This is a genomic window from Pseudomonas fluorescens (assembly GCF_019212185.1).
In the GTDB taxonomy this organism is placed as follows: domain Bacteria; phylum Pseudomonadota; class Gammaproteobacteria; order Pseudomonadales; family Pseudomonadaceae; genus Aquipseudomonas.
Window position 1 is genome coordinate 3,314,552 of record NZ_CP078138.1, and the last position, 230,686, is coordinate 3,545,237.

Genomic DNA, 230,686 nt, shown 5'->3' on the forward strand with positions numbered 1-230,686 from the left:
CCGCCGATGGAGGACTGCGGTTGCAGTACCCCGATCGGAGGGTAACAAGCGTCAAGCAGTGGTCTGGTAATCGTTGCTCGGTGACGGCGTTGACTCAGGATCAAGGCGTCGACCCATCTCACAGATCAGGCGCGCGAGCGAGTCGGCGTTGCGCAGAATGGTGTTGATCCGCGCCTGCGCCGAGGTGCTGTCGAGGAATGCCGTGCGCGCGGCAGCCATGTCGATTGCGCCAGTGGTTTTCCTGACCACACTGCGCAAGCGATGGACGCCCGGGGTCTCATCGAAGTCTTCCCATCTATTCTCTGCGTGGTTCCAGAACGCAAACAGCTCCTCGGCGGGCGTGGCCAGGGACAAGGCTTCGCGCTGAAAACTTTCCAACTGTCCCTTGAGTTCGAGGTGCTGCGGCTCGACGCTGGAGATCAAGTCGCTGAACGGGCGCCGGGCTTCCAGGGTGGCGATGTCCCAGGTGTCCGAAAACAGGTGGGAGAACTCGTGAATCAGCGTGGCAGCCTGGGCGTGACCGAGGATATCAAAGTCTTCCGTCAGCGCCCCCTCGTAGATGTCCAGCCCCTGTTTGAAAAAATGTTCGGTGAAATGCACGGACTGCAACTCGTCTTCAGTGACGACAAAGGCAATAACGCCGATGGCCGGGTAATGACTGGAGCCCACGACAAAACGTTTGTGATCGAGTTGGTCGAGGCTCGGATCCACCAGCGCCTTGCACAGCGGCACGATGGTGTGTTTGATCCTTTTGATGAGGCTCTCATCGACGTTGTCGACATCGAAAAAGGTTTTGATGAAGGCTTCAAGGCGGCTGTTGCTCTGGCCGGAGCCGAGTTGCCCGAGGTTGTACAGGCTATTGAAGGCGTAGTAGCGCGCCAGTTCCAGTGACTGCACGATTTGCTTGGCCCGATCCGGATAGAGCTGGCGAATCGCGTCCATGCCCCGGGCTTCGACATTAATCAAGTGGCGTACCTCGACCTGGGTTTTGTACTTGTTGTGCAGCCTGGACATGGCCTTGCCGAAATGCACGCTGTGCTCGTCCGGGTCCAGGCTCCACTGGCTGCCATCGCGTTGCAGATAAGGGCCTGCCTGTTCGGCATTGACGATTTGCGGCACCACGGCGCGGTCTTCGATTTGAAAGACCTTGCCCTGCACCGGGACGTAGCGTCGTCCGGTGTCGATGGCGGTATAGCGTCCCTCGGCGTCTGCCGCACCGATTTGATTCAGCTCGACGTCGCCGGCCTCGTAACTTTGCAACTGAGTGCGGGCGGGGGCGGTGACGTCAATAGGTTCAGGGGTGTCGGCGGACGCCGAGGGCGTTGGACCGCTGGCGGAATCCGGCATGACCTTGCCCAGCTCCACCAACTGCGACGCGCCGTTGATGAAGCTGGAGAGCGCGGTTTTCCAATGGTGGTCCTGCAGCGCTTCGGCCGATTGCTCAAAAGCGCGGTAGCTCTGCCAAAGGGACAAAGGAACGGCCAGTTTCCCCGGCACAAAGCGCCCGGCAAAGCGCAGCCCTTTGGCCACCAGGGCGCCGAGGGCCTGCCAGTCGGTCAGTGATTCGGGTTTTGACGGGCTGCCCAGCAACTGCGGCAGCAACCTGTGGTTATCGTCGAACAGACGCCGCAAGACGTTGCCCTGAATGGGCTGGTTAGCCAGGTGCACGGTTCGCGTGGTGTGACTGGCCAATAGGTTCCTGCAGGTGGTCTTGTCGGGCTCCTGCAACCGCTCCAGCAGCAACGACTGCAGCGGGCCGGCCAACGCCAGGGCAGCGAGGAGGGCAGCTTCATCGGCGTACTCGGTCAGCGCCAGTTCCTGCTCATAAGGCGCGTAGAGGACTTGTATGCCGCTGCTGCCCTCACCAATCAGATACAACCCCGGCACTTCAATCACCGCATCGCCAGGGCCCGCGACCAATCCCAGTGGGCGAATCGTTGCCCTAGCGCCGACGACGCTGGCTCGGGCAACGGCGTCGGGCATGTCCATGACCTGCTGCAGCAACAGGTAGCCGGTGTTGCTGAGTTTGCCTTGCAGCTTGAGCATGTGGGCGTACAACAGCACTTGCCAGGGCAGTTGGCGGATAAAACGTTGTCGACGCGTGGCCAGCAGCGGCGTGTCATCCAGATAGTTCTTGCCCTCTTCAGTGCTGCGCCGTACTTGTTCCAACAACTCGATGTGGTGCTGGAGATCATCGTTGTTGGCGGTTCTCAACCACAGCGGCAGCCCTTGTCGGGTGACGATGGCCCGGGCTATCTCGGTGGCGCGCTGCAGACTCAGTGCAGTTGCCACCTGTGGATAGTGTTCCTGTTCCGGCACCGTCACCCCGGCAGCCCGTTGCAACAAGCGGGCGTGGGCGTTTGCCGCGAGCAGCCAGTCAATGGCTGACTGCTGTCGATCTTCGAGCACATTGCGCGCAATCAGGCGCAACGAGCCCAGGTGGTAGTTGCAATGAGGGTGGTACTGGGTGCGCGAAATATTCTCCAGCAGCATCAGGCGCTTGACCGGGTCTCGCAGACGTTGGCGCAACGCCTCTTTTGCCTTGTCGAGTGAGCTGAAGCTTTCCAGCCCCAGCGCTGGCGTCCACAGGATGGCGCGACCGGACGTTGACGAATCCTGGCCACCGCGCTCGGTCAACAACAGGCAGTTGGCCAAGGGAATCAGGTTGGGCTCTTGCGCGCACTCCAGGGTCAGGGACAAGGCGTCCGGGCGGAAGCCGTTGAGGCTGTTGCGCTGGGCGGGGACCGGTTTGTCGGGATTGAGCACGGTATCGACGATGGCTTTTTCGTCGTTGCCCAGGGTTTTGTCGAGTACGCGCAGGCGTGCCTCGGTGCGAATGCCCACGGCCATGGCCTGGGCCAGGTCTGGCTTGATCGACTGCAGGAATAGCCGTTGCTGCGCCTGGGTGCTGGCGGGTCGCGCAGCGGCCTTGAGGTCCAGCGCGGCTTGCACGCTGTGCAGTTTCTTGATTGCCAAGGCTGCCTGCATGGCCAGGACAATCGAGGATCTATGATCATTGGCATTGCCGGTCGGGACTGGCCAGCGCCCGTTGCCGGCAACGTCGAGCAATTGGCTGTCGATCATGCCGCGCACGTCCTGGGCCTGGTCGAACAGCGCCTGCAAGTCAAAGGCGCCTCCACTGTTACGCCAGGTCTGCACGGCATAGCGGATGTTGTCTTGTTGCTTGGCAATGATCGCGTCGATCAGCCCCGTGAATGCGGGGCCTGACAGGCTGGCCTGTGAGGTATCAAATTGATCGAAGCCAAGCAGCAAGTCTCTTTCGGCCAGGGTCAGCAGGTTGCACAGCGGGTCGTCGAGACCACCGTGGGTCTTCAGGACACTCAGGTTCGATTTGAGGTCGGCAAGGCTGTTGAGCACCTGCAAACCCTTGGGCTGGGTGTACAGGTAGGCGACCTGGTAATCGATCAGCAACATGCTGCCCGCCAGTTCTGCGTAGTGCTCACGGGTTTCCCACAGGCGGATTTTCTGCGCCTGGCCCAGAGAGTCCGGCGCTGAGCCAGATGCGCCGCGCAATCCCAGGCGTGCATGCAACCCCTGGCTTTGCTCGGGACTGATGATCGCCTGCTGGCGCTTGAGCAGCAGGTCAGTCCTGGCTTTGTCGGCCATGGCCTGGGCGAAAAACTCTCGGCGGCTGACACCGCTGCTGACTTCCGTGCGCCAATAGGATTGCATCTGGCTCTCGAGCATGGCCGGCAGATCCGCGCAGATCTGCGTCAGCGCAAGCGCCCAGTAGCGTTGCTGCTCCGGGCCAGCGTTGGGCAGTTGCGGGTTGGAAAAGTGCCGCAGCCGGGTCGCGGGCCAAGGCTGGTGCAAATAATTGCGCAGCAGGGCGTCACTCAAAGGCTCGCGGGTCAGCGATGTCTGGCCGTTGGCAGGCGCGGAACCGTAGCTGACTTGGGTTCGGGCTTGCGCCACGCCAGGCATTTGCCGCCTCAGCATGCTGTCGGCCACTTCGTTGAGCATCGCGGCCAGGGTCGGTATGTGCTCCAACTGTTCCAGCATGACGCGCAGGTTGGCGCGGTGACTGCGCACCAATATCTCGGCCTGGGCCTGGAAGACCGAACCGTCGATCACTTCGCCGGTGAGCGTCAGCACGGTATCGACCTTGAGCGCTGCGCGTCGGGAAATCGGCAGGAACGCCAGGAGATCGTTGCGGGTGGCGGGGGCCTTGAGCCGGGTCGAGAGGGTATTGAGCAGCGTCTGCCGGTCATCGAACTTCTCCAGCCCGCCATAGGGTGTGTACAGGACGGCCTGGTTGCCGCCGGGCGCGGGGTGCATCAGGAAGCTGCCCGCCAGAGGAATGGGGTCTTCATTCGGTACCTTGAGCAAGATGTTCTCGACCGTCATGGGCGGTGTTTGGCTCGAGCGTTGCGGGTGGCTTGGCAGATCAACGGTATGTAACCAGGCCAGGTCGGCGAGGGACCATGACGTTGCGCTCAGGCGCGGAGTGAGGGCGCTGTAGTCTCGCAGGGCCTCAGGGAAAAACAGCGGCAGGGTGTGTTCGGGCATAGCGTGGTCTCAGTATCGAGCGACGACAGGGCATCGCGCTCAGGAGCCATAACGCTAAGGGCCGAACGGCAGGTGCGGGCGGTAGATAATTAAAAGCGGCGTGGCGAGTCTCGCCACGCCTCAGGCAATGGGTCGTTCAACGGCGTCCGAGCAGCAACCCGACCACCAGGCCAAAACCTGCGGAGATTGCCACGGTTTGCCATGGATGCCCGCCGATGTAGGTTTCGGTGGCCTCAACCACTGGCTGGGTGCGCTCGCGCACGCTGGTCACGGAGTCGCGGGCCTGTTGCAGTTTCAGGGAGATCTGCCCACGCAGGCTCTCGGCTTCCTCGCCCACCAGGGAGGCGCTGCTCTTGAGCAGTTTTTCCGATTCTTCGATCAGCGCTTGCAGCTCGCTGAAGGCCTGGTCCTTGATTTGCTCATCCTGGGCTTGTCTGGCGGTTCTACGGGCCATCGGGTGACTCCTTGCTGGTATGTGAAGATGAACAATGGAGTGTAGGCAAATGGAAAAAGTTGCAGCTTTTTTGCGTTGAATCCTCAGTGCACTGGAAATCCGTCTCTGGAGATTTCTGCCTACAGTGTAAGATGTCACCTATTTATGCAGCAGGTAATGCCCCGATGAGTTTCAATCTGGCCAACAAATCCCTCGCCGAGCGCGCCGCGCTTGAAGATGAAAAGTCACGCCTGTTCGACCTCTGGCAGAGCAACCTCGGTAAATCCAAGGGCGAAGCCGCGCGCCTGTTCGGTGAGCGCGCCAAGCGCAAGGGCAAGTGGGCCGAGTGGGTGCGTGCCGAACTGGACGGCATGTCGCCGCCGGAGTTCGCCAACATGGTGCGCAGTGAAGTCAATCGCCTGATGGCGGCCAAGTAGGATTCACGGTGTTTGGCGGCTGAAACTAGCGACAATCGCCTCGCGCACTTTCAGCAGTAACGGTTCCAGTTGGCTGCTGGTGCGCCAGCCCAGTTCGATCGGATAACGCGGCAGCTCAAGCGGGCAGGGCAGCAGTGCCAGGCCGCTCAGTTGTGCAATAGCCTGTGCGGCATGCCCGGGGATGGTCGCCACTGCCTGGCTGCCCTTGAGCAGAAACGGCAGTGCGGCAAAGTGGCTGGTGGAGGCACAGACCCTGCGCCCGAGGCCAAGGCTGGCCAGGCCTTCATCGGTAATACCAATGAACCCGCCTGACGACACCAGAATGTGCTCGCGCCGAACGAACTCCTCTAATGCCAGAGCTTGCTGCCCCGGCGTCAGGCTTGCAGCATCCACCAGGCACCGATAGTCGCCTTCCCCCAATACCTGCCGGCTCAGTAGCCGCTCGCTGAAACCACCGGCACTGATCGCCAGGTCAAGGCTGCGCTCCATCAGCGCCTGAGCGACGATCTGACTGTGGCTCTGACGGATAATCAGGCGCAACTTCGGCGCCCGGCGGGCAATTTCTTCGATCAGCCGCCGCCCGTAGGCAATCTCGAAATCATCCGACATGCCGACGATTACCGAACGGCCGTCGTAGTCCTCGGCCGCCGGGTCGACCATGGCCAGGCTTTGCCGGCATTTGTTCAGGGCATCACTGAGCACCGGCTTCAATTGGTTGGCCCGCAAGGTCGGCGCCAGGCCACGGCCGGTGCGCACAAACAATTGATCGCCATAGACCTCGCGCAAACGCCGCAACGCCGCGCTCACCGCTGACTGGGTGACCCCCAGGCGCAGCGCCGCCCGGCTGGCGCTGGACTCGTCGTGCAGGGCTTCAAAAACTTTCAGCAGGTTGAGGTCAATGTCGGTGATATTCATTTGGCTCATATCATTTAGCAGCGAATGGGACTTTATTGATGATCCATGGCCGCCTGAGAATGAGCAATACCTCATTCTCAGGGAGTCACCGTCATGCCCAAGTCCATCGTTGCCGCGCTGCAGATCGGTTCTTTGCCAGGTGGCAAGGGCGAAACCCTGGAACAGATCCTTTCCTACGAACAGGCAATCATCGACGCTGGTGCCGAGCTGGTGGTAATGCCCGAAGCGCTGCTCGGTGGTTACCCCAAGGGCGAGGGTTTTGGCACGCAACTGGGCTATCGCCTGCCGGAAGGTCGCGACGCCTATGCCCGCTATTTTGCCAACGCCATCGACGTGCCAGGTGCGGAAACCGAGGCCCTGGCGGGGTTGAGTGCGCGCACCGGCGCTTATTTGGTGCTCGGCGTGATCGAGCGGGACGCCAGCACCCTGTACTGCACCGCGCTGTACTTCGACCCGCAGCGCGGGCTAGTGGCCAAACACCGCAAATTGATGCCCACTGGCACCGAACGGCTGATCTGGGGCAAGGGCGACGGCTCGACCCTGCCGGTGCTCGACAGCCCGCTGGGGCGGATTGGCGCCGCGGTGTGCTGGGAGAACATGATGCCGTTGCTGCGTACCGCGATGTACGCCAAGGGCGTGGAGTTATGGTGTGCGCCGACGGTGGACGAGCGGGAAATGTGGCAAGTGAGCATGCGCCACATTGCCCATGAGGGACGCTGCTTTGTGGTCAGTGCCTGCCAGGTCCAGGCCTCGCCCGAAAAACTGGGAATCGAGGTTAGCAATTGGCCGGCAGAGCGGCCGTTGATTGCCGGTGGCAGCGTGATCATCGGGCCGATGGGCGATGTGCTGGCCGGTCCATTGCGCGATGGCCCGGGCCTGCTCTGCGCAGAAATCGACACCGATGAACTGGTCCGCGCCCGCTATGACTTTGACGTGGTCGGGCACTACGCGCGCCCGGACGTGTTTGAATTAAGTGTCGATCAGCGGGCCAAACCAGGCGTGCGCTTCATTTGAGCCGGCGCCATTCCTTGCGGGTGATTTCCCAGGTCTCGCGGGCATAACGCCCACCGACAAATTCATCGTCGTCGATCCGGATCAGGCGCATGCCGTTGCGTTCCGACAAGCGCCGCGAGGCCAGATTGGGTGAGGCCTTGGGCACTCGCAGGCAATCGCGGCCAAGGTCCTCGAACCAGTAGCGAGTGACCTGCGCACAGGCTTCGGCCATCAGCCCCTGGCCTTGCCAGGGCAGGCCCATCCAGAAACCCCGGTTGTTGTCCTGTTCGTCCATCAGGCTGATGTTGCCGATCAGTTGATCGGGCGCGGACTTCAGGCGAAGCGACCAGTGCCATTCTTCGCCCCGGGCAATGGCCGGCAGGGCGATGTCTTGCAGGTAGTGCAGGGCGCCATCCACCGGGTACGGCCAGGGCACCCTTGCATTGAGGTAGCGCACCACCTCCCAGTGGGCGAACTGTTGCTGGATCGCCTCGGCGTCCGCCAGTTCCAGCGGCTTGAGGATCAGGCGCTCGGTGTACAGCGTCGGGTAATCGGCCATGCTGCAAAGCTCTTCCTTGAGACGGTTAACGGGCGCCCGCCAGCGGGCTGGCCAGGCTCAACTGACCGCTGTCGACAAAGCGCTGGGTGCCGAACAGGCCGCCCGCCAGCTTGCCACGCAGCACATAGGGCAGGTTGTCGAGGGATTGGGTCTGGCTCAGGCCGAGGGTCTGGCGCATCACTGAAAACGCCGAAATGCTCACCGGCACTGTGACCACCGCTTCGGAGAACCGGCCGATGCTGCCCCGTTGATCGCTGACCCCCGACGCCAGCGGCTGGCCGTTGACCTCGAGGTTCAAGGCCACGCCGTTGTAGTCGATCGGATTGTCGTTGGGGTTCTGCACGCGGATCTTCACCGCGAAGCGCACTTCCATGCCCTGGCTTGTGAGCGGTTCCAGGCCCACCACGTTGATGTTCAGCGGATCGCGGTCGGGAAACAGCGCGCAACCGCCAAGGCTGAGGAGCAACAGGCACAGGCCTGAAAAAAACAATCGAAGCATGAACAGGCTCTCGTCAGTAAGGGTCGACCCTTCGCGGTTCGACCCACCTGGCGGCAGTCGTTCAGGGGCGCGATCCGTGAGGGGCAACGTCCGGATTTTCCATGACCTGCAGGACCGACGCTTCGGGGTCGAAGTCGTCTTCTTGCAGTTCGATGAATTCTTCCGGGAGGAACATGTTCAGCACGATAGCGCACAACGCGCCGACGGTGATCGGCGATTCGAAGATGTTGTGCAGCGCCTTGGGCAATTCGCGCAGTACTTCCGGCACCGCCGCCACACCGAGGCCCATGCCCAGGGAGATGGCCACGATCAGCATATTGCGCCGGTGCAGCCCGGCTTCGGCGAGGATCTTCACCCCGGCCACTGCCACCGTGCCGAACATCACCAGTTCAGCGCCACCGAGCACCGGCTTGGGCATCAGTTGCAGCACCGCGCCGATCATCGGGAACAACCCCAGCAGCACCAGCAGGCCGGCAATGAAAAACGCCACGTAGCGACTGGCGACGCCGGTCAGTTGGATCACGCCGTTGTTCTGCGCGAAGGTCACCATCGGCATGCTGTTGAACACGGCGGCCATGGCCGAGTTGAGGCCATCGGCCAACAGCCCGGACTTGATCCGGCGGATGTACACCGGGCCCTTGACCGGCTGCTGGGAAATCATCGAGTTGGCGGTCAGGTCACCGGCGGCTTCCAGCGGCGAAACCAGGAAAATCACCGCCACCGGAATGAACGCTACCCAGTCGAAGTTGAAGCCGTATTTGAACGGTACCGGCACGCTCATCAGCGGCACGTCGGTCATGTTCGCGAAGTCGACGTCGCCCATCAGCCAGGCCACCAGATAACCCAGGGTCAGGCCAATCACAATCGCCCCCAGGCGCAGGAAGGGCACGTCGACCCGGTTCAGCACGACGATGGTGCCCAGCACCAGCGCCGCCAGGGCCAGGTGATGGGCGCCGCCCAGGTCGGTGGCGCCAAAGCCGCCGGCAATGTCGGTCATCGCCACCTTGATCAGCGACAGGCCCATCAGGGTAATGATGGTGCCGGTGACTACCGGCGTGATCAGCATGCGCAATTTGCCGATGAACTGGCTCAGCACCACTTCGATAAAGGCGGCGAAGAAGCACACGCCGAAAATCGTCGACAGGATCTCGTCGGTGCCGCCGCCCCGGGCCTTGACCATGAAGCCGGCACTGAGAATCACGCTGATGAACGAAAAACTGGTGCCTTGCAGGCACAGCAGTCCCGAGCCGATGGGGCCGAAACGCCGAGCCTGGACGAAGGTGCCCAAGCCCGAGACGAACAACGCCATGCTGATCAGGTAGGGAATTTCACTGTGCAGGCCCAGGGCGCTGCCCATGATCAGGGTCGGGGTGATGATCCCGACGAAACTCGCCAGCACGTGTTGCAGCGCGGCGAAAATGGTCGCGGTGAAGTGTGGGCGGTCGTAGAGGCCGTAGATCAGGTCGGAATGTGGGGCAGTTTTTGCGTGGTCGGATGAGGTCACGGGAAAGGTGCCGGTAGGGTCTGGTCGGAAAAAGGAGGCGCAGGATGCCAGAAAGGTGCACTCATCTACAGCGACAACCGACTAAAGCATTGAAAGTTATTCATGTTTGGGTCAATGGCCTACTGTTCGAAGGCCGCCAACAGATCCTCCTCGAACGCCACCTGCGCATCCCCCGGCACCTGGGCGCGATGCCGGGCGAGGTGGAAGGCCACCTCGAAACTGTGCTGCGGCTGGCCGATGGCTTTCAGCAGGCCCTGGTCCTGCCAACTGCGGGCAAAGTGCTCGGGCAGATGGCCGACATGTTGGCCACTGAGGATAAACGCCAGCGTGCCTTCGACCTGCTCCGAACGCGCTGAACCTACCCGGTTGTGCAGGGGCAGGTCATTGCGCAGGAAGCGGTAGGGGTGCTCCACCAGGTCGCCGGCCGCCAGCGCCGTGGCGTCGGGCTCAGGCAGGCTGAACAGCGGATGCCCGGCGGCGCAGTACAGGTGTTGGGTTTCACTGAACAGTGGGCGGTAGTCAAACGCGCTTTGCGCTTGGGAGAAGTAACCGATGGCCAGGTCCAGGCGTTGTTGCAACAGCAGGCGCTCCATTTCCCCGGGCATGGCGCTGATCAGCTCCAGGCGCACGGACTCGTCGCGCTGGCGAAAGTGGCTGATCGCCCGCGCCACGCGTTGCAGCACCGAGGGGTCGAGCGCTTCGGAGAGTCCCAGGCGCACTTCACCCATCAGGCGTCCGGCGACCCCATTGGACTGATGGCGAAAAGTCTCGATGGACTCGAACAGACCACGGGTCGCCAGCAACAACTGTTCGCCCTTGGCCGTGAGTTTGAAGCCGCCTTTGCCACGGCTGCACAGGCGATAGCCAAGGCGGGTCTCGAGCCGGGCCATGTGCTGGCTGATGCTCGACTGACTCAGCCCCAGTTCTCCCTGGGCCGCACTGAATCCGCCGCATTCCACCACGCTCACAAACAGGCGTAGCAACTGCAGGTCGAGGTCATGGAGTTGGCCGAGCATCAAACATTACTCCAGCATAAAGTCAGGGTGATTAACTTGAGATTTTAACGATGTATCTTGCCCTGCATCCTGCAAGCACTTCAATGGCTCCAGGTGCTGGTCATGGCTCTTAAACATGCGTTTCCCGCATTGCTGCTCGCGGCAGCGGTCTCGGCCCAGGCTGAAGACCAGGTGCTGAATCTCTACAGTTGGGCCGATTACGTCGCCCCGCAGACCCTGCAGCGCTTCGAGCAGGAAACCGGGATCAAGGTGCGCTACGACACCTTCGACAGCTCGGAAGTCCTGGAAACCAAGCTGCTCACGGGTGGCAGCGGCTATGACGTGGTGGTGCCGTCGTCCAGCGTGCTGGCCCGTGGCCTGGCGGCGGGCGCACTGCAGGCCATTCCCCACGATTCCCTAAAGGGCTACGCCAACCTTGATCCGGACTTGCTGGAAAAGCTCGCCGCCGTCGACCCCGGCAACCGCTACGGCGTGCCCTACACCTGGGGCACCCTGGGGCTGGGGATGAACGTTGAGGCGGTTCAGCAGCGCCTGCCTGGCGTGCCATTGAACAGCCTCGACATCCTGTTCAAGCCGGAATACGCCAGCAAGCTCAAGGATTGCGGAATTGCCATTATCGACTCGCCGCAAGAGGTGATCGGTCTGGCCCTGCATTACCTGGGTAAAGATCCCTACAGCACCGACAAGGACGATCTGGCTGCGGCTCAGGTCTTGCTCCTGCAATTGCAGCCGTCGGTGCTGTATGTCGCCAGCGGGCGGCAAATCAGTGACCTGGCCAATGGCAGCGTGTGCCTGGCCCTGACCTATAACGGCGACGCAAGCATGGCGGCCGATCAGGCGCGCAAGGCTAACAAGCCCTTTGAGGTCGCGTATCGGATTCCCACCCAGGGCACCCTGGTTTGGCAGGACAACCTGGCGATCCCCAAGGACGCGCCGCACCCTGAAGTCGCCCACACGTTTATCGAATTCATGCTGCGCCCCGACTCCGTGGCAGCACTGACCAACACGCTGTTTTTCGCCACGGCCAACCAGGCGGCGACGCCGCTGGTGGATGCGGCCGTGCGCAATGATCCCGATATCTATCCACCGCCCGCCGTGCGTGAGCGTCTGTACGCCGACCGCAGCATGAGCCTCAAGGACCTGCGCCAGCGTACTCGCCTGTGGACCACTTTCCGTAGCCGCCAATAACAAGGATTGCCTGATGGACATTTCCGAACACAACGACCAGGCCATAACCCGCGACAGCCTGTACGGCACCGCCGCCGAAAGCACCTACGCCGGCATCACCAGTTTCATGCGCCGACGTTACAGTCGCGATCTGCGCGGGGTGGATGTGGTGGTCAGTGGCGTGCCATTCGACACCGCCACCAGCAACCGTCCCGGCGCTCGTTTCGGGCCACGGGGAATTCGTGCCGCTTCGTCGGTGATGGCCTGGGAACGGCATTGGCCGTGGACCTTTGACCCGTTCGATCACTTGGCGGTGATCGATTATGGCGACTGCAACTTCGACTATGGTTCGCCCCAGGACACTCCGGCCTACATTGAGGCCCACGCCGATAAAATCCTCGACGCCGGTTGCGCGATGCTGACCATGGGCGGTGATCACTTCATCAGCTATCCGTTGCTCAAGGCCCATGCGCGCAAACACGGCGCGCTGTCGCTGATCCATTTCGACGCCCACAGCGATACCTGGGCGGACGAAGAGGGTGGCCGCATCGACCACGGCACCATGTTCTGGCACGCCGCCAGGGAAGGCCTGGTCGACCCGTCTCGCTCGGTGCAGATCGGCTTGCGCACCACCAACGACGATCACCAGGGCTTCGCCGTGCTGGATGCGCGGCAAGTGCACCAGCGCGGCTGCACGGCGATCGTCGAGGCGATCCGCGCGCGGGTCGGCGATAACCCGGTGTACCTGACCTTCGACATCGACTGCCTCGACCCGGCCTTCGCCCCCGGCACCGGCACCCCGGTGTGCGGCGGCCTGAGCACCGCCCAGGCCCTGGAAATCCTCGGCGGATTGCGCGGGATCAATCTGGTGGGGATGGATGTGGTGGAGGTAGCGCCGGCCTATGATCATGCCGACATCACCTCATTGGCAGCGGCGACCCTGGCCATGGAGATGCTGTGCCTGTATGCGGCAAGGCATAAGGTGGATCGGTAATCCCTGTAGCAGCAGTCCGCGCTGCTCAGGGTTGGGTGTAATATTGGCTATTTTGAGCCAATCACCCAAGGGCCAGCATGACCTTCGACTCGCCCCTCAGCGCCTACCAACACGCCATTAACCAACAGGGTTTCGTCACTGACGCCGCGCAAGAGCGTGCGGTGCTGGCCTTGCAGCAGTGCCATCAGGCGCTTCATCAAGGCCAATCGCCGATCCCCGGCGTTTATCTGTGGGGGCCGGTGGGGCGGGGCAAGACGTGGTTGATGGATCAGTTCTACCAGACCCTGCAAATACCGGCGCGACGCCAGCACTTTCATCACTTCATGGGCTGGGTGCACCAGCGCTCCTTTCAATTGACCGGCACCGCCGACCCCCTGCGTGCGCTGGCCCGGGAGCTGAGCGCCGAGGTGCGAGTGCTGTGTTTCGACGAACTATTCGTCAATGACATTGGCGATGCGCTGATTCTCGGCCGGCTGTTCCAGGTGATGTTCGATGAAGGCGTGGTGATGGTTTGCACCTCCAATCAACCGCCGCAGCAGCTCTACGGCGACGGCTTCAACCGCGAACGCTTCCTCCCGGCGATTGCTGCGATCGAAGCGCATATGCAGGTGGTGGCGGTGGACGGTGGCGAGGATCATCGCTTGCACCCCGGGGTCAATGTGCAGCGGTACTGGGTCAACCAGCCCGAAGCCATCGCCCAGGCGTTCGCCGAATTGACCGAGGGCCAGCCGGTGTCCAGCGAGCCGCTGGCAATCGGCTATCGAACCGTGCAGGTCATCCACGCCAGCGAGCATGTGCTCTGGTGTCGATACGCCGATTTGTGCGAGCAACCCTTTGCGGCGATGGACTTCATGGCCTTGTGTGACCGCTTGCGCGCCATCCTGCTCAGCGAAGTGCCGTGCCTCAGTGCCAGCCAACGTCCGGGGCGCATCGCCCGGGGCACCGAAGATGCCAGTGCGCAGGTCGAGGCCGGCGATCGGGAGTTGCCTCAGCTGTCTGTTCACGATGACAGCGTGCGGCGTTTCATTGCCTTGGTCGATGAGTGCTACGACCGCAAAGTCCCGCTCTATCTCGAAGCACAAGTGCCAATGGACGAACTGTATACCCAGGGCTATCTGGAGTTTGCGTTCCGCCGCACCCTGAGCCGCTTGAAGGAAATGCAATTGCAGCGCTTCGCCGACGTCTGAAGCAATGGGGGCGGGGTTGTGGGCAGGCGTGGCGCACGTTAATGTCGGTGGCCCCGGGCGAAACCCGCAGGGATGCACACTTATTGATCGAGGGAACGCAATGGACTCCGCAGACATCCTGATACTCCAGGCCAGCTACAGCAACCCGATCCACGCCGAAGCGATCTGCCTGGTGCTGGACCACTACGCGCAAGACCCGATGGGCGGTGGTCACCCCCTGACAGCCGACGTCTTGCAGCAACTGCCAGGCGAACTGGCCAAACGCCCTCACGCGTTCAGCGTGCTGGCTTTCGTCAATGGCGAGCCGGCGGGGCTGGTCAACTGTTTCGAAGGTTTTTCGACATTTGCCTGCCGACCGCTGGTCAACGTGCATGACGTCGCGGTGGTCGACAAGTTTCGTGGTTTGGGCCTGAGCCAGAAGATGTTGCACAAGGTCGAGGAGATCGCCCGTCAGCGTGGTTGCTGCAAGATCACCCTGGAAGTGCTGGAAGGCAACGACGTGGCGCAGGCGGCCTACGCCAAGTTCGGTTTTAGCGCCGGGATGTTCGACCCGGCCCATGGGCGGATGATGTTCTGGACCAAGGGGCTTTGAGGTCTGGCCCGATGACATGATGATGCGGTGATAACTCTGTGGGAGCGAGCCTGCTCGCGATTGCGGTGTGCCAGTCGCTGCAAATGTTGCAGATAGACCGCCATCGCGAGCAGGCTCGCTCCTACAGTTATCTACGTTACATCCGGTAATCCAGGCTCAACGTCACCGTCCGCGGATCGCCCCAGAACACGCCGTTGTAGAAACCAACGTTGTCGTAATACCGCTCATCAAACAGGTTATCGACGTTCAACGAGGCGCTGAGGTTTTTGTCGATCTCATAGCGCGACATCAGTTTCACCACCGAGTAGCTGCCCTGATTGATCCGGCTGCGCTCGGTGACAATTCTTCCATTGGCGTTACGCCCCACCGGACGGCTGGCTGTGCCGTAAATGTCGCTCTGCCAGTTCACCGCGCCGCCTACCGTCAACGCACTCCATTCCCCCGGCAAGCGATAGGCCGTGGACACCCGCAGCATGTTCAGCGGTTGCGCGGTGTTATTGCGTTTGTCTTCACCATTCACCGAGTGGGTGTAGGTGTAGCCGGCAGTCATGTTCCAGCCTGACGACACTTCGCCGGACACCTCGGCCTCAAAACCATTGACTTTGTTGCCCTTGCCGCCGGATTTGAAGAACTCTTCGCCGGTCAGCGGATCCGGTGGCACCGAGTCGTCGAGTTCGGCGACGTTATCCTGCTTGCTCCAGAACACTGCGGTGGCGATGTTCAGGCGCTCGTCCAGCAAACTGCCCTTGAGCCCCACTTCATAGTTCTGACCGACGATCGGCTCCAGGTATTTGCGGCTGGAATCGCGTTCGGTCTGCGGCTTGAAGATGTCGGTGTAGCTGACGTAGGCGGTGTACTCCGGGGTGATGTCGTACAACAGGCCGGCGTATGGGGTGAAGACGTCGTTTTCCACCTGGCTGCTGTGGTCGTTACCGGTGCGTTCATTCTGATCATTGAACGAGTAGTAGTTGCTGCTGGTTTTCCAGCTGCCATAACGACTGCCCAATACCGCGTGCCATTGATCGGTGAGGCTCAGGCGGGTGGCCAGGTAACCGGCTTTCTGCCGGGTGCTGTCGTTGGAGCCCTCGATGCCGGTATCGGTGTCGCGGAACTTGGCAATGTTGCCCATGTATTTCCAGTCGGGAATATTGTCGTAGCCCGGCGGCGTCGGCGCCTCCACCAGATACGGGCTGGAGGCGCTACGTTCGGCTTCGCCGTAGCCCACCATCAACTCGTGCTCGCGACCGAGCAATTGATAAGGCCCGGCAAAGTTGAAGTCATAAACCTCCATCTTTTGCTCGCCCTTCATATGGCTGCGATACGCCACCATGCCGCTGCGGTCGTCGTTGGGGTAGCCGCCACCGCCGTAGTAGACCTTGCCGTCGGTGTCGCTTTCGCGATGGGTGTAGGCGGCTTTCATGTGCCAGCCGTTGCCCAGGTTCTGATCGAGGTTGGCAAAGGCGGTCTTGTCCTTCAGCGGCCAGGAACTCCAACTGGTCGCCATGTTGGTCGAGCGTGGCAGATTGGCCTTGTCGCCATTGGAATTCCAGTACGGCACGGTGCCCCAGGAGGTGCCCTGGACCTGTTTGTCCTGATAGTCGTAACCCACCGCCAGCACGGTGTCGTCGGTCAGATCGGCTTCGAGGATGCCGTAGCCGACCTCACGCTGCAGTTGATAGTGATCGCGGAAAGATTTGCTGTCGCGGTAGGCCAGTACACTGCGACCCCGCAGGCGACCATCGAAGGCCAGCGGTCCGCCGACGTCGACGTAGCTGTAGTAATCGTCGTAGCTGCCGCCGCTGACACCGGTTTTGGCTGCCCATTCATGGGTCGGGCGCTTGCGCACCATGTTGATGGTCGCGGACGGATCGCCGGCGCCGGTAGTCAGACCGGTCGCGCCGCGTACCACTTCGATGCGGTCGTAAATGATGGTGTCGGAATCGGACTTCATGCGCCCGAAGGTATTGAGCATGCCATCGATCTGGAAATTGTTGATCGAGTAGCCGCGAGACGAATAGCTGACTCGGTCGGAATCGTTGTGCTGGACGACGATGCCGGTGGTCTGACTCATGGCTTCTGACAGCGTCGACAGCTTGAAGTCGTCCATCTGCTGGCGGGTGACCACGGAAACCGACTGCGGCGTTTCCTTGATCGAAAGATTCAACCGAGTCGCGGTGCTCATCGCTCCGGTGGTGTAGGAATCGGTATTTTCGGTGGTGCTGCCAAGGGCGGCAGCATTGACGTTGGTGGTGTCCAACTCGAGTGCCTTGGCGGCAGGCTCCTGCTGTTTATCAGTCTCGCTGTCCGCATGGGCGGGAGGGCACAGGGCAACACTGCACAGGCCCAGGGTCAGGGTCATGGAACGGGTAATGGGCGCGAACATCGCAGCCGACTCCTTGTCTTCGGGTGGAAAAATTCCGTTTGCTCAAAGACGAAGGGCGATCAGAGAATTTAGGCTTATTGCGAATAATTATTAATATTCTTTGCATTGGGCTGGCAGGGCTGCAAGCCCAACGCAAGAAAAGGGGGCTGTTACCCACCCCCGAGGTACGCATCTATTGCTTGACGACGGCCGCTGCAGGCGCCTTCGGCTTCATCAGGCTGAAGTCGATCAGGGCTTTCTGTTCGACCTCGTAGGGATTGCCGATCAGCAGCGGGCGTGGCTTGAAGCTGTCGCTGACCAGGCTCTTGCTGCGGTCGAGTTCGTCGAAGCTCAACCCGGCGAGGTCGGCCCAGGTGTGGATCAGGTGCGAACTGCTGTAGGGCCGCTGCAAGTCACCGGCGAAGTTCCAGTCGTGGTTCGCACGCCATTTCGGCGAGGCCCAGGCCATGAACGGAATGGTGTACATCGGCGCGGTCGGCTTGGCTTCGTTACGGCCCAGGGTGTTATGGCCGGCCGAGTCGAACACGTCTTCGCCGTGGTCGGAGAGGTACAGCAGGAAGCCGTTCGGATCGGTCTTGGCGTAGTCCTTGATCAGGCTGGAGACCACGAAGTCGTTGTAGCGCACCGCGTTGTCGTAGCTGTTGTAGGTCGGCAACTGGTCATCGCTGACCCCGGGCGGTACACCCTGGCGATCCTGGAAGGTGTCGAAGGTCGGCGGGTAGCGGTACTGGTAGCTCATGTGCGTGCCCAGCAGGTGCACCACAATGAACTTGCGTGGCGCGCTGTCGGACAGGGCCTTTGCAAAGGGTTCCAGCACATCGCCATCGTATTGACGGGCGTTCTGGTTGCGGTTGTTGTTCAGGTACACCTGTTCATCGGCCTGTTCGGAGAAGGTCGTGAGCATGGTGTTGCGCTTGGTCATGGTCTGCTGGTTGGTGATCCAGTAGGTCTTGTAGCCGGCCTGTTTCATCATGCTGACCAGCGACGGGGTCTTGAGGTAAAGGTCCGGGTTCTCTTCATCGGCAAAGGTCAGGACCTGTTGCAACGCTTCGATGGTGTAAGGACGCGGGGTGATGACGTTATCGAATACCGCCAGTTGATCCTTGAGCTTGTCCAGTTCAGGCGTGGTCTCGCGCGGATAACCGTACAGGCTCATGCGCTGACGGTTGGTCGATTCGCCGATCACCAGCACCAGGGTCGCCGGCTGGTTGGCCATGGCGTCCTTGAAATTGTGCAGCGGCGGGACCTGGCTGGCGTTGTCGAGCATGCCTTGCATGCTGGCGAGGGTCTCACCATAGCGACGGTAGGCCACCAGCATCTGCCAAGGCACGGCCGGTTCGATACGGGTTTCGAATTTCTCGTAGCCGGCGGCCAGGCTGCCGGTGCGCGCCGTCTGCTTGACCAGCGGGTAACCAACCACCGCCACCACAATCGCCGTGGCTGCCAGCAGCGCCTTGCCACGGGACAGGTACACCGGGCGCAGGCGGCTCCAGAGGAACAGCGCCACCAGGGTATGGGCGAGGAACGCGGCGACCATCCACCAGGCAAAGTACTGCGTCATGTACTCGCCAGCTTCCGAGATGTTCGACTCGAACATGATGAAGATGACGCTTTGCGAGAACTCTTGCTGGTAGATGAAGAAGTAGCCCAGGCTGGCCATCGAGCAGGCCCAGAGGACGACGCCAATCACCGCCGCCAGCACCCGCGTACGTGCCGGAAACAGCAGCATCGGGGCCAGCCAGATGGCGCTCATCACGAAAGCCTGGCGGAAACCGCTGAAGCCCGCGGTGCCGGTCAGCAGGATCAGCAGTTGGGTGATTCCGGAAAAATACCAGAAAAACAGGAACAGCCAGCCCAGGCCAGCCCAATCAAAGCCTTTTGCAGGCGTACTGCTGCGTTCTAACGTCGCCATCCAGCGCTCCAGCATGATTCATGACTTCCAGCACCGGACGAGTCAGGGCGCTGATCAAAAAAAACGCTCGAAAAACGAGCGTCAACAGTGCCTTACAGTATCTGTAACGGCATGTGAAAAGTTCGTGAAGTACGCCACCGAAGGTACCGGGTTACCGCACCCGGGGCCCGCCAATGGCATTACATGGGGGGCTGCAGGCGAGGGCGCCTGCATGCGAACTGACGACAACAGGACGTTGCAATGACAGACACCGAGCTACCTTTCGAACACTACTCCGACACTCTGGCCCAAGCGGTCCAGGCAGAATTCAAGGGCCGGCCCATCGTGGTGACGGCGGCCCTGAAGCAATTCACCCGTGCACTCAATAACCGTTTCCCGGGGCAGACTATCGATGTGTTGAGCACCTCCCTCAATTCGCCCAACTGGGTGCAGGGCTCCGGCCCGGAGACCGGGAAAATCGACGGCCATACCACGACACCGTTGCTGGAAGTCATGACTCATGCCATCACCGGCCGCGCGCAATTGCTCTTCAGCAATGAGCATTACCTGACCGATGGGCGCGACCGCCGTCTTGCGCTGGACATGCGTGAAGTCGAAGACCTCTTGCGTCGTCTGCCCAGGGTGCTGGTTGCCGCCATGCAGGAGGCTCTGACGGATTATTGGAATGAACCGGCGCTTGATGGCACGCAACGCTGGCAATGGCTCAGCGACGTGCTCAGGAGCGCTGCGCTGGTGAGCATGGGGCCGGCGGGCAGTGCCGCGTTCCTTGACGAAGCCCAGGCCGATAGCGTGCTGCAGGTCCTGCGTTGCCCGGTCAAGGAGGATCGGGCCCAACTGTTCGGCGCCGATTGCACCCGGGTTTATCTGATCGATTACCACGCTCGCGCCGGCACTGCCGAAAACGCCCACTTGGCGGTTGACCTGTTGCTCGTGCGCAAGTTGGCTCAGCGCGAACTGGTGCTGAGCCTGAACACCGCCGGGAACATAGAAAGCTATGGCAGCCTGCAGGCATTTGCCGATGCCGAGGGCGACAAATGGGGGCGCAGGCGGGCGATCGATACCCTCCAATTGCAGCCCTATGAGTCGATTGGCGATGCTTTTGTGACTCAGGCCCAGGCGTTGCTGAATAACCAGTTGGAGGGCTTGAACTTCTTCGGCGCCGTTGCAGGCCAGGACTTGAGCGTCCTTGAAGATCGGTTGGCGCGCCTCACCGACCTGGCCCCCCACCTGCTGAAAAACAACCCTGGCGCTTATGAGCAAGTCCTCTACCAGGAAGTCAGCAACCAGCTTCCCGACTGGCTGATTCAGGCCTCGCCCCGTCAGGCGCAGGCCTACAGCCGCTATTTATTCAGGCTCGGCGCGTTGCAGCAGGCCACCAAAGGCCAGGCCTACAGCCACGATATTCCGAGTGCAGAACAATTCGCCCGGCAGGCCTTGCGCAGTGCGATGACCCGTTTTGGTGAAGGGGTCGACCCGGACCTGATCGAAATCACCCAATACCGCAACGAGGATGGATTGCTGGTGATCGTCGGGCCGGCGACCGGGCGCTTCACCGGCGAGACCCTGAGCCTGACCCGACGCGCCCTGAATAATCTGGCGGGGATTCCATTCCTGGCGTCCGAATTCAAGTGCAAGGACGGCTCGCCGGCCCCGGCCTGGATGACCCTGGACAGGGTCAGGGCGCTGATAACGGCCGCCGACATCGGCAAAGCCTATCCGGCGCTGGTCAAGCGCCTGCTGCTGGATGAGCCGCTGGAACGGGCATCCCGGGAAAGGTTGTTCAGCGAACAATTGCGCATTCAGTTACCGATGTTGGCCTTGGAAAACAGCATCCGCGGCCGCTCGGGTTGCAGCGAAGCCGGCTATCGCTGCCTGGCCGCCGCGCTGCAGGCGGATCCCCAGGCCCGGCGCGTCAGTGGCCAGGTGATGGTGACCAAAACCCTGGCCTTCAAGGCCGATGTATCGAACGACAGCCACAGCGTGAGCAACATGTTCATCTTCGGCCCTGAGGACGCGCAAGCCGGGCCGCACATTCTCTACCGACCGCTGTACCCCGAGGCGCTGATCGAATTTGCCTCCCTGGACGCCTTGCTGGCAGAAATCGTCAGCGACAGGCCGCGGCCGGACAACCCGCAAGCGCCATCACTGCAGAAGACCGTCCTCGCCTGGATGAGCCCCGAGGCGCAGAGAATCTACGGTAACGGCGGCTTCCTTGAGCCCCATCCGGTGGGTGTGCTGTTTGGCGCCGACCTGCTGCCCTCACATCCCGCCAGATTGGCCTTGTCCACCCTTGAGGGGGATGTCGTGGCGCAGTTGTATGTCGCCAACGCCAACGTCCTGGCTCAACTGGCGGACGAGCAAACCGTGTCTAACGCCGAGCAGCGCTGGAACACCCTGCAGCAACTGGGCGAGGCCGTATTCAATGGCCTGCTCAACGCGGTGCTGCCTTTTCTCAGCGGTCCGGCGGCGACGGTGGGCTGGCTATTGACCATGGAACTCTCGACGCTGCAAGCCCTTGAGCCGCTGACCCAGGACGATGCAGAACCGTTGAAAGCATTTACCTTCAACCTGCTGATCAATCTGGCAGTGAGCTTGCTGGTCCAGCGCCTGTCGTCGGTGATCAGTGCGCCGGTCAAACCCTTCGATCATCACTCGACGCTGCCGCGCCGCGGGGCGGTGCAGGTCAGCGCCACCCTCAAACATCCGATCGGGCCTGGCGCGGCCAGTGCCATCAGCGACAGTGCGCTGGATTTCTCGACCCCGGTCAGCGCCGACTCGCGACAGTTACTCGAACGTTTCCTGAACACCGCCCAGGCCGGTCGCGGGGCGGTCATCGACACGCCGGCGCCGCCAGACGTGGCGGTGGTGAGCGGGCGCTGGTATGTCCAGGTGCCGGCTCGACTCAGGGGCTATGGCTGGGCCAATGTCGAGCCGGCGGAAAACGGCAATTTGCTGGTTCTTGATCATTTGGGTCGGCGAATTAACGGACTGGAGCTTAGCCCCCATGGGCAGGGCTTCTGGGATATCGCCCCGCAAATGCGTGTGCGCGGTGGCGGGCCGGGTATGAGTCGCTATCTGTCGGACGTCTTCGCCGATTCGGCGTTGCGCGCGCGGCGTGCCGAGACGGCGCTGAAAGTCAGAAAGTTGAATGAGCGTATCGGCGAACTGGATGCCAGCATTGCCCAGGCAGAGGAGATAGGTCAGGCGGCTCGGCGCAATGCTCAGGCTCTGGCCGATGAAATCGCGCGGATTAACCAGCAAATCGAGACGGCCAGCGACGACCGGCAGAATCGATTGAAGGACGAGCGTGCGACCTTGCGCAAAAAGCTGCACGGTGCCGATATCGACTACAAGAAAAAGGCCAGGGTGTTTATTAACGGCTATCTGGACCGAATCAAGTTGGGCGAGGAGGTCGCTGCGTTGCTGGCAAAAGATCCGGATTACCAGCGCGAGGCCATTTTCGCCAACCTGCTCGACCTGGTGAGCTGCTACGGCGCGGTCGATGAAAACCTGATCAGGGTCACGTCCGTGTGGTGGGAGTTGGGCCTGTCGGTGCGCAGCGTGTTTCCGCTGGCATTCGAACAACGCACCGTGCAGACCGACGTGCCCTACAGCGTATTGCTGGAAACCCGCAAGCGCGTGCTCAACGGTTTCCCGGAGCGCATCCGCATCAGTGCCGCGCTGGAGCAGTCCATGACCGAGCTGGAAGCGCTGGATCGCAGTCTGCGCAAAGGCTATCTGCAAAGAACCGGCTACCTTTCGCCGGAAACCCAACGACTCAAAGCGCTGGTCGACAAGCGAGACAAGAATACCGACTGGCTGATCCTGCATGAGCTGATGTGCCTGCGCGGTGCTCTGGCCGGTGATGCGGCGCTGGAACCGAGCCTGGCAGAACTGGCCGGGCTGGAGGGCCTGGCCAAGGCCCGGCTGGGAGCGGTCACCGATGGCGTGCTGCGGGTGCGCGCGACCCAGGGTTTTGATCCACGGCAGCGGGTGGAGTTTCTCCAGGAAGCGATCAGCGTCTATAACGATGCGCAGTTACTGGCGGCCAACCTGCGCAAGGTCGGTGATCGACCCAGCTACGTCGCGCAGTTGTTCCTGGAGAAGTTCCTCGAGGCCCTGGCACGGATGCGTGCCATTGCCGAAGCCGAACTGGGTGAGTCGATCAATGAAGACGTCGAGCAGGCGCCGGAACAGCCAGAGCAGGAACCGGCGGTCACACCTGCGCTGAAAAAAAGCCGCAAGCGCACCCGGCGGCCCAATGAGCGACTGATCAAGACGGCAGAAGGCTTTCGCGTCGGCGATGTGCGCGAGTCCAGTGACAGTGAGCCGGACGAAACGGTGGTGGTGCATGACCAGGCCACCGAGCAACAGATCATTTTCTACAAGGACAAGGAACAGGACATTTACCGCCAGCGCCCAAATGCGCCGGTCGAGCCGCCGCTGCCCGTCAGGCCCACTCAGGCCCTGAAAACACTGATGGACAGGGGTAATGCAATGCTCAGCGGGCTGGACCTGTTGATTGCCAACTACAGAAAGGACGCCTTTCGCTACCGCGAGCCCGCCAGCCTGGAAGATCGCTTTTTATCGCAGACGAACAAGTTCAACGAGTTGGCAACTCAGGTCCGACAGGCCATGCAAAACAAGAAGGGTGAGGAGTGGGCCAGCGCAGTCAAGGTCTTTCAGGAACTGAAAAACGCCGGTGAACAGTTGGCCAAAGAGGGTCGCAGGCTGCGCATCGAATTGACCAAACAACTGCCGCCGACCGCCGGAAGCTTCGAATACCTGCTGCGTGAGGGGGTGGTGCGGATCGAGAATCCGACCTGGACCGACAAGTCCACGCCCGCCCAAGCGGACTTTTTGCTGGAGTACGAGATCATCGACAGCAGCAGTCGCGGTCGCCGCCAGGTGTTGTGGTATGCCCACTTCCATGGCTCCGCTCGTTCGGTTCAGCGGTTGACCGAGGGCCACTTGAAACTGGCGCGTCTACGCTTTGTCACCGTGCGCGATCAGGTGCAGCATCCTGAACTCTATGCCGATGTGGTGTATCCGGGCGGTATGCGGATGGCGTTCGCCAGGCAGCACTTTTTCGATCTGCTGCCTGCGGCGTGACGATGGGCGATGCGCCTGCTGCAACGGCAGGCGCATCCGAGGGTCAATCCAGAGGGCGTAGCAGTGCTGGCTGTGCGCTATCAACGCGTAATTGTTGGCGCAGTTGCGCGACTTCCTGGAGCAAGCGCTCACGGTCGGCCTTGAGTTGCTGCAGTTCGTCACGGCGAATGGTGACGTACAGGGTCTGTGGCGGCAGTGCGTTGACGACGGTGCCCATTGATTACCTCGCTGTTTTGACACGGTGGTTCGAGCGCCAAGGCGCATTCGAGACCACTTTCGGCGCCGATTCTGATTTCTTTTGCCTGTCAATGGAACTTTTTTATTTTACGTTGTCCTTGTGTCTTCGTCATCGTTTGGGACGTTATCCCTAGAGTTCAGGCAAAATGCCCGGAAACTATGTAGCAGCGCACTGGACTAAGCTTGACTGAGTCCGGGGTACTATTGACCTTTTGACACACATTTATTCGCAGTAAGGAGCATCAGCACATGCAATTGGGGATCATTGGACTGGGCCGCATGGGCGGCAACATTGCACGGCGCCTGATGCTCAACGGGCATAGCACTGTGGTCTATGACCGCAACACCGCGTTCGTTGACACTCTGGCCAAAGAAGGCGCTACCGGCGTTGCCGACCTGCCGGCATTGGTTGCCGCCCTCGAGCAGCCGCGCGCGGTCTGGGTGATGTTGCCCGCCGGCGCACCGACCGAAGACACCATCGACGCCCTGAGCGAATTGCTCGACGCCGGTGACGTGATCATCGACGGCGGTAACACCTTCTACAAAGACGACATCCGCCGGGCGAAAACCCTCGCCGAAAAAGGCCTGGTATACATCGACGTCGGTACTTCCGGCGGCGTCTGGGGCCTGGAGCGTGGCTACTGCATGATGATTGGCGGTGATGCCGAGCAGGTGTTGCGTCTGGACCCGCTGTTTGCCGCACTGGCGCCGGGCATGGGCGATATTCCTCGGACCAAGGATCGGGTCTCCAGCGATGACCGTGCCGAGCGTGGCTACATCCATGCCGGCCCAGCCGGTGCCGGGCACTTCGTGAAAATGATTCACAACGGGATCGAATACGGAATGATGCAGGCCTTCGCCGAGGGCTTCGACATTCTCAAGACCAAATCCTCGGAAATCCTCCCGGAAGATCAGCGCTTCGACCTGAACGTCGCCGACATCGCCGAAGTCTGGCGCCGTGGCAGCGTGGTTTCCTCGTGGTTGCTCGACCTGACGGCCGACGCCCTGGCCAGCGATCCGAAGCTCGACGGTTTCTCCGGCTCCGTGGCCGACAGCGGTGAAGGTCGCTGGACCATCGAAGCCGCCATGGAGCAGGCCGTACCGGTGCCGGTATTGTCCAGCTCGCTGTTCTCGCGTTACCGCTCGCGCCAGCAGGGCGCTTACGGTGACAAGATCCTGTCGGCCATGCGCTTCGGCTTTGGCGGCCACGTCGAGACCCCGAAAAAATGACCGCGATCCGCAAGAAGTCCAAGGTTCAACCCGCTCCACCGACCACGCTGTTTCTGTTCGGTGCCCATGGCGACCTGGTCAAGCGCTTGCTGATGCCGGCGCTGTACAACCTCAGTCGCGACGGATTGCTGGGGGACGGCTTGCGGATCATTGGCGTTGACCATAACGCCAGCACTGACGGTGAGTTCGCCGGCAAGCTCGAAGCGTTCATTCGCACCGAGGCGGCCAACAAGGTCGGCAACGGCCATGATTCCCTGGATCCGGCGCTCTGGGCCCAGCTGGCCAAGGGCATCAGCTATGTCCAGGGCGATTTTCTCGACGACAGCACTTACCAGGCGCTGGCGGCGAGCATCGCAGCCAGCGGCACCGGCAACGCGGTGTTCTACCTGGCGACAGCGCCGCGCTTCTTCAGTGAAGTGGTGCGCCGGCTCGGTGCCAATGGCTTGCTGGAGGAGGGCCCCGAGGCCTTCCGCCGGGTAGTGATCGAGAAACCCTTCGGTTCCGACCTGCAGACCGCCGAGGCCTTGAACGCCTGTCTGCTCAAGGTCATGTCCGAGAAACAGATCTACCGGATCGACCATTACCTGGGCAAGGAAACCGTGCAGAACATTCTGGTCAGCCGGTTTTCCAACAGCCTGTTCGAAGCCTTCTGGAACAACCACTACATCGACCACGTGCAGATCACCGCTGCCGAAACCGTTGGCGTGGAAACCCGGGGCAACTTCTACGAACACACCGGCGCCCTGCGGGACATGGTGCCCAATCACCTGTTCCAGTTGCTGGCCATGGTGGCGATGGAGCCGCCCGCGGCCTTTGGTGCCGATGCGGTGCGTGGCGAAAAGGCCAAGGTGGTCGGGGCGATCCGCCCGTGGTCGACCGAAGAGGCCCGGGCCAATTCGGTGCGAGGTCAGTACACATCCGGCGAAATTGCCGGCAAACCGGTGGACGGTTATCGCGATGAACCCAAGGTGGCTGCGGACAGCAGCACGGAAACGTTCGTCGCCTTGAAAGTGATGATCGACAACTGGCGCTGGGTCGGAGTGCCGTTTTACCTGCGTACGGGCAAGCGCATGAGTGTGCGTGACACCGAAATCGCCATCTGCTTCAAACCTGCGCCCTATGCGCAGTTTCGCGACACCGAAGTCGACGAGTTGCAACCGACTTACCTGAGAATTCAGATTCAACCCAATGAAGGCATGTGGTTCGACCTGCTGGCCAAGCGCCCAGGCCAGGCTTTGGACATGGCCAACATCGAACTGGGCTTTGCCTACAAGGATTTTTTCGAGATGCAGCCCTCGACGGGCTACGAGACGCTGATCTATGACTGCCTGACCGGCGATCAGACCCTGTTCCAGCGCGCCGACAATATTGAAAACGGTTGGCGCGCGGTGCAACCCTTCCTCGATGCATGGCAGGAAGACGCCAGCGTGCAGTCCTACGCTGCCGGCGAAGACGGCCCAAGTGCCGCCGACGAGCTGCTGACCCGTGACGGTCGGGCCTGGCATCGCCTGGGTTGAATCACCCAAACCCCGGCGCGAACGCCGGGGTTTGTCGTTTACAGCCAGTAACTCACCGCGTACCAGCCCAGCACGCCCATGACGCAGGTGTAGGGCAGTGCCATCCAGACCATGCGCCCGTACGACAGGCGAATCAGCGGGGCAATGGCCGAGGTCAGCAGGAACAGGAATGCGGCCTGGCCATTCGGAGTCGCAACGCTGGGCAGGTTGGTGCCGGTATTGATGGCGATCGCCAGGGTCTCGAAATGCTCGCGGCTCATGTGCCCGGCGGCAAACGCCTGCTTGACCTCGGTGATGTAGATCGTCGCGACGAACACGTTATCGCTGATTGCCGACAACAGGCCGTTGGCAATAAATAACATGCCTGGCTGCTGCTCAGCCGGCAGGGCCAGCACCCACTCGATCAATGGCCGGAACAGTTGCTGGTCGTGAATCACCGCGACCACGGCGAAGAAGGTCACCAACAGTGCGGTAAAGGGCATGGCGTCCTTGAATGCGCTGCCGATCCGGTGCTCGTCAGTGATCCCGGTGAAACTGGCGATCAGCACGATGACCATCAGGCCGATCAGCCCGACTTCGGCGATATGCAAGGCCAGACCGACAATCAGGATCAGCGCCGCCATGCCTTGCACCAGCAGCGCCGCTCGTTGCCGGGCGGTGCGTTCGGCATTGTCCTGGGCCGCATAGTCGGCCAGCACGGCGCGCACGTTGTCCGGCAACAGGGTGCCGTAGCCGAACCAGCGGAGTTTTTCCAACAGCACGCAGGTCACCAGGCCTGCGGCAAACACCGGCAGAGAGACGGGCGCGACCTTGTGGAAAAACTCGGCAAAGTGCCAGCCCATCTCATGACCGATCAGCAGGTTCTGTGGCTCGCCCACCAGGGTGCAGACACCGCCCAGGGCTGTGCCCACGGCGCCGTGCATCAACAGGCTGCGCAGGAACGAGCGGAACTGTTCGAGGTCGGCGTGGTGCAATTGCGGCAGGTGCTGGTCATCGCTGAACTCACTGTCCTGACGCGGATCGTTGCCCGACGCCACCCGGTGATAAACCGAGTAGAAACCCACGGCCGCACTGATGATCACCGCCGTTACGGTCAACGCATCGAGAAATGCTGAAAGAAACGCCGAGAGAAAGCAGAACATCAGCGCCAGTAAGGCCTTGGAACGCACCCCCAGCAGTAGCCGGGAAAACAGGAACAGCAGCAGGTCCTTCATGAAGTAAATCCCTGCCACCATGAACATCAGCAGCAGGATCACCGGAAAGTTGTGTTGCAGCTCGTCGTACAGCGCCTGGGGCGTGGTCATGCCGAGCAGCAGGGCCTGGATCATCAACAGTCCGCCGGGCAGCAGCGGGTAGCATTTGAGGGCCATCGCCAGGGTGTAGATAAACTCGGCCACCAGCAGCCAGCCAGCGGCCACTGGCCCTGCCGTCCACAACAGCAGCGGATTGATTATCAGAAAAGCGAGAATGCTCGCCTTGTACCAGCGCGGTGAATGCCCGAGGAAATTATGTGCAAACGCCTGGGCCATTGAACCGGACATCGGCGACTCCTTTGTTTAAGAAGCGCGCAACTTGCCGTAACACTCGGGGAAGATCAAGTTCTTGAGTTTTATTGCTGTTCATGAGCGCCAGACATTTACGCCCGGTAGCGCACCAGCACCGCGCGATAGTGGCCGTCCAGCGAATACCCGGCGACCACAACGCGCTGGCTATCCTGCAGCGCTATCGCCGTGGCGGTATCCAGGCTGCGGCCCAGGCGCGTGCGGACCCAGCCGTTACCCTCAGCGAACTCCAGGTCCGGGCGGCCATCCGGCAGGTGGCGGGCGAGAATGAAGTCGGCCTCCACGCCGCCAACGGTTGCTCCCACGCTGTACACGCGGCCATCAGCGCTCGCCGTGGCGGCGGTCCATTGGCTTGGGCTGTGGCCGATAATGGTCAGACGCGGCAGCCCGGCATTGCTGCGGCTGTCCGCACGACCATCGCGGCGAACCGTCAATGACAGGCAGTGCATGGGATCGCGACTGCTGCCAAAACACAGCAGGTTGCCATTGGCCTGCTCAATCACCTGACTGACCTGGGCGCTGCGTCCATCAATGCTGAAACCGAGAAAACCGTGTTCACCGAAGCGGCCGTCCAGTTGTCCGTCCGAGTCAAAGCGTGCCAGCAACCCTTGTTGCGGTGTGTCGATGGATCCGGCGACGACAATCGCCCCGTCTTTCTGCACCAGCAAGCTGGACAGCCAAGTGTTGAGCAATAGATGGCGCACCATCACAAAGCCCCGGCCATTGAACGATGGGTCCAGATCACCTTGCGCAGTCAGGCGAATAACAATGCCGACGTGGTCGGAGAATTCGTATTGGTGGTTGGCCAGCAACAGTATCCGCCCGTCGGCCTGCACCTGTACATCACACGCCTCGGCGCCCGGCACACCGGGCGGCAGCCAGGGATCCCGCACGCCCTGGGACAGATTGCCGGGCAGGCGTACGACCTTGATGCCCTGATCGCAAAAGGACCGGTCCAGGTTGCCGTGCTGATCAAACAGCGCGAGAGCGGGCAGGGTGCATTGGGGATTTTCATACATGAGGCCGGACAGCAGGATGCGGCCGTCGGCCAATAACTGGATTTTGCCAGCGGTCGACTCGCAGCCCGGTTCGAATTGCCCTACCAGGCTGCCCCCGGCGGCGAAACTCTGGTCCAGCGAACCGTCCGCCTGCAGACGGGTCAGGCCATATTGGCAACCGTGCTCACCCGCGACCTTGGCGGCGACCACCAACCGGCCTTGCTGGTCGACGACGACATCATTGGCCATGCTCCAGAGGCTGCCTGGAAAGTCGAGCCAGGCTTTGCCATTGCAAGCAAAGGCCGTGTCGAGTTGCCCTGACGCATCAAAGGGGAGACGGAATGCAATGGTGTCGTGGATGGAATGGACTGACATGACGCTTCTCCTTGCGAGTCGACCAGATCCAGTACCGAGGAGGTGGTTTCACATTGGAGTTATTCAAGCGCTGAATGAAATAGTGCACAACTGTCTGAAATCACCGACGGTGCGGCGTTATGTGCCAGAACAGTGTCTTTGTAACCCGAAGTTGCAAGTTAAGGTAAAAACAGTCGTTTATTGTTGATGGGCAATAAAACAGCGGACCACCGAGCAGTGATCCGCTGTTGTTTACTTAGTGCGGCATGGACCAGCCCTGCAACTGATAACCTTTTTCTTTAAGTTCGCTGCGGGCTTCGTTGAGCAGTTTTTCAAGCTGTGCCGGATCGATGTTGCTGCTGGACAATTGCTTGTCGAGGAGGCGATTACTTGTACGGTCGATAACGGTCAGTGTCACCGGGCCGGTGCCGTCCTGTAGCGCCCAGGCTACGCATTGGAAAGGAGTAAATGCGCGGTCGGCAATCAAAAGAGCTTCGTTCATACGGAGCGGAGCGTTCATGGGGTCTTCTCTCTCAAGTGCCCAATCAAGATCTTCGAGGTGCCGGCGGTTGGGCGTACCGTGCGGCGGGTTACTTGTACTGATGCACGCAAGCAGGGGGCAGGTCACACATATTCCGAATAAATTTCATCTTTCTTTCAAAGTCACTTGAATGGCGGCTAGTTTGAAAGCCTGGTGAAAGGTTGGCCGCCTTTGCCGTTGATTCTTGTGGGAGCGAGCTTGCTCGCGAAAAGAACCATCGGCACCGCGTACTCGTTGAACATCTTCGCGAGCAGGCTCGCTCCCACAGGGATGCCTGTTGCATAGCAGGCTAAGTAAAGTTCTTATAGCTAAAAGCTCATTAGCCTTATAGTTAAACGATACAAGCCAGTGTCAAGTTCTTGCTAATGTTACACCCAGGCCTGCCAAACGACTGTTTCTAATAACTTTTCCATAATTTGGCGCCAAGGAACAGTCATGATTGAAACGCCTGCTACGCGACGTCTATTGGTGGTCGATCCCTGCGAGGATTGCCATCAGTTGCTGCCAGGATTGCGCGCCATCGGCTGGGATGTCGACAGTTGCAGCCTGGAAAATGCCGGGGACCGCAGCTGCGATGTGGGGCTCTTGCGATTGCAGCCCTTTCACCTGGAACGTCCCGAAGCGGTCAAGGACATGATCAGCCGCAGCGGCACCGAATGGATTGCCGTGCTCAGCCCGGAGGTCCTGCGCCTGCAGAAAGTGGGCGACTTCGTTTGCGAATGGTTTTTCGATTTTCACACCTTGCCTTTCGATGTTTCCCGGGTCCAGGTCACCCTGGGTCGGGCCTTCGGCATGGCGCGTCTGCGTGGCCAGGGCACCATCCATGTCGATCAGCCCGAGCACGAACTGCTGGGTGACAGCAAACCGATTCGCGAGCTACGCAAGTTGCTGAGCAAACTGGCGCCCACCGAATCCCCGGTGCTGATCCGCGGCGAAAGCGGTACCGGCAAGGAACTGGTGGCGAGAACCCTGCACCGGCAGTCGCAACGCCACAGCAAACCCTTTGTCGCGATCAATTGCGGGGCGATCCCGGAGCACTTGATCCAGTCCGAGTTGTTCGGCCATGAAAAGGGCGCGTTTACCGGCGCCCATCAACGCAAGGTCGGGCGTATCGAGGCGGCCAACGGTGGCACCTTGTTTCTCGATGAAATCGGCGATCTGCCGCTGGAACTGCAGGCCAACCTGCTGCGTTTTCTCCAGGAAAAACACATTGAACGGGTCGGCGGCAGCCAGCCCATTCCGGTGGACGTGCGGGTGCTCGCCGCGACCCACGTCGACCTTGAGGCGGCGATTACCGTCAAACGCTTTCGCGAAGACCTGTATTACCGGCTCAACGTGCTGCAGGTGGTGACCGCGCCCCTGCGCGAGCGCCATGGCGACCTGGCGATGCTGGCCAGCCATTTTTCCCACTTCTACAGCCTGGAAACCGGGCGCCGGCCACGCAGCTTCAGCGAGGATGCGCTGGTGGCCATGGGCAAGCATGACTGGCCGGGTAACGTCCGCGAACTGGCCAACCGGGTGCGACGTGGCCTGGTGCTGGCCGAGGGCCGGCAGATCGAGGCGCGTGACCTGGGCTTGCTCAGCCAGCAGGCCGTGGCGGCGCCCATGGGCACCCTCGAAGACTACAAGACCCGCGCCGAACGCCAGGCGTTGTGCGATGTATTGAACCGGCACAGCGACAACCTCAGTGTCGCCGCCCGGGTACTCGGCGTGTCCCGGCCAACGTTCTACCGATTGCTGCACAAGCACCAGATCCGCTAGGGCGCGGAAAAGTGAAAGGCCCGCTGCGAGAGGATCGCAGCGGGCCTTTTGCTGTGTGAAGCGGGTTAGAAGTAGTACGGGAATTTCAGGCTGAAGGTGAAATCCGGGGCGTCGTCCGTCAAACCAATCGACAGGTTGGGCACGATGGTCAGGTTGTCGCTGGCGGCCACCGTCATGCCAACGTTGAAGTAGCCGGCGTTGGCATCGCTGGAGGTAACCGATTGCCAGTCGCCGCCGTCGGCCTTGAGCTTGCTCTTGCGTTGCACCAGGTCGGAGACCGAGAACGACATACTCATTTTTTCGTTCAGGGCAAAGGCGACACCCGCGCCGATCTGGAAGCTGTCGCCCAGACGAACCTTGCCGGGGGTATCGACGTTGACCGTGGAACTGATGTCATCAAACGATTCCTCCAGGTTGTGGGTATAGGACAGAGAGCCGAACAGCACGGCCGGGTCGAAGGTCTTGACCAGGGAAATCCCCGGGGTAATCGACCAGACGCCGTTACCGGTGGGCAGGTCATCCGGGACGAACAGGTTGCTGTTGCTGTCAACCTGGCGCAGCTTGATGCCAAAGGGCTCCTTGCCGGTCGGCGCCTTGACCCGCAGGGTAAACACCGCATCCGGGGAACTGACCGACTCGTCGAGGAACTTGTAGGCGACACCGAAGTTGACGTCGCCGATGGTCGGATCCTGGGTCACGGTCTCTTCGGAGGTCACGTTCGCCGCGCCGCCGGACGCGCCGCCGGACTGGTAAGTCGACTCGCGATAGACCACCGGCACGTTGAGGTCGAACTGCCAGCGATTGTTCAGGTTGTAGCGGCCAGTGATGTCAAAGGTCCAGTTGTCAGCCTTGATCCGATCCAGGTTGATGTTGCCGAGGAAAATCGAGTCCAGGGCTAGGAAGCCGTTGAGAATCAGCGTGCGGGTGTCGTAACGGGCGTAAGTCACGCCGGTTTCGAGGCTGAATTTGCCGCCGCCGAAGAAACCGCTGGCCTCGTCATACAGGTTGGACACGCTTTGTGCCGGCTGGCTGTCATCCGATAGCGATTGGCCGTACGAACTGCCGGTAGCCCCGGCGCCCCCTGCTGCACCCCCCGATGCCGCTGCTGCCCCAGTCCCCGCAACCTGGGTATTGCCGCGCATGTCGGCAGGTGATTTGGCAAGACGCTTGGGTGGTGGTTCGGCGGGTTGTTCTTCTACCTGTCGGACTCGTTGTTCCAATACCGCCAGGGCCTTTTGCTGGACTTCGTAGCGTTGCTTCAGCTCCAGGAGTTCTTGTTTTAGGGCCTCTACTGCCGGATCGGGCGCTGCCTGCACCAGTGCCGCGGGAAGTAGAGTACTCAGACATACAACCGTGCGAAGTGACACCGATCGATACATGAATCAAGCCGTCCCTTTGAGCCCAATGGTCGAAAGTCAGCGTAGTTCAATATCCCATATTGCGTAGGCCTTTGAGTTGACTCAGGTTGCAATCCAAAGCGCCAGGGCTTGGGCCGTTGTTATTGAGTACCACGTTGAGCTGAGTCAGGTTGTTCACCATGTTGCTGTCGCCAAGCAGGCGAGTGTTTTGCAGCAAGCCACCCTGAGCAACCTGTTGCAGGGTACTGCCTTGGTTGTTATTGGCCGCGATGGCCATCTGGATACCGCCACTGTTGGCCGAAATGGCAATGGAACCGGCGGCGTTGCTGGCATTGATGGTGTTACCGGCGGTCAACACCTGGCTGCCAGGAGGCGGGGCGAGTGGTGCGGGGGCGCTGGACGCTTCTTTCACGTCAATCGCGACATTGTTGTAGGCGGTGTTGCCGTCGCCGGCGGCGCGCACGCTTTGCGTAACGCCCTGGGTACTGCTCAGCGCTGCACCGCCATAGATGTTGCCGGTGCCCTGGGATTGCGAGTGTCCTTTGTTACCTGAACCTGGCTCATTCACGGTCGAGACGTAAAACTGCGGTTTGACCGTGGAAGCCTGAATCTGCATTGAGGTCGACGCCCCAATCATGTCACCGCTGGCGTTGCGCCAGGTGCTGCTCATGACCACGCCAAAGCTGATGATCCGTCCTGGCATGACATAGCGACCGCGCAACTCGGAGAGCTCCGAGTCCTTGATCTCGATGGGCTTGAATCCTGCGTGGGCAAGCGTCGGCAAACTCGCAGCCAAGCATGCGGCGACCACCCAATGTGAAGTTTTCATCTTCGGCTCCTGGAGCGTCCAACTGCTCCTTTGTTTTTGTGAGCGCCTAGAAGAAATCGCTCTGAATAAAACCGAAATCCATCAACTCGGCATCTTTGACCGGATTGAAGTTATCCAGCTTGTTCTTGGCAGTCAGCGGCATCGGAGGATCGATCAAGGCATTGGCCTTGTCGTAACCGGGACCGATGATGGCAAACACAATGCCGTTCCAACCATTGACGAAGTCATCGTGGGAGTAGCGTTTATGGCCCAGGACCGGATCACCGATGTACACCCAGTCTTTATCGGCCCGCTGCAACACCACGAAGTGCTTGTAGCCGCGAACATCCATCAGAACCACCACCGGGATCGTCACCGCTTGCAGTTTCTCAGGCGGAATACGATAGCCCCGCGCACGCATGCCGATGCTTTCGATGTAGCGCTTCATGTCGAGCATGGAAAACCCCTGGGTACGAACCAGGTCCTGGTCAGCACTGACCAGCATGCCCTTGATGATGTGCTCTTCATCGACATCCAGCCAATAAGCCTGGCGCAGGATGGTAGCCAGTGTGGCAGCACCGCAGCTGAAGTCGGTTTTCTGTTCGACCAAGTCGGCAAACTTGCGCTCACGCAGGCTTTGCACTTCCTTGTAGACCATGACACCGCCGGGGAGGGCGGCCACGGGCATCTGTGCAGCCTGAGTCAGGCCAGACAGGCAAAGCAGGAGGGAGAGGGCAGCAACTCGCATGGTCGTTACGCCTTGTGAGGTCAGAAGAAAAGCCCCGTTTCCGGGGCTTTCAGGTGCGTCGCAGTTAGAAGGTGTTGCCGCCTTGGCAAGCCTTGCAACCTGCAGCGATGGACAGCGAGTTGCTTTGTTGGTTACCCACGCCAGCTGCGACGTTGGTACCACCATTACCCGAGAAGCCATTCATCGAGTTGGTCATCGACGCGTTGTTCACCACTGGGTTTTTCCAGCCATCTTTGGTCAGCACTTGCTGAGTCCAGTAGCCAGCCAGCTCAACACTTCCTTGTTCCTTGAAGGTGAACTTCTGATCTTTGTCCTTACCACCACCGTATTTGTAGTCATCATGACCTTTTTTGTCACCTTCGATGGTGCCATAGCCGGTGCCTTTGTAGCTGCCGGTAGCTTTGAAGCTGCCTTTGAGGTCAACCACTTTGTTCACACGGTCAGCTTTGTTGTCTACATCCAGGCCAGAGGAGGTCTGGTTGGCTGCAGCGGCTGCGGTGGCTACGCGACCGGCCGATACAGCAATGGCCAGGTTGTTTTTCTGTTGGTTCAGGTCGCCGGCGGCAGAGTTGACGCCGATGTTGCCGGAGCTGCCATTGCCAACGTTGTTGACGCTTGCGAGGTTTTGCGTGGAGCGGTTGGTCACACTGTTGTCCATGCTGTTTTGCGTAGCGCTGGACAGGGCAACCGCACTACCGAAGATGAATTTTTCATCGGCGGTGGCGATCGCTGCGACGTTGTCTTGTTGGTTGCCGTTACCGGCTGCAACGTTGGCGCCCATGTTACCGCTGGAGCCGTTGAGCGAGTTGTCGGCCTTGGCGGTGTTTTTGGTGCCTTGGTTGAGCACGCTGTTGTTGTTGCTGTCCTGTTGATCAAGGACCGCTGCGCCTGCACCGGCGGTGATCGAGAGGATTTGATCCAGGGTTGGACCCTGTGGTTTAGGTTGTGGATGATGACGTTTGCCGCCATCGGCCTGAGCCGCAATTGCCATGACCGCTGCCAGAGCGAAAACCAGTGGTTTCAGAGCTGTTGTAGGTTTCATGGTGTTTCTCCGTGCTTATTAGTTGGTTAAGTGTTGGTACTTTCTAATTGCACTGCGGGATTTGGGTCAGTCTGCGACCCGGATGCTCAGGGTGTTAGCCATGCGGTTCCCCACCCCAGCACTCTGGTTCACCTGAATCACTCCTCGGCTGCCGGTGAAGGCCTGGTCGCTTGTCACGACCTGGCGACTGCCTTGCGAAGTGCCAGTTGCTCCTGAGCTCGGTAACAACGCCACGTTCTGTTGCGACAGGGCGCTGTCATCAATGCTCTGCGGCGCGGCGCTGACGCTGATCCGCATGGCATTGATCATTTGGTTGTTGGCCCCGGCGGACTGGTTCACGCCCAGTGCGCCGTTGCCGTTGCTGAAAGAATTGCCACCGATGGAACTGGTTGCGTTCATCGAACGATCGGCGGGCGTGGTGATTTTCTGCGTGATGCTGCCGGTGGCCGACGCCTCGGAGCCGATGGCGATGGCCCGGTTGTTGATCTGTTGCTGCTGGTCGCCGGCGGCCTGGTTCATCATCAGGTTGCCTTTGTAGTTGGCGCCGGAGTTATCCAGGGTTGCGTTGTTCACCGTGTTGACAGCCGAGTCAGCCATGGCCGAGGTGCTGCTCAACAGGGCGAGGAAAATAAGCGTCCGATTCATCTCATTTCCCCATATTGGTCAAAGGCGAAAGACCAATGTTGATGGAGCGGGTGATGGTGCCGGAGATCGCGCTGCCGCTACCGCCGCCGTGGCCGGACTGCATGCCTGGCAGACCATTGGGATTGGTCACCACGTTAATCCCGGCGCCGCTGTTGGAATTGGGCACGATGTTGCGATTGATGATGCTGGCGCCGCTGCTGATGCCCGCAAAGTCACCGTCGTTGAGTTCCGAATTGGTGACCTGGACGATCCGTTCGGATGGATTGGCATTGACCGTGGTCGGGTAGGGGTCTTTGGCGAACGGCTGGCGGCCGATGGCGCGAGGTTGCACATCGCGTTGCAGAACAATCACCCCGTTGCCTTCGGCCTGCACCGGCAGGCTGAGCACAGAGCTGAGCGCGCATCCGAGCATCAGGAGGCGGGTAGTGCCTTTTTCGATAGTCCCCATGTCTGCACTCCTTCTCAAATTTGCCGCTGGCCCTGTCAGCGTTGTGAGGGAGAGAGCAGGAGCTGTGCCGCTTTTGATTTTTACTTGGAATTCAGAGGGTTGGATTTGGTGGGGGAAATTGGCCGGTTAAATCTGTTTCAGCCGTGAGACAGGCGCGAGGGCAGCTTGACCGCTATTGGCCGGCTATCAGCGTCGGGATGCTCTGGATCAAGGGTTGGGGCGAGACTGTTTCAGTGGCTTAACACTGCATGTGTCAAGCCGATGAACCCCTTGTACGCAGGCCGTTACACCCTTGCGCAGTGTTTCAGGAACGGACACTTGCACCCCCAAAACAGGGGGAAAGTGGGGGTAAAGCGTTGTTTTGAGGGGCTAAAACTTGAGCAATTGCTCTACCGCAAGCAGTGCCTGACGGCGTCTTTCGCTCCAGTCGCCCTCAATAATCTGCAGCGCACGTCGGTGGTTGCGCAGCCATTCGCAGGTTGCCTCGAAGAATGCCTGGCGCTGGCTCAGTTCAGGCTGGCAACGTTGGCCATCGTCGGTCCACTCCACCATTTGCGGGGAAAGCACCAAGTGCAGGTCGTAGTGGCGGGCCAGCAGTTGTTCTTCGATCCAGGCCGGACAGTCGCCAAACAAGGTCTGGCTCCAGAGCATGTTACTTAGCAGATGGGTATCGAGGATCAGCAGGGCTGGCTGCTGCGCGCGGGCACTGTCTTCCCAGGCCAGTTGCCCGCGGGCGATGGCCGGGATGTCCGCCAGGCAGGTGTCGCGCGGATTCTGCTCGATGAAATAGCGCACGTATTCGCCCACCAGCAGCCCGCCGAACTGCTGCTGCAACTCGGCCGACAGCCAGCTCTTGCCGCTGGATTCAGGACCGCTGAGCACCAGTACTTTCATGTGCGCAGTGCCGGGTCAGCACGCCACTCACGCAGGCCCTGGACCGCCAGCGCGGTGAACACCGCGTACAAGCCGGCCGTCAGGTACAGGCCCTTGTAGACGAACAGGCCGACGAAGATCACATCCACGGCAATCCACAGCGACCAGCATTGCACGCGTTTTTGCGCCATCCACCACTGGGCGACCAGACTGAAGCCGGTCAGGGCGGCGTCCAGCCACGGCTGCGCGGCATCGGTCCAATGGGCCATGGCCGCGCCCAACAGTAGGCTGCCGATGGCGCCCAGGGCCAGGTCGCGAGTGACTGTGCCTGCGCCCAGGCGGGTGACCTCGCGGCCATGATGGGTGGCGCCCCCGCGCGTCCATTGCCACCAGCCATACAACTGCAGGCCGGCGTAGACCACCTGCAGCAACATGTCCGAGTAGAGTTTGACGTCGAAGAAAATCCAGCTGTAGAGCAGCACCATCACCAGGCCGATTGGCCAGCACCAGGGGTTCTGCTTGACCGTCAACCAGACAGCGATCACGCCGAGCGTGGCGGCAAACAGTTCAAGCCCGGACATGCAGATTCCTTGGTCAAGTCGAAGAGGGCGCCGATTGTACCCAGAGTGGGCGGCCAGGCGTTAGCGCCCTCAGTGTTGGCGAGTTACACCCGGAACTGCTTGAGCGAGGCATTGAGCTGTTCACTCAACGCCCGCAGGTGTTCGCTCGCCGTGCTCGATTGTTCGGCCGCCAGCGCGGTGCTGTGGGACAGCCCGGCCGCCTGGGTGACGTTCTGGTTGATGTCCTCGACCACCTGCGCCTGTTGCAACGTGGCGCTGGCGATGGAGGCGTTGAGACCATTGAGGTTGTGCAGCGCCTGGCCAATGGCGCTCAGGCTGGCACCGGCGAGGCCGGCTTGTTCGATGGTCAGTTGCGAGGCACGGCTGCTGTCGCCGATGACTTTGACGGCGGCCTCGGAGTGGTTCTGCAGGCGTTCGATCATGCCCTGGATCTCGGCGGTGGACTTCTGCGTGCGCTGGGCCAGCAAGCGCACCTCGTCCGCTACCACGGCAAAACCACGGCCCTGCTCACCGGCCCGCGCCGCTTCGATCGCGGCATTCAGGGCCAGCAGGTTGGTCTGCTCGGCAATCGAACGGATCACCTCCAGCACACTGCCGATCTGCGTGCTCTCAGTGGCCAGGGTGCGAATCACCTGCACCGCCTGGTCGATGGTCGAGGACAGTTGGTCGATCTGTTGCAGGCTGGCATCGATGTTGACCTGGCCTTGTTGGGCCTGGACCTGTGCATCGCGCATTTCGCTGGCGGCATGCTCGGCATTTTTTGCCACGTCCTGCACGCCGTAGGTCACTTCATTGATCGCGGTCGCTACCTGTTCCATTTGCTGTGACTGCTGCTGACTGCGCGCCTGGGCCTGGGCGGCGTTATCGCCCAGATCGCTGGAGGACTGCCCCAGGGCGCTGGCTGACGCTTGCAGTTCGCCGATGACCCCGCGCAACTTGGCGGTGAAGGCGTTGAAGTGACGGGCCAGTTGAGTCACTTCGTCCTGGCCGTGGGTATCGAGGCTGCGGGTCAGGTCGCTTTCGCCGCTGGCGATATTGGCCATGGCGTCGACGGTTTCCTGCAACGGTCGAACGATGCTGCGGGCAATGACCATCACCAGCAGTGCCATCAGCACGGCAATGCTCAGGCCAACCAGCGAGGCCTGGCGCACCTGGCTCTGGAACTCGACCTGCATGTCGTCGATGTACACGCCCGAGCCGATGACCCAGCCCCAGGGTTCGAATAGTTTGACGTAGGAAGTCTTCTGCACCGGCTCGCTGGCACCCGGCTTGGGCCAGCGATAATCGACCATGCCGGCGCCCTTGGCCTTGGCGATGGCGACCATCTCGTTAAACAGCGCAAAGCCATCCGGGTCCTTGATCGCCGAGAGGTTCTGCCCGTCGAGCTTGGGATTGGTCGGGTGCATGACCATGACCGGCGTCAGGTCATTGATCCAGAAGTAGTCGTTCTGTTCATAGCGCAAGCCGCGAACCACACTCAGCGCCTGCTGTTGCGCGGCGTCGCGGGTGAGGGTGCCGGCGGTTTCCAGTCGATGGTAATAGTCCAGCACGCCGCTGGCAGCCTGGACCACATGCCGGGTTTTTTCCGCCTTGGCCAGGTACAGGTCCTGGTGAATCTGCTTGAGCATCAGCAGGCCCAGGGTTAATAGCATCAGCACAGCCACCACCAGGATCAGCCACAACCGCCGGCTGATCGACATACTGCGCAAGCTATTCATAGCGTGTCACTCCCGTTTCTTGTTCTTGTCATAAAGCGTTGCCAGCATTCAGGCATGCTTTGGCCACTACGCCAATGCGACTGTAGTCCTATAACGGCGCAGCGTTGTCAGGGCATGTCTGATAGGATTTCGGCCGCACACGGGAGAACCTGAGCCCGTGTTGATTTTTCACAGGATTTTTACCTTTTTCGGTAGATTCTGTGCGCCTTGTCCTTCAGCTACGCTGATCGCAGTGAACACTCAAAAAATATTAACGGGGCATGCCTGGGGGCATCGCTTCATGGGGGATTGATGGATCTTTGGACGGCCGCACAGGCTTTGATTCTTGGAGTTGTAGAAGGGCTGACGGAGTTTTTGCCCATTTCCAGTACCGGGCACCAGATCATCGTCGCCGACTTGCTCGACTTCGGTGGCGAACGGGCCATGGCGTTCAACATCATCATCCAGCTCGGCGCGATTCTCGCCGTGGTCTGGGAGTTTCGCCGCAAGATCCTCGATGTGGTCATCGGCCTGCCGACCCAGAAAAACGCCCAGCGTTTCACCGCCAACCTGCTGATCGCCTTTCTGCCGGCGGTGGTGCTTGGGGTGATCTTTGCCGATCTGATCCACCACTACCTGTTCAACCCGATCACGGTGGCGACCGCGTTGGTGATTGGCGGGATCATCATGTTGTGGGCCGAACGCCGGGTGCATACCGTGCGCGCCGAAACGGTCGATGACATGGTCTGGACCGATGCCCTGAAAATCGGCTTCACCCAGTGCCTGGCGATGATTCCGGGGACCTCGCGTTCCGGCTCGACGATCATCGGTGGCCTGTTGTTCGGCCTGTCGCGCAAAGCCGCCACCGAGTTTTCATTCTTCCTCGCCATGCCAACCATGGTCGGTGCCGCGGTGTACTCGGGCTACAAGTACCGTGACCTGTTCCAGGCCTCCGACCTGCCGGTGTTCGCCATCGGCTTCGTCACCGCATTCGTTTTCGCGATGATCGCGGTCAAGGGCCTGCTCAAGTTCATCGCCAGCCACAGCTACGCCGCGTTTGCCTGGTACCGGATCGCCTTCGGCCTGCTGATTTTGGCGACCTGGCAGTTCGGCTGGATCGATTGGGCAGCGGCCAAGCCGTGAGCCTGGAGATCCAGCATCCACGGCTCAAGGGCCTGATCTTCGTCGCGCTGTGCGCGCTGCCGGGGATCGGCTCGACCCTGATGTGGTTGCGTGGCGTCTCGCTGATCCCGCTGACGGCCTACGGGCTGATGAGCCTGGTGGCGTTCCTGCTGTACTGGAGCGACAAACGCAAGGCGCGCGCCGAGCAGTGGCGCACCCCGGAGAACGTTCTGCACGCGCTGGAACTGGCGGGTGGCTGGCCGGGAGCGCTGCTGGCCCAGCAGGTGTTCCGGCACAAGACCCGCAAGGTTTCGTTCCAGTTGGTGTTCTGGCTGATCGTGCTGGCGCATCAGGTGTTCTGGATCGACCAATTGTTCCTCGACGCCGGCTTGTTCAGCCTGTTCTAGAGCAACAAACCAACTTGCACGCGTTTGGGCAACTTACTCACTACCAGTTGATGGGAACGTTGCAGCAAGCCTTGCAGCTCGTCGGCGCCCAGCGGGTAGGGCAGTTGCATGATGATCCACTGGGCCCGCGCCAGATACGGCGCCGGGCTTATGCCGGGACGGTCGACATGGCCCAGGAACAGATCCTTGTCGACCTTGAACGCCAGAGAGTCGCCCCGCAGGTTTTGCAGGGCGAACATTTTGGTGCCGGCCACCGAAAACACCCGCACACCGCCCCATTTATAGTCTTCCCGGGCACCCGGCAGTGCCAGGCAGAACTGCGCCACGGCGTCCTCGGTCATGGTTGCAGCCTTCATATCAGACGATCCCCGCAGCTGTTGAACGACTCGGCCAAATGCTCGATCCAGGCGCGTACCGCCGGCAGTACACCCCGACGATGAGGGTAGACCGCCTGCAGCCAACCGCCGGGCAATGACCATTGGGGCAGTAATTGCACCAGCGAGCCGTTGGCCAGCTCCTCCTCGCAGTACATCATCGGCAGGATGGTGAAGCCCAGCCCCGCCAGGGTGCAGGCCTTGCGCACCAGAAAGTCGTCGATACCCAGACGCGCTTCCAGGCTCAGGTCACAGGTCTGTCCCTGTTCGCCAATCATGCGCAAATGCACCAGGCGGTCGGCTTCCAGGGCGCCAAGCACTGGCACCTGTTTCAGGTCGTCCGGGGTGTTGATCTGGCGTTCGCGGACAAAGCTCGGAGCGGCGACTATCACAGTCTGCGCCTGGCGTAGGCGGCGGGTCACCAGCAAAGGGTCTTCATCGCCGAGCTCGCGCACCCGCAGGGCGACATCGATGCCCTCTGTCACCAAATCAACGCGACGATTGAGCAACTGCATTTCCAGCTGCACCTGGGGGAAACGCTGGAGAAAGCTGCTGATCACCCCTGGCAGAAATTCATGAGCCAAGCCCACCGGGCACGACACCCGCAGTCGTCCCCGTGGCTCGCTGGTCATGCTCGCCACGGCTTCGTCGGCCATCTCGGCTTCCAGCAGCATCGCCTGGCAATGGCGCAGGTAGCGTTCGCCGACGGCGGTCAGATTGAGCTGGCGGGTGGTGCGCTGCAGCAAGCGCGCACCGAGACGTTCTTCGAGCTCGGCGATGCGCCGTGACAGGCGTGACTTGGGAATACCCAGCAGGCGGCCGGCGGCAGCGAAACCGCCGGCTTCGACCACCTTGGCGAAGTAATAGAGGTCGGACAGATTTCGGGCGGTGCCCTCTGTCAATGTCATGAAAGCTCGCCTGTTAATTGGAAAGGATAGGGGGCCGATCAAACGGCCCGGCGCTAATGATCCAACAAATTCAGGCGAGACGACACTCAGGAGTAAACGGCGCGTGCACCTTGTGCCACGGCTGGCGAGTGATCCAGCGCATGTTGCCGCGCAACCTGTGCCTGGACCACGGCAACCGCATCGAGCACCTTCTGCGCCCAGTGCTCGTCCTGCGGATCGACTACGACCACGCGAAAGCCGTAGTCATGGCCTTCCATGCGCACACCTTCGGAATCATCGACGTGCAAGTCGATATCGAAAGCCGGCGGCAGCTTCGATGGCGAGTTCGATAAGCCACGGGCCGCCAGGGCTTCGTTATGCAAGACACTGTTGACCACGCCGTCGACGCGAATGCCGTACAGCAACAACCAGCGGCGAATGTAGGAAGGCGTGCGACCGGACGAGGTGTAGACCCAGATGCTGCAGCCCTGGCGACGCAACTCGCGGGTCAAGGCGCGAGTGCCGATGCGCAGCGGTTCAGTCAGCGAGCTGTGCAGACGCTCCGCCAGCCAGTTCGGCTCGACGTCGCTGTGCTCGGGTTGGCAGGCCAGGGTGTCATCGATATCGAAGGAAATGCGGATGCGCGGGGCCTTATCCGCTGCGCCAGGGACGGCACGCTGCATCGCTTCCCAGCCACGGGAGGCAGACATGCGGCATTTTTCGAGCAGTGGATAGCCGTTCATCAACGTCCCCCCTGAGAGATCGGCAAGGGCTTGTCCTTTAGAAAAAACGTCTTCGGATCAGGCGCCTGATCTTCCAGGAAAGCGGCGTACTTTTTCTTGATCTTGGGCAACTCGTACAACGCCTTGACTCCATGTTTGGCAGAATTTCGGATAACCGACGACGGGTTGAAGTAACCCATCGCGTTTTCCAGCGACAGCACGAACGGTGGCAGGCCGTCGCGCATCAGCAAATAGCTGACGATCAGCGAACCGCTGCGGTTGTTGCCCTCGATAAACAGTTGCGGCTTGCTGAGGATGCGCACGTAGACCCCCGCAGCGCGCTTCCACACTGATTCGCTGTGATGCTTGCAATACCAGGCGTGGAGATCCTTGATGCCACCCTCGACGTTGTTGAAGAAGTGCTCTTCGGTTGCCGTCAGGTGCTGGGCGAATTCCAGGCGGCGCGCCGGGTCGTTGCCGCAGAGCACGGTGGCGTTGATTTCCAGCATTAAGTCCAGGTGCTGCAGGTCGAACAGGTCAACGCCACGGGCCACATACTCGTCAACCAGGGCGTAGCCTGCGATCACATTTTCCAGCACCTCGTCGGTCATGGGATCGCGCTGCTCGGTGAAGTGCAGGCTCAACTCGTCGAAACGGGCCTGGACTTCACGCAGGGCGCGCTCAACCGCGACTAAATCAAGACGACGCTGGGTTGGCATTAGCTGAACTTGCCGCTGATGTAGTCGCTGGTCATTTGCTCGCGCGGATTGTCGAAAATCTGCGTGGTCGGGCCCATTTCCACCAGATAACCGGTGCGCGTACCCTGGGAAATATCAACCGAGAAGAACGCCGTGGTGTCGGCCACCCGAATCGCCTGCTGCATGTTGTGGGTGACCAGGGCGATGGTGTAGTCCTTCTTCAGCTCGACCATCAACTCTTCGACCCGGCGGGTAGCGATCGGGTCAAGCGCCGAGCATGGCTCATCGAGCAATAGCACTTCCGGCTCGGTAGCGATGGCGCGGGCAATGCACAGGCGTTGTTGCTGGCCGCCGGACAGCGACAGGCCGCTGACCTTGAGCTTGTCCTTGACTTCATCCCACAGCGCCGCGCCCTGCAGCGCGTGCTTGACGCGATCACCCAGGTCGCCCTTGTAGCGATTCAGGCGCAGGCCAAAGGCGACGTTGTCGAAAATGCTCATGGAGAACGGGTTGGGCTGCTGGAACACCATGCCGATGTAGCGGCGCACCACCACTGGGTCCACACCCTTGCCGTAGACATCCTGGCCGAGGAAGTGCACGTGGCCTTCAAAGCGGAAGCCTTTGACCAGATCGTTCATCCGGTTGAGGCTGCGCAGTACCGTACTCTTGCCGCAGCCGGAAGGTCCGATGAAACCGGTGATCTTGTTCTTTTCGATCGGCACATGGCTGTCACGGACCGCCAGGAAGTTACCGTAGAAAATTTTGTCCAGCTTGCAGTCCATGACCACAGGCGCCGGGGTAACGATAGGAGCGGCATTCAGTTGTGCAGTTGAAAGGTTCAAAATTCAGGTGCTCCCGTTCTCAATACTTGGGCTTGCCGAAAATACGGCTGACGATATTCACGACCAGTACGATCATTACCAGCACCAGCGAGGCCGCCCAGGCGAGCTCCAGCTGGTTGTCGAATGGCATGCCGGAGAAGTTGTAAATCAGCACGGCAAGGGATGCCGTTGGATTCATCACTGCCAGGTCGCCGTCGTGGAAGATCCAGTAGTTGCTGAACAGCGCGGTAAACAGCAGGGGGGCGGTTTCGCCGGCGGCACGTGCCACCGCGAGCATCACGCCGGTGAGGATCGCCGGCAGGCCGGTTGGCAGGACGATTTTCCAGATCACTTGCGAGCGGGTGCAGCCCATGCCGTAGGCCGCGTCCTTCATGATTTTGGGCACCATCTTCATCGACTCTTCGGCGGTCAGCACGACGATCGGCAGCATCAGCACCGCCAGCGCCACACCACCGGCCGGGGCCGAGTAGGTGCCGGTGGTCATCACCACCAGGGCATAGGCAAACACACCGGCCAGGATCGACGGCAGGCCCGTGAGCATTTTTGCGGCAAAGCGCGCGGCATTGGCCAGGCGGCTGTGCGGACCCAGCTCGGCCAGGAACACCGCCGCCATAATGCCCACCGGCACGGCGATGGCGGCGGCGATGCCGACCATGACGAACGTACCGGCCATGGCGTTACCGAAGCCGCCACCGGTTTCAAAACCGGTGGGTGGCAGCTCGGTGAAGACTTCCAGGCTCAGGCGCGCACCGCCACGGGTGATCAGCATGTACAGCACGGAGATCAGCGGCACGCTGGCCAGCAGCGCACCGGCCCAGACCAGGGTGGTCAGCACCAGACTGCGCAGGGCGCGGCCTTCGAACTTGCGCTGCAGGCTCGGCAGGGCGGCTACAGGGGTAGAGAGGTCCGTCATCATTTATTACCCCGCTGGGCGTAGAGCATGATCATCGAGCCGAGGACGTTCACCAGCAGGGTGATCATCATCAGCACCAGTGCGGCGTACATCAGCACTTCGATTTCGTTCGGCCCGGCTTCCGGGAAGTTCAGCGCCAGCAAGGCCGCGAGGGTGTTGGCCGGGGCGAACAGCGACAGGGAAATGTTGTTGGCATTGCCCACCAGCATGGCCAGGGCCATGGTTTCGCCCAGCGCCCGGCCCAAACCGAGAACCAGCGAGCCAAAGATGCCGGTAGCAGCAGAAGGCACCATGACCTTGAGAATCGCTTCCCAATGGGTGGTCCCCATGCCGTAAGCGGCCTGTTTGGTTTTCATCGGCACGGCGGTCAGGGCGTCCTGGGACACCGCGGCAATGGTCGGCAGGATCATGATGGCCAGCACCAGTGCTGCGGGAAGCAGTCCGGGGCCACTCAGTGATGTGCCGAAAAAAGGTACCCAACTGAGCTCGGTGTGCAACCAGGTGGTCAGCGGGCGGATCGCCGGAATGACCACGTAGATGCCCCACAGGCCGTAGACGACGCTGGGGATCGCGGCGAGCAATTCGACGATGGTGCGAAATACGGCGGCGAGTTTCGCCGGGAGGAAATCCTGGGTCAGGAAAATCGCCATGCTCACGCCGAAGAAGCCGGCGATCAGCAACGCGATAAAGGCGCTGTACAGCGTGCCCCAGATGGCCGGGAGGATGCCGTACTTGCCTTGGTTAACGTCCCAGACACTGCCAAAGAGCACGTCAAAGCCATGCTTTTCCATGCCCGGCAATGCCTTGCGACCGACTTCGAAGACCAGCGCGAAGACTAACGCCAGCACCAGCACCACACCGACGCGCGCGAACGCACGGAAGGTACGATCAACAAGGAAGTCTTTGGTCGAGGGCGGCTGGCAGGCGGAGTCCGGATTAACCGGTACGCTAAAGGGTCTGTTCATTGGCTGATTCCGGAACAAGAGAGGGGAAGCGCTCCCGGTGTGGCGGGTAGCGCACACCGAGAAGCCTCACGTGCCTTACTGAATGTTGGCGGAAGCTTTGCGAACCTGATCGATCACCGACGGCGGCAGCGGGATGTAACCCATCGAGTCGGCGATCTTCTGACCTTCGGTCAGGCTGTACTCGACCATGTCGCGCATGGCCTTGGCTTTGGCCGGGTTGCCGTTGTCCTTGCGGAAGATCATCCAGGTGTAGGAGGTGATCGGGTAGGACTTGGCACCGTCCGGATCCGGCAGCCAGGCCACCAGGTTCTCTGGCATTTTCACCGCGGCCAGTGCTTCGGCGCCGCTTTCGGCATTCGGCACTACGTACTGACCGGCCTTGTTCTGCAGTTGGGCGAAGTCAACCTTGGCCAACTTGGCGAAGCCGTACTCGATGTAGCCGACAGCACCCGGGGTCTGGCGCACGGTAGCGGTCACGCCATCGTTCTTCGGCGACTTGATGAATTTGTCGCTGGCCGGCCAGTTGACCGTGTTGCCTTCACCCAGAGTGGTGTTGAACTCGGTGTTGATGGCTGCCAAATGCTTGGTGAACACAGCGGTAGTACCGCTGGAGTCTGCACGCACGACCACGGTGATCGGCATGTCAGGCAGTTTCAGTTCCGGGTTGGCTGCAGCGATCTGTGGATCGTTCCACTTGGTGATCTTGCCCAGGAAGATGTTGGAGTACACCTCGCGTGGCAGCTTCAGGCCTTTAGGATTGCCTGGCAGGTTGTAGGCCAGAACGATTTCGCCGGCGGTCATCGGCAGCAACTGGGCGCCTTCGGCTACTTTGGCAATGTCTTCGTCTTTCATTGCCGAGTCGCTGGCGGCGAAGTCGACGGTCTTGTTCAGGAAGTCCTGTACACCTGCACCGCTGCCTTTGGATTGGTAGTCGACGGTGACGCCTTCGGTCTTCTTGCTGAAGTCCTTGAACCAGGTGAGGTAGATCGGCGCAGGGAAGCTGGCGCCGGAACCGGTCAGGCGAACATTATCGGCAGCGAATACGGAGCCGGCACAAAGAGTGGCTGTAACGGCGAGGGCAACGGACTTCATCAAGCTTTTCATCGAAAGGACTCCTTGTGATATCGGGCTCGCGCACTTTGCAGCAGTTTTGTTACGGTTTTATGAATGGCGTTTATGGCGCGGCGAAATGCCACCTTCGTAGAGACCTCGTAAGCCAGTCGCTAGCCGAGTCGTACGGCACTGTCCTACAGAAGAAGCGAAAATCATTGTCCTATCAGTAGGACGAACCATCACATTATTGCTGACTTATCACTGATTAATCGCATCTGTAGGATTGTCCCTACTTGATCGCCCAGTGGCGGTCCTCACTTGGAGATCCCACATGAAACTGCTGCACATCGATTCCAGCATCCTCGGCGACAACTCGGCCTCCCGTCAGTTGAGCCACGACGTGGTCCAGGCCTGGACTGCCACAGAACCTGAAGCTGTGGTCACCTACCGCGACCTGGCCAGCGATGCCATCAGCCACTTCAGTGCAGCGACCCTGGTGGCAGCGGGCACCAGTGCCGAGTTGCGCAACGCCGCGCAACAGCACGAAGCCGACCTCAGCGCCTCGACCCTGGCCGAATTCCTCGCCGCCGATGCCGTAGTGATCGCCGCGCCGATGTACAACTTTTCGATCCCGACTCAGCTCAAGGCCTGGATCGACCGTATCGCCGTCGCCGGCCAGACGTTCCGCTACACCGAAGCCGGTCCTGAAGGCCTGTGTGGCAACAAGAAAGTCGTGGTGGTGTCGACCGCCGGTGGCCTGCATCAAGACCAACCGACCGCTGTCGGCCATGAGGAGTACCTGAAAGTCATGCTCGGGTTTATCGGTATCACCGACATCGAGTTCGTCCGTGCCCACGGCTTGGCCTACGGTGATGACGTACGCAGCAAAGCCATGAGCGATGCGAAAGCCCGGATCAGCGAGCAGTTGTTCGTCGCTGCCTGAGCCTGCCGGTAAAAGGTTCAGCCGCAGCGGCTGTAACCACTGGACTCCGCGCCCGGATCGAGAGTAAAACGATTCGAGCGCGGAGTTTTTTCATGAGTGCCATTTTCACGCCATCCCGGACATTGGCCCGGCTTATGCAGCACTGGCGGATGGCACCGTTGTCATCTCGGCTGAACCCCGCGATTGTGGACACACGGTTAATCACTCGGGTATTACGCTGGGGCTTCCCATGTCACGTCTGTGGGCGTTGTTACTGTTCTGCCTACTCGGCAGCCTGAATTCGGTGCACGCCGCGCCCGCACCGCACCCGCACTGGAGTGTCGGCTACCACCACCTGAGCTTTCTTGACCCATTGGACCTGCAACCAATGGGGGCGATTGCCTTTTATCCCTCTACCGGTATCGAGCACTCGAGCACGCTTGAGGGCTATCAGGTCGAGGCCACGCAAGATGCGCGTGTCGCCATCGGCCGCTTCCCGATGCTGATGCTGTCCCACGGCAACACCGGCACGCCGCTCGCCCTGCATGACCTGGCCACCTCGCTGGCGCGCAAGGGTTTCGTGGTGGTGGCGGTAATTCACCCCGGCGACAATTCCACCGACCACAGCCGTCTTGGCACCTTGAGTAACCTTTACGGACGGCCGATCCAGATTTCCGAAGCCATCACCGCGACCCTCGCCGACCCGATGCTGGCGCCATTCGTCAATCCCGAGCAGGTCGGGGTGATCGGCTACTCCGCCGGCGGCGAAACTGCGCTGATTCTGTCTGGCGCCACCCCTGACCTGGACCGCTTGCGCCGCTACTGCCAGGAGCGCCCGGCCGATCACGACGCCTGCAATACCCAAGGCGAACTCATTGCCGACCGCGACGACCTGCAACCGGTGGCCGACCCCAGGGTTCATGCACTCATGCTCATGGCACCGCTGAGCCTGAAATTCGGCCGCCAGACCCTGTCCGGGGTCCACGTCCCGGTACTGCTCTACAGCGGCGACGGCGACCAACTGGTCGCCGTCGACAAAAACGCCGCCGCCTTGGCGCGCAAACTCCCCACCGCCCCCAACTTCAAACTCCTGGCCGGCGCCGGCCACTTCATCTTCATGGCCCCCTGCAACGAAGCCCAAACCCAAAGCATGCCGGCCCTGTGCACCGACCCCGACGGCGTCGACCGCGCCGACATCCACCGCAACCTCATCACCGAAGCCGGCCACTTCTTCACCCATGCCCTGGCACGACCAAGCCGGGCGGGGATGCAGACGGCGGATCAGTAGGAACAAGCCGACCGCCAGGTCGCTGTGCTTTGGCTCTTGATCTGGTTCTTGATCTTGATCCACCGGCCCCGTTACCGCAGGAATGGATGCGTACACGCTTAGGCCGCTATCGCCCGATGCAGCAAACACCCCCCAGCTTTTTCCTTGCCCCCAACTACATAAATCATCATTTCGCTAAATCCCCGCCCCGAACAGAATGCGCCCAACACCCCACCAACTTTCAGAAGTGCGCAGACATGACAGTTGAAAAAATCCAAATCGATACCCTCGTTGTCGGTGCCGGCCAGGCCGGCGTGGCCATGAGTGAGCACCTGGGCAAGCTCGGCGTGCCGCACCTGGTGGTGGAGCGCAAGCGCGTTGCCGAGGCCTGGCGCACGGCGCGCTGGGATTCGCTGGTGGCCAATGGTCCGGCCTGGCACGACCGGTTCCCGGGCATGGAATTTCCCGGCCTCGATCCGGATGCCTTCGCTTCGAAAGGGCAGGTGGCCGAGTACTTCGAAGCCTATGCGCGGAAAATCAACGCGCCGATTCGCACCGGGGTCGAGGTGCAAAACGTCCAGCGCAACGCCGCGCGTCCAGGCTTTACCGTGCAGACCAGCATTGGGGTGATCGAAGCCCGGCATCTGGTGGTGGCTACCGGGCCATTCCAGTGCCCGGTGATTCCGCCGATTGCTGGCGAAATCACCGGGGTCACGCAGATCCATTCAGCCCAATACCGCAACCCCGGGCAACTGGCCGACGGCGCGGTACTGGTGGTAGGTGCCGGTTCGTCGGGGGTGCAGATTGCCGATGAACTGCAGCGCGCCGGCAAGCAGGTGTATCTCTCGGTAGGTGCCCACGATCGCCCGCCGCGCAGCTATCGCAACCGCGATTTCTGCTGGTGGCTGGGTGTACTCGGCGACTGGGACGCCGAGGCCATGCAACCGGGCAAGGAACACGTGACCATCGCCGTCAGCGGTGCCCGTGGCGGCGAGACCATTGATTTCCGCCGGCTGGCCCAGCAGGGCATGACCCTGGTCGGCCTGACCCGCGCCATTGACGGCGGCGTGGTCCGCTTCGCGGAGAATCTGGCGGAGAACATCGCTCGCGGCGACGAAAACTACCTGGCGCTGCTCGACGCCGCCGATGCCTACATCGCCCGCAACGGCCTCGACCTGCCGCTGGAGCCGGAAGCGCGGCAGATGTTGCCCGATCCCGTGTGTGTGACCCAGCCGATCCTCGAGCTCGACCTGCACGCGGCTGGCGTCAGCACGATTATCTGGGCCACCGGATACTCGGTCGATTACAGCTGGCTGCAAGTCGATGCCTTCAAGGACAACGGCAAACCGCAGCACCAGCGTGGCGTGTCGAGCGAGCCGGGGGTCTACTTTGTCGGCCTGCCGTGGCAGTCACGCCGGGGTTCGGCCTTCATCTGGGGTGTCTGGCACGACGCCAAGCATATCGCCGATCACATCGTGAAGCAGCGCAGCTATCTGGCCTACCGCGATGCCGGACAACGCCAGGCCGACGCCGAGCAATCAATCATTTCACTGATTCAGCCTGCCAGCCTCATGGGAGTCCGTTGATGCCTACTCACACCCGCATCCGCATGTTCAATACCAAAGATACCTACCCCAACCAGACCCTGGACAACGACCTGTGCCAGGCGGTGCGCGCCGGCAACACGGTGTACGTGCGCGGTCAGGTCGGCACCGATTTCGACGGGCAACTGGTGGGTCTTGGTGACCCCCGGGCCCAGGCCGAACAGGCGATGCGCAACGTCAAGCAGTTGCTGGAGGAGGCGGGCAGCGACCTCAGTCATATCGTCAAGACCACCACTTACCTGATTGACCCGCGCTACCGCGAGCCGGTCTATCAGGAAGTCGGCAAGTGGCTCAAGGGCGTGTTCCCGATTTCCACCGGGCTGGTGGTCAGCGCCCTCGGACAGCCGCAGTGGCTGATGGAAATCGATGTGATCGCTGTCATCCCCGAATAAGGAGAGTGTCATGACCTTTTCCATCGTCGGCCGCTGTGCTGAAACCGGGCAACTGGGGATTGCGATCAGTTCCTCGAGCATCGCCGTCGGCGCCCGTTGCCCCTGGCTTCGAGCCGGGGTAGGGGCGGTGTCGAGCCAGAACATTACCCTGCCGGCGCTCGGTCCGCAGATCCTTGACGGCCTGGCTTCGGGTTCGGCGCCGGCCCAGGCGCTGGATCACGCACTCACGCGCAATGGCTACAGCCAGTACCGGCAGGTCGCGGTGATTGATGCCCAGGGCCGCACCGCGCTGTTCAGCGGCAGCCAGGCACTGGGCACCTACCATGCACTGGCTGGCGAGCAGTGTGTGGCGGCCGGCAATCTGCTGTCCGATCGTGCGGTGATCGAGGCCATGGTGGCGGCGTTCGAGCAAAGCGAAGGCTGTCTCGCCGCACGGCTGCTAAGCGCCTTGCAAGCCGGGCAAGCGGCCGGTGGCGAAGCCGGCAGTGTGCATTCGGCGGCGTTGTCGGTGGTCGAGGACCTGACCTGGCCAATCGTGGATTTGCGGGTCGATTGGGCCGACGAAGATCCCATCGGCCAGTTGGCTGAGCTGTGGCGCGCTTATCAGCCGCAACTGCAGGACTACTTGACCCGTGCCCTCAACCCGACCCTGGCACCCAGCTACGGGGTGCCCGGTGATGAGTGAGCTGCGCAGTCGCGCGCTGCTCGCAAAACTGGTTGGCTTCGCCACGGTCAGCCGTGATTCCAACCTGGGGCTGATCGAGTTCGTGGGTGACCACCTGCACAGCCTGGGCGTGGCGTGCGAGTTAATCTATAACCGCGAGCGGACCAAGGCCAATCTGCTCGCTTCGATTGGCCCGGCGGTAGCCGGCGGGGTGGTGTTGTCCGGGCACACCGACGTGGTGCCGGTGGACGGCCAGGCCTGGACGGTCGAGCCGTTTTGCCTGAGCGAGGCCGACGGCAAGTTGTTCGGCCGTGGTACCGCCGACATGAAAGGCTTCATTGCCTCGGTGTTGGCCGCTGTGCCCATGTTTCTCGCCGCCGACCTGCGTCGCCCGGTGCATCTGGCATTGTCCTATGACGAGGAGGTGGGGTGCCTGGGTGTGCGCAGTTTGCTCGAGATTTTGCCGCAGCGAATCGTCGCGCCGGCGCTGTGCCTGATTGGCGAGCCCACCGAACTCACGCCGGTGCTCGGGCACAAGGGCAAACTGGCGATGCGGTGCCATGTGCGCGGCGCTGCCTGTCATTCGGCCTACGCGCCTTCTGGGGTGAACGCCATCGCCCAGGCTGCGAGGCTGATTGGCCGGCTCGATGAGATTGGCGCCACCCTGGCCGAACCTTCGTTGCGCGACGAGCGATTCGACCCGGCGTATTCCACGGTGCAAGTCGGGGTGATAGAGGGCGGCACGGCGTTGAACATCGTGCCTGCCGATTGCCGTTTCGATTTTGAGATCCGCGCCTTGCCGGATTTTGCGCCGCAAGCGGTGGTCGACGAATTACAGCAGTACGCCCAAACCTCATTGTTGCCCGCGATGCAGGCCGTGCAGCCCGACACCTCGATTCAATTCGAGCCGCTGTCGGCCTATCCGGGCCTGGCGACTTCCGCCGATAGCCCGGCGGCGCGGCTGTTGGCTCAGCTATGTGGCAGTGATGCCTTCAGCACTGTGGCCTTTGGCACCGAGGGTGGGTTGTTTGACCAGGCAGGAATCCCGGCGGTGGTCTGTGGGCCCGGGAGTATGGAGCAGGGGCATAAGCCCGATGAATTTGTCAGTGTCGAGCAGATGGCCGCTTGTGATCGGTTGATGGATCGGCTGGCTGATTGGCTGTGTGAATGAGACCCGGCTTACCGGCGATGGCGGTCCATCAGACAGATTGCCATCGCGGGCAAGCCCGCTCCCACAGGGGATCGCGGTGATGCAACAAGAAATACCGCTTAATCCCCCAACGGCACCACCAGCGTCACCCAACTGTTCCAACCATCCGGCCGGTTCTGCGCGTCGAACTCGTAATAACCCTTGAGGTTGACGTACCACATATCCTTGCCAACCTTGAAAAAATGCCCGGCCTGGGGACCGATGGCGCTGACCCGGGATTTGAAATCACCGAGGGTCGCGCCGCTGCCACTGTCGCCGGTGACCTGATGGAACACATAGCCCACCAGCCCCAGTTGGGTCTGGTCGGTGATGAAGTGCGAGGCGCTGAGATCGAGGTGCGCGTCGATACCGTTCTGGTAATGGGTGTCGGAATTCTCCCAGTTGTAGGTCATACCCATGACCGCGGAGAACTCGTTTTTCTTGTCGAAATAGGTGTAGCCGCCACCGGCATCCAGCGCTGCGTGCCCCAGGCCGATGTTCACCAGGCGATCAGGATCGTAGGCGCCCACCGGCAGGTTGCCCATGCTGTAAACCATCAGGTTGTGCACGCCGTAGTTCCACTTCAGCGTGCCCAGGCCATACATGTCGCTGCCGCCCTTGAGCGCATCGTCGGTGCCGCCGGAGAAACCCCGTCCGGCGGGGCCGGTGCGGGTCAGGTCGACGCTGGCTTCACTGCGACCCACGGCAGCAATCACCGAGATCGCGGCCTGGGCACCGAGTAGCGGTTCGGCAAAGGTGTAGGTGGGGCTGGCGAACAACAGGTCAGCGCTGGCATCCAGGCCAAAGGTGGTGCGGCCGCCCCGTGGCGCGGCCTTGTTGCGGTCGTCGCTGGCACTGACGTGGTAATAGATCAGCGGCAGGCTCCAGCCCGGCGTGGTCGGCACTGCGGCAAGCGCACCGAATTGCCCGGGCAGCCAGAAGCTGATGCCTCCGTCATCCGCCAACGCGGGCATGCTTGCCAGCACAATCGCCAACGCTGGCAAGATCCTTGTATTTACTGTCATCGAGTCCTCGTTTCTCGGCGGGCCAACGGTCGGCTTAGAACTTATAGCTTAGTTACTGTAGGAATACATAGCGCATTAGGCAGCGAGGCGATCCAAGCCTCGCACCGTCAGTACCCACGCCTTGGCGAGCAGGTTCGCTCCTACAAGGGGGGGCGGCGCTCTCTCTGGGTTTGTGTCAACTTCAGGCGGCATCCACACAACAACGATTACGCCCGGCGCGTTTCGCTGCGTACAGGCAGGCATCCGCCGCTTTCAACAGGGAGGCGGGGCTGACGCTCTCGCGGCTCGGCTGGCAGGTGGTGACGCCGGCGCTGGCGGTGACCTTGCCCAAGGGGTGCGCCGAGTGTTCGATTTCCAGGGCGCGAATTGCCTGCAAGATATCCTCGGCGACCTGCAGGGCGCCGCTGCTGTCGGTGTTGGGCAGCAGCACGGTGAATTCTTCGCCGCCGTAGCGCGCGGCCAGGTCGCTCGGGCGCCTGATCGCCTCATGGATCGCGCCACCTACCGCGCTCAAACAGTCGTCGCCGGCGGCATGCCCGTAGCGGTCGTTGTAGCGTTTGAAGTGATCGACATCGAGCATGATCAATGACAGCGCCGAGCCCTGGCGTTGCGCCAGGCGAATTTCATCCTCCAGTGCACTGTCGAGCCAGCGTCGGTTGCCCAGGCCGGTGAGGCTGTCAGTCAGCGCCATGTCGTGCAGGGTCTGGTGGGCGCGACGCAACTCCCGGGCAATGCGCATTCTTTGGCGCAACTGGCTGAGCACGATCAGGCCGAAAATGCCGAACGCGGTAATCAGCGACAGCAGCACGATTCCGGTCTTCAGCAGATCTGCGCGCCAGGGCGCAATGATCGACTCACGCGACAGTCCGGCCTCGATCACCAGCGGATAGGACTGCAGGGCGCGGTAGGCGTAAAGGCGCTCAGTGTCGTCCACCACCGCCTTGACCTCGGCGAAACCCTGATCCGCCAGCGGCAGGTAGCGCTGAAAGATCTCGCTCTGCGCCAGACTCTTGCCGACCACATCGGCAAGGAAGGGCCGCCGTACCAGAATCGTGCCGTCGCGCAGCGCCAAGACCAACGCGCCCTTGTCATCAATCTTGAAATCGCCGTAGTAGTCGACGAAATAACTGACCTTGACCGTGCCCAGCAACACACCGGCGAAGGAGCCATCGGGATTGTTCAGGCGCCGCGAGATTGGAATGATCAGGTCCTCGGTGGAGCGGCTCTTGACCACCTGGCCGATGCGCATGCTGCGGTCGTCATGGCTGCGGTGGTACTGGAAATAATCGCGGTCGGCGTTGTTCGCTGGATCGGGAATCGCCTCTTTGTCGGTGACTATCCATTGCCCGTCCGGGCCGTAGATAAACAGCCCATGCAACTGCGGCATGATGGTCGATTGCAACACCAGCAACTTGTGGATGCGTTGCACATTGATGCTCTGCAAACCGTCGCCTTCGACCCGCTCGGCCAGGGCGGCAGTCAGCACATCCATCTGGCGAATGGTGTCTTCGGCGTGCTGGGCGGTGGCCCGCGCCAGGTTGGTCACCGAATCCCGGGCAGTGGCGAAGGCGGCGCGGTAGTCGCGCCAGGTGCGCCAGCCCTCGACGGCGAGAAAGGCGATGATCACCGCCAGCATGAAACTGACAATCAGGCGAAAGGTGGCTCGGCCCCTGATGGGTTTGCCCGCAGTCGGTACGCTGAGAGGATCGAGAATGAGCGCTGGCGGCTTGCGACCGGGCATTCGGGTGTCCTTGGTTAAGGCAGGTCACTGCAGTCTAGAACAGGCGGGTGGAAAGTCCGCGAAATGCCGCCTCCCGCTTTGTTAGACTCGGCATCTTTTGCCCTGAGGGCGCTATGCAGATCAAAGGTGAACGCGCCGCCACGGCTTGTGGGTTGGTGGCAATTCTTTTATGGAGCACGGCTTCCGGATTAATCAGGAGCGTCAGCGAAATATTCGGCCCCTTGGGCGGGGCGGCGTTGATCTATAGCCTCGGCGCGATAATGCTGGTGATGTTCCTGGGACGCCCGCGCCTGCGTTCCACTTCGTCCTTCTACCTGATCATCGGCACGGCGTTGTTCGTTGCCTATGAAGTGTGCCTGTCCCTGGCCTTGGGCTATGCGAGCAACAGCAATCAGGCGATCGAGCTGGGGGTGGTGAATTACCTCTGGCCGTGCCTGACGGTGTTGCTGGCGATTGTCATGAATGGGCAGAAGGCGCGCTGGATCATCGTACCCGGTACCGTGCTGGCGCTGTTCGGGATTGTCTGGGTGGTCAGTGGCAATGGCCTGTCATTGCCCGCAATCATGGCCAACGTTGCATCCAACCCGCTGAGCTACAGCCTGGCGCTGGCCTGCGCGATCACCTTCGCCCTTTACTGCAACGTCACCCGGCGCTATGCCGGCGGGCAAAGCCTGGTGGGGCTGTTCTTTATCGTCACTGCCGCGCTGTTGTGGATCAAGTACGGCTTAAGCAGCGAAGTGCTGCCGGCCTTCACCTTGGGCGGCGGCCTGCAGCTGCTGGCCGCCGGGATTGCCATGGCCGGCGGTTATGCGCTGTGGAATATCGGCATCATTCGCGGCAACCTGACCTTGCTGGCGACCGCGTCCTATTCGGCGCCGGTGCTGTCGTCGGCTTTTGCTGCTGTGTGGCTGGGCGCCAGTTTGACCCTGCAATTCTGGCAGGGGGCGGTGCTGGTGACGGTGGGCTCGCTGATCTGCTGGCTGGCCACTCGCGAGCGCAGCGCTTCACAGACCAAGTGACTGGTACCAATCCGCGTAAGGCGTGTGGCGGACCTGGCGTTGATTGAAGTCAGGGCTGCCATCGTCCCACCACACCGGCCCGCGCTCCCCCAGCGCGACCTTGGCCTGATCCACTGCGGCGCGTGCCCCCGCCAGCTGTTCGGGATCCTCCGATTTTTTCGCCGCCTTCACCGCCCGCCGTGCGTCCATCAACTGATTGACCAGTTGTTGGCGCAGCGCTTCATCCAGCGCCGGATTGGAACAGCGCCAGAGCTGGCCCTTGACCACGAAGTAACGACCGTCAGGGGTGCGGGGGTAGTTCATCAGTGCTCCTGTTCACATGCCGTTGGCAAACTCCGGATCGTCCGGCCTGAGCCGTTGATTCAGCCCGGCCATTGCCCCCGCATACTCGGCCAGGACCTTGAGCGACCAGTCGGCACGGTGGCGGATCCTCCTGTCTTCGACATCGATGGCGTCGGCACCGTTCATCACCGATTCCACCTGACGCACGATCAGTTGCTCGGGCAGGTAGCAAATGCGGCAATTCTTGTAGCTCGACGCGCGCAGCTCGGACAGTGGGTAGGTGCCGCCCTGGCCCGCGGAAATCCCCACCAGCAGCGCCGGTTTATGGCCAAGCTCGCGGTAGCCGGCGTGGACGAACAGGTTCTTCAGCGCCGGGCAGGCCATGCCGTGCCATTCCGGGCTTAGCACCACCAGTGCATCGGCTTCGCGCAGCAGGGCACCATGGTCGGCCCAGATGCCCTGGTCGTCCTTGGCCGGCCATAACGGTAGGGGCGCGCGGCCTAGGTCGATGATCTTTGGTGTGGCGCATAGCTGCAGGGCTTGCAGGCGTCCGGCGAGGTAGTCGGCGACTTTTGCCGATTGGCTTTCAACCTGGCTGGAGCCGGCAATCAACACGATGTTCAGGCTCATTTGGCGAACTCCCCGGTGGTGGCTTGAGGCACTTTGGTTTTTTTCCGGCGGGCCAGCGGCCAGAACAGTTCTTCCTGCCAGGTCACCGGGCGCATGTTTTCAATGCCGTACTGCTCGGGACGGCGGCGAGTGATTTTCGCCGAGCCGAACAGCACGTCCCAGAAGAACAGCAAGTTGCCGAAATTGCCTTTGTAGTGGGTGACCCCGTCGTCGGCGTTCAGGCCGTGGTGGGCGGAGTGGGTGGCGGGAGTGGAGATGGTCCGTTCCAGCAGCCACATCAACGGGCGCAGGAGGCGGATGCGGTACAGCTTGTCGTCCCAGGGCACGCTGCTGTGGGCGGCAAAAATCACCAGCATCTTGACGATCAGGTAGCCGAAATACACGGGGGCCAGGCCCATGTACAGCAGCACGCCGGAGAACCACAGGCCGGGCATCAACAGGTAGTAGAAGCTGTTGTTGCGGTAAACGATGCGGATGCTCATATAGGGCGCCGAGTGGTGGGCGCGGTGCAGCGAATAAAGGAAGGGCACCTTGTGGCTGAGACGATGCCACCAGTACTGGGTCATGTCGTCGAGCACCAGGAACAGGGCGAGGCCAAGCGTCCAGTGCAGGCCGCTGAGGCTGCCTTTCAGTTGCGGGGCGAAATAGCCGAGCAGGGCGCTGCTAAGGAAGGTCACCAGCGGCAGGGTCACGCCCATCAGCAAGCCGGAGCCAAGGATTTCGATGATCACATCACGCCGCTGGCCACGGGGTTGGCGAAAGCAGGCGCAGGTGATTTCGAGGAGGATGAAAGCGATCAGGATGGCGGCGATGATCGGGATCGGACTGTTGGTTATTGTTGTTGTATTCATGGCACTCTCTGGTTGCGACCGATAATGGCAATGCCCTCCAATAAGAAACCATGAGTCCTGCACCTGCTATGCGCGAAACGGACAGAATCCCCCGAGAACCGGCCAACCCCGCGCCGGAACACTTTCACCGTGGTCCGCTGGGTCGGGTGCTCGAGCGCTACCTGCAAAGCCGCAGCGCGCAACTGCGCAGCAACTACAGCATGGTCGCGCTGGAGCAACTCTGGGCCAGGGCCGCCGTCCACGATCCGGCAATCGGCCTGCACCTGTTCGGCCATTTCAGCCGCCAGGATTGGCATATGCTGGCCCACGCTTGCCTGTACAGCACCGACCTAGAGGAGGCAATTCATTTCTGGGCGCGCTATGCGCCATTGGCCTCGGACATGGACAGCATCGTGTTGATCGAGGAGGGCGATGAATTGGGGGTGGAACTGCGCATCGACGCGCCACCCAACCTGGTGCGTTATGTGGTCGAGCACTACTGCGTGATGTCCCTCAGCGTGCAGCGCTTGGGTACCGGCGTGACGCTGGTGCCTGCACGCGCCTGTTTCGCCCATCCGCGTCCGGCTTATCACGCGCAATACACACAATGGTTCGGCGACACTGTCCAGTTCGATTGCGGGTACAACCGCCTGTATTACCCGCGCTCGAGTCTGAAGATTGAGCTGCAGACCCACAATGCCGGGATGATGGAGGTACTGCGCCAGGAGCTTGACCGGCGCCTGGCCCAGCAGCAGCGCCTCAGCGGCTGGGCGGGCAGGGTGGCGCAGGGCATCCGCCAGCAATTGCTGGCCGGCCAGGCACCCAGCCTGGAGACTCAGGCGCAGATTCTGCACCAGAGCCCACGGACCTTGCGCCGCCGCCTGGAAGAGCAAGGTTTGACCTTCCGCCATCTGCTGGACCAGGTGCGCGCCGAGTTGGAGCAGTACCTGGAGTTGCAGGGCAATAGTCGTACGCAGATTGCCGAGCAGTTGGGCTACAGCGATCTGGCGGCTTACCTGCATGCGCGTAAGCGTTGGCGAGGGTAAGTCGGCTACACCGCATTGACTTCATCGCTAGCAGGCGAGCTCCCACTCGCCAGCACTGCCAGACCCGCCGCGATCAGCAGCAACAGCGCACTCACTTCAAAGGTCGCGCGGTAGCCGCTGAAATCGAACAGCAACCCACCCACGGTGGCGCCGGCTGCAATCGCCAACTGGATGATCGCCACCATCAGCCCGCCACCCGCTTCGGCGTCATCCGGCAGAGTGCGGGCCAGCCATGTCCACCAGCCGACCGGCGCGGCCGTGGCCACCAGGCCCCAGAGTCCAAGCAGCAGCGTGGTGCCCAATGCCGAGCTGCCAAACGAAATCAGTGCGAGGGCAATCACCGCCATCAGCAGCGGAATAACCGCCAGGGTGCGGAACAGGCTGGTTTTCACGAAAGCTTCAATCAGGAAGGTTCCCGCCAGGCCTGCAACCCCGAGCACCAGCAACATCAGCGAGAGCATCGAGACGCTGACCTGGGTGACGCTTTCCAGGAACGGGCGCAGGTAGGTAAAGAGCATGAACTGGCCCATGAAGAACACACTGACGGCGAGCATGCCCAAGGCCACCGGCAGACGTTTCATCAGCCGCAACAGGTTGCCGCTGGCTGCCACGGTCGGGGTTTTGATCGCCGGCATGCTGACCAGCAGCCACAGGCTGGCAAGCAGGGCAACCGGGACTACGCACAGAAACGCCCCACGCCAGCCGATCAACGCACCGAGGTAGCTGCCCAGCGGCGCGGCGATCACTGTCGCCAGGGCGTTGCCGCCGTTGACGATGGCCAGGGCCCGGGTCACTTCGCCGGCCGGGACCAGGCGCATGGCGGTGGCTGCCGACAACGACCAGAAGCCGCCGATGGCGATCCCGATCAACGCGCGGCCAAGCATGAAGGTCGTGTAGTTGGGGGCGAAGGCAACGACGCTGCCGGAAACGATCATCAACAGAGTGAGGGACAGTAGCAGCTTCTTGCGATCGACCCGTGCCGCCACCGAGGCGATCAGCAAGCTGGTGATCAAGGCGAACAATCCGGACACGGCAATGCCCTGGCCGGCCTGTCCTTCGCTGACCTGCAGATCGGCGGCAATCGGGGTCAACAGGCTGACCGGCATGAACTCCGAGGCGACCAGGGCAAAGGCGGCGAGCGACATGGCGGACACCGCGCCCCAGGAGGACTGGGGGCTGGATTGAGGGTTTTGCGACATGGTTTGAGTCCTGTGAAGCGGGGCGTTTGACTGACGCCCATTGTCCAGAACCTTCCCTGTGCGCTGAAGTGCATTGCGCTGGAATACTTGCCTGATTCTCTGACTGTCCATGCCTGCTGGCGATGAACCCTGGACCACTGCGTGCATCCAGACAGCACGCAGTACCTCTGGTTTCAGCTGAACTGCCCAGCTGAACCTGTCGCCGTTTTCGAGCGCTTGAAATGGCTTAACTGATAGGCAATCGCCAACCACACAAACCAGCCCGGCATCACCATCAACGCAATCCGCGTATCGGGTCGCAACGCCAGCAGGCACAGGACGAAGCCGAGGAACGCCAGGGTGAACCAGGCCATCGGCACGCCGCCGGGCATTTTGTAGATCGACTGCGCGTGCAGGTCGGGCATACGTTTGCGGTAGGCGATGTACGAGGCGAGGATGGTCGACCAGGTGAAGATCACCAGGATCGCCGACACGGTGGAGACGATGGTGAACGCGGTCATGACTTCCGGGACGATGAACAGCAACAGCACGCCAATCAGCATCAACACCGTGGTGAACGCCAGGCTCATCAGCGGCACGCTGTTGCCCGACAGACGCCGGAAAATCCGTGGCGCGTTGTTTTGACTGGCCAGGCCGAACAGCATGCGGCTTGAAGAGAACACCCCGCTATTGGCCGAGGACGCCGCCGAGGTCAGCACCACGAAGTTGACGATGCCGGCGGCGGCGGGAAAACCGGCGACCAGGAACAGCTCAACGAACGGGCTCTTGCTCGGTGACACCTGCTGCCAGGAGGTCACAGCTATGATGCAGCCCAGGGCCAACACGTAGAACAGGATGATCCGCAGCGGAATCGAGTTGATCGCCTTGGGCAGGGTTTTCTCCGGGGCGCGGGTTTCCGCGGCGGCGGTACCGATCAGCTCGGTGCCGGCGAACGAGAAGATCGCCATCTGGAAGCCGGCGAAGAAGCCGAACAGACCATTGGGGAAGGCCGCCTGTTTATCCAGCAAGTGGTTGAGCGAGGCGGTGACACCCGTCGGCGAGACGAACGAACTGGCGATCAGTACCAGGCTGACGCCGATCAGGGTCAACACGGCAATGATCTTGATGATCGCAAACCAGAACTCCACTTCGCCGAACAGCCGTACGGTGAGCACGTTGAGAGCGAACAGGGTAAGCAGCATGCCAATCGCGGGGATCCACGCCGGCACGTCCGGAAACCAGTACTGGAAGAAACCGCCGACCACCACTGCATCGCCGATCACCGCGACGCTCCAGCTCAGCCAGTACGACCAGCCGAGAAAAAACGCTGCGCGAGGCCCGAGGTAAGCGCCGGCAAAGTCGGCGAAGGTCTTGAACTTGAGGTTGGACAGCAGCAGTTCGCCCATGGCGCGCATGACGAAATACACGAACAGGCCGATGATCATGTAGATCAGGATGATCGAGGTGCCGGAGAGCGCGATGATCTTCCCGGAGCCCATGAACAGGCCGGTGCCGATGGCGCCACCCATGGCCATTAACTGGATATGACGATTGCTCAGCGTACGCTGCAGCGCAGGCTGTTCAGCCCGTCCTGAGGAATGTGTGTTCATTGCAAAACCTCTTGATTTTATGATTTTGAGTTTTGGCAGTAGAGGGGTTGAAGCGCTTTATTGTTGGAATGGCTGATCACACAGACGGCCAGGATCAGCCGCGTTTGCTCTCGTAGCCATGCAGCACGTTGACCGCGTTGATGCCGATCTCATCGACCATGTAGCCGCCTTCCATGATGAACAAAGTCGGGCAGCCAACGCCGGCAATCAGTTCGCCGATGCCGATGAAGTCTTCGCTTTCGAGGAGGAAGTGGCTGATGGGATCGTCCTTGAAGGTGTCGACGCCCAGGGAAATCACCAGCACTTCAGGAGCAAACGCCTGCAGTTTGCGGCAGGCATCGACCAGCGCTTCACGGTAGGCGCCGCCGCTGGTGTTTTTCGCCAAAGGGTAGTTGAGGTTGAAACCTTCGCCCTTGCCGCTGCCACGCTCATCGCGGTAGCCCGAGTAGTAGGGGTAGGACACCGCCGGTTCGCCGTGTAGCGAGACGAACAGCACGTCATTGCGTCCGTAGAAAATGTTCTGCGTGCCGTTGCCGTGGTGGAAGTCGACGTCCAACACCGCGACCTTTTGCGCCCCGCGGGTGATCGCCTGCTGGGCGGCGATGGCGGCGTTATTCAGGTAGCAATAGCCGCCCATGTACTCGCGGGCGGCGTGGTGGCCGGGTGGGCGGCACAGGGCGAAGGCGCTGTCATGGCCTTCGTCGAGCAACGCCAGGCCGGTGAGGGCGATATCGGCGCTGGTGCGCACCGCTTGCCAGGTGGTGGCGGTGATCGGCGAACCCGCGTCCATGGCATAGAAACCCAGCTTGCCGTCGATGAATTCCGGTACATGCTCGTTGGCGAGGTCGCGCACCGGCCACACCAGCGGCAGAGCATCGTGGGTGCGACCGGTGGCGGTCCATTCGGTCCAGGCGTTTTCGAGGAAGGTTACGTAGCGCTCGCTATGGGCGTTCACATAGCAGGCACGGTCGAACGCGCGCGGCTCGATGATCTGCCCCAGCCCGACCTGCTTGACCCGGGCATGCACGGTGTCGGCGCGGCTGGGCTGTTCGAAGGAGGGCTTGAGCACGCCGTCTTTCAGTTCGGTGCCGTGGTGCAAGCGGTGGGAATCGCTGAAAACTGTAAACATCGTGCGCATCCATTGTTGTGAGCCAGTGCAACTATTTTGTTCTGCTCGGGGTGCGCTTTCTTTGCTTTATCTTTAGGCTGTTGCAGGAATTCAGGGCGATATTTCTAACGGATAGGGTCATGCAGAAAAGAAATTCCAAACGCATCAGCCTCGACGAAACTGATCTGGCGATTCTTGAACTGCTGCAGGAAGACGCCAGTATCTCCAATGCCGAACTCAGCGAGCGTCTGTCCCTGAGCCTTACGCCGTGCTGGCGCCGGCGCAAACGAATGGAGGAGGCGGGGGTGATCAAGGGCTATCAGGCTAACCTCGATCGACGCATGCTCGGGCTGGATATCATGGCCTTCGTGCATATCCGCTTTTCCACCCACGCCGACCATGCCCCCGATGCCTTTGAAGCGGTGATCAAGCAACTGCCGCAAGTGCTGGCCTGCCACAAAATCACCGGCGATTCCGACTACGTCCTGCAAGTGTTGGCCGAAGACCTCGACAGCTACAGCGATTTCATCGAACAAGTGCTACGGCGCCAGGTCGGCATCGCCTCGATCCAGTCGAGCCTGGCCCTGCGCGAGGTCAAGGCCGGGAGCCGGATGGCGATACCGAAGGCCAGTTCGGATTGAGCGCCACGGCATTTGTACCTGGCCCAAGACCGGTGGGAGCTGGCTTGTCGAATCGTCGCAGCGCAGCGATGGGGCACATCAAACCACCAACCCCTGCAACACCGGCCGCAAGCGCTCCAGAGTCATCGCCCCACACACCTGCATCGGCTCGCGCAGTTCGTTGGCCATGAAGCCCTGGACACTCAGGGCAGCCTTGACCACCGCAGGATTAGGCTCGGCGAAGGCGATCTGGATCCACGGTAACAATTGCCGGAAGCTGGCACGCGCCGCAGCCAGTTCACCGTGCTCCATCTGTTGCATCAACTGCACATACAGATTCGCGTGAACATTGGCCGACGCCGAAATCGCCCCGGCGCCGCCCAGGGCCAGGTGGCCGAGTATCTGGATGTCCTCGCCCGTCAGCACCTCGACCTGAGCGTCGGCGATCAACGCCAGGGTCGTCTCGATATCGCCGCCGCAGTCCTTCACCGCCGCAATGTTCGGATGGCGCACGATTCGCCGCAGCGTGTCGCGCTCGATCCGCGCACCGGTGCGATAAGGAATGTCGTAGAGCACCAGCGGCACCGACGACGCATCCGCCACACGCTTGAAAAAGGCCTCCAGACCTTGCTGCGAAGGGCGGATGTAATAGGGCGCCGGCACCAGCAGGCCTGCCAGCTCACGGCGCTGGATCTGCTCCTGGAAAGCAAGGATGTCCTGCAGATTGTTGCCACTCAGGCCCATGATCACCTGGCTGGAAGGCGCCCATTGCAGCACTGCATCCAGCACCGCCAGTTGCTCGTCCTCGCTCATGGCCGCCGCTTCACCGGTGGTGCCACACACCACCAGGCCCCTGACGCCGTCCGCGAGAAGCTTGTTGACCAAGCCCTGCAGCGCCTCGAAATCGACCTGCCCGCAACGAAACGGCGTGGCCAGTGCTACCCAGATCCCGCGAAAATCAGACATGCATGTACTCCCAAGTCAGACCGATGAGTCGTCGTCAGAGGAGTGATAGGAATCAAGCAGGGGGAGGGGTCGCCGGGTGCCTTGTGTCCTGTCAGCTCATCTGACGGGACAGCGCCCCGGTCAAATGAGCGACTGTTTCTTCGATTTATTGGCAACCGACACGCATGCGACAGCCTGGGCGATAAAGCCCGGGTCGGTCAGCAGGGAGTCGGTGATGCGGATCATGGAGGATCGCTTGCCAAAATGTGTTGCCGGATAATGCGTGGGCTCGATGAGGGATGTCAACGAGGATTTTCGCCCTGATCGAACAGGGCGCTTGCACGCTATTGACCAACCGAAGAACAAACCTACCCGGCTTGTCCGCCAATTCAGTTACCTGAGCGAGCCACCGCTGTGTCTGAAATCGATACCGGCAGGCGCTGTATTCACCCGAAAAACCATTGGATTAACGCCAGCAGCAGGCTGGTGAAAACACCAGTTTCAGCTAGCGTGAAGAAACCAGCAATTCGGCCTGCGCCCAATCAGGGCGGGCCACAAACGCCGCGCATCGGAGACGACTGCATCATGGCATCCACCCGCAAATCTTCACGCAAGCCGGAGCAGGAAAACCAAGCTCACCCGACATTCCGTTCCCGGGAAGAACGGCTCGATGACGGTAAACGTATGCGCAGTCAAATCCCGCGGGAGGCGCATGCCAAGTGGCAAACGCCCGCTCGACAGCGTGACGTCGTGGCCATCCTCGAACAATCCAATCGTGACCGCCTGCAGGAGCTGGTGCCGATTCGCTACGGGCGAATGTTGCGCAGTCCCTTTACTTTCCTGCGGGGCTCGGCAGCGCTGATGGCCCATGACTTGTCCAAAGGGCCGAATATCGGCGTGACGGTGCAGGCCTGCGGCGACTGTCACCTGCTGAATTTCGGCCTGTTCGCCACCCCTGAGCGCAACCTGGTCTTCGACCTCAATGATTTCGACGAAACCCTGCCGGCGCCCTGGGAATGGGACATCAAGCGCCTGGTGGTGAGCTTTGCCGTGGCCGCCCGTGACGGTGGGGCGACTGACGCCCGTGCGCGCAAGATTGCGATTGCCTGCGCGCGCGGCTACCGCGAACACCTGCGGCGCTTCTCGAAAATGAAACCGCTGGAGGTCTGGTATTCCCGACTCGATGCCCAGGAGTTGCTCGATACCGCACCCGACGCCAAGGCCCTGAAATTCCGCCAGCAACTGTTCGAGCGTGCCCGCGAGCGGGTCATGGAAAGCGTCTTTCCGAAAATCGCCGGGCAGGTCGCCGGCCAACCGCGCATCGTCGACCAGCCGCCGGTGATCCAGCACGTCGCGGACCCCGAGTTCATGGTGCGGGTGCATCAGGGCATGGCGGCGTATCGGCAAAGTCTCAGCGACGAGCGCCGGGTCCTGCTCGATCGCTATCGCCTGGTCGACGCCGCACTCAAGGTAGTCGGCATCGGCAGCGTCGGTACACGCTGCTACATCATGTTGTTGTTTTCCGAGGAAAACCACCCGCTGATCCTGCAGTTCAAGGAATCCTGCCGCTCGGTGCTGGAGCCCTATGCAGGCAAAAGCCAGTTTGACAATCAAGGCCAGCGGGTGGTGATGGGGCAGCGCCTGATGCAGTCCTCCAGCGACATTTTCCTCGGCTGGGTGCGCGGCCCCGGGGGCTATGACTTCTTCGTGCGGCAGTTACGCGACATGAAGATGTCAGTGCCACTGCAGAACATCAGCGCCACCCAGCTGGAACGCTACGCCGAGCTCTGTGCCCTGACCCTGGCACGGGCCCATGCCAAGTCCGGCGACGCGGCGACCATCTCCGGCTACCTGGGTAAAAGCGAGGTGTTCGACGAAGCGGTGGGCGACTTTGCCTTGCTCTATGCCGACCAGACCGAACGTGACCATGCGCAACTGCTCAAGGCTGCTCGCAGTGGTCGGGTGAATGTATTGCATGAGGAGTGACACGGATGCTCGATTTTTTCCTCCACGCCCTGCGTGCAAATCCAGAAATTGCGGTATTCCTGGCCATCGCCTTGGGCGTGCTGATCGGCCGAATCCAGATCGGCAGCTTCCATCTGGGCTCGGTGGCCGGTGCCTTGCTCATGGGCCTGCTGATCGGCCAGATCGGCCTTGAGGTGCCGGCGGGTCTGAAGTCGGTGTTCTTCGTGATGTTCATCTACGCGGTCGGCTTCAAGAGCGGGCCGGAGTTTTTTGGCAGCCTCAATCGCGGCACCCTGAAGCTGGTGGCGTTGTCGTTTGTGCTTTGCGCAACGGCACTGGGCGCGATCCTGTTGATGAACGCGATCTTCGACTTTGACGCCGGGTTCACCGCCGGCCTTGGCGCTGGCGCGCTGACCGATACGGCGATCATGGGCACCGCCACCAGCGCTATCAATCAACTGGCTATCGATGAGGCAGCCAAGGCGCAACTCAACAGCCATATGGCGATCGCCTACGCCATCACCTACCTGTTCGGCACCATCGGCCTGATTGTGTTTGTCGGCAGCATTGCGCCGAAGTTGCTCGGGGTGGACCTCAAGGCCTCGGCGCGAGAGCTGGAACTGGAGTTGGGCATCGCCAAGGACGAAGAAGCGATCAGCATTCCTTACACGCGGATCGTGGTGCGCGCCCATCAGGTCTCGGTCGAGGGCCAGGCCAACGGCCAACGCATTGCCGATCTCGAGCGCCAACACGAATCCCTGAGCATCGAGCGGGTGGTGCGGGCCGGGCAGGTGATCGAACGCGACGAGGGCTTCGTGCTCATGGCCGGGGATATCGTCGGTGTGTACGCGCTGCGCGAGGCAGTCGGCACCCTCGGAGAGTGGGTGGGGCCGGAAATCGACCACGCCGAGTCGTTGTCGTTTGCCACCCGCCAGGCGGACATCGTCCTGACGTCCAAGGAGTTTGCCGGCAAGACCATCCATCAAGCGCGGGAACACCTGGAAAACTCCCGGCGCCTCGGTTGCTTCCTGATTTCCATCACCCGCCAGGGCTATGACCTGCCGCTGTTGCCCAACACCGTGCTGCGCCGTGGCGACGTGATCAGCGTCACCGGGCGCACTGCCAGTGTCGATGCGTTGGCCAAGCGTCTGGGCCGGGTGCGCGAGAGCAACTACAAAAGTGACATCGCCATGCACACCCTGGGCATGGTGATCGGCTCGTTGCTCGGGCTGCTGTCGACCCATATCGGCATGATCCCGGTGGAGCTCGGCGTGGGCGGCGGGGTGTTGGTTGCCGCACTGGTGATCGGCTGGTACAACTCGCGGCATCCGGAAATCGGCGCCTTGCCGCCAGCGGCACAGTGGGCGTTTTCCGAGTTCGGCCTGACCGCCTTCGGCGCAGTGGTCGGCCTGCTGGCCGGTCCTGCAGCTTTTGCGGCGATGCAGGAACAGGGCCTGGCGCTGTTGGTGTCGGGCGCGGTGGTGACTATCCTGCCACCGTTTGTGGCCCTGTATTTCGGTCGCTATGTGCTGCGCCTGCACCCGATGGTCCTGTTTGGCGGCCTGGCCGGGGCACAGACCGAGGCGGCGTCGATGAACAAGATCATCGAACAGTCCGGCAGCAATACCCCGGTAATCGGCTTTACCGTGTGCTATGCGATCTCCAACGTGCTGTTGGCGGTGTGCGGGCCGATCATTGTGTTCATGGTGGCGGGATGATGTTCAGAAGCCGCTCTCGCGCATGAACACCGCCGCCAGGTGAGTGGCACCGTCGGCCAACAGGCTGCGCCGTTCGCCTTCGATCTTCAGATGCCCCCGAGTTTCGCGCAGGCTCGGCAAGGGCTCATCCAGTTGAACCAACACCTGGAACAGCGCGCTGCCCGGCACCAGCGCGTGCTCGGCGTCGGTGGTCACCACCGGGCCACCGAAACGCGACGACAGCATGCGATGGGACAGTTGCCCGGCGCGGGTGCTGCCGATCTGCAGGACGTGACCGCGCAGCGGACTGGCCTGGCCGTCCGGGTAGAAGCGCACCGGGTCACCGACCGCCATACGATGGACCTGGTCTTGCGCGACATAGGCATCGACCTGCCAGCTGCGCGGGTCGATCAGGATCCCCAGCGGCTCCTGGCGACCGATCCACTGGCCGGGTTTCCAGTCTGGATTGACGTCCATCCAGATTCCGGCAAACGGCGTTTGCAGGTTCAGCCGAGCCATCTCCGAACGAGCGGCGCGAGCCTCTTCGAATTGCACGTTGAGGCGCTGGCGGGTCACCGCATCCTCGGCCAGACCACCGGGATCGGCCAACAACCCCGATAACCGCGCCGCATAGCTGCGGGCATTGGCTTCGCTGCTGCGCAGGCGCGAGGCGATGTCCGGCTCGTCGAGTATCACCAGATTCTCCCCGGCCTGGACCGGGCCGCCCGTGCGGATCGACTGCAACCGGGCCGGGTAGGGTGCATAGACCCGCAGTTGCTGCTCAGCGCGGGCGACGCCCACCCCATCGATCTGGCTATGCCAGGGAATCGCCAAAACCCCGAGCAGCAGTATCAGCGCTGCGTAGAACAGCAGCTTGCGTTTACCCGGCACGGCGGCGCGTTGTTGCCACCAGTGCTTCAACTCGCGCAGCACCGGCATGGCGATAAACCAGGACAGTTCGACCATGAACAGGATGATCCCCAGCAGTTTGAAAAAGAACAGGTACACCGCCAGGGCGATCCCGAGGAACAGCACCAGCCGGTATAGCCAGGTGACGATGGCAAAAGCCACCAGCAGCCGGCGTTGTCGTGGCGGGAAGGCCTCCGGCCAGGCTTCCTGCAAGCCCAACAGATTGCGCCGCAGAGTGACCCGAGCCAGCGCCGACGAGCGTTCATGCAGGTTGGGAAAATCCAGCAGGTCGGAGAGGATGAAGTAACCGTCGAAGCGCATGAACGGACTGGCATTCAGCGCCAGCGACAGCAGCCAACTGGTGGTCGCCAGATACAGCAGGGCATTGCGCAGCGCGCCAGGATCACAGAGTGCCCAGCCCAGTGTGGAGAGTCCGGCCAGCGACAGCTCGGTGATGATCCCCGCCGAAGCAATCGCCAGGCGTTGGCGTGAGCGGCTGAGCTTCCAGCTTTCGCCGGTGTCGGTGTAGAGCATTGGCCACAGCACCACGAAGGCAATGCCCATGTGCCCGACACGCAATCCCAGTCGGGTCGCCACCAACGCGTGCCCCAGTTCATGAAGGGTCTTGGCGACGATCAGCGCCAAGGCAAAACTCAACAGGCCCTCGGTGGAAAATGACTCGACCACGGCATGGGTGAACACGTCCCACTGCTGCAGCACGAGGATGATCCCCAGCAGGCTCAGGCCGAGCACCAATAGCCCGGTCAGCGGGTGAAACAACCAGCCCAGGGCGCGAGCCAAGTGCTGCAACGGCTGTTGCGGACGCAGCAGCGGAATGCGGAAAAACAGGTAATGGTGCAGCCACCAGCGCCAGCTCAACCAACTGCCTTCTTCGCCTTTGGCTTGCAATTTCGCCAGGGCGGCAGGACCGGCCCGCAGCAACTGGTGCTGCTCGAGAAATTGGCGGAAGTCGAGGACCTGTTCAACGTCCGGCTTGAGCGCGGTGCCTTCGCCGATCTGCTGGCTAATCTGCCGGGGCGATTGACCCCAGCGCAGCAGGCATTCGAACTCCAGCCAACCGATGCGGTAGAAGCGATTGATCACCGTGTCCTGGATCACCCAGGCCGGTTCGCCATTGCTGCCATGGGCGGCTTCGCTCAGGCGCAGGTCCTCGCGCAACGGTGGCACCGGCAGATCGGCGGGATCGAGCATCACCAACCGCTCCAGGCGCGCAGCGTCGCCAGTGGCCGACGCAGCAGGTAATAGCCGAGCATCACCCGGCCGCCATACAGCTTGGCGGTGCCGTGCAAGCCGAGACGCGCGTGTTCCGGCGTGCCGTCGATGCTTGCCAGCAAACGGTAGGCGACCACGCCCTCATCGCTGGGCCGGGCCTGGTAGCTGGTCTCAAGGATTGTGCCCTTGAGCGGGCTCAATGGATACGCGGTGAGAAACAGCGTGACCTCGGCCCCGGGTTCGAGGGCGATGGCATCGGCCACCGCCAACTGGATTTGCATCGCCGGCTGGCTCGGGTCAGCCACCTGCATGATGCGCTCGCCGGTGACCACCGGCTTGCCCAGCCAGTCGTTGGGGTCGCTGAATACGGCGACCCCGGCACGCGGCGCCACGACCTGGGTGCGCTTGAGCTGCGCCTGCACCGCCGCCAGTTCGGCCCGGCGTTGCTGGACACGGCCCTGGAGCAGGGTCAGTTCGCTTTTGCTTTGCGGGTTGTCAAAGGCGCGCTGGCTGGCGGCGAGCAGTTCGGCGTCGGCCACCGCGACTTCCTTGCCGAGCACTTCGGCGCGGCTGCGCAAAGTGGTTTCGTCGAGGGAGAACAGCGGCGTGCCGAGTTCCACCGGCTGGTTGGGGCGGACTTTGATCTGTTCGATGACGCCGTCGATGGGCGAGCTGATGATCTGCGCCTGACGGGAGACGATTTCGGTCGGCGCCAAGGCGGTTTGCCGCACAGGCAGAAACAGCAGCGCGCCAAACAGCAGCAGGGTCACGAGCGCCTGTCGGCGACTGGGGCGCCAGCGACTCAGGCGACGTTGACGAGTCAGCGCCGCCCAGCAGTAACCCCAGGTCCCCACCAGGCCCTTGAGGTGCTGCCACAACACGGGCGGCGGTTCGCGGTCGAGCAACAACAGCAACAGCCCCAGGCGCTGACCCTGCTGATTGGCAATCGGAATGCACCACAGGCCGGTCGGCCACCACTCACTCCAGCCGTCGCTGATGTCCGCCGGCGGGGCCTTGCTGTCCTGGGTCAACCACAGCGGCTCCTCCATCACCTGAGCAGCAACCCAGCGGCTGGCCCGGCGCAGCCAGACCAGGTAGGGCGAGTCCTCGCTGGGCCGCGACAGCCCGGAAACGTTAAGCAGTTCCAGCGACCTGTCACGCTCGGCGAACACCAGCGCCTGATGGAATTTGAGCAACGGGTACAGGTCATTGGCCATGCTGAACGCCAGCGCATTCAGGGTATCAGCGGCCAGCGCCTTGTCCCGCAGGGCATCAAGCTCGAGCAGCAGGTGAGGGTGGGGTAACGACTCGTTCATGGTCATGGCTGGGAACTGTCGTGCTGGGCCGTTTCCTCGGTGAAGCGCGCGGTGCCGCTCATGCCGGCCATCAGTTCCGGGTATTTGTTGTCGAGGCGCGCTTCCAGCTCGACGGTTTGCGCCACCGCATCGACCCGCGAGTTGATCGCGCTGATTGTGGCCGTATAGCTCTTGCCGGTCTCATGGATGTTGACCTGTAACGGCAGGCCGGGCTTGAGGGTTTTCAGCAGGGTCGACGGCACATTCAAGCGCACCTTCAGTGCGCCGTCGCTGACCAGGTCGAACAGCGGCGTACCCGCGGTGACGGTCTGGAAGGGTTTGACGTAGACCTTGGCGATGCGCCCGGAAAACGGCGCCAGCACCTGGCAGTAACCGCTCTGGGCCTGGCCCATCGCGCGGGCGCCGTCGGCCTTTTGCACTTCGGTGTTGGCCATCGACACTTCAATGTCGCCCACAGCATTGAGTTTGCGCAGTTGCTTCTTGGCTTCCAGATTCTGCCGGGCCATGGTCAGCTCGGCGGCGGCGACCTTGCTGCGGGCGTCGGCTTCGCTGCAGTTGAAACGGGCCAGTAATTCGGCCTTCTTGACCTGCTCGCCAAACCCGGCCGGCAACTCCGCCAAGGTGCCGCTCATCTGGCTGGACAGGGTGGTTTCCAGTTCGGCGGCCAGCAACACGCGAATGGCGCTGGCGCTTTCCGGCGCGGGTGTGTCGTCGGCATGCACCGACAACAGTGGACAGACCAACAACAGAGCCCCGGCGAGGGACTCAAGGGCGGTTTTGCGCATTCGACGTTCCTTGCTGGGTGATGAGCAGGCGTTGCTGCTCCTGTTCATTCAATGTGCGCTGGATTTCCCGGGACAGGGTCTTGATGTCGTGCTTGTCGATTTCGCTCGGCAGCACGTCCAGGCCAATCGAGTTATACAGCCGGCCCCAGGCCGCCTGGGCACTGGAGAACGCCGCCTCGCGCTGGTAACGCGAAAGCAGGTAACGGCCTTCGGAACGAATCACCTCCAGTTCCGAACCCAGGGCGCCAGTTTTCGCCGCCTGGGCGTAGTCGAGCAGGCTGCGGTCGACCCGCAGGCTTTCCTCGGTGAACTCGACCTCCTGACGCGCCAACTGATAACGCAGGGTGCCGACCCGCACCTGAGTCAGGATCGCCATCGACAGCGCGACACGCCGGGTATCGTCGGTCTCGCTCTGGGACTGTTGCGCGGCGTTGAGGGACGGCAATTGCAGCAGGCGCAGCAGGTTCATCGACACCTGCACGCCGGTGTTCATCCAGTCGCTGTTGTACAGGTACTTGTTGGAATCATAGCGATAACCGAAGTCCACGCTGACGTTGGGCCAGAGTTGCGCCTTGGCAATGTCCAGGTCTTTCTGGTTAACCCGTTTGCGGTACCACTCTTCCATGATTTCCGGACGGTGCTCCAACGACAGCTGTTCGAGCTGAGCCATGCTCTGCCGGACCTCCGGCAGGCGCGGATCCGTGGTGTCGGCGAGGACCATCTTCGAGCCCGGCGGCAGCGACATCAGGGCTGCCAGTTCGGCCTGGGCGAATTCCAGATCCTGGCGACGCACGGTCAGCAGGTAGATCGAATCAAGCAGGGCCCGCTGGTAGGCGAGAATTTCCTGCTGCGGCAACAGGCCCCGTTGCTCGGCCTCGCGGGCTGAGGTCAGTGCGGTGTGGGTGCGCATCAGCAGCTTGTCGACTTCCGGCATCAGCCGTTGCGCGCCCAGGGCCCGCCAGTAAGCATTGCGCACGTCCTGCAAGACGTTCTGCGCGACTTTGCGCCGGCGCTCTTCGGCCATCAGGATCTGGTCGGATTTCTGCTGGGTACGGTAGTAGGCCACGCCGAAGTCCAGCAGGCTCCAGCTCAGGCCCAGTCCATAGAGCTGGCGATAACGCTCTTCGGAGGTCGAGGGCCGCAAGCTGACTTGGCGGTCTTCGATGCCGATCGAGGTACCGCCGGAGTCATTGTTGCGCCCGGCGTAACCGGCCGAGGCCACCAGTCGCGGGAGCATTTCGTGGCTGGAGACGTCGCGCAAGTCCGAGGCCAGGGCGCTTTCCATCAGTTTCAAGCGGTAGTCGAGGTTGTATTTCAGGGCCCGGGCGGCCGCATCGTAGAAGGTCAGGGGCGCGGTCACCGGTTCCTGGGCGGAATACATGCGCGACTGGTCGGCAAGAATGCGTTGACGGTTTTCCTCCTCGGTACTCGGCTTGGGCTCCAGTGAAGAACAGGCACTGAGCAGCAGGGTCGAGACGAGGGCGCTACTGAGAATCCGATGGGCATTTTTCTGCATGTGCATTCCTTTGTGTGCTTGGAAAATGGTGGGCCAGTTCACGTCAGTTGCCCTTATTGGTCGGGTGCAGGCGCTGGCCGGCGTTGCGCAGTTGCGCGCTGAAGCCGCGTCCCTGCTGCTGTTCGTGGCGGGCCTCGACCTGCGCCGAGCCACGCAGCATGTCCGGTGCACCATTGGCAAACAGCGACGGGTCGCCGAGCAAGCCGTCGGCGGTCAGATCGGTGCGGCCCTGGCGACCGAGGATCCACAGCAGGTCGAGCTCGCTTTCGATGCGGCTTTCGCGTACCGCTGCGGCGACGAACTGACCGGGCACCACGCCCAGGCCATCGCCCAGCGAGTCGCTGCGCAGTTCGCCGGTCAAGACCAGCGCCATGTTGCTGCCGCCGGTATCCCAGGAGGAGAGTTCATTGAGCCGGGCATTTCGCTCGACCACCGGGGTGATGAACACCGCCGGCTGCGGGTCGGGGGGCAGCAGGTTGCGGTTCTGGTTGTTCGGGTCCCGGGCGAAGACATTGATGGCCGGTGCCGGTATGAAGGGTGTGGCGATGTCCAGGGTGATCTGCAGTTCAGCCTGGTCGCTGGCACCGCTGAGGTCATTGACGGTGTAGGTGAACACGTCCTGCAGGACCTGGCCGAGACCGGCAGCGGCAAGAACCTGCGGGTTGCTCTGGTCGATGGTGTAGGTGTAGCTGCCATCGGCATTGAGCACCAGGGTGCCGTAGAGCCCTGCAATCGGCTGGCCGATCACCCCGGCAGTGCCGCTGCCAGACTCGGCGCCGCTGCGCACCGCAACCACGTGCAGGCGGTCGTTGCCGTCGACGTCGCCATCGTTGGGCAGTACGTTGCCGGTGGCTTGCGGCGCGGGCGTCTGGTCGCTGGCGGTGTTGCTGTCGTTCTGCGCTACCGGGGCATCGTTGGCACCCTGGATGACCACCGTCAGCCGTGCATCGGCGGTAGCCCCGGCCGTGTCGCGCATGCGGTAGGTGAAGGTTTCGCTGAGGGTTTCGCCGGCGGTGCGCAATGCCTGCACGGTGGGATTGCTGTTGTCGATCAGGTAGCTGTAGCTGCCATCGGCATTCAGGGTCAATTGGCCGTAACGGCCGATCAGCACCTGGCCGGCCGCGGCGGACTGGCCGGTTTCGCTGCTGACCTGCAGCACCTGCTTGCTCTCGCCATTGGCCACGCTATCGACATCGCTGTCGTTGCTCAGCACATTGCCGATGCCGTTGCTGCCGGGGGTGCCGTTGGCCACGCCGCCGGCTTCGACGGCGATGGTGCCGTCGTCCACGGCGACCGGGGTGTCGTTGCGGCCGTCGACAGTGATCTGCAACTGTGCCTGGCTGGTGGCACCAAAGATGTCGACCACCGTGTAGCTGAACACTTCGCTGAGGGTCTGGCCGCTTTGGCGCAAGGCTTGTACGACCGCGAGGCTGTTATCAACGGTATAGGTGTAGCTGCCGTCGGCATTGATCAGCAGGTCGCCATATTGCCCGCGCAGTGGCGTGCCCAGGCTGCCGACGGTGCCGATGTCGGTAATGGGACCGGTATGGATGCCGATCAAGTGCAGGGCGTCGTTCTCGTTATCGCGGTCGTTGTCCAGTACGTTGCCGCTCGGGTCGATACCGGGCTGGCTGTTGTCGATTCCACCGGCCTCGATCGCGGTGGCGGCATCGTCGGCGGGAATCGGCGCGGTGTTGCGGCCACGGATGATGATATGGATTTCGGCCAGATCGTTCTGCCCACCACGGTCGGTCACCTGGTAGGTGAAGTGTTCGTCGAGGAACTGCAGCGGCCCCAACGCCAGTACCGTTGGATTGAGGGAGTCGAGGTCATAGGTGTAGTTGCCGTCGGCACCGATGATCAATTGCCCGTAGAGCCCATTGACCAGAGTGCCATTGCTGTTGTCTGTGCCTGAATTTACGCCTGCCAGGCTGCCGCCCGCCGTTTCAGTGCCGAAACGAATGCCGGTGACCAGCAAGCTGTCACCCTGGTCGACATCGGTGTCATTGGGCAAGACATTGCGCGTCGGGTTGACCCCGTTGCCGGAACCGTCATCGGCCACCGCCAGGGCGAGGTCGTTGTTCGCCACCGGGGCATCCCAGGCGCCGTCGATGCGGATGCTCAGCTGCGCGTCGTCGGTGGCGCCGGCGGTGTCACGCATGCGGTAGGTAAAGGTTTCTACCAGGGTGTCGCCGACTTTCAGTGCCTGCACGGCGGCCAGGTTGTTGTTGACGACGTAGCTGTAAGTGCCGTCGGCATTGATTGTCAGGGTGCCGTACAGGCCTGTGAGGCTGTGGCTGATGCCAACCGTGTCGAACGCACCACCGGCAGTTTCCGAACCGCTACGAATATCAGTCACCTGCTTGCCGTCGCCGGCATCGACGTCGGTGTCGTTGCCCAGTACATTGCCGGAGGGATCGAGCCCCGGTGTGCCATTGAAGGTGCCGCCGGCTTCGACGGCGACGGTGCTGTCGTCGACGGCCACCGGGTTGTCGTTGGCCCCTCGAATGGTGATGGTCAGGGTCGCGGTGCTGGTAGCGCCGGCAAGATCGAGAATGCGGTAGGTGAAGGTTTCCGTCAGGGTATCGGCGTTGGTGCGCAGGGCCTGCACTTGCGGGTTGTTATTGTCGACCACGTAGCTGTAATTGCCGTCGGCCTCCAGGGTCAGGGTACCGAACGCGCCGGCGAAAGCAGTGCCGATCACGCCTACCGACGCGCCCTGGTTGAGCTCGACCACCGTCAGGACTTCGCCGTTGCCGTCGACGTCGCTGTCGTTGGCCAGCACGTTGCCGCCGGGGTTGACGCCGGGGCTGGCGTTGGCCTGACCGCCGGCCTCGATGGCGGTGGCACTGTCGTTCTGTGCAATCGGCGTGTCATTGCGCCCTTGAATACTGATGTTCAGTGTCGCGACATCGGTGGCGCCACTGGCGTCGATCACCGTGTAGTTGAAGGCATCGGCCAGGCTGTCGCCGGCGCGCAGTGCCTGGACTTCAGCCATGGCGTTGTCGAGGCGATAGCTGTAGCTGCCGTCAGCATTCAAGGTCAGCCAGCCATAGGTGCCGCGCAGTTCACTGCCCAGGGTTCCGGTGGTGCCGGCGCTGTTTTCGATGCCGGTGCGCACCGAATCAACGGCGCGGGTTTCGCCATAGTCGTGAGCGGGCAGGTCGCTCGGCACTTCGCCGCCGTCGACGTCGGTGTCGTTGGTCAGCACATTACCGACCGGGTCGACCCCCGGCTGGTTGTTGTTCAAACCGCCGGCTTCGATGGCCGTCGCACTGTCGTCGGTGGCGATCGGGTTGTCGTTCTGGCCGCGAATCAGCACGAAGATATTGGCAGTATCGGTTTCCGGAGTTGGCCCGACTTCATCGCTGATGGTGAAGATAAAACGTTCCAGCAGCAGATCGCCGCCGGTGCGCAAGGCTTCCACATCGGCATTGCTGTTATCGACTTCGTAGGTGTAGCTGCCGTCGGGGAAGATAGTCAGCCGGCCATACAGACCCGTGACGGTGGTACCGGCCGCGACGACCGCTACAGGCGTCCCTCCGTCGAACTGGATGAAGGTCACATTCAACGGGTCGCCGTCCGGGTCGATGGAATTGAGCATGGCATCGCCCGAGGGATCGACGCCTGCCGTGCCGTTGGCCACTCCACCTTTTTCCGTGGCAATCGCCACGACGTTCTGCGCCACCGGCGGGTCGTTGACCCCATGCACGGTGATCACCAACTGCGCAGTGTCAGTCAGGCCGTTGGTGTCGGTGATCTGGTAGGTAAAGAACTCGGTCAGGGTTTGCCCGGCCGAGAGTGCCTGTACATCGGCATTGGTGCTGTCGACATCGTAGAGGTATGAGCCATCGGCGCCGAGGGTCAGGGTGCCGTACAAGCCGGTGACCACGGTGCCATTGGCCGAGGTGGTGCCGCTGGCGACGCCATTGAGGGTATCGGTGAGCGGGTCGTAAGTGGCTTCGCTTTTGTTGATCACGCCGTTGACCAGCAACTGGCTGCTGGGGCGGTCGGCGGCATCAACATCGGTGTCGATGCCATTGCCGCCCGTCTGGTCGATGGGGCCTGGCCGACTGGGGAACAGGATGACGTTGCCGGTCGGGTTGACCTCGGCAGTGATGCCATTGGTGGGCTCGGCTTGCGCCTCGGCCGAGTCGTCACTGGCCACCGGGTTGTCGTTGGCACCCTGGACGACGATCCGCAGTTGCGCGACATCATCCAGGCCACCGGTGTCGGTCAGCCGATAGCTGAAGAACTCGATCAACTGCTGACCGGGGCTCAGGCGCTGCACGGTGAGGTTGTTGTTGTCGACGATGTAGCTGTAGCTGCCGTCGGGGTTGATGGTCAGGCTGCCGTACAGGCCGACCACCGTGGTCGCGCCGGTCACCGGGGTGAAGGTGCCGGTGCCGGCCTCGGCAACCGGGCGCACGGCGGTCACAGTGCGAGTCTCGCCATTGGCCACGCTGTCGACGTCGGAATCGTTGTCCAGCACGTTGCCTGTGGCGTCGCTGCCCGGCGTGCCGTTGGACACCCCGCCGGCCTCGATGGCCACCCCTTCGTCGTCGACGCCCTGCGGGGTGTCGTTGGCGCCCTGTAGGGTCACGGTCAAGATGGCGTCGGATGTCGCGCCGGCAGTGTCGGCCATGCGGTAGGTGAAGGTTTCGCTGAGGGTCTGTCCGGCAGTGCGCAACGCCTGCACGGTGGGGTTGCTGTTGTCGATCAGGTAGTTGTAGCTGCCGTCGGCATTCAGGGTCAATTGGCCGTAACGGCCATTCAGCACCTGGCCGGCAGCGGCGGTCTGGCCGTTCTCGTTGCTGACCTGCAACACCTGTTTGCTCTCGCCATTGGCCACGCTGTCGACATCGCTGTCGTTGCTCAGCACATTGCCGACGCCGTTGCTGCCGGGGGTGCCGTTGGCCAGGCCGCCGGCTTCCACCGCGATGGCGCCGTCGTCCACGGCAACCGGGGTGTCGTTGCGACCGTCGATGGTGATCAGCAACTGCGCCTGACTCGTTGCTCCCAGTTCATCGGCCACCGTGTAGCTGAACAGGTCGCTGAGGGTCTGGCCGCTTTGCCGCAACGCCTGGACCGCCGCCAGGCTGTTATCGACGGTATAGGTGTAGCTGCCGTCGGCATTGATCAGCAGGTCGCCGTACAGACCGCGCAATGGCGTGCCCAGGCTGCCGACGGTGCCCGCCTCGGTGAGGCTGCCGGTATGAATGCCGGTCAGGTGCAGGGCGTCGTTCTCGTTATCGCGGTCGTTGGTCAGGACGTTACCGCTCGGGTCAATTCCTGGCTGGTTGTTATCAAGCCCGCCGGCTTCGACGGCATTGGCGGCGTCGTCGGCGGGAATCGGCGCAGTGTTGCGGCCTTGGATGAGGATGTTGATTTGCGCCAGATCGTTCTGCCCACCGCGGTCGGTGACCTGGTAGGTGAACTGCTCATTGAGGAACTGCTGCGGGCCCAACGCCAGTACGGTCGGGTTGAGAGAGTCGAGGTGGTAGGTGTAGTTGCCGTCGGCTCCGATGATCAATTGCCCGTAGAGGCCGTTGACCAGGGTGCCGTTGCTGTTGTCGGTGCCGGGATTGACTGCGGACAGACTGCCTCCCGCCGCTTCAGTGCCGAAACGGATGCCAGTGACCAGCAAGCTGTCGCCCTGATCGACATCGGTGTCATTGGGCAAGACATTGCGCGTCGGATCGATGCCGTTGCCGGAACCGTCATCGGCCACCGCCAGGGCGAGGTCGTTGTTCGCCACCGGGGCATCCCAGGCGCCGTCGATGCGGATGCTCAGCTGCGCGTCGTCGGTGGCGCCGGCGGTGTCACGCATGCGGTAGGTAAAGGTTTCTACCAGGGTATCGCCGACTTTCAGCGCCTGCACGGCGTCGAGGTTGTTGTTGACGACATAGCTGTAGGTGCCATTGGCGTTGATCGTCAGGGTGCCGTACAGGCCTGTGAGGCTGTGGCTGATGCCGACTGTGTCAAACGCACCGCCGGCGGCTTCCGTGCCGGTGCGGATGCCGTTGACCAGCTTGAGGTCGCCGGCATCGACGTCGGTGTCGTTGCTCAGCACATTGCCGGAAGGATCGAGCCCCGGCGTGCCATTGAAGATGCCGCCGGCCTCAATGGCGACGGTGCTGTCGTCGACGGCCACCGGGTTGTCGTTGGCCCCACTAATAGTGATGGTCAGGGTCGCGGTGCTGGTAGCGCCGGCGAGGTCGCGGATTCGGTAGGTGAAGGTTTCCGTCAGGGTCTGGGCGTTGGTGCGCAGGGCCTGCACTTGCGGGTTGGTGTTATCGACCACGTAGCTGTAATTGCCGTCGGCCCCCAGGGTCAGGGTGCCGAAAGCCCCAGCGAAAGCACTGCCGATCACGCCTACTGACGCGCCCTGGTTGAGCCCGACCACTGTCAGGGCTTCGCCGTTGCCGTCGACGTCGTTGTCGTTGGCCAACACGTTGCCGCTGGGGTTGACGCCGGGAGTGGCGTTGGCCAGACCACCGGCCTCGATGGCAGTGTTGCTGTCGTTCTGCGCAATCGGCGTGTCGTTGCTTCCCTGAATGCTGATGTTAAGGGTGGCGACATCGGTGGCGCCGCTGGCGTCGATCACCGTGTAGTTGAAGGCATCGGCCAGGCTGTCGCCGGCGCGCAGTGCCTGAACTTCAGCCATGGCGTTGTCGAGGCGATAGCTGTAGCTGCCGTCAGCATTCAAGGTCAGCCAGCCATAGGTGCCGCGCAGTTCACTGCCCAGGGTGCCGGTGGTGCCGGCGCTGTTTTCGATGCCGGTGCGCACCGAATCAACGGCGCGGGTTTCGCCATAGTCATGGGCGGGCAGGTCGCTCGGCACTTCGCCGCCGTCGACGTCTCTGTCGTTGGTCAGCACATTGCCGACCGGGTCGACCCCCGGCTGGTTGTTGTTCAAGCCGCCGGCTTCGATGGCCGTCGCACTGTCGTCGGTGGCGATCGGGTTGTCGTTCTGGCCGCGAATCAGCACGAAGATATTGGCAGAATCGGTTTCCGGGGTTGGCCCGACTTCATCGCTGATGGTGAAGATAAAACGTTCCAGCAGCAGATCGCCGCCGGTGCGCAAGGCTTCCACATCGGCATTGCCGTTATCGACTTCGTAGGTGTAGCTGCCGTCGGGGAAGATGGTCAGTCGGCCATACAGGCCCGTGACGGTGGTACCGCCGGCGAGGACGGCGACGGGTGGCCCGCCGTCAACCTGGATGAACGTCACGGCCAGCGGGTCGCCGTCCGGGTCGGTGGAGTTCACCGTGGCGTCGCCGGACGGATTGACCCCCGGCGTGCCGTTGGCCACGCCACCTGCTTCGGTAGCAATAGCGATCACGTTCTGCGCCACGGGAGGATCGTTGACCCCATGCACGGTGATCACCAGTTGTGCGGTGTCAGTCAGGCCGTTGGTGTCGGTGATCCGGTAGGTAAAGAACTCGGTCAGGGTTTGCCCGGCCGAGAGTGCCCGGACATCGGCATTGGTGCTGTCGACGTCGTAGATAAATGAGCCATCGGCGCCGAGGGTGAGGGTGCCGTACAAGCCGCCAACCACCGTGCCATTGGCCGAAGTGGTGCCGGTGGCGACGTCATTGAGGATGTCGGTCAGCGGGTCGTAGCTGGCTTCGCTTTTATTGATCACGCCGTTGACCAGCAACTGGCTGCTGGGGCGGTCGGCGGCATCAACATCGGTGTCGATGCCATTGCCGCCCGTTTGGTCGATGGGGCCTGGCCGACTGGGGAACAGAATCACGTTGCCGGTCGGATTGACCTCGGAATTGATGCTGTTGGTGGGTTCGGCTTGCGCCAGGGACGCGTCGTCGCTGGCCACCGGGTTGTCGTTGGCACCCTGGACGACGATCCGTAGTTGCGCGACATCATCCAGGCCGCCGGTGTCGGTCAGCCGATAGCTGAAGAACTCGACCAACTGTTGACCGGAACTCAGGCGCTGCACGGTGATGTTGTCGTTGTCGACGACGTAGCTGTAGCTGCCGTCGGGGTTGATGGTCAGGCTGCCGTACAGGCCGACCACCGTGGTCGCGCCGGTCACCGGGGTGAAGGTGCCGGTGCCAGCCTCGGCAACCGGGCGCACGGCGGTCACGGTACGGGTTTCACCATTGGCCACGCTGTCGACGTCGGAATCGTTGTCCAGCACGTTGCCCGTGGCGTCGCTGCCCGGCGTGCCATTGGACACCCCGCCGGCCTCGATGGCTACGCCGTCGTCGTCGACGCCTTGCGGGGTGTCGTTGGCGCCCTGCAGGGTCACGGTCAAGATGGCGCCGGACTGCGCATTGGCCAGGTCGGCGACCACGTAGCTGAAACTCTCGACCAGGGTCTGGCCTGCCAGACGCAGGGCCTGCACTGCTGGATTGTTGTTATCGACCACGTATTCATAGGCGCCGTTGCTGCCGATCAACAAGCGCCCGTATTGCCCGGTGATGACCACCACGCCCGAGGTTGGCACGGCGGTACCGCCGACCGAGACCAGATGCAGGCGGTCGGCGTTGGTGGCGATGTCGACGTCAATGTCGTTGCTCAACACGTTGCCACGGGGGTCGATGCCGACCGTGCCGTTGTCAGTGCCGCCGGCCTCAAGGGCTGTCGCAACGTCATTGACCGCAACCGGCGTGTCGTTGACCGGGGCGAGGATGATCTGCAGGGCGTCGGTGTCGCTTAGCGCATCGCCTGCGCCGCCCGGAATGCCGTCGCCATCGGCGTCGCCAAAGTTGCCTTGATCGTTAGTGACCACGGTCAGGGTGTCGGTGCCGTTGAAGTCCTGGTTGCCCAGGTAGCGCAGGCTGGCCAGGGCGAGGTTGAGATTGGCCTGGGTGCCGCTGAGGGTCAGGATGGCGCTGTTGGCTCCGCTGACGCTGACGCCCGGCACCGTCGCGCCGAGGAACAGCGTGCCGTTGGTCACGCTCAGGGTGACGCTGAGGTTGCGGTCGTTGATGTTCGGATCACGGTCGGCGTCGATGTCGGCGACGCTGATGCCGGTGATGTCCAGTACCACGTCTTCCTGACCGTTCTGGGTGCCGGGGAGGGTGTTGACCGGCGCGTCGTTCTGTTCGACATACCCGGCATTGGCCGCCTGGCTGTCGGCATCGCCGAGGGTCAGGGTGACCTGGCCGAGGCTGCCGGCATCGCTGTCGACCCGCACCCGCAGGTCGCCCAGCGGTTGCGGGTAGTTGATCAGGCCGGCCGGCACGTCGATGCGGAACACCCCCAGGGGCAGCACGCCGAAATGGTACTGGCCGTTGGCGTCGGTCAGGGTGCTGAAGGTCAGGTTGTCGCCGGTGGTGTCGAGCAAGCCGTCGGCACCGGCCCAGGTCAGGGTCACGGTCTGTCCAGCCAAACCGGCGCCATCGGGCGTGGCGCTGGCGGTCGGCGAGGCGGTGTCGTTCCACAGGGTGCCGCTGATGATCCCGAGGCCGGCGTTGTCGCGCAGGATGTACTGGTTCGGCCCGACGCTGCTGCCGTCACGCTCGCCGTCCACCGTACCGTCGACGCCGACGCTGTTGCCGCCCCAACTGGTGAAGTCTTCCGGCAGGCTGCTCCAGGTCAGGGTCGCATTGCTGCTGGCGACGATGGCCGAGTTGGGCACCGTCACTTGGTAGCGTACTTGCACCTGGGCGCCGACATCCAGTTGGTCGAAATTGACACTGATCCCGCCGGTGGTGCTGAACGTCACGCCGGCCGGCAGGTTACCCGGGCCAAAGCTGACGCCGTTGATGCTGACACTGAGCAGGGTGTAGTTGCTGCCGCCAGCGAAGCTGTCGACGATCTGCGCATCGAACGCCGCGAGGCCACCGTTCTGGGTGAAGCTCAATTGCACCGTGGCGTTGCCGGTGGTGCCGGTGGGGTTGGGATCGAAGGCGACGATGCTCTTGTCCAGGCCGCTGAAGCTTGGCTCGACCAGGGTTTCAAACACCGTATCGCTGTTGGCACGCCCGACGCCGTTGACGAGCTCCCGCGCGGACACACCGAGTTGAGCGCCGCTGACATTGCTCGCGATATTGCTCACGCGCACGTTGAATTCGATGGAAATGCCTTCCAGGTCGTCGTCGGCGCCATTGCCGTTGACCACGTTGCCCAGGTCAAAGGTCACGGTCTGGCTGCCATCGGGGTTGGTCACGATGTTCAGGCGGCTGGGGTCGAAGATGCCGGTGGGCGCCAGGCCTGAGAGGTCCGGGGTGATCGGCAGCGCTTCCGGGCTGTTCTCGTTGCCGTCGACATCGAGGATACCGCCGACGATCAGGTTGGCATCGCTGGTCAGCCCGCCGCCGGAAATAAAGGCAATGCGCAAGGCGTTGACCAGCGCATCCGGGGCAATGAATTCGAGGCCGTTGGCCAGGGTGATCTGGATCTGGTAGTTGGGGTTGTTGCCCTCGGGCACCAGCACCACCACCCGGTAGCGGATGACTTCGCCGACCGTCACCTGCTCGACCAGGCCATTGGTCGGGTTGGTCGCAGCGGTGTCCGGCAGCCCGCCGACCCGCGACACCTCGATTGCCTGGGCCACCGGAATGACCAGGGTCGAGGCATTGCGGTAATCGTTGAGCGTGCCGTCGTTGATCAAACCATCGACGCCGCTGCGCTCGCCGGCCACCGTGCCATCGAGACTGGTCCATTGCACCGCCGCGACGTTGGCAAAATTGGACTGTGACGCTGCGCTAGCGTTGACCACGCCGGTGATGCTGAGGACGATGCTGCCGCCCTTGGCGATGTCGATATTGGCGCCGTTTACTGTGCGCAACTGTCCGCCGACCAGCTCGAAATCGACGCCGCCGTTGTTGGTTGCGCCGTTCTGGTACAGAACCCCGGTCAATGTCAGGCCGTCGAGCTGGCTGGGCAAGTTGTCGAGGAAACTGATGTCGAAGGCGCTGAAATCGTTGCCGGTGTTGCCATTGCTGATGGTGATGGTGAAGCTGACGGTATCGCCCTGGTCATAACCGCCCAGGCCGGCGGTCGAGGTCAGCACCTGAGTCACCTGCAAGGTCGGTTCGCGCACGGTCACCGTCGGCAGCCCTCCGCTCAGGGCCACGTTGCGATCCACCGGCACAGTGCCGTTGGGCGTGTCGCTGTCAGGGTCGCTGAAGGTCAGCTGCGCATTGTTCTGCAGGGAGACGTTGGCCTGGTTGGGCAGGACGTTGTCGGCCACCAGTTGCAGGCGAATCACGAAGGTGTTGTTGCCGGTCTGGTTGTCGGCCGCCACGCTGGACACACTGAAGGTCCAGCGCGCATCCACGCCATCGCCACCCAGCGCGCCGCCCACACCGGCAAAGCCACTGACTACCACGCTGCCGGCGAAGTCCGCGCCGAGGGCGCCGCTGCCGGCGCGGGTGGTGATGATCTGGTAACCGAGGCCATTGTTGAACGTGGTGTCCAGGCGCATGCCCGGTGGGATCAGGTCGTCGATGCGCAGGGTCTGGGTGCTGCCTTCGGGCAGGGTGACGACGATGTCATAGCGCATGCTTTCGCCGATCACCAGGTCACTGCCGCTGGTATGGCTGGCGCTGGAGTCACCGTTGTCGAGGCTGCCATCGGCAAACACCTTGCTGATGACCGGCGCGGCGATTTGCTGGTTGGCCAGGTCGCTCAAGTCGACCGGGGTAAAGTCGGTGCCACCGTTGACGCTGGCGTAATTGCTCAGGGTCGCCGTCGATTGCAGGGAGCGACTGGCTTCGATGGTATTGCTGACCAGCACGTCATAACTGATCACCACCAGGTTGGCGCCGCTGCTGTCGGCGTCAGTGCCGCTGCGCCCGGCGAGCAGAGATGCCTGGCCGCCGGCGTCGAGGAAGGTGATCTGGTTGCCGGTCACGCTGTAATCCGTGCCGAGCACCAGCACGCTACCGTCGCCCCGGTAGATCTGCAGGTTGGCAGCGGCCAGGCTCCCGCCAACGAAACTCAGGCCGCTGGGCAGGGTAATGCTGGTGGTGACATCAAAGGCGCCGCCACCGCCGGTGTTTTCGATGGCGGTCACCAGGCGCAGGCTGTCGCCACCGTCGATATTGACGATGTTGCCGTCCACGGCGGCGAGGTCGGTGATGTTGCCGTTGAACGGCACGCCGCCGCTGCCTGGCGGATTCCAGCTGCCGGTGGTGTTGCTCACCGTGCCGTTGGAGCCGGACACCACGCCGTGCTTGATATTCAGCACCGGCTCAGCCACCGAGACAATCGCCACCACGTCCGAGGAAATCAGCGTGCGGTCGGTGAGGGTGGTTTGCTGGCTGGATTGCGCCAGGACGTCGAGGGAACGCTGATCGGCGAAGGGCTGGTCACCGACCCTAACGGTAAAGCGAACGACGATGCGACTGCCGGTGGTGTCGGCGGTGACAAAGCTGCCGAAGTCGAACACCAGCGAGTTACCGACGCCACTGCTGACGCTAAGCACGGCCCCGGCATTGGTATTGCCGGGGCCGATCTGCCATTGCCCGACATCGCTGCCGGTGGTCCAGGTCACGCCGTTGACATCGAACAACGGCAGCGGCAGATAGGCGGTGAGCTGGAACTGTTCGTAGTCGCCGGTGACCAGGTCGTAGCTGAGTTCAAAGGTCACTTCATCGCCGGGCCGCAGTTCGCCGTTGCCCGGCGGGGTGGCGTTGTTGACCTCCACCAGGCTGATGTCGACGGTGCTGGTGGGAATGGTGCTGGTGGTGGCGGAGTCGTCGGTTTCGCTTTCGCCGGTGAGGTTGAACGGGTCGAGCAATAGCGTGCCGTCGACCACCGCGCTGTTACCCAGGTCATCGCCTTCGTTGATCTCCGAGTGCGGGTCACCCGATGGCGGCTTATAGGTCTGGCCGACAATCGCCGAATAGCTGAGCACCGCCAGCACTGCACCTTCCAGGGTGTCGTCGAAGGCCAGGTCACCGTTGAGCCAGCCACGAATATTGAAAAACGCATTGCGCAGCGACTGGCCAATATCGAACGCCATGGAGGTACTGCCGTCGGCGTTGATCACGGTGCTGGTGACCAGGGCGATCGACTGCGCCACGCCATTGATGGTCACCGTGAGGGTCGGCGTTCCGGTCAGGGTCTGGCCGTCACTGAGTTGGTCACGCACGATCAACTGGCCTTCGTTGAAGAAGTCCTTGCCGAAGGCGAAGTAGTCGGAAATCGCCAGGTTCAGGCTGTACTGCAGGGTGTCGCCTGGGGTGATACCGGCATGGCCGACATCGACTTGAACGGTGGCGGTCTTGAGCAAGGTGATGGATTTAGCGATGAACTGCACCGGATCGCCGCTGCCACTGAAATCGATGGTGGTGTTCGGCGCGGTGACGTCCCGTGGGTCCAGCGGCACCCATTGGCCGGAGGCGGTCGGGGCGGGCAGGGTGATGGTCACGGCATCGCCGGACACCGGATTGATGATGGGTTGGCCGTCGGCATCGACTTCCGGCACGTAGAACGCGACAACGGTATCGGTCTGCGCCGCGAGGTTGTCGTATTGCACGGTGAAGGCATCGATGAACACATCGTTGGCGGCGATCAGCAGGGCGATTTCCGCAGGAGTGCTGACCACGGTGCCGTCGTGCAGGGTAATCGAGGTCAGGCGCCCGCCGGGGCCCGGGGTGATGGCGGTGACCTGGATGTTGTCCGGCAGCGGTTGCGTGACGATCACATTGGTCAGGGTCTGGCCCGGCGCGGGGGTGACTGTGACGGTCAAGGTGCGGCCATAGTTGGGGCCGGTGGCGGTTTCACCTTCAGGGGTGTTCAGCGTCTGATCGAAGGTGATCACCGTCGGATGGACGACGAAGGCCGCAGTCGCCGCTTCAATCAGACTGGGGTCGTTGAGCGGGTTGTCCAGCGCGTCGTTGCCGAACTCGAAGCCGCCGCTGGCGCGGAGGGTCAGGTCCGGGCTGCCATCGGAGAAACTGGTGTCGGCCAGATTACTCAAACTGGCGGTGATCTGCACCGGGATCACCGGTTGCAGGTTGCTGACACTGGCGAACGGCAGTTCGATGACCACCAGGGTGTCGCCGGCGCGCATGCCGTAGGCCGCGGCGTTGATCACGATGAAGTTGCCGCTGGCGTCCTTGGCCAGGGGGTGGGTGGCGTTGCCGGCGGCATCGAAGGTCATCGAATGGGTGATCAGGTTTTGCCCCAGGTAGCTGGCGGAGATAAAGCTCACGCCATCATCGCCATCCCTGCCGGTGGCCGGCAGCGCCAGGTTGATAAAAGGTGCAAAACCGACTTGGGTCGAGGTGTTGCTGAAGTTCACGGTGAAAGTGAAGGTGTCGCCGAGCAACACGTCGCTGCCGCTGGTATCCAGGGTTGCACTGGGCGCGGCATCGGCCAGCAGACCGTCGAAGTTGGCCATGGCGAGGCCGCTCAGGGCGATGCTTTTGTCGATATCGCCGACCCGGGTTTCCAGGGTCCAGTCACCACCTGCGGCGGCGCTGCCGGTGTCATTGCTGGAGGCGGCGACGTCGGCGCCGGTCCAGCGCGCGAGTTCGGTCACCAGGGTCTTGCCAGCGGCGCCGGCGCCTACGTCACAGCCATAAAGCTGGATGTCGGCACCCTGGTTGAGGTTGTTGCGCCATTGCTCGAGGGTGTGTCCCAGTTGGCCAATATTGTCCGCAGTGACCGTACGATTGCCCAGGGTGAATTGCCCGGCGGCGCCATGGGACATGACCTGGATCGAGTCGACCTTGCCCAATTGCGCCAACGCCGCGGAAATCGCCGCCAGGCCATCTTCACCGCTATTCACCACAATGGCGGTGACGTTGCCCGGCAGTTGCGCCAACAGTTGATCGCGGTTTTCGATGCGGCTGTCGAGCACCAGCAAGCTGCGGGCAGCTGACGGCGCTTGCTCCGTGGCGGCACGACCTTCGGTCGCCGTGGCTTGGGGAATATGGGCGTCGGTCGGGGCCTGTGCGCTGGGGTCAGTGTGGGTTTGTTCAGTCGCCGCCGAGGCCGCCGCACCGTCGAACAGAATTCGCGGTTCCAGGGCCAGTGCCTGGCGCTGTGGACGCAAATGGGCGGCGAAAACTGGACGATCTGATTTTTGCATCGTGTGGCCCTCAAACTGCGCGGTAAACCATTCCATTGATAGACAAGCCCGCTATCGGATAGATGGAGCGTAGGAGTTTTCCGACGGTTTACAACGTGGCTGCGAACTCATCGCAGTGAGGGTGAGGACGTCAAATAGTTGGCGGAATGTGCGTCTGAACGCGGTAGCGGCGACAAGGTGTTGATTGCCTTGTCGCCGGGTCAGGTTCCGCGTGCGCCAGACGCAGGCAGAACCTGGGTCACCAGACTTTAAAGGTGTAGTCGATGTTCACCCGCGTTTCGTTGTCACTCCTGAAGGTTGACGCGGGCCCTTGCTGGTTTCGGTAGAACGCTTCTCTGAGCCGAAAGCCCAGGCCTTTCGCCGGGCCGGACTGGATCACATAGGCCAGTTCGAGATCTTTCGATGACTCGGTGAGATCATTGCCGCCCAGCGCGGGCAACTTGATGTTGTCTCCGTGCAGGTAGCGCAGCATGCCCGTCAGGCCGGGAACTCCAACGGCGGCGAAGTCGTAGTCGTACTTGACCACCCACGTTCGCTCCTTGGGGTTGACGAAGTCGGCGCTCATGGTGCCGTCGCTCAGCACCACAGGCTCGCCGCCGGCGATGTAGGGAAAAGCGCTGTCGCCAGACTGCTGCATGTAGCCGAGCCCCAGGCTGTGACCGCTCCAGAGATAGCTGAACATGCCACCGATATTCAGGTTGTCGACCTTGCCTGCCCTGGCCTGACCATCGTCTCGACTGTTGAACAGGCGAATATCCGATTTCAACTTGCCCGCTCCCAGTGGCAGTGAATGCAGCACGCCAAAGAAATCCTGGGTATAGATGTCCCGCAACTGGGCATGGATAAGCCGCAGGGTCAGGTTGTCGGTCCAGCGGTAGTCACCGCCATAGAAGTCGAACCGTTCAGAGCTCGCTCCCGCTCTGAAACGACCATTGGGCGATGCCAGGGCAATCGGCTGGTAGTCCGTGGAGTCGCGCAGATTGACCCTATCCATGCGCCCGGCATGAACGGTCAGTTTGTCTACGTCATCGGAGATCAGGTAGGCCCCACGAAACGATTGCGGCAGGAGCCGGGCGGGGCTGGCGTTGATCACCGGCAAGGCAGGAAACTGGGTGCCGACGGACAACCGGGTCCTGGAGATCTTGCTTTTCAGTGCCAGTCCCAGCTCCGAGTATTCGTCCCGTGCCTCGCGGGTAACCGGGTTGTACGCCAGCAATTGGGTACCGGTGCGATCAGGCGACGAATCGAGCTTGAACCCGGCCAAGCCCGTGACATCGACACCAAACCCTAGGGTGCCCTCGGTGAAACCGGAATTGGCCTTGAAGATAAAACCCTGGGCCCATTCACGTGCAGCGGAGTAGGGGCTTTGTCCCTTGTAGTCGCGATCCAGGTAAAAGTTGCGGGTGGTCAGCGTCGCACTGCTGTCGTTGACGAAATCGGCCAACGCACTTTGCGCCAGCAACGCCGCAAGCAGCCCCAGGCCCGTCGACCTGAAGTTGAAAGAGTTGATGCACATGAAATATCACCTTCTTGTTTTTAGGGGTGATCCGCTCAGGCGGCAGGCTTGAGTGCAGCCCGTACCGTTAAATGACTGCTCATCAGCCACACTGCGACGGCCGCGACCACAAATGCGCAGGCAAACAGCAGGTAGAGATCGGCGGGCCGCCAACTGGCATCGATCAAACGGCCAGCCACCAGCGGCGAGAGGATTGCCCCCATCCGGCCCATGCCGATGGCCCAGCCCAGCGCCGTGACGCGCTGCTCGGGCCCGTACAGGCTCGGTGTCAGCGCATACAGGCCGGCCACACAGCCATTCACCAGAATCCCGATCATCAGCACCAGCGCGAACGCCAGGTTGAGGTTGTCGGTGAAATGCACGAAAAGACCGAGAAACAGGGCGTTCAGGCACAGATAGCTGATCAGCACCCTTGGCAACCGATAGCGTGCCGCAAGCAGGCCGATCAGCGATGTGCCGACGATTCCGCCGACATTGAGCAGTACCCCGGCCGTGATGCCCTGCTGATTGGAAAGTCCCGCTGAAACCAGCAGCTTGGGGGTCCAGCTCATGACGAAATAGAAGCCGAACATGACCAGGAAGAATCCCGCCCAGACCAGCAGGGTGGAGCGCAGCAGTTCCCTGGAAAACAGCCCGGCAAAGGTCTCGCGCCAGGAAGCCTGGGTACTTGACTGAAGGGGCGGCATGGCGGTGATTAGCTGAATGCCAACTCGGCTCAATAGCCGATTGAGCCGCTGCAGGGCATTGCGAGGCTGACGCGCGATGAGAAAGGCGATGGACTCGGGAAGCAGCCAATACATGACGGGCAGCACCAACAAGGTGACGATGCCGCCATACAGAAACACCGCGCGCCAGCCCAGGTGCGGAATGATCTGCGCGGCGATGAGGCCGCCGATCGTTGCACCCAGGGCATAGGCGGTCGATTGCAGGCTGATCGCCAGGCTGCGCCATTTGCGGTTGGCATACTCCCCGGCAATCACGTAGCTGCTCGCCAGCACACCGCCAATGCCCAGGCCCGTCAGGAAGCGCAATCCGCCAAGCATGCTCACGGACGATGCCTGCGACGACGCCAGCATCCCCAGCCCGGCGATGGAAATGCACAGCAGAATCACCGGCCGACGACCGAAGCGGTCAGCCCAGGGCGCGATAAACAGCGACCCCAGCGCCATGCCGATCAGGCCGGCACTCAACAGGTAACCCAACTCAATGCCGCCAAGCCCCCACTCGCTGGACACGGAGGCGGCGGTGAACGCCATCACCAGTACATCGAAGCCGTCGAGCATGTTGATCAGGAAACACAGGGCGATCACCACCCATTGGAAAGCCTCCATGGGCTTCTCTTCCAGTTGAACATTGATGGACCGACTCATGGGGTGGTCCTCCGGCTCTGCCTGGCCTGGGGTTTTGTGCAGGCGAACGGGTTCGTCCTGCTGATGAGGAGATTCGAAAGATTCATTGAGCACCTTTTTGTTTTTGTCGGGCGTGCAACGCAAGGCTCGGCAAGAATCACCGAGCGAAAACTGCAGACCGATCCCTCTACGTGGATCGGCGGCAGTGGGTCAGATCAGGCGGCAGCCAGTGATCGGTGGTCCATCAGGACTGTTGGCGAAGCTGTTCAATAATTCTCCGGGCTCGATTGGCGCCGACATCGACATGGATGTCGACCATGGGCCGGTCAGCGAACTCGAGCATGTTCTGGTACTGGGCTTCGATCACCCCTTTGTCTTCGTCGAAGGTCAGGACCGTCTGCTCGACCACTTTCGCGGCGATGGCTTCGCGGTTGTCCTTGGGGTTGGTGGCCATGGTCCAGAAGTAGTGGCTGGTGGTTTCGGTTTCCGGTGTCACACCGTGGAAACCGCGCATATGGAAGCCGCCTCGTTGCGGGTCATCCAGTGATTCGGTGCCGGCATCGGCGGCACCGGTCCAGATGCGCAGGTGGCTGACGTGGAACTCGATTTCCTGCCAGCGATCGACCTTGCCCTGGAACGGATAGGCCGCGGTGTAGGTGGGTGGCGGCTGCGAGCCGGGCATATGCCGGGTCACCTTGACGTGGGTGTCGTCGCTGTCGACACGCATCTGCGCATTCATGTGGATGCTGGCGTTGCCACCGATGGTGCGCAGGTGCACGTAGCCCAGGTGGCTGAGATCCAGCAGGTTGTCGTGGATCAACTGATAGGGCGCATCGTAGTGATAGGCGCCGCCTTCGAAGAGGTAGTCGTCGTTGCTGTGGAACTCGTAGGCCGGCGGCTCGCAGTTCGGCTGCGGCTGATCGGCGTTACCGAACCAGACCCAGATCAGTTGATCGCGCTCGCGCACCGGGTACGCCGGCACCTTGGCTTTCGACGGGATCTTCGCCTGGCCGGGCACTTCCAGGCATTGGCCGTCACCATTGAACAGCAGGCCGTGATAACCGCAACGCACGCCGCGTTCTTCCAGGGTGCCATGGGACAGCGGCAGGGCTCGATGGCAGCAGCGATCTTCCAGGGCTGCCGGCCGGCCATCGGCGGTGCGGAACAGCACCAGCGGCTTGCCCAGCAGGGTCCGGCCCAGCGGCTGGTCCTTGAGTTCCCAGGCGAATCCGGCGACGTACCATTGATTCAACGGAAATTTCGGCAAAGCGGCAGGTGCTGCAATTTCATGGGCGAGTGTCGATGTACTCATGACGATCTCCAGTGATCAGGCTTGTTGTTATCGGTAGTCATAGGTCCAGCACCAGGCGTGGACTGCGCGAGCGCGAACAGCAGGGGGTGAAACTGTCGTTACGGGCGTGCTGCGCGGCACTCATCCACTGATCGCGGTGCTCGGGCTCGCCGGCCAGGACCTGGGTGATGCACGAGCCGCAGATGCCTTGTTCGCAGGAGCTTTCAATCTCCACGTCGTGCTCCAGCAGCACTTCAAGGGCGGTCTGGTGCGCGGGAACCTGCAGGACTTGGCCCGAGCGTGAGAGCTCGATCTCGAAGGGCTGATCACCTTCCAGCACCTGCGGCGGCGCGGCAAAGTCCTCGCGGTGGATCTGCTCATCGCTCCAGCCACAGGCCTTGGCCGTGCTCTGAATGTGCGCCATGAATCCTGAAGGCCCGCAGACGTAGAGCTGGTCGCCCGGGTTTGCCATCGCGAGGATCCGTGCAGCATCCAGGCGCTGTTGCGCCGGACCATCGTCGACATGCACCTGGACGTGCCTGGCGAACGGCGCTTCGCCCAGCATCGCGGTGAACGCCAGGCGTTCGAAGGAGCGGCCGCAGTAGTGCAGTTCGAAGCGCTTGCCTGCAGCGATCAGGGCATGGGCCATCGCCAGGATCGGGGTGATGCCGATGCCGCCGGCGAACAACAGGTAACGCTCGCCGCTGAGGTCCAGGTCGAACAGGTTGCGCGGGGCGCTGATGGCGAGTGTCGACCCCTGTGCAATGTCAGCGTGCATGCCCCGGGATCCGCCCCGGGAGGCCGGCTCGTTGAGCACTGCAATCAGGTAACGGCCGCGCTCATGGGGCGCGTTGCACAGCGAATACTGACGGGTTAGGCCTGGCGCCACCTGCACATCGACGTGCGAGCCGGCGCTGAAGGCCGGCAGTTCTGCGCCATGGGCAGCGATCAGTTCAAAGCTACAGACGCCGTCAGCTTCAGGGGTTTTACGAGAGACATAAACTTCAAGCATGAGTGTGACCCCACCGCAGTTGTGCAGTGTTTCAAAGGCTATGGAGGGTGTGCCGGGATTAGCGGGGCAGGGCAATCAGGACGGCGGAGGAGGGAGCAGGCAAGTCATGGCAGGGAACCTCGCAGTTCTTATTGTTGTACGGCGCGCTTATGATGCAGGCGCGCAATCGTGGTGTGATTGTCATCCTATGCCTTTTAGTTGCGGTGTCAACTAATTCAATCGAAGTCCAGGAACCGTTTGTCATGACCCCAGCCTCGCCCCTCAATCTGGATCGCTACGTTCCCGCGCTCCTGACCTTCCTCACCAACAAGATGTCGAGTGGCGCATCGGCCTGCTATCGCAAGCATTTCGGCATCGGCATCGTTGAATGGCGGGTGTTGTCGATGCTCGCGGTCGAAGACCGGATCAGCGCCAACCGGGTGGTGCAGGTGGTGGGCCTGGACAAGAGTGCGGTCAGCCGTTCGTTGCAGACGCTGGAGCGTGACGGCTATGTCTCGACTGTGGTCGATGCCAAGGATGCGCGGCGCTACACGGTGTCGCTGACGGATTCCGGGCGTGAGTTGCATGACCGGGTGCTGGTCGTTGCCCTTAAGCGTGAAGAGTTGCTGCTGTCGGCCCTGAAGGAGGAGGAGGTCGACCTGCTGATTGGCTTCCTGCACCGGATGAGCGGGCAGTTGGATGCGGTGAATGCGATAGAGCCGGATGTTCAGGCGTAGGCAGTACAACAATGGAAAAGGGAGAACACGGAATGGACATTGAATGCACATCGATCGAGGACGTACGTCGGCACATCGATCAAATTGATCGTGAGGTGGTAGCGCTACTGGGCAGACGGGGCAAGTTCGTCACCCAGGCGGCAGCTTTCAAGAAAACCACCGAGGACGTGCGCGCACCGGCCCGGGTAGAACAAGTGATTCACAAGGTTCGCGGGCTGGCCGACGAAACCGGCGCCTCGCCTGCGGTGGTGGAGAAGGTCTACCGGGCGATGATCGCGGCCTTTATCGAGGAAGAGCTGCAGACCCATGCGCACTTGCACGCTGGGCGCTGAGAGCGCGGGTGATTAGCCCGGTCCGTCACGCAGGACCAGCACCGTCACTTCATACAGCAGCACGGTTTTGCCCTCGGCGGTGGCGACCTCGACCTTGAAGGTCACCCAACCACGTCCGGGGTCGCGGGTGTGTGGCTCGGAGCGAACGACGTGGGTGGTAAGCTCGAGCCGGTCGCCCGCCACTACCGGGGCGACCATCCGCACACCATCGATCTTGCCCCCCGCCACCACATGGGTTTGCAGCAGCAAGGCGTCGCACATCAAGCGCTGCGAGATCGCAAAGGTCTGAATGCCGCTGGCGCAATGCACGCCCAGCGGACTGGCGCGGGCGAGGTCAGGGTCCATATGCATATCGAGGGGATCGTACTCGGCGGCGAAAGCGATGATCTGTTGGGTGGTGATGGGCGCCGATTGCCTGGCTGTCCAGGTTCTACCCAGCGTCAGGTCTTCCCAATACAGCGTTTTTTCTGCCACGTTGACTCCTGGGTGCATGTCCATTTTGGCGGGGCATGATAGCGGGGCATCGCCCGGTAGGGGGAATCGATAGTCTCGCAGCCCAGTGCCCCCGACAATGTCCGAAGGCTTCAGCCTGGCTGGATGATTTGGGCAGTCCGCCGTTCTCTGTAGGAGCGCGCCTGCTCGCGAAAAAAATCGTGAGCGTTCAGCCACGGTGACTGTCTACCGGTTCGAGTGTCTCGACACCACCGTCGAGCAATAGCCAACCAAGAGGAACACCCCATGAAAGTGCTGATGGTTCTCACCTCCCACGACCAACTGGGTGACACCGGATTGAAAACCGGATTCTGGCTTGAAGAGTTCGCCGCGCCTTACTACGTGTTCAAGGATGCCGGTGCCGAAGTGGTGCTGGCGTCGCCGGCTGGCGGCCAGCCGCCCCTGGATCCGAAGAGTGAGTTACCTGATTTCCAAACCGAAATGACCCGTCGCTTCAACGCTGATGCTGCCGCCCAGCAGGCGTTGGCCACGACCGTCAAGCTCGATACGGTCAATGCGATGGACTTCGACACGGTGTTTTACCCAGGTGGCCATGGTCCTCTATGGGATTTGGCCGAGTCGCAGACCTCCATCGACCTGATCGAGTCCTTCGAGCGCGCGGGCAAGCCCATCGGTTTCGTCTGCCACGCGCCGGGGGCGCTGCGCCACGTACGGGCGGCGGATGGCGAGCCGCTGATCAAGGGGCGCCGGGTCACCGGTTTCACCAATGGCGAGGAGGCCGCAGTGCAGTTGACCGATGTGGTGCCGTTTTTGATCGAAGACGAGTTCCAGCGACTGGGAGGGGTTTACGAGAAGGGCGCCGATTGGGCACCCTTCGTGGTTGAAGACGACAAACTGATCACCGGCCAGAATCCCGCCAGCTCCGAAGCGGTGGCCAAGGCATTGCTTGCCCAGTTGAAGTGATTTTTTTGGGAGGCCAAAAATCTGTGGGAGCGGGCTTGTCGGGTCGCCGCATCGCAGCGATAGGGCCGGCACATTCAACCTCCTTGCCGGCTGAGACAGCGCATTCGCCAGCAAGCTGGCTCCTACAGGGGGCTTACAGCGCCGCTTTCACCTGCAGTCCAAACACCAGTGCATTATCGATGTCCTGCCCGGAAAACGCCCCCGGCTCGATGATGTACTGCAGGTTCGGGCGAAGGGTCAGCCAGGAGGTAGCCTGGTAGCCATAGCCCAGTTCGATCAGTTGTTCGGCGCTGTCCAGGTCGGGGAACGCCGTGCCGTTAGCCAGCGCGGTGTCTTGCTGGACATCGCGGCTGCGTGGATTGGGCACGGCGCGGCCATAGCCCAAAGCGAGGGTATCCCGGGGGCGGCTGGCGAATGGTTGGTACAGCACCAGGCCGGTGCCGTACCACTTGCTGAACGGCGAGGCCGCCTCGCTGGCTGCCGAGTACTGACCGAAAGCATGCAGGCTGCGGCCGCTGGATGCTGGCGAGCGCCACAGGGCTTGATCCACCAGCAGGTAATGGCCGCCACGGCCAGAGACCTCGCCATCACTGCCGATGCGTTTGGCCTCTGAGCTGTCGTAGTAGTAGCCGACTTTGTATTCGCCGGGCAATTCGCCGGTGCGCTTGTACACCAGTTCGATGGGGACCACGGTACCGGTGGTGTGCTTGGGCCCCAGGTGCCAGGCGCGGCTGGAGTTGCCGTTGCTTTCGGGGTCGACATTGAAGGCTGCGACACGCAACTGCCAGGCAGGCGACAGGTCGTATTTGACCCGCACGCCCAGGTGGGCATTGGGGTAGTTGGTCCAGCCGCTGCCACCGGACATGTTCAGCGGATGCCCGCAGAAACCGGCGTTCATGAAGTTGCAGAGGATGCCGCTGTCGAGGCCGCCGAGGTCGTTACCCATCGCCATGTAACCCAGTTTCACGTTAAGCGCCGGGGTCAACAGATTGCGTTCATAACTGAGTTCGGTCAGGCGAGTGTAGAGGCCACCGTAGTTCTCCTGGATCGGCAAGCGGTTGCCCACCAGGTCCTCGGAAGCGCTTTGGCCGCGGCGGTCGTTGAGGGTCAACTGGACCTTGCCGGCGTTGTCCAGGCCATACAGTTTGTCCAGGTCGAACCTGGCGCCGAGCTTGATGTTCTGTGAATAGCGCGCCGAACGGTGCAGGCCGCCATCGGCGTTATAGGCGGTTTCGCCGCTGTAGTCGCCAGTCAATGTGAGGCCATCTTCCTCCATCTGGTGGCGCAGGCCGCCCCAGTCACCGCTCAGGGTGCTGCGTGAATCGTTGCCGGCAAAAGCGGGCAGGGCGGTGGTGCAGGTCAGGCCAATCAGCAGGCCTGTAGTCGAAAAGCGAACAGCGAAAAACATGAAAATCTTCCAGATCCAATCTTCAGCGATAGCGCAACGCAACGCGGCACCCGCAGGTGCCGCGCAGATTGCACAGAGGATGCCCGCCAGCCAGGCGGGCACAGCGGCTTACGGCAGGGCGTAAGCCATCACATAGTCACCGCGATCGGTCGACTGACGTGCGCCACCGGCGGTGATCACCACGTACTGCTTGCCGGTCTTCGGCGAGACGTAGGTCATCGGGCCGCCCTGGCTGCCCACCGGCAGGCGGGCTTTCCACACTTCTTCGCCATTGCCGCTATTAAAGGCACGCAGGTAGAAGTCCTGGGTCCCGGCGATGAAGATCAGGCCACCCTGGGTCGACAGGGTGCCGCCGAGGGTCGGCAGGCCAACCTTGATTGGCAGGTGCATGCGGATGCCCAGGGGACCGGTGTCTTCAACGGTGCCCACCGGCACTTGCCAGGCGACCTTTTGAGTCTTCATGTCGATCGCGGTCAGGGTGCCGAACGGCGGTGCCTGGCAAGGAATGCCGGCCACCGAAAGGAAGCGGTTTTTGTTCACCGCATACGGCGTGCCCTTGAGCGGCACCGCGCCCATCCCGGTATTCAACGCTTCGCCACCGCCAGCCGCCTGGCCTTTGTTCTGCGACGGGATCATCTGGATCCACAGGCCCAGGCGCATGTCGTTGACGAAGATGAAGCCGTGCACCGGGTCGGTGGAGATGCTGCCCCAGTTCATCCCGCCCAGGGAACCCGGGAAACTCAGGGATTTATCGGTGCCCGGCGCAGTGTACAGGCCGTCGTAGCGCATGCCCTTGAAGTCGATGCGGCACAGCAGTTGGTCATACGGGGTCGCGCCCCACATGTCCGATTCGCTCAGGTGCTGGGCGCCGATCTGCGGCATACCCACCGATTTTGGCTGGGTCGGCGAGTAGGGCTCGTTGGGGATGTTGGCGGCCTTGACCGGTACTTCCTTGACCTCGGTCAGCGGCTTGCCGGTGGCGCGGTCGAGCACGTAGATCTGCCCGGCCTTGGTGCCGATGACCAACGCCGGCACGGTTTTGCCGTCCTTGGTGAAGTCGATCAGGCTCGGCTGCATCGGCAGGTCGAAGTCCCAGAGATCGTTGTGCACGGTCTGGTACACCCAGCGTTCTTCACCGCTGCTGGCATCCAGCGCGAGGATCGAGGCGCCGTAGGTGTGATCGAGCTTGCTGCGTTCCACACCGTAGATGTCGGTGGACGAGCTGCCCATCGGCAGGAACACGGTATTGGTCGCCGGGTCATAGGACATCGGCGCCCAGCTGTTCGGGGTGCTGCGTACATAGGTGCTGCCTTCGGCCGGTGCATTGCGATCCTGGGGGTTGCCCGGATCGAACGCCCAACGCTGGGCGCCGGTGATCACGTCGAAACCACGGATCACGCCGCCAGGCATGTCGGCCTGCACGTTGTCGGCGACACGACCGCCGACCACTACCGTGGTACCGGCCATCAGCGGCGCGGAAGACAACTGGTAGTAGCTGTCCGGCACATCACCCAGACCGGCCTTGAGATCGACCTGGCCGTTGTTGCCGAAACCCCGGCAGAACTCGCCGGTGTCGGCATCGACCGCGATCAGTCGGGCGTCGATGGTGTTGGTCAGCAAGCGTCGCTGGCAGTTGGCGGCCGCCGCCGGTTGAGGCTCGATGATGGTCGAGTTGCTCGGCTGGACAATCGGCTGGGTGGCATCGAAGTAAGCCATGCCACGGCAGCGCTGCCAGACTTTCGACTGGGCGTTGATCGAGTTTTTCCAGAGCTCTTTGCCGGTGTCGGCATCGAGGGCGATGAGGTTGTTGTGCGGGGTGCAGATGAACACCTTGTTGCCGATCTGCAGCGGGGTGAGCTGGTCTTCGGCACCGTTGCCATCGCTCTCGGCGACGTCACCGGTGTGGTAGGTCCAGGCTACTTGCAACTTGTCGACATTGCCGCGATTGATCTGGTCCAGCGCGGCGAAACGGCTACCGCCTTCGGTATTGCCGTAATGCGCCCAGTCCTTCTGCGCCTTGGCCGGCTCGACAGGCGTCAGGCCCGGGCCGGTGCCGGTGGCAGCCACAGTGGGATGGGCGACGAACATATTGCCCGCAGCCACCGCCAGGCCTATCGCCAATACGGCTGCAACGGCGTAGGCACCGCGACCACCCACCTCACCGTTGGCGCGCTTGAGCAGGGGATAGACCAGGGTCACCGCCAGGCCCACCGCGCCGAACATGAACAGGCGTGAGAACAGCGGCCAGAACACCAGTCCGGCATCGCTCACCGCCCAGATCGCCGTGCCCAGCAGGAACGCGGCGAACAACCAGGCGCCGGCAGGCTTGCTGCGGGCGATCAGCAGGCCGGACACGGCCATCACCAGACCACCCACCAGGAAGTACCAGGACCCGCCCAGGCTGACCAGCTTCACTCCGCCCGCCGCCAGTGCCAGGCCGAGCAGGGCAATGATCACCCCCAGCCCGATCACGATGAATTTCGCTACGCCCGAGAGGCGTTGATTGTGCTTCACGTTGAATGTCCCGTTGAAATGAGGCGGTAAGTATATAGATAGGTAACTATCTAGTTAAACCACAAATTCACGGTCGAGGGTCGTTCGCAGGTTGTGGTCGCGCCTGATCGAAGAATCTGCCGTACCTCTTATCAATAGCGTTGAACTCTGCTTTTGTCGCATCCGTCCCTATGTTCAGCAGCAATCGAAAGTCACTCCGGCCTAGGTGGGGGCTTGTATTCAGGGCGGCAGAGATTCAGATTACGCGTCCGGATTCAGTGACAGACTTCCAGGGAAGAACCATTTTGATTGCAACCATGAAGCACCAAGCCGTCATTGCGCTGATCTGCGCCGCCTTTTCAGCGGGCCTCGCAGCGACCCCTTCAGCCGCCACACCAGCAATGCCCCAAGGCCGTACCGTCAAAGAAATGATGCCATCCGAGCCATTTCCCTCGACCTATCCCGGATTTGAAAACCAGAAGAGCCAGTTCCCGGCACAACTTGAAGGCAGTGGCGAGTTTGTGGTCACTCGAGTAGCGAGTGTTTGCGCGGAGCCAACCAACCCCATCAACTTCGCGATGGAGGCCGAGCATTTCATCCGCATGGGCAACCAGACGGTGGCCGCCGAACTGGAGAAGCGCAACATCGACTGGGAAATGTGCGAAGCCTCGGTAGTCGGGCAAAAGCTCAAGGTGGTTCGGCTGCAACTATTGGCAATGGGCTGTGGCTTTCCTTTTGTCGGCGAGCAGAAAATTCCCTACGACCAGATCAGTAAACACGCCTGTTTTTATGTCCCGGTGGTGGAGTTCAACGGCAAGGAACAGGCAGTGGCGAGTGATGCGTTGGACGGTTTCGAGGCGTTTGCGGTGGAGCGGTTGAAGGTTTATTTCAACCAATAAGTTTTTTGCACACAAGAATGGATGCCTCCTTAACCCTCAATTCCCTCGGTAGGTAGAAAAGCCATAAGGGCTGAGCAGCAACGGGATGTGGTAGTGCGGGACGGTGCCGTCCACCTCGAATATGACCGGTACTTCAGGAAAGAAACTGGACGTATTGTGCGCCTTAAACCATTCCCCGGTTTTGAAGGTGACACGGTAGGTGCCTTTCTCCAGATCCCGACCTTCCGGATAGAGTCCGGTGACGCGACCTTGCTCGTTGGTGGCCGCGCTGTTGAGCATGTCCCAGTTTTTCCCCTCCTGTTTTTCCAGGGTGACATTGACCCCTGGGGAGGGCAGGCCATCCTGCAAGTTGAGGACGTGCACACTCAACGGATTGGCTGCCGCCAGGGCAAGGGATGAAATGGCACTCAATACGGCGCCAGCGAACAAGCTTTTCAATACAGTCATGGAGATATCCTTAGTGCTTGAGGGAAGGTAAGACGTTGTTGATGGCAGCCACTGCACAGCCTTCGTCGTTTGCCGCGCCGCCGGCACCGGCCACTCCGATGGCGCCGATGACTTGCCCCTCGAACGTCAAAGGCATTCCGCCACCCAGGAGTAACAACTCATCAAGGGTGTTGAGGTTTTCCGCATCCGGATTGGCGCGAGCACGTTCTGCCAATAACCGCGTGGAGGTTTTGGTTGACAGGGCGGTATAGGCTTTGCGTTGCGCCGCCAGGGTGTTATGCGGGCCGACATCGTCATCCCGTTGCACGGCAACCAGATTGCCGCCGCGGTCAACCACGGCGGCAACGGCTGTGCGGCCATCGGCGTGGCAGGCGGTGAGCGCGGCAGTCAACAAGTCGTTGGCCAGCGCCAGTGACACGTCCTTGCGCTGGGCAATTTGATCCGGGGCTGCAGCGGCGAATCCGGAGGTCATTGCCAGCGTGATCAGCCATGAAGTCGGTAGGCGGGTACCCATGTTTTTTCCTTGTCGTAGGAGCCGGCTTGCCGGCGAAGGCGATTTGCCTGACACACCACGACCCAGGTTTGGTCGGTCGGCGTCATTGCCCGGCATCATGCCCAGCCCACCCCGTCAGGATGATTACCCCTTGATTACCAACATGTAATGAAAGAAATCAGCGAACCGGGCTAGCCTATGCGCCAGTCCTGGAGGAAAAAATGCGCATCCTGGTGGTTGAAGATGAAACGAAAATGGCTGATTACCTGCGAAAAGCCCTGACTGAGTCGGGCTATTCGGTAGAGATCGCCCTCGACGGGCTGGATGGCCAACATCTGGTGCAGGAGAGTGAATTCGATCTGATCATTCTGGATGTCATGTTGCCGGGACTGGACGGTTGGCAATTACTGCAAGTCATCCGGCGCAAGTGGCAGACCCCGGTGCTGTTTCTGACCGCACGGGATTCGGTTGATGACCGGGTCAAAGGGCTGGAGTTGGGGGCGGATGATTATCTGGTGAAACCCTTTTCCTATGCCGAACTGCTGGCCCGCGTACGCACTTTGTTGCGCCGTGGTCCGCCACGTGAGGTTGAGCATTTTTTGGTTGCCGATCTGAGCCTGAATCTGTTGCAACGCAAGGTCACCCGTAATGGTGAACGCTTGATCCTGACCAACAAGGAGTTTGCCCTGCTGCATCTGTTGGTCAGTCGTGAAGGGGAGGTGCTGTCGCGCTCGTTGATTGCCTCGCAGATCTGGAACATGAACTTTGACAGTGATACCAACGTGGTTGATGTCGCCATTCGCCGTCTGCGGGCCAAGGTTGACGATCCTTACCCGCTCAAGTTGATCCATACGGTGCGTGGTATCGGTTACCTGCTTGAGGTGCAATCCTGAAACTCTATCCCCATGCCCTGAGCCTGCGCCTGGCGGTGATGTTCGCGCTGGTCAGTGTGCTGCTGCTGGGCTCTATCGGCTTTTATCTTTATCAGTCGTTAGAGCGAGAAATTGCCTGGCGCGACGATCAGGCCTTGTTGGGTCGCCTGGAGCGCGTGCAAGCCTTGATCAACGACAGCGCAAGCATTGAGCAACTGCGCAATCGGCCAAAACTTTACGAAAACATGCTGGGCAACAGTGACAATCTACTGTGGGTTGTTGATAAAAGCGGTCAGGTGCTGATCGAAATCAACCCTGTAGACATGTCCTTGCCCAAGTTGCCTGCGACTGCCCAGGCTCGTCTGGGGGACGGTAACTCGTCGATTTCAGTACGACTCGCGTGGAAGGATCTCAACCAGGAGGGTCGTGGCTTGACCCTGATTGCTGGAAAGTTGTTGAGCGAGCGCGAACAGATGCTGGCGGCTTACCGACTCAAACTCTGGTTCGCCATGTCGGTCGGCGCACTGTTGGCGTTTGTACTCGGCGGCTGGGTCAGTCGGCGTGGCTTACGGCCTGTGCGGGTGCTGGCCAAGCACGCGGCTGCAATTGATGTTCAACATTTGCATCTACGGCTTAATGAATTCAATCAATTGAGTGAGCTGCAAGCCCTCAGCAATGCGCTAAACCAAATGCTCGCGCGTCTTGAAGATGGGTTCGCCCAGCTGTCCCGCTTTTCCGAAGACCTCGCCCACGAAATGCGCACGCCACTCAGCAATCTGATGGGGCATACCCAGCAAACCCTGAGGTACAGCCGCTCGATTGAGGACTACCAGAACCTGCTGGTTTCCAATCAGGAAGAATACGAGCGACTGGCGCGAATGATCGACAGTATGTTGTTTCTCGCCCGAACCGAGCATTCAAACGCCTCCTTGAATCGCCAGGTCATCGACCTCCATGACCTGGTTGAGCAACTCTGTGAGTACTTCGAAGGCGTTGCGCAAGAGCGCGATGTAACGCTGATCAATCAGGCCCAGGGCGAATTGCAGGCTGATCCAGTCTTAATCCGTCGAGCCTTGGCTAACCTGCTGTCCAATGCGCTGCGTTATGGGGCACCCGCTGCGCAAGTGATCATTAGCACTATGGCAAGCGAAGAGGGCATCGCAGTCTCTGTTCACAACCAGGGCGAGCCCATTGCCGCGGAACACCTTCCGCGACTGTTTGAGCGTTTCTATCGATGCGACCCGTCACGCAATCAGCCAGACGACTCCGGAGGCCTGGGATTGGCAATTGTTCGCTCAATCATGCAATTGCATGACGGGCAAGTCACCGTCGATAGCCGTCAATCAGGCACCTGTTTCAGCCTCGTGTTTCCGATTCGAAGCGCTTGAGTGGTGCTTGCGCAGAATTGAAAAATTCAAGGCGCAGGCCACGCACAGCCAGGCCAGGTACGGAAACAGGATCAAACCCGTGATCAGATCCAGCCGCACGGCCATCACCACCATTGCCGCGACCACCAGCCAGAGCACGACAAGGATCACCATGCTGGCGAAAATGTGGTGCGCGCCAAAGAACACCGGCGTCCAGAGCGTATTAAGCGCAATCTGCGCCGCCCACAAAGCCAATACCACTTGGCTCCCCGGCATCAAACTCAGCCGGTACCCAGCCCAGGCGAGTAACAGGTAAATGACCGACCAGGCCAGCGGAAACGCCCAGCCGGGAGGGGTGAAGCCGGGTTTGGCAAGGGATTCGTACCACTCTCCTGGTTTGAAAAAGAAACCTGTGCTGGCCGCGGCACCGCAGGCCAGGAGGAAAATAAAAAAAGTCATGACCGTTCCTTAGTGGGGAGCTGTTGTAGTGAGTTGCGGCGCAATGCTTGCCCGCTCATAGAGAGGACTCCTCCTGCGGTTAGAAGTTTGCTCAGAGCAATGACTTTAGTTCTCTGAGAGGCAGATGCTTCGATCAGGTAGAGTGCTGATCCATTTAATCGTTGTGTGACACATGAAACGTCCGCTGTTCATTTCTCTGGATGGCCCCAAGGGTGCCGGCAAAACCACGTTGTTGGAGGCCGTGACCCAAGTACTGCGGGCCGACAACAAACAAGTCATCCGCCTGTGCGAGAAAAAAAGTGATCCCTTGCGGGGTGAAACCATGGCCCTCGTTAACCAACTGGTGCGAAATCCCAGCCGGACTCTGGAACGGGAGGTCTGTGAACGTTTTGCCGACAGCCGTGCCTGGATCTCCCAACACGTGCTGCCAAAACAGCCGCTCGGCAGCATCATCCTGATCGATCGCTGGTACCCATCGGAGGCCGCGTTCCGCCGGCTGATCCCATTCGCCGAGATTCTGCAACTGAACCTCGAACGCAACGTGCGGGTGCCAGATCTGCATGTGGGGGTGGTCGCTGATCCTGAACTTTCGTGGGCGAGGGCAGCGGCGCGTCGGCGTGGGTTGGGCAGTACGGTAATTCATACGCTGGAGGAGCATGTCGCCTGTACCCGGGCGTTTGAGCGGGCGGTTGCGGATAATGGGTGGGTGTTGTGTCGGAATGAAGGTTCTATTGAAGAAGCTACGTTGCGGGTGGTTGCGCAGATTTATGGGGTGCTTTGAGGTGGTTTACAGATACGCTTTTTCAACGCGCCCGGATGATTCTGTTTCAGCGGCGAACGCCCTTGACCCACTCCACTGGGGCGAGGGCGTGATGGAGGATTAACCTGCAGACCTCATAAGACACTACTCGTGTCTGCGGCTCCTATTTTCAGTTGTGGCACTTTGCTCGGATCAGTCTAGGGTTATCCAATATCAACCAGGGAGAGGAAGCTATGAGGCTGAAATATCAGATGCTGACTACTGCTACTAAGGGCAGTTTCTTAGCCATTTCGCTTCTACTCGCAGGTTGTTTCACTGGGAGTATGCACGCTCCAGCCCCTGTTCCGGCTCCAGACCAGCAGATTGAGACGGACATCAAGCTGATTACTGCCCCTAAGCAGCCTCTAGAGGACGGTATTGCCAAATCGCCGACAAGTTCTTACGAGAACGTCATTATTCGAACGTTCTACGCAACTAATCGAAATGCGACCGGCTCCCTACAAGCTTATGATGCATACGGTCGCGAAGAGGGCCCTCTGAGTTATGGCGTAGCGGACGTCAGTATCCCGCGTGATCATCGTCTGGGTAGGATGGAGGCACCGTTCCTAGGTCTGAAGGCGCTAGAGAGTCCAAGAAACGATCTTATGCTTCTGGGTATCCAGGCCGTGACAAGGGATCAACTCCTCGCTGCTATACACGAGAAAATCAGAGAGAGTAAAGGGAAGAGTGCGCTTGTTTTCATACACGGTTACACCGCGTCCTTTGAAGATGCTGCAAGACGTACTGCTCAAATGAGTTATGACTTGGGTTTCGACGGGGCTCCAATTTTCTACAGCTGGCCCTCACAAGAGGCGATGCCAGCGTATAGAGACGACGAAAAAATAATTGCGCGGGCGACCCCAAAGATCAAAAAATTTCTAAGCGACGTTTTCCAAGAAACAGATGCACAGAACATCTATCTGGTGGCTCATAGCATGGGAAATCGGGGGATGGCTGTAGCTATCTCTGAATTGCTAAATGAAAAGCCAGCCATGCGGCTTCGATTGAAGCAGCTCATTTTGACCGCACCAGATATCGGTGTGGATGAGTTCAAGGGTATAAGTAAGGCGCTGGTCAATGCCGGCGCACCGGTCACTTTGTATGCATCATCCAAAGACAAGGCTCTATTAGCGTCTAAAGTAGTCAACACAATGCAGAGAATCGGCGATACCAACCGGGTAGTAACGGTCGTCAAAGGGATCGAAACGATTGATGCTAGCGACGTAAGTACCGACTTTTTGGGCCATTCTTATTTTGCGGAAAATGGCTCTGTCGTCTCAGATATGTTTTACCTATTCAGAACTGATTTGCGACCTGAACATCGTTTCAATATGAAGACAATCAGTAGCGCTGAAGGCGATTACTGGAAATTCAAGCCTGGTGTTTGCGAACCATAGAAGCTAGGGAGGAGCCCGTCTTTCCACAATGCTGGCCATTTATTGCTATCTGTTACGGACTCTATCTAACATCGCTACCTTGGCGCATGGCGTTGAGCTGTTTGAATCGCGAAGAACGGATAACCTGCAAACCATCTGTGTCGGTCATATGCTGAGCGCAGTCTTTGAACAGTGGCATTTGGAACAAACGCCGGAGAACCGAGCGAAAATTCTAGATAAGCTCAAGCTCGCTTGCGCGAGAGAATTCGCAGGTGGCGAACCATTGTTCAAAACATTGAACAATGCGGATGGGATTCGTGAAATTCGCTTTGACGCATAAAAAAGCGGAGAGATGAGGGCTACAAACAAGAGATTGCAGTGGCGAAGGAATTATACAAGCAGTTCGGCTGATGGATGGCTGACCCCCTAGGCTTGTTTTCTCCAGTCGGCATTTCATCGTGCTAGTGTGCCGGTCATCGCGAGATTTGTTGTTTTTTAGAGCTTGCAAGCTAATGATTTTTCGTGGCTGAGTCGCGTGACGACATTCGTAGGTAAGTGGAAACAGACAACAGCTCATGAACATTTCTAACATGGCATCGTATTTAACATAATATACATTATGCGAAGTGACGTGTGTTCTTGTCAGGACCAGTCCAGGCCAGATTTCAAGCTGCAGCAACGCAATCTCACCTCGATTTCCCTCGCCCCAAATCTAAAACAGCTCATCCAGCTTTTCGAAGAACTCTCGGTGCAATGGTTCGTCACGTTCCCCTAAACCCTCAAGGAAAATCTCTGCGACGTTTTCTGAAATGTCTTCGCGCAGATTGCGATGGATAAATGCGATGTCCAGCCAGCGGTCAGCGACGCCGCCGCGGCCCAAGTCGATGAAATGCAGTTGGTCCTGGGTATCGACGAAGACATTGGCGTCGCACAGATCGCCGTGGCTGAACACCGATTGCTCCTTTGGGATTGTGGCGTGTAGATGGGCCAGGAGTTGTTCGGGTGTATCCAGGTTCGGCCATTGGTTGAGGTCGTGTTCTTTGGCGTGCAGGTTATGTGCAAGCAGGTATTCGAGTTCTGTCAGGCGTACGGTAGCGCTGCTGTCGAATGAGCAATCAGCGATGGACACCGCTTGCAGTTGCCGCAGTGCTCCGTGAAGCAACTCCAGGGCCACGGATGGATTGTGCAGACGATTTTGGATGGGCTCACCGGGTACGCAGCGTGAGATCATGAATTCGCCCTGGTCATTGTCGGTAACGACAACAACTTTCCGGGACGCTCAACCGGCCATCCAGCCATTGCAGGACGCGGGCTTCACGCAGGACGCTGTAAGTCGTGGGCACGAAGGTTACAGCGCTGGTTTTGAGAAAGAAGCGTTCACTGCCACGTTCGAAGCTGAAAACACTCGCAGGCGATTCTCCTATTTCGTCGGCTATTAGTGCGCAATCGCCAATGAAACGTGCAATTTCCATGGGTAATTTGCTTGATCTCTGCATGAGTGTTGGGTCCGTACCCTGCTCTCCATTAAGCTGATTTAGTTATAACTCAACTAAAGAGACATTTAGTTGAGTTATATATAACGCCCCCTCAAGCCCACTCTGCCCTCGTCGCTAACCCAAACAACTCCCGCAGCCCTCCAATCCCCAACTTGCGATACAAACGCTTGATATAGGTGCTCGCACTCATCGGCTTCACGCCCAACTGTTCTGCAATGTCTTCCACCTCAAGCCCGCACATGATCAGCCGCAGCAGTTCCTGTTCGCGGTAGGTCAGTTCCACGTGCTGTTGTCGGATCACCCTTTCCGTCAGCAACAATGGCAGTTCATTGGCTTGCAGATAAGCGTGGTAATGCAGGCGCACGGCCTGGATCAGCAAGGGAGCGATGGTTTCCAGGTAGTGCATCTCCCCTGCTGAAAAATGCCCGTGCTCGCGACCACGGTAGAAATTCACCGAGAGCCAGCGGTTGCTTTCGCAGTGAGTCAGCAAGGCGACTCGCTCGGAAATCTGCGGTTGCTCATAGCAGATGCGCCGGTATTCGCCGTGGCTGATGTCGTCGATGGCCTGGCGCTGGACGATGATGTGGGTACCCGGCGTGCCCTGGCTCATGGCTTGCTGATTGCCATCCTGGGCGTAGAAACGTTGGGCGTATTTGTTGGAGATGTCCGGCAGCGAGACCTCTCGTGCGCGGTCGGCGAACGAGAACACCTGTGGGTTGCGGCGATGGGGATAGGCAAAGATGGTGCATTGGGCCAGCGGAACGCCTGGCCCAATGACTTGCAGCAGATCTGCCGCCAGGTACTTGCTGCGGTTCAGGCCGATCCGTGCCAGCAGATTGGCCGCGTGCCCCATGTTCAGGCTGTGATCACTGCTGCTGGAGCGTAATGGCCAATACTGCATGACGATTTACCTGAGAGTCTTGAGCGCTCGAAGGCGCGACTTTACCACCCTTCAGCGCGTCGCCGGCAGACCGACTCGTCCGCCGATCGGCAGGCGTAGCGCCAACAAGGCACCGAGGATCATCAGGATCGCCGCATAGGCGAAGCCGGAGCCGAAGCCCTGGGTCAGGTCTTTCAGCCAGCCGATCACCAACGGGTTGACCGCTGAACCTATGTTGCCGATGGCGTTGATCACCGCGATGCCGACGGCGCGAGCCTGGAAGCTCAGGCTTTGGTCAGGGGTGGTCCAGAAAATCGACATGGCCGTGTAGGAACCGCTCGCCGCCATGCACACGCCCAGCAGTTGCAACGGTGGATAGGCGGACAACGCGGTGAGTATCCACCCCGCCGCTGCCAGCAACATCGGCAGCACCAGGTGCCAGCGGCGTTCGCGGGTGCGATCCGAATGCAGGCCCCAGACCACCATCAGAACAATGGTGCAGACCTGCGGAATGGCGGCCAGCAAGCCGATTACGCCGTTACTGCTGGCGCTGTTGAAGCTTTTCACGATCAATGGCGTCCAGACCGCGATCATCGCCAGGGTGTTGACCAGGCAAAAGTACACCACGCAGAACAGCAGGATCTGTGGCGACAACAGCTCGCTCCAGATGCTGCGCGGGCGCCCTCCGCTGCCCTGCCCCGCATCACTGCGCTCCGCAGCCAGCGCCTGTGCCAGCACTTGCTGTTCTTCCCGGTCCAGCCACTTGGCCTGTTGCGGACGGTCATCGAGGTAGTAGAACACCACGAAACCCATCAGCACCGAGGGCAAGCCTTCCAACACGAACAGCCACTGCCAGCCTTTCAAGCCCCATATTCCGTCCATACCCAGGATCAAACCCGACAGCACCGAGCTGAATCCGGCAGTGAATGGCATGGCGATCATGAACAGCGCGTTGGCCCGGGCGCGGTAGGCCGCCGGAAACCAGAAGGTCATGTACAGCAGCACGCCGGGCAGGAACCCGGCCTCGGTGATGCCGACCAGGGTGCGTAATAAATAGAGGGAGGTGGCGTCGGTGGCCAGCGAGGTGCACGTAGACGCCAGGCCCCAAGCGATCATCAGGCTGCCGATCCAGCGTCGCGCACCGATCCGGGCCAGCGCCATGTTGCTGGGAATGCCGCAGCAGATATAGGCGATATAGAAGCAGGTCGAGGCCAGGCCAAACTGAGTGCCGCTCAGCCCGAGGTCACCCATCATGGTCAGGCCGGCGAAGCCGATGTTGATGCGATCGAGGAACGACAGCACGAAGCAGACGAACAGAAAAGCCAGCAAACGCCGGGAGACTTTTTTGCACACCTGTTGGCAGCGATCGTGGGCGCCGGCCGCGGCCGAGACAACCGCAGAGGCAATATGACGGTGAGTCATCGAGGTACTTCCTGATTGTTGTTATAGGAAGGCGCGCCGGCCTATGGACACGGGCCGGCGGCGATGGAACGAAGGTCAGAGGTCGAGCGCGGCCTGGCGCGTCAGTTCGAGGAATGCCCTGCCCTCGCCTATTTTCCGGGCGCTGAGCAGCGCCAGCTTGACCAGGAACAGCTGACGCTGATCCTCGGCGATTTGATCGAGGGTTTCGGCAAGGTGGTCGTAGATCTGCTCGACGTCGGTGATGCTCAATTGCGGCTTGTTCATTTTATTGTCCTCACTCATGACCCAAGGCCAGGTCGACCGCTCGGCGCAAGGCGTCGTCGTCGAGTTGCTGCCAGCGTGCACAGACATGCTGATCGGGACGCGCCAGATAGGCACTGCCCGCTCGCGCGGCGTATTTTTCGCTGAAGTGGCCGTTGTGGTCTTCGATCACTGCGTCTGCGCCAACGACTGTGGACTGCCCGGCGCTGGCCACGGCCACGACCTGCAATGGCACACCGCGCTCGCGCAGGGCTTTTACCTGTTGCTGGACCTCCTCCGGCAACTGCGCCGCCTCAGTGAAATAAAGCAGGCAGAACGCGGCGCCCAGCCGATCGAAAAGAAACCCCTCGTCGGCCAGCTTGATATTGAGCAAGGGCGCACCCTGATGCGGACCACCGCCGAAGCGCTGATTGTCGTCGTCCCTGCAGTTGAGGACCGAATCCACATAGTCATGGGGCCGCGATGTGCGCCAGTGATAGAGCGGGCGAACGAATTCCTGGGTCAGCGAAAGCGACAGCACGGCGTCGCGCAGCAATCGATAGCCTGCAGTCGGCGGCGTCATGAAACGGGTGCTCTTGCCCGCTTCGGCGATAATTTCCCGTGCAGCCCCTACCCGCTCCTCGCTGTAGGACGTCAGCAGGCCCGGGCCGGCAAGGCCCTTGATCGACAGCGCGAGTTTCCAGCCCAGGTCGTGGCAGTCCTGGAAGCCGGTGTTGGCCCCGCGCACGCCGAAGATCGGCAACAGATGGGCGGCGTCGCCGGTGAAGATTACGCGGTTGTGGATGTAGTCCGGCAGGGTCAATGCGCGGGCCGAATACACCGAGCACCAGTCCATTTCCCACTGCGGATTTTCCACTCCGACGATCTTCAGTTGGGCGTTGATGCGCTCGCGCAGGGATTCGGGCGCGAGGGCCTGCTCAGGCGTTTCATCACGGGGCAGTTGATAGTCGATGCGCCAGATGTTGCCCGGCTCGCGGTGCATCAGCACGGTGTTGCCGGGATTCCAGTGCGGATCGAAATAGGCCAGGCGTTCGGTCGGCAGGTCCAGTTCGATCTTGATGTCGGCGATGACAAATCGCCCTTCATAGGAAGCGCCTTCCAATTGGAGGCCCATCAGGCTGCGAATGGCCGAGCGCGCGCCGTCGGCGGCGACCACCCAGTTGGCTTGCAATTGATAGGCGCCCGCCGGGGTGTCGATATCCAGTGTCGCGTAGTCAGTCGCCTGTCTCAGGCCTTCGACCTTGTTGCCCCAGCGCAATTGCACCAGCGGATTGGCGTCGCAGGCGTCGACCAGGAATTGTTCCAGGCAAGGCTGCTGCAGGTTGGTCATCGGCGGGAAGCGATCGTCCGGATCATGGGGCGCGTCCATGCGGAACACCCGCTGGTTGCGATAGAACGAGTTGCCCGAGCGCCAGCCCAGGCCTGCTTCGGTGACCCGCTCGGAGACCCCAACCTGCTGGAGGATTTCCAGCGAACGACGGGTGAAGACGATGGCGCGACTGCCTTCGCTGACCTGGCGTTCCGACTCCAGCACGATCGAGGGGATGCCATGGCGCGCCAGGTCCAGTGCGGTGGTCAGGCCGATTGGCCCGGCGCCGACAATCACCACCGGGTGGCGCTGGACGGGCTCGACGCCGACGCTGGCGGTATGGGCAGGGAACACCTGGTAATCGAAATAAATAGAGCGACGAGGCTCGGCGAGGGGTGTGTGCATCGCGATGCATCTCCGGTTTTTATGGTTATGGGCGTGAGCCGGTGCGCAAGTGGAGATGACTTTAAGCGCAGCGCGCTAATGCGGATGTCCCCTTGAGGGGACAACTTGCAGGAACAGCCATGCCCTGAGGGCTCAGGGTATGGGTGGGATGATGTGGACTAGGGGTTCGGCTCTTTCGACATGTTGTCGACGCGCATGATCGCCTGGGTGGCCAGGGTAATGCATTTCCTGTCGTCGTTCGCTGCGTTGGCGGCCACAGCGTCGGCCTGCATCTGCCGCACTTGGGTGGCGTTGTTTTCCGAGGTGGCAGGCAAGGTGGTGACCTTGTCCCGGAGTTCTTGCAGCTTCAGCGTGCACAGGTCGTGGTCGGAGGCGAAGACGGGAGATGCCAGGGTGGTGATGGCGATGAGCATGCCGGTCAGGACGGTACGGTTCATGGGGGTCTCCTTGCGGTTTGATCAGGTGTGCACACCGATGTTGTGAACAACGCACTCCCCTTGTGGGTTGAACACATTTGTTCTGTATTTGAGCGCCACCCGTCTGTGCGAGTTCAACCCCCTGCCTCCTCATACCGCACGTTATCCCGCGCTGCCCCCTGCCTTTCCGGCCCTCAGTACAGCCACAAAGCACCGTTTTCGTCATTAACATGCGATAACGCTCAATTATTCATTGTTATCAAGCAATCAAATCAGCACGAAAAACAAACATAAATTAGTACGTAATTACATGGTACATACCGTACGATGTCAGGTGTAATCAAAACGACTCAGCCAGCGCCAAAAAACGCTCAAAACCAGGTGCAAATTCTTGTTTTCCAAGGTTTTTTGCTGTTTTCAACAATTTGCGCTCTACTTTCACACTGCAAACCACCCCCTTACGCCCCTTCGGAGTACGCCCCCGTTGAACAAGGTTGACCGCTATCTCAAGGCCGGTACCCGGGAGAACACCCGGCGCAGTTACCGTGCGGCGGTGGAGCATTTCGAGGTGACCTGGGGCGGTTTTCTGCCGGCCACGGGCGACAGCATCCTGCGATATCTGGCCGAATACGCCGATCAGCACACCGTCAGCACCTTGAAGCAGCGGCTGGCGGCGCTGGCGCAATGGCACATCACCCAGGGTTTTCCAGACCCGACCAAGACCCCCAGCGTGCGACAGATGATCAAGGGCATTCGCACCCTGCACCCAGCCCAGGAAAAACAGGCACCGCCGCTGCTTCTGCAGCATCTGGAACAGGCGGTCAATTGGCTGGAGAACGACGCGCAGCAGGCCGCGGCGCGCCATGACCATGGCACGGTGATGCGCAATCGCCGGGATATCGCTCTGGTGCTGATCGGTTTTTGGCGTGGTTTTCGCGGGGATGAGCTGTCACGCCTGCAGGTTGAACATATCCAGGTAGAGCCCGGCGCCGGGATCACCTTCTACCTGCCCCACAGCAAGGGCGACCGCCAGCACCTGGGCACCACCTTTCGCACCCCGGCGCTGAAGAAATTGTGCCCGGTCCAGGCCTATTCCAACTGGATCGGCGCAGCGGGGATTGCCTATGGCCCGCTGTTTCGCAAACTCGACCGCTGGGGCAACCTGGCCGAGGACGGACTCAACAGCAACAGCCTGATCCCGGTGCTGCGTCGAGTGTTCCAACGCGCCGGCGTGTCAGCGCAGCTGTACACCAGCCACTCCCTGCGTCGTGGGTTTGCGACCTGGGCGGCGGCCAATGGCTGGGACATCAAGGCGATCATGAGTTACGTCGGCTGGAAGGATGTGAAGTCGGCGCTGCGCTACGTCGATGCCTCGTCATCCTTTGGCGACCTGGCCGCCTCTGCGCAGGCCATCGAGGTTTTCAGCGAGGTGTCGAAGAACGACGAAATCAACCGGCTGGAACGGCGCTCCGCCAAGCAATAAAGATAGGTCTCGGTGTACAGCGGATCGCCTTCGAGGCGGAGGGTGCGCAGCCGTGGATCGGCGATGAACTCCGCCTCGGACACCGCCCCCATGCCCAGGCCACGGACCACCGCCTCACGCAGCGCTTCACGACTGCCAATCTCCATGGCGATCCGTGGCACCACCCCCGCCGCTGCCAGCGCGTCATCCAGCACCGCCCGGGTAGTGGAGCCCGGCTCGCGCTGCAACAGCGCCTGACCTTCCAGTTCATCGAGGCGAATCGTCCCGCGTCCGGCCAGCGGATGCTTGTAGTGCACAAATAGAATGATCGCGTGCCGCGCATAGCGCATAGCGCACCGCATACAGCCCCGGATCCTCATGCAGCCCGGCAAGCACCGCAATGTCGGTGCTGTAGCGCTCGAGATCGGCCAGCACCTGGGCCGAGTTGCCGACCCGGATCGACACATCGATGCGCGGATGGCGCTGCAGGTAATGGTCGACCATTTCAATCACATGGAAAGGCCCCACCGCACCGACCTTGAGCTGGCCACTGTCGAGCTGACCAGAGTCGCGCAACAAGGTGTGCGCGTCCATGTCCAGAGCGGCCATGGCCTGGGCGATCGGCAGCAATTGCCGGCCAACATCGGACAACTCAATCCGCCGCCCACGACGATGAAACAGTTCCAGGTGGTACTGGCGCTCCATGCTCTGTACCTGGGTGGTCAGGGTCGGCTGGCTGAGGCCGAGCGAGCGAGCCCCGGCGCTGAAGCTGCCGTGGCGGGCGACGGCGAGAAAGGCACGCATTTTCGCGCTGGACATCCATAGATTCCTTCAATAGTTGGCTAGCGGAACCCATATTGAATTGATCGTATGACTGTCATGTGACATTTCTAACCTCAGGCAACTCCACACAACAGCCTGGATTGCCATGAACCCTTTGCGCTCGTTTCTGCGTGTTGCCAGCTTCGCCCTGCTCTCCCTCACTGCCGTTGGCCCGGTCATGGCCAAGGATGCGCTGCGGATCGGCCTGATCCCGTCCGAAGACTCCCAAGCGATGATCGAGTCCAGCAAGCAGGTGCTCGACACCCTGCAAAGCCAGCTGGGCATGCCGGTCGAGCCCTTCGTCGCCACTGACTACAACGGCATCATCGAAGCCCTGCGTGCCGGCAAGCTCGATGTCGCCTATCTCGGTCCGTTCTCCTATGTGCTGGCGACCTCGGTGGCGGATGTCGAAGCCTTCGCGGTGGCGGTCACCCGCAAGACCGGGCAAAGCGCCTACAAGAGCGTGATCCTGACCCGCAAGGACAGCGGCATCCATGACCTGGCCGGCCTCAAGGACCATACCTTCGCCTTTGTCGATCCGAGCTCGGCATCTGGCCATCTGTTCCCCAAGGCCGGGCTGGAGCAAGCCGGCTTCGATCCGGGCAAGCTGTTCTCGCGGGTGATTTTCTCCGGTTCCCATGACGCCAGTATCCTCGCCGTGGAGAACCGCAAGGTCGACGCCGCTGCCGTGGCCGACCGGATTTTTGCCAGTGCAGTGAACAAGGGCCTGGTCAAGCAGGACGACTTCGAGCTGGTCTGGAGCTCAAAGCCGATTCCCGAGTCGCCGATGGTCTGGCGCAAGGCGCTGGATCCAGCGCTGAAGCAAAAAGTCGCCACGGCGCTGGCTTCGGTCAAGGGGCTGCCGTGGGGCGATCAAGGTGTACTGGACGGCTTTCAGCCCACCAGCGACTCAGCTTATGACGTAGTGCGGGACACCGCCAAGGTGCTCAACCTCGACTTGCGGAGCATGAAATGATCCGGGTCCGCCAATTGACCAAGCACTACGGCGCCAACCCGGTGTTGCGCGGGATTGACCTGGACGTCGAGCCGGGTGAATTCGTGGTGGTCCTGGGGCAATCCGGGGCCGGCAAGTCGACGCTGCTGCGTTGCATGAATCGCCTGGTCCGGGCCGATTCCGGAACGCTCCAGGTCGCCGGCATCGATGCCTTGGCCGCTCGTGATCCGCGCGAACTGCGGCGCCAGGTGGCGATGATTTTCCAGCATCACAACGTGGTGCCGCGCCTGAGTGTGCTGAAGAACGTGCTGACCGGGCGCCTCGGTGCCGTGTCCACCCTGAGTTCGATTCTGCAGTTGTTCCGCCACGACGACATGGTTCTGGCGATGCAGTGCCTGGAACGGGTCGAGCTGGCACACAAAGCCGGCGAGCGCACCGACGCGCTGTCCGGCGGCCAGATGCAGCGCGTGGGCATTGCCCGGGCATTGGCGCAACAGCCTCAGGTGATCCTTGCCGACGAACCGGTGGCCAGCCTCGACCCGAAGACCTCGCGCCTGGTGTTGCAGTACTTGCGTGACGCCAGCCGCGACCTGGGGATCACCGTGCTGTGCAACCTGCATCAGGTGGATTACGCCCGCGAATTTGCCGATCGGATTATCGGCCTGGCCCACGGCAGGCTGGTGTTCGACGGCACGCCCACGAGCCTGAGTGATGCCGACTTGCAGCGCATCTATCCGGGTCAGGAAGCCGACCCTACGACCGCGCCTCGATCGGTTGTCCTGCCAATCCACCGTTGCGCTGAATCGAGAGGCTGAACATGCAACCACGTACTTATCACTGGGCTGTGACGCTGCCGAGCAGCACGGGTGGCTGGCTGTCGACCGCAGCGCTGGTACTCGCGGCAGTTCTGACCCTGCACTGGAGCGCCGAGGGCGCGCAGCTCAGCGTCGCAGAACTGGCCGCCGGACTGCCGCAGATCGGCGATTTCCTGTCGCGTACCATGCCGCCGGACCTGAGCATTCTGCCCAGACTGCTAGGCCCGGCCATCGAAACCCTGCAGATCGCCATCTGGGGCACCTTGCTCGGCGTATTGTTGGCGATTCCCCTGGCGTTTCTCGCGGCGCGCAACCTGAGCCGCAATCGCTGGCTGTTCCACGCCACCCGGCAAGTGCTGAACGTCACCCGCAGCATCAACGAATTGATCCTCGCCCTGGTGTTCGTGTCCGCCGTCGGCCTCGGCCCCTTCCCCGGTGTCCTCGCCCTGGCGCTGCACGGCCTGGGCATGCTCGGCAAGTTCTTCGCCGAGAGCATCGAGGAAATCGACCAAGGCCCGGTGCAAGCGCTGCAAGCGACTGGCGCGCGACCGCTGCAAGTGATCGTATTTGCCGTGTTGCCACAAGTCATCACTGCGTGGATCGCGGTGATCCTCTACCGCTTCGAGGTCAACCTGCGCTCGGCCACCGTGCTCGGCATGGTCGGCGCCGGCGGCCTGGGCTTCGAGCTGGTGAGCAGTCTTAAGCTGTTCAAATACCAGGAAACCGCGACCTGCATAATCGTTATCACCTGCATGGTGATCCTCGCCGACGCCCTGTCCAGCCGCCTACGCAACGCCATCCAGCGCCCCACGGCGCACTGACTCCCTCGCTGTTATCGGCCTGACCGATGCAACCCTGCGATCTAACGATTTGAGCTGTTGTCGGACGGCCCCGAGTATGGGGCCACTTCCGACAACAACAAAAAGGAACTCCCTATGCCTGCCCGTTTTCATAACCCGGTCGACACTCGCTTCGGCTGGGGCGGCCTCGAGGCGCTGAGCACCATCACTGAAGGCCAGGACGTCGCCCTGGTGATCTTCCCCGAAGCCCGCGCCCTCGGTCTGGTGGAGCGCATCCGCGAACTGCTGGGCGAGCGCCTAGTGTACGTCATTGAAGACGTCCAGCCGAATCCGGACGTCGCCCATCTGCGCGATACCTATGAGCGTTTCTGGCAACACGCCGGGCACTGCCAGACCGTGCTCGCAGTGGGCGGTGGCAGCGCCATCGATACCGCCAAGGCGTTGATCGTCGGCACCGAGTCCGGGCGTTTCGACGAGTTGCTCGGCCTGCTGGCCAGCGGTAAGCCGTTTGTACCGGCACGCTGCAAGGCGCTGATTGCCGCACCCACCACCGCCGGCACCGGTAGCGAAGTCACGCCCTGGGCGACCATCTGGGACACCGCCGCGCAGAAGAAGTACTCGCTGCACCTGGAGTGCACCTGGCCAAAGGTGGCAATCATCGACCCGCAACTGATGCTGACGGTGCCGGCCGGGGTCACGGTATCTACTGGCCTGGACGCCCTGTCCCATGCCCTGGAGTCGATCTGGAACGTCAACGCCAACCCGATTTCCGACACTTTTGCGTTGTCGGCTATCACTGACATTCTCGAATGCCTGCCGTTGCTGCTGCGCGACCTGTCCAGCCAGGCGTTGCGCACCCGCATGGCGTTGGCCGCACTCAAGGCTGGCATGGCGTTCTCCAATACCAAGACCGCGCTGGCCCACTCGATTTCCTATGAGATGACCCTGCGCCACGGCCTGCCCCACGGCATTGCCTGTTCCTTCACCCTGCCCCTGGTGCTCGGCCTTGCCTGGGGCCATGACCAGGAACGCGACCAGACCCTGCAACGGTTGTTTGGCAACGATCTGGACAAAGCCCAGGGACAGTTGCGCGACTTCCTCCACAGCCTGGGGGTGAAGACCGAGTTCGCCGACTACGGCGTCGCCGCCAAGGATGCCGAAGCGATCATCCAGTACGCCTTGCAGGGCGCTCGCGGCAAGAACTTCATCGGTGCCCGCGCGGCCTAGCCGCGTCAGCCTTTCCTGCCGCACCTGAAAAGAGTGCACCCCTGGACCGCGGTCCGTGGGGCGAACAATAATAAGGAAAAAAATCATGAACCGTGCCCAGACCCTGCCCGCTCTCGCCGTCCACAGCGCCTCGTTTCGTGTCGCCCAATGGCGCATGCTGCTTGCCGCGATGTTCTGCTACCTGTTTTTCTACACCGGTCGGCAAACCTTCGGTTTCGCCATCCCGGGGATTCAAGCCGAGTTCGGCCTGAGCAAGGAAACCCTCGGCTGGGCCTCGGCGGCGATGCTCTGGGCCTATGCGATTGGCCAGGCCATCAACGGCAACCTCGCCGACAAATACGGTGGCCGGCGCATCATGACCCTCGGCGCGGTGCTGTCCTGCTCGGCCAACTGGGTCACCAGCTTTGCCAGCGGTTTTGCCAGCCTGATTCTGCCGTGGGGCATCAATGGCTATTTCCAGGCCCTGGGTTGGGCGCCGGGCAGCCGGCTGATCTCCAACTGGTGGAGCGCCGGCGAACGCGGCAAGGTCTATGGTTTCTATGTATTCGCCGCCGGCTGTGCGTCGATCCTGTCCTACGTGACCTCGATCGTGGTGCTTGAAGTGCTGCACCTGGAATGGCGCTGGATCTTTCGCCTGCCAGTGCTGCTGATGCTCGCCGGCGGCATCATCTTCTATCTGGTGGCCCGCGAACGCCCGCAGGACCTCGGCTTCGAGCCGCTGGCCGACACCGGCGTGGCGAACGCCGACGACAAGCAGCACGAGGTGGCGCAAGGCGAAGTGGAAACCTCGGCGCAACGCTACAAGGCGGTGCTGAAAAACTTCCGGTTGATCATCGCTGCGGTGTCGCTGGGCTTTCAGAACGCCGCACGCTACGGCTTGATCGTCTGGGTGCCAGTGCACTTCCTCGGCGCCGACTGGAAAAGCGGCGACAGCCTGGTCGATCCGAAGTGGATCACCGTGGCTTTGCCGGTGGGCATGGCCATCGGCGCCCTGAGCAACGGCTGGGTCTCGGACAAACTGTTCGGCTCCAAACGCTACCTGGCGATCATGCTGTACATGTTCCTCGGTGCCGCCACCAGCCTGTGGATGTGGGCCTTGCCGGCCCATAGCATGATTGGTCTGATTGCGCTGTTCCTCTGCGGCTTCTTCGTCTATGGCCCGGCCTCGAGCTTCTGGGCACTGTGCCCGGACCTGGTCGGTGCCAAGCGCGCGGGCACCGCCACCGGGGTGATGAATTTCTCCTCCTATCTGTTCGCTGGCCTGGCGGAACCGCTGATCGGCAGTATGCTCGACAGTACCGGCAACACCTCGCTGATCTTCGTCGTGGTGACCACCGCCTGCCTGTGCAGCGCAACGGTCGCGCTGTTCATTCGCCGTTAAACACAGGACCGCCCATGTACCAGTACCACAAGTGGCTACGTTCCTTTCATGCCGTGGCCAAGACCGGCAGCTTCACCCTGGCCGCCGATTACCTGTGCGTCGGCCAGCCGACGGTGAGCGAGCAGGTCAACGCCCTGGAGAAGAAGTTTTCCGTGGAGCTGTTCCACCGCCGAGGACGCTTTATCGAGATGAGCGCCGCCGGTCACCTGCTCTATGGCATCACCCAGGGCCTGTTCGGCCAGGAAGACGAAGCGGTGCAACTGCTACACAGTTTCAAACAGCGCAAGACCGGTATGCTGCGCCTCGGTGCGGTGTCGCCGCCGATTGCGATGAACCTGACCTATGAACTGATGCAGCAGCACCCGGATATCGAACTGGAAACCTCGTTCAGCCCGGAGAAAGAGACCCTCGACCGTCTGTTCAACTTCGATATCGACGTGGCAATTCTCGCCTTGTCGGAATTCGACAAGCGCTTCGACACCCGCCTGTACCGGCGCTACCCGATCATCGCCGTGGTCCGCGATGACCATCCCTGGGCTCATCAGCCGCAGGTGCGGGTCGAGGAGATCAGCGAGCAACGCTGGGTCATGCGGGAGAAAAGCTCGCGGACCCGGCAACTGGTCGAGGAAAGCTGCAAACGCCTGAACGTCGATCTGCACTGCGTGATGCAGTTGAACAGCCGCGAGGCGATTGTGCATGCCATCGCCAAGGGCATCGGCATCGGTTTTGTCTCGGCCGTGGAATACGCCGAAACCCCGGGTACCCGGCCGATCACTTTTGTCGATCATCCGTTTGCCATCGAGTACCACCTGTGTTGCCTGGGCATCCGCCGACACCGGCCGATGATCGCCGATCTGTTCGACGCCAGCCCGCCACAGAATCTCTGACTGCAAGCGCTTTACCCCTCAACCGGCTTGCCCTGCCTTGATCAGGGACGGCCCACTCACACCCGAAAAACGGAGATTTACCATGCACTATCAACACCCAACGCAGCTGCAAGCCGTGGTCCTCGACTGGGCCGGCACCGTGGTCGACTTCGGCTCATTCGCGCCGACGCAGATTTTTGTCGAGGCCTTTGCCGAGTTCGGCGTCGCCGTGTCCCTGGAAGAAGCCCGCGGCCCGATGGGCATGGGCAAATGGGATCACATCCGCACCCTATGCAATCAGCCGCAGATTGCCGAACGCTACCGTGCGGCCTTCGACCGCTTGCCCACTGATGACGACGTCACCGCCCTCTACGAGCGTTTCATGCCGCTGCAGATCGAAAAAATCGCCCTGCACTCGGCGCTGATTCCCGGCGCCCTGGAAGCCATCTCGGCGCTGCGCGAGCAAGGGCTGAAGATCGGCTCGTGCTCCGGTTACCCGGCAGTGGTCATGGCCAAGGTGGTGGAGTTGGCTCGCGAGAATGGCTACGTCGCTGATCACGTGGTGGCCACCGATGAAGTACCGAACGGCCGTCCGTACCCGGCCCAGGCCCTGGCCAACGTGATTGCTCTGGGGGTCAGCGATGTGGCGGCCTGCGTCAAGGTCGACGACACCTGGCCGGGAATCCTCGAAGGCCGTGCCGCCGGTATGTGGACCGTGGCCCTGACCTGCTCGGGCAACGCTCTGGGCCTGACCTATGAGCAGTTCCAGGCGCTGCCAGCCGAACGCCTGGCCGAAGAACGGGCGCGCATCAGCCGGATCTTCGAAGGTTCGCGCCCGCACTACCTTATCGACACCATTGCCGAATTGCCGGCCGTGATCGAGCAGATCAACGCCCGCCTGGCCCGTGGCGAAACCCCGCAAGGCGTCTGAGGCCAACCGCGCCCCTCAAACCCTTGAGGGGCGTCAGCTCAATCCTGACGCAGCCACTCGATAAACAGCGCAAACAGCTCCGACTGCGAGCTGATCGCCAGCTTCAGGTAGAGGTTCTTGCGGTGCATGCGCACGGTTTCTATGGCAATGCTCATCTGCTGCGCAGTGGACTTCACCGAGTGACCGCGCAGGATCATATGCGCCACTTCCCGTTCCCGTTCGGTCAGTACATCACAACCAAAATGCTCGAAGGCCTGCTGGATGCTGCGCTTGATATCGGTCTGCGCACGAGCGGCTGAGGCGCCCTGCTCGACAATCGCCGGATTGCGCCGGGCGAACTCGCGAATGAACTCGGCGACCATCGGTTCCACCGCCCGCAGCACATCCAATTGGCTGTGACTCAGGGTCTCGCCGCCAAAGCCCTGGAACAGGCTCAGCGAGACTTTGCTCTGGTTGCCGACGTCGACGATGAAATAACTGTCTTCCGAGCAGCCGGCCTTGAGGTAGTAGGTCTTGTAGTAGTCGCTGTCGAAGAAGTGGTCCGGGGCGATTTCCTCCAGGTGATAAAACCCTTCGGCCAGCCCTTGTTCCACCGCCAGGCAAAACGGATCGAGCAAGTAGCCCACGGAAAAATAGCGGCCAATCACCGAGTCGCGGTATTGCTCGGGGATCCCTTGCAGGTACAGCGACAGCGGCGGTTGGTCCTTGCGTTCGAGGCTGATCATCACCGATTCGATCGACACCAGATGCCCGATGGCCTGCGCCAGATAGCGCAGGGCATCGTCCTGTTCGATGTGGGCGAAGGCTTGCTGGAGCCCGGCGTGCCATTGATGCAGGGCACGCCAGGGCAAGGCGATCAGGGTCTGGTCTTGGGCTTTGCTCATGCCCCGCAGTCTAGCGGGAGAGCCCCTGCCGGGCAAAGCCCCGGGACGCTGGCTCATGCGCCGTCGTACAAACCGTTCGCCGTCAGTTCCTCGGCCGCTTCGAGGATGCACTCGCGCAGGGTTTCGACGATTTCATCGACCTGGGCGTGGGTGATGATCAGCGGCGGCGACATCACGTTGAGGTGCATGATCGGTCGCACCAACAAGCCCTTGGCCTGAGCCCGCACATGGATTCGCTCGCCAATATTCACCTCATCCGGGAACAGCGCCTTGCTCTGCTTGTTGGCGACGAACTCGACGCAGGCCATCAGCTTGACGCAGCGCACATCGCCCACCAGCGGCAAGTCACGCAGGGTGGCCAGGCGTTGCTCCAGGTAGCTGCCAACGTCGCCAACATGGGCCAGCAACTGCTCGCGCTCGATGATCTCGATGTTCTTCAACGCTGCAGTGCAGCACACCGGATGGCCGCTGTAGGTGAAGCCATGGGTGAAGCAACGACCCTTGCCCGGCTCGGCGATGACCTTCCAGATTCGCGAGGAGAAGATGCACGCGCCCAGCGGCAGGTAGGCCGAGGTCAGGCCCTTGGCGGTAGTGATGATGTCGGGCTGTACGCCGAACACGGCATCCGAGGCGAACCAGGTGCCGAGGCGGCCGAACGAGGTCACCACTTCGTCGGCGACGAACAGAATGTCGTGGGCCTGGCACACCTCCCACATGCGCCGCAGGTAGCCCTCGGGCGGAATGATCACCCCGCCAGAGCCCATGATCGGTTCGGCGAAGAACGCCGCGACCTTGTCGGCGCCAATACTGTGGATCTTGTCTTCGAACTCCTGCACCAGGAATTCAAGGAACTGCGCTGCATTCATGCCTTCGGGGGCGCGATACGGATTGGGGTTGGAGATGTGGTGAATCCGCTCGTGGGCGTAATCGAACTCCGGCACCCGGTCGGCGGCCTTGTTGCCGATCGACATGGTCAGGCAGGTCGAGCCGTGATAGGCGTTGTAGCGGGCGATGATGTGTTTCTTCTCTGGCTTGCCCCGGCAGTTCTGGTAGTACTGGATCAGCCGATAAGCGGTGTCGACGGCGGTCGAGCCACCGGTGGTGAGGAACACGTGATCCAGATCGCCGGGGGCCAGGCTGGCGAGCTTTTCGCAGAGTTCGATGGCCACCGCGTTGGACATGTCGGAGAACGGATTGGAATACGCCAGTTGCCGCACCTGGTCGGCAATCGCCAGGGCCATTTCCTCACGGCCCAGGCCAATGTTGGTGCACCACATGCCGCCGACGGCATCGAGGAAGCGGTTGCCCTCGGTGTCGTAGATGTAGGCGCCGTCGCCAGCGACGATGTTCAGCGCGCCCTGCTCGGCATGTTCATCGAACACGTGGTAGCCGTGCATGTGGTGGGCCTTGTCGGCCTTGACCAGTTTGGCCTGATCGAAGTGGGCAAAAAAATTGTCGGTTGGAATCGCCATAAAAAAGTACTCGCAAAAAGAAAAGTCGGCGGGTCAGCAGGCAGTCGCCCTTACTTCCCGGTTTTTACCGTGCTCCAGACCCGGGTGATCGCGCGCATGTCCTTGGCGTCCTGGGTCTTCTGGGCAAACAGCCGGGCGCGGGTGGCGTCGTCGGGGTAGATCGCCTGGTTGTCCCGCACATCGGCATTCACCAGGGCGGTCGCCGCGCTGTTGCTGTTGGCGTAGTGGATGTAGTTGGTGACGTCGGCCATGACCTGCGGTTGCAGCAGGTACTCGAGGAATTTGTGGGCGTTGGCCACGTGCGGCGCGTCGCCGGGGATGTACAGGTTGTCGAACCAGATCAGCGAGCCTTCCTTGGGAATGAAGTACGCCAGGTTGATCTTCAGCTTGGCTTCTTCGGCCCGTGCCTGGGCGGTGGCGTAGTCGCCGGACCAGGTCATGGCCATGCACACGTCGCCGTTGGGCAGGCTGGTCAGGTAGTTCACTGAGTCGAATTTCTTGATGTACGGCCGCACCGCCATCAATACGTCCTGGGCGGCCTTGAGATCGGCCGGCGCGGCGCTGCGTGGGTCGCGTCCGAGGTAGGTCAGGGCCAGCGGGATGACTTCCGTGGGCGCGTCGATCAGGGTCACGCCGCAGTCGGCGAAGCGCGAGACGACCTTGGGATCGAAAATCATCGCCAGCGAGCCGATCGGCGCATCGGGCATGCGCGCCTTGATCATGTCGACGTTGTAGGTGATGCCATTGCTGCCCCAGGTGTAGGGCGCCGAATAGGCGACGCCGGCGTCGTAGCCCTGCAGATCCTGCAGCACTTTCGGGTCGAGGTTACTCCAGCCCGGCAGTTGCTGTTTGTCCAGCGGCTGGAACACCTTGGCCTTGATCAGCGGCGGCACCAGGGAGGCGTTGAGCACCACCAGGTCGTAGCCGGAGTGACCGGTGAGCAACTTGGCTTGCACCGTCTCGTAGGCATCGAAGGTGTCGTAGATGACCTTGATGCCGCTGGCTTTTTCAAAATTCGCCAGGGTCTGTTCGCCGATGTAATCCGCCCAGTTGTACAACCGCAGGGTTTTCGCATCGTTGACATCGGCGGCATTCACCGCCAGGGACAAGGGAGCAAGCAACAGACTGGACCACACTCGAAGTGCCTTGCGCATTGCACATTCCACCTTATAAGCAGGCTCTGCTCTGGATGAGCGGACGTCCCTACTATTGGCGCAATGGGCGCGTGGCACCATACCCCGAATGGGGGTAAGCCTCAGACCGCGAGGATGCTGCAGGAAGCCTGGTACAACAGGTGCTCGGTGGTGCTGCCGATCAGTTTCTCCAAGCCGCGGGACTGGTTGCGGCCCATTACCAGCACGTCGATGTCATGCTGGTGAGCGAATTCGGCGAGTACCTGCACCGGGTCGCCGGAGATGAAGTGACGACGCTCGGCGGGCACGCCAAAGTGTTCGGCGGCGCGAACAAAGGCATTTTCCAGGTCCTGGCGCAGCGACAGGGTCAACTCGCCCAGGGTCAAACCGGCGGCGCTGACCCCGGCGAGGAAATCGACGGCAATGTCGCAGGCGCTGACCAGATGCAGCTCGGCGTCGCACTGCAGCGCCAGGCGTTCGGCCTGCTTGACGATGCGCTCGTTGAGTTGCTGGTTCTGCGCCGACTCATTGGCGCTGTCGATGGCCACCACTATCTTGCGCGGCAAGGTGCAGGCGCGGTCGCCCACCAGATAGGTCGGCACCGGGCAATAGCGCAACAGGTGCCAATCCATCGGGGTGAAGAAGGTGCGCTTGAGCAACGGCTCCTGCTGCACTTCCTTGATCAGCAAATCCGGCTGGCATTCACTGACATAGTCGAGGATGTCCTGCTTGAGATCATCGGACCAACTCGCCTGGTGCGTCACCTCGACACCCTCGCCCCGCAGCTGCTGCACCTGCTCCTCGAGCCAGTCACGCTGCTCCTGCAGGTACTCGTCCCGCGCCGTGGCCCAGTTGTCGTCCTCCAGCAGGCTCAGAATCCCCGGCGACTTGACCAGCGCAACAATGTGCAAACTCGCCCCACTGGCCCGCGCCAGCGCCCCGGCGTGCTGAATGCTTGGCGACAGGCGCAGGGCCGGGTTGATGATCAGCAACAGGCGTTGGTATTGGCTCATGGTCAGACTCCTGGGTCGTGTACCTCAAGTATTGACCAAAGGGTGCGCCTTTGGGGGAAGTCGGTGTTGATCGGGGTCAAGTGGATGACTGCTCAAACAACCCCATCCCCCTGTAGGAGCGGTCTGCCGCTTACGGCTGCTCGCGATTGCCCGAAGAACGCCGCGTTCCGTCGGGATATCCGCGTCATCGTTGGCGATCCGCTCCCACAATGATCAGTCACGCCTTCGTGGTCAGCGGATAAAGCTGTTCATCGAACTGCGCCAGGCGCGGAAACACCATCGCCCGATCATCACTCAACTGCTGCAACCGCTGCCCGTAATCAACCAAAAACTCCTGACGCGCCTCATCACTGATATACGGCACATGCCAGGCCACAAACGGCTCCAGCACATCGAACCCGACATAGGCCAACGTCCCACGCAGGAGCGGGCGCAGCATATCCTCCAGCGGCCCATGTATCGCGCCTTCGCCAAACATGTGCTCGCGACCGCCCAGGGTGACAGTCACCAATGCTTTCTTGCCCGCCAGCCCGCCCTGGTCGTAGAAGCGTTTACCGCCGTAGCAGACGCCCGACACCAGCACCCGGTCGATCCAGCCTTTGAGGATGGCCGGGGTGGAGAACCAGAAGATCGGGAAGTTGAGGATCAGCAGGTCGGCCCACAGCAGCTTGTCCAGTTCGGCCTGGATGTCTGGCGCGATTGACTGACTCTTCACCCCCAGCCGTTGTTCGAGGGCGTAGACCAGGTACTCCGGGTTTTCCCGTGAGGTGAAGTCGGCGGCGCTGGCCACCGGGTTCCAGTTCATTGCGTACAGGTCGCTGACCTGCACTTCGTGGCCCTGGGCTTCAAGGGTGGTCACAGCCTGGTCGCGCAAGGCGGCGGTGAAGGACTGGGCTTCCGGGTGGGCGTGAACGATCAGTACTTTCATGGTGATTCCTTAGACTTTTTCCAGCGAAGGGTTGGAAGGTTGAGGGGTGCGACTGGCCAGTAAGCGGTCGAGCCAGTCCGGGTCCATTTGTGGCTCGGAGGAGAACAGCAAGCCGGTGTAATCCTGATGGGGCGGGGTGAAGATCTGCTGGCGTGAGCCGTGGTCGACCACCCTGCCCCGTTGCATCACCAGCACTTCATCGGCAATCGCCCGCACGGTGGCGACGTCATGGGTGATAAACAGATAGGCCACACCCAACTGCTGCTGGATGCGGTTGAGCAACTTCAGCACGCCCTCGGCCACCAGTTGATCGAGGGCCGAGGTCACTTCATCGCAGATGATCAACTGCGGATCGGCGGCCAGGGCCCGGGCGATGCAGATCCGCTGCTTCTGCCCGCCCGACAGTTCCCGGGGCTGGCGCTCCATGTAGATTGCCGGGTCGAGCTCGATCATTTCCAGCAGCTCGGCAACCCGCGCGCGCATGGCCTTGCCCTTGAGCCCCAGGTAGAAGGTCAAGGGCCGGCCGATGATGTCGACGATGCGCTGGCGCGGATTCAGGGCGGTGTCGGGGATCTGGTAGATCATCTGGATCCGCCGCAACTGCTCTTTGCTGCGCTGACGAAAATCCGCCGGCAGTGGCTGACCGTCATACAGCACCTCGCCGTAGGTCGGTGGCAGCAGCCCGGTGATCAGCCGCGCCGTGGAGCTTTTGCCGCTGCCGGATTCGCCGATCACCGCCAGAGTCTGGCCGCGGTACAGGCTCAGCGAAACATCGTGCAGCACCGGGTGCTGTCCATAGCTGGCGCAGCTGTTGCGCAGTTCCAGCAAGGGCTTTTCCTGTTGCGGCAGTGCCTTGGGTTCGGTGCGAAAACTGCGCACCGCCCACAGCGACTTGGTGTAGTCCTCCCGGGGATTGCCGAGCATGCTGCGGGTTTCGGCTTCTTCCACCAGCTTGCCGTGGCGCAGCACCATGATCCGGTCGGCCATCTGCGCGACCACCGCCAGGTCGTGGCTGATGTAAATGGCGGCGATGCCGTACGTAGCGACAGCTTGGCGAATCGCCGCCAGCACTTCGATCTGGGTGGTGACATCGAGCGCGGTGGTCGGCTCGTCGAAGATGATCAGGTCCGGGTGGCAGGCCATGGCCATGGCGGTCATTACCCGTTGCAACTGACCGCCAGAGACCTGGTGCGGATAACGCTGGCCGATCTGCTCGGGATTGGGCAGTTGCAGCACCCGGTACAGTTCCACCGCTTCGGCCTCGGCCTGGGCGCGGCTGATGGCGCCGTTGCACACCGCCGTCTCGACATGTTGATCGATCAGCCGATGGGCCGGGTTGAACGACGCGGCGGCGCTTTGCGCGACATAGGCAATCCGCAGCCCACGCAATGTGCGCAGGGCCTCCGGTTTGGCCTTGAGCAGATCGATGCCATCAAACTGCACCGAGCCACCGGTGATTCGGCAGCCGTCGCGGGTGAACCCCATGGCGGCCAGGCCGAGGGTCGACTTGCCGGCCCCCGACTCGCCGATCAGCCCCAGCACTTCACCGCGTTGCAGGGTCAGGTCGATGCCCTTGATCAGCGGGTGCCAGGCGTCGTCGTGGTGACCTTCGATGTGCAGGTCGCGGATTTCCAGCAAAGGTTTGGCAGTAGTCATGCTCAGCATTCCTTGAGACCGCTGGACTTGTGCAGCATCCAGTCGACGACGAAATTGACACTGACGGTGATCAGGGCCACGGCCAGGGCGGGCAGCAACGGACTGATGTCGCCGAAGGTGATCAGCACCGCGTTGTCCCGCACCATGCTGCCCCAGTCGGCGGTGGGCGGTTGAATGCCCAGGCCGAGGAACGACAGCGCGCTGATGAACAGAAACACGAAGCAGAAGCGCAGGCCGAACTCGGCAATCAGGGGCGCCGCGGCATTCGGCAGCACTTCGCGAGTCACCAGCCACCACAGGCCTTCCCCGCGCAGGCGCGCCGCCTCGACGAAGTCCTGCACCACCACGTTCATCGCCACCGCCCGCGACAGGCGAAACACCCGGGTCGCGTCCAGCAGCGCGATCACCAGCACCAGCGACGTCGCGGTGGTGCCCACCACACTGAGAATCAGCAAGGCGAAGATCAACTGCGGGATCGCCATCAGGATGTCCACCACCCGCGACAGGCCCTGGTCGACCCAGCCCCCCTTGATCGCCGCCACCAGGCCACCAAGGCCTCCGAGCAGGAACGCCAGCACCGTAGTCAGGAACGCGATGCCCAGGGTATTGCGCGCGCCATACACCAGGCGGCTGAACATGTCGCGTCCAAGGTTATCGGTGCCCAACAGGAACTCCCCGCCCCAGGGTGCGAAGCCCTCACCCACCACCTGGGTTTCGCCAAAGGGCGCCAACAGCGGCGCAAACAGCGCCACCAGAATGTAGGTGAGGATCACCAGCAGGCCGAACTGGGCGCTCAGCGGCGCCCGCAGCAGTTGTTTGAACAGGCTCATGGGCTACCCCTTCGGATGCATCAGGCGTGGGTTACTGGCGATGGACAGCACATCAGCCGTGGTATTGAGCAGGATGTAAGTGGCGGCGAAGATCAGGCTGCAGGCCTGGACCACCGGGATGTCGCGCTTGGCCACCGAGTCCACCAGCAACTGGCCGAGCCCCGGATAGACGAACACCACCTCGACCACCACCACACCCACCACCAGGTACGCCAGGTTCAGCGCGACCACGTTGACGATCGGCGCCAGCGCATTGGGCAAGGCGTGGCGAAAGATGATCCGCGACTGGCTGATGCCCTTGAGCCGGGCCATTTCGATGTAGGGGCTGGCCAGCAGGTTGATCAGCGAGGCGCGGGTCATACGCATCATCTGCGCGATGACCACCAGGCTCAGGGTTGCCACCGGCAGTATCGAGCGCTCCAGCACCGTGGCGAACGAGGCGTCCGGCGCCAGGTTGGAGATACTCGGAAACCAGTTGAGTTTCACCGCGAACACCAGGATCAGGATGTAGGCTACGAAGAACTCAGGGAACGACACGGCGCTCAGGGCCGAGGTGTTGAGCAGGCGGTCGAACCAGCTGTTGCGGTACAACGCCGCGAGCATCCCCAGCAACAACGCCAGCGGCACCGAGACGGCGGCCGCCAGCAAAGCCAGGCTGAAGGTGTTGCCCAGGCGTGCACCGACCAGCTCGGCGATCGGCCGCTGGTTGGCCAGCGACACCCCGAGATCGCCTTGCAGCAGGTGCCAGATCCAGTGGCCGAAGCGGGTCAGTGGCGGCATGTCCAGGCCCAGTTGGGCACGAAACGCGGCCACGGTTTCCGGGGTCGCCGATTGGCCGAGCATGGCCTGGGCGATGTCCCCCGGCAGCATGCCGACCGCGAGGAAGATAATCACCGAGACCGCAAACAGCGACAACAACCCCAATGCCAGCCGCTGCGCCAGCAGTTTGTAAATACTGTTCATCGTGCAGTTCCTTGAAATGGGTACGCGGGTGCAGATTGCATATACCCACTGTGGGATTTCCAATGTTTGGGTGGTGTGCTTACGCCTGCCACCACCGCTCGATCACCCGCAGCCCATCCAACTCGCCATAGGGCGCTGTCTGGCCGCCATGGGCGACGCGGCTGGAACGGGCCGCCACCGAGCTGGCGAACAGCGGCACGATCGCCCCGCCGTCGTCCCTGCACAGCGCCTGCATTTCGTTGTACATCTCGCGACGCAACGGATCGTTCATCTCGCCACGGGCGGCGTTGAGCAGCTTGTTAAACCTAGGGTTGTCCCAGTGGGTCTCGTTCCACGCCGCACCCTTGGCATAACCAATGCTGAACATGCGGTCGGCGGTCAGGCTGCTGTACCAGAACGAAGTGGTGAACGGCTGCTTCATCCACACGTTGGAGAAGAACCCGTCGGCCGGCTCGCGCACCACGTCGATCTCGATTCCCGCCGCACGCGCCTGTTCCTTGAACAGCACCGAGGCATCCACCGCGCCGGTGTACGCCGCATCCGAGGCTTGCAGGCGGACCTTAAGCGAATCCAGCCCGGCCTGTTTCAAGTGGAAGCGCGCCTTGTCCGGGTCATAGCTGCGTTGCTCCAGCGCGGTGTTGATGAAACGGCTACCGGGCTGGATCGGGTGATCGTTGCCCACCAGGCCGTAGCCATACAACACCGAGGCCAGCAGGGTTTCGCGGTTGATCGCGTGTTTCATCGCCAGGCGCACGTCGTTGTTCTGGAACACCGGGCTGTCGGTGAGCATCGGGAAGGTATAGTGCTGGGCGCCCTTGGTTTCCTCGATCACCAGGTTCGGGTTGCGCTTGAGCAGGGCCACGGTTTTCAGGTCGACTTTGTTGATCACATCCACCTGACCGGTCACCAGCGCATTGACCCGCGCGGCGCCATCGGCAATGGCGATCAGCTCGGCGCTGGCGAAATGCGCGCGACCGGGTTTCCAGTAATCCGGGCTGCGCTCCAGGGTCATGCGCACGCCCGGCTCGAAATCCTTGAGCCGATAGCCACCGGTGCCGACGCCCGCCTGCCAGTCCGGCAAGCCGTCCTTGCTCGGCATGATCACCAGGTGGTAATCGGCGACCACGTAGGCGAAATCGGCATTGCCCGACTTCAGCTCGAACACGACGCTGTCGCTGCCGTTGGCACTGACCGTGGACACATCGCCCAGCACGGTCTTGGCCGCCGAGGTGGACTTCTCCCCCAGGTGATGCTGGATCGAAGCCACCACGTCATTGGCGTCGAGGCTCTTGCCATTGTGGAATGTGACGCCCGGACGCAGCTTGAAGGTCCAGACCCGCGCATCCGGAGTCGAGGTCCAGCTTTGCGCCAGTTCGGGAATCGCCGTGCCGTCGACGCCAATTTCACTCAGGGTGTTATAAACCGCCGAGAAGCCGACAAAGGTGAAGGTATCGGCCCAGGAGCCGGGGTCTCTTGAATCGGTAGTGCTGCCACCGGCCAGGCCCAGGCGCAGCACGCCGCCCGGTTTCGGCGTGGCCTCTGCAGCGAATGCGCCGAATGGCAGGCCCATGGAAAACGCCCCGGCCACTGCGGCCGCTGCAGCGCTGTATTTGAGGAAGTCGCGACGCGGGAAAGCGGATTGCTGAGTAATTTTGTTGTTGTTATCGCTCATTGGATTGCCCCTGATCACACGCTAAATGAAATTGGCACCACGCAAGACACCGGGCCTGGGCCCGGTGCACATACATTTCGATGGGTAAACCGTCACACCTGGATCGCCTTCACTTCGACGAATTCGTTAAGTCCCTCCTCCCCCCATTCCCGGCCATTGCCGGACTGTTTGTAGCCGCCGAACGGCGCCTGATAATTGAATGCCGCGCCGTTGAGGAAGCACTGCCCGGCGCGCAGTTGCCGGCCCAATTGCAGGGCGCGCTCGGCACTGCCGGCCCAGACCGCGCTGGAGAGGCCGAACGGCGAGTCATTGGCCAACTGGATCGCTTGCGCCTCATCGGCATAGGGAATCAGGCACAGCACCGGGCCGAAGATTTCTTCCTGGGCGATGCGCATGCGGTTGTCGACGTCGGCGAACAGCGTCGGGCTGACGTAATAACCGCGTTCGAACGCCGCCGGGGTGTCGCCACCACAGAGCAGGCGCGCACCTTCCTCCTGACCCATACGGATGTAGTCGAGCACGCTGCGCCGCTGTGCAGCGGAACACATCGGCCCGAGGAAACTCTGCGGGTCCAGTGGGTCGCCCATGACCAGGCTGCGGGTTTCGGCCAACGCAATGTCCACGGCCTCGGCATAGCGGCTGGCCGGCAGCAGCATGCGGGTCAAGGCGGTGCAGGTTTGTCCGGAATTGATCATCACGTCCTGCACGCCATAACGCACGGCGGCAGCGAGGTCAGCGTCCTCGGCGATCAGCAGCGGCGACTTGCCGCCCAGCTCCAGACAGACCCGCTTGACCGAGGGCGCAGCGGCCTGGGCCACTCGCACCCCGGCGCCGGTGGAGCCGGTGAACGACAGCATGTCGACGTCCGGGTGCCGGGCCAGGGCTTCGCCGACCTTGGAGCCCGGTCCGCTGACCAGGTTGAACACCCCGGCCGGCAAGCCGACGTCGGCAATCATCTGTGCCAGCAGAAACGCATGCAGCGGGGTTTCCTGGCTTGGCTTGAGCACCACGGTGCAGCCCGCAGCCAATGCCGGCGCCAACTTGCCGATTAACTGGTGCAGCGGGTAATTCCACGGGTTGATAAAAGCGCAGACGCCCACCGCTTCACGGATTACCAGCGAGTTGCCGACTTCCCGCACTTCGTCCATCAGCCCAGCCAATTCGACGTACTGCTCAAGCCCGGCAATCGGTCCGTCGACCTGCACTGCGCGGCACCACTGCACCGGCATGCCCAGTTCAGCGGTGATCACCGCCGCCATCTCATCGGCACGGCTGCGCAACTGCTCGGCCAACGCCCGAATGTAGCTGGCGCGAACGCTGGACGGGGTACGCGACCAGCTGGCGAACGCCTTGCGTGCAGCCGCTACGGCGGCATCGACATCGCGCTCATCGCCCAGCGGTACGCTGCCGGCAATCTCTTCGGTGGCCGGGTTGATCACCTCGGCGATGCCCTGTCCCGACGGGGTTTGCCAGCGGCCATCGATAAACAGTGTCTTGTGATTAAGCATCCAGCTTTGCCTCCATCAGTTCCTGGGCACAACGGGCAATGCGCTGACAGGCATCGCGCAACGGCGCTTCTGCCACCACCAGCCCCAGGCGGATATGCCCGGCGGCACTCGGCCCAAAGGCCTCACCGGCGAGCACCGAGACGCCGTGGCGATCCAGCAGGCGATCGGCGAACGCCTGGGCGCTGAGGCCGGTGGCGCGGATATCGAGCATCACGAACATCCCGCCGTCGGGCTTCAAGGCGCGCACCCCGGGGCAGTCGGCGAGGCTGGCGCAGACCAGGTCGCGGCGCTGGCGATAGGCGTCACGCATCGCCGTCAGTTCTGGCAGATCACTCTCCAGGGCGATCACCGCCGCGTCCTGAACGAAATCCGGCGAGCCGTAGAGCATGCACAGCGCCAGATTTTCCAGGTGCGTGGCCAGTGCCGGCGGCGCGACCACCCAGCCCACACGCCAGCCGGTCATGGCGTGGGATTTCGACAGGCTGTTGAGGGTCGCGGTGCGCTCGGCCATACCCGGCAGGCTCGCCGGGCTGACGTGCTCGCCGTCGAACAACAGTTCGCTGTAGACCTCGTCGCTGATCAGCCACAGGTCGTGGCCGATGCACAATTCGGCCAGCGCTTGCCAGGTAGCGCGCGGCAGGCTCGCCCCCGACGGGTTATGCGGGCTGTTCAAGGCCAGGGCGCGGGTCCGCGGGGTGATGCGCGCGGCAACGTCTTCGGGCAACACCCGAAAGCCGTTTTCCGAGCGTACCGGCACCGGCACCACCACCGCGCCACAGGCGCCGAACACCGCTTCATAGGTCACGTACATCGGCTCGGCGACAATCACTTCATCGCCTGGATTGAGCACGCATTGGGCGACGCTGAACAGCGCACACTGGGCGCCGGCCAGTACCGTCACCTGATCCGCCGAGACCACCTGGCCACTGCGCTGCTGATGCCTGCGGGCGATGGCTGCACGCAAGGCGGGCTTGCCGCGCACATCGGCGTAATGGGTGTTGCCGGCCAGAAGGCTGTCGATGGCGCCCTGGACGATGGGCTGTGGGGTATCGAAGTCAGGGTCACCCACCGACAGCAGCAAAATGTCCTGGCCCTGTCTGCGCAAGGCCAGGGCGCGGTAGTGAATATCCCAGGCGGCAGCGCCGTCGCCGGCGATGCGTTGGGTCAGATCGGAAAAACGCATGCGGGTGTCCTCCTCGGATCAATGGGCACAAGCGTGCTTGAGTTCGATCAGCGTCACGCCGTTGCGCTTGAAGCCGTGGCGCAGATCGGTCTGCAGTTCGGCCAGGCTTTGTGGCTGGCTCACGGTGCAACCGAAGGCACGGGCCAGCGCGGCGAAATCCGGGTTGCGTGGCAGTACGCCTATTGGCTCGATATCCAGGCCGAGCATGTCGTCGCGGATCTGTCCCAGGGCGTCGTTGTTCCACAGCAGCACCACCAGCGGGCTGTCCAGTTCTTCGACGGCCGTGGCCAGTTCCTGTGCGGTGTAGAGGAAGCCGCCGTCTCCCACCAGCACCAGGCCGGGACGCTGGGGCGCGCCGAACTTGGCGCCGATCCCGGCCGGCAGGCCGTAGCCCAAGGTGCCGTAGCCGGTCGGGTGCAACCAACTGCGCGGCGCCAGCGAATCAAAGGCGTAGTTACCGGTGTAGGCCAGTTGGGTCATGTCGGTGCTGATAAAGGCGTTGTCCGGCAGCTCGGCGGCGATGCGTTGCAAGATCGCCTGATGGATCGACTGCAACGGACCGTGGCCGCTTTTTACCGCTTCACGCAATGCCGCCACAGAGGCAATCGCCGCACTGGCGTCACGCACCTGCGCGGGCAGGCGCTCAAGCAACGCAGACAGGGTTTGCTCGGCGTCACCGTGCAAGGCCACGGCACAGGGGTAGAAATCGTTGAACTTGCGCGGGTCGATATCCACCCGCAGCACGTCGCCATTGACTGGCAGGCGCTCGCGCCAGAAATCGGTGTCGGCCATCTCGGTGCCGACCGCCAGCACCACATCGGCTTCGGCGATCAGCTTCCAGCCCGGCTCCACGCACAGCGACGAACCGGCATTCAGTGGCGCATCGGGTGGCAGCAGGCCTTTGCCAGCGACGCTGGTGAACAGTGGCGCGGCCAATCGAGTGCTGAGTTCTTGCAGTTGCGATGCGGCATTCAAGGCACCGCCACCGGCGATGATCATCGGCCGTTTGGCGCTTTGCAGTTTGGCGACGGCCTGTTCGAGCACAGCGACGGCTGGCGTGCCGCGACCGGGACGACGCACCACCTCGTTGCTCCAGTCGCGGGCGATCGGTGCTGCCAACACGTCCAGCGGTACGGAGATGTGCACCGGGCGCGGACGCTCGCTGTCGAACACCGCATAAGCGCGGGCGATCAATTCGGGCAGGTCTTCGGCGGTCAGGGCCACCGCCGAAAACGCAGTGATAGGCGCGGTCATGGCGCGCTGATCCTGGCACTCGTGGAGGATGCCCCAGCCCTTGCCGAGGCTGGCGGTGTGGTTGACGCTGGAAATCACCAGCATCGGGATCGAGTCGGCATAGGCTTGGCCGATCCCAGTGGCGGCGTTGGTGACGCCGGGACCGGTGATGACGAAACACACGCCCGGCTTGCCGCTGACCCGCGCATAGCCGTCAGCCATGAAACTGGCGCCCTGCTCGTGGCGGGTCAGGACGTGGCGAATGCCGCTGCCGGGCAACCCGCGATACAGCTCCAGGGTGTGCACCCCGGGAATACCGAAGACGGTGTCGACCCCATAATTAGCCAGCAGGCGCACCAGGGCCTGGCCGCCGGTCAAGGATGTCTGTTGCATGTTCTGTTCCTCACGCATGGCCGAGGCGAATCAACGCGTCGACCGCAGTCGTGCCAGCGGCGCCGACCAACAATGGGTTCACATCGAGTTCCAGCAGTTGCCCGGCGTTTTCGCAGGCGTAGTCGGCGACCGCGCGAATTGCCGCGACCAGACTGTCGAGGTCCGCCGCTTCACGGCCGCGAAAGCCTTGCAGCAAGGCGGCGCTGCGCAGACTCAGCAGCGCGTTGCGGATCGCACCGTCGGTGGTTGGCAGCAACAGGCAGCGGCTGTCCTTGAGCAACTCGACCAGCACGCCGCCGGCGCCGATCACCAGGGCCAGGGCGAAATCGCTCTCGCGCTTGATCCCGACAATCAGCTCGGCCAGCGGTGGCTGGGCCATCGGTTCCAGCAGCAGATGCTCGACCGCCACGTCAGGCGCGTAGGCTTTGATACTGGCGGTCATCTTTGTCAGAGCGGCGTCAAGAGCGGCTTCGTCCTTTAGATTGAGCGCCACGGCACCGGCCTCGGTCTTGTGCGGCAGTTGCGCACTGACGGCCTTGAGTACCAGCGGATAACCGAGCTTTTGCGCATCCTTAAGTGCATTGGCCGGCGTGCTCAGCACGCCGTTCGGCGTCGGCAGGCCAAAGGCGCGCAACGCTTGCTTCGAATCCCATTCGTTGAGCAACCGGCCTTCGCCGGTGAGGGCTTGCGGGCACAGCGGCACCCGCGCCGATTCGCCCAGCGCCAACAAGGCTTGGCGATTTTGCTGATAACCGGCAATCCGCCCCCAGGCAGCCAGGCCATCCTCCACCCCTTGCAGGGCCGCTACGCCTTGGGCGTGCAGACGTTCACGGGCGTGAGGCGGCAGCAGTTCGGGGAAGGCCGAGGTGACGAAACCGGTCTTGCCATGGCGTAGCAGCGCCTTGCAATACAGGTCCAGCAGCAGGTCACATTCCTTTCGCTCGCCGGTGAATTCGGCCGGGTAATCGAGTACCAGCATTGCCGCATCGGCTTCGGTGCGCAGGGCACTGTCGAGCATGCGGTTCAGGGCTTCGCCGTCACCCCAGATCGCCGTGGTGAAGTCCAACGGGTTAACCAGGTTGGCGTAGCTCGGCAGCACCTGCGCCAGTTCGCCGACTTGTCCGTTGTCGAGCTTGGGCAGCGTCAATTCATTGCGTTCAGCGTAATCGGCGATCAGTCCCGCATCGCCGCCAGAACAGGCCAGCGCGATCAGGCTGTTGCCCGCCGGCAGGTTGCCGCAGGCCGCCGCTTTCAGGGTTTCGACAAAGCTCACCGGACCGCTGACGCGGATCACCCCGAGGCGCTCGAACAGCGCGTCATACAAGGTATCGGAGCCAGACAACGAGCTGGTGTGACTTAGGGCCAGCTCGGCACCGATCTGCGACACCCCGGTTTTCAGGGCAATGATCGGGATGCCTTTCTCCAGTGCCTTGTGCGCGGCGCGGGCAAATCCCGGGACATTTTTCAGACCTTCCAGGTGCAAGCCGATGGCGGTGACGCGCGGCTCGTCGAGCAGCACGTCCATCAATTCGGCGACGCCCAGTTGCGCCTGGTTGCCCACCGAAGCCATGTAGGCCACCGGCAGCGAGCGATCGCTCATCGACAGGTTGTAGGCGAAGTTGCCGCTCTGGGTCAGCACCGCCACCCCCTTCTCCACCGCCTTGCCGCCATGGGCCACCGGCCACAACGCCGAGCTGTGCAAGTAATCCAGCAGGCCGTAGCAGTTGGGGCCGAGCAAGGCCATCTCGCCAGCGGCCTGCAGCAATTGTTGCTGCAAGGCCTGGCCTTCGGCTCCGGATTCGGCAAAGCCGGAGGCATAGCAGATCGCTCCGCCGGCACCGATGGCCGCCAGTTCGGCGACGCAGGTCAGGGTCAGCTCGCGGTTGGTGGCGATGAACACCGCGTCCGGGCCACAGGGCAGCTCGGCGATGCTGCGCACGCACGGCACGCCTTCGAGGCTGTCGTGCTGCGGGTTGACCAGCCACATTTGTCCAGCGTAGCCGCCTTCGGCACAGCGTTTGAGGGCACGGGCCATGCTGCGGCCGCCGACAAACGCCACGTGCTGTGGTGCGAGCAGGCGTTTGAGGTTGTCACGAATCATCTGGGACATGGCAGTTCTCCGGAACCGATCAACGCAGCAGTGGGCGCAGCAGCTCTCGGGAAATGATGTGGCGCTGGATTTCCGACGTGCCTTCCCAGATCCGCTCGATCCGCGCGTTACGCCAAATGCGTTCCACCGGTCCCTCGTCCATCAAGCCCATGCCGCCGAAAATCTGCACCGCCTCGTCGGCCGCGCGACCCAGCACTTCACTGGCGAACAGCTTGGCCATGCCGGCTTCGCCGTCGGTCATGCTGCCCTGATCCATTTTCCAGGCGGTGTGCAGGGTCAACAGTTCGGCCGCACGGATTTGCGTGGCCATGTCCGCCAGCTTGAACGACACGCCCTGATAGCTGCCGATCGGCTGGCCGAACTGTTGGCGGTCCGCCGCCCATTGCAGCGACACATCGAGTGCGCGCTGTGCCTGGCCGACGCAGTTGGCAGCGACCATCACCCGGCCAGCGGTCAGCCAGGCGTTGGCCACTTCCCAGCCCTTGCCCACTTCGCCAAGGACTTTGGACGCCGGCACGCGGCAGTCGTCGAAGAACATCTCAAAGGTGTGATAACCACGGTTGCTCACGCACTTGGGACCGCGGCGGATGGTCATGCCCGGGGTGTCGCGGTCCACCAGGAACGAGGTCACGGCGTTGCGTTTTCGGCCGTTGTGCTCGTAGGTGTCAGTGACTGCGAAGACAATGGCGAAATCGGCGTGGCCGGCATGGCTGATGAAGTGCTTGCTGCCATTGAGGATGAAATCGTCGCCGTCACGCACGGCGCGGGTCTTGATCGCGTTGGCGTCGGAGCCGGCGCCCGGTTCGGTGAGGGCGAAGCAGTCGATCTTCTCGCCCTGGATGCACGGCAACAGGTAGTCGTTGATCTGCTCGTCTTTACAGGCCATGAGGATTTTCGACGGCCGTGCGACGAACACATGCAGCGCCCAAGAGACCTTGGACAGTTCGCGCTCGATCAGCGCCTGGGACAGGTAGTCGAGGCCGCCACCGCCGACTTCTTCGGGCATGTTGAACGCATAGAAGCCCGCGGCAATCGCCTTGCCACGGATCTGTGCGGCCAACTCGGGCGACACTTCGTCAGCGCGGTCGACCGCTTCTTCATGGGGCAGCAATTCCTTGGCGACAAAGCTGCGGACCGCTTCCACCAACATTTCTTGTTCTTGGGTCAGTTGGAAATTCATGGTGTTACCTGTTGTGCGTGTGCTGTAGGAGTTCGGGTTGATCAGCGACCGACAAAACGCGCGGGGCGTTTTTCCATGGCGGCGCGCAGGGCTTCGTTGCCGTCCTCGCTGCGACCGCAGAGCAGACCGGCATCCAGTTCGGCCTGCAGTTGATCGGCGAGGCTGCGTTCGGCGCCTTCGCGGATGAGCTTCTTGGTCTGCGCAAAGGCGAAGGTCGGGCCGTTGGCCAGGCGCGTTGCCAGCTCGGCGGCGACACTCTGCAGCTGCTCGTCGGCGCAGACTTCACCCACCAGGCCAGCCGCCAGGGCGCGATCGGCACCCCAGAGTTCGTCGAGGAACAACAGGCGCTTGGCCTGCTCGCTGCCGATCAGCCGCGGCAAGTGCCAACTGGCGCCAGCGTCTGGCGAATAGGCCATGCCGGTGTAGCCGGCCTTGAAACGTGCCGATTGCGCGGCGATGCGCAGGTCGCAGCACAGGGTCAGGTCCATCCCGGCGCCCACTGCCGTGCCGTTGATGGCGGCGATGGTGGGTTTTTCCAGGCTGTGCAGACGGGTCATCAGGGCGTGGGCGGTTTGTGTCCAGCCGTAGGTTTCCAGAGCGCCGCGAGCTTCGGCTTCGGCCCATTCATCCAGGTCGGCGCCGGCACAGAAGCTGCGACCACTGCCGGTCAACACCACCACGCGCACGGCCGGGTCGGCGTTGTGGGCGTCGAGCAAGGCATGCAGGGCTTTCAGGCTCGGGATATCCAGCGCATTGCGCTGGGCGGGACGGTTGAGGGTGATCCAGGCAACGCCTGCTTCGACCTGGCTGAGCAGGGACGACTGAGTAGTCATGGGAATCCTCGAATTATTGTGTTTGGCGTGAGGTGCTGCGACTTGAGATCATACTAAACGAGTGTTCAGTAAGGCGGCAATCGCCGGCCAAATCCGCTGTAACAGTTTTCGAAAACGAGTAAGTACCTGATTTTCATGGGTTAATTGATATGGCCAGGAGGCAGGCCGCGGGCCCTGTTACAACTTTGTACAACTGGCCACAGAAACGCGGCGACTCTGGCAAGTTTTCAGCGCTGACGTACACTGATAGACCCGGTTCAACGGATCGAGGGCGGTCTTCGCCACACCGGTAGCGTCTACTGATCTGAGTGATGCCAGTATGAAAACGCTTACGTCCCTGGGTAGCTGTTTCTTAGCCTGTGCCCTGTGCAGCGACTGGGCCAGTGCGGCCGTCAATAACCGGTACTACGCCACCGGTTACGACTGCGCCGTCACGGCGATCAGCATCGAAAAGCTGATTTGTCGCGACCCGCAACTGGCGCGCATGAATCTCGAAATGATCCGCCTGTACCGCCTGGCCCTCACTGATCAGCGCTCGCAACCGCCACCCGACAAAATTGTCACCGACCAGCGTTTCTGGCTGCTGGCCCGTGATCAGTGCGCCAACGCCATTTACCCCAAGGTCTGCACCATTGAACGCTATGCCGAGCGGGCGTTCGAGTTGCGCCGCGGCTCGGCCATCGTCCGGACCAAAGACCCGGATCGCCTGACCGAAGGCCCGGTGGCGTTTCGCTGCAACGGACAACACGCGCCCATCACCGCCACTTACTTCAATGCCGGGCCGAATGTGGTCTATCTCAAGTGGGCGGACACCTCGATCACCCTGAGCCAGGTCTCCAGTGAAACCGGCACGCGCTACAGTAACCAGGGCAACGAGGACAATTACAGTTTCTGGCAGAACGGTGCTCTGGCGATGTTGTACCGGCCTGGCGCGCCGTCAGTCATCTGCAACCTCGAACCGGTGGGATAAACAGGAGGTATCGATGCGCCAGATACTCAGCAAGGAACCCTGGTGGGCCGTCCCGCCACAACCCGGACAGGATGAATCGGATCTGGACTGGGGCTGGCTGGTGACCTGGAATGAAGGCGAACCGCGCTTCGAGTTCGTCAAGCAACGGCCGTCAGACAATGAGATCCGCAATCGCAAGAGTTGCCGGATTACCTCACCGGAATAATCGTACGCGGGCCTGCCTCGGATGCCGGCCCGCTGCGCAGGTTTCAGACATTCACAATCCGCTCGAATCCGCCAAAGATCATCCGTTGGCCGTCGAACGGCATTTGATTGCCCTCGGCCTGCAGGCGCGGGTCGGCCATGAATGTGGCCATGGCGCTGTCGCGGGTCGGGCGGTCAGGCCAGATAATCCAGGAGAACACCACGGTCTCCCCCTCTTCGCACTTCACCGCCATCGGGAACGAGGTCACCTTGCCTTCCGGCACATCCTCGCCCCAGCACTCACTGACATTCAGCGCGCCGTTCTCTTTGAAGATCACCGCCATGCGCTCGGCGTGCTGGCGAAACTCTTCGCGTTTGGCGGTTGGCACCGCGATAACAAATCCATCGACGTAGGACATGGTCGTTCTCCTGATCAATATGGGGGTGTGCTGATTAGTCGGCTGGCGTTGCAGCGGATCGACACCCGCCGCCCATCGCCCGACCAGCGGCAGCCTCAACAGGCGTTAATTAAAACGATCCACATCTCTTAATACTTGAAGATTAGTACTTTCAATTTTTTCACATTAGTTTCACCTCCGCCCCACCTGCCGCTCGGCAAAGTACCAACTATTAATCGGCCATTAATGGCATCCAGCCAATTGAACTGATTGTTTATAGACAACCAATGACGGGTGAACTCCGTGACCAATAGCGCGTTGTCAACAACGTTCTTACAAACACTTCGCAAACATCCTCTCTTAAAATGGATACTCGCCTTATGGGGGCTCGGTCTGGCCGTTCTGGTCATGGGACTGATGCTGTGGCCAAGGTCGCCGACCCTGCTTGCGCAAGGCAATCATCTGGCCGAGAGCCGTCTCATTGAACAGTGGCAGGCTGGCGAACTGGTGGTGCTGGTACGGCATGCCGAACGCTGCGACCAGTCGAACAACCCCTGCCTGGGCCCGCCAGACGGCATTACCCGTGTCGGAGAGCTGGCCTCTGCCAATGTCGGCAAGGCCCTCAGTCTATTAGGGCTGGAGCGCACGGACGTGTTGACCAGCCCCACCACCCGGACCGTGCAAACCGCACATTCGATGTTCTCTCGCGAGGTCACCCAGCAGGAATGGCTCGCGGCCTGCGGCACCACCCTGCGCGACGAAGTCGTGGCGCACAAAAGCGCCCGGCGCAATCTGGTGCTGGTGACCCACAGCGGCTGCATCAGCGAATTCGAAGCGCAAAATGGTTTCAGGCGGGCCATGAAGGCCGCCTACACCAGCGCGTTGTTTGTGACGATCAAACCGGATGGGCAACTTGAGGTGCTGGGCATTTTGAATACCGAAGACTGGCCCATCGTGCTGAATAAACAAATAGCCAAGAATTAGACCGGTTTATCGATGGAATTAACTGTGCTTACAGCATTTGGACAGTTTTCATTTCCTAGAATCCAACCCGCCATGTAACCCACTTTTACAACCTTACAGCGTGCTGCTGCGCGGTTGTGTTCATGCCTTTTGCCAACAAGGTTGCCTCATGAAGAGCACGTGCACCTCGCTCACGTCGTTGCGCTCGGCGGATGACACTGTCTTGACCTCCCGACGCTGGGCGTTGGGCGGACTGTTACTGGCCTTCGCCCTGTTCTACCTATTGCCCTTGATGTTCCATGGTCTGTGGATTCCCGACGAGCCACGCTATGCGCAGATCAGCCAGGAGATGCTGCAGACTGGCAATTGGGTGGCGCCGCACTTCATGGGTTTTCGCTACTTCGAAAAGCCGGCGGCCGGCTACTGGATGATCGCCCTGGGCCAGGCGATCTTCGGCGAAAACCTGTTCGGGGTGCGTATCGCGTCCGCCCTGAGCACCGGGTTCAGCGTGTGGCTGGCGTACTGGCTGGCCAGCCGGCTGTGGAGTGACCCACGCAAGTCATTCGCTGCGGCGCTGCTCTATATGAGTTTTGGCCTGATCGCCGGCCAGGCGGGCTACGCCAACCTCGACCCGCAATTTACCCTCTGGGTCAACTTGAGCCTGGTGGCGCTGTGGCTGGCCCTCGACAGCCAAACGTCACCTGGCCGCCTGGGTGCCTGGACCTTGCTCGGCATTGCCTGCGGCATGGGGGTCATGACCAAGGGTTTTCTCGCCTGGTTGCTGCCCGTGGTGGTGGCCGTGCCTTACATGCTCTGGCAACGACGTTTTGCCGAACTGTTGCGCTATGGGCCGGTGGCGCTGATTGCAGCAGTTGCCGTGAGCCTGCCCTGGGCGTTGGCAATCCATAGCCAGGAACCGGACTTCTGGCGCTTCTTCTTCTGGAATGAGCATATTCGCCGTTTTTCCGCCGACAACGCCCAGCACCTGCGTCCCTGGTGGTTCTTCCTGCCGATCATGGTGGCGGCGAGTCTGCCATGGGCAGCCCTGCTGCCGACCACGCTGGCCCAGGCCTGGAACACCCGTCGGCAATCCACGGTCGGCTTTCTATTGCTCTGGTTCTTGCTTCCCCTGGGCATTTTCAGCCTGAGCAAGGGCAAGCTGCCCACCTACATCATGCCGTGCCTGTTGCCGCTGGCGTTGTTGATGGCCAGTGCCCTGATCGACCGGGTCAACCTGGGCAAAAGCCGGGTACTGCGCATCAACGGTCTGCTCAACGTGACCATTGCCAGTGTGGCGCTGGTGGGCCTGGTTTATCTGCAACTGCGCAAGCCGATCTTTGGCCACGGGGAGATGTTTACCCTGTCCCTGGGCTTTATTGTGCTGGTCGGCTGGATTCTCGCCAACGCCCTCCAGGCACTGCGTCCGTTACAGTTCTGGGCCGCTCCGGCGCTGGGCATCTGGCTGCTGGTGGCGCTGCTGCCGGCGTCGATGCCGGCTTCGTTGGTGCACGACAAAATGCCCGATCAGTTTATTGCCGAACATCAGCAGGTATTGAGTGAAACCCATTCGTTGCTGAGTAACGACCTGGGCGCCGCATCCGCCTTGTCGTGGCGCCTGAATCGGGCGCAAGTCGACCTGTACAACACGGTCGGCGAACTCAAGTACGGCAGCTCCTTTCCCGAGGCCGAGGCACGCAAAGTCGACCTGGCCGGCATACAGCAATGGATGAGCGCAGCGCGCAAAGAGGGTTCGGTTGGTGTGGTGATGCGGGTCAACAGTGCCCTTGAGGAACAGGAAGTGTTGCTGCTGCCCACCGATGGCCAACGCTATGAACGGGGCAACCTGCTGATCCTGATTTTCCCGCAGCAGCCTTGAAAATTGCTCCCTGGGCGCAATGGCGGATAGTCATGATTGACGTCGACAACAAGGTGCCGCTGGCCATGCAAAACCACGGTGTGCCGTTGGTCCAGGCGGGGGCGGAGTCGAGGGACATCACAAACTCTAACAACAAGCATTCCCATTCACACTCATGCACCATTCAATCGAATGCAAATACAAACAACATTGATTAACGATTTATTTGACGTTTTTTTCTCATCACCCACACTAAATTGCCAGCCCACGAAATTCATGCGAATGATTCGCATTTTTTGCGCAAGCTGCACGGACTGCGGAACGGAAAGTGAGGCTTGCCCAACGATTCCATCACCACCGCAGGAGCTTGCCCCCTTATGAATCCTCGCCTCCCCGCGCGCCTCAAGGCCGCCTTTCTCGTTACCGCCCTGCTCGGCGCAGGCCATGTTTATGCGGCGCCCAGCGCTGAAGGGATCGTGGTCTACAACGCCCAGCACGAAGGCCTGACCAAGGCCTGGGTCGAAGGGTTTACCCGTGAAACCGGGATAAAGGTCACCCTGCGCAACGGCGATGACAGCGAGATGGGCAACCAACTGGTGCAGGAAGGTGCGGCCTCCCCGGCCGATGTATTCCTCACCGAGAACTCGCCGTCGATGGTACTGGTGGAGAACGCCGGGCTGTTCACCCCGGTAGCGCCTGCGACCCTGGAGCAAGTCGGCGCGCCCTATCGTCCGGCCCACGGTAAATGGGTCGGTATTGCTGCGCGTTCAACGGTGTTTGTCTACAACACCAGCAAGCTCAGCGAGGCCGCATTGCCCAAGTCCCTGATGGATCTTGCCGATCCGGCCTGGAAAGGTCGCTGGGCCGCCTCGCCGGCCGGCGCCGACTTCCAGGCAATCGTCAGCGCGGTGCTGGAACTCAAGGGCGAAGCCGCGACCCTCGAATGGCTCAAGGGCATGAAGGCCAACGCCACGGCCTATCGCGGCAACAGCGCGGTGCTCAAGGCGGTGAATGCCGGGCAGATCGACGGCGGCGTGATCTACCACTACTACAGCTTCGTCGACCAGAACAAAACCGGGGAAAACAGCAAGAACACCACGCTGCACTACTTCAAGCACAAGGACCCGGGTGCCTTTGTCAGCCTGTCCGGCGGCGGCGTGCTGGCCTCCAGCAAACATCAGGAAGAAGCCCAGGCGTTCCTCAAGTGGATCACCGGCAAAGACGGTCAGGCGATTCTCAAGGACGGAAAATCCTTCGAGTACGCAGTCGGCAAAGACGCCGAGTCCAATCCGAAGCTGGTGCCGCTGGCGCAACTGGACGCACCGGCCATTGATGTTTCCCGACTCAATAGCAAAAAAGCCGTTGAACTGATGACTCAGGCAGGGTTGTTGTAAGCCCATGTCCAAGCCCGTTTCGCTAGCGGATAGCCGTGACGCTGCCCGCACGGCAACGCCCGTGACCCTGCGCCCGGTTTCCCGGCATCGCGTCGGCGGCTGGGTGATTGCGGCGTCGATCCTGGTGTCGTTGCTGGCGTTGATCCCCCTGGCGTTCGTCATCGGTGTTTCGCTGCAGACCGGCTGGGCGACCATCGTCCAGCTGGTTTTCCGTCCACGGGTCGGCGAATTGCTGATCAACACTGCCCTGTTGGTGTTGATCACCCTGCCACTGTGCATTGTGCTCGGCGTGGCGTTGGCGTGGCTGACCGAGCGCACCGACCTGCCAGGACGGCGCCTGTGGTCGGTGCTGGCAATTGCGCCGATCGCGGTGCCGGCCTTCGTCCACAGCTACGCCTGGGTCAGTCTGGTGCCGCCGATCCACGATTTGTTTGCCGCGGTCCTGGTGTCGGTGATCGCCTATTTCCCGTTCCTCTATTTACCCGTGGCCGCCACCCTGCGCCGGCTGGACCCGGCAATAGAAGACGTGGGCGAATCCCTTGGGCTGAAACCCTGGGCGGTGTTCTTTCGCCTGGTGCTGCCGCAATTGCGTCTGGCGATCTGCGGCGGCGCCTTGCTAGTGGGCCTGCATCTGCTCGCCGAATACGGCCTGTACGCGATGATTCGCTTCGACACCTTCACCACGGCGATCTTTGATCAGTTCCAGTCATCGTTCAACGGCCCGGCCGCCAATATGCTGGCCGGCGTATTGGCGTTGTGCTGCCTGGTGCTGCTGACAGTGGAATCGGCGGCACGGGGCAAGGCGCGTTATGCCAGGGTCGGTTCCGGCAGCGCGCGCATCCAGCGCACCCAGCTATTGCGCGGCAAGAGCAGAGCCGTGGCGCTGGGGTTACCGATCATCACCAGCGCGCTGGCCCTCGGCGTGCCGTTGCTCACCTTGGGGCAGTGGCTGCTGGCCGGTGGCACCGAGGTGTGGCGCATGGCCGAGATCCTTCCGGCATTGCAGCAGACATTCTTGCTGGCTGGCTTTGGCGCACTCATTACCACGGTGGCGGCGGTGCCGGTGGCCTGGCTGTCGATTCGCGCTCCGGGCCGACTGCATCGCCTGCTGGAAAGCTGCAACTACATCACCAGTTCGTTGCCCGGCATTGTCGTCGCCCTGGCGCTGGTGACAGTGACCATCCACTACGCCCGGCCCATTTACCAGACCACCGTGACCGTGCTGCTGGCGTACCTGTTGATGTTCCTGCCGCGAGCATTGGTCAGTTTGCGCGCCGGCATCGCCCAGGCCCCGGTGGAGCTGGAAAACATCGCCCGCAGCCTCGGTCGCTCACCGAGCCAGGCGCTGTGGCTGATCACCTTGCGCCTGGCCGCACCCGGTGCAGCGGCTGGCGCGGCCCTGGTGTTCCTGGCAATCACCAACGAACTGACCGCCACGCTGCTGCTGTCACCCAGCGGCACGCGCACCCTGGCCACCGGCTTCTGGGCGATGACCAGTGAAATCGACTACGCGGCGGCAGCGCCTTATGCGCTGATGATGATCCTGTTGTCGATGCCCCTGACCGCTCTTCTCTATCACCAATCCAAACGTACGGCAGGCCGATGAACGCCCTTGAACTCAACGCCCTCTACAAGACTTTCGGCAGCCTGCCGGCGCTGGACGACGTCAATCTTTCGGTGCCGGCGGGCAGCCGCACGGCCATCGTCGGCCCTTCGGGCTCGGGCAAAACCACCTTGCTGCGAATGATCGCCGGCTTCGAGTTTCCCGACACTGGCAGCATCCGGCTCAGCGGCCAGACCCTGGTGGACGCGACCACTCAGGTGCCAGCCCATCAGCGCTCAATCGGTTATGTACCGCAGGACGGTGCGCTGTTCCCCCATATGACGGTGGCCGGCAATATCGGCTTCGGCCTGTCCGGCACGGCGGCGGCAAAGCTGCAACGCATCGCCGAACTGCTGGAGAGCGTGGTGCTGGAACCCCACATGGCCAAGCGTTGGCCCCACGAATTGTCGGGCGGCCAGCAACAGCGTGTGGCGCTGGCCCGGGCGCTGGCTCAGCGGCCGCGACTGATGCTGCTGGATGAGCCCTTCTCGGCGCTGGACACCGGTTTGCGCGCCTCGATGCGCAAGATGGTTGCCAAACTGCTTTCAGACGCCGGCGTCACCACCATTCTGGTGACCCACGACCAGGCCGAGGCGTTGTCGTTCGCCGATCAGTTGGCGGTGATGCGCCAGGGACGACTGGTCCAGGCCGGACAGCCGATGGACCTGTACCTGCGCCCCCACGACAGCCAGACCGCGTTTTTCCTCGGCGATGCGGTGGTGATGCCGGCCCGGGTCGAAGACGGCTGGGCCACCTGCGACCTGGGCCGGATCCAGGTCAACAATCCGCTCCATCGCGGTCCGGCGCACATCATGTTGCGTCCGGAACAGTTGCATCTGGTGCCGCACTCGGGCCCGGCGCACCAGGCTAACGGCTGCCTGGGGGTGGTCACCGACCGCGATTTCGGCGGCAATGTCTGCACCTTGACCGTCGAGTTGCATACCCGGCTTTGCCCGCTGCACGGCCATCCCGGTAACCGCTCGCTGCTGGTGCGCAGCTCGGGCATCGGTGCGCCACCAACCGGCAGCACGGTACACATATCTGCCCTGGGTGACGCCCATGTGCTGGCCGACACGGTGGTCCACGACAATGACGCCATTACTTCACAAGTCACTTTATAAAACAGCTGTAATGCACTGTTTATAAGGACTAAAGATCGAAACGATCGACCGCACGCCGGCGCTCGTTATCGTCGCGCACGTCGTAATTGGCAGTGGTCTGGATGTTGCTGTGGTGCGCCAGCTTCTGCGCGATCGACAGGTCGTGCTCCTCGATCACCCGGGTAATGAATGAGCGGCGGAAGTCGTGGGGCATGATTTTCACCCCGACCTGGGTGCCACGCTGACGGGCGATGTAGTAGATCGCGTGCTTGGTGATGCGTTCGCGGGTGATGTGGCTGCCGCGGCGAATTCGGTTGAACAGAAAACCATCGTCTTCCTGGCCTTCCACCAGAAATGAGCGACGCAGGTCGAGCCAGGCCTGGAGCTTGTCGAACGCCCAGGTCGGGGCGTACTTGATCAACTGTTTATTCCCCTTGCCGGTCACCTGCAGGCTGCGCTCGCTGAAGTCGACCTGGGCCAGATCGAGGTTCACCGATTCGGACTTGCGCATTCCCGAGCCATATAACAAGGCAATCACTGCCGCGTCGCGCAGGCCCTGGGGGCGCGGGTCGGCGGCGCACACGGCCATCAGGTCGTGGATCAGCGTGCGCTTGAGGTTGCGCCCCTGGGACAGGCGCGTCCCGGCGATGCCCTTGACCGAGCGGATTTTCAGCAGGTGATCCTGGCTGATCAGGCTCATGCGCCAGGCTTCGTTCATCACCCCGCGTACCGCATTAACGTACAAGGACGAGGTATTGGGCGCGTAACCGTCACTGCGCAGCGCTGCCACCAGGGCCACCACGTCTTCGGGCTGCAACTGGTGCCAGGGGATGTCGTCCATGTTGACTTCATCGAAACCCAGACGGTCAGCGGCATCCTGCAGTACGTAGCGGATGGTCATCTGGCTGGAGGGAGCGAGCCGCGCCAGGTACAGGGATAACGGATTGGCACGCGGGGCATGTTGGACTGGAGTAGCGGGTAACTCGGACAAACGAACAGGACCTTGAATAAACACGGCTCGGATGGATTCGAGCGCTGATTGAAAACTATAGATGACCGGCAAGGATAAACCGCGAAATCCATGCTGTCTGCGCCAGTCCCTGTCTGGCAGAAATTTCCGATGAAACAATCCACTTCAGCCGAAGTCTGAACACTTGCTGTAAAGCTGCACGCTAAACGATTTGAACACCGTTTTTTCATGTCACTTTCACATTTTTGCGCTTACTCTCAGCGCCACCGCAACAACTGGCCGATTAACCACAACTGCCGCCTCGATGAAACTAAAGTTAATCAATGTGCATTTTCAAAAAAATCGGCTAAATCTCTGATATGTATTATTTTTCTCGATAAAAGTCGTAAGGGACATCGTCTTGAAAGCCTGTTTCACGCGCAGCCACCTGCCGACCTGCCTTGCCACAATGCCCGACACCGAATGGAACTCGGCACACCGTTGTGTCAGCGGTGCCCCCGAACACACCCAGGACTCAAGCCATTGAAGCCATATCCAATTAACTGCGTATCGATCGTCATTCCGGTCTTCAACGAAGAAGAAAGTTTGCCCGAGTTGCTGCGGCGCACTGAAGCGGCGTGCGAGCAACTCAAGCAGGACTATGAAATCGTCATGGTCGATGACGGCAGCCGCGACACCTCCGCGCACTTGCTCGAAGCCGCCGCTGAACGCGAGGGCAGCAAGGTGGTGGCGGTGATTCTCAACCGCAATTACGGCCAGCACGCGGCGATCATGGCCGGCTTCGAGCAGTGCCGGGGCGACGTGGTGATTACCCTGGACGCCGACCTGCAGAACCCGCCGGAAGAAATTCCGCGCCTGGTGGCCCAGGCCGAACTGGGCTACGACGTGGTTGCCACGGTGCGCAACAATCGCCAGGACTCGGCCTTGCGCCGTTATCCGTCGAAGCTGATCAACCTCGCCGTGCAGCGCTCCACCGGCGTTGCCATGAGCGACTATGGCTGCATGTTGCGGGCCTATCGGCGCACGGTGGTCGACGCCATGCTGGCCTGCCGCGAGCGCAGCACCTTTATCCCTATTCTCGCCAACAGCTTCGCCCGCCATACCACCGAGATTCTGGTGCAGCACGCCGAGCGCGAGCACGGCGAATCGAAATACAGTGCCATGCGCCTGATCAACCTGATGTTTGACCTGATCACCTGTATGACCACCACCCCGCTGCGCCTGCTGAGCATCATCGGCTTCAGCATGGCCGCGCTGGGCATGCTCTTCGCCTTCAGCCTGATCGTGTTGCGCCTGGTGTTTGGTGCCGACTGGGCCGGTGACGGCATGTTCGTGCTGTTTGCCATTCTCTTCGTGTTCACCGGCGGCCAGTTCATCGGCATGGGCCTGCTGGGCGAGTACCTGGGGCGCATGTACGGCGATGTCCGTGCCCGCCCGCGCTTTTTCATTGAAAAGGTCCTGCGCAGCCAACCTGCTCCGCGAGCCCCTGCTGTCACCGTCGACGGTTTGACTTCCACTCCTACTGACCAGGTTACGCCATGAGTACCAAAGCTGTTGTCTTCGCCTATCACGACATTGGCTGTGCTGGTATCGAAGCCCTGCTCGACGCCGGCATCCAGATCGCCGCAGTGTTCACCCACGCCGACGACCCCAAGGAAAATACGTTCTACGGCTCGGTCGCTCAGCTCTGTGCGCGCAAAGGCATCACCGTACATGCCCCGGAAGATGCCAATCACCCGCTGTGGGTCGAGCGCATTGCCAAGCTCAACGCCGACTACCTGTTCTCCTTTTACTACCGCAACCTGCTGAGCGAAGCGCTGCTGGCCACCGCGAGCAAAGGTGCATTCAATCTGCACGGCTCGTTGCTGCCGGCCTACCGTGGTCGCGCACCGGCCAACTGGGTCCTGGTCAACGGTGAAAGCGTCACCGGCGTGACCCTGCACCGCATGGTCAAGCGTGCCGATGCCGGTGCCATCGTCGCCCAGCAACAGGTTGCCATCGAGCGTCAAGACAGCGCCCTGACCCTGCACGGCAAGCTGCGTGAAGCGGCCTCAAGCCTGCTGCGCGATACCTTGCCGCTGCTGATCCAGGGCAAGACCACTGAAACCCCACAGGACGAGTCCAAGGCCAGCGTCTATGGCCGACGCACCGCCGCCGACGGCAAGCTGGACTGGAAGCTGCCGGCGGAGCAACTGTTCAACCTGGTGCGCGCCGTGACCCAGCCTTACCCAGGCGCATTTTGTGCGGTGGGCGAGCACAAGCTGATTGTCTGGAGCGCCGAGGTGGTCAAGGGCAACGAAGGCCAGGCACCGGGCCGGGTGATCAGTGTCGAGCCGCTGCGCATTGCCTGCGGTGAGGACTCGCTGGTGGTCGTTTCCGGGCAGCGCAATGACAACGGCCTGTTCCTCGGCGGCCCGCAACTGGCCGACGAACTGGGGCTGGTCGACGGTTCGCTGCTGCGCGGTGCCGAGTCCGGGCGCAAGCCACGTCGCACGCGGGTGCTGATCCTCGGCGTCAACGGCTTCATCGGCAACCACCTGTCCGAGCGTCTGCTGCGTGACGAGCGCTACGAGGTCTACGGCCTGGATATTGGCTGCGACGCCATCGAGCGCTTGCGCAATCACCCGAATTTCCATTACGTCGAAGGCGATATCAGCATTCACTCCGAGTGGATCGAGTACCACATCAAGAAATGCGACGTGGTCCTGCCACTGGTGGCCATCGCCACCCCCATCGAATACACCCGCAACCCATTGCGCGTGTTCGAACTGGATTTCGAGGAAAACCTCAAGCTGGTGCGCTACTGCGTCAAGTACAACAAGCGCGTGGTTTTCCCGTCGACCTCCGAAGTCTATGGCATGTGCCAGGACCAGAACTTCGACGAAGACAGCTCCAACCTGGTGGTCGGGCCGATCAACAAGCAACGCTGGATCTACTCGGTGTCCAAGCAACTGCTGGACCGGGTGATCTGGGCCTACGGCCAGAAAGGCCTGAACTTCACGCTGTTCCGTCCGTTCAACTGGATGGGCCCGCGCCTGGACCGCCTCGATTCGGCGCGTATCGGCAGCTCCCGGGCGATCACCCAGTTGATCCTCAACCTGGTGGAAGGCACGCCGATCCGCCTGTTCGACGGTGGCGAACAAAAACGCTGCTTCACCGACATTGCCGATGGCATTGAAGCCTTGGCGCGGATCATCGACAACGACAACGACGCCTGCAACGGCCAGATCATCAACATCGGTAACCCGGATAACGAAGCCAGCATTCGCCAGTTGGGCGAAGAGCTGCTGCGCCAGTTCGAGGCACATCCACTGCGCGGCAACTTCCCGCCTTTCGCCGGCTTCCGCGAAGTCGAGAGCAAGGCGTTCTACGGCACCGGTTATCAGGACGTGGCTCACCGCAAGCCGAGCATCGCCAACGCCAAGCGCCTGCTGGACTGGACGCCGACGGTCGAAATGAGCGAGACCATCGCCAACACGCTGGACTTCTTCCTGCGCGAAGCCATGCTCGAAATCGCGGACAAGCGCTGATGCAGGCAGGCCTTCGCATTGATGTCGACACCTACCGGGGGACCCGTGACGGGGTCCCCCGGTTGTTGGAGTTGCTGGACGAAGCTCAGGTCAAGGCGACGTTTTTCTTTAGCGTTGGCCCGGACAACATGGGGCGCCACTTGTGGCGCCTGATCCGTCCGCAATTTCTCTGGAAAATGCTCCGCTCCAACGCCGTCGGCCTGTATGGCCTGGACATCTTGCTGGCCGGCACCGCCTGGCCGGGTAAGCCGATCGGTCGTGATCTCGGCCATCTGATGCGCCAGACTGCTGCCGCCGGTCATGAAGTCGGCCTGCACGCCTGGGATCACCATGGCTGGCAGGCCAATGCCGGGCGCTGGAGTGACGCGCAGTTGAGCGAGCAGATTCGGCGCGGGGTCGAGACCCTCAGCGACATTCTCGGCCAGGCGGTCGATTGCTCGGCGGCGGCCGGTTGGCGTGCCGATGAGCGAGTGATCGAGGCCAAGCAGCGCTTTGGTTTTCGCTACAACAGTGACTGCCGCGGGCACAGCCTGTTCCAGCCACGACTGACGGACGGTAGCCTCGGCGCCGTGCAAGTGCCGGTCGACCTGCCGACCTTCGATGAAGTGGTCGGGCCGCTGGTATCCGTCGAAGCATTCAACGCTTTTATTCTCGAGCGCTTCAGCCCCAAGAAGCTGAACGTCTACACCATCCACGCAGAAGTAGAAGGGATTCTGATGGCTGATCATTTCCGAGCATTGCTCAAGGATGCGCGTGCGCGTGACATCCAGTTCCAACCCCTGGGCCAGTTGCTGCCCGCCGACCCCGCCGGCCTGCCGGCAGGCCAGGTGCAGCGCGGCACCCTCGAAGGCCGTGAAGGCTGGCTGGGAGTGCAAGGCGCATGACCAGACGCTGGGCGTTGCCCCTTCTGCTGTTGGCCTTCGGCCTGTTCTACCTGCTGCCGACCGTCACCCACGGTTTGTGGATTCCCGATGAAGCTCGCTATGCGCAAATTGGCCAGGAAATGCTCCTGAGCGGGCATTGGGCGTCGCCGCATTTCATGGGCATCCGCTATTTCGAGAAACCGGTGGCCGGCTACTGGATGATCGCCATCGGCCAGGCGATTTTTGGCGACAACCTGTTCGGCGTGCGCATCGCCTCGGCGCTGAGTACCGGCTTGAGCGTGTTGCTGGCCTACATGATTGCCCGGCGCCTGTGGAATGACCCACGCAAGAGCCTGACCTGCGCCCTGCTCTACATGAGCTTCTGCGTGGTGGTCGGCCAGGCCGGCTATGCCAACCTCGATCCGCAATTCACCTTCTGGGTCAATCTGAGCCTGGTGGGGCTGTGGTTTGCCTGCGACAGCCAGACGCCGCGAGCGCGCGTCGGTTTCTGGGCGCTGACCGGATTCGCCTGCGGCATGGGCTTCATGACCAAGGGTTTTCTCGCCTGGTTATTGCCGGTGCTGGTGGCATTGCCCTATTTGCTCTGGCAAAAACGCCTGCGTGAACTGCTGACCTACGGCGGCATCGCCGTGCTGGTCGCGGTGCTCGTGAGCCTGCCCTGGGCCCTGACGATCCACGCCCAGGAGCCGGACTTCTGGAATTTCTTCTTCTGGCATGAACACATCCGCCGCTTCTCTGGCGAGGATGCGCAACATGCCGAACCCTTCTGGTATTACCTGCCGTTGCTGGTCGCTTTCAGCCTGCCCTGGGTCGCGCTGCTGCCGGTGGCGTTCAAGCAAGCCTGGCAGGAGCGTCGTCAGGCAAGCATTGGCTTCCTGCTGATCTGGCTGCTGATGCCGCTGCTGTTCTTCAGCGTCGCCAAAGGCAAGTTGCCAAGCTACATCTTCCCCTGCCTGCTGCCGTTGGCCCTGCTGATGGGCCACGCCCTGGTGGATCGCCTGGCAGCCAGGCAAACCCGCGCCATCAGCGTCAACGGCGTGTTGAACCTGGTGCTTGGCCTGCTGGTGTTGCTGGCCCTCGTGTATTTCCAGATCAAGAAGCCGCTCTACCACAACGAGCCAAGTCACCTGGTACTGGTGTTTGTCGCGCTGCTCGGCTGGATCCTCTGCAGTGCCGTGCAAGCCCTGCGGCCGTTGCAGCTGTGGGCGGCGCCGGTGTTGGGCAGTTGGTTGTTCGTCGCACTGGTGCCAGCGGGTCTGCCCAATTCCGTGGTCTACAACAAGACCCCGGACCAGTTCATCGCCGATCACGTTGCCGAACTCAGCCAAAGCACCCATCTGCTGAGCAATGACCTCGGTGCTGCGTCCGCCCTGGCCTGGCGCCTCAAGCGCCCGGACGTGGAACTCTACAACACCGTCGGCGAAGTGAAATATGGCCTGGCGTATCCTGACACCCTGCATCGTCGGGTCGACTTCCTCAAAGTCAGCCAATGGATGGCCGATGCACGCAAGGAAGGCCAAGTCGGCGTGGTAATGCGCATCAACGGCGAGGAACACTATGAAATCGACCAGTTGCCCCAGGACTTCAAGCGGTACGACCAGGGCAACCTGGTGATCCTGATCTTCGCCAAGAGTCAGCCATGAGCCTGCTGTGGATACTCCTCGCCTGTCTGCTGACCTGCCTCGGCCAGGTGGCCCAGAAGTACGCGGTGGAAAGCTGGCGCGACCAGCCCTCCACCCTGCTGGCCAAATTGCGCTCGCCGTGGCTGTGGCTGGCCCTGGCGAGCCTGGGCCTGGGCCTGCTGGTGTGGTTGCTGGTGCTGCAACGCCTGGACGTCGGCGTCGCCTACCCGATGCTCAGCCTGAACTTTGTGCTGATTACCCTGATCGCGCGGTTTGTCTTTCACGAAAGCGTTGATCGCCGGCACTGGATCGGCGTCGCCGTGGTCATTGCCGGCGTGGCGCTGCTGGGAGGCCAGCTATGAGTAGGCGCGGTATCGGCTTTGCCCTGGGCAGCGTGCTGTTGGTCAGCAGCGCCCAGTTGGGCATGCGCTGGAGCATGAGCCATTTGCCGCTGCCGACCCAGTGGCTGGCAGTCCTGGAATCCGGCGCGGTCGACCTGCTGGCGGTTGGCGTGGTGCTGGCCTCGATCCTGGCCTATGCGCTGTCGATGCTCTGCTGGCTGCTAGCCCTGCGCGACTTGCCGCTGGGACGTGCCTACTCGCTGCTGAGCATCAGCTACGCCCTGGTCTACCTGCTGGCCGCCAGCCTGCCGCTGTTCAACGAACCCTTCAGCCTGTCCCGGACCCTGGGAGTGGCTTTGGTCATTCTTGGGGTTGTCATCATCAATTCTCGCGGCAATCGCCCTTCAGACGTCAGGAACGCCTCATGAAAATCAGTGTAATCGGCAGTGGCTACGTGGGCCTGGTGCAGGCAGCTGTGCTGGCCGAAGTCGGCCATGACGTGGTGTGCATGGACATTGACGAGCACAAGATCGAGCTGCTCAAGCAAGGCCACGTGAGTATTTTCGAACCCGGCCTGTCGACCCTGGTACGCGACGGCATGGAGTCCGGCCGGTTGCGTTTCACCTGTGATGAAAAGCTGGCGATCCAGCATGGCCGGGTGCTGTTTATCGCGGTGGGCACGCCTTCCGATGAAGACGGCTCGGCGGACCTGCGTTACGTATTGTCGGTGGGGGACGCAGTGGCTCGTTATCGCGAGCAGCCGCTGATTCTCGCGGAAAAATCCACGGTCCCGGTGGGTACCGGCGACACCTTGCGCGCTCATATCGACGGCAAGCTGCAAGCGGCTGGCCGTAGCCTGCAGTTCGACATTGTCTCGAACCCGGAATTTCTCAAGGAAGGTTCCGCGGTAGCCGACTGCCGGCGTCCTGACCGGATTATCATCGGTTGCGAAAATGAAGAAGTGCGCGAGGTCATGCGTGACCTGTACGCGCCCTTCAACCGCAACCACGACCGCATCCTGTACATGGACCTGCGCAGCGCCGAGCTGACCAAGTACGCCGCCAACTGCATGCTCGCAACCAAGATCAGCTTCATCAATCAGATATCCGAGCTGGCCGAGCACCTGGGGGCCGACATCGAATCGGTGCGCCTGGGCATCGGCGCCGACCAGCGCATCGGCTATCACTTCATCTATCCCGGCTGCGGCTACGGCGGCTCTTGCTTCCCCAAAGATATGCGGGCGTTGATCCACAGCGCCGAGCAGGCCAACTGCTCCAGCGATCTGTTGCAGGCGGTTGAGGCAATCAACGAACGGCAGAAACACAAGCTGTTCGAGCGGATCAAGGCGTTCTACAACGGTGACCTCAAGGGCCGCACCTTCGCCCTGTGGGGCCTGGCGTTCAAACCCAACACCGATGACATGCGCGACGCACCGAGCCGGGTGCTGCTGGAATCGCTGTGGGCGGCCGGTGCGTCGGTCAGCGCGTTTGACCCCGAGGCCATGCAGGAAACCCAGCGCCTCTACCCGGACCAAAGCCAGCTGCTGCTGATGGGCACGCCAGAGTCGGTGCTCAAGGATGCCGATGCACTGATCATCTGCACCGAGTGGCAGCAGTTCAAGGCCCCGGATTTCGACCTGATCCGGCAACGTCTCAAGGCCCCGGTAGTCTTCGACGGGCGCAACCTGTACGACGCCGACCGCCTGGCTCGCGCGGGCTTCAAGTACTTCCCGATGGGACGTGGCGAGTCGCGCAGCCTGCCCATCTCGCAACACCCGCGCGCCAACACTGACGCCGCCTGAGTCGGCGGCGTGCCTTGCTCAACGATACGCCGACAGTCCCTGGGCCTGGGACTGTTGGCCTTGCTGCTGTTCTGCGCAGGCGTCTATCAACAGAGCGCCATTGGCTTCGATAGCCGCTTTGTGTTGTTCGCCGAAGAAATGCTGCGCCATGGGCCGGGGTTCTTCCCCACCACCTATGGCCAGCCCTACGCCGACTACTGGGCCACATCGACGATCTTCACCTGGCTGCTGTCGCTGCCGTTCGGTCAGGTCAATGCATTGACCGCCTGGTTGCCCAGCGCCCTCGCCTCGGCCGTCATAGTCACCTTGGTCTATCGCCTGCTGGCGCCCTGCTCCCGCACCTGGGCCCTGTGCAGCATCGCCCTGTTGCTGCTGAGCAATACCTTCATCAGCGAAACCCGTGCCGTGTCCCTCGACCAGATGATCGCGGCGCTGACATTCGCGGTGTTCTACCTGGGGTACGCCCACGACCACTATCAGGCACCCCGGCGCCTGCCGCTGATACTCGGGCTGGTGCTGCTGGGGTTTGCCATTCGGGGGCCGATTGGCCTGGTCGTGCCCACCGGCGTGTTGTGCAGTTACTACCTGCTCAGCGGCCAGTGGCGGCGGATGATTGGGTTTGGCGCAATGGCCGCCGTGTTGCTGGCGCTGGGCATCGGTTTGCTGCTGTGGCTGGCCTATATCAGTGGCGGGCCGGACTTCGTCCAGGACGTGATCCGCATGCAGTTCATGGGCCGAATGGATGGCAGCGAAGGCGCCAGCGAACCGCTGTATTACTTCACCAGTTCCCTGGGTAACTACGCGTTGGCCTATCCCCTGGCCGTGCTGGTGCTGGTTGCCCTGGCGTTTAGCCGTCGCGAGCACGGTCCGGCCCGGCGCCTGCTGATGTATTGCCTGGGAGCCGGGCTGCTGGTGATGATCGGCCTGTCGATTCCCATGGCGAAGAAAGCTCGGTACATGCTGCCCATGCTGCCGATGGCGGCGATCATTGGCGCCTATCCGTTCCAGGGCAGTTCGCTGCCGGTGTGGCGTTGGATTCGTGGCGTGATACAGGGCCTGTGGTTGATCATCCCGGGCGTGTTGATGGTCGGTGTGCTGGTGGCCAGGCGACGCTTCCCGGAACTGCTCGGCTCGCCGGGTTGGATCCTCGGGCTACTGGCGTTCCTGCAAGTGCTTGCCCTGGTCCTGCTGTTCCAGCCGCGCGCACGCACGGTCGGGTTGGCCTTCAGCGCAGTGCTGGCGGTGTGGTCGAGCTACATCATGGTGATCGAGCCTGCGCAGCGCTCGCTATACGACACGCGCACGTTCAGCCGCGCCGCCTTCGCGTTGATCCAGCAGGATCCTGCGCCGGTGCTGCTGCATGGCATGGGCAAGGATGCCAAGGCGATCAAGTTCATGGTCAACCTCGATCAGGACCTGTTGCCTGAATTCACCCATTCCGAGGAGCAAGTGCTGCATCGGGACGGCCCGGCCTGGCTGATGGTCGACAGCAGTGATTTTGCCGCCTTGAAAGATTCCCGCCTGACGTCCCTGAAACCGGTGCTTAGCGGCACTTTCGACAAGGCCCCGTACCTGCTGCTGCGCCTTCCGGCGGCCCCCTGAATCAGCAATTACTTCAAAATTAATGCACTGAAACTGCACTAATATGAATTTGTCAGCACCGATACAGGGCGGCACACTGTGCCGGTTCCTCCCCCAATATGTTGGAACCCTTGAAGGGCTTTGCGGTGCTCCGTACAAGCCCTTGTTTTTTGCCCGCCCTTTGTCACTGGACCGATCTGCCCATGCTTGCTCGCTGGATTCCCGCCGCCATCAATACCCGTCCCACCGAATGGAGCCGCGCCGCCATCGGCATGTCGCTGGGCACGCTGCTCAGTGTCTGGGTGTGCGCACAAGTATTCGGCATGCAGGTGGCCATGCATCTGATCGGCCCCTTGGGCGCTTCGGCGGTGTTGCTGTTTGCAGTGGCTTCCGGTGCCTTGGCCCAACCCTGGTCGATCATCGGTGGCTATCTCTGCGCCACCGTGGTCGCGCTGCTGGCGGCACACGTGCTCGGCCGCAGCCTGGGCAGCGCGTGCCTGGCAGCGGGCCTCGGCTTGCTGCTGATGTGCTGGCTGCGTTGCCTGCATCCGCCGGCTGGGGCCCTGGCATTGCTGATGGTGCTGGCCGACCCGGCGACCATCGCCCTCGACTGGAAAGCCCTGGGTCCGGTCATGCTCGGTGCCTCGACCCTGCTGCTGTTTGCCCTGGCCTACAACAACCTGACCCGTGTGCACTACCCCAAGCGTGCCGCCGAGCCGGTGCCCGAGGTGCTGCGTTCACCCACCGACAATCAGGCAATCAATGCCGAGGACCTGAAAGCTGCCTTGGCCGATCTTGAAGCCTTCTTCGACGTTACCCCTGAAGACCTCGAACAACTGATCCATGCCAGCGAACGTCACGCCAAACGCCGCAGCATCGGTGAGGTACTCAGCCGTAGCGCTTGAAGTCAACGGGCGCCCGGCCCGGCGGCAATGCTCGCCGGCAGGTGGGGATTCAGGTAGACCTCCGCCAACATGCACCGCGCGCTGCCGCCGCCAATGCGTTCGATGGTGTCGATGTTCACTGGCAGCGGCGTGCTGTGCGCCTCGATCATGCGTCGCTGAGCGGCATCCAGTGAGCGCCAGGCCGTGCGTGACATGACCAGGATCGGCTCTCCCCTGGCCCCCTGCACCTCCAGCATGTTGCCGGCAAAACTTTCCAGTTGCTCCCAGTTCAGTGCGACCAGGTGCTTGCCGCTGTCTTCCAGTCGCGCCTGCAAGGCCTGGCGCTCGTCAGTCAGCGCGACCGATTCCAGGCACACCACCGCCAGTTGCGTGCCAACACTCATCATCACGTTGGTGTGATAGATCGGCACTCCCTGGCGATCGACCGCGTTGAATGCGCACAACTCATAGCCCAGGTGATTGACCACCTGATCCAGCGCATGGGCATGGGTGCGGGTCGAGTAGCCGGCGTAGCAGATTCGCGCCTGGCGATCGAGGACCATGCTGCCGGTGCCCTCGAGAAACATGTCCTGTAATTCCAGGCCGGACAGATCCAGCAAGTGCTCGACCCGGTAGTGATCCTTCAACCAGTCGAGCACGCCCTTGTCCCGTTCCAGCCGCCGGTTATGGCCTTGCATCGGGTACAGCACCAGGGTGCCGTCGGGATGGCTGCTCCACCAGTTGTTGGGAAAGATCGAATCCGGTGTATGCGGTGCTTCGCGGTCGTTATGGACCAGCACCTGCACGCCCTGCTGGCGCAGCGCGGCGACATAGCCGTCGAACTCCTCCAGAGCCTTGCGCTGGACGTCTTCGGCAACTTGCGCCGGACGCTGGAAACGGTTGTTGGCCGCCGTGTCCTGATTGAAGGAAAAGCGTGTCGGGCGAATCATCAAGACGGTATTGGTGGTTTGCATGGGCACTGACTCAATGAGGGTTGGGAGCACTCATTGTCGGTGTCGCGGCGGGAAAAACCCGGCTGATAAACCTTGTGGCAGGGCTGGAATTGGCTGAAAACCCGAAGGCTTTCAGCCGAATTCGCGAGGGTGGTGAAGGGCTCAACTGGAGGTCTTGACCATCGCCAGTTCGGGGTGGCTGACCAGCTTGTCGATGTGCAGTTCCGGGTCATCGAACCAGAGTTCGGTGAGTACCCGGTAGTGCTCCATGTCCCGGCAGCGCATGCGCAGACTGTAGTCGAAGGCACCGCTGATCAACTGGCATTCGAGCACTTGCGGGCAGGCACGCACGGTCGCCTCGAAGGCTTTTTGCGCGGCCCGGCCACTCTGGTTGGACAAGGCAACCAACACCAGCAGGGACAGGCCCGGGGTCAGTTTCTTTTCGTCAAGAATCGCCCCGTAGCCGCGGATGACCCCCAACTGCTCCAGCTTGCGCACCCGTTCCAGGCACGGCCGGGGTGTCAGGTGCACGCGCTCGGAGAGCTTCTGATAGGTGATGCGCCCGTCGTGGCGCAGCACCTCGATGATCGCCTGATCGATACGATCAAGCACGATCGACAGATCGCGGATATCCGCCATGTACGTCTTGCCTCACTTCAAACGGCCCGATAAAAATTGCTGCAGACGCTCGCTTTGTGGCCGATCGAGGATACTTGCATCACCCTGCTCCTCGACTCGTCCCTGATGCAGGAACAGCACCTGGCTTGAGACCTTGCGGGCGAAGCCCATTTCGTGGGTCACCATGAGCATGGTCCGACCCTCCTCGGCCAGCGCCTGAATCACCTTCAGTACTTCACCCACCAACTCCGGATCGAGGGCCGACGTCGGCTCGTCGAACAACAGGATTTGCGGCTCCACCGCCAACGCACGGGCAATCGCTACCCGTTGCTGCTGGCCTCCGGAAAGAAACGCCGGATACTGCTCGGCCACCCGTTGTGGCAGGCCGACTTTGTCCAGATACGCCCGGGCGCTGGCTTCAGCCTCCTTGCGACTCACCCCCAGTACCTTGCAGGGTGCGAGCATAATATTTTCCAGCACGTTCAGGTGGCTCCACAGATTGAAATGCTGGAACACCATGGCCAACCGCGTGCGCAAACGCTGCAACTGTGCCGGATCGGCTACGCGCATGCCACCGGGGGCCTGGCGCGTGATGATACGCTCGCCGTCCAGGGCAATGGCACCCTCATCGGCGCGCTCGAGGAAATTGATGCAGCGCAACATGGTGCTTTTGCCCGAGCCACTGGCGCCGATCATGCTCACCACGTCACCGGCCCGGGCATTCAACGAGACGCCTTTGAGCACTTCGTTGTCGGCAAAACGTTTATACAGATTCTCAACAGTCAACTTGTACATGTATCACCCCTGGACCCGCACCCTTGTCGGTGCCGGTCTGGATAGAAAGGAAAGGTTGTTGCGACAGCCACCCGCAGCCTCAGTGGCTCGGGCCGAGAAAACTCAGCCAGCGCTTCTCCGCCAGGCGGAAACCGCCGACCAGGGCGAACGACAGGCCCAGGTACAACAGCCCGGCGATGCCGAACGCCTGGAAGGTCATGAAGGTCGCGGCATTGGCGTCCCGCGCGACCTTGAGGATGTCGGGGATGGTGGCGGTGAACGCGACCGAGGTGGCATGCAGCATCAGGATCACTTCGTTGCTATAGAACGGCAGCGCGCGGCGCAGAGCCGAAGGCAGGATCAACTGCAGGTACAGGCGCCAGCCGCGCAGTCCATAGGCATGCGCCGCTTCGATTTCACCATAGGGAATGCTGCGGATCGCCCCGGCAAAGATCTCCACCGTGTAGGCACAGGTATTGAGCACGAACGCCAGCAACGTGCAGTTCATCGCGTCGCGAAAGAACGCTTCGAGCAGCGGCTGCGAGCGCACCACAGCCACGCCATAAATGCCGCTGTAGCAAATCAGCAACTGGATATACAACGGTGTGCCGCGAAACACGTAGGTGAATAGTTGCACCGGCCAGCGCAACAGTGCTCGCCGTGAGGTACGCATCAGCGCCAGCGGCAACGACAGCAAAAAGCCCAGGACGATGCTCGCCACCAGCAACCACAGGGTCATTGCCAGGCCAGTGAGGTTGTAGCCGTCGCTGAAGAGGAAGGGTTTCCAGTATTCGGATATCAGTTCGATCATGACGTCAACCCTCGTACGCCCTGGTTGTAATGCCGCTCCAGCACCCGCAGCAGATAGTTCGAGGCGCTGGTGATCAGCAGATACAGCGCGGCGGCGATGAGCAGGAAATCCAGCATATTGAAGGTGCTCTTGCCGGCTTCCTGGGCGACCTTGACCAGGTCCGACAGGCCGATGATCGATACCAGGGCAGTGGCCTTGAGCAGCACCAGCCAGTTGTTGCCCAGGCTCGGCAAGGCGAAACGCATCATTTGCGGGAACACCACGCAGCGAAAGCGCTGCCAGCGATTCAGGCCGAAGGACGCCGCCGCTTCCTGTTGCCCACGCGGGACACTGAGAATTGCCCCGCGGAAGGTCTCGGTGAAGTACGCACCGTAGATGAAGCCCAGGGTCACGATGCCGGCAACGAAAGGATCAATCTCCATGTATGCCCAGCCCATAGCCTCGGTCAGGCTGCTCAACCAGCCTTGCAGGCTATAGAAAATCAGCAGCATCAGCACCAGGTCGGGCACGCCTCGGATCAGCGTGGTGTAGAAGGTCGCTGGCAGATTGAGCAAGCGCGAAGGCGACAGTTTCGCCGCCGCGCCGATTAGCCCCAGGAGCATGCTCACCAGCAGCGACAGCGCCGAAAGCTTGAGCGTTATCCAGGTGCCGTGCAGCAACAGTGGGCCATAGCCTTGCAGGGCCGAGAGGTCCAGGCCCAGTTCAGAGAGAAAGGTAGTCACGCGAATCACCTGTATCGAGGCGCCACGGCTCACCACTGCACCGTGGAGTACGGCACAGGGGTAAGGACGCGGGGATCAGTTGTTGTAGAGGTCGAGGTCGCCGAAATATTTGCGCTGGATCTGCGCGTAGATGCCCTTTTCGTGCAGGGCCTTGATGGCGCCATTGAGCATGGCCTTGAGTTCGTCATTGTCCTTGCGCAGGCCAATGGCGATTTGCGAAGGAATCAGCGGGTCACTGATGCCTTCGCTGTTCTTGAAGTCGGCGCCTTGGGGCGAAGCGAGGAAACTCATCTGCGCCTGCAGCTTGTCCTGGATCGAGGCATCCAGGCGCCCGTAAACCAAATCGGCGTAGACCTGATCCTGATTCTGGTAAGCGCGCAACTGCACACCACCCGGCGCCAGTTTGGCCCGGGCGTAGGTTTCCTGGATGGTGCCCTGCATGAAGCCCAGGGTCTTGCCCTTGAGGGATTCGGCAGTGGGTTGCAGGGTCGAATCCTTGCGCGTGACGATGGCGGTCGGTCCGGCGTACAGGCGGTCGGTAAAGTCAATCTGCTTGCTGCGCGCGTCGGTCACCGTCATCGAGGACTGGATGGCGTCGAATTTTCCGGCCTTGAGCGCCGGAATCAAACCGTCGAAATCATTGCTGATCCACACACACTTGAGTTTCAGTTCGGCGCAGATCGCATTGCCCAGATCGATCCCGAAGCCCTGGACGCCGCCATCGGCAGTGGTCGATTCAAAAGGTGGATAGCTGGGGTTGGTGCCGAATCGTAGTTCTTTCCACTCTTTGGCGCTGGCGCCGGTCGAGCACAACAGCAACGCTACTACTGGCAAGGTCAACCATGAGGTTTTCATTTTCGTATGTCCCGATTTTCGTTTTTGTAATGGGGGATCCGATCGATCACCGCACCGCGCTTGAATGCCATGGAGCAGATGGCTTCAAATGCGCAGTCAGAATGCCAATTGAGGCACGGCGCGCGGTGTCGTTCGGTGCTTTGCAAACAGCACGCTTGCGCTGATGTCGGCAGATTCACAGCCGATTCTGTCGCGAATGCCCTTGGGCCACACAAACCTCCGATATAGCGCTTTTGATACTGCAAAAATGCATACCAGACCTGCATTCTTCGAGGTTGTACATCGCAAATTTGCACTGTTACGATCGACCATCGCCCGCGCGCGGGTTTGTCTATAAAGAACAATAAAAGCAGGGAGTTACTGATGACTGCTCAGGTTACATCTCCGGCAACCCAGTCCATGGACGCCACGCAGAACGAAGTCCTCGCCGAGGTCCGCAACCACATCGGTCACCTGACCCTCAATCGCCCCGCCGGTCTCAATGCCTTGACCCTGGACATGGTGCGCAATCTGCACCGGCAACTCGATGCCTGGGCCGCCGATAACCAGGTGCATGCCGTGGTCCTGCGCGGCGCCGGCGAGAAAGCTTTTTGTGCCGGTGGCGATATCCGCTCGCTGCATGACAGCTTCAAGACCGGCGATACCCTGCACGAAGACTTCTTCGTCGAGGAATACGCCCTCGACCTGGCCATCCACCACTACCGCAAACCGGTGCTCGCACTGATGGACGGTTTTGTTCTCGGCGGCGGCATGGGCCTGGTCCAGGGCGCCGACTTGCGCGTGGTCACCGAGCGCAGCCGCCTGGCGATGCCGGAAGTGGGCATCGGCTACTTCCCGGATGTCGGCGGCAGCTATTTCCTGTCGCGGATTCCTGGCGAGCTGGGGATCTACCTCGGCGTCAGCGGCGTGCAGATTCGTGCCGCCGACGCGCTGTACTGCGGCCTGGCCGACTGGTGCCTGGACAGCGCCAAACTGGCTGAACTGGACCAGCGTCTCGATCAACTGCAATGGCACGACACCCCGCTCAAGGACCTGCAAGGGCTGCTCGCCCAACTGGCCGTGCAGCAGTTGCCCGATGCACCGCTGCAGGCCCTGCGCCCGGCCATCGATCATTTCTTTGCCTTGCCCGACGTCGCGAGCATCATCGAGCAGTTGCGCGCGGTCACGGTCGCTGACAGTCGCGAGTGGGCACTGGCCACCGCCGACCTGCTGCAGACCCGCTCGCCCCTGGCCATGGCCGTGACCCTGGAAATGCTCCGTCGTGGCCGTGAACTGAGCCTGGAGCACTGTTTTGCCCTGGAATTGCACCTGGACCGCCAGTGGTTTGAACGCGGTGACCTGATCGAAGGCGTACGCGCGCTGCTGATCGACAAAGACAAGAACCCTCGCTGGAATCCACCGACCGTGCAGGCGCTGGATGCCGCGCACGTGGCGAGTTTCTTCAGCGGTTTTGCCCAGAGCGGGAGCTGAGACATGCACGATATTGAATTGACCGAAGAACAGGTGATGATCCGCGACATGGCCCGGGACTTTGCCCGCGGCGAAATCGCCCCCCATGCCCAGGCCTGGGAAAAAGCCGGCTGGATCGATGACGCCCTGGTGGCGAAGATGGGTGAACTGGGCCTGTTGGGCATGGTGGTCCCTGAAGAATGGGGCGGCACCTACGTCGACTACGTGGCCTACGCGCTGGCGGTGGAAGAGATTTCCGCCGGCGATGGCGCCACCGGTGCGCTGATGAGCATTCACAACTCGGTGGGCTGCGGCCCGGTGCTCAACTACGGCACTGAAGAGCAGAAACAGACCTGGCTGGCCGACCTCGCCAGCGGTCAGACCATCGGCTGCTTCTGCCTGACCGAACCCCAGGCCGGTTCCGAAGCCAACAATCTGCGCACCCGCGCCGAGTTGCGCGACGGCCAGTGGGTGATCAATGGCGCCAAGCAATTTGTCAGCAACGGCAAGCGGGCGAAACTGGCGATCGTGTTCGCCGTCACCGACCCGGAGCTGGGCAAGAAAGGTCTGTCGGCGTTCCTGGTGCCCACTGATAATCCGGGGTTCATCGTCGATCGCAGCGAGCACAAGATGGGCATCCGCGCCTCCGATACCTGCGCAGTGACCCTGAACAATTGCGTGATCCCCGAGGCGAACCTGCTGGGCGAACGCGGCAAGGGCCTGGCGATTGCTCTGTCCAACCTTGAAGGCGGGCGCATCGGCATCGCCGCCCAGTCCTTGGGCATCGCCCGCGCCGCCTTCGAAGCAGCCCTGGCCTATGCCCGCGACCGAGTGCAGTTCGACAAGCCGATCATTGAGCACCAGAGCATCGCCAACATGCTCGCCGACATGCACACCCGCCTCAACGCCGCCCGCCTGCTGATTCTCCATGCCGCCCGCCTGCGCAGTGCCGGCAAACCGTGCCTGTCGGAAGCCTCCCAGGCCAAGCTGTTCGCCTCGGAAATGGCCGAAAAGGTTTGCTCCTCGGCGATTCAGATTCACGGGGGTTATGGGTATCTGGAAGATTATCCGGTGGAGCGCTATTACCGCGATGCGCGGATCACGCAGATCTACGAGGGGTCGAGCGAGATTCAGCGGATGGTGATTGCGCGGGAGCTGAAGAACTACCTGGTGTAAACCGATCGTGTGGGAGCTGGCTTGCCGGCAAGCCGGCTCCCACAGTTTATTTATTGCGCATCAAAAGGGTTTATTTACCCACAAACTCCGGCGCACGCTTGGCGATGAACGCGGCCATGCCTTCTTTCTGATCCTGAGTGGCGAACGCGGCGTGGAATACCCGGCGTTCGAAGCGCACGCCTTCGGACAGGCTGACTTCAAAGGCGCGGTTCACGCTTTCCTTGGTCATCATGGCAATCGGCAGCGACTTGCTGGCAATGACCGCAGCAACTTTCAGCGCTTCGTCCAGCAATTCATCCGACGGCACGATGCGCGCGACGATGCCGCAACGCTCGGCTTCGACCGCATCGATCAAGCGCCCGCTCAGGCACATTTCCATGGCTTTGGCTTTGCCCACCGCACGGGTCAGGCGCTGGGTGCCGCCCATGCCCGGCAGTACGCCCAGGTTGATTTCCGGCTGGCCGAACTTGGCGTTGTCACCGGCCAGAATGAAGTCGCACATCAGCGCCAGTTCGCAACCACCGCCCAACGCAAAACCGTTCACCGCGGCAATAATCGGCTTGCGGCGGTTGGCCACACGGTCACTGTCACTGAACAGGTCGTCGAGGTAGATCTGCGGGTAGCTCAGCTCGGCCATTTCCTTGATGTCGGCGCCGGCGGCGAAGGCTTTCTTCGAGCCGGTGATGACGATGCAACCGATCTGCGAATCAGCTTCCAGGCCGTCCAGCGCATGGTTCAGCTCACTGACAATCTGCGCGTTCAAGGCGTTCAGCGCTTGCGGGCGATTGAGAGTGATCAGGCCAACCCGACCCTGGACGTCCAACAAAATCGTTTCGTAACTCATGCAAGGGTTCCTTGTTCAAAGATTGCGCGAAATGACCATGCGCTGAATATCGCTGGTGCCTTCATAGATCTGGCAGACCCGCACGTCGCGATAGATGCGCTCCAGCGGGAAGTCGCTCAGGTAACCGTAACCGCCGAGGGTTTGCAAGGCGGATGAGCAGACTTTCTCGGCCATTTCCGAGGCAAACAGCTTGGCCATCGAGGCTTCCACCAGCGCCGGCTGGCCGCTGTCACGCAGGGCGGCGGCGTAATGCACCATCTGCCGGGCGACGGCGATCTGCGTGGCCATGTCCGCCAGACGGAACGCCACCGCCTGGTGTTCGATGATCGGCTTGCCGAAACTGTCCCGCTCGCGGGCGTAGTCACGGGCGGCTTCGAACGCGGCGCGGGCCATGCCGACTGATTGCGAGGCAATGCCGACGCGTCCGCCTTCGAGGTTGGCCAGGGCGATCCGGTAACCTTCACCCTCCTCCCCCAGACGATTGGCCACCGGCACCTTCACATCCTCGAAGAGGATCTGGCAGGTGTCGGAGGCGTGCTGGCCGAGCTTGTCCTCGACCCGCGCGACTTTGTAGCCCGGTGAGTCGGTGGGCACGATAAACGCGCTGATACCACGCTTGCCGGCACTCGGGTCGGTCACCGCGAACACGATCACCACCCCGGCGTTCTGCCCGGAGGTGATGAACTGCTTGCAGCCATTGAGTACATAGTGATCGCCGTTCAGCCGGGCGCGGGTTTTCAGGCCGCTGGCGTCGGAGCCGGCCTGGGGTTCGGTCAGCGCAAAGGCGCCAAGCATGGCGCCGCTGGCCAAAGGTGTGAGGAAGCGTTCTTTCTGTTCATCCGTGCCGTACTTGAGGATCGGCACGCAGCCCACCGAGTTGTGCACGCTCATGATGGTCGAGCAGGCGCCATCGCCGGCGGCGATTTCTTCCAGGGCCATGGCGTAGGCCAGGTAACCGGTGTCGCAACCGCCCCACTGTTCCGGCACCAGCATGCCGAAAAAGCCCAGCTCGGCCATTTCACCGATGGCCTCTTTGGGAAAGCGATGCTCGCGGTCCCACTCGGCGGCAAAGGGTTTCAAGCGTTCCTGGGCAAACTGCCGGGCGGCTTCGCGGATTTGCAGTTGTTCGTCATTGGGTAGCATGGACAGCTCCTGGATCGGCCGTTAGTACAGGCATTCAACGGCCATCGCCGTGGCTTCGCCGCCGCCGATGCAGATCGCCGCAACGCCGCGTTTCAGACCTTTCTGGCGCAGGGCCGAGAGCAGGGTCACGAGTATCCGCGCGCCCGATGCGCCGATCGGATGGCCGAGGGCGCAGGCGCCGCCGTGGACGTTGACCTTGTCATGGGGAATTTCCAGCTTGGTCATGGTGACCAGGCTGACCACGGCGAAGGCTTCGTTGATTTCGAACAGCTCGACGTCGTCGATGTTCCAGCCGGTTTTCTTCAGCAACTTCTGAATCGCCCCCACCGGTGCCACCGGGAACAGTCCCGGAGTATCGGCAAACGCCGCATGCCCGTGGATCACTGCCAGCGGTTGCAAGCCACGCTTTTGCGCCTCGCTGCGACGCATCAGCAGCAAGGCCGCGGCGCCATCGGAAATCGAACTGGAGTTGGCGGCGGTCACCGTGCCACCGTCGCGAAACGCCGGCTTCAGGCTGCTGATCTTGTCCAGCTTGGCCTTGGGCGGTTGCTCGTCATGGCTGATGGTTTTCTGCTCTTTGCCAACCATCACCTGCAACGGCACGATCTCGGCGTTGAAGCTGCCATCGGCGATCGCCTGTTGGGCGCGGGTGGTCGAGGCGATGGCAAAGGCGTCCTGGGCTTCCCGGGTGAAACCGTGCTCCTGAGCGCAATCTTCGGCAAAGGTGCCCATCAGGCGGCCCTTGTCGTAGGCATCTTCGAGGCCATCGAGGAACATGTGGTCGATCACGCTGCCGTGGCCCATGCGGTAGCCGCTGCGGGCACGGTCCAGCAGGTACGGGGCGTTGGACATGCTTTCCATGCCGCCGGCGACCACCACCTCGGCACTGCCGGCGAGCAGCATGTCGTGGGCGAGAATCGCCGCTTCCATGCCCGAACCGCACATTTTATTGAGGGTGGTGCAACGGGTCGACTTGTCCAGACCGGCGCCGAGGGCTGCCTGGCGCGCCGGCGCCTGGCCGAGGCCGGCGGGCAGTACGCAGCCGAACAGCACTTCTTCCACCGCATCGCTGGCGACACCGGCACGCTCGACTGCCGCGCGGATTGCCGCGGCGCCCAGTTGCGGCGCGGTCAGGCTTTTCAGCTCGCCCTGGAACCCGCCCATCGGCGTGCGCACCGCGCTGACAATGACAATTGGATCGTTCTGAGTGGTCATGTTCATGACTCCTTATTTGGCGGCCATGCGCAAGGCACCGTCGAGACGGATCACCTCGCCATTGAGCATGCTGTTTTCAATGATGTGGCGTGCCAGCGCCGCGTATTCGGCAGGTTTGCCCAGGCGTGGCGGGAATGGCACACCGGCGGCCAGCGAATCACGCACTTCCTGGGTCATGCCGGCCATCATCGGTGTTTCGAAAATCCCTGGGGCTATGGTCATCACGCGGATGCCGAAGCGCGCCAGTTCGCGCGCAGCCGGCAAGGTCAGGCTGGCAATCGCCCCTTTGGAGGCGGCGTAGGCCGCCTGGCCGATCTGCCCGTCAAAGGCAGCGGCCGAGGCGGTATTGATGATCACACCGCGCTCGCCATTGGCATCGGGCGCGGTTTCGGCGATGGCGGCTGCGGCCAGGCGCAGCATATTGAAGCTACCGATCAGGTTGACGTTGATCACCTGGCTGAAACTTGAAAGCAGATGCGGACCGTTTTTGCCCAGGATCTTCTCGCCACGCACGATACCGGCGCAGTTGACCAGCCCGTTGACCGCGCCGAAGGCCTCGACCGTGGCCTGTACCGCCGCCTGGGCCGCGTCTTCGTTGCTGATATCGGCCACCACACTGTGTGCTCCCAAGCGCTGGGCCTGAGCGGCAACGGCTTCGGCGTTCATGTCCACCAGCATGACCTTGGCGCCGGCGCCCACCAACAGTTCGGCGGTGGCCGCACCCAGTCCGGATGCGCCGCCGGTGACGATAAATACCTTGTTCTCGATCTGCATCATGGTTTCCTTAAATCAAGCTGTAGCCTTGTTAACCGCGGCCTCTTGAGCCTTGGCGATTTCCTGGTTGCGCAAGATAAAGCGCTGCAATTTACCGCTTGGGGTTTTCGGTAGATCGCTGACAAATTCGATTTCACGGGGGTACGAGTGCGCGGCCAAGCGCTTGCGCACGTGTTGGCGCAGCTCTTCGGCGAGCGCTGGCGAGCCCAGGTATTGGGCGCTGAGCACGACGAAGGCCTTGACCAGTTCGGTGCGCTCCGGATCGGGCTTGCCGACCACTGCCGCCTCGATCACCGCCGGGTGCTCGATCAGCGCGCTTTCGACGTCGAACGGACCGACCCGGTAGCCCGAGGTGGTGATCACGTCGTCGCTGCGTCCGACAAAGCTGATGCTGCCGTCCGGATTGAGCTCGACGGTGTCGCCGCTCAGGTAGTAATTGCCGACAAAGGCCTTGGTCGGTGCGCCTTCGTAGCCCGGGAACCAACACATCGGCGACTGGCTGCGGTCGATGGCCAGGATCCCCGGCTGGCCGACCGACAATTCATTGTAGTTGTCGTCCAGCACCACGATGCGGTGGCCCGGCGAAGCAAAGCCGGCGGCGCCGACATGCACCGGATGCTCAAGGCCATGGTGGTTGCACAGCACCATGCCCAGCTCGGTCTGGCCATAGTGGTCATGAATGACGACATCGAGGTTGTCGGCGAACCAGCGGATCACTTCCGGGTTCAGCGGCTCGCCGGCACTGCTGACGATCCGCAGCTTGCCCTTGATGCTCTTGGCGAATTCATCGCCGCCGGCGATCAGCAAGCGGTAAGCGGTCGGCGAGCCGGTCAGGTTGGTGATCCCGTACTTGTTGATCACCCGGCAGGTGCTTTCGAGGGTAAACGGACCGTCGTAGAAGGTAATCGGGTGGCCCATGTTCAAAGGACCGGTGACACCGAAGTAGATGCCGTAGGCCCAGCCCGGATCGGCGACGTTCCAGAACGCGTCTTCCGGGCGCAGGTCCACGGCGTCGCGGGTGTAGCTCTGGAACGCGACCATGGCCTTGAGCGGCACGTAGAGCGCTTTCGACGGCCCGGTGGTGCCCGAGGTGAACATCAACAGGAACGGGTCTTCGCCGTTCATCAGCAGCGGTTCACACTGATTGGAATGGTTGGCCAGTTCGGCCCAGAAACTGAAATCGCCACGCACCAGGCCCTGGCCCTTGGCGCCCGTGACGGTGACCGTGGTCGGGCAGTCCGGTACTTCGAGGAGTTTCGGCCGGTTCACCGCATCGGTGACCACCACGGCCGCGCCTGAGCTGCCGAGGCGATGTTCCAGGGCCTTGGGCCCGAAGGCGGTAAACAGCGGCTGGTACACCGCGCCGATGCGCCAGGTCGCCAGCACCACAATCAGCAGCTCGACGTTACGCGGCAGCAGGCCGGCGACCTTGTCGCCCTTCTTCACGCCCTGGGCCTGGAGGAAGTTGGCAAAGCGCGCGGCTTTGTCCTGCAAGTCACTGAAGGTGTAGGTCGCGCTGGAACCGTCGCGCCCCTCCCAGAACAGGGCGATACGCCCGGGCAACGCATGCCGGTCGCAGCATTCGACACAGGCATTGAGCGCCGTCAGCGAGCCGTGCAGCGCCGCATCGACAGTCTGTTGGTAGTTGAACTGAGAAGTTGCAGACAGGTAGTCGCGCATTAGCAGAATCCCTCTTTACTTTTTATTGGTTGGGGGAACCTCGAAAATCCACGAAATACTCGCTCTGAGCGGCGCGCGCGACAATGGTCAAAGCTTTCAAGTTGCGTGACTGCTTTGGCCAACTCCACGCATCGCGCAAAACCTGGCGGCAGGTGTCTGGTTCGGGCCTCCCTCAGTGGGCTTCGCTGAGAATCAGGCTGCGGTAATGCCCAGGATTGGAGCCTGACCATTTGCGAAAGGCTTTATAGAACGAACTGGTATCGGCAAACCCGAGTCGCTCGGCGATCTCGGTGAAACTGATCGCCGGTTCCGCCAGCCAGGCAATGGCCAACTCCTTGCGCACACTGTCTTTCAAGCCCTGATAGGTCTGGCCCTCTTCGGCCAGGCGGCGACGCAGGGTCGAGGCGGACATGCACAGCTGCTGGGCCAGGCTCTCGGTTTCCGGCCAGCGCTCGGCGGGCAGTTGCCGCAGGTCGAGCTTGATCCGGCTAGCCAGGCTTTGCGGGTCGCGGTACTTGACCAGGATGTTGGCCGGGGCCAGGGCGAGGAAGCGTTTGAGCTCCTCGGCGCTGCGTTTGATCGGCAGGTCGAGGCAGTCGGCGGAAAAAATCATCCGCGTGCGTGGCCGGTCGAATCGCAGGTTCTGCGAGAACATCACCTGATAGTCGTCGCAAAAATCCGGCTCGGCGCAACGCAGCTCGATGGCGAGGATCGGGATCCGCCGCCCCGCCAGCCAGCACGCCACGCCGTGGACGATCATCCAATAAGTGAAATAGGTGAAAGCGCGCCGGGGCGGATGGTCGTCTTCCATCAGGACGATTTCCGCCAGGGTTTGTTGATGCACCAGTTGAGCCGGCATGCGCTCCAGCATTAACGACAGGAAACCCAATCCGGCGTTCAGGCCGGACGCCAGCGTTGGCTGGGCCATGGCGCATTGACAGAGAAAGGCCAGGCTGCCGGATTTCAACTGGCGCGGGTCCATGCCAAAGAACTCGTCGTCGCCGCGCCGCGCCAGCAGACGCCACAGCCGCGCATAGGCGCTGGCCGGGACGCGCGCGTCAGGCTGTTGCAACCCTTGCGGATCGATACCGACCTTGAGCAGGACTTCGGCGGTGGCCTCGGGCGTGCAGCTTTGCAGCAGCGCTTCGCGTACCAGTTGCATGGAGATGGTGTCTTTTTCCGACATTACGCGTGCAAGGCTCCTGTTGTTGTTTGCTCGCCATCTTAACGGATGGCCGGGGGAATCCACAGGCGGCTAAAGGCTAAGGGCTCGGGGTCATGACGATTTAGGGGCTGTTCAGCATTGGTTCAGATAAATGCCAATTATCCGTGTTTAGCAATGAGTATCATTAAGTTACAAATTTTTCTTCCTCCTGCAAGATGCGGTGCTCAATGCTGGTTCCCTTTCTGATCATGCTGCGCGAAGGCATTGAGGCGGCGCTCATCGTCGGCATCATTGCCAGTTACCTCAAGCAAACCGGGCGTGGGCAATGGCTGCCCGCGGTGTGGATCGGCGTGTTTCTCGCCGCCGCGCTGGCGCTGCTGGTGGGTGGTGGCCTGGAACTGCTCAGCGCTGAATTCCCGCAGAAACAGCAGGAATTGTTCGAAGGAGTGATCGGTCTGGTGGCGGTGGCCATCCTCAGTTCGATGGTGTTCTGGATGCGCAAGGTCGCGCGTTCGATCAAGCATTCACTGCAGCTTTCGCTGGAAGCGGCCATGACCGGCTCGCGGCATCAGGTCACCGCGCTGATCGCCATGGTGTTTTTCGCCGTGGCCCGCGAAGGCCTGGAAACCGTGTTCTTCCTCCTGGCCGTGTTCCAGCAGAGCGAAGGCCCCGGCGCACCGATCGGCGCCCTGCTCGGCCTGCTGCTGGCGATTCTCATCGGCTGGCTGATCTACAGCGGCAGCCTGCGCCTGAATCTTTCAGCGTTCTTTCGCTGGACCGGACTGTTCATCCTGGTGGTGGCCGCCGGGATTCTCGCCAGTTCGGTCCAGGCCCTGCATGAGGCCGGGGTCTGGAACGACCTGCAGGAGGTGGTGTTCGACATCAGCGCCAGCCTGCCCGTGGACGGCCCGCTGGGCTCGGTGCTGGCCGGCATGTTCGGCTATCAGGACGCGCCGACCGTCAGCACCCTGGGTGCCTACCTGATGTACCTGGTCGTGGCGTTGCTGATGTTTTTCCTGCCAGCCGGCTCTGGCGACAAACCGGTCACCACCCCGACTTCTTCCGTTTCCCGTCAACAAGGGCACTCATGACCAGTCAGCCACCGTTTTCCCCACCGCCGGCGCGTGCCTTGCGCTGGGCCCTGGCCGGCTCGGTGATCGTGATGATCGCTGCTGGCGGGTTGTTCTACTACGCCTCGAACATGGCCGCCGCCAAGCGTCAGGCCCATCTCGGCGAGATCACCGTCAACATTGACGCCCACAGCTGCGAGCCCAACGCCCTCACGGTCGCGGCGGGACACAGCAGCTTTCGCATCGTCAACCGCTCCGAACGGGCGGTGGAGTGGGAAATCCTCGACGGCGTGCTGGTGCTTGAAGAACGGGAAAATATCGCCCCAGGCTTGAGCCAGGTGATTAATGCGAATCTGCAGCCGGGTGACTACAGCATTACCTGTGGCCTGCTGAGCAACCCACGCGGCATCTTGCACGTAACCCCGACCGCTGCCTCTAATGCTGCGGCCAAGGCCCGACCGTCACTGATAGCCTTTGTGGGCCCGTTGTCGGAGTTCCGCGTTTACCTCAATGGCCAAAGCAATGCGCTGATCAAGGCGGTTGGCGCCTTGCAACAGGCCATTGATGCCGGCGATCTCAACCAGGCGCAGGCACTGTACCTGACGGCACGGGTGGCCTATCAGCGCCTGGCACCGGCGGCGCAACGCCTGTCGGAGCTGGACAACGCGATCAATGCTCGCGCCGATTACTTCGAGCAGCGCGAGCAGGATCCACAGTTTGTCGGCTTCCACCGCATCGAATACGGCCTGTTCCAGCAGCGCAGCACGACAGGCCTGAACAGCATCGCGGCGCGCTTGCTGGCTGACGTCAGCCAGCTCAAGCCACAACTGTTGGCGCAATCGCTGCCACCCGAACAACTGGTCAGCAGTGTGGTGCGCAACCTGCGCAGCCTGGCTGATGTGCGAGCAACCAGTGGCGAGGAGGAACGCTACAGCCACCTCGACCTCAACGGTTTTGCCGCCAATCTCGAGGCTGCCCGCAAAGTCTTTGAGCTGTTGCGTCCGTTGCTGAGCAAGGGCAACGGCCCGTTGCTGGAGCAGATCGATCGCAGCGCCACGGCCCTTGATGCCGAACTCGACAGCCTGCGGCTGAAGGATGGCTACCGCCATTACGACAGCGTCGACCCTGACAGGCGCAAACGCATCGCCGACCAAGCCAGGACATTGGCCGACGCACTCGACGCAATCGATCCCGCCCTTGGCCTTTCCGGCCTGTAAGCAGAAGACCCCACTGATGAACGATCCAGATCAAATCAACGCCCAACGCCGCCGCGTCTTGCTTGGCATGGGTGCCGCCGGCGTCGCACTCGCCGGCAGCAGCTTGAGTTGCCCGGCCATGGCCGCCAATCCGGCGCCCGTCACCGTGGCCCCCAGCAGTGAGAAAACCCACGAGCGCCAGGCCTTTCATGGCCTGCACCAGAGCGGCATTGTCACACCGCGACCGACCTCGGGCATGCTGGTGTCGTTCGATGTGCTGGCCACTGACCGCAAGGATCTGGAGCGCCTGTTCCGCACCCTCGATCAACGCATCGCCTTTCTCATGCACGGCGGACCGGTGGCCGAGGTCGACCCGAAACTGCCGCCCGTGGACTCCGGAATTCTTGGCCCGGTGGTGACCCCGGACAACCTGACCATCACCGTGTCGGTGGGTGAGTCGCTGTTCGACGAACGCTTCGGCCTGGCCGCGGCCAAGCCCGGACGGTTGATCCGCATGGTCGGATTTCCCAACGATGCGCTGCAGCCGGACTATTGCCATGGCGACTTGAGCCTGCAGTTTTGTGCCAACAGCATCGACACCAATATTCATGCCCTGCGCGACATCCTGAAAAACCTGCCGGACCTGCTGGCGGTGCGCTGGAAACAGGAAGGCAGCGTGCCGCCGCAGGCCCCGCGCAAGCCCGGCGAACCGGCGCAAAGTGCGCGCAATTACCTGGGTTTTCGCGACGGCTCGGCCAACCCGGACTCCAACGACCGGCCGTTGATGAATCAGCTGGTGTGGGTCCAGCCCGGCGGCGACGAACCGGCCTGGGCCAGCCATGGCAGCTATCAGGCGGTGCGGATCATCCGCAACCTGGTGGAGCGCTGGGACCGGACGCCGCTGCAGGAGCAGGAAAGTATTCTGGGCCGGGTGAAAACCAGCGGCGCACCGATTGGCGGTCAGCATGAAAGCCAGGTCCCGGATTACGCCAAAGATCCCCAGGGCAAGCTGACCAAACTCGATGCCCACATCCGCCTGGCCAACCCGCGCACCGCGCAGACCCAGGCCAACCGGATCCTGCGCCGGCCGTTCAACTACTCCAACGGCGTGAGCAAGAACGGCCAACTGGAGATGGGCCTACTGTTCATCTGTTACCAGGCTGACCTGCACAAGGGCTTTATCACCGTGCAGAACCGGCTCAATGGCGAGCCTCTGGAGGAGTACCTGAAGCCGATTGGCGGTGGGTATTTCTTCACGCTGCCTGGGGTCACCGATGACAAGGATTTCATTGGTCGTTCGCTGCTTGATGCCACGCAGCCGAAAACCTCGGTTTGATCGTCATCTCCCGCTCCTACAAAGATCGGCACTTTGATTTTCCCACCCACCCGCGGAACAGTCCCATGAAAAAGTCGTCTCTCGCTTTGCTGGTCGCCCTTGGTTTGCTGCACGCCCCCGCTTCGGTCTTCGCCGCCACCGCGCCGCTGGACCTGGTGGGGCCGATTTCTGATTACAAGATCTACGTCACCGAACAGCTTGATGAGCTGGCCAGTCATACCCAGGCCTTCACCACGGCGGTGAAGCAAGGCGATCTGGCTACCGCGCAAAATCTCTACGCGCCGACGCGGGTGTACTACGAGTCGATCGAACCGATCGCTGAGTTGTTCAGCGATCTCGACGCCTCTATCGACTCGCGGGTCGATGACCACGAGCAAGGCGTCAAGGCCGAAGATTTCACCGGTTTCCACCGTATCGAATACTCGTTGTTTTCCGAGAAGAGCACTCAGGGACTGGACGCCCTGGCCGATGGCCTGGACAAGGACGTCAAGGACCTGCAAGCACGGGTTGCCGGCCTGACCTTCCCGCCTGAGAAAGTCGTCGGCGGCGCTGCAGCGTTGCTCGAAGAAGTGGCCGCGACCAAGATCTCCGGTGAGGAAGACCGCTACAGTCACACTGACCTCTACGACTTCCAGGGCAACATCGACGGAGCGAAGAAAATCGTCGAGCTGTTCCGCCCGCAACTGGAACAGCAGGACAAGGCTTTTGTGGCCAAGGTCGACAAGAACTTTGCCAGCGTCAACACGATCCTCGCCAAGTACAAAACCGCTGACGGTGGCTTTGAGACGTACGACAAGGTCAAGCCGAACGATCGCAAGGCGCTGGTCGGACCGGTCAACACCCTGGCTGAGGATCTGTCGACGCTGCGGGGCAAGCTGGGCTTGAACTGAGTCCGGTTCATCCAGTCGAGGGCGCTGCTCCACAGCCTCTCGACTGGGCTGGTCGAAAAAACCGTTAGCCTGCTTCCTTTTGCCCCCGTCCCGCGCCATGATGCGGCTTACCGCCCGCCCGCGAATGAGCCACCATGTCTGCGCAGCAAGCCCCCCACGTCAGCTCCATGGCGATCACCCTGCAAATCGTCTCCATCGTCTTCTATACCTTCATTGCCTTCATCTGCATCGGCCTACCGATCGCGGTGCTGCCCGGCTACGTGCATGAGCATCTGGGCTTCAGTGCCGTGATTGCCGGTCTGACCATCGGTTCGCAATACCTGGCCACCCTCCTTAGCCGGCCCATGGCCGGACGCACCTGCGACACGGTCGGCACCAAGCGCGCCATTGTCTATGGCCTGACGGGGATTTTCCTCAGCGGACTGCTGACCCTGTTCAGCACGTTTCTGGAGAACTGGCCGTTGCTGAGCCTCGGCGTACTGATCGCTGGGCGACTGCTATTAGGGGTAGCCCAGGGGCTGATTGGGGTGGGCACCATCAGTTGGTGCATGGGCAAGGTTGGCGCCGAGCACACCGCGCGTTCGATCTCCTGGAACGGCATTGCATCCTACGGCGCCATCGCCATTGGTGCGCCACTCGGCGTGGTGATGATCGATGCCTGGGGGTTTGCCAGCCTGGGGATCGCCCTTTCGGTCCTGGCGGCGGGTGCCCTGCTGTTGATCCGCAACAAACCTGCAGTGCCGGTGATTCGCGGTGAGCGGATGCCGTTCTGGTCGGTGTTCGGCCGGATAGCGCCCTTTGGTGCCAGCCTGTGCCTGGCCTCGATTGGTTACGGGACACTGACCACCTTTATCGCGCTGTATTACGTCAACCGTGGCTGGGCCGGTGCCGCTTATTGCCTGACGGTGTTTGGCGTGTGTTTCATCGTGGCGCGGCTGCTGTTTATTTCCAGCATCAATCGCTTTGGCGGTTACCGATCGGCCATTGCCTGCATGAGTATTGAGGCAGTGGGGTTGACGCTGTTGTGGTTAGCGCCCTCGACCGGCTTCGCTCTGATTGGCGCCGGGCTGACCGGTTTTGGTCTGTCGCTGGTGTATCCGGCGTTGGGCGTAGAAGCGATTAAGCAAGTGCCTGGCAGCAGCCGGGGGGCCGGCTTGAGTGCCTATGCGGTGTTTTTTGACCTGGCACTGGCCATTGCTGGGCCGTTGATGGGGGCGGTGGCGTTGAATCTGGGCTATTCGTGGATTTTCTTTTGGGCGGCGGCGTTGTCGGTGGGTGGGTTGGGCTTGACGGTGTGGTTGAAGCAGCGTGGCCAGGGAGTTTGATGAGCGCTCGGAAGTTCACCCCATCGCCTTGTTGAGGATTTCCATCAGGCCCAACTGACTGAACGGTTTGGCCAGTCGCGGCAGGTCGGCGACAAAGCCATCGAGGCGCTGGGCGAAGCCGGTGGCGAGGATGATCGGGAAGTCCGGGCGCAGTGCGCGAATCGCCTGCGCCAGTTGCGCGCCATCCACCAGCGGCATGGCCATGTCAGTAATCAGCAGGTCGATATCGTCGCGTTTCTTGAACACTTGCAACGCCTCGGTGGCAGAGGTGAGACAGATCACCTGATGACCGAGGTCTTCCAGCAGCAGTGAGGTGCTGATCAGGACCAGGTTGTCGTCGTCCACCAGCAACACACACAAGCGCCTCGGTGCCGACACCTCCGGCTGGGCCGCCGGGGTTAGCGCAGACGCCACCGCAATCGCCTGCGGCAACCAGAGTTCGGCGCAGGTGCCCTGCCCCGGTTCGCTTTTGAGCACCAGGCAACCGCCCAGTTGCTCGGCCAGGCCATGCACCATCGATAAGCCCAGGCCCGTGCCCTTGCCTACCCCTTTGGTGGTGAAAAACGGATCGGTAGCCTGGGCCAGGGTGGCGTCATCCATGCCCTGGCCGTTGTCGCTGATCGACAGGCAGACATAGGGTTTGTTGGGCAAACCAGTGGGCAGGCTCTGGCCCCTTTGCGAGTCGACAGCCTGGATCAGAATCCGCCCGCCCTGGGGCATGGCATCGCGGGCATTGGTCGCCAGGTTGAGGATCGCCAGCTCCAATTGGTTGACGTCGGCCAGGATCGGCGGCAGGTCCGGCGGCAAGTCACACTGGATGGTCACCAGATGCCCGAGGGAGCTGCGCAGCAGCCCGGTGATGTTTTCCAGCAGCCGCGGCAAGGCCACCGACTCGGTCTTGAGTTCCTGGCGGCGGGCGAAGGCCAGCATGCGCTGGGTCAGGGACACGCCGCGCTGGGCGCCGAGGGCGGCATTGTCCAGCAGTTGCAGGACCTTGGGATCGTCGCCGGCGCGTTTACGCAGCAACTCCAGGTTGCCGAGAATCACCGTCAGCAGGTTGTTGAAGTCGTGGGCGATGCCGCCACTGAGTTGGCCGATGGCCTGGAGTTTCTGCGACTGGAACAGCGCTTCGCGGGCCTTTTCCAGTTCGCGCTGGGTCTGGACCGATTCGCTGATGTCGCGGGTGATCTTGGCAAAGCCGAGCAGTTTGCCGGTCTCGCCGCGAATCGGATCAATGATCACATGGGCGAGGAATCGAGTGCCGTCCTTGCGCACACGCCAGCCCTGCTTTTCGAAGCGGCCATCGCGGATCGCCACCTCCAGCGCCCGCTGCGGCTCGCCGTTCTCGCGGTCCTCGGGGGTGTAGAACAGGGAAAAATGCTGGCCGACCACCTCATGGGGCATGTAACCCTTGATCCGCTGCGCTCCCAGGTTCCAGTTGCTGACCCGGCCTTCGGGGTCAAGCATGTAGATCGCGTAGTCGGTGACGCTCTGTACCAGCAGGCGGAACTGCTGCTCGCTCTGCTTGAGGGTTTCCTCGGCAGCCTTGCGCTCGGTGAGATCGCGGGTGATCTTGGCAAATCCGAGCAAAACGCCCTCGGGACTGCGGATCGGGTCGATCACCACGTGGGACCAGAACGGCGTGCCGTCCTTGCGCAGCCGCCAGCCTTCGCCTTCGAACCGACCTTCCTCGATCGCCGTGCGCAAGGCTCGCTGCGGCAGGCCGTTGCGTCGGTCTTCGGGGGTGTAGAAGCAGGAAAAATTGGCGCCGAGGATTTCCGCCTCGGTGTAGCCCTTGATCCGTGCCGCGCCGGCGTTCCAGCTGGATACCACGCCTTGCGGGTCGATCATGTAGATGGCGTAGTCCACCACCGAGTCAATCAACAGTTTCAGGCGCGATTGTTCCAGCGGGTTTTTCGGTTCTTTGCTCATGGCAGGTCGCATGCAGGCTTCCGAGGTGTTGAGAATAGATGACAAGCCATGGCTACGGCAGCGGATTGCCCCCGGTCACACCAAATACTTCGCCGGTGATGTAACAGGACTCCTGGAGGCCAGAAACACATAGAGTGGTGCGCATTCTGCGGGCTGGCCGGGGCGCTTCATAGGGGGGTGACCGCCGAAGTCGGCGATTTTCTCCCGGGGCTGGCCGCCGCTGGGTTGCAACACGTTCCAGATCGGCCCCGGCGCCACCGCATTAACCCAAATGCCGTGTTCGATTACCTGCTTGGTCAGAGCCTTGGTCATGGCGACGATGAAAACAAAGCCTGTACAGGTAGAAAGCAAGGTCGTGTGGAAGGTTTGGAATTTTTCCTCGATGGCCGACAGACGGGGCGGCCAGCCCGCTGCAAAGAATTTGAACTCCGGAAAAAACCGTCTCTCACAATGCATATGCAGGCACAGCCGCCGCGCAGATATTGGGGGAGAAGGATGATGGACGTATCGACTGTGCAGGACTCCATGAGCCAGTTGCTCGCTGAATTCGCCGGGCGTGGGGCCCCTCTCGAACTGGACCGACGCCTGCCCGAGTTATTGCAAGCTTGCATCGAGGCAGGCCACACCGACCTGCCGCTGCCCGGTCACGGCCATACGTTGCAACGCTGGCGCAGTCTGGCCCAGGTTGCCGGTGCCGACCTGGCGCTGCTCAAGCTGTACGAAGGCCACACCGATGCCCAGGCGATACTTGCTGAATTGCACGCGCAGGCATTGAACCAACCGGGTATCTGGGGGGTGTGGGCCGCTGAACCGCCGAATGCCAAAGTACAGATTGTTGCTCGTGAGCAAGGTCGGGTACGCCTCAGTGGGACCAAGGCCTGGTGCTCTGGCGCACTGCAAATCGAGCACGCATTGCTCACCGCCTGGGATGAACAACAACGGCCGCAATTGGTCGCGCTGACCCTGGCGCAACCGGGTGTCAAACTGCGCAGTGACGACTGGCAGGCACGCGGCATGGCGCTGACCGCCAGCGCGAATGTCGAGCTGGATCACGTGTTAGCGGACTGCGTCGGCATCAGCGGCGCTTATGTTCAGCGCCCGGGTTTCTGGCAGGGCGGCGCGGGGATCGCCGCCTGCTGGTATGGCGCGGCCCAGGCGCTGGCCGAGCGTCTGCGCAAGCAGTGCAGCGGCCCGCGCGAGGATCCTCACGCCCAGGCCCATCTGGGTGCCGTCGATGCAGCCCTGCAGGGCGCCGCCGACAGCCTGCGCCAGTGCGCGGCATGGATTGACCAGCAGCCTGACGCCGATGTCGAGTTGATCGTGCGTCGCACCCGGGCCCAGGTCGAAGCGTCGGTGGAACAGGTGCTCTGGCATGTCGGTCGGGCATTGGGCGCCACACCGTTTTGTCGTGATCCGCAGTTCGCCCGCTTGAGCGCCGACTTGCCGGTGTTCATCCGTCAAAGCCACGCCGAGCGTGACCTGGCGGAACTGGGGCGGCAACTGGCTGCCGATGCGCGCCAGGGCTGGTGCCTATGAGCGAGGATGCGGAAAAATCTTTTCACGGCACCGGTACCACCCTCGCCCAGTGGCAAGCCTCTCGGGCCTTGCAATCAGTGCCGACGATTTCCCGCGATCTGCTACTGCCCGCTGGCCACCGGCTGGTGGTGGTGGCGCCGCATCCGGATGACGAGGTGCTGATGTGTGGCGGCCTGCTGGCCAATCTGGCGGTGGACGACAACGAGTTGCTGCTGATTTCCGTGACTGACGGCACCGGCAGTCATCCGGACTCGACCCTGTGGCCGGTGGAACGGCTGCACAGAGAGCGTCCTCGGGAAAGTGCCGAGGCCCTGTCGCGCCTTGGCTTCGATCCGCGCACGGTTGAATGGCGGCGCCTGGAGCTGGCCGACAGTGCCGTCGCCGACAGTCACGAAATCCTGCTTCAACAACTCTGTGCAGTCCTGCGCAGCGGCGACCGCGTGCTCACCACCTGGCGCCATGACGGCCACTGCGATCACGAAGCCGTGGGCCGCGCCTGCGCCAGTGCCTCCAGGCGATGCCAGGCGCAGTTGCTGGAGGTTCCCGTCTGGGCCTGGCACTGGGCACATCCCGAGGATCCGCGTCTGCCCTGGCTACGGGCACGCAAGCTGGCAGTGCCGGCCCATACCCTCGAACGCAAGCGCGCGGCCCTCGCCGCCCACCGCAGCCAAGTGCTGGCCGACCCGAGTACCGGGCGTCCGGCGATTCTTTCTACGGCGACCCTGGAGCGCCTGCTGCAACCTTTCGAACTGGTATTCCTATGAGCCTGGACGCGACCTACTTCGAGCAGTTGTTCACCGCCGACCCCGACCCCTGGGCCTTGGGCAATCGCTGGTACGAGCAGCGCAAGCGCGCCCTGACTCTCGCGGCGCTGCCCCGGCAACGTTATGCGCGGGCGTTCGAACCGGCCTGCGCCAATGGCGACCTGAGTGCCCTGCTCGCCCCCCGTTGCGAGCACTTGCTGTGCATGGACGCCAGTGCCACCGCCACGCAACTGACCTGCCAGCGCTTGCAGTGCCAGCCGCAGGTCGAAGTGCGGCAGGGGCATTTGCCCGCCGACTGGCCCGAGGGTGAGTTCGAACTGATCGTCCTCAGCGAGTTTGGCTACTACCTCGACAGCAGCGACTGGGCTCAGGTAATCGACCAGGCGCAAGCCAGCCTCAGCCCCCAGGGTTCACTGCTGGCCTGCCACTTCTTGCGGCCAATGGCCGAGTGTCCGCAAACCGGGCAACAGGTGCACGAGCAGTTGCAGGCGCGGCTGGACCTGGTGCGTGTGATGCAGCACCGGGAAGCGGATTTCCTGCTCGAACTCTGGTGCCGCGAACCTGGCGGCGTGGACCTTGAGGAGCCGTGCTTATGATCGGTGTCGTCGTTCCTGCCCATAATGAACAAGCGCTGCTCAAGGACTGCCTGGAGGCACTGCGGTGTGCGGCCGATGAGGCCGGCGAAGAGGTGCGAATCCTCGTAGTGCTCGACGCCTGCACCGACCGTTCCCGGGAAATTGCCCAAGCCTGCGGGGTGCAGACCCTGGAGATTGAGGCCGGCAATGTCGGCTATGCGCGGCGCGCCGGTGCCGCCCATTTGCTGGATCAGGGAGCGCGCTGGCTGGCCTGCACCGACGCCGACAGTCGAGTGCCAGGCAATTGGTTACGCCAGCAACTGGCGTTCAACGCCGATGCGGTGTGCGGTACGGTGAGTATCGAGGAGTGGGATCCGCTGCATTCACCCGAAGTACGCCAGCGCTACCAGAGCCTGTACCAGTCCCATGAGGGCCACCGGCACATCCACGGCGCCAACCTGGGGGTCTGCGCCGAAGCCTATCGGCGCGTGGGTGGCTTCCAACCGCTGGCGGTGCACGAGGACCGCTACTTGATCGAAGATCTGCAGCGTAGCGGCGCGAGCATCGTCTGGACCGCGCTCAACGGTGTGCGCACCAGCAGCCGTCTGGATTGCCGGGCCCAGGGTGGTTTCGGCGATTACCTGAAGGCGCTGGCGCGGGAGGGCGAAGCTTGAAGGGTTAAGCCGCGTCAACGGCGGCGTACTACCCTCACCCGGCCACTGTTGCCACCGCCACAGAAAAACCGCTCGCCGCCATCCGACTCCAGCCCCGACACGCCAATGCCGGCGGGCATGCGCAAGGTTTCGAGGACTTCTGCGGTTTGCGGATCGATCCGGCGGATCTCGCTTTCCTCACCTTCCCAAGTGCCGTGCCAGAACTCACCGTCGACCCAGGTCACCCCGGTGACAAAGCGGTTCGATTCCAGGGTGCGGAGGATCTTCCCGGTCTGCGGGTCGAGTTGGTGAATCTTGCGGCCCTGGTACTGACCGACCCACAGCGAGCCCTCGGCCCAGGTCAGCCCTGAATCGCTGTCGCCTGGCGCCGGGATAGTGCTGAGTATGTCTCCGGTCTGTGGGTCGATTTTATGAATCGAATTCTCGGCGATCTGGTACAGGTAACGGCCATCGAAGGCGGTGCCGGCATCGGCGGGCATGGCGAAGTTGCGCTGGGTCTTGCCGTCCTGTGGGTCGAATGCAGTGAGTCCCTGATTGTTGGCGAACCACACACGCTCACCGTCCCAGGTCACGCCGTGGACACTCTGCACACCCTCGAAGGGGCCGTATTCCTGCACGATGGTTGCGGCTGACTGTTTCATCTGGACATCCTCATCTGGGCTGAGTCTGCAGCCTAATCACTGGGCAGCGTCGGCGTGAGTAACAATGCCGTCGCGAATCCGGGCAGCAGCGGAATCAGCCAGCGCGCTGCTCGACCCCGGCCGAACACTTGTACTTTGCCGGCGCTGGCCAGGCTCTCGAGTGCGCGCTGCACGCTGCGCTGGCTGATGCCCAGGGCCAGCGCCAGGGCTGAACTGGACCAGGCCTGGCCATCCATCAGCAAGGCCAGGACGTCACCGTAGTGAGTGTCCTGTGGCCACGCCAGTACCGCCACCCCGGGTTGACCGCGAGCGATCAAGGCATAGCCATCGGCAGTAGCGCTGACCTCGGCAAGGGGTTTGAGCAGCACCCGCAGGCGGCCGATTTCTACGCGCAGGCGGGCGCGATGGGACTCATCGCTGAGCTTGAGATTGAATGCGCGGGCAATCAAGGTCGCCCGGTCCACTGCGGCCGGCCAGGCTTCGCCAAGGCTGCGCAGCAACGCCATCAACACCGGGCGCCCGGCCAGGGAGACTTGTTTATGAGCATCCTGCAGCAACTGCCGGCGGTCATCGATCACCAGCATCGGCGAATCCAGTAGCGCCTGTATCTGCTCCAGCAGCAACAGGCGTTCGTCGCCAGGACCGGTGATGCGCGCCGCCGGGGTGTCGAGCACCTGCCAGGCGTCCTGCACTTCGGCGCTGAGGGCCGGGATATGGGCCTGGTGCGCGGCAGCGCTGGCATGGGTAAGCGCGCTGTGGGCGGTGGCGATGTCCAGCTTGCGGATCGCCAGGCCGGCGCGGGCCAAGCCATGAATCGCCTGCAGCGAAGCAGGTAAACGGGTGGGATCGATTTCGTTGAGTTGTGCCTCGGCCTGGTCGAGGGCACCGAGCAACGACAGTCGACGAATCGCCACGAAACGAGCATGGGCGGCATTGGCCCAGTCGCCCTGCTGTTCGAGCACGGCGCGGGCTGCTTCCAGAGGTTTGTCGGGTTGGCCGAGATCCCGGGCGGCAAAGGCGATCTCCGCCTCGGCCACCACACAACGGGCCCGGGCCAGGGTCTGTCGCGGACTGAAGGCCCGGGCGGCACTGCGCAACAGTGTACGGGCACGGGCAAAATCACCCAGTTGCGCCATGGCGATGCCACGCAGGGCCAGCGCCGGTGGATCATCGCGCAAGGCCACGCGGTCCAGCGCACCCAGCGGATCGCCGGCCGCCAGTGCGCGGGCGGCGGCCGTGATCAGTGCGTCCATGTCGAACCCGGCACGGCGGGCACTCCTTGGATTGGGGGGGTGCCGTGCAGTCTAGCTGGCGTCTGCCGTCACGCCGCCGGCAGGCTCGGCGCCAACACGCCCTGGCGTTTGCGGTGGATCAGAAAGTACGCGCCGTAGCACAGGGCAATGAAGCCAAAGCCCCAGTACAACGACGGCCGCTGGGTTTCATCCAGCGCGAGGAACACGAACAGCGAGCAGCACAGGGCGATGCAGGTCAGCGGAAGCACCGGGAACCAGGGCGCACGGTATTTCAAGTCGCTGAGCTGGCCGCCATCGCGCAGATAGGCCTTGCGGAACCGGTACTGGGCCAGGGCAATGACGATCCAGGTCACGGTGCCGGACATGCCGCTGACCGCCATCAGCACCATGAACAGGGTGTCGGCGGCGATGAAGCTGGTCATCAGCGACACCAGGGCAAAGCACAGGGTAATGCTCAGGGCGCGCAAGGGAACGCCACGTTTGCTCAGCGGCGACAGGCTTTTCGGCGCCATGCCGGTTTTCGACATAGCCCAGAGGATCCGCGTCGAGGCATAGAGGCCGGAGTTGCCCACCGATAGAATCGCGGTGAGGATGACGAAGTTCATCAGGTCTGCGGCGTAGGGAATGCCAACCATGTCGAACACCTGGACGAACGGGCTTTCCATCAGGCCCGCCTGCTGCCACGGGACGATGGCCGAGAGCACGACGATCGCCAGCACGTAGAAAATCAGCACGCGGAACACCACGTTGCGCACCGCACGGGGGATGCTTTTTTCCGGCTGGTCGGTTTCACCTGCTGCCACGCCCATGATCTCGCAACCCTGGAAGGCGTAGACCACAGTCATCATCACCGCGAACACTGCCGACAGGCCGTTGGGGAACAGCGAGTCGCCGATCAGGTTGTTCATCATCGGCGCCGGTTCGCCGCTGGTCAGCGGGATTGCGCCGAAAATCACCAGTACACCGACCACGATAAAACCGAGAATCGCCGCCACCTTGATCCCCGAAAACCAGTACTCGGCTTCACCAAAGGCGCGGGTCGCCAGAGCATTGAGGCCGAACAACACCACCACGAACAGCGCCGACCAATACCAGATCGGCACCTCGGGGAACCAGCGCGTCATCAGCATGCCGGCGGCGGTGAATTCCAGGCCGACGGTGGTGGCCCAGCTCATCCAGTAGACCCAGCCGATCATGAAGCCGGTGGCCGGGCCGATGAATTGGGTGGCGTGGGTCTGGAACGAGCCGGAGACCGGCATCTGCACCGACAGTTCGCCGAGGCAGACCATCACCAGGTACATCAGGAATCCCGCCACCAGGTACGCCAGAATCGCCCCCACCGGCCCGCCCTGATTGATCGTCACCCCCGAGCCCATGAACAACCCGGTGCCAATCACACCGCCCAGGGACAACATGAAAATGTGCCGGCTTTTCAGGGCGCGGGTCAGGTGGATGCCGTTGCGTTCGTTTGCTTCGCTCATGTCGGCTTTGCGGCCATTCATTATTATTATCTCCAATAAGCTTCGAAGACCGCGCCAGGGCGGTTGCCTCGATTATTGGAAGGTCATGTAAGGTGCTGTTGACCCTGAGGATCGAAGTTGTGCGAAGTCGTAACAAAGATGTAGGGGGCGTTTACATCAACCCCTCCAACACCCCCAACGCCCGCTCCATCTGCTCATCCACCCCAACCGCCAACCCTCGAACCCGAGCCTCGGCATTGGCCAGTGCCGCTTCCTCCAGCTTGCGCAGAACCCCAGCCAACCCACGCAGCCCCAGGGAATCACTGCTACCCGCCAAACGATGGGCCAAGTGCGCGACCTCGGTGCAATCATCGGCAGCAATCGCTTCACCGAGCGCCGCGCGATGGGCAATGATCGAAGTGTGCAACACCCGCAACAGGCCCTGGACCTTCTGCTCGCCGAGCAACAGCCGATGGTTATTCAACAGCGGCCAGTCAACGGCCGAGTCAGTCGCTTCGACAATCGCTGCGCGAGACTCGCCGGCCAGTGCCCGACGCAGATCGTCCAGCCGCAAGGGCTTGGCGAGCACGCCGTCCATCCCGGCTTCCAGATAGCCACGCACCGCCGCCGGTTGCACACTGGCGGTCAGGGCGAAAATCCGCGTGGTCGCGTTCGGACCGCCGCCATCGCGGATCCGTTGACACAGCTCGACGCCACTGAGCCCCGGCAAATGCACGTCCAGCAGCATCACATCGAAGACCTGGGCGGCACACTCGGCCAAGGCCTGGACAGCCTCTTCGGCCAACCACACCTGATGCCCGTCGCGTTGCAGCAAACCACTGACCACCTCGCGATTGAGCGCGACGTCCTCGACCACCAGAATCTTTAATGACGGGCCCGGCGTAAATACCGGATGGACGTCGGCGACAGCAGCAGCCGGCTGCAACTCGAGTTCGAACCAGAAGCAACTGCCACGCCCCGGCTGGCTGTCGACGCCAATCACTCCGCCCATTTTCTCCACCAGATGTTTGCAGATCGCCAGGCCCAGCCCGGTGCCGCCAAACCGTTGCGCCACCTCCTCACTGGCCTGGGTAAAGCGCTCGAAAATCTTCGCCTGCATGTCTTCGGCAATACCTATGCCGTTGTCCGTGATGCTGATCCGCAAACGCTGCCCGCCTTGCAACGGAACAGGCGCCAACCCCTGCACCCGCACACTGACCTGCCCGCCTTCGGTAAACTTGATCGCATTGGCCAGCAGATTACTCAGCACTTGTCGCAGGAATTGCTCGGCGCCCTGATGGCGTTGGCCAACCGCTGGATCGACCTGCCAATCCAGCCGGGTGTGGTTGCTTAGGGCCCGGGGTTCGAGCAGGGTCAGCACTTCATCGAGCAACTGGCGAATCGAGAAATTCACCGGCTCGGGATGGCTTTCGCCCTCCTCCAGCCGGGCGAAGTACAGCACTTCGTTGAGAATTGCCAACAAGCCTTCGCCAGCCTTGTACAGCGCATCCAGGCGCTTGCCGTCGCGCTCGTCCAGACTGGCCCCGCGCAGCAGTTGTGCCATGCCGAGAATGCCATTGAGCGGCGTGCGCAGTTCATGGCTCATGGTTGCCAGGAACCGCGACTTCGCCAGGTTGGCCGCCTCGGCCTCCTCCTTCGCGTGCATCAGGCTGGCGGTCCGCCGCTCGACCATGCGCAGCAGTTCGTCACGTTTGTCCTGCAGGGCCAGGCGATCGGTTTCGCGGCGATCGATGTCGCTGAGAATCGCCCGGCGCATGTCATCCAGGGCATGGGCCACGGTATCGATTTCGTCGGCGACGCCGCTGCGACTCTTGTCCAGGCGCAAGGGCTCCTGCCATTCGCCGGCCGCGATGCGCCGGGCAAACTCGGCCATCACTTGCAGGTGGCGGGTGACCAGGCGATAGAACAACCCCGACAACGCTACCGCCAGGCCGCACAGAAACACACTCATCCACAGCAGGCTGGTCAGGCCGGTGGCGTACAGGCGTTGATGCACGGCCCCCAGATCCGTGCTGACTTCCAGCTCACCGAGGTGACGAATCCCACCGCTGGGAGGCTGGTAATTAAGCGCGAAGCGTTCGATACGCAGCGGACCGACCGGCGCCGGATTGCCCTGCAGCAGATCGAAGTCAGGGCTGTTCAGGCGGACCCGGGCCACATCGGAGAAATCCACCAGGCCCCGCAGTTGCACATTCAACTGCTCCTGGTTGAGGTCCCACAGACTGCGCTCGAGGCTGGCCAGGTAGCCGGCGCGGATCAGTTCCATGCGCGCATCAATGTCGCGCATCTCCCGGCGGTACTCGATATACAACTGCACACTGCTGGCGAGCACGGTGAAACACAGACTGAACAGCAGGATAAACAGCAGCAGCCGACGCAGCAGGCCACCGGGTTTGGCGCGGATCATCGGGCGTCCGCCGGCAGGCTGACCATGTCGCGGTAGGTGACCTCGCTTTCATTGAGCCAACGCTCGATATCACCGGCATCGACCATACGCTGCAGTTGCGCATCGATCCTTGGCATCTGACTGGCCAGCGGCGAGCGGCGCGACACCGCGACCCGCAGGTAGTCCACGTTCAAGGCCTTGGGCAAGGCGACGATGTCCTGCGCCCCGGCCAGGTGCTCGACGTAGAGCTCGCCCGTACGCCGTTCCTGGGTGATGAAGTCGATGCGTCCGCGAATCAACTTGCCGAAATTTTGCCGGCTGTCCGAGACCCACTCGATGTTGTCGTGAGCCGCCACCATGCGATCGAACGCCACGCCGTAGCTTTCGCCGAACAACAGGCCGCCGCGATAACGCGTCAAATCCTCCAGGCGTTCGAACTGCACCGGGTGCTGGCGATTAATGAACAGCGCAACTTCTTCGCGCAGCACCGGCACCCGGGAAAACAGCAGGGTTTGTTCGCGTTGCGCGGTACTGTAGGCCAGCACCACGTCGACCCGGCCTTCGGCGGCGTCCAGCAGGCAACGCTTCCAATTGCCGAGCACGACAATTTCAACCTGATACCCCAGCTCGGCAAACAGCTGCTTGACCACACTGGGTGCAAGACCGCGCACCTGTTTGCCGTCGCTCCAGGAAATTGGCGGGTACACCGGGTAATCGCAATAGCGTACGGTCTGTTGCGCCACGGCATTGCCGGCCAGCAGCGCCAGCCACAGGCCAAACAGGCAACGCATGGGAATCAGGCCGCCACGCTGGCGGTAAACAGGTAGCCGGCGCCGTGGATGGTGATGATCAGTTGCGGTTCGGCCGGGTCGTCATGCAGCTTGCGCCGCAGGCGGCCAACCAGCACGTCGATCGAGCGATCGTTGGGCACCCATTCGCGGTTGCGGATCTGGTCCATCAACTGGTCGCGGCTCAGGGTGTGGCCGCTGTTGCGCAGGAACACGCTGAGCAGTTGATACTCGCCGTGGGTCAACAGCGTCTCGCCGCCGTCGGGGTCGATCAGGCGGCGGCGGTCGGTGTCCAGGGCCCAGGCGGCGAACTGCTTGACCGGCTTGATGGTGGCGACGGGCGCTTGCGGGGTTTGCGCGTGACGCACCCGGCGAATCAGGTTTTTCGCCCGAGATACCAGTTCCCGAGGGTTGAGGGGTTTGATCACGTAGTCGTCGGCACCGCACTCGAGGCCGACAATGCGGTCGATCTCGTCGTTGCGCCCGGTGATCAGAATGATCCCGACTTCCGAACGCACCCGCAGTTCGCGGGTCAGGGTCAGGCCGTCCTTACCGGGCAGACGGATGTCGAGCATCACCAGGTCGACCGCCTGGTTCGCCAGGAAAGTCTCCGCCAGTTCCGCCGTGGCGGCGCAGTGGACGTCGTAGCCTTCCTGGGAGAGGTAGGCGTGCAGCAGTTCGCGAATCAGCGGATCGTCATCGACGATCAGTACCCGAGGAGTCATCGCCTGGTGTCCTGCGTGTGGCCGTAGGCCTGTTTCTTATTAGAGGGGTGAAGCGTGCTGCGCTAGATCCTATCTATTGCTGAACAAGTGATCAACAGCTAACGATCGGCAGGCAGTAACGTTTCCTGCCTCCGGCCTGCAGACCGTCAACCCACGCCTCGCAGATCTGGATGCCCTGCTCCGGGCTGAAGGTTCCCGGATTGAGCCCGGACTCCAGCCACAAGCCATCGAGCAAGGCACTCAGGCCAATCGCCGCGAGGTCGGCGTCGAACTGCTCCCAGCCCTCTTCCTCGGCCAACTCGGTCAGGACCTTGCGCAGGATGCTGCGGTATTCGCCATAGGAGTGTTCGTGGGCCTGGTTGATCGCCTCGGCGGTTTTTACCGCGCCCCAGAAGGCCAGCCAGGCATCGATCAGTTGCGGATCGAGCAATTCGGCGGAAAACGAGCCACGGAAAAACGCCGACAGCCGTTCGCGAGCATTCGGCGCCGCCTCGGCCATGGCGTCGCGCAGCAAATTCATGACCCGTGCGGTGATCGAGCGATAGGCTTCGGCGACCAGTTCGTCCTTGCCGGAGTAGTGATGGCTGATCAGCCCCACCGACACCCCGGCCTCGGCGCAGATCTTGCGGATCGACGCGCCCTGGAAGCCGTGTTGCTGCAGGCACACCAGCGTCGCTTCGATCAGCTTGGCCTTGCGCAGCTCCGGCTCCATGCGAGAAAAACGGGCTTCCTGATTCATCCGCGACACGCTCCTGGTTGCAATCGTAGGGCTCGCGATGAGTTGGCGAGCTGAACGACTGTACAGCAGGATGAGCGGTTTGTGGGCGGTAAAAAAACTGCGCCTCACCCAAAATCTGAAGGAGCTGGCTTGCCAGCGAACCCTGCACCGCGGTGTGTCTGATACACCGCCTTCGCCGGCAATTTCAGCGCACTTCAGAATAACGGTTAATCCCGATACCCCGGCGCCACCCGATCCAGCAGCCGCAACATGGCCGCCCACGCCAGCTGCATACCATCCGGATCACTCAACTGCCCCTCTTCCAGCGGCCGCCCAGGGTCGTTGAACTGACGCTCGGTGTGGGCGCACACCTCATGAGGTGGCAGTACCAGTTCACCGGCCGCCTGAGCCGCCAATTGAATCTCGCAGGCCTTTTCAAGGTAATACATGCGCAGAAACGCCTGGCTGACCGTCTCGCCCAGTGTCAGCAGGCCATGGTTACGCAGCATCAACACCGACTTGTCGCCCAAGTCCCGCACCAGTCGCTGCTGTTCGCTCAGGTCCAGCGCCACGCCTTCATAGTCGTGGTAGGCGACGCGGCCGTAGAACTCCATGGAGATCTGGTTCACCGGCAGCAATCCACACTGCAAGGCGGCCACCGCACAACCGGCTTTGGTGTGAGTATGCAGCACGCACTGGGCATCATGCCGGGCACCGTGGATCGCGCTGTGGATCACGAAGCCGGCGGGATTGACCAGGTACGGCGTCGGCTCAACCGCACGGCCTTGAAGGTCGATCTTGACCAGATTGGACGCGCTGATTTCGTCGAACATCAAACCGTAGGGGTTGATCAGGAAGTGATATTCCGGCCCCGGCAGGCGCACCGAGATGTGGGTGAAGATCAGGTCGGTCATGCGAAAGTGCGCGATCAGGCGATAGCAGGCGGCCAATTCCTCGCGCAGTTGTTGCTCAGTTGCATTGCTATTCATTGTGCTCCCCAGGCTGAACGGTAGACGCAGACACTAAGGCTGGACGCCACACACGTCCAGCCTGGCAGGCTTACTTGCTGGCCCAGGCGTTGAAGCGCTCTTCCAGCTCTTCGCCGTGATCGACCCAGAACGCCACGTCCATCGACAACGCGCCTTTGAGATTCTGCGGCGCCGTGGGCACCCAGCGCGCGAGTTTGTCGTCCAGGCGTGCGGCGGCTTCGGTGTTGGTCGGGCCGTAGGGGATCTGCTGCACGTAGTTGACCTGGGCCTGGGGCTGGTTGGCGAAGGCAATGAAGCGCTTGGCCTGATCGACGTGTTTCGAGCCCTTGATGATCGCCCAGTAGTCCATGCCGTACAGGCTGCCCGGCCAGACCAGGCCGAGGTGACTGCCACTCTGCGCGGCGGCGGCGATCCGGCCGCTGTAGGTCGAGGTCATCACCACATCGCCGGCAGCCAGCCACTGCGCCGGTTGCGCCCCGGCTTCCCACCACTGGATATTCGGCTTGAGCTCGGTGAGTTTGGCGAAGGCGCGGTCAACGCCTTGCGGCGTGCTCAGCACCTTGTACACGTCCTCGACCTTGACCCCGTCGGCCAGTAGCGCGAATTCAAGGTTGTACACCGCACGCTTGCGCAGCCCGCGCTTGCCGGGGGTCTTCTGCACATCCCAGAAATCCGCCCAGGAAGTCGGCGCCTGGGCCAGTTTGTCAGTGTCATAGGCGATCGCCACGCTCCACACCAGCGCAGCCGAGCCGCACTCCTGCGCAGCCTCGGGAATCAGTTGCGCGGCATGGCCGAGGGCGCTCCAGTCGAGGCGCTCGTACATGCCCTCTTCGCAGCCGCGCATCAGGTCAGGTCCTTCGATCTGCACCACGTCCCAATCGACGTTGCCGGTGTCGACCATCACCTTGATCCGCGCCATCTCGCCGTTGTATTCGCTCTGGATCAGCTTGCTCTGGTCTGCTGCGCTGAACGGTTGGAAAAACGCCACGTCCTGGGCTTTCTGTCCAGCTCCGCCGTAACCGACCACCACCATGTCCGGTGCTGCCTGGGCACTGCCCAGGCCCATGGCCAGGGAGACAACCAAGGGATAAAAACCGTGCTTGAGCGTATTCGATTTCATCATGGGTTCCTCGTGCAGGTGCCCGCCGGATGAATGCCGGCGTGACCCTTTTTTATTGTTGTGAGGGTGCCCCGGGGGTGGGGGCGGATTGAAAGTACTTCAGGCGCCAGTAAAAAAACAAGTTGATTTTTTACTGGCGGTAAATTTCTATAGGCGAAAATAACAACAACCTGATGCGTCTGCCGCTGTTGCTTTTTGTAGGAGCGAGCCTGCTCGCGATGAACGTAAGGACGACGCGTTAATCCAGACAACACGCGTTATCGTTGGCGTTCTTCGCGAGCAGGCTCGCTCCCACAAGGGATAGTGGGGATTAGCCTGACTGGAGTATGCGCACCATGTCGTCCACCGCCTTCGCCCACCTGTTCGAACCGCTGCAGATCCGTGGCAAGCGCCTGAAAAACCGGATCATGTCCAGCGGTCATGACACCTCGATGCCCACCGACAACCTGGTCAACGAGCAGTTGATTGCCTATCACCGGGCGCGCGCCGAGGGCGGTGTGGGGTTGATTGTGTTGCAGGTGGCCGGGGTGCATGACAGTGCGCGCTACACCTCCCATGTGCTGATGGCCACCGACGATGCGTGCATTGCCGGCTATCGCGCGCTGGCCGAGACCTGCCATGCCCACGGCACCGTGGTGCTGTCGCAGATTTTTCACCCGGGCCGGGAAATCATGGAATCCAGCGACGGCTTGCTGGCGGTCGCCTACTCGCCGTCGGCGGTGCCCAATGAGCGCTTCCGGGTGATGCCTCGTGCCCTTGACCAGGGGATGATCGATGAGATCGTTGGCGGTTACGGCGCGGCGGCGCGACGCCTGCATCAGGCCGGAATCGATGGCGTCGAAGTGGTCGCCAGCCACGGCTATCTGCCGGCGCAATTCATCAATCCACGGGTTAACCGCCGTACCGATGGCTACAACGGCGACCTCGAACAGCGTCTGCGTTTCTTGCGTGAAGTGATCGCCTGCGTGCGTGCCAACACCGACGAACAGTTCATCATCGGCCTGCGGATTTCCGCCGACGAGCGCGACCCCGAAGGCCTGACCGAAGACGAATCGCTGCTCGCCGTGCAAGCGCTGCAAGGCGAACTGGATTACGTGCACATCGTCGCCGGCACCTCGGCGTCCTTGGGTGGCGCGGTGCACATCGTGCCGCCGATGGCCATCGAAGCGGCGTACCTGGCGCGGGAAGCCGGGACTTTCAAGGCCGGTTTGTCGATTCCGCTGTTCGTCACCGGCCGCATCAATCAGCCCCAGGAGGCCGAGCTGATCCTCGCCCGTGGTCAAGCCGACGTGTGCGGCATGACCCGTGCGCTGATCTGCGATCCACAGATGCCGAACAAGACCGACGCCGGCCGCGCCGAAGATGTGCGCGCCTGCATTGCCTGCAACCAGGCGTGCATCGGCCACTTCCACAAAGGCCTGCCGATCTCCTGCATCCAGCACCCGGAGACCGGCCGCGAGCTGATCTACGCGCAACGCCAGCCGGCGCAACAGCGCAAGCGAGTCATGATTGCCGGCGGTGGTCCGGCAGGGATGAAAGCCGCCACCGTGGCCGCTCAGCGCGGGCATGAGGTGACGCTGTACGAAGCCAGCGCGCAACTCGGCGGCCAGGTGCTGCTGGCACAATTGCTGCCGCGCCGGGCCGAATTCGGTGGCGCCAGCACCAACCTGCAACGCGAGATGGAGTTGGCCGGGGTGCGTGTGGTGCGCAACACCCGGGTCGACCGCGCCCTGGTGGAACAGCAGAAACCCGATGTGTTGATCGTCGCCACCGGCGCCCAACCCTACTGGCCTCCCTTCGAACGCGGCGGTGAATTGCAGGTGGTGGATGCCTGGCAGGTGCTGCGCGACGAGGTACAGGTCGGCCGCTCGGTGGTGGTGGTCGACTGGCGTTGCGACTGGATCGGCCCCGGCATCGCCGAACGCCTGGTTCGCGCCGGGCATCAGGTGCAACTGGCGGTCAACGGCACCCATTGCGGGGAAAATTTGCCGCTGTACGTGCGCGATCACCTGGCCGGTGAGCTGCACAAGCTCGGGGTGCCAATCACCCCCTACGCCCGTCTCTATGGCTGCGACGACAACACGGTGTACCTGCAACACACCGCCAGTGGCGAGCCGATGCTGCTGGAAAACATTGACACCTTGGTACTGTGCCAGGGCCATCAGCCAGTCGACAGCCTTGGCGCTGAGGTACAGGACCTGGTGGAGATCCGCCGGATCGGCGACTGCCTGGCCCCGCGCACTGCCGAGGAAGCGATTTATGAAGGGCTGAAAGTCGCCTGGGAGCTTTGAGGCTGTTTATACTCCGGGGCTTTAGGTTTTGGCTTGAGCGCAAATCCGCGATTTTAACTGTAGGAGCGAGCTTGCTCCTGCAGGGACCGCGCCCAAGCCCCTCCCGGTCTGGAATTCGCCATGAGCAACAACAACATGCCTGCGCCCGACACCGCCAGCGCCTCACCGCATTTCCTCGGCACCCGCATCCGTGGCCTGCGCAAGCGCCGGGGCATGACCCTGGCGCAGTTGGCGCAGCTGAGTGAATTGACTGCCGGCTACATCAGCCAGCTGGAGCGCAACCTCGCCTACCCGTCGATCCCGGCGTTGTTCAACATCGCCCGCAGCCTGGGCGTGACCATCCAGTGGTTTTTCGCCAGTGAAGCCAATACCGCCCCCGAAGACGACGGCGTGGTGGTGCGCAAGAACAGCCGCCTGAGCGTGCATTACGAAGACGGCATCGTCGACCAGTTGCTCACCCCGCAACCCAACCGCCAACTGGAAATGCTCCATTCACGCTTCCCGCCCGGCACCTACAGCCAGCAAAGCTACAGCCACGAAGGCGACGAAGCCGGCTACCTACTGTCCGGCACTTTCGAGTTGTGGGTCGGCGAGCGGCATTTCCAGCTCAACGAGGGCGACAGCTTCAGCTTCCCCAGCCAGCAGCCGCATCGCTACGGCAATCCCGGCGAGGTCGATGCCGTGGTGATCTGGGTGATTACGCCGCCGACTTTCTAACGCCGCCCTCGTCCCGCAACCTGCACCACCGGCGCGCGCTTGAGGGTGTCGCTGGGCAGCTCCTGGAACAAGGCGCGGTAACTGCTGGAAAAGCGCCCCAAATGCCAGAACGACCAGTGCATCGCCACTTCGGCGACGGTGGTCTGCTCGGGGTCGCGGCTGAGCAAATCGCGGCGCGCGCTGTTGAGGCGGCGCAGGCGCAGCCATTGGCTCGGGGCCATGCCGGTGAACGTCTTGAAGGCATGCTGCAACTGGCGCAGGGACACCCCGGCGACATTCGCCAGTTCCAGCAGGTTGAGGTTTTCTTCCGGGGTGTCGGCCGCCCACTCGCCGACGCGCTGCATGATCACCCGCTCCCCGGCACGACGCTGCAGCGCGCCCGGGTCGAGGCGCACGCAGGCGTTGTCGAGGATGAACAGACAGTCGTCCAGCAGTTGCTCGGTGAGGGCTTCGCGGCTGGGTGGATCGAGGGTCTCGGACAATCGGGTCAGGGTGCCGCTGAGCCAACGACTGAACAGCGCGTTCTGCTGGGAATTGAGCGGCGCGAGGAACAATCCCTCAAGGCGTTCGCTGGACAACCCATGACGCTGCACGAACTCGGGACCGAACACCACGGCCACTTCCTGATAGTTCTCCGGGGTGATCCAGATGTTGCGGCTTTCACCGTTCAGCACATACAGCGCGTTATCACTGCGATCGAAACAGAACGCCAGCGCCCCCGGCGGCGCGCTGAAATTCTGCTCGACCCGGGTGTTCATGCACTCCTCGTAGATCTCCACCCCCTGCAGGTCGAGATAGCGCACCCGGCCGGCGAAATGCCCCGGCGACATCTGCTGGTAATGCTGCACCCAGCCAGGGGTGGCACGGATCTGGTCGGCGACATCGGCGGTGTTGAAAGCCTGCACGTGCAACGGGTTTGGCGCTGTCATGAGAAAGTCCGCGCACTCTTTTGGTGCGCTTTGCGGCTGCGGAAAGTGGATAGATAAGGACCATAACTGTCGCCCAAGATAGACCTCAACGCGCTTCAGGGGAAGCCTCTGTGCAAAGCCTGCCGGACCCTGGCGCGGTATAAAACCAATAACGAGGTCTTTATGAACGCCCCTTTCGATCAGCTCTCCACCTGGCTGAAAGATCACAAGATTACCGAAGTCGAATGCGTGGTCAGTGACCTGACCGGTATCGCTCGCGGCAAGATAGCGCCCACCAACAAGTTCCTGCATGAGCGAGGCATGCGCCTGCCGGAAAGTGTGCTGTTGCAAACGGTAACCGGGGATTTTGTCGACGACGACATCTACTACGACCTGCTCGACCCGGCCGACATCGACATGGTCTGCAAGCCGGTGGCGGACTCGGTGTACGTAATACCTTGGGCGATCGAACCGACCGCCATCGTGATCCACGACACCTTCGACAAGTTCGGCAACCCGATCGAGCTGTCGCCGCGCAACGTGCTGAAGAAAGTCCTGCAGCTGTACACCGACAAAGGCTGGCAGCCGATTGTCGCGCCGGAAATGGAGTTCTACCTGACCCAGCGTTGCGAAGACCCGGACTTGCCGCTCAAGGCGCCGCTGGGTCGCTCGGGTCGCGCGGAAAGTGGTCGGCAGTCGTTTTCAATCGACGCTGCCAACGAATTCGATCCGCTGTTCGAAGACGTCTACGACTGGTGCGAAGCCCAGGGCCTGGACCTCGATACGCTGATCCACGAGGACGGCCCGGCGCAGATGGAAATCAACTTCCGTCACGGCGACGCCCTCGACCTCGCCGACCAAATCACCGTGTTCAAGCGCACCCTGCGCGAAGCGGCGCTCAAGCACAACGTTGCCGCGACCTTCATGGCCAAGCCGATTGGTGACGAGCCGGGCAGCGCCATGCACTTGCACCAGAGCGTGGTGGACATCGTCACCGGCAAGCCGATCTTCGCCAATGCCGACGGCAGCATGAGCGAGCTGTTCCTGCACCACATCGGCGGCCTGCAAAAATACATTCCGAAACTGCTGCCGATGTTCGCCCCTAACGTGAACTCGTTCCGCCGCTTCCTGCCGGACACCTCGGCCCCGGTCAACGTCGAATGGGGCATGGAAAACCGCACCGTCGGCCTGCGGGTCCCGACCTCCAGCCCGGAAGCGATGCGCGTGGAAAACCGCCTGCCCGGTGCTGACGCCAACCCGTACCTGGCCATCGCCGCCAGCCTGCTCTGCGGCTACCTGGGGATGATCGAACAGATCGAACCGAGCGCGGCCGTCGAAGGCCGCGCCTACGAACGCCGCAACCTGCGCCTGCCGATCACCATCGAGGACGCCCTGGCGCATATGGAAGATTGCGCAACCATCGAGCGCTACCTGGGCAGCAAATTCGTGCGCGGCTACGTCGCCGTCAAACGCGCCGAGCATGAGAACTTCAAGCGGGTGATTAGCTCGTGGGAGCGTGAGTTCCTGATGCTCAGCGTCTAAGTCCTGCAGCGGCCTTATTACCGTTTTCGCGAGCAGGCTCGCTCCCACAGGGCCAGATGCAAAACCTGTGGGAGCGAGCCTGCTCGCGAAGACGGCCGATCAAACACCAGAGATCCACCTGAATAAATTCAATAATTCCAAGAGGTGTCGTTATGCGTCTATTGAAAACCCTGGTTCCCGCCACCCTCGCGCTGTTGTGCAGCGCAATGGCCCAGGCCCAGCCCAGTGTCAGCGTGTACAACTGGACCGATTACATTGGTGAAACCACCCTCGCCGACTTCACCGCGAAAACCGGGGTCAAGGTGATTTATGACGTGTTCGACTCCAATGAAACCCTGGAGGGCAAGCTGCTCGCCGGCCGCACCGGATATGACGTGGTGGTGCCTTCCAACCACTTCCTCGCGCGCCAAGTGAAGGCCGGGGCGTTCCTCAAGCTCGACCGCGAACAGTTGCCGAACTGGAAGAACCTCGACCCGAAACTGCTGACCCTGCTGGAGAAAAACGACCCGGGCAACGCACACTCGGTGCCGTACTTGTGGGGCACCAATGGCATCGGCTACAACGTCGACAAGATCAAGCAGGTGCTGGGGGTTGACCATATCGACTCGTGGGCGGTGATGTTCGAGCCGGAAAACCTGAAGAAACTCAGCCAGTGCGGCGTGTCCATGATGGACTCGGCCGACGAGGTCTACCCGGCGATCCTCAACTACATGGGCATGGACCCGCGCAGCGAGAAGGTCGAAGACTATAAGAAAGCCGAAGCCAAGCTGTTGACCCTGCGCCCGTACATCACCTACTTCCACTCCTCCAAGTACGTCTCGGACCTGGCCAACGGTGATATCTGCATCGCCTTCGGTTACTCGGGCGATGTGTTCCAGGCCGCCAACCGCGCCAAGGAAGCCAAGAACGGGGTGAACATCGCCTACGCAATTCCCAAGGAAGGCAGCAACCTGTGGTTCGACCTGCTGGCGGTCCCGGCCGACGCCGGCAACCCACAGCAGGCCTATCAGTTCATCAACTACCTGCTCGAACCTGAGGTGATCGCCAAGGTCAGCGCCACGGTCGGCTACGCCAACCCGAACCCGGCGGCCAAGCCGTTCATGGATCAGGAGCTGGTGAACAACCCCGAGGTCTATCCGCCCCAGGCCGTGCTCGACAAACTCTACATCTCGACCACCCCGACTCCGGAAATCATGCGGCTGATGACCCGTTCCTGGAGCAAAGTGAAGTCCAACAAATGAATCAGTTCACTGACCTCAACCCGGCCCAGGAGCACGCCCGCTCCTACTACGCCGCAACCGCCAACGGCTTGCAGTCGCGCCCGGCGCTGAGCGGCGATCTGGATGCCGATGTCTGCGTGATTGGCGGCGGTTTTACCGGCGTCAACACCGCCATTGAACTGGCCCAGCGCGGGCTCTCGGTGATCCTGCTGGAAGCCAGGCGCATCGGCTGGGGCGCCAGTGGACGCAACGGTGGGCAGTTGATCCGCGGAATCGGCCATGACGTCTCGGGCTTCAGCCGCTATGTCGGTGACGAGGGCGTGCGCTATCTGGAGCGCGCCGGCATCGAGTCGGTGCAAGTGGTGGCCGATCGTATCAATGCCCACGACATCGATTGCGACTTGCGCTGGGGTTTCTGCGAGCTGGCCAACACCCCTGCCCAGTTCGCCGCCTTCAAGGACGAACAGGACAGCCTGCAGGCCCAGGGTTATGCCCACGAAACCCGCCTGGTAGCCCCGCAGGATATGCGCCAGGTGGTGAATTCGTCGGTGTATGCCGGCGGCCTGGTGGACATGGGCTCGGGGCATCTGCATCCGCTCAATCTGGTGTTGGCTGAAGCCCAGGTGGCCGAGGCGCTGGGCGTGCGGATCTTCGAGCAGAGCCCGGTGCTGGAGATTGTCCATGGCACTGCGGCGCAGGTGCGTTGTGCCGCGGGGACGGTGCGCGCCGGGCATTTGGTGCTGGCTTGCAACGCGCATTTGGAAGAGCTGGAGCCAAAGCTCAGCGGCAAGGTGCTGCCGGCCGGCAGTTACATCATCGCCACCGAGCCGCTGTCGCAGCAGCAAGCCGATGAGTTGATCCCGCAGAATCTGGCGCTGTGCGACCAGAAAGTCGGCCTCGATTATTACCGGCTCTCGGCGGACCGGCGCTTGCTGTTCGGCGGCGCTTGCCACTATTCCGGTCGCGATCCGGCGGATATCGCTGCGTACATGCGTCCGCAGATGCTCAAGGTCTTCCCGCAGTTGGCCAATACGCGGATCGACTACCAATGGGGCGGACGCATCGGCATTTCCGCCAACCGTTTTCCTCAGGTCGGACGCCTGCAGGCGCACCCCAATGTGTATTACGCCCAGGGCTATTCCGGCCACGGCCTGAACGTCACCCACTGGTGCGCACGCCTGCTCGGCGAGGCCATCCACGCCGGCCACAGCCAGGGCCTGGATGTGTTCAGCGCGGTGCCGCACCTGACCTTTCCTGGCGGGCGGGCGTTGCGTACACCGCTGTTGGCGTTGGGTATGGCCTGGTATCGGGTGAAGGAGATGTTGGGCTGATTGCAGATTCAAAGAACAACCCGCAGGAGCTGGCTTGCCGGCGATGGTGGCATCCCGTCAACCACCGCTAACCGACCACCACCCCGGCAACAGCCGCTGCACCTTCGGCTCGGCAAAACGATCATCGATCAACATCACCACGCCTTGGTCCTGCTGGGTGCGGATCACCCGCCCGGCGGCCTGCACCACTTTCTGCAGGCCCGGGTAGAGGTAGGTGTAGTCATAGCCAGCACCAAACATCGTCGCCATGCGCTGCTTGAGCTGTTCGTTGACCGGGTTCAGTTGCGCCAGCCCGAGGGTCGCAATAAACGCACCAATCAGCCGCGCCCCAGGCAAATCGATACCCTCGCCAAACGCCCCGCCGAGCACGGCAAAACCGATGCCCTGACTGGACTCGGTGAATTGATCGAGAAACACCTGGCGACTGCCTTCATCCATACCCCGCGACTGCGACCACTGGCGGATGTGCGGATAACGCTGGGCGAACAACTGCGCCACTTGCTGCAGGTAATCGAAGCTGCTGAAGAACGCCAGGTAGTTGCCCGCACGTTCCTCGAACTGCCGCGCCATCAATTCGACAATTGGTTCCAGCGAGGCTTGGCGATGGACGAAGCGCGTGGAGATCTGACTGACCACCTGGACCTGCAGTTGCTCGGCACGAAACGGCGACTCGACGTCAATCCATACCGTTTCCGCCGGCAGCCCCAGCAGGTCGGCGTAGTAGCGCTGCGGATTGAGGGTCGCGGAAAACATCACCACGCTGCGCGCTGCCGTCAGCCGTGGGCGGATGAAGCCGGCCGGGATCACATTACGCAGGCACAGCTGCGACAGGCTGCGACCGGCCTTTAGCTCGCGCTTGCTGATATCGAACAGAAACTGCTGGTCGAACAACTCGGCGACCCGGCTGAACTGCAGCGCATCGAAGTAGAAGCGCTGCACTTCGCCGTCCAGGCCCTGGGGGTGGTCGTTGAGGTAATCACCGATGGCTGCGGTGCACAGCGACAGGGCCTGCAGCAGCTTGTCCGGTAATTTGGCGTAGGCCTGATACGCCGCAACCTGCTCCTTGTGCACGGCATTCCATTCGCGATTGAGCCGTTGCAGGCTCTTTTTCAACGCTTCGGGAGCGAGCTTGCGCATGCCATTGAAACTGCCTTGATCGAGGCTCGCGCTGTACATCTGCCGCCCGCGCTCCACCAGGTTGTGGGCTTCATCCACCAGCACCGCGACCTTCCACTGGTTGGCCTGGCCGAGGCCGAACAGCAGCGCACTGAAATCGAAGTAATAGTTGTAGTCGGCGACCACCAGGTCGGCCCAGCGGGCCATTTCCTGGCTCAGGTAATACGGACAGACCTGATGCGCCAGGGCGATCTCGCGCAGCGCCGCCTGATTCAGCAGCGTGACCTGGCTGGCGGCTTGGCGGGCGGCGGGCAAGCGGTCGTAGAAGCCCTTGGCCAATGGACAGGATTCGCCGTGACAGGCCTTGTCCAGGTGCTCGCAGCTTTTGTCCCGGGCAACCATTTCCAGCACCCGCAACGGTAGCGTCTCGGCGCTGTCGATCAGCACCTGGGCGGCGTCCAGGGCCAATTTGCGCCCCGGGGTCTTGGCCGTGAGAAACCACAGCTTGTCCAGTTGCTGCGGCGCCAGGGCCTTGAGCATTGGAAACAGGGTACCGAGGGTTTTGCCGATGCCGGTGGTGGCCTGGGCCATCAGGCAGCGCCCGGTGCTGACCGCCTTGAATACCGATTCCGCCAGGTGACGCTGACCGCGCCGGAAGTCCGGGTGCGGAAAGCGCAAGCCCTGCGCCGCCTGGTCGCGCGCCGTACGGTGGGCCATTTCCTGCGTAGCCCAGCTCAGGAACAGCTCACATTGTTGCTGGAAAAATGCCTGCAGGTCGGCGGCGCTCCAGGTCTCGACCAGGCTGGTTTCCTTTTCACTGACGATGTCGAAGTACACCAACGCCAGATTGACCGCCGGTAACTGCAGGGTCTGGCACAGCAGAGCACCGTAAATCTTCGCCTGGGCCCAGTGCAGGTGGCGGTGGTTGGCCGGCATGCGCTGCAGGTCGCCACGGTAGGTCTTGATTTCCTCCAGGCGATTTTGCTCAGGGTCGTAGCCATCCGCCCTGCCCTTGACCGTCAGCTCGCGGTACTCACCCTGCAAGGGCATTTCGCTCTGATAACTGGCGCTGCGCCGCGAGGCCACCGTGCGATGCCCGGCGATGCCCTCCAGGGCGGTGGGCGACGGGGTGAAGCGCAGGTCGAGGTCGCCGGCCTTGGCGGTGAACTCGCAGAGCGCCCGCACGGCGATGCGGTACGTCACGCGGCGAGTTCCGCCCACTGCACGTAGCACACGGCAATCGGCATCTGATGCTCCTGGCAGAACTCCAGCCAGCGCAGTTGGTTGTCCTGCAGCCGGTCGCCAGGACCTTTGACCTCGATCATCCGGTAGCGGCGTTGCTCGGGCCAGAACTGGATCAGGTCGGGCATTCCGGCGCGATTGGCCTTGATGTCCAGCAGCAGACGCTCGAACCAGTGTTTGAGGTGTTCGGCGGGCAGGCAAAGCATCGCCTGCTCCAGCAGTTCTTCGGTCAATACGCCCCAGAACACGAAAGGCGATTGCACCCCGGCTTTTTCACGAAAGCGCTGGCGCAGGGTGTCGCGGTAGCGGCCATCGTCCAGCTCCGCCAGGCACGCCTGGAACAGCTCGCTGCGGCGGGTTTGGAAATCTTCGCTCAACAGATCCACCGGACCGCGCTGGAACGGGTGGAAAAAGGCCCCGGGCAACGGGGCGAAGATCGCCGGCCAGCACAACAGGCCGAACAGCGAGTTGATCAGGCTGTTCTCGACGTAGTGCACCGGGGCATCCGGCTGATGAAGGTGCGCCTGCACATGAAACTCCACCGACAGCGCCGGATCGGCCCGCAGCAGCTCGAGATCCAGGCGTTCCATTTGCCGGGCCTTGGGCCGTGGTGTGGGCGGTCCGCCGAGCTTGCGCCGCAAGCGCGGCAACACGCGCGCCAGCTGCTGCAGCTCGGCGGCGCTCTGCGGAGCACGTTCGGCCTCGGTGGCCAGCTCCAGCGCCAATTCGTATTCGGCGCAACGCTCCAGCACCCGGATCAACCTCCCCCGCGCGCCGGGGTAACCACTCTGGCGATAGAGGCCCAGCGCCCCAGGCCAATCGGCCACCCGCTCACAATGCTGGCCCAGCTGGAACAGCAGTTTGCCGCGACGCCGCTCCAGCCAGGGGTTGGCGGTGTCCAGCGCAATAATCTGCGCCACCACCTCTTCCAGCGCCTCGCCGGCCTCGAAAGCCTGCTGGCATTGATGCAGATAGAGGAACGCGTCGACGTCATCGCGACTGCGCAAGCCCCGGGACTCGCTGCAGATCTCGACCTTTTCGTAGGTGAAGATACCGAGGTCGGCCAGCACGAACTCCGACCAATCCTGGTAGAGGTTGCCGAAGAACATCAGCCGCAGGCGATCGCACAGCGCCATGATGGTCAGGCTGAACAAGCGATCGTCCAGTTCCGGGTACCAGGCTTTCAGCGCCTGCGGCGGATCCAGGCGCAAACGCAGCGCTTCCAACCATTGGCTTTTCTTCGCCTTGGGTTGCTCGATGGCCGTGCCGAAGCAAGCGAGAATTTCCGCCTTCAACAGCACTTCGAACACCTGATCGAGGCTCAATAGCGCCTGTTCGTCGACCCAGCCCAGCGCCATCAAGGGTTCGACTGCCAATGCTGGATCGCCGATTTCCGTGTACTGCAGCTTGCCCAGGCGAAAATGCTCGCCCTTGCGCATGACCATCCGCACCAGCAGCGCCTGGGAGGCGCGTGGCAACTCGGCAAAACTGTCGATGAAGGCTTGTTCCTGCGGGCTCAGCACGTCGGCATAGCGCTGCTCCAGCCAGGCAAGCACCTGCCGGAAGTTATTCAGGTAGTAGAACGGATCTTCGAGCGGATTGGCGGTCACAAGTAGAAAGGGCCATGGCGAAAATGGATACTGGTTATGCATACAGATATCAGTTTTGCCACGGCGCTGGCAACCGTAAAGGGATCAATGGCGGTTTCACCTGCATTTTCAGGGGCTAAGCGAACTTTTCTGGATAACGCAGGACCAACCCGTCAGAAACTTTTCAGGCAACGAGAGATGACGACATGACCATCCGCACACTCAGCATGCCCCTGGCCATCACCGCCCTGCTGGCGCTGGCAGGTTGCTCGACACCCACGGTGGTGACCCTGCAGAACGGCACCCAATACCTCACCGAGGACATGCCCAAGACCAGCGACGATACGGGCTTCGTCGAGTTCCGGGACATATCCGGGGCGAAGGTCAAGGTCAAGGCGGATGATGTCGCCACCGTCCGCAAGGAGGACTGATCCTGACTTAGCTGCCGGTACGGATCTTGTTCCACAAGCGCGTCCGAATCCGGTCGATATTCAGCGGCATGGCCTCCAGGGCAAACAACTTGCCCATCATCTCCGGGCTTGGGTAGACCTTGGTGTCATGCTTGATCGCCGGATCGACCAGGCTGTCAGCGGCCTGATTGCCATTGGCGTAGTGCACGTGATTGCTGATGCTGGCCATCACGTCCGGGCGCAATAGGTAGTTCATGAAGGCGTAACCGGCCTTCTCGTCAGGCGCGTCTGCCGGCATTGCCACCATGTCGAACCAGATCGCCGCGCCTTCCTTGGGAATGGCGTAGCCGATGTCGACGCCGTTGTTGGCCTCTTTGGCGCGGCTTTCGGCTTGCAGGATGTCACCGGAGAAACCTACAGCGACGCAGATATCGCCATTGGCCAAGTCGCTGGTGTACTTGGATGAATGGAAATAGCTGACATACGGCCGCACCTTCATCAGCAAGGCTTCGGCTTTCTTGTAGTCCGCCGGGTCCTTGCTGTGATGCGGCAGCCCCAGGTAATTCAACGCTGCCGGTAACAGCTCAGGACCGTTGTCGAGAATCGCCACCCCGCATTTCTGCAACTTCTGCATATTCTCCGGCTTGAAGATCAGGTCCCAGGAGTCCACGGGCGCATTGTCCCCCAGTACCGCTTTGACCTTGGCCACGTTGTAGCCAATCCCGGTGCTGCCCCACAGGTACGGGAAGCCATGTTCGTTGCCCGGGTCGTTGTTTTGCAGGGCCTTGAGCAGCACCGGGTTTAGGTTCTGCCAATTCGGCAACTGGCTCTTGTCGAGTTTCTTCAATGCCCCGCCGGCAATCTGCCGCGCCATGAAGTGGTTGGAGGGAAACACCACGTCATAGCCCGACTTACCTGTCATGAGCTTGCCATCCAGGGTTTCGTTGCTGTCGTAGACGTCGTAGCTGAAACCGACTCCGGTTTCTTTCTGGAAGTTTTTCATCGTGTCTGGCGCGATGTAGTCCGACCAGTTGTAGACCTTCACGGTCTCGGCCGCCTGGCTGAAAGTGGCGGCCAGGGTCAAGGGCGCAAGGAACAAGGCTGCGTAGGGCAAGCGGATCATGATTCGAGTCCTGTATGGCGTTGTTATTGGCAGGTTTCGGGTGATCAGAGGATCAGAAAATCAAGACGTAGGTCTTGCGCACGGTTTCCTGGATGTCCCAGATACCGGTGCTGTTGGCGGGCAACATCAGTGCATCGCCCGCTTCTATATGCAGGGTTTCGCCGTTATCCGGGGTGAAGGTGCAGCGACCCTGGATGAAATGGCAAAACTCCTGGGCGACGATCTGCCGCCGCCAACGGCCCGGGGTGCACTCCCAGATGCCGGTTTCGACGCCATCGCTGCGTTCGACACTGGTGCTCGAGGTCATGGCGACCGGCTCGCCCAGCGGCACGGCAACCGGCGCCGATTCATCCAGGCTAACGTGGGAGGTGTTCTTGAACTGGGTAATACTCATGCTGATACCTGTCGGTGATTTGAACGCGTTTAGTGCATGAAACCTTCCATAAACCCCGCCACCTGCATCGCCAACTTGCGCCGCCACGGCGCACTGTCGGGATTGGCCAGCACTTGGTCTTCATGGATGAAGCTGCGGATGATTGCGTTGTAGCCCAGCCAGCGCAGCGGCTCGGGCTCCCAGGCACGTAGTGCGTCAAGACCTCCCTGAGGAATGACCCACGGCTGGCGGATCAAGTCGCTGTCGCGGCCAAGGATCAGATCGGCCAGTGTGCGCCCGCCGAGGTTACTGGCGCCGACACCCTCACCCCCATACCCGCCCGACAGCGCAATGCCAGTGCGTTGGTCACACAACATGTGCGGCTTGAAGCGCCGCGACATGCCCAGGTTGCCGCCCCAGGAATGGGTGATTTGAACATCCTTCAACTGCGGGAACAGCTCACCAAACAAATAGCGGCGTAACTCGACTTCGCTGCGCGTCAGGTCGAAGTCGTGGCGCAATTTGCCGCCAAACTGGTACCCCCCGCGCGCACCAAACACCAGGCGATTGTCGGCAGTGCGTTGGCCGTAGGTGACCTGGCGGCTGCTCTCGCTGAACGCCTGGCCTCGCTCGAGGCCGATGCTTTCCCAAGTCGCCGCCGAGAGCGGCTCGGTGGCCACCAACAGGCTTTGCACCGGCAACTGATAGCGCCCCAAGGGCGCCAAGGTGGCCGCATAGCCCTCCACCGCCGGCACCAGCCAACGGCTGCGCACGCTGGCCTTGGCCGTGCTCAGACTGCCCGACTGCCAGGCCGTCACCGGACTGTTTTCATAGATTTTCACCCCCATGCGCTCGACCGTGCGGGCCAGGCCGCGTACCAGTTTCGCCGGGTGAATGGTCGCGCAATGGGGGGCATAGATGGCGCCGTAGGGCCTGGCGAGGCGAATCTGCTGATTCAGTTGCTCGGGGCTCAGCCAGCGGTAATCAGCCTCCTTCAGTCCTTGGGCATAAAGACCGTCCAGATACCTGCGCAGGCTGTGCTCCTGCTCCGGGTAGCGCGCCGCGCAATACAGCACCCCACCCTTGCGGTAATCACAGTCAATGCCTTCACGTTCGATGACGATCTCTACTTCATCGGGAATGCTGTGCAGCAAATCGAAGGATGCGCGGCGCTGTTCGGCAGGCAGACCGGCCAGCAGGCGGTCTTCGCCCAGCAGGTTACCCATCAGCCAGCCGCCGTTGCGTCCCGAGGCGCCGAAGCCGGCCATTTGTGCCTCGATGATGGCGATGCTCAGCTCAGGTGCCTGACGCTTGAGGTAATAGGCGGTCCAGAGCCCGGTGTAACCGGCGCCAATGATCGCCACATCGACGTCCAGGTCGTGCTCCAGCGCCGGGCGCGGCAGCAGGGGCTCTTCGAGCTGGTCCATCCATAAACTGATCGTGCGCCACGCTGGCATGCAAGTCTCCGCCACTCAAGTTTCGATGGCGTCGATCCTAGTGCCTGGCCTCAGGGCGTGTCTTGCGCGCGTGCACGCAAGGAAATTTGCCGCACGTAAGCCTTGGGCGACAGACCGGTGTGCTGACGGAAACAGCTGTAGAACGCTGACAACGAGTTAAAGCCCGCAGCGAACGCCAATTCATCGGTACGCACCGGCGGGATAGCCCGTTCCAGCGCCGCCAGCAAATGGCGCAAGCGCGCCTGATTGACGTAGCGGTAGAAACTCTGACCCAGCACCTGGTTGAGCAGGTAGGAGATCTGGTTGCGGCTGTAACCGCACTCCTCGGCCACCCGCTGCAGGTCCAGTTGCGGATCGAGATAGGGCTGCTGGCGCTCGAAGTACTGCTGCAGGTCCTGGGCCATGAAGCTCAGTTGCCGTGGCGACAGCCCCAAGCGACTGGCTGCCGGACGACTGCCGGCCTGCGTCTGGCACCCTGGCTGCTCATGGACCAGCGAGGCGTATTCATTGACCCGCCAGATCAGCCCGTCGCGCACGGTAATGGCTTCACTCGAACGAAACGACACCAGACCCTCGCCACCGCGCAGGGTCATGCGGTACTGGATAAAGGCGGTGTCGCCATCGAGGCGAATCCGGTCCGAGTGTTCCAGCGCCTCTTCGGGATCGCGCGGCATGCTGCTGCGCACGTACTCGCGCAACTCGCTCAGACCCAGGACGCGGTTCTGGAAAAAGTCGTGGTACTGGATATCCGGGTGATACAGCGCCATGACGCCGTCCAGATCGCGGTGCTTCCAGCACAGGTGATAGCGCAGCACGGTTTCGCCGGTGGCCTGGGTCAATAACGGGCCGTCGTCAGGGACAGACATGGGGTTCTCGGAAGTAGTGGCAAGCGCGCCGGGGCTCAATGACATCACGGAACGTGATGCAGCGCAAAAAACTGCAATCTATCGCCAATCGGCCTGAAAAACCCGGTAACCGGATTAAAATTGAATGCTATTTTTAATCACTCAAACGGTTGGGCCATTGACGGCACTACTCTCCTCCCATGAGCTGACGGAACGGCTCGATGTCGAAGGTGGGCAACACATGAACAGGGCTTCGTTCAGCAAGGTTACATTTCCCAATGCCTGCCAGCTGATGCGCTGGCATTTTCATCCGATGGGCTTTGAGGGCCACATGGATGCACCGAGCAGCATGATTGCCCGGCTATTCGACCGTGTCAGCGGTGAAACCCTGATTGCCATCGCCGGCATCCCCTGCGCCACGGTGATGAATGCCGCCGATGTCGAGCGCATCATCGAGGCCGTCGAGGACGAACTGGAAGCCTTCATCCCCTCTGTAGCGCTCCGGCATATTGCCTGAGCGCTAGCGTTGCCGCCCCTGCCGCCCCTGCCGCGCCGGCTCACTGCCAGCATTGCGTAGATCAGCAAAAAACGGTTTGCCGGCAGGGATTCGATCAGAGGCCCTCGGCATGTTCACTGCTGTGCCCTCCTGAGCGTCAACGTACCAATGGCAATGTTTCACTGCCCGGGTGATCCCGACATAGGCCAGGCGCAGGATCTCGTCTTTCTGTGCGCTGTCGTATGGCTCGGCATCACCGTCCTTGCCCAATCCCGCCATGCGATAGACCTGGTTTTTGTAGGGCGAACTGGTCAGGTGCTGGCAATCCCCCAGCAGGAACACCGCATCGGCCTGCAGGCCCTTGGCGCTGTGATAGGTCAACTGCTTGAGGCGGCGCTGCGGGTACGGCAAGCTAGAATCAACATTAACTACAGATGAAATATGTTTTTCTATCAATAGCTTATCGCTGCTTTTTCGATACAACATCAAGATTGAATCGCCATTTCGGTAGTGCTCGGCCAGGCGCTTGCCCAGGGCTTCCTCGTCCCTGTCGTGAATGTTGACCGGCCACAGCTCACTGAAGTCGCCGCACGCCTTGGCTTTCTTGCCGGAGATCGCCGGCGCAGCGCGCACGATGTGTTCGGCGGCGTCAATGATGTGCTGGTGACTGCGGTAGTTATCGCTGAGCATCACCCGGGTGGTGCTCGGTGACGGGAATTCCTTGTTGAACTCCATGAAGTACTTCGGCGAGCTGCCGCGCCAGCCGTAGATTGATTGCCAGTCATCGCCGACGCATAGGAGGGATGAGCGCTGGGCCCCGCGGCCGACATGCATGGACGGCCCGCGCCGGCGGATCTCGCTCAGGGTGGCGCGGATCCAGGAAACGATTTGCGGCGAAACGTCCTGGAATTCGTCGATCATCAAGTGCGCCATCGGCCGCAGCAGGTCGGCCGACAGCAGTTTGAGGTTTTCCGGCGAATGCTCGCTGAACAGCGCGAACATGCGGTTATAAGTCATGACTGGCGGCGACTGGTCCAGCAGATGATCCTCGAAGGCACGCCAGAACAGACTCAACGCCTCGAAGAAAAACCGGTCCGGATCGTCCTTGGCGAAGGCCATCTGGCCGACTGCCGCGGGCACATCCAGGCCGAGGTTCTCGATAAAGCTTGCCGCCGCGACAAAACAATCGAGCAACGGCGCGCTGGCCAGCTCACCCTTGACCTTGTAATCGAAGCCCGGACCGGCGCTGGCATCTGCGGCCAGTGTACCGAGAACTCGCTTCGACGAATCGTAACTATCCAGCCATATCAATGGCTTACGACAAAAAGCTTGAAACAGGGTGCGCTTGACCGCCCATTCTGCGCGCACGGTCAGCTTGGCATTGGGACGGCTGAGCTGGGGGTTTTCCCTTGGATCAAAACCCAGCACTACCCAGGCATCCAGGGTGGGGATGTAGCCGTGGCAATGGAAGGTCGCACCATTGATCTCGACGGTCTGGCGGTTCGGCTCGATGCCCTTGATCGGCCAGGCACCGGCACGCAGCCATAGATCCTCGACGGTATCGCAGAGTTCTTCGTCACGCTTGGCCGCCAACTCGGTCACCGCCATGCGCTTTTGCACGTCCGGGTGGTCGCGCTCCAGCTCCTTGAGTTGCAGGGCATGGCGCGATAACGGGGTGATCAGCTCCCGAAAGCGCTGATTGTCGGTAAACAAGCGATGAAAGCAGGCGTTAAGTCGCTGACGCTGGGTGTCGTTGATGCGCAGGTCAAAGGGGTTGCTGTCACCTTCGGCATCGTCGAACAAGGTACGCTCGCTAAGGTTTTCGAAGGCTTGCAGGCGCTCGAAACCCGGCAGGCTACGGACCATCGGCAGGATCCGCGAATGGAAGGTGCGCACCAGCTCCCGCGCTGCTTTCTGGTCCAGCGGGCGCTGCCACAGGGCAAACAGATCGATCAGCTTATTGATGAAATCCTTGCGCGATTCGCGGGTGAACGTCACCACGGTCAGCGAGTCCAGCTCGAAACCGAGGTAGTGCACCAGTAATACAATGCGTAGCGCCAGCGTGGTGGACTTGCCTGCGCCTGCTCCGGCGATCACCGAGGTTGACGGGGTATCGCTGAAGATCATCTTCCATTGCGCCGCACTCGGCTGCCCGTTCGCTGGCAGCAGGCGCGCCACGTCGGCTTTCATTCGCTTCTTGATGTCGGCCGTCAATGGCAACCGCCAATCGTCGAAGAGGTGTTCATCGACCTTGGGCGCCGGGTGCTCGGTGCAACGGCTGTCGCGAATCAGCAGCACCTGCCGCCCTTCTTCCAGGCCTTCGGCCTTGCCTTCCTTGAATCCGTAATCGACGCCGGCGGTATGCCCGCTGCGGAAACCGTCGGCCTGGCCATGCAGCCACGACGCGCGGTGCTGGGCGCGCAGGCGTGTCAGGCCATGACCGAAGAAACGCGCGGCCAGGCGCTTGAACCAGGGCATCTCGGACAGGGGCAAAAGCTCGGGAGGAAGATCGGGGATGTGACGCGGCACGCTGACTCCAGGGTGTGAGGCTGTTGTTGGCTATGGTGTCTGCATTTGCCATTGAGTTCTAGTCAAATGCTTGTCGATCATTGGTTTAAGGGATGAAGTGAAAGTGTATTGCCATATTGACGGCGGCGTTATAAATCGAACAATTCGATTGGATTGACGCAGTTTTTACGCTTTTTATCGATCATTTGTTGATAGATGATGCTCGCCATCAACCACGGTTCTCGATTAGTGACGAACCTTTTCAGGAGACGATCATGCTTGAACTCAGGCCCTTTGCTTCCCTGGGCGGCGCCAACCACGGCTGGCTGGATGCCCACCACCACTTTTCGTTCGCCGAGTACTACGACCCAAAACGCATGAACTGGGGCAACCTGCGGGTGTGGAACGACGACGTGATCGCCCCCGGCACCGGTTTTCCAACCCACCCGCACCGCGACATGGAAATCATTACCTATGTTCGCGAAGGGGCCATCAGCCATGCCGACAACCTCGGCAACAAGGGTCGTACCGAGGCTGGCGACGTACAGGTGATGAGTGCCGGCACCGGGATCGCCCACAGCGAGTACAACCTGGAATCGACAGCGACGCGAATTTTCCAGATCTGGATTGTGCCGAACGAGTCTGGCCTGGCGCCTTCCTGGGGTGCGAAACCCTTTCCAAAAGGCCAGCGCGAGGGTTTTGTGACCCTGGCCAGCGGTAAGGCCGGCGATGACCAGAGCCTGCGGATCCGCGCCGACGCCCGTTTGGTGGCGGCCAATCTGAAGGCAGGGGAAACCGCCGAGTATTCACTGGATGCCGGACGGCGCGCCTACCTGGTGCCTGCCACCGGGGTGATCGAGGTCAACGGCCTGCGGGCGGAGGCTCGGGATGGGGTGGCGGTGGCTGAAGAGCGGCTGCTGCGGGTGACGGCGATTGAGGACAGTGAGATTGTCCTGGTGGATTTGGCATAAATCACAGTAGGAGCGAGCCTGCTCGCGATGGCGGCCGAATATTCAGCAGTGAATCTTCTGACCCCATCGCGAGCAGGCTCGCTGCTACAAAATTCGCTGTCCCACAGTGTTCTATCCAACCAGCGTCGGCTGCACCCGATTGATATTGGCCATAAAGCCCTCTGCCGGCAACGGATGCCCCAACAGATAACCCTGCAGCGAATCGCAGCCCAGTTTCGTCAGAAAATCCTGCTGCACCCCGGTTTCCACACCTTCGGCCACAATCCGCAAGCCCAATGCCTGACCGAGGGCGACGATGGCAGAGACGATCGCCGCGTCATCGCTGTCGCGTTCCAGGTCACGAACGAAACCACGATCAATCTTCAGTTCGTTGGCTGGCAAGCGCTTGAGGTACATCAGGCTGGAATAGCCGGTACCGAAGTCATCAATCGACAAGTCCACGCCCATATCCGACAACTCCTGCAACACCGCCATACTGGCATCGGCATCGCTCATGGCAGTGGTTTCGGTGATTTCCAGGGTCAGGCTGTTGGCCGGCAGACCATGGGTGGCCAGGGCCATGGCCACGCTCTGCACCAGTCCCGCATGGCAGAACTGCAAGGCCGACAGGTTCACCGCAATTCGCCAGTGGCTGAAACCCTGCTGGTGCCAGATGCGCATCTGCCGACAGGCTTCGTTGAGTACCCATTCGCCCATCGGGATGATCAACCCGGTTTTTTCCGCCAGTTCAATGAACTTGTCCGGCATCAGCAGCCCCTGAATCGGGTGTTCCCAGCGTAGCAAGGCCTCGGCTCCGACCGGCTGGCCGTTGCTGGCATCGAACTTGGGCTGGTAATGCAGGCGGAACTGCTGCTGCTCGACCGCGCTGCGCAGGTCCTGCAGCAACTGCAGGTGACGCCGCGCATCCGTGTTCATCGACGCATCGAAGAAACGATAGCCGTTCTTGCCAGTGCCCTTGGCGTGGTACATCGCCGCGTCGGCGTTCATCAGCAGTTCTTGCGGAGTCAGGCCGTTGCCCGGGAAAACCGCAATGCCGATGCTCGCGGAAATCTGCAGGTCATGTTCGCCGACTCGGAATGCCTGGGAGATCAAGCCGACCTGGCGCGCCGCCAGGCGCAAGGCATCGGTGGGCTCATTGAGCTGCACCAGCAACACGAACTCGTCACCGCCGATCCGCGCCAGGGTGTCGTGGCTGCGCAGGTCCTCGCGCAGGCGCAGGCTGACTTCGCGCAGCAACTGGTCGCCCATGTGGTGGCCAAAGGCATCGTTGACCGGCTTGAAACCATCCAGATCGATGAACATCAGCGCGAAGCAACCGCCCTGCTCCTGGGTCAGGTGCATCGCCTGGTCGATGCGGTCAGCCAGCAAGATGCGGTTCGGCAGCCCGGTGAGGGTGTCGTGCAGGGCCAATTGGGTCAGTTCGCGGTTGGCCAGGGTCAGGGAATTGGCCAGCTCGGCGGTACGCGCTTCGAGGCGCGCGTCGAGAATCGAGGTCAGCAAGGCAATGCTCAACACCGCCAGGGTGGTGACCAGTACCAAGTTGTCCAGGCCCTTGCCGCTCAAGCCATTGAGCGCCGCGCCACAGAAGCTGCCATCGGCAAAGCGCGCCGCGGCCATCCCGGTGTAGTGCATGCCGACGATCGCGATGCCCATGATCACCGCCGCGCCGCCTCGGGCGAAACGTACGTAGGGGGTGTTTTGCCGCAGGCGGAAGGCGATCCACAGCGCCGCAGCCGAGGCGCCGACGGCGATCAGCAGCGAGGCGCCGAACAGGCTCGGGTCGTAGTCGATCCCCGGGGTCATGCGCATCGCGGCCATGCCGGTGTAGTGCATGGCGCTGATGCCCGCGCCCATGACCAAGGCGCCAAAGCCCAATTGCCACGCCGGCAACTCGGGCTGGCTGACCAGCCACAGGGCAAAGCCGCAGGAACCGATAGCGATCAGCAGCGACAAGGCGGTGATGCCGAAGTCGTAGCCCAGGTCGATGGGCAGGCTGAAGGCCAGCATGCCGATAAAGTGCATGGACCAGACGCCAACGCCCATGGCCAAGGCGCCGCCGGCCGTCCATACATGCACCGCCCGCCCCTTGGCAGTGGCGATGCGCCCGGTCAGGTCCAGAGCTGTGTAGGAGGCGAGGATGGCCACGCAGAGCGAAATCAAAACCAGGGCGGGTGAATAGTTACCGATGAGCATCAAACTTCTCGACTATGCCTTGCCGTACTGCGTCCGTGCGGGTGGGCGAAAGCCGTCGATTGTACTGATTCCAATGGCGAACGCACCTGCTAACTGAGCAAAAGGCCATTAGTGCGTGGGAAAGATGTAACAGGGCGGTGGACTGGCACCCACCGCAAACCCTGTAGGAGCCAGCTTGCTGGCGAAGGCGCAGGGACAGCCGACATCATCGCTAGCAGCGGAGCGCCGCCCGGGCAGCGCCTACAGAGGCGAGGTCGGTCCTACAGGTCCGCAGGTTCCAGCTTGCCATCCCAGCCACCACCCAAGGCCGCAATCAGATTGACGCTGGCAATCAGCCGGCTTTGTTGCAGGCTCAGCACGCTGCGTTCGTTGCTCAAGGCCGTGGCCTGGACCACCACCACGTCGAGGTAGGCAATCAGCCCGGCCTTGTACTGGTTCTGGATCAGCCGCAGGGATTCGCGGGCGGCGTCCAGGGCCTGTTGGCGAACGACGGCTTCGTCGCCCAGCACCCTGAGCTGCACCAGATAGTTCTCCACTTCACGGAAACCATCGAGCACAGTCTGACGATAGGTGGCGACGGTCTGGTCATACAACGCTTCGTTGCGGTCAACTTCCGCCGAACGCTGGCCGCCGTCGAACAGCGGCAGGTTGAGCTTGGGTCCCACCGACCAGAAGCGGTTGGGCAGACTGATCAAGTCGGTCGAGGTACTGCTGCTGTAGCCGCCGGACATGCTCAGGGTCAGGTCCGGGTAATACGCGGCCTTGGCGACGCCTATGTTGGCATTGGCGGCGATCACCGAACGCTCCGCCGAAGCGATGTCCGGACGGCGCTCCAGCAGTTGCGACGGCAGACTCACCGGCACTTCAGGGAATACCGGAATGTCCTGGGTTTCCGCCAGGCTGAATGCAGCCGGGGCCTGCCCCATGAGCACGGCAATCGCGTTTTCGAACTGCGCACGCTGCCAGATCAGGTCGATCAGGTCGGCCTGGGTGCTTTTCAGCTGGGTCTGCGCCTGGGCCACCGCATCCTTGCCCGAGACACCGGCGCGGTACTGGTTCTCGGTCATTTTCAGCGAGCGCTGGTAGTTCTCCACGGTGGCTTGCAGCAGGCGCTTCTGCTGGTCGATCACCCGCAGTTGCAGGTAGTTCTGCACCAACTCCGATTGCTGGCTCAGGCGCATCGCCGCGAGGTCGGCAAAACTTGCTTCGGCACTGGCTTCGTTAGCTTCCAGGCCACGGCGCAACTTGCCCCAGATGTCCGCCTCCCAGCTCACCCCGAGCTGTGCGTTATAGGTGTCGCGAATACCGCTGCTGGAACTGCTCAGGCTCGAACTGCTGCTGCCGGTGCCTTGGCTGGATCGGGTCTTGCCGACGCTCAGGTCCACCGATGGATAGAACGCCCCGCGCGCGCTGGCCACCAGCGCCTGGGCCTGACGGTACTGGGCCTCGGCCTGGGCGACAGACTGGTTGGAGCTGTTCAGTCGCTCCACCAGGGCATTCAGCTGACGATCACCATACAACTCCCACCAGGCACCGCGGGCCAGGGAGTCGCTGGGGTTGGCCTGGCGCCAGCCTTCAGCCTGCTTGTACTGCGCCGGTTCTGCCACCGTTGGCCGCTGGTAATCCGGGCCGACCGCGCAGGCGCTGAGCAGCAACGCGCTGAGGGACAGGCTCAGCAGCCGCGAACCACGGGCCGCGAGCACTCGCTGGTTGAAGGGATAACGGTCAGTCATAGCGCAGTTTCCAGAGCAGCATCGGTACGAACCCCACGCCAGCGGTTGACCCGATGGCGCAGACGGTCGAGATAGAGGTAAACCACCGGGGTGGTGTAAAGCGTCAGCACCTGGCTGAAGATCAGCCCGCCGATAATGGTCAGTCCCAGTGGCTGGCGCATTTCCGCGCCTTCAGCACTGCCGAGCAGCAACGGCAAGGCACCGAGAATCGCCGCCAGGGTGGTCATAAGGATCGGCCGCAGACGCAACAGGCAGGCGCTGCGGATCGACTCCAGCGGCGCCATGCCCTGGTGCCGTTCCAGCTCCAGTGCCAGGTCGATCATCAAGATGGCGTTTTTCTTCACCACGCCGATCAGCAGGAACAGACCGAGCAGGGAAATCAGGCTGAATTCACCGCCCAGGGCGTAGATCGACAGCAAGGCGCCGACCCCGGCCGAGGGCAAGGTCGAGAGGATGGTCAGCGGGTGCACGTAGCTTTCATACAACACCCCGAGCACCAGGTACACCGCGAGCAAGGCGCCGAGAATCATGAACGGTTGGCTCTTTTGAGTCGCGGCAAACGCATCGGCAGTGCCGGCCATCTTGGCGATCACTTCCTCGGGCAGGCCGAGCTTGGCAATCGCCCGCTCGATGGCCGCACCGCCCTGCTCCACCGTCACCCCTTCGGCCATGTCGAAGGAAATACTCTCCGAAGCGAACTGCCCTTCGTGGCTGACCCGGTCGTTTTCCAGGCTGTTTTCGTAATGGGCGATGGTCGACAGCGGCACCCGCGCGCCATCGGCGGTGATGACCTGCACCTGATTGAGGGTGATCGGGTCGCGGGCGTATTTCGGATTGACCTCCATCACCACCTGATACTGGTTGAGGCTGTCGTAGATGGTGGAAATCTGCCGTTGGCTGTAGGCGTTGTTCAGCACCGACGTGACCATCGCCATGTCGATCCCCAGGCGCTTGGCCTGGTCGCGGTCGACCACCAGCGTCACTTGCGCCGCGCCGCTACCTTCGCGGGCATCGATGGCAGTCAGCTCCGGCAGTGCCTTGAGTGCGGTGACCACCTTCGGGTACCACTCGCGCAGCGCCGATAGATCGCCACTTTGCAGAATGTAGCTGTACTGCGACGACTGCTGCTCGCGACCGCCGCCAAACTGCAGGTCCTGGTCAGCCATCAGCATCAGTTGCGCGCCGGGCACCTTGGGCATTTCCTTGCGCAGGCGCTCGATCACTTTCTGCGCAGAAATGTTGCGCTCCTTGATCGGTTTGAGGCGTACCAGCATGAAGGCGTTGTTGGTGCCGTTACTGCCGCCGATAAAGCCGGCGACGCTTTCCACGGCCGCATCCTTCAGCACCGCTCGGCGGAAGGTTTCCATTTTCGGTTGCATCACACTGAACGAAAGGCCGTCGTCACCGCGCACGAAGCCGATCAACTGGCCGGTGTCCTGCTGCGGCAGGAAGGTCTTGGGCACCACCACGTACAGCGCGACGTTGACGCCAATGGTGATGAACAGGCTGAACAGGGTCAGGCGCGGATGGCGCAGCACCCAGTCGAGGCTGCTGGCGTAATGCTTGACCATCCAGTCGTTGGCCTTGCGGCTGCCGCGTTGCAGGCGGTTTTCCTGGCCCGGGACATGGGGTTTCAGCCAGCGTGCGCAGAGCATCGGGGTCAGGGTCAGCGAGACCACCAGCGACACCACGATCGACGCCGCGAGGGTGATGGAGAACTCGCGGAACAGGCTCTCGATGATCCCGCCCATGAACAGGATCGACAGGAACACCGCAACCAGCGAGACGTTCATCGACAGCAACGTAAAGCCGACCTCCTTGGCCCCCAGGTACGCCGCCTTCATCGGCGCGATGCCTTCGTCGATATGCCGGGAGATGTTCTCCAGCACCACGATGGCATCGTCCACCACCAAACCGGTGGCGAGAATCAGCGCCATCAGCGACAGGTTATTCAGCGAGAACCCGTAGAGGTACATCACCGCGAAAGTACCGACCAGCGACACCGGCACCGCCAGAGTCGGAATCAGCGAAGCACGGAAGTTGCCGAGGAACAGGAACACCACCAGGATCACCAGGGCCACGGCAATCAGCAGGGTCATTTCCGCTTCGTGCAAGGTGGCCTTGATCACCGGCGAGCGGTCCATGGCCAGGTTGAGCTTGACGCTGGCCGGCAGCACCGCCTGCAACGCCGGTAACTGCGCCTTGATCTCGTTGACCGTCTCAATGATGTTGGCGCCGGCCTGGCGGTTGATCACCAGCAGCACCGCCGAGTCGTCGTTGAAGAAGCCGCTGTTGTAGCGATCCTCGACGCCGTCGCTGACCTTGGCCACGTCACTCAGGCGCAACGCCGAGCCGTTCTGGTAGCGAATGATCAGCGGTTCGTAGTCCTTGGCCTTTTCCAACTGATCGTTGGCCTGCACCTGCCACATCCGCTGATCGTCCTCGATCGAGCCCTTGGGCCGGCGCACGTTGGCGTTGGCAATGGTGGTGCGCACTTCATCGAGGGCCACGCCGTACTGGTTGAGCAGTTGCGGTTCAAGCTCGATGCGCACCGCCGGCAGGGAGCTGCCGCCGATCTGCACTTCACCCACGCCCGGCACCTGAGACAGGCTTTGGGACAGGATGGTCGAGGCCAGGTCATAGAGCTGACCCTTTTCCAACACATCGGAGGTCAGCGACAGCACCATGATCGGCGCCTGGGACGGGTTGACCTTCTTGTAAGTGGGCATGCTGCGCATGCCGCTGGGCAGCAGATTGCGCGAGGCGTTGATCGCCGCCTGCACTTCCCGCGCCGCACCGTTGATGTCGCGATCGAGGTCGAACTGCAGGATCACCCGGGTCGATCCCTGGCTGGAACGGCTGCTCATGGTGTTGACCCCGGCGATCGCACCGAAGGACCGCTCCAGAGGCGTCGCCACGGTGGACGCCATGACCTCGGGGCTGGCGCCGGGCAAGCTGGCCTGGACCACGATCACCGGAAAATCCATCTGCGGCAGCGGCGACACTGGCAGCAAGCCAAAGCTCACCCCGCCCAGCAACATGATCGCCAGGCTCAGCAGCATGGTGGCTACCGGGCGCTTGATAAAGGGTCCGGAGAGGTTCATGGCTGTTCTACCGACTCCAGCGTCCGCGGCGCAGGCCGCCAGCGCCGTCCCAACCGATCAAAGTACAGATAGATCACCGGTGTAGTGAACAAGGTCAGCACCTGGCTGACCAGCAGCCCGCCGACCATTACCAGGCCCAGCGGCTGGCGCAGCTCGGCGCCGGAGCCGCTGGCGAGCATCAATGGCACCGCACCGAACAGCGCCGCCAGGGTGGTCATCAGGATCGGCCGGAAGCGCAGCAAGGCCGCCTGGTAGATCGCCGTCGCCGGGTCCATGCCCTGGTTGCGCTCGGCTTCAAGGGCGAAGTCGATCATCATGATCGCGTTCTTCTTAACGATGCCGATCAGCAGGATGATGCCGATGATCGCAATCATCCCCAGGTCATTGCCGCTGAGCAGCAACGCCAGCAAGGCGCCGACCGCTGCCGAGGGCAAGGTTGAGAGAATGGTGATTGGGTGGATGTAACTCTCGTAGAGCACCCCGAGCACGATGTACATGGTCACCACTGCCGCCAGGATCAGCAGCAAGGTGCTCGACAGCGACGCCTGGAACGCCTGGGCCGCGCCCTGGAACTGGGTTTGCACGCCCACCGGCATGCCGATGTCTTTCTGCACCTGTTCGATCAGTTCCACCGCGTGCCCCAGGGCAACGCCGGGGGCCAGGTTGAACGACATCATCACCGCCGGGAACTGGCCGATATGGGCAATCGACAGCTGTGCCTGACGCTCTTCGATGCGCGCCAGACTCGACAGCCGCACCTGGCCGCCATCGGTGGTCTTGACGTAGATCTGCTGCAGCGCCTGCGGACCGATCTTCTCACCGTCCTTGGCCTGCAGCACCACCCGATACTGGCTGGCCTGGGTGTAGATGGTGGAGATTTGCCGCTGGCCGAAGGCGTCGTACAGGGCGTCGGTGATATTGGCCACCGACACGCCGATGCGCGAGGCAGCGTCACGGTCGATCACCAGGTACACTTGCAGGCCCTTGTCCTGCAGGTCGCTGGCGACGTCGGTGAGTTGCGGTTGCTGCTGCAGGGCCTCGACCAGGCGACCGCTCCACTCGCTGAGCAAGGCGGCATCCGGCGAGGACATGCTGAACTGGTACTGGGTGCGACTGACCCGGTCTTCGATGGTCAAGTCCTGCACCGGCTGCATGAACAGGCGGATGCCCACCAGTTTGTCCAGTTGCGGCTGCAGGCGTGCGATCACCTCGGCGGCGCTCAGGTCGCGCTCTTTGTGGGGCTTGAGGTTGATCAGCAAGCGGCCGCTGTTGAGCGTGGCGTTGTCGCCGTCGACGCCGATGTAGGACGACAGGCTTTGCACCGCCGGGTCCTGCAGGATGATGCTCGCCAATTCCTGCTGGCGCTGGCTCATGGCGGCGAAGGACACCGATTGCGGTGCCTCGGAAATACCCTGGATGACCCCGGTGTCCTGCACCGGGAAGAAACCCTTGGGCACGATCATGTAGAGGAACACGGTGAGGCCGAGGGTGGCGATGGCCACCATCAGGGTCAGCGGCTGGTGCTTGAGCACCCACTGCAACTGACGCCCGTAGGCCGCGATCAACCAGTCGATCCAGGCGCCGCTGGCCCGATAGAAACGCCCCTGCTCTTGCGCCTTTGGCTCGCGCTTGAGCAAGCGCGCGCACATCATCGGCGTCAGGGTCAGCGAGACCACCAGGGAAATCAGGATCGCCACCGCCAGGGTAATGGCGAATTCGCGGAACAGCCGCCCCACCACATCGGCCATGAACAGCAGAGGAATCAATACCGCGATCAACGACAGGGTCAGGGAAATCAGGGTGAAACCGATCTGCTTGGCACCCTTGAGTGCCGCCTGCAACGGACTGTCGCCCTCCTCGATGTAGCGCGAGATGTTCTCCAGCATGACGATGGCGTCGTCGACCACAAAGCCGGTGGCGATGGTCAGGGCCATCAGGGTCAGGTTGTTGACCGAGAAGCCGGCCAGGTACATCACGCCGAAGGTGCCGATCAGCGACAGCGGCACGGCAATCGACGGGATGATGGTGGCGCTGGCCCGGCGCAGGAACAGGAACGTCACCATCACCACCAGGGCAATGGCGATCAGCAGTTCGTGCTGCACATCGGTGACCGAGGCGCGGATGGTCTGGGTGCGGTCGGTGAGGACCGTGACGTCGAGGCCGGCTGGCAAGTTGTCGGTGATGCTCGGCAACAGTGCCTTGATCCGGTCGACCACTTCGATCACGTTGGCCCCGGGCTGGCGCTGGATGTTCAGCAGCACCGCCTGGTTTTCATTGGCCCAGGCCGCCAAGCGCTCGTTCTCGGCGCCGTCGACGATGGTCGCGACGTCCTTGAGCCGCAGCGGCGCGCCGTTGTTGTAGGCGAGGATCAGTTCGGCGTAGTCCTTGGGCGAGGTCAACTGGTCGTTGGCGTCGAGCATCGAGACCCGGGTCGGGCCGTCGAAGTTGCCCTTGGGCTGGTTGACGTTGGACGCGGCAATCAGGGTGCGCACGTCCGCCAGGTTCAAGCCGTTGGCTGCCAGGGCCTCGGGGTTGACCTTGATCCGCACTGCCTGGCGCTGGCCGCCAGCGATGCTGACCATGCCGACGCCGCTGATCTGGGCGATTTTCTGCGCCATGCGTGTGTCGACCAGGTCATTGAGCTTGGGCAGCAGCATGGTTTTCGAGGTGATCGCCAGGGTCAGGACTGGGGTGTCCGCCGGATTGACCTTGTTGTACACCGGCGGTGCCGGCAGGTCGCTGGGCAGCAGGTTGCTGGCGGCGTTGATCGCGGCCTGCACCTGCTGTTCGGCGACGTCCATATTGATGTCGAGGTTGAAACGCAGGGTCAGTACCGAAGCGCCGCCGGAACTGGTGGAGGCCATCTGGGTCAAGCCGGGCATCTGCCCGAACTGGCGCTCCAACGGCGCGGTGACCGCGCTGGTCATCACGTCCGGACTGGCACCGGGGTACAGGGTCATGACCCGGATGGTCGGGTAGTCCACCTGCGGCAGTGCCGAGACCGGCAACAAGCGATAGGCAATCAGGCCGGCCAGGACAATGGCCAGCATACTCAGGGTGGTCGCGACCGGTCGCAGGATGAACAGGCGGGAGATGTTCATGCGCCGCCCTTATGCGCCTTGCCGTTGGCCTTGGCCGCAGGGTCGGTATCGCCGGCCTGGCTGTGCAAGTTGTCGGCCGGGGTGGCCGGGACCTGGTTGCTGTCGTTGACCACTTCGACTTCACTGCCCTCCTTCAGGCGATCGGTGCCTTCCAGCACCACGCGGTCGCCGGGCTTGAGGCCTTCGGTGATCACCGTGTTGTCACCGTCGCTGGCGCCGATTTTCAGCGGGCGGATGGTGACTTTCTTGTCACCGTCCATGGCGTAGACGAAGGTGCCGTTGGTGCCGAACTGAATCGCCGCCGATGGCGCGAGGATCACCGATTTCAGGGTGTCGGCCAGCAAGCGCACGTTGACGAACTGGTTGGGGAACAGCGCCTGGTCGCGGTTGTCGTAGCGGGCCTTGAATTTCAGGGTCCCGGTGGTGGTGTCGATCTGGTTGTCGAGGCTTTGCAGGACACCGTTGGCTTGCAGCTTGGTATCGCCACGGTCCCAGGCTTCGACCGGTAATTTAGCGCCGCTGCGATAACGGGCGAGGACTACATCCAGGCTGTTTTCCGGCAGGGTGAAGGCCACGCTGATCGGCTGGGTCTGAGTGATGATCGCCAGGGCGGTGGTGTCGTTGGCTGCTACCAGGTTGCCGATGTCCAATTGGCGCAGGCCGACGCGGCCGGTGATCGGCGCGCGGATTTTGGTGAACTCAAGGTTGAGCTTGGCGTCGTTGACCGCCGCCTGATTGGTTTTCACCGTGCCCTGGTATTGCCCCACCAGCGCTGCGGCGGTGTCCAGGGTCTGCTTGGCGATGCTGTCTTCGGCGTAAAGGCCGCGATAACGCTCAAGGTCGACAAGGGCGTTTTTCAGTTGCGCCTGATTTTGCAGCAGGGTGCCTTCGGCCTGGAGCAAGGCGTTCTGATACGGACGCGGGTCGATCTCGGCCAGCAGGTCGCCGGC

186 protein-coding genes and 4 pseudogenes (1 of these 190 only partly in view) are annotated in these 230,686 nt (G+C 61.9%); 75 read left to right on the forward strand and 115 right to left on the reverse strand.

What is annotated here, in order from left to right; translation table 11 throughout:
- Nucleotides 1–51: 51 nt before the first annotated feature.
- Nucleotides 52–4,530: a dermonecrotic toxin domain-containing protein gene (locus tag KW062_RS28935; RefSeq protein WP_256350773.1), complete on the reverse strand. Its 4,479-nt coding sequence runs from the start codon at nt 4,528–4,530 to the stop codon at nt 52–54.
- A 136-nt stretch (nt 4,531–4,666) separates the two neighbouring features.
- Nucleotides 4,667–4,984 (reverse strand): DUF883 family protein, encoded by a 318-nt coding sequence (locus tag KW062_RS14955; protein WP_027620902.1) that lies wholly within the window; start codon nt 4,982–4,984, stop codon nt 4,667–4,669.
- Nucleotides 4,985–5,148: 164 nt separating this feature from the next.
- Here KW062_RS14955 and KW062_RS14960 point away from each other — a divergent pair, with 164 nt between their 5' ends.
- The gene (locus tag KW062_RS14960) at nt 5,149–5,400 is read left to right on the forward strand and encodes a hypothetical protein (protein WP_027620903.1); all 252 of its coding nucleotides are present in this window, start codon (nt 5,149–5,151) and stop codon (nt 5,398–5,400) included.
- A 3-nt stretch (nt 5,401–5,403) separates the two neighbouring features.
- On the opposite strand, the gene KW062_RS14965 is transcribed toward KW062_RS14960, so the two are convergent.
- Nucleotides 5,404–6,324 (reverse strand): LysR family transcriptional regulator, encoded by a 921-nt coding sequence (locus tag KW062_RS14965; RefSeq protein ID WP_105754156.1) that lies wholly within the window; start codon nt 6,322–6,324, stop codon nt 5,404–5,406.
- A gap of 84 nt (nt 6,325–6,408) precedes the next feature.
- Here KW062_RS14965 and KW062_RS14970 point away from each other — a divergent pair, with 84 nt between their 5' ends.
- Complete coding sequence (locus tag KW062_RS14970) at nt 6,409–7,329, forward strand: carbon-nitrogen hydrolase family protein (protein ID WP_027620905.1); 921 nt, start codon at nt 6,409–6,411, stop codon at nt 7,327–7,329.
- Here KW062_RS14970 and KW062_RS14975 read toward each other — a convergent pair.
- The 4 genes from KW062_RS14975 to KW062_RS14990 all read right to left on the reverse strand — a co-directional run bounded on the left by KW062_RS14975 (nt 7,322) and on the right by KW062_RS14990 (nt 10,886).
- Complete coding sequence (locus KW062_RS14975) at nt 7,322–7,867, reverse strand: GNAT family N-acetyltransferase (RefSeq protein WP_105754157.1); 546 nt, start codon at nt 7,865–7,867, stop codon at nt 7,322–7,324. The genes KW062_RS14970 and KW062_RS14975 overlap by 8 nt on opposite strands.
- Before the next feature lie 25 nt (nt 7,868–7,892).
- On the reverse strand, nt 7,893–8,366 hold the full coding sequence (locus KW062_RS14980) for an LEA type 2 family protein (RefSeq protein WP_105754158.1): 474 nt from the start codon (nt 8,364–8,366) through the stop codon (nt 7,893–7,895).
- 61 nt (nt 8,367–8,427) lie between these two features.
- Nucleotides 8,428–9,870 carry a nucleobase:cation symporter-2 family protein gene (locus KW062_RS14985; RefSeq protein WP_027620908.1) on the reverse strand — a complete coding sequence of 481 codons (1,443 nt, stop codon included), beginning with the start codon at nt 9,868–9,870 and terminating at the stop codon, nt 8,428–8,430.
- A gap of 119 nt (nt 9,871–9,989) precedes the next feature.
- Nucleotides 9,990–10,886, reverse strand: coding sequence for a LysR family transcriptional regulator (locus tag KW062_RS14990; protein WP_027620909.1), 897 nt, complete (start codon nt 10,884–10,886; stop codon nt 9,990–9,992).
- Between the two features lie 102 nt (nt 10,887–10,988).
- Between KW062_RS14990 and KW062_RS14995 the strand changes: the two genes are divergently transcribed.
- From KW062_RS14995 to KW062_RS15010, 4 genes are all read left to right on the forward strand, one after another.
- On the forward strand, nt 10,989–12,074 hold the full coding sequence (locus KW062_RS14995) for a polyamine ABC transporter substrate-binding protein (protein WP_105754159.1): 1,086 nt from the start codon (nt 10,989–10,991) through the stop codon (nt 12,072–12,074).
- A gap of 13 nt (nt 12,075–12,087) precedes the next feature.
- Nucleotides 12,088–13,047 carry an agmatinase gene (gene speB / locus KW062_RS15000; RefSeq protein WP_027620911.1) on the forward strand — a complete coding sequence of 320 codons (960 nt, stop codon included), beginning with the start codon at nt 12,088–12,090 and terminating at the stop codon, nt 13,045–13,047.
- A 77-nt stretch (nt 13,048–13,124) separates the two neighbouring features.
- Entirely contained in the window at nt 13,125–14,234 is a 1,110-nt protein-coding gene (gene zapE, locus KW062_RS15005) for a cell division protein ZapE (RefSeq protein ID WP_105754160.1), read from the forward strand.
- A gap of 100 nt (nt 14,235–14,334) precedes the next feature.
- Nucleotides 14,335–14,826, forward strand: coding sequence for a GNAT family N-acetyltransferase (locus KW062_RS15010; protein WP_027620913.1), 492 nt, complete (start codon nt 14,335–14,337; stop codon nt 14,824–14,826).
- A 136-nt stretch (nt 14,827–14,962) separates the two neighbouring features.
- Here the strand turns inward: KW062_RS15010 and KW062_RS15015 are convergent, their stop codons facing one another.
- Nucleotides 14,963–17,209 carry a TonB-dependent siderophore receptor gene (locus KW062_RS15015; RefSeq protein ID WP_105754161.1) on the reverse strand — a complete coding sequence of 749 codons (2,247 nt, stop codon included), beginning with the start codon at nt 17,207–17,209 and terminating at the stop codon, nt 14,963–14,965.
- Between the two features lie 172 nt (nt 17,210–17,381).
- The gene (locus tag KW062_RS15020; protein WP_027620915.1) at nt 17,382–19,121 is read right to left on the reverse strand and encodes a phosphoethanolamine transferase CptA; all 1,740 of its coding nucleotides are present in this window, start codon (nt 19,119–19,121) and stop codon (nt 17,382–17,384) included.
- A 738-nt stretch (nt 19,122–19,859) separates the two neighbouring features.
- Between KW062_RS15020 and KW062_RS29275 the strand changes: the two are divergent.
- Nucleotides 19,860–21,221: pseudogene (locus KW062_RS29275) on the forward strand (dermonecrotic toxin domain-containing protein); the annotation flags it as partial.
- A gap of 3,055 nt (nt 21,222–24,276) precedes the next feature.
- Here the strand turns inward: KW062_RS29275 and KW062_RS15030 are convergent.
- On the reverse strand, nt 24,277–24,450 hold the full coding sequence (locus KW062_RS15030) for a DUF6026 family protein (protein WP_177327292.1): 174 nt from the start codon (nt 24,448–24,450) through the stop codon (nt 24,277–24,279).
- A 245-nt stretch (nt 24,451–24,695) separates the two neighbouring features.
- Here KW062_RS15030 and gnd point away from each other — a divergent pair, with 245 nt between their 5' ends.
- Nucleotides 24,696–25,700, forward strand: a complete 1,005-nt coding sequence (gene gnd / locus KW062_RS15035) for a phosphogluconate dehydrogenase (NAD(+)-dependent, decarboxylating) (protein WP_256351128.1) — start codon at nt 24,696–24,698, stop codon at nt 25,698–25,700.
- On the forward strand, nt 25,697–27,217 hold the full coding sequence (gene zwf / locus KW062_RS15040; RefSeq protein WP_027620918.1) for a glucose-6-phosphate dehydrogenase: 1,521 nt from the start codon (nt 25,697–25,699) through the stop codon (nt 27,215–27,217). Before gnd ends, zwf begins: the two co-directional genes overlap by 4 nt.
- Before the next feature lie 38 nt (nt 27,218–27,255).
- On the opposite strand, the gene nhaB is transcribed toward zwf, so the two are convergent.
- From nhaB to KW062_RS15055, 3 genes are all read right to left on the reverse strand, one after another.
- Complete coding sequence (nhaB, locus tag KW062_RS15045; protein ID WP_027620919.1) at nt 27,256–28,758, reverse strand: sodium/proton antiporter NhaB; 1,503 nt, start codon at nt 28,756–28,758, stop codon at nt 27,256–27,258.
- 95 nt (nt 28,759–28,853) lie between these two features.
- Nucleotides 28,854–30,152, reverse strand: coding sequence for a hypothetical protein (locus tag KW062_RS15050; RefSeq protein ID WP_105754164.1), 1,299 nt, complete (start codon nt 30,150–30,152; stop codon nt 28,854–28,856).
- A 235-nt stretch (nt 30,153–30,387) separates the two neighbouring features.
- The gene (locus KW062_RS15055) at nt 30,388–30,651 is read right to left on the reverse strand and encodes a hypothetical protein (protein ID WP_105754165.1); all 264 of its coding nucleotides are present in this window, start codon (nt 30,649–30,651) and stop codon (nt 30,388–30,390) included.
- Nucleotides 30,652–31,107: 456 nt separating this feature from the next.
- Between KW062_RS15055 and KW062_RS15060 the strand changes: the two genes are divergently transcribed.
- Nucleotides 31,108–32,433, forward strand: coding sequence for a sigma-54 dependent transcriptional regulator (locus tag KW062_RS15060; protein WP_027620922.1), 1,326 nt, complete (start codon nt 31,108–31,110; stop codon nt 32,431–32,433).
- A gap of 65 nt (nt 32,434–32,498) precedes the next feature.
- On the opposite strand, the gene KW062_RS15065 is transcribed toward KW062_RS15060, so the two are convergent.
- From KW062_RS15065 to KW062_RS29285, 10 genes and pseudogenes are all read right to left on the reverse strand, one after another.
- Entirely contained in the window at nt 32,499–33,812 is a 1,314-nt protein-coding gene (locus KW062_RS15065; RefSeq protein ID WP_027620923.1) for a transporter, read from the reverse strand.
- A gap of 46 nt (nt 33,813–33,858) precedes the next feature.
- Nucleotides 33,859–34,620: a hypothetical protein gene (locus tag KW062_RS15070; protein ID WP_027620924.1), complete on the reverse strand. Its 762-nt coding sequence runs from the start codon at nt 34,618–34,620 to the stop codon at nt 33,859–33,861.
- Nucleotides 34,621–34,666: 46 nt separating this feature from the next.
- Nucleotides 34,667–35,347: a C39 family peptidase gene (locus KW062_RS15075; RefSeq protein WP_105754166.1), complete on the reverse strand. Its 681-nt coding sequence runs from the start codon at nt 35,345–35,347 to the stop codon at nt 34,667–34,669.
- A 64-nt stretch (nt 35,348–35,411) separates the two neighbouring features.
- Complete coding sequence (locus KW062_RS15080) at nt 35,412–36,389, reverse strand: hypothetical protein (RefSeq protein WP_027620926.1); 978 nt, start codon at nt 36,387–36,389, stop codon at nt 35,412–35,414.
- Between the two features lie 66 nt (nt 36,390–36,455).
- On the reverse strand, nt 36,456–37,034 hold the full coding sequence (locus KW062_RS15085) for a hypothetical protein (RefSeq protein WP_027620927.1): 579 nt from the start codon (nt 37,032–37,034) through the stop codon (nt 36,456–36,458).
- Nucleotide 37,035: 1 nt separating this feature from the next.
- Nucleotides 37,036–37,482, reverse strand: coding sequence for a hypothetical protein (locus KW062_RS15090; protein WP_105754167.1), 447 nt, complete (start codon nt 37,480–37,482; stop codon nt 37,036–37,038).
- Between the two features lie 369 nt (nt 37,483–37,851).
- Complete coding sequence (locus KW062_RS15095) at nt 37,852–38,376, reverse strand: AAA family ATPase (protein WP_027620929.1); 525 nt, start codon at nt 38,374–38,376, stop codon at nt 37,852–37,854.
- On the reverse strand, nt 38,373–38,936 hold the full coding sequence (gene pnuC, locus KW062_RS15100) for a nicotinamide riboside transporter PnuC (RefSeq protein WP_027620930.1): 564 nt from the start codon (nt 38,934–38,936) through the stop codon (nt 38,373–38,375). The genes KW062_RS15095 and pnuC overlap by 4 nt, the downstream gene beginning before the upstream one ends.
- A gap of 83 nt (nt 38,937–39,019) precedes the next feature.
- Nucleotides 39,020–39,754 carry a methyl-accepting chemotaxis protein gene (locus KW062_RS29280; protein WP_371321454.1) on the reverse strand — a complete coding sequence of 245 codons (735 nt, stop codon included), beginning with the start codon at nt 39,752–39,754 and terminating at the stop codon, nt 39,020–39,022.
- 171 nt (nt 39,755–39,925) lie between these two features.
- Nucleotides 39,926–40,654 (reverse strand): annotated as a pseudogene (locus KW062_RS29285) (cache domain-containing protein); the annotation flags it as partial.
- Nucleotides 40,655–40,945: 291 nt separating this feature from the next.
- Here KW062_RS29285 and KW062_RS15110 point away from each other — a divergent pair.
- Entirely contained in the window at nt 40,946–41,776 is an 831-nt protein-coding gene (locus KW062_RS15110) for an undecaprenyl-diphosphate phosphatase (protein ID WP_027620932.1), read from the forward strand.
- Nucleotides 41,777–41,778: 2 nt separating this feature from the next.
- Complete coding sequence (locus KW062_RS15115; protein WP_105754289.1) at nt 41,779–42,162, forward strand: DUF1294 domain-containing protein; 384 nt, start codon at nt 41,779–41,781, stop codon at nt 42,160–42,162.
- Here KW062_RS15115 and KW062_RS15120 read toward each other — a convergent pair.
- The 8 genes from KW062_RS15120 to pstS form a co-directional block, all read right to left on the reverse strand.
- A complete protein-coding gene (locus KW062_RS15120) occupies nt 42,159–42,503 on the reverse strand; it encodes an MmcQ/YjbR family DNA-binding protein (protein WP_105754168.1) in 345 nt (114 codons plus the stop codon). The genes KW062_RS15115 and KW062_RS15120 overlap by 4 nt on opposite strands.
- A gap of 11 nt (nt 42,504–42,514) precedes the next feature.
- A complete protein-coding gene (locus KW062_RS15125; RefSeq protein ID WP_033866481.1) occupies nt 42,515–43,444 on the reverse strand; it encodes a LysR substrate-binding domain-containing protein in 930 nt (309 codons plus the stop codon).
- A gap of 86 nt (nt 43,445–43,530) precedes the next feature.
- A complete protein-coding gene (locus KW062_RS15130) occupies nt 43,531–44,166 on the reverse strand; it encodes a hypothetical protein (RefSeq protein ID WP_371320084.1) in 636 nt (211 codons plus the stop codon).
- Nucleotides 44,166–44,864: a hypothetical protein gene (locus KW062_RS15135; RefSeq protein WP_027620937.1), complete on the reverse strand. Its 699-nt coding sequence runs from the start codon at nt 44,862–44,864 to the stop codon at nt 44,166–44,168. Before KW062_RS15135 ends, KW062_RS15130 begins: the two co-directional genes overlap by 1 nt.
- Nucleotides 44,864–45,625: a phosphate ABC transporter ATP-binding protein PstB gene (gene pstB, locus KW062_RS15140; protein WP_051550606.1), complete on the reverse strand. Its 762-nt coding sequence runs from the start codon at nt 45,623–45,625 to the stop codon at nt 44,864–44,866. Before pstB ends, KW062_RS15135 begins: the two co-directional genes overlap by 1 nt.
- Before the next feature lie 79 nt (nt 45,626–45,704).
- Nucleotides 45,705–46,598, reverse strand: a complete 894-nt coding sequence (pstA, locus tag KW062_RS15145; RefSeq protein WP_027620939.1) for a phosphate ABC transporter permease PstA — start codon at nt 46,596–46,598, stop codon at nt 45,705–45,707.
- Complete coding sequence (gene pstC / locus KW062_RS15150; RefSeq protein ID WP_027620940.1) at nt 46,598–47,563, reverse strand: phosphate ABC transporter permease subunit PstC; 966 nt, start codon at nt 47,561–47,563, stop codon at nt 46,598–46,600. The genes pstA and pstC overlap by 1 nt, the downstream gene beginning before the upstream one ends.
- Before the next feature lie 75 nt (nt 47,564–47,638).
- Nucleotides 47,639–48,667 (reverse strand): phosphate ABC transporter substrate-binding protein PstS, encoded by a 1,029-nt coding sequence (pstS, locus tag KW062_RS15155; RefSeq protein ID WP_105754169.1) that lies wholly within the window; start codon nt 48,665–48,667, stop codon nt 47,639–47,641.
- Nucleotides 48,668–48,947: 280 nt separating this feature from the next.
- On the opposite strand from pstS, the gene KW062_RS15160 reads away from it, so the two are divergent.
- The 6 genes from KW062_RS15160 to argE all read left to right on the forward strand — a co-directional run bounded on the left by KW062_RS15160 (nt 48,948) and on the right by argE (nt 54,636).
- Nucleotides 48,948–49,559, forward strand: a complete 612-nt coding sequence (locus KW062_RS15160; RefSeq protein WP_105754170.1) for an FMN-dependent NADH-azoreductase — start codon at nt 48,948–48,950, stop codon at nt 49,557–49,559.
- Nucleotides 49,560–49,788: 229 nt separating this feature from the next.
- Complete coding sequence (locus KW062_RS15165) at nt 49,789–50,826, forward strand: alpha/beta hydrolase family protein (RefSeq protein WP_027620943.1); 1,038 nt, start codon at nt 49,789–49,791, stop codon at nt 50,824–50,826.
- 236 nt (nt 50,827–51,062) lie between these two features.
- Complete coding sequence (locus KW062_RS15170; protein WP_105754171.1) at nt 51,063–52,391, forward strand: flavin-containing monooxygenase; 1,329 nt, start codon at nt 51,063–51,065, stop codon at nt 52,389–52,391.
- Nucleotides 52,391–52,801 (forward strand): RidA family protein, encoded by a 411-nt coding sequence (locus KW062_RS15175; protein WP_003182257.1) that lies wholly within the window; start codon nt 52,391–52,393, stop codon nt 52,799–52,801. Before KW062_RS15170 ends, KW062_RS15175 begins: the two co-directional genes overlap by 1 nt.
- Nucleotides 52,802–52,811: 10 nt before the next feature.
- Entirely contained in the window at nt 52,812–53,486 is a 675-nt protein-coding gene (locus tag KW062_RS15180; RefSeq protein ID WP_027620945.1) for a DUF1028 domain-containing protein, read from the forward strand.
- The gene (gene argE, locus KW062_RS15185) at nt 53,479–54,636 is read left to right on the forward strand and encodes an acetylornithine deacetylase (RefSeq protein WP_105754172.1); all 1,158 of its coding nucleotides are present in this window, start codon (nt 53,479–53,481) and stop codon (nt 54,634–54,636) included. The genes KW062_RS15180 and argE overlap by 8 nt, the downstream gene beginning before the upstream one ends.
- Nucleotides 54,637–54,734: 98 nt before the next feature.
- Here the strand turns inward: argE and KW062_RS15190 are convergent, their stop codons facing one another.
- Nucleotides 54,735–55,679, reverse strand: coding sequence for a SphA family protein (locus tag KW062_RS15190; RefSeq protein ID WP_105754173.1), 945 nt, complete (start codon nt 55,677–55,679; stop codon nt 54,735–54,737).
- A gap of 181 nt (nt 55,680–55,860) precedes the next feature.
- The gene (locus KW062_RS15195; RefSeq protein ID WP_105754174.1) at nt 55,861–57,420 is read right to left on the reverse strand and encodes a sensor domain-containing diguanylate cyclase; all 1,560 of its coding nucleotides are present in this window, start codon (nt 57,418–57,420) and stop codon (nt 55,861–55,863) included.
- A 113-nt stretch (nt 57,421–57,533) separates the two neighbouring features.
- On the opposite strand from KW062_RS15195, the gene yddG reads away from it, so the two are divergent.
- The gene (yddG, locus tag KW062_RS15200; RefSeq protein WP_105754175.1) at nt 57,534–58,439 is read left to right on the forward strand and encodes an aromatic amino acid DMT transporter YddG; all 906 of its coding nucleotides are present in this window, start codon (nt 57,534–57,536) and stop codon (nt 58,437–58,439) included.
- Here the strand turns inward: yddG and KW062_RS15205 are convergent.
- From KW062_RS15205 to KW062_RS15215, 3 genes are read right to left on the reverse strand one after another with little or no spacing between them, the layout of a single operon-like run.
- Nucleotides 58,425–58,742 carry a hypothetical protein gene (locus KW062_RS15205; protein ID WP_105754176.1) on the reverse strand — a complete coding sequence of 106 codons (318 nt, stop codon included), beginning with the start codon at nt 58,740–58,742 and terminating at the stop codon, nt 58,425–58,427. The two genes, yddG and KW062_RS15205, sit on opposite strands and share 15 nt — an antisense overlap.
- A 12-nt stretch (nt 58,743–58,754) precedes the next feature.
- Entirely contained in the window at nt 58,755–59,351 is a 597-nt protein-coding gene (locus tag KW062_RS15210; RefSeq protein WP_027620951.1) for an NADPH-dependent FMN reductase, read from the reverse strand.
- Nucleotides 59,348–60,202, reverse strand: coding sequence for a sterol desaturase family protein (locus KW062_RS15215; protein WP_105754177.1), 855 nt, complete (start codon nt 60,200–60,202; stop codon nt 59,348–59,350). The genes KW062_RS15210 and KW062_RS15215 overlap by 4 nt, the downstream gene beginning before the upstream one ends.
- A gap of 68 nt (nt 60,203–60,270) precedes the next feature.
- Between KW062_RS15215 and KW062_RS15220 the strand changes: the two genes are divergently transcribed.
- Nucleotides 60,271–61,227, forward strand: coding sequence for an AraC family transcriptional regulator ligand-binding domain-containing protein (locus KW062_RS15220; RefSeq protein ID WP_027620953.1), 957 nt, complete (start codon nt 60,271–60,273; stop codon nt 61,225–61,227).
- A 5-nt stretch (nt 61,228–61,232) separates the two neighbouring features.
- Here KW062_RS15220 and KW062_RS15225 read toward each other — a convergent pair whose 3' ends face one another.
- The 3 genes from KW062_RS15225 to KW062_RS15235 form a co-directional block, all read right to left on the reverse strand.
- A complete protein-coding gene (locus KW062_RS15225) occupies nt 61,233–62,426 on the reverse strand; it encodes an MFS transporter (RefSeq protein WP_256350776.1) in 1,194 nt (397 codons plus the stop codon).
- A 173-nt stretch (nt 62,427–62,599) separates the two neighbouring features.
- The gene (locus tag KW062_RS15230; protein ID WP_105754178.1) at nt 62,600–64,015 is read right to left on the reverse strand and encodes an amino acid permease; all 1,416 of its coding nucleotides are present in this window, start codon (nt 64,013–64,015) and stop codon (nt 62,600–62,602) included.
- Between the two features lie 94 nt (nt 64,016–64,109).
- Entirely contained in the window at nt 64,110–65,144 is a 1,035-nt protein-coding gene (locus KW062_RS15235) for a histone deacetylase family protein (RefSeq protein WP_105754179.1), read from the reverse strand.
- 119 nt (nt 65,145–65,263) lie between these two features.
- On the opposite strand from KW062_RS15235, the gene KW062_RS15240 reads away from it, so the two are divergent.
- Nucleotides 65,264–65,764 (forward strand): Lrp/AsnC family transcriptional regulator, encoded by a 501-nt coding sequence (locus tag KW062_RS15240; RefSeq protein ID WP_027620957.1) that lies wholly within the window; start codon nt 65,264–65,266, stop codon nt 65,762–65,764.
- Between the two features lie 78 nt (nt 65,765–65,842).
- Here the strand turns inward: KW062_RS15240 and dapA are convergent, their stop codons facing one another.
- Nucleotides 65,843–66,709 (reverse strand): 4-hydroxy-tetrahydrodipicolinate synthase, encoded by an 867-nt coding sequence (gene dapA, locus KW062_RS15245; RefSeq protein ID WP_027620958.1) that lies wholly within the window; start codon nt 66,707–66,709, stop codon nt 65,843–65,845.
- Between the two features lie 564 nt (nt 66,710–67,273).
- On the opposite strand from dapA, the gene KW062_RS15250 reads away from it, so the two are divergent.
- Together KW062_RS15250 and aspT are read left to right on the forward strand one after the other, a co-directional pair.
- Nucleotides 67,274–68,674, forward strand: a complete 1,401-nt coding sequence (locus tag KW062_RS15250; protein ID WP_027620959.1) for a DUF2252 domain-containing protein — start codon at nt 67,274–67,276, stop codon at nt 68,672–68,674.
- A gap of 5 nt (nt 68,675–68,679) precedes the next feature.
- Nucleotides 68,680–70,371 carry an aspartate-alanine antiporter gene (gene aspT, locus KW062_RS15255; RefSeq protein WP_027620960.1) on the forward strand — a complete coding sequence of 564 codons (1,692 nt, stop codon included), beginning with the start codon at nt 68,680–68,682 and terminating at the stop codon, nt 70,369–70,371.
- A gap of 3 nt (nt 70,372–70,374) precedes the next feature.
- Here the strand turns inward: aspT and KW062_RS15260 are convergent, their stop codons facing one another.
- The 9 genes from KW062_RS15260 to KW062_RS15300 all read right to left on the reverse strand — a co-directional run bounded on the left by KW062_RS15260 (nt 70,375) and on the right by KW062_RS15300 (nt 96,293).
- Nucleotides 70,375–72,471, reverse strand: a complete 2,097-nt coding sequence (locus KW062_RS15260; RefSeq protein ID WP_105754180.1) for an HlyD family efflux transporter periplasmic adaptor subunit — start codon at nt 72,469–72,471, stop codon at nt 70,375–70,377.
- Nucleotides 72,471–73,814, reverse strand: a complete 1,344-nt coding sequence (locus KW062_RS15265; protein ID WP_027620962.1) for an efflux RND transporter periplasmic adaptor subunit — start codon at nt 73,812–73,814, stop codon at nt 72,471–72,473. The genes KW062_RS15260 and KW062_RS15265 overlap by 1 nt, the downstream gene beginning before the upstream one ends.
- Complete coding sequence (locus tag KW062_RS15270; protein WP_027620963.1) at nt 73,811–74,593, reverse strand: efflux RND transporter periplasmic adaptor subunit; 783 nt, start codon at nt 74,591–74,593, stop codon at nt 73,811–73,813. Before KW062_RS15270 ends, KW062_RS15265 begins: the two co-directional genes overlap by 4 nt.
- On the reverse strand, nt 74,574–76,109 hold the full coding sequence (locus tag KW062_RS15275; RefSeq protein ID WP_105754181.1) for a TolC family protein: 1,536 nt from the start codon (nt 76,107–76,109) through the stop codon (nt 74,574–74,576). Before KW062_RS15275 ends, KW062_RS15270 begins: the two co-directional genes overlap by 20 nt.
- A 43-nt stretch (nt 76,110–76,152) precedes the next feature.
- Nucleotides 76,153–91,125, reverse strand: a complete 14,973-nt coding sequence (locus KW062_RS15280) for a VCBS domain-containing protein (protein WP_218424784.1) — start codon at nt 91,123–91,125, stop codon at nt 76,153–76,155.
- A 238-nt stretch (nt 91,126–91,363) separates the two neighbouring features.
- Nucleotides 91,364–92,641 (reverse strand): OprD family porin, encoded by a 1,278-nt coding sequence (locus tag KW062_RS15285; protein ID WP_105754182.1) that lies wholly within the window; start codon nt 92,639–92,641, stop codon nt 91,364–91,366.
- Nucleotides 92,642–92,676: 35 nt separating this feature from the next.
- Nucleotides 92,677–94,011 carry an MFS transporter gene (locus tag KW062_RS15290; protein WP_105754183.1) on the reverse strand — a complete coding sequence of 445 codons (1,335 nt, stop codon included), beginning with the start codon at nt 94,009–94,011 and terminating at the stop codon, nt 92,677–92,679.
- A gap of 223 nt (nt 94,012–94,234) precedes the next feature.
- Nucleotides 94,235–95,302, reverse strand: coding sequence for an aromatic ring-hydroxylating dioxygenase subunit alpha (locus KW062_RS15295; protein ID WP_027618842.1), 1,068 nt, complete (start codon nt 95,300–95,302; stop codon nt 94,235–94,237).
- A gap of 37 nt (nt 95,303–95,339) precedes the next feature.
- Entirely contained in the window at nt 95,340–96,293 is a 954-nt protein-coding gene (locus KW062_RS15300) for a PDR/VanB family oxidoreductase (RefSeq protein ID WP_105754184.1), read from the reverse strand.
- A 242-nt stretch (nt 96,294–96,535) separates the two neighbouring features.
- On the opposite strand from KW062_RS15300, the gene KW062_RS15305 reads away from it, so the two are divergent.
- Complete coding sequence (locus tag KW062_RS15305; RefSeq protein ID WP_105754185.1) at nt 96,536–97,009, forward strand: MarR family winged helix-turn-helix transcriptional regulator; 474 nt, start codon at nt 96,536–96,538, stop codon at nt 97,007–97,009.
- A gap of 32 nt (nt 97,010–97,041) precedes the next feature.
- Entirely contained in the window at nt 97,042–97,341 is a 300-nt protein-coding gene (locus KW062_RS15310; RefSeq protein ID WP_105754186.1) for a chorismate mutase, read from the forward strand.
- 12 nt (nt 97,342–97,353) lie between these two features.
- Here KW062_RS15310 and KW062_RS15315 read toward each other — a convergent pair whose 3' ends face one another.
- Nucleotides 97,354–97,815 carry a MaoC/PaaZ C-terminal domain-containing protein gene (locus KW062_RS15315; protein ID WP_027618846.1) on the reverse strand — a complete coding sequence of 154 codons (462 nt, stop codon included), beginning with the start codon at nt 97,813–97,815 and terminating at the stop codon, nt 97,354–97,356.
- Nucleotides 97,816–98,079: 264 nt separating this feature from the next.
- Between KW062_RS15315 and KW062_RS15320 the strand changes: the two genes are divergently transcribed.
- On the forward strand, nt 98,080–98,757 hold the full coding sequence (locus KW062_RS15320; protein WP_027618847.1) for a type 1 glutamine amidotransferase domain-containing protein: 678 nt from the start codon (nt 98,080–98,082) through the stop codon (nt 98,755–98,757).
- Between the two features lie 133 nt (nt 98,758–98,890).
- Here KW062_RS15320 and KW062_RS15325 read toward each other — a convergent pair whose 3' ends face one another.
- A complete protein-coding gene (locus KW062_RS15325; RefSeq protein ID WP_105754187.1) occupies nt 98,891–100,165 on the reverse strand; it encodes a carbohydrate porin in 1,275 nt (424 codons plus the stop codon).
- Nucleotides 100,166–100,273: 108 nt separating this feature from the next.
- Nucleotides 100,274–102,679, reverse strand: a complete 2,406-nt coding sequence (locus tag KW062_RS15330) for a glucose/quinate/shikimate family membrane-bound PQQ-dependent dehydrogenase (protein WP_105754188.1) — start codon at nt 102,677–102,679, stop codon at nt 100,274–100,276.
- Nucleotides 102,680–102,975: 296 nt separating this feature from the next.
- On the opposite strand from KW062_RS15330, the gene KW062_RS15335 reads away from it, so the two are divergent.
- On the forward strand, nt 102,976–103,557 hold the full coding sequence (locus tag KW062_RS15335; protein WP_105754189.1) for a hypothetical protein: 582 nt from the start codon (nt 102,976–102,978) through the stop codon (nt 103,555–103,557).
- 36 nt (nt 103,558–103,593) lie between these two features.
- On the opposite strand, the gene uraH is transcribed toward KW062_RS15335, so the two are convergent.
- Together uraH and KW062_RS15345 are read right to left on the reverse strand one after the other, a co-directional pair.
- Nucleotides 103,594–104,004, reverse strand: coding sequence for a hydroxyisourate hydrolase (gene uraH / locus KW062_RS15340; protein WP_027618851.1), 411 nt, complete (start codon nt 104,002–104,004; stop codon nt 103,594–103,596).
- A 10-nt stretch (nt 104,005–104,014) separates the two neighbouring features.
- Entirely contained in the window at nt 104,015–104,518 is a 504-nt protein-coding gene (locus KW062_RS15345; RefSeq protein ID WP_218277050.1) for a GlcG/HbpS family heme-binding protein, read from the reverse strand.
- Nucleotides 104,519–104,718: 200 nt separating this feature from the next.
- Here KW062_RS15345 and KW062_RS15350 point away from each other — a divergent pair, with 200 nt between their 5' ends.
- Both KW062_RS15350 and KW062_RS15355 read left to right on the forward strand, forming a co-directional pair.
- Nucleotides 104,719–105,390, forward strand: coding sequence for a heavy metal response regulator transcription factor (locus KW062_RS15350; protein WP_105754190.1), 672 nt, complete (start codon nt 104,719–104,721; stop codon nt 105,388–105,390).
- Nucleotides 105,387–106,757, forward strand: coding sequence for a heavy metal sensor histidine kinase (locus KW062_RS15355; protein ID WP_105754191.1), 1,371 nt, complete (start codon nt 105,387–105,389; stop codon nt 106,755–106,757). The genes KW062_RS15350 and KW062_RS15355 overlap by 4 nt, the downstream gene beginning before the upstream one ends.
- Here the strand turns inward: KW062_RS15355 and tspO are convergent.
- Nucleotides 106,713–107,195, reverse strand: coding sequence for a tryptophan-rich sensory protein TspO (gene tspO, locus KW062_RS15360; RefSeq protein WP_051550535.1), 483 nt, complete (start codon nt 107,193–107,195; stop codon nt 106,713–106,715). The two genes, KW062_RS15355 and tspO, sit on opposite strands and share 45 nt — an antisense overlap.
- 172 nt (nt 107,196–107,367) lie before the next feature.
- Here tspO and KW062_RS15365 point away from each other — a divergent pair, with 172 nt between their 5' ends.
- The 3 genes from KW062_RS15365 to KW062_RS15375 all read left to right on the forward strand — a co-directional run bounded on the left by KW062_RS15365 (nt 107,368) and on the right by KW062_RS15375 (nt 109,710).
- Nucleotides 107,368–107,976: a dTMP kinase gene (locus KW062_RS15365; protein WP_105754192.1), complete on the forward strand. Its 609-nt coding sequence runs from the start codon at nt 107,368–107,370 to the stop codon at nt 107,974–107,976.
- A 212-nt stretch (nt 107,977–108,188) separates the two neighbouring features.
- Nucleotides 108,189–109,391 carry an alpha/beta hydrolase gene (locus KW062_RS15370; protein ID WP_105754193.1) on the forward strand — a complete coding sequence of 401 codons (1,203 nt, stop codon included), beginning with the start codon at nt 108,189–108,191 and terminating at the stop codon, nt 109,389–109,391.
- A gap of 28 nt (nt 109,392–109,419) precedes the next feature.
- Nucleotides 109,420–109,710: a hypothetical protein gene (locus KW062_RS15375; protein WP_105754194.1), complete on the forward strand. Its 291-nt coding sequence runs from the start codon at nt 109,420–109,422 to the stop codon at nt 109,708–109,710.
- 372 nt (nt 109,711–110,082) lie between these two features.
- On the opposite strand, the gene KW062_RS15380 is transcribed toward KW062_RS15375, so the two are convergent.
- From KW062_RS15380 to KW062_RS15405, 6 genes are all read right to left on the reverse strand, one after another.
- Nucleotides 110,083–110,601 carry a phosphotransferase gene (locus tag KW062_RS15380; protein ID WP_218277051.1) on the reverse strand — a complete coding sequence of 173 codons (519 nt, stop codon included), beginning with the start codon at nt 110,599–110,601 and terminating at the stop codon, nt 110,083–110,085.
- Between the two features lie 356 nt (nt 110,602–110,957).
- Entirely contained in the window at nt 110,958–111,767 is an 810-nt protein-coding gene (locus KW062_RS15385) for a helix-turn-helix transcriptional regulator (RefSeq protein ID WP_105754195.1), read from the reverse strand.
- 51 nt (nt 111,768–111,818) lie between these two features.
- Nucleotides 111,819–113,168, reverse strand: coding sequence for an MFS transporter (locus KW062_RS15390; RefSeq protein ID WP_027618857.1), 1,350 nt, complete (start codon nt 113,166–113,168; stop codon nt 111,819–111,821).
- A gap of 75 nt (nt 113,169–113,243) precedes the next feature.
- Nucleotides 113,244–113,432 (reverse strand): DUF2783 domain-containing protein, encoded by a 189-nt coding sequence (locus tag KW062_RS15395; protein ID WP_105754196.1) that lies wholly within the window; start codon nt 113,430–113,432, stop codon nt 113,244–113,246.
- A 10-nt stretch (nt 113,433–113,442) separates the two neighbouring features.
- On the reverse strand, nt 113,443–115,143 hold the full coding sequence (locus KW062_RS15400; RefSeq protein ID WP_027618859.1) for an FAD-dependent monooxygenase: 1,701 nt from the start codon (nt 115,141–115,143) through the stop codon (nt 113,443–113,445).
- Nucleotides 115,144–115,301: 158 nt separating this feature from the next.
- Nucleotides 115,302–115,580 carry a hypothetical protein gene (locus KW062_RS15405; RefSeq protein ID WP_105754197.1) on the reverse strand — a complete coding sequence of 93 codons (279 nt, stop codon included), beginning with the start codon at nt 115,578–115,580 and terminating at the stop codon, nt 115,302–115,304.
- Nucleotides 115,581–116,439: 859 nt separating this feature from the next.
- Here KW062_RS15405 and KW062_RS28940 point away from each other — a divergent pair.
- The gene (locus tag KW062_RS28940; RefSeq protein WP_256351130.1) at nt 116,440–117,042 is read left to right on the forward strand and encodes a site-specific integrase; all 603 of its coding nucleotides are present in this window, start codon (nt 116,440–116,442) and stop codon (nt 117,040–117,042) included.
- Here the strand turns inward: KW062_RS28940 and KW062_RS15410 are convergent.
- A pseudogene (locus KW062_RS15410) lies at nt 116,982–117,840 on the reverse strand (LysR substrate-binding domain-containing protein); the annotation flags it as partial. The gene KW062_RS28940 and the pseudogene KW062_RS15410 overlap by 61 nt on opposite strands.
- Before the next feature lie 109 nt (nt 117,841–117,949).
- Here KW062_RS15410 and KW062_RS15415 point away from each other — a divergent pair.
- The 7 genes from KW062_RS15415 to phnX all read left to right on the forward strand — a co-directional run bounded on the left by KW062_RS15415 (nt 117,950) and on the right by phnX (nt 124,818).
- Nucleotides 117,950–118,819, forward strand: coding sequence for a phosphate/phosphite/phosphonate ABC transporter substrate-binding protein (locus KW062_RS15415; RefSeq protein WP_027618861.1), 870 nt, complete (start codon nt 117,950–117,952; stop codon nt 118,817–118,819).
- Complete coding sequence (phnC, locus tag KW062_RS15420; RefSeq protein WP_105754199.1) at nt 118,816–119,613, forward strand: phosphonate ABC transporter ATP-binding protein; 798 nt, start codon at nt 118,816–118,818, stop codon at nt 119,611–119,613. The genes KW062_RS15415 and phnC overlap by 4 nt, the downstream gene beginning before the upstream one ends.
- A gap of 2 nt (nt 119,614–119,615) precedes the next feature.
- A complete protein-coding gene (gene phnE / locus KW062_RS15425; RefSeq protein ID WP_027618863.1) occupies nt 119,616–120,434 on the forward strand; it encodes a phosphonate ABC transporter, permease protein PhnE in 819 nt (272 codons plus the stop codon).
- 114 nt (nt 120,435–120,548) lie between these two features.
- The gene (gene psrA, locus KW062_RS15430; RefSeq protein ID WP_027618864.1) at nt 120,549–121,640 is read left to right on the forward strand and encodes an iron-containing alcohol dehydrogenase PsrA; all 1,092 of its coding nucleotides are present in this window, start codon (nt 120,549–120,551) and stop codon (nt 121,638–121,640) included.
- Nucleotides 121,641–121,725: 85 nt separating this feature from the next.
- Nucleotides 121,726–123,021, forward strand: coding sequence for an MFS transporter (locus KW062_RS15435; protein WP_105754200.1), 1,296 nt, complete (start codon nt 121,726–121,728; stop codon nt 123,019–123,021).
- Nucleotides 123,022–123,035: 14 nt separating this feature from the next.
- Nucleotides 123,036–123,908 (forward strand): LysR substrate-binding domain-containing protein, encoded by an 873-nt coding sequence (locus KW062_RS15440; RefSeq protein WP_105754201.1) that lies wholly within the window; start codon nt 123,036–123,038, stop codon nt 123,906–123,908.
- Nucleotides 123,909–123,990: 82 nt separating this feature from the next.
- A complete protein-coding gene (gene phnX / locus KW062_RS15445) occupies nt 123,991–124,818 on the forward strand; it encodes a phosphonoacetaldehyde hydrolase (RefSeq protein ID WP_105754202.1) in 828 nt (275 codons plus the stop codon).
- 38 nt (nt 124,819–124,856) lie between these two features.
- On the opposite strand, the gene KW062_RS15450 is transcribed toward phnX, so the two are convergent.
- The 15 genes from KW062_RS15450 to KW062_RS15520 all read right to left on the reverse strand — a co-directional run bounded on the left by KW062_RS15450 (nt 124,857) and on the right by KW062_RS15520 (nt 143,809).
- A complete protein-coding gene (locus tag KW062_RS15450; protein WP_256350777.1) occupies nt 124,857–125,702 on the reverse strand; it encodes a helix-turn-helix transcriptional regulator in 846 nt (281 codons plus the stop codon).
- Nucleotides 125,703–125,755: 53 nt separating this feature from the next.
- Entirely contained in the window at nt 125,756–127,174 is a 1,419-nt protein-coding gene (locus tag KW062_RS15455) for an aminotransferase (RefSeq protein ID WP_105754204.1), read from the reverse strand.
- A 50-nt stretch (nt 127,175–127,224) separates the two neighbouring features.
- The gene (locus KW062_RS15460; RefSeq protein ID WP_105754205.1) at nt 127,225–128,328 is read right to left on the reverse strand and encodes a polyamine ABC transporter substrate-binding protein; all 1,104 of its coding nucleotides are present in this window, start codon (nt 128,326–128,328) and stop codon (nt 127,225–127,227) included.
- Nucleotides 128,329–128,429: 101 nt separating this feature from the next.
- Nucleotides 128,430–129,320 (reverse strand): universal stress protein, encoded by an 891-nt coding sequence (locus KW062_RS15465; protein ID WP_105754206.1) that lies wholly within the window; start codon nt 129,318–129,320, stop codon nt 128,430–128,432.
- 217 nt (nt 129,321–129,537) lie between these two features.
- On the reverse strand, nt 129,538–130,248 hold the full coding sequence (locus KW062_RS15470) for an NAD(P)H-dependent oxidoreductase (protein ID WP_027618872.1): 711 nt from the start codon (nt 130,246–130,248) through the stop codon (nt 129,538–129,540).
- Nucleotides 130,249–130,257: 9 nt separating this feature from the next.
- On the reverse strand, nt 130,258–131,904 hold the full coding sequence (locus tag KW062_RS15475) for an ABC transporter ATP-binding protein (RefSeq protein ID WP_027618873.1): 1,647 nt from the start codon (nt 131,902–131,904) through the stop codon (nt 130,258–130,260).
- Between the two features lie 2 nt (nt 131,905–131,906).
- Nucleotides 131,907–132,734 (reverse strand): ABC transporter permease, encoded by an 828-nt coding sequence (locus KW062_RS15480; protein ID WP_027618874.1) that lies wholly within the window; start codon nt 132,732–132,734, stop codon nt 131,907–131,909.
- Nucleotides 132,735–132,737: 3 nt separating this feature from the next.
- Nucleotides 132,738–133,697, reverse strand: coding sequence for an ABC transporter permease (locus KW062_RS15485; protein ID WP_105754207.1), 960 nt, complete (start codon nt 133,695–133,697; stop codon nt 132,738–132,740).
- 79 nt (nt 133,698–133,776) lie between these two features.
- A complete protein-coding gene (locus KW062_RS15490) occupies nt 133,777–135,369 on the reverse strand; it encodes an ABC transporter substrate-binding protein (protein ID WP_105754208.1) in 1,593 nt (530 codons plus the stop codon).
- Between the two features lie 92 nt (nt 135,370–135,461).
- Nucleotides 135,462–136,877 (reverse strand): aldehyde dehydrogenase family protein, encoded by a 1,416-nt coding sequence (locus KW062_RS15495; protein ID WP_105754209.1) that lies wholly within the window; start codon nt 136,875–136,877, stop codon nt 135,462–135,464.
- The gene (locus KW062_RS15500; RefSeq protein ID WP_105754210.1) at nt 136,870–138,060 is read right to left on the reverse strand and encodes a pyridoxal phosphate-dependent aminotransferase; all 1,191 of its coding nucleotides are present in this window, start codon (nt 138,058–138,060) and stop codon (nt 136,870–136,872) included. The genes KW062_RS15495 and KW062_RS15500 overlap by 8 nt, the downstream gene beginning before the upstream one ends.
- Before the next feature lie 18 nt (nt 138,061–138,078).
- A complete protein-coding gene (locus KW062_RS15505) occupies nt 138,079–139,686 on the reverse strand; it encodes a 5-guanidino-2-oxopentanoate decarboxylase (protein WP_105754211.1) in 1,608 nt (535 codons plus the stop codon).
- Nucleotides 139,687–139,696: 10 nt separating this feature from the next.
- Entirely contained in the window at nt 139,697–141,787 is a 2,091-nt protein-coding gene (locus tag KW062_RS15510) for an acetate--CoA ligase family protein (RefSeq protein ID WP_177433246.1), read from the reverse strand.
- Nucleotides 141,788–141,815: 28 nt separating this feature from the next.
- Nucleotides 141,816–142,976, reverse strand: coding sequence for an acyl-CoA dehydrogenase family protein (locus KW062_RS15515; protein WP_027618881.1), 1,161 nt, complete (start codon nt 142,974–142,976; stop codon nt 141,816–141,818).
- 41 nt (nt 142,977–143,017) lie between these two features.
- A complete protein-coding gene (locus KW062_RS15520) occupies nt 143,018–143,809 on the reverse strand; it encodes an enoyl-CoA hydratase/isomerase family protein (RefSeq protein ID WP_027618882.1) in 792 nt (263 codons plus the stop codon).
- Between the two features lie 319 nt (nt 143,810–144,128).
- On the opposite strand from KW062_RS15520, the gene KW062_RS15525 reads away from it, so the two are divergent.
- Together KW062_RS15525 and KW062_RS15530 are read left to right on the forward strand one after the other, a co-directional pair.
- Nucleotides 144,129–144,779 (forward strand): MliC family protein, encoded by a 651-nt coding sequence (locus tag KW062_RS15525; protein WP_027618883.1) that lies wholly within the window; start codon nt 144,129–144,131, stop codon nt 144,777–144,779.
- A 13-nt stretch (nt 144,780–144,792) separates the two neighbouring features.
- Nucleotides 144,793–144,984, forward strand: a complete 192-nt coding sequence (locus tag KW062_RS15530; RefSeq protein WP_027618884.1) for a hypothetical protein — start codon at nt 144,793–144,795, stop codon at nt 144,982–144,984.
- 43 nt (nt 144,985–145,027) lie between these two features.
- On the opposite strand, the gene KW062_RS15535 is transcribed toward KW062_RS15530, so the two are convergent.
- The gene (locus KW062_RS15535) at nt 145,028–145,381 is read right to left on the reverse strand and encodes a DUF1428 domain-containing protein (protein WP_027618885.1); all 354 of its coding nucleotides are present in this window, start codon (nt 145,379–145,381) and stop codon (nt 145,028–145,030) included.
- Between the two features lie 282 nt (nt 145,382–145,663).
- Here KW062_RS15535 and KW062_RS15540 point away from each other — a divergent pair, with 282 nt between their 5' ends.
- The 5 genes from KW062_RS15540 to KW062_RS15560 all read left to right on the forward strand — a co-directional run bounded on the left by KW062_RS15540 (nt 145,664) and on the right by KW062_RS15560 (nt 152,296).
- Nucleotides 145,664–146,344 carry a histidine phosphatase family protein gene (locus KW062_RS15540; protein ID WP_256350781.1) on the forward strand — a complete coding sequence of 227 codons (681 nt, stop codon included), beginning with the start codon at nt 145,664–145,666 and terminating at the stop codon, nt 146,342–146,344.
- Nucleotides 146,345–146,492: 148 nt separating this feature from the next.
- Nucleotides 146,493–148,199: a lipid IV(A) 4-amino-4-deoxy-L-arabinosyltransferase gene (gene arnT / locus KW062_RS15545; protein ID WP_105754213.1), complete on the forward strand. Its 1,707-nt coding sequence runs from the start codon at nt 146,493–146,495 to the stop codon at nt 148,197–148,199.
- A gap of 356 nt (nt 148,200–148,555) precedes the next feature.
- Nucleotides 148,556–149,572, forward strand: coding sequence for an iron ABC transporter substrate-binding protein (locus KW062_RS15550; RefSeq protein WP_105754214.1), 1,017 nt, complete (start codon nt 148,556–148,558; stop codon nt 149,570–149,572).
- A gap of 4 nt (nt 149,573–149,576) precedes the next feature.
- A complete protein-coding gene (locus KW062_RS15555; protein WP_105754215.1) occupies nt 149,577–151,178 on the forward strand; it encodes an ABC transporter permease in 1,602 nt (533 codons plus the stop codon).
- Entirely contained in the window at nt 151,175–152,296 is a 1,122-nt protein-coding gene (locus KW062_RS15560; protein ID WP_105754216.1) for an ABC transporter ATP-binding protein, read from the forward strand. The genes KW062_RS15555 and KW062_RS15560 overlap by 4 nt, the downstream gene beginning before the upstream one ends.
- A 28-nt stretch (nt 152,297–152,324) precedes the next feature.
- Here KW062_RS15560 and KW062_RS15565 read toward each other — a convergent pair whose 3' ends face one another.
- On the reverse strand, nt 152,325–153,176 hold the full coding sequence (locus KW062_RS15565) for a site-specific integrase (protein WP_081786361.1): 852 nt from the start codon (nt 153,174–153,176) through the stop codon (nt 152,325–152,327).
- Nucleotides 153,177–153,767: 591 nt separating this feature from the next.
- On the opposite strand from KW062_RS15565, the gene arnC reads away from it, so the two are divergent.
- The 9 genes from arnC to KW062_RS15610 all read left to right on the forward strand — a co-directional run bounded on the left by arnC (nt 153,768) and on the right by KW062_RS15610 (nt 163,909).
- Complete coding sequence (gene arnC / locus KW062_RS15570; RefSeq protein ID WP_027618893.1) at nt 153,768–154,787, forward strand: undecaprenyl-phosphate 4-deoxy-4-formamido-L-arabinose transferase; 1,020 nt, start codon at nt 153,768–153,770, stop codon at nt 154,785–154,787.
- Complete coding sequence (arnA, locus tag KW062_RS15575; protein WP_105754217.1) at nt 154,784–156,775, forward strand: bifunctional UDP-4-amino-4-deoxy-L-arabinose formyltransferase/UDP-glucuronic acid oxidase ArnA; 1,992 nt, start codon at nt 154,784–154,786, stop codon at nt 156,773–156,775. Before arnC ends, arnA begins: the two co-directional genes overlap by 4 nt.
- Nucleotides 156,775–157,659: a 4-deoxy-4-formamido-L-arabinose-phosphoundecaprenol deformylase gene (arnD, locus tag KW062_RS15580; RefSeq protein ID WP_105754218.1), complete on the forward strand. Its 885-nt coding sequence runs from the start codon at nt 156,775–156,777 to the stop codon at nt 157,657–157,659. The genes arnA and arnD overlap by 1 nt, the downstream gene beginning before the upstream one ends.
- Entirely contained in the window at nt 157,656–159,302 is a 1,647-nt protein-coding gene (gene arnT / locus KW062_RS15585) for a lipid IV(A) 4-amino-4-deoxy-L-arabinosyltransferase (RefSeq protein WP_105754219.1), read from the forward strand. The genes arnD and arnT (KW062_RS15585) overlap by 4 nt, the downstream gene beginning before the upstream one ends.
- Nucleotides 159,299–159,643, forward strand: a complete 345-nt coding sequence (gene arnE, locus KW062_RS15590) for a 4-amino-4-deoxy-L-arabinose-phosphoundecaprenol flippase subunit ArnE (protein WP_105754220.1) — start codon at nt 159,299–159,301, stop codon at nt 159,641–159,643. The genes arnT (KW062_RS15585) and arnE overlap by 4 nt, the downstream gene beginning before the upstream one ends.
- On the forward strand, nt 159,640–160,050 hold the full coding sequence (gene arnF / locus KW062_RS15595) for a 4-amino-4-deoxy-L-arabinose-phosphoundecaprenol flippase subunit ArnF (protein ID WP_027618898.1): 411 nt from the start codon (nt 159,640–159,642) through the stop codon (nt 160,048–160,050). The genes arnE and arnF overlap by 4 nt, the downstream gene beginning before the upstream one ends.
- On the forward strand, nt 160,047–161,423 hold the full coding sequence (locus KW062_RS15600) for a UDP-glucose dehydrogenase family protein (RefSeq protein WP_105754221.1): 1,377 nt from the start codon (nt 160,047–160,049) through the stop codon (nt 161,421–161,423). Before arnF ends, KW062_RS15600 begins: the two co-directional genes overlap by 4 nt.
- 9 nt (nt 161,424–161,432) lie before the next feature.
- On the forward strand, nt 161,433–163,025 hold the full coding sequence (locus KW062_RS15605) for an ArnT family glycosyltransferase (protein ID WP_105754222.1): 1,593 nt from the start codon (nt 161,433–161,435) through the stop codon (nt 163,023–163,025).
- A 182-nt stretch (nt 163,026–163,207) separates the two neighbouring features.
- On the forward strand, nt 163,208–163,909 hold the full coding sequence (locus tag KW062_RS15610; RefSeq protein WP_027618901.1) for an HPP family protein: 702 nt from the start codon (nt 163,208–163,210) through the stop codon (nt 163,907–163,909).
- Between the two features lie 2 nt (nt 163,910–163,911).
- Here the strand turns inward: KW062_RS15610 and ctlX are convergent, their stop codons facing one another.
- The 6 genes from ctlX to KW062_RS15640 form a co-directional block, all read right to left on the reverse strand.
- Nucleotides 163,912–164,862, reverse strand: a complete 951-nt coding sequence (ctlX, locus tag KW062_RS15615; RefSeq protein WP_105754223.1) for a citrulline utilization hydrolase CtlX — start codon at nt 164,860–164,862, stop codon at nt 163,912–163,914.
- Between the two features lie 141 nt (nt 164,863–165,003).
- The gene (locus KW062_RS15620; RefSeq protein ID WP_105754224.1) at nt 165,004–165,480 is read right to left on the reverse strand and encodes an Lrp/AsnC family transcriptional regulator; all 477 of its coding nucleotides are present in this window, start codon (nt 165,478–165,480) and stop codon (nt 165,004–165,006) included.
- Between the two features lie 12 nt (nt 165,481–165,492).
- A complete protein-coding gene (locus KW062_RS15625; protein ID WP_105754225.1) occupies nt 165,493–166,254 on the reverse strand; it encodes an ABC transporter ATP-binding protein in 762 nt (253 codons plus the stop codon).
- A gap of 79 nt (nt 166,255–166,333) precedes the next feature.
- A complete protein-coding gene (locus tag KW062_RS15630) occupies nt 166,334–167,044 on the reverse strand; it encodes an ABC transporter permease (protein WP_105754226.1) in 711 nt (236 codons plus the stop codon).
- Entirely contained in the window at nt 167,041–167,766 is a 726-nt protein-coding gene (locus tag KW062_RS15635; protein WP_105754295.1) for an ABC transporter permease, read from the reverse strand. Before KW062_RS15635 ends, KW062_RS15630 begins: the two co-directional genes overlap by 4 nt.
- 75 nt (nt 167,767–167,841) lie before the next feature.
- Nucleotides 167,842–168,621: a transporter substrate-binding domain-containing protein gene (locus KW062_RS15640; protein ID WP_105754227.1), complete on the reverse strand. Its 780-nt coding sequence runs from the start codon at nt 168,619–168,621 to the stop codon at nt 167,842–167,844.
- A 363-nt stretch (nt 168,622–168,984) separates the two neighbouring features.
- Here KW062_RS15640 and KW062_RS15645 point away from each other — a divergent pair, with 363 nt between their 5' ends.
- Together KW062_RS15645 and KW062_RS15650 are read left to right on the forward strand one after the other, a co-directional pair.
- Complete coding sequence (locus KW062_RS15645) at nt 168,985–170,091, forward strand: enoyl-CoA hydratase/isomerase family protein (protein WP_105754228.1); 1,107 nt, start codon at nt 168,985–168,987, stop codon at nt 170,089–170,091.
- 3 nt (nt 170,092–170,094) lie between these two features.
- Nucleotides 170,095–171,246, forward strand: a complete 1,152-nt coding sequence (locus tag KW062_RS15650; protein ID WP_105754229.1) for an acyl-CoA dehydrogenase family protein — start codon at nt 170,095–170,097, stop codon at nt 171,244–171,246.
- A gap of 70 nt (nt 171,247–171,316) precedes the next feature.
- Here the strand turns inward: KW062_RS15650 and KW062_RS15655 are convergent, their stop codons facing one another.
- The 6 genes from KW062_RS15655 to KW062_RS15680 all read right to left on the reverse strand — a co-directional run bounded on the left by KW062_RS15655 (nt 171,317) and on the right by KW062_RS15680 (nt 178,088).
- Complete coding sequence (locus KW062_RS15655) at nt 171,317–172,090, reverse strand: enoyl-CoA hydratase (RefSeq protein WP_027618905.1); 774 nt, start codon at nt 172,088–172,090, stop codon at nt 171,317–171,319.
- A gap of 15 nt (nt 172,091–172,105) precedes the next feature.
- The gene (locus KW062_RS15660) at nt 172,106–173,233 is read right to left on the reverse strand and encodes an acyl-CoA dehydrogenase (protein ID WP_105754230.1); all 1,128 of its coding nucleotides are present in this window, start codon (nt 173,231–173,233) and stop codon (nt 172,106–172,108) included.
- Nucleotides 173,234–173,254: 21 nt separating this feature from the next.
- On the reverse strand, nt 173,255–174,448 hold the full coding sequence (locus tag KW062_RS15665) for an acetyl-CoA C-acyltransferase (protein WP_105754231.1): 1,194 nt from the start codon (nt 174,446–174,448) through the stop codon (nt 173,255–173,257).
- 12 nt (nt 174,449–174,460) lie between these two features.
- Nucleotides 174,461–175,222 carry an SDR family NAD(P)-dependent oxidoreductase gene (locus tag KW062_RS15670; RefSeq protein ID WP_027618908.1) on the reverse strand — a complete coding sequence of 254 codons (762 nt, stop codon included), beginning with the start codon at nt 175,220–175,222 and terminating at the stop codon, nt 174,461–174,463.
- A gap of 15 nt (nt 175,223–175,237) precedes the next feature.
- On the reverse strand, nt 175,238–176,902 hold the full coding sequence (locus KW062_RS15675; protein WP_105754232.1) for an AMP-binding protein: 1,665 nt from the start codon (nt 176,900–176,902) through the stop codon (nt 175,238–175,240).
- 172 nt (nt 176,903–177,074) lie between these two features.
- A complete protein-coding gene (locus KW062_RS15680; protein ID WP_027618910.1) occupies nt 177,075–178,088 on the reverse strand; it encodes an AraC family transcriptional regulator in 1,014 nt (337 codons plus the stop codon).
- 206 nt (nt 178,089–178,294) lie between these two features.
- Here KW062_RS15680 and efeU point away from each other — a divergent pair, with 206 nt between their 5' ends.
- From efeU to KW062_RS15705, 5 genes are all read left to right on the forward strand, one after another.
- Complete coding sequence (gene efeU, locus KW062_RS15685; protein ID WP_105754233.1) at nt 178,295–179,158, forward strand: iron uptake transporter permease EfeU; 864 nt, start codon at nt 178,295–178,297, stop codon at nt 179,156–179,158.
- Complete coding sequence (efeO, locus tag KW062_RS15690) at nt 179,155–180,354, forward strand: iron uptake system protein EfeO (protein WP_105754234.1); 1,200 nt, start codon at nt 179,155–179,157, stop codon at nt 180,352–180,354. The genes efeU and efeO (KW062_RS15690) overlap by 4 nt, the downstream gene beginning before the upstream one ends.
- Nucleotides 180,355–180,370: 16 nt before the next feature.
- Nucleotides 180,371–181,669 carry an iron uptake transporter deferrochelatase/peroxidase subunit gene (efeB, locus tag KW062_RS15695; protein ID WP_027618913.1) on the forward strand — a complete coding sequence of 433 codons (1,299 nt, stop codon included), beginning with the start codon at nt 180,371–180,373 and terminating at the stop codon, nt 181,667–181,669.
- 65 nt (nt 181,670–181,734) lie between these two features.
- A complete protein-coding gene (efeO, locus tag KW062_RS15700) occupies nt 181,735–182,559 on the forward strand; it encodes an iron uptake system protein EfeO (RefSeq protein WP_105754235.1) in 825 nt (274 codons plus the stop codon).
- Nucleotides 182,560–182,693: 134 nt separating this feature from the next.
- Nucleotides 182,694–183,884 (forward strand): MFS transporter, encoded by a 1,191-nt coding sequence (locus KW062_RS15705; protein ID WP_105754236.1) that lies wholly within the window; start codon nt 182,694–182,696, stop codon nt 183,882–183,884.
- A gap of 15 nt (nt 183,885–183,899) precedes the next feature.
- Here the strand turns inward: KW062_RS15705 and KW062_RS15710 are convergent, their stop codons facing one another.
- Nucleotides 183,900–185,816 carry a hybrid sensor histidine kinase/response regulator gene (locus tag KW062_RS15710; RefSeq protein ID WP_105754237.1) on the reverse strand — a complete coding sequence of 639 codons (1,917 nt, stop codon included), beginning with the start codon at nt 185,814–185,816 and terminating at the stop codon, nt 183,900–183,902.
- A 52-nt stretch (nt 185,817–185,868) separates the two neighbouring features.
- Nucleotides 185,869–186,143 (reverse strand): annotated as a pseudogene (locus tag KW062_RS15715) (SDR family oxidoreductase); the annotation flags it as partial.
- A 171-nt stretch (nt 186,144–186,314) separates the two neighbouring features.
- Here KW062_RS15715 and KW062_RS15720 point away from each other — a divergent pair.
- From KW062_RS15720 to KW062_RS15735, 4 genes are read left to right on the forward strand one after another with little or no spacing between them, the layout of a single operon-like run.
- Nucleotides 186,315–187,352 (forward strand): acyl-CoA dehydrogenase, encoded by a 1,038-nt coding sequence (locus tag KW062_RS15720; RefSeq protein WP_105754238.1) that lies wholly within the window; start codon nt 186,315–186,317, stop codon nt 187,350–187,352.
- Complete coding sequence (locus KW062_RS15725) at nt 187,349–188,116, forward strand: PIG-L deacetylase family protein (RefSeq protein WP_105754239.1); 768 nt, start codon at nt 187,349–187,351, stop codon at nt 188,114–188,116. Before KW062_RS15720 ends, KW062_RS15725 begins: the two co-directional genes overlap by 4 nt.
- A complete protein-coding gene (locus KW062_RS15730; RefSeq protein WP_105754240.1) occupies nt 188,113–188,712 on the forward strand; it encodes a class I SAM-dependent methyltransferase in 600 nt (199 codons plus the stop codon). The genes KW062_RS15725 and KW062_RS15730 overlap by 4 nt, the downstream gene beginning before the upstream one ends.
- Nucleotides 188,709–189,365: a glycosyltransferase gene (locus tag KW062_RS15735; protein ID WP_105754241.1), complete on the forward strand. Its 657-nt coding sequence runs from the start codon at nt 188,709–188,711 to the stop codon at nt 189,363–189,365. The genes KW062_RS15730 and KW062_RS15735 overlap by 4 nt, the downstream gene beginning before the upstream one ends.
- A gap of 14 nt (nt 189,366–189,379) precedes the next feature.
- On the opposite strand, the gene KW062_RS15740 is transcribed toward KW062_RS15735, so the two are convergent.
- The 9 genes from KW062_RS15740 to KW062_RS15780 all read right to left on the reverse strand — a co-directional run bounded on the left by KW062_RS15740 (nt 189,380) and on the right by KW062_RS15780 (nt 199,466).
- On the reverse strand, nt 189,380–190,006 hold the full coding sequence (locus tag KW062_RS15740; RefSeq protein WP_105754242.1) for a Vgb family protein: 627 nt from the start codon (nt 190,004–190,006) through the stop codon (nt 189,380–189,382).
- 32 nt (nt 190,007–190,038) lie between these two features.
- Nucleotides 190,039–191,259, reverse strand: a complete 1,221-nt coding sequence (locus tag KW062_RS15745; RefSeq protein WP_105754243.1) for a helix-turn-helix domain-containing protein — start codon at nt 191,257–191,259, stop codon at nt 190,039–190,041.
- Between the two features lie 68 nt (nt 191,260–191,327).
- Nucleotides 191,328–192,740, reverse strand: a complete 1,413-nt coding sequence (locus tag KW062_RS15750) for an amino acid permease (RefSeq protein ID WP_027618924.1) — start codon at nt 192,738–192,740, stop codon at nt 191,328–191,330.
- A 151-nt stretch (nt 192,741–192,891) separates the two neighbouring features.
- The gene (locus tag KW062_RS15755; RefSeq protein ID WP_105754244.1) at nt 192,892–195,147 is read right to left on the reverse strand and encodes an ATP-binding protein; all 2,256 of its coding nucleotides are present in this window, start codon (nt 195,145–195,147) and stop codon (nt 192,892–192,894) included.
- Nucleotides 195,144–195,917 carry a substrate-binding periplasmic protein gene (locus KW062_RS15760; RefSeq protein WP_027618926.1) on the reverse strand — a complete coding sequence of 258 codons (774 nt, stop codon included), beginning with the start codon at nt 195,915–195,917 and terminating at the stop codon, nt 195,144–195,146. The genes KW062_RS15755 and KW062_RS15760 overlap by 4 nt, the downstream gene beginning before the upstream one ends.
- A gap of 5 nt (nt 195,918–195,922) precedes the next feature.
- On the reverse strand, nt 195,923–196,639 hold the full coding sequence (locus KW062_RS15765; RefSeq protein ID WP_027618927.1) for a response regulator: 717 nt from the start codon (nt 196,637–196,639) through the stop codon (nt 195,923–195,925).
- Nucleotides 196,640–196,730: 91 nt separating this feature from the next.
- Nucleotides 196,731–197,378, reverse strand: coding sequence for a transcriptional regulator BetI (gene betI / locus KW062_RS15770; RefSeq protein WP_027618928.1), 648 nt, complete (start codon nt 197,376–197,378; stop codon nt 196,731–196,733).
- 206 nt (nt 197,379–197,584) lie between these two features.
- A complete protein-coding gene (locus KW062_RS15775; protein ID WP_105754245.1) occupies nt 197,585–198,346 on the reverse strand; it encodes a class II aldolase/adducin family protein in 762 nt (253 codons plus the stop codon).
- 70 nt (nt 198,347–198,416) lie between these two features.
- Nucleotides 198,417–199,466: an ABC transporter substrate-binding protein gene (locus KW062_RS15780; protein ID WP_105754246.1), complete on the reverse strand. Its 1,050-nt coding sequence runs from the start codon at nt 199,464–199,466 to the stop codon at nt 198,417–198,419.
- 335 nt (nt 199,467–199,801) lie between these two features.
- On the opposite strand from KW062_RS15780, the gene KW062_RS15785 reads away from it, so the two are divergent.
- Together KW062_RS15785 and KW062_RS15790 are read left to right on the forward strand one after the other, a co-directional pair.
- Complete coding sequence (locus KW062_RS15785) at nt 199,802–201,757, forward strand: oxidoreductase (protein ID WP_105754247.1); 1,956 nt, start codon at nt 199,802–199,804, stop codon at nt 201,755–201,757.
- A gap of 120 nt (nt 201,758–201,877) precedes the next feature.
- Nucleotides 201,878–202,474: a cupin domain-containing protein gene (locus tag KW062_RS15790; protein WP_105754248.1), complete on the forward strand. Its 597-nt coding sequence runs from the start codon at nt 201,878–201,880 to the stop codon at nt 202,472–202,474.
- Here KW062_RS15790 and KW062_RS15795 read toward each other — a convergent pair.
- Nucleotides 202,471–203,403 (reverse strand): helix-turn-helix domain-containing protein, encoded by a 933-nt coding sequence (locus tag KW062_RS15795; RefSeq protein ID WP_027618932.1) that lies wholly within the window; start codon nt 203,401–203,403, stop codon nt 202,471–202,473. The two genes, KW062_RS15790 and KW062_RS15795, sit on opposite strands and share 4 nt — an antisense overlap.
- Nucleotides 203,404–203,565: 162 nt before the next feature.
- Between KW062_RS15795 and KW062_RS15800 the strand changes: the two genes are divergently transcribed.
- From KW062_RS15800 to KW062_RS15810, 3 genes are all read left to right on the forward strand, one after another.
- Nucleotides 203,566–204,924 carry a glutamine synthetase family protein gene (locus tag KW062_RS15800; protein WP_027618933.1) on the forward strand — a complete coding sequence of 453 codons (1,359 nt, stop codon included), beginning with the start codon at nt 203,566–203,568 and terminating at the stop codon, nt 204,922–204,924.
- A 152-nt stretch (nt 204,925–205,076) separates the two neighbouring features.
- Entirely contained in the window at nt 205,077–206,165 is a 1,089-nt protein-coding gene (locus KW062_RS15805) for a polyamine ABC transporter substrate-binding protein (protein WP_027618934.1), read from the forward strand.
- Entirely contained in the window at nt 206,162–207,475 is a 1,314-nt protein-coding gene (locus KW062_RS15810; RefSeq protein ID WP_105754249.1) for an NAD(P)/FAD-dependent oxidoreductase, read from the forward strand. The genes KW062_RS15805 and KW062_RS15810 overlap by 4 nt, the downstream gene beginning before the upstream one ends.
- 57 nt (nt 207,476–207,532) lie before the next feature.
- On the opposite strand, the gene KW062_RS15815 is transcribed toward KW062_RS15810, so the two are convergent.
- Entirely contained in the window at nt 207,533–209,794 is a 2,262-nt protein-coding gene (locus tag KW062_RS15815) for an ATP-dependent DNA helicase (protein WP_105754296.1), read from the reverse strand.
- On the reverse strand, nt 209,791–211,443 hold the full coding sequence (locus KW062_RS15820; protein ID WP_105754297.1) for a VRR-NUC domain-containing protein: 1,653 nt from the start codon (nt 211,441–211,443) through the stop codon (nt 209,791–209,793). Before KW062_RS15820 ends, KW062_RS15815 begins: the two co-directional genes overlap by 4 nt.
- Nucleotides 211,444–211,628: 185 nt before the next feature.
- Here KW062_RS15820 and KW062_RS15825 point away from each other — a divergent pair, with 185 nt between their 5' ends.
- The gene (locus KW062_RS15825; protein ID WP_027618938.1) at nt 211,629–211,853 is read left to right on the forward strand and encodes a YgdI/YgdR family lipoprotein; all 225 of its coding nucleotides are present in this window, start codon (nt 211,629–211,631) and stop codon (nt 211,851–211,853) included.
- Nucleotides 211,854–211,860: 7 nt separating this feature from the next.
- Here the strand turns inward: KW062_RS15825 and KW062_RS15830 are convergent, their stop codons facing one another.
- From KW062_RS15830 to KW062_RS15845, 4 genes are read right to left on the reverse strand one after another with little or no spacing between them, the layout of a single operon-like run.
- Complete coding sequence (locus KW062_RS15830; protein WP_027618939.1) at nt 211,861–212,955, reverse strand: polyamine ABC transporter substrate-binding protein; 1,095 nt, start codon at nt 212,953–212,955, stop codon at nt 211,861–211,863.
- A gap of 52 nt (nt 212,956–213,007) precedes the next feature.
- A complete protein-coding gene (locus tag KW062_RS15835) occupies nt 213,008–213,349 on the reverse strand; it encodes a cupin domain-containing protein (protein ID WP_105754250.1) in 342 nt (113 codons plus the stop codon).
- Nucleotides 213,350–213,378: 29 nt separating this feature from the next.
- Nucleotides 213,379–214,785 (reverse strand): NAD(P)/FAD-dependent oxidoreductase, encoded by a 1,407-nt coding sequence (locus KW062_RS15840; protein WP_105754251.1) that lies wholly within the window; start codon nt 214,783–214,785, stop codon nt 213,379–213,381.
- 50 nt (nt 214,786–214,835) lie between these two features.
- Complete coding sequence (locus KW062_RS15845; protein WP_105754252.1) at nt 214,836–215,651, reverse strand: helix-turn-helix transcriptional regulator; 816 nt, start codon at nt 215,649–215,651, stop codon at nt 214,836–214,838.
- A gap of 220 nt (nt 215,652–215,871) precedes the next feature.
- On the opposite strand from KW062_RS15845, the gene KW062_RS15850 reads away from it, so the two are divergent.
- Nucleotides 215,872–216,147 (forward strand): DUF1652 domain-containing protein, encoded by a 276-nt coding sequence (locus KW062_RS15850; RefSeq protein WP_027618943.1) that lies wholly within the window; start codon nt 215,872–215,874, stop codon nt 216,145–216,147.
- A 3-nt stretch (nt 216,148–216,150) separates the two neighbouring features.
- Here the strand turns inward: KW062_RS15850 and KW062_RS15855 are convergent, their stop codons facing one another.
- On the reverse strand, nt 216,151–218,655 hold the full coding sequence (locus KW062_RS15855) for a UvrD-helicase domain-containing protein (RefSeq protein WP_105754253.1): 2,505 nt from the start codon (nt 218,653–218,655) through the stop codon (nt 216,151–216,153).
- A 254-nt stretch (nt 218,656–218,909) separates the two neighbouring features.
- Between KW062_RS15855 and KW062_RS15860 the strand changes: the two genes are divergently transcribed.
- Nucleotides 218,910–219,605 carry a pirin family protein gene (locus KW062_RS15860; protein WP_027618945.1) on the forward strand — a complete coding sequence of 232 codons (696 nt, stop codon included), beginning with the start codon at nt 218,910–218,912 and terminating at the stop codon, nt 219,603–219,605.
- Nucleotides 219,606–219,716: 111 nt separating this feature from the next.
- On the opposite strand, the gene KW062_RS15865 is transcribed toward KW062_RS15860, so the two are convergent.
- From KW062_RS15865 to KW062_RS15885, 5 genes are all read right to left on the reverse strand, one after another.
- Nucleotides 219,717–221,798 (reverse strand): putative bifunctional diguanylate cyclase/phosphodiesterase, encoded by a 2,082-nt coding sequence (locus KW062_RS15865; protein WP_105754254.1) that lies wholly within the window; start codon nt 221,796–221,798, stop codon nt 219,717–219,719.
- A gap of 260 nt (nt 221,799–222,058) precedes the next feature.
- Nucleotides 222,059–223,531, reverse strand: a complete 1,473-nt coding sequence (locus tag KW062_RS15870) for an efflux transporter outer membrane subunit (protein ID WP_105754255.1) — start codon at nt 223,529–223,531, stop codon at nt 222,059–222,061.
- Complete coding sequence (locus KW062_RS15875) at nt 223,528–226,635, reverse strand: efflux RND transporter permease subunit (RefSeq protein WP_027618948.1); 3,108 nt, start codon at nt 226,633–226,635, stop codon at nt 223,528–223,530. The genes KW062_RS15870 and KW062_RS15875 overlap by 4 nt, the downstream gene beginning before the upstream one ends.
- Nucleotides 226,632–229,736, reverse strand: coding sequence for an MdtB/MuxB family multidrug efflux RND transporter permease subunit (locus KW062_RS15880; RefSeq protein WP_027618949.1), 3,105 nt, complete (start codon nt 229,734–229,736; stop codon nt 226,632–226,634). The genes KW062_RS15875 and KW062_RS15880 overlap by 4 nt, the downstream gene beginning before the upstream one ends.
- Nucleotides 229,733–230,686, reverse strand: the 3' portion of a protein-coding gene (locus tag KW062_RS15885) for an MdtA/MuxA family multidrug efflux RND transporter periplasmic adaptor subunit (RefSeq protein WP_105754256.1). It continues 363 nt past the right edge of the window; only the last 954 of its 1,317 coding nucleotides appear in the window; its start codon lies beyond the right edge, outside the window; the stop codon is at nt 229,733–229,735. Before KW062_RS15885 ends, KW062_RS15880 begins: the two co-directional genes overlap by 4 nt.

Coding starts and splice junctions, on each gene's coding strand:
- KW062_RS28935 (WP_256350773.1), bottom strand. CDS start 4,530: ATGCCCGAACACACCCTGCCGCTGTTTTTCCCTGAGGCCCTGCGAGAC.
- KW062_RS14955 (WP_027620902.1), bottom strand. CDS start 4,984: ATGGCCCGTAGAACCGCCAGACAAGCCCAGGATGAGCAAATCAAGGAC.
- KW062_RS14960 (WP_027620903.1), top strand. CDS start 5,149: ATGAGTTTCAATCTGGCCAACAAATCCCTCGCCGAGCGCGCCGCGCTT.
- KW062_RS14965 (WP_105754156.1), bottom strand. CDS start 6,324: ATGAGCCAAATGAATATCACCGACATTGACCTCAACCTGCTGAAAGTT.
- KW062_RS14970 (WP_027620905.1), top strand. CDS start 6,409: ATGCCCAAGTCCATCGTTGCCGCGCTGCAGATCGGTTCTTTGCCAGGT.
- KW062_RS14975 (WP_105754157.1), bottom strand. CDS start 7,867: ATGGCCGATTACCCGACGCTGTACACCGAGCGCCTGATCCTCAAGCCG.
- KW062_RS14980 (WP_105754158.1), bottom strand. CDS start 8,366: ATGCTTCGATTGTTTTTTTCAGGCCTGTGCCTGTTGCTCCTCAGCCTT.
- KW062_RS14990 (WP_027620909.1), bottom strand. CDS start 10,886: ATGCTCGGCCAACTCCATGACCTCGACCTGCAGTTGCTACGCCTGTTT.
- KW062_RS14995 (WP_105754159.1), top strand. CDS start 10,989: ATGGCTCTTAAACATGCGTTTCCCGCATTGCTGCTCGCGGCAGCGGTC.
- speB (WP_027620911.1), top strand. CDS start 12,088: ATGGACATTTCCGAACACAACGACCAGGCCATAACCCGCGACAGCCTG.
- zapE (WP_105754160.1), top strand. CDS start 13,125: ATGACCTTCGACTCGCCCCTCAGCGCCTACCAACACGCCATTAACCAA.
- KW062_RS15010 (WP_027620913.1), top strand. CDS start 14,335: ATGGACTCCGCAGACATCCTGATACTCCAGGCCAGCTACAGCAACCCG.
- KW062_RS15015 (WP_105754161.1), bottom strand. CDS start 17,209: ATGTTCGCGCCCATTACCCGTTCCATGACCCTGACCCTGGGCCTGTGC.
- KW062_RS15020 (WP_027620915.1), bottom strand. CDS start 19,121: ATGGCGACGTTAGAACGCAGCAGTACGCCTGCAAAAGGCTTTGATTGG.
- KW062_RS15030 (WP_177327292.1), bottom strand. CDS start 24,450: ATGGGCACCGTCGTCAACGCACTGCCGCCACAGACCCTGTACGTCACC.
- zwf (WP_027620918.1), top strand. CDS start 25,697: ATGACCGCGATCCGCAAGAAGTCCAAGGTTCAACCCGCTCCACCGACC.
- nhaB (WP_027620919.1), bottom strand. CDS start 28,758: ATGTCCGGTTCAATGGCCCAGGCGTTTGCACATAATTTCCTCGGGCAT.
- KW062_RS15050 (WP_105754164.1), bottom strand. CDS start 30,152: ATGTCAGTCCATTCCATCCACGACACCATTGCATTCCGTCTCCCCTTT.
- KW062_RS15055 (WP_105754165.1), bottom strand. CDS start 30,651: ATGAACGCTCCGCTCCGTATGAACGAAGCTCTTTTGATTGCCGACCGC.
- KW062_RS15060 (WP_027620922.1), top strand. CDS start 31,108: ATGATTGAAACGCCTGCTACGCGACGTCTATTGGTGGTCGATCCCTGC.
- KW062_RS15065 (WP_027620923.1), bottom strand. CDS start 33,812: ATGTATCGATCGGTGTCACTTCGCACGGTTGTATGTCTGAGTACTCTA.
- KW062_RS15070 (WP_027620924.1), bottom strand. CDS start 34,620: ATGAAAACTTCACATTGGGTGGTCGCCGCATGCTTGGCTGCGAGTTTG.
- KW062_RS15075 (WP_105754166.1), bottom strand. CDS start 35,347: ATGCGAGTTGCTGCCCTCTCCCTCCTGCTTTGCCTGTCTGGCCTGACT.
- KW062_RS15080 (WP_027620926.1), bottom strand. CDS start 36,389: ATGAAACCTACAACAGCTCTGAAACCACTGGTTTTCGCTCTGGCAGCG.
- KW062_RS15085 (WP_027620927.1), bottom strand. CDS start 37,034: ATGAATCGGACGCTTATTTTCCTCGCCCTGTTGAGCAGCACCTCGGCC.
- KW062_RS15090 (WP_105754167.1), bottom strand. CDS start 37,482: ATGGGGACTATCGAAAAAGGCACTACCCGCCTCCTGATGCTCGGATGC.
- KW062_RS15095 (WP_027620929.1), bottom strand. CDS start 38,376: ATGAAAGTACTGGTGCTCAGCGGTCCTGAATCCAGCGGCAAGAGCTGG.
- pnuC (WP_027620930.1), bottom strand. CDS start 38,936: ATGTCCGGGCTTGAACTGTTTGCCGCCACGCTCGGCGTGATCGCTGTC.
- KW062_RS29280 (WP_371321454.1), bottom strand. CDS start 39,754: ATGGAACAGGTAGCGACCGCGATCAATGAAGTGACCTACGGCGTGCAG.
- KW062_RS15110 (WP_027620932.1), top strand. CDS start 40,946: ATGGATCTTTGGACGGCCGCACAGGCTTTGATTCTTGGAGTTGTAGAA.
- KW062_RS15120 (WP_105754168.1), bottom strand. CDS start 42,503: ATGACCGAGGACGCCGTGGCGCAGTTCTGCCTGGCACTGCCGGGTGCC.
- KW062_RS15125 (WP_033866481.1), bottom strand. CDS start 43,444: ATGACATTGACAGAGGGCACCGCCCGAAATCTGTCCGACCTCTATTAC.
- KW062_RS15130 (WP_371320084.1), bottom strand. CDS start 44,166: ATGAACGGCTATCCACTGCTCGAAAAATGCCGCATGTCTGCCTCCCGT.
- KW062_RS15135 (WP_027620937.1), bottom strand. CDS start 44,864: ATGCCAACCCAGCGTCGTCTTGATTTAGTCGCGGTTGAGCGCGCCCTG.
- pstB (WP_051550606.1), bottom strand. CDS start 45,625: ATGGACTGCAAGCTGGACAAAATTTTCTACGGTAACTTCCTGGCGGTC.
- pstA (WP_027620939.1), bottom strand. CDS start 46,598: ATGACGGACCTCTCTACCCCTGTAGCCGCCCTGCCGAGCCTGCAGCGC.
- pstC (WP_027620940.1), bottom strand. CDS start 47,563: ATGAACAGACCCTTTAGCGTACCGGTTAATCCGGACTCCGCCTGCCAG.
- pstS (WP_105754169.1), bottom strand. CDS start 48,667: ATGAAAAGCTTGATGAAGTCCGTTGCCCTCGCCGTTACAGCCACTCTT.
- KW062_RS15160 (WP_105754170.1), top strand. CDS start 48,948: ATGAAACTGCTGCACATCGATTCCAGCATCCTCGGCGACAACTCGGCC.
- KW062_RS15165 (WP_027620943.1), top strand. CDS start 49,789: ATGTCACGTCTGTGGGCGTTGTTACTGTTCTGCCTACTCGGCAGCCTG.
- KW062_RS15170 (WP_105754171.1), top strand. CDS start 51,063: ATGACAGTTGAAAAAATCCAAATCGATACCCTCGTTGTCGGTGCCGGC.
- KW062_RS15175 (WP_003182257.1), top strand. CDS start 52,391: ATGCCTACTCACACCCGCATCCGCATGTTCAATACCAAAGATACCTAC.
- KW062_RS15180 (WP_027620945.1), top strand. CDS start 52,812: ATGACCTTTTCCATCGTCGGCCGCTGTGCTGAAACCGGGCAACTGGGG.
- argE (WP_105754172.1), top strand. CDS start 53,479: ATGAGTGAGCTGCGCAGTCGCGCGCTGCTCGCAAAACTGGTTGGCTTC.
- KW062_RS15190 (WP_105754173.1), bottom strand. CDS start 55,679: ATGACAGTAAATACAAGGATCTTGCCAGCGTTGGCGATTGTGCTGGCA.
- KW062_RS15195 (WP_105754174.1), bottom strand. CDS start 57,420: ATGCCCGGTCGCAAGCCGCCAGCGCTCATTCTCGATCCTCTCAGCGTA.
- yddG (WP_105754175.1), top strand. CDS start 57,534: ATGCAGATCAAAGGTGAACGCGCCGCCACGGCTTGTGGGTTGGTGGCA.
- KW062_RS15205 (WP_105754176.1), bottom strand. CDS start 58,742: ATGAACTACCCCCGCACCCCTGACGGTCGTTACTTCGTGGTCAAGGGC.
- KW062_RS15210 (WP_027620951.1), bottom strand. CDS start 59,351: ATGAGCCTGAACATCGTGTTGATTGCCGGCTCCAGCCAGGTTGAAAGC.
- KW062_RS15215 (WP_105754177.1), bottom strand. CDS start 60,202: ATGAATACAACAACAATAACCAACAGTCCGATCCCGATCATCGCCGCC.
- KW062_RS15220 (WP_027620953.1), top strand. CDS start 60,271: ATGCGCGAAACGGACAGAATCCCCCGAGAACCGGCCAACCCCGCGCCG.
- KW062_RS15225 (WP_256350776.1), bottom strand. CDS start 62,426: ATGTCGCAAAACCCTCAATCCAGCCCCCAGTCCTCCTGGGGCGCGGTG.
- KW062_RS15230 (WP_105754178.1), bottom strand. CDS start 64,015: ATGAACACACATTCCTCAGGACGGGCTGAACAGCCTGCGCTGCAGCGT.
- KW062_RS15235 (WP_105754179.1), bottom strand. CDS start 65,144: ATGTTTACAGTTTTCAGCGATTCCCACCGCTTGCACCACGGCACCGAA.
- KW062_RS15240 (WP_027620957.1), top strand. CDS start 65,264: ATGCAGAAAAGAAATTCCAAACGCATCAGCCTCGACGAAACTGATCTG.
- dapA (WP_027620958.1), bottom strand. CDS start 66,709: ATGTCTGATTTTCGCGGGATCTGGGTAGCACTGGCCACGCCGTTTCGT.
- KW062_RS15250 (WP_027620959.1), top strand. CDS start 67,274: ATGGCATCCACCCGCAAATCTTCACGCAAGCCGGAGCAGGAAAACCAA.
- aspT (WP_027620960.1), top strand. CDS start 68,680: ATGCTCGATTTTTTCCTCCACGCCCTGCGTGCAAATCCAGAAATTGCG.
- KW062_RS15260 (WP_105754180.1), bottom strand. CDS start 72,471: ATGCTCGATCCCGCCGATCTGCCGGTGCCACCGTTGCGCGAGGACCTG.
- KW062_RS15265 (WP_027620962.1), bottom strand. CDS start 73,814: ATGACCATGAACGAGTCGTTACCCCACCCTCACCTGCTGCTCGAGCTT.
- KW062_RS15270 (WP_027620963.1), bottom strand. CDS start 74,593: ATGCGCAAAACCGCCCTTGAGTCCCTCGCCGGGGCTCTGTTGTTGGTC.
- KW062_RS15275 (WP_105754181.1), bottom strand. CDS start 76,109: ATGCAGAAAAATGCCCATCGGATTCTCAGTAGCGCCCTCGTCTCGACC.
- KW062_RS15280 (WP_218424784.1), bottom strand. CDS start 91,125: ATGCAAAAATCAGATCGTCCAGTTTTCGCCGCCCATTTGCGTCCACAG.
- KW062_RS15285 (WP_105754182.1), bottom strand. CDS start 92,641: ATGTGCATCAACTCTTTCAACTTCAGGTCGACGGGCCTGGGGCTGCTT.
- KW062_RS15290 (WP_105754183.1), bottom strand. CDS start 94,011: ATGAGTCGGTCCATCAATGTTCAACTGGAAGAGAAGCCCATGGAGGCT.
- KW062_RS15295 (WP_027618842.1), bottom strand. CDS start 95,302: ATGAGTACATCGACACTCGCCCATGAAATTGCAGCACCTGCCGCTTTG.
- KW062_RS15300 (WP_105754184.1), bottom strand. CDS start 96,293: ATGCTTGAAGTTTATGTCTCTCGTAAAACCCCTGAAGCTGACGGCGTC.
- KW062_RS15305 (WP_105754185.1), top strand. CDS start 96,536: ATGACCCCAGCCTCGCCCCTCAATCTGGATCGCTACGTTCCCGCGCTC.
- KW062_RS15310 (WP_105754186.1), top strand. CDS start 97,042: ATGGACATTGAATGCACATCGATCGAGGACGTACGTCGGCACATCGAT.
- KW062_RS15320 (WP_027618847.1), top strand. CDS start 98,080: ATGAAAGTGCTGATGGTTCTCACCTCCCACGACCAACTGGGTGACACC.
- KW062_RS15325 (WP_105754187.1), bottom strand. CDS start 100,165: ATGTTTTTCGCTGTTCGCTTTTCGACTACAGGCCTGCTGATTGGCCTG.
- KW062_RS15335 (WP_105754189.1), top strand. CDS start 102,976: ATGAAGCACCAAGCCGTCATTGCGCTGATCTGCGCCGCCTTTTCAGCG.
- uraH (WP_027618851.1), bottom strand. CDS start 104,004: ATGACTGTATTGAAAAGCTTGTTCGCTGGCGCCGTATTGAGTGCCATT.
- KW062_RS15345 (WP_218277050.1), bottom strand. CDS start 104,518: ATGGGTACCCGCCTACCGACTTCATGGCTGATCACGCTGGCAATGACC.
- KW062_RS15350 (WP_105754190.1), top strand. CDS start 104,719: ATGCGCATCCTGGTGGTTGAAGATGAAACGAAAATGGCTGATTACCTG.
- tspO (WP_051550535.1), bottom strand. CDS start 107,195: ATGACTTTTTTTATTTTCCTCCTGGCCTGCGGTGCCGCGGCCAGCACA.
- KW062_RS15365 (WP_105754192.1), top strand. CDS start 107,368: ATGAAACGTCCGCTGTTCATTTCTCTGGATGGCCCCAAGGGTGCCGGC.
- KW062_RS15370 (WP_105754193.1), top strand. CDS start 108,189: ATGAGGCTGAAATATCAGATGCTGACTACTGCTACTAAGGGCAGTTTC.
- KW062_RS15375 (WP_105754194.1), top strand. CDS start 109,420: ATGCTGGCCATTTATTGCTATCTGTTACGGACTCTATCTAACATCGCT.
- KW062_RS15380 (WP_218277051.1), bottom strand. CDS start 110,601: ATGATCTCACGCTGCGTACCCGGTGAGCCCATCCAAAATCGTCTGCAC.
- KW062_RS15385 (WP_105754195.1), bottom strand. CDS start 111,767: ATGCAGTATTGGCCATTACGCTCCAGCAGCAGTGATCACAGCCTGAAC.
- KW062_RS15390 (WP_027618857.1), bottom strand. CDS start 113,168: ATGACTCACCGTCATATTGCCTCTGCGGTTGTCTCGGCCGCGGCCGGC.
- KW062_RS15395 (WP_105754196.1), bottom strand. CDS start 113,432: ATGAACAAGCCGCAATTGAGCATCACCGACGTCGAGCAGATCTACGAC.
- KW062_RS15400 (WP_027618859.1), bottom strand. CDS start 115,143: ATGCACACACCCCTCGCCGAGCCTCGTCGCTCTATTTATTTCGATTAC.
- KW062_RS15405 (WP_105754197.1), bottom strand. CDS start 115,580: ATGAACCGTACCGTCCTGACCGGCATGCTCATCGCCATCACCACCCTG.
- KW062_RS28940 (WP_256351130.1), top strand. CDS start 116,440: ATGCGCAATCGCCGGGATATCGCTCTGGTGCTGATCGGTTTTTGGCGT.
- KW062_RS15415 (WP_027618861.1), top strand. CDS start 117,950: ATGAACCCTTTGCGCTCGTTTCTGCGTGTTGCCAGCTTCGCCCTGCTC.
- phnC (WP_105754199.1), top strand. CDS start 118,816: ATGATCCGGGTCCGCCAATTGACCAAGCACTACGGCGCCAACCCGGTG.
- phnE (WP_027618863.1), top strand. CDS start 119,616: ATGCAACCACGTACTTATCACTGGGCTGTGACGCTGCCGAGCAGCACG.
- psrA (WP_027618864.1), top strand. CDS start 120,549: ATGCCTGCCCGTTTTCATAACCCGGTCGACACTCGCTTCGGCTGGGGC.
- KW062_RS15435 (WP_105754200.1), top strand. CDS start 121,726: ATGAACCGTGCCCAGACCCTGCCCGCTCTCGCCGTCCACAGCGCCTCG.
- KW062_RS15440 (WP_105754201.1), top strand. CDS start 123,036: ATGTACCAGTACCACAAGTGGCTACGTTCCTTTCATGCCGTGGCCAAG.
- phnX (WP_105754202.1), top strand. CDS start 123,991: ATGCACTATCAACACCCAACGCAGCTGCAAGCCGTGGTCCTCGACTGG.
- KW062_RS15450 (WP_256350777.1), bottom strand. CDS start 125,702: ATGAGCAAAGCCCAAGACCAGACCCTGATCGCCTTGCCCTGGCGTGCC.
- KW062_RS15455 (WP_105754204.1), bottom strand. CDS start 127,174: ATGGCGATTCCAACCGACAATTTTTTTGCCCACTTCGATCAGGCCAAA.
- KW062_RS15460 (WP_105754205.1), bottom strand. CDS start 128,328: ATGCGCAAGGCACTTCGAGTGTGGTCCAGTCTGTTGCTTGCTCCCTTG.
- KW062_RS15465 (WP_105754206.1), bottom strand. CDS start 129,320: ATGAGCCAATACCAACGCCTGTTGCTGATCATCAACCCGGCCCTGCGC.
- KW062_RS15470 (WP_027618872.1), bottom strand. CDS start 130,248: ATGAAAGTACTGATCGTTCACGCCCACCCGGAAGCCCAGTCCTTCACC.
- KW062_RS15475 (WP_027618873.1), bottom strand. CDS start 131,904: ATGACTACTGCCAAACCTTTGCTGGAAATCCGCGACCTGCACATCGAA.
- KW062_RS15480 (WP_027618874.1), bottom strand. CDS start 132,734: ATGAGCCTGTTCAAACAACTGCTGCGGGCGCCGCTGAGCGCCCAGTTC.
- KW062_RS15485 (WP_105754207.1), bottom strand. CDS start 133,697: ATGAACAGTATTTACAAACTGCTGGCGCAGCGGCTGGCATTGGGGTTG.
- KW062_RS15490 (WP_105754208.1), bottom strand. CDS start 135,369: ATGAGCGATAACAACAACAAAATTACTCAGCAATCCGCTTTCCCGCGT.
- KW062_RS15495 (WP_105754209.1), bottom strand. CDS start 136,877: ATGCTTAATCACAAGACACTGTTTATCGATGGCCGCTGGCAAACCCCG.
- KW062_RS15500 (WP_105754210.1), bottom strand. CDS start 138,060: ATGCGTTTTTCCGATCTGACCCAACGCATCGCCGGCGACGGCGCTGCC.
- KW062_RS15505 (WP_105754211.1), bottom strand. CDS start 139,686: ATGCAACAGACATCCTTGACCGGCGGCCAGGCCCTGGTGCGCCTGCTG.
- KW062_RS15510 (WP_177433246.1), bottom strand. CDS start 141,787: ATGATTCGTGACAACCTCAAACGCCTGCTCGCACCACAGCACGTGGCG.
- KW062_RS15515 (WP_027618881.1), bottom strand. CDS start 142,976: ATGAATTTCCAACTGACCCAAGAACAAGAAATGTTGGTGGAAGCGGTC.
- KW062_RS15520 (WP_027618882.1), bottom strand. CDS start 143,809: ATGACTACTCAGTCGTCCCTGCTCAGCCAGGTCGAAGCAGGCGTTGCC.
- KW062_RS15525 (WP_027618883.1), top strand. CDS start 144,129: ATGAAAACGCTTACGTCCCTGGGTAGCTGTTTCTTAGCCTGTGCCCTG.
- KW062_RS15530 (WP_027618884.1), top strand. CDS start 144,793: ATGCGCCAGATACTCAGCAAGGAACCCTGGTGGGCCGTCCCGCCACAA.
- KW062_RS15535 (WP_027618885.1), bottom strand. CDS start 145,381: ATGTCCTACGTCGATGGATTTGTTATCGCGGTGCCAACCGCCAAACGC.
- arnT (WP_105754213.1), top strand. CDS start 146,493: ATGAAGAGCACGTGCACCTCGCTCACGTCGTTGCGCTCGGCGGATGAC.
- KW062_RS15550 (WP_105754214.1), top strand. CDS start 148,556: ATGAATCCTCGCCTCCCCGCGCGCCTCAAGGCCGCCTTTCTCGTTACC.
- KW062_RS15555 (WP_105754215.1), top strand. CDS start 149,577: ATGTCCAAGCCCGTTTCGCTAGCGGATAGCCGTGACGCTGCCCGCACG.
- KW062_RS15560 (WP_105754216.1), top strand. CDS start 151,175: ATGAACGCCCTTGAACTCAACGCCCTCTACAAGACTTTCGGCAGCCTG.
- KW062_RS15565 (WP_081786361.1), bottom strand. CDS start 153,176: ATGACCATCCGCTACGTACTGCAGGATGCCGCTGACCGTCTGGGTTTC.
- arnA (WP_105754217.1), top strand. CDS start 154,784: ATGAGTACCAAAGCTGTTGTCTTCGCCTATCACGACATTGGCTGTGCT.
- arnD (WP_105754218.1), top strand. CDS start 156,775: ATGCAGGCAGGCCTTCGCATTGATGTCGACACCTACCGGGGGACCCGT.
- arnT (WP_105754219.1), top strand. CDS start 157,656: ATGACCAGACGCTGGGCGTTGCCCCTTCTGCTGTTGGCCTTCGGCCTG.
- arnE (WP_105754220.1), top strand. CDS start 159,299: ATGAGCCTGCTGTGGATACTCCTCGCCTGTCTGCTGACCTGCCTCGGC.
- arnF (WP_027618898.1), top strand. CDS start 159,640: ATGAGTAGGCGCGGTATCGGCTTTGCCCTGGGCAGCGTGCTGTTGGTC.
- KW062_RS15600 (WP_105754221.1), top strand. CDS start 160,047: ATGAAAATCAGTGTAATCGGCAGTGGCTACGTGGGCCTGGTGCAGGCA.
- KW062_RS15610 (WP_027618901.1), top strand. CDS start 163,208: ATGCTTGCTCGCTGGATTCCCGCCGCCATCAATACCCGTCCCACCGAA.
- ctlX (WP_105754223.1), bottom strand. CDS start 164,862: ATGCAAACCACCAATACCGTCTTGATGATTCGCCCGACACGCTTTTCC.
- KW062_RS15620 (WP_105754224.1), bottom strand. CDS start 165,480: ATGGCGGATATCCGCGATCTGTCGATCGTGCTTGATCGTATCGATCAG.
- KW062_RS15625 (WP_105754225.1), bottom strand. CDS start 166,254: ATGTACAAGTTGACTGTTGAGAATCTGTATAAACGTTTTGCCGACAAC.
- KW062_RS15630 (WP_105754226.1), bottom strand. CDS start 167,044: ATGATCGAACTGATATCCGAATACTGGAAACCCTTCCTCTTCAGCGAC.
- KW062_RS15640 (WP_105754227.1), bottom strand. CDS start 168,621: ATGAAAACCTCATGGTTGACCTTGCCAGTAGTAGCGTTGCTGTTGTGC.
- KW062_RS15645 (WP_105754228.1), top strand. CDS start 168,985: ATGACTGCTCAGGTTACATCTCCGGCAACCCAGTCCATGGACGCCACG.
- KW062_RS15650 (WP_105754229.1), top strand. CDS start 170,095: ATGCACGATATTGAATTGACCGAAGAACAGGTGATGATCCGCGACATG.
- KW062_RS15655 (WP_027618905.1), bottom strand. CDS start 172,090: ATGAGTTACGAAACGATTTTGTTGGACGTCCAGGGTCGGGTTGGCCTG.
- KW062_RS15660 (WP_105754230.1), bottom strand. CDS start 173,233: ATGCTACCCAATGACGAACAACTGCAAATCCGCGAAGCCGCCCGGCAG.
- KW062_RS15665 (WP_105754231.1), bottom strand. CDS start 174,448: ATGACCACTCAGAACGATCCAATTGTCATTGTCAGCGCGGTGCGCACG.
- KW062_RS15670 (WP_027618908.1), bottom strand. CDS start 175,222: ATGCAGATCGAGAACAAGGTATTTATCGTCACCGGCGGCGCATCCGGA.
- KW062_RS15675 (WP_105754232.1), bottom strand. CDS start 176,902: ATGCGCGACTACCTGTCTGCAACTTCTCAGTTCAACTACCAACAGACT.
- KW062_RS15680 (WP_027618910.1), bottom strand. CDS start 178,088: ATGTCGGAAAAAGACACCATCTCCATGCAACTGGTACGCGAAGCGCTG.
- efeU (WP_105754233.1), top strand. CDS start 178,295: ATGCTGGTTCCCTTTCTGATCATGCTGCGCGAAGGCATTGAGGCGGCG.
- efeO (WP_105754234.1), top strand. CDS start 179,155: ATGACCAGTCAGCCACCGTTTTCCCCACCGCCGGCGCGTGCCTTGCGC.
- efeB (WP_027618913.1), top strand. CDS start 180,371: ATGAACGATCCAGATCAAATCAACGCCCAACGCCGCCGCGTCTTGCTT.
- efeO (WP_105754235.1), top strand. CDS start 181,735: ATGAAAAAGTCGTCTCTCGCTTTGCTGGTCGCCCTTGGTTTGCTGCAC.
- KW062_RS15705 (WP_105754236.1), top strand. CDS start 182,694: ATGTCTGCGCAGCAAGCCCCCCACGTCAGCTCCATGGCGATCACCCTG.
- KW062_RS15710 (WP_105754237.1), bottom strand. CDS start 185,816: ATGAGCAAAGAACCGAAAAACCCGCTGGAACAATCGCGCCTGAAACTG.
- KW062_RS15720 (WP_105754238.1), top strand. CDS start 186,315: ATGGACGTATCGACTGTGCAGGACTCCATGAGCCAGTTGCTCGCTGAA.
- KW062_RS15725 (WP_105754239.1), top strand. CDS start 187,349: ATGAGCGAGGATGCGGAAAAATCTTTTCACGGCACCGGTACCACCCTC.
- KW062_RS15730 (WP_105754240.1), top strand. CDS start 188,113: ATGAGCCTGGACGCGACCTACTTCGAGCAGTTGTTCACCGCCGACCCC.
- KW062_RS15735 (WP_105754241.1), top strand. CDS start 188,709: ATGATCGGTGTCGTCGTTCCTGCCCATAATGAACAAGCGCTGCTCAAG.
- KW062_RS15740 (WP_105754242.1), bottom strand. CDS start 190,006: ATGAAACAGTCAGCCGCAACCATCGTGCAGGAATACGGCCCCTTCGAG.
- KW062_RS15745 (WP_105754243.1), bottom strand. CDS start 191,259: ATGGACGCACTGATCACGGCCGCCGCCCGCGCACTGGCGGCCGGCGAT.
- KW062_RS15750 (WP_027618924.1), bottom strand. CDS start 192,740: ATGAGCGAAGCAAACGAACGCAACGGCATCCACCTGACCCGCGCCCTG.
- KW062_RS15755 (WP_105754244.1), bottom strand. CDS start 195,147: ATGATCCGCGCCAAACCCGGTGGCCTGCTGCGTCGGCTGCTGCTGTTT.
- KW062_RS15760 (WP_027618926.1), bottom strand. CDS start 195,917: ATGCGTTGCCTGTTTGGCCTGTGGCTGGCGCTGCTGGCCGGCAATGCC.
- KW062_RS15765 (WP_027618927.1), bottom strand. CDS start 196,639: ATGACTCCTCGGGTACTGATCGTCGATGACGATCCGCTGATTCGCGAA.
- betI (WP_027618928.1), bottom strand. CDS start 197,378: ATGAATCAGGAAGCCCGTTTTTCTCGCATGGAGCCGGAGCTGCGCAAG.
- KW062_RS15775 (WP_105754245.1), bottom strand. CDS start 198,346: ATGAATAGCAATGCAACTGAGCAACAACTGCGCGAGGAATTGGCCGCC.
- KW062_RS15780 (WP_105754246.1), bottom strand. CDS start 199,466: ATGAAATCGAATACGCTCAAGCACGGTTTTTATCCCTTGGTTGTCTCC.
- KW062_RS15785 (WP_105754247.1), top strand. CDS start 199,802: ATGTCGTCCACCGCCTTCGCCCACCTGTTCGAACCGCTGCAGATCCGT.
- KW062_RS15790 (WP_105754248.1), top strand. CDS start 201,878: ATGAGCAACAACAACATGCCTGCGCCCGACACCGCCAGCGCCTCACCG.
- KW062_RS15795 (WP_027618932.1), bottom strand. CDS start 203,403: ATGACAGCGCCAAACCCGTTGCACGTGCAGGCTTTCAACACCGCCGAT.
- KW062_RS15800 (WP_027618933.1), top strand. CDS start 203,566: ATGAACGCCCCTTTCGATCAGCTCTCCACCTGGCTGAAAGATCACAAG.
- KW062_RS15805 (WP_027618934.1), top strand. CDS start 205,077: ATGCGTCTATTGAAAACCCTGGTTCCCGCCACCCTCGCGCTGTTGTGC.
- KW062_RS15810 (WP_105754249.1), top strand. CDS start 206,162: ATGAATCAGTTCACTGACCTCAACCCGGCCCAGGAGCACGCCCGCTCC.
- KW062_RS15825 (WP_027618938.1), top strand. CDS start 211,629: ATGACCATCCGCACACTCAGCATGCCCCTGGCCATCACCGCCCTGCTG.
- KW062_RS15830 (WP_027618939.1), bottom strand. CDS start 212,955: ATGATCCGCTTGCCCTACGCAGCCTTGTTCCTTGCGCCCTTGACCCTG.
- KW062_RS15835 (WP_105754250.1), bottom strand. CDS start 213,349: ATGAGTATTACCCAGTTCAAGAACACCTCCCACGTTAGCCTGGATGAA.
- KW062_RS15840 (WP_105754251.1), bottom strand. CDS start 214,785: ATGCCAGCGTGGCGCACGATCAGTTTATGGATGGACCAGCTCGAAGAG.
- KW062_RS15845 (WP_105754252.1), bottom strand. CDS start 215,651: ATGTCTGTCCCTGACGACGGCCCGTTATTGACCCAGGCCACCGGCGAA.
- KW062_RS15850 (WP_027618943.1), top strand. CDS start 215,872: ATGAACAGGGCTTCGTTCAGCAAGGTTACATTTCCCAATGCCTGCCAG.
- KW062_RS15860 (WP_027618945.1), top strand. CDS start 218,910: ATGCTTGAACTCAGGCCCTTTGCTTCCCTGGGCGGCGCCAACCACGGC.
- KW062_RS15865 (WP_105754254.1), bottom strand. CDS start 221,798: ATGCTCATCGGTAACTATTCACCCGCCCTGGTTTTGATTTCGCTCTGC.
- KW062_RS15870 (WP_105754255.1), bottom strand. CDS start 223,531: ATGACTGACCGTTATCCCTTCAACCAGCGAGTGCTCGCGGCCCGTGGT.
- KW062_RS15875 (WP_027618948.1), bottom strand. CDS start 226,635: ATGAACCTCTCCGGACCCTTTATCAAGCGCCCGGTAGCCACCATGCTG.
- KW062_RS15880 (WP_027618949.1), bottom strand. CDS start 229,736: ATGAACATCTCCCGCCTGTTCATCCTGCGACCGGTCGCGACCACCCTG.